This window comes from Streptomyces bluensis (assembly GCF_014650715.1).
Taxonomy (GTDB): Bacteria; Actinomycetota; Actinomycetes; order Streptomycetales; family Streptomycetaceae; genus Streptomyces; species Streptomyces bluensis.
Window position 1 is genome coordinate 1 of sequence record NZ_BMVM01000003.1, and the last position, 230686, is coordinate 230686.

A 230686-nucleotide genomic window follows, 5' to 3' on the forward strand; every position below is an offset into this window, starting at 1 on the left:
ACCGCGCTCAAAGGCCAACCACCCGCCAGCCGCGTCCCCAACCTCACAGGGCAATACACCTAGCCCTTGGTGGTGCACTTCGGCAGGTCGGCGGTGGCGCCGGAGCGGATGTCCTTGAGGGCGCCGAGCGCGTCGCCGATGGTGTCGACCTTGACGAGGGTGAGTCCCTCGGGGGTGTCCCTGGCGGCGGTGGCGCAGTTGTCCTTCGGCGTCAGGAAGTACGTGGCGCCCTTGTCGCGCGCGGCGACGGTCTTCATCTCGATGCCGCCGATGGGCCCGACCTTGCCCGTGTCGTCGATGGTGCCGGTGCCGGCCACGAACGTGCCGCCGGTGAGGGAGCCCGGGGTCAGCTTGTCGTAGATGCCGAGGGCGAACATCAGGCCGGCGCTGGGTCCGCCGACGTCGGCGAGCTTGATGTCGATGGTGAACGGGAAGGTGTGGTCCGTCCCGGCCGAGATCCCGACGATCGCGCGGTCCTCGCCGCCGTCCTCGGACTTCGTGGTGGTGATCGTGACGGTCTGCTCCTCGGTCGCCGTCCGGTTCTGCTTCTCGGCTGCGGCCTGGGCCTTGGCCGGGGTGATCGTGAAGCTGACCTTCTCGCCGGGCTTGTGCTTGGTGACCAGCTTCGCGACGTCCTCGGGTGCCTTGACGGCCGCACCGTCGACGGACTTGATCACATCGCCCGCGTGCAGCCTGCCCTCGGCCGGCGAGCCCTTGAGGACGGTGGAGACGATCACCCAGGACTTCACCGGGACGTCCAGCTCCTTCAGCGCCGCCACCTTGGCGCTCTCCTGGGACTGGCTGAACTCCTCCGCGTTCTCCTGGGTCGACTGCTCCTCGGTCTTGCCGTCGGGGTAAAGCGTGTCGTGCGGCACCACCTTGTTGTCGTGTGCCAGCCATCCGTACACGGCTTCGACGAGGTTCATTCTGTAGTCGGCGCTGGTGACCCGGACGGTGGTCATGTTGAGGTGCCCGGACGTCGGGTAGGTCTTGCGTCCCGCGATGTGCAGCACCGGCTCGCCGTCGTGCTCCCCGAGCGTGTTCACCGTCGGCCCCGGCGACATCTCCGCGTACGGCACGGGGATGAACACTCCCGCGCACAGGAGCGCGATCAGCATCAGGGTGGAGGCGAGCATCGTCGCGGTGCGGCGTGGCATGGAACGACAGTACGGGACGGGCCCGTCAGGGCACTGTCGGGGCCGCCCGTACGGGGGCCACCGCGGGGTCTCAGCCGCGCGAGTGGGACTTCTCCATGGCCTCGCGGAAGCGGGTGTAGCCCGCGAGCTCGGTGCCGTCCTCGACGCCCTTGCGGCTACGGCTCGCCCAACCGCCCCACAGCCCGGCACCGACAGCGGCGACAAGCGGAATCAGCAACCAGACGAGCGCCGTCATGCCGACCTCCCAACCCCATGAGCGACCGCAACTGACTGATCAGCAGATTAACCATCTGCTCCGTCAACGCTCACGCCAGGGGTGGGGTTACGCAACCGGAGACGGAGCGAGCTGCGGCGCTACGCGCCGACCCATTCCTCGGTACCGTCGGAGAACCTCTGGTGCTTCCAGATGGGAACCTCGTGCTTCAGGTCGTCGATCAGCTTGCGACAGGCCTCGAAGGCCTCACCGCGATGCGGGCAGGACACGGCCACGACGACAGCGAGGTCTCCGACCTTGAGATCCCCCACCCGGTGGACAGCGGCAAGGGCCCGGACCGGGAAATCGGCGACGACCTTCTCGACGATCCGCCGCATCTCCGCCTCGGCACTGGGGTGGCATGAATAGCCCAGCTCAGCGACGTCGGCACCCCCGTCGTGGTTGCGCACGGTGCCGACGAACAGCGCCGTCCCGCCTGCCGCCTCGTCCCCGACGGCCCGGAGCACCTCGTCCACGGAGAGCGGCTTGTCCCGTATGCCGATCAGCTTGATCGGTTCCTGTGCCGCCTGTTCACCGGGGTGACCGTTGTTGAGTGCCATGCCCTCCATCGTGCCCCACCCCACTGACAACACCCCTCACCACTACAACCGGGAACAGACACTTACAACCGGGAACAGACACTCCTGCAGCCGGGAACAGCGCTCCCGGCGATCAGGCCCTGCGCCGTGCCTTCCGGGCCCGTCGTACCAGCGCGGCCGTGCCCAGCAGCGCGACCGTCGCGCCCGCGGCGCCCGCCGCCGTCGCGTCCTTGCGGCCCAGCCGGCGCCCGGCCACGGTGTGCCGCCCGGAGACCTCCTCCAGAAGTTCGGCGAGGACCTCCTCGTTCGTCCACTGGGGCCGCCAGCCGGCGTCGTGGAGGCGGCTGCCGCTGACCACCCAGGGGTACATCGTGTACGCCAGGTCACCGGCCGGGGACGGGGTGAGCCCGATGCGGTGCAGCCGGGCCGCCGCGCCCAGCGCCACCGCGGACGGCAGCTCCATCCGGCGGATCCCGCTGAGCTCCTCGACCTCCTCCTGCTCCAGCCACCCGTCGCACCCGACGGCCAGCTCGCCCTCGGCCTTCTCCAGGACGGCGTACTCCAGAGCACCACACAGGTCCTCGACGTGACAGAACTGCCAGGCGGGTCGCGACCCGGCCACCACGAGCAGCCGGGGTGACTCGAAGTACCTGGTCAGCGCCGTGTCGGTGCCTCCGACGAGCACGGCGGGGCGCACGACGGTGACATTGAGGCCCGGATGGGCGCGCGGTGCCCGGCGCGCGAGCCGCTCGATCTCCAGCAGGTCCCCGACGCCGGTCGCCTCGGCGGTCGCGCGCAACTCGGCGTCCTCGGAGAGCGGCAGCTCGTTGTCCGGCAGCGCCCCGTACACCATCGCTGACGTGCACAGGACGACCCGGTGGACCCCGGCCGCGGCCGCCGCCGTCAGCACGGTCTGCGTTCCCCGGACGTTGTAGGCGGTCCGTGCCGCCGCGTCGGTGCCCAGGTCGAGGTCGACCGCGAGGTGTACTACGGCGTCGGCCCCGCGCAGCTTGTCCGCGATCGCCGGGTCCCGTACGTCCAGGATGTGCCACTGGGCCGCCGCGCACTCACCGCGCCGCTCGTCGATGGCGATGACCTGCTTGATCTCGTCGGACGCGGCGAGCCGCTCGGTGAGCAGCGCGCCGATACCGGACGCGGCTCCGGTGACCGCGACGACTGGCCCGCGCACGGCCGGGCTGGTTGAGTGGTTTCGCGTTGCGCGAACCTGCGGATCTGGGGAACTCACCGGGCGTCTCCAGCGGTTGTCTTCAGTACGCAAGCGTGTGACGCGTACGTACCAGGTGGCATCCATCCTGCCGCAGCCCAGCAGCCGGCGAAGCATCGAGGCCCGAACCGGCCTGTGGTGTCTACGCTGGGTGTTGTCGGGCAGCCGTGCCGTCGGAGAGAACCGGCGGCCTTACCAGCCGAGGAATCCCGTGAGTGACACCCCATTCGGATTCGGCCTTCCGCCGGAGGAGCCGGAGAACGGCGACGAGGGCAAGAAGAAGGACCAGCAGAGCGGTGGTGGTCAGGGACCGGCCAACCCGTTCGGTTTCGGGCTGCCCGGTGCCGGAGGACCTGGCGCCGACAATCCGCTCGCCGCGATGTTCGGTTCCATGAACCCCACCGACCTGGGCGCCGCCTTCCAGCAGCTGGGCCAGATGCTCTCGTACGAGGGCGGCCCGGTGAACTGGGACATGGCCAAGCAGATCGCCCGCCAGACGGTCTCCCAGGGCACCGCCGGCGGTGTGAAGGACTCCAGCGTGGGCCCGGCCGAGCGCTCCGCGGTCGAGGAGGCCGTGCGCCTGGCCGACCTGTGGCTGGACGACGCGACGTCCCTGCCGTCGGGTGCGGGCTCCGCCCTGGCGTGGAGCCGCGCGGAGTGGGTCGAGGCGACCCTGCCGGTGTGGCAGGAGCTCGTCGACCCGGTCGCCGAGCGTGTCGGCGCGGCCATGGGCGACGTCCTGCCCGAGGAGATGCAGGCCATGGCGGGCCCGCTCATCGGCATGATGCGTTCCATGGGCGGCGCCATGTTCGGTACGCAGATCGGGCAGGCCGTCGGCGTGCTCGCGGGCGAGGTCGTCGGCTCCACCGACATCGGCCTGCCGCTCGGGCCCTCCGGCCGGGCCGCGCTGCTGCCGGTGAATGTGGAGGCGTTCGGCAAGGACCTGGGCGTGCCGAGGGACGAGGTGCGGCTCTATCTGGCCCTGCGCGAGGCCGCCCACCAGCGCCTCTTCGCGCACGTGCCGTGGCTGCGCTCGCACCTGTTCGGCGCGGTCGAGGGCTACGCGCGCGGCATCAAGGTCGACACCGCCAAGCTGGAGGACGTGGTCGGCCAGTTCGACCCGCAGAACCCGGAAGAGCTCCAGCAGGCACTCCAGCAGGGCATGTTCCAGCCCGAGGACACCCCGGAGCAGAAGGCGGCCCTGGCCCGGCTGGAGACCGCTCTGGCCCTCGTCGAGGGCTGGGTGGACGCGGTCGTCCACGCCGCCGCGAAGCCTCGTCTGTCGTCCGCGGACGCGCTCCGTGAGACGCTGCGCCGCCGCCGTGCCACGGGCGGCCCGGCCGAGCAGACGTTCGCCACGCTGATCGGTCTGGAGCTGCGCCCGCGCCGGCTGCGTGACGCCTCCCGCCTGTGGGCCTCACTCACGGACGCGCGCGGTGTCGACGGCCGGGACGCCCTGTGGGCCCACCCGGACATGCTCCCCACCGCGTCCGACCTGGACGACCCGGACGGCTTCGTGCACCGCGAGCAGCTGGACTTCTCCGAACTGGACAAGATGCTCGGCGAGGCGGCGGACGGCGGTCGCTCCGAACAGCCGAACCTGAAGAAGGATCAGGACGGCCAGGAGGGCCACGAGAAGGACCAGGACGGCAAGGGCGACGGCACCGAGTGAGCCTCTACGACGACGCGGTCCTCGTCCTGAAGGGATACGAGGGCCAGGAAGAGCTGCGCCAGGCGTATCTCGACCACTTGGAGGCGCACCCGGACGGCATGTGGAAGTCGTGCCACGCCGGGCACATCACCGCGAGCGCCCTCGTGGTCGACCCCGAGGAGGGCCGGGTTCTCCTCACGCTCCACAAGAAGCTGCGGATGTGGCTCCAGGTGGGGGGCCACTGCGAGCCCGAGGACCGCACGCTGGCCGCGGCCGCCCTGCGCGAGGCGTCGGAGGAGTCGGGCGTCGCGGGCCTGACGCTCCTCCCGGGCGGGCCGGTGCGTCTCGACCGGCATCCGATTCCGCCGCCGTGCCACCGCCACTTCGACGTCCAGTACGCGGTCGTGGCACCCGCGGGCGCGGTGCACGAGATCAGCGACGAGTCGCTCGACCTGCGCTGGTTCGCCTACGACGAGGTGGCGGGCGTGGCCGACAAGTCGGTCGTCCGGCTGCTGGAGGCGACGCGGGCCCGGCTCTGAAGCAGCCCAGTAAGGGGTGATCACCTGGGCGGGCACCCCTTACCAACTGCTCGCGCGAGCTCAGCTCCAGACGTTGCCCTGGTTCTGTCCCCGCGCACCCTGCTGGCCCATGCCGTACTGGGCGGCCAGGCCCGAGCCGATCTGGGCGTTCTGCGGCGGGAGCAGCTCGCTGGGCTGGACGAGGATGAAGCCCTGGCCCATGAAGCTGAGCTCCCAGCCCTCACCCGTGTTGCCGCGGCGCCGCCACACTCCGGAGGAATGCGTCTGTGCCTGCATCTGGACGCGCAGCGATGTGGACCAGGCCACGATGGCGTCGGCGTCGCAGTTGACGTACCGGTCCGATGTGACCTGCATCATCAGGGGCATGCCCGAGGTCATCAGGGCGACCTGGCCGCGGCCGGTGATGTTGAGCTGGTATTTCCCGGAGCCGGAGATGCCGTAGAGGCTGTCCACGGCGATCACCTCATGGTGCAGCGAGGAGTCCATGGCCAGGACGTAGCTGCTGTCGACGGTCAGGCCGTCCTGCTCGACGTCCATCATGTGCACGTGCTGGGCGAGGTTGGCGAAGTAGACCGTGCCCTGTCCGTGGCAGCGCATGAGGTCGAGGCCCTCGCCGGTGTGTGCCCGCGAGCGCCGCTGGTTGTTGTTCTGGTACTCGGCGTCGAACTCGACCAGCCCCTGGTAGGCGACCATCGTGCCCTTGCGCGCGAGGACGTCGTCGTGGCCGTTCAGGGCGACGCGCAGCATCTGCTGGTTCTGCAGGCTCCAGCGCTCCTGGGTCTGCTGCTCGTTGTAGCCGAAAATCGGGCTCTGCATGCTGTGTCGCTCCCCCTCAGCCCCGGACTCGGAGGCGGTCGGTACTGTCCTCGCTGGGCTGGACGACGACAAGGCCCTGCCCCGAGAACGCCATCTGGTAGGCCTCACCGCTGCCGCGGCCGATCAGCGACTGCGCCTTGAAGCTGCGCTTGCCCTTCACCTTGAGGTTCGGGGACCAGGCGACGAGTGCGTCCGGGTCGACGTACGTCTCGTCCTCACCGCCGCCGCAGTCGACGACGATCGGCTTGCCCCGGGAGGTCAGCGCGACCCAGCCCTGTCCGGAGATCCTGGTGTTCCACAGGCCCTGCCCGGCGAACTTGGCGAGTCCCTTGACCCGTTCGACGCCCCAGGTGAGGTGCGCGTCGAAGGCGAGCAGGTTTGTGGCGTTGACGGAGATCCCGTCTCCGTCAAGGTTGATCACGACGACGTTCGCCCCGTAGTCGGCGAGGTACAGCAGACCGTCACCGGAGCACTTCATCAGGGGCGCGCCCTCGCCGGTGAGCCAGTCCTTCGCGATCTGGCGCACGGCGGGCGGGTTGGGCTCGTACTGGACGAACCCTTCGTAGGCGACCATCGAGCCCACGCGCGCGAGGAGGTCGTTTCCGGTCTGCAGGGCGACCTTGAGCATGTGGTCGCCGTGGTTCTCCATGCGGGCGGTCACCGGAGCGGGTGCGAAGCCCGCGAGCGGCTGGTTCATGACGGGCTCCCTCAGACCTCGTACGGCTGGACGACGATGAAATTGCCGGGCGCGCCGCGGAACTGGAGGTTCACGCTCTCGCCGGTGTCCCCGGCGTAGGCGTTGCGGCGCATCCGCACCTGGCTGGAGACGACCACCTGGGCGGCCGCGGACCAGGCGACCACGGCGTTGCAGTCGGCGAACGTGGTCGGCGTCACGGGCAGGACGACGGGGGCGCCGTGCGTCTTGACGATGATCGTGCCGGTGCCCTGGAACTGCATCGTGTACAGGGCGCCTCCGGGGATGCCGTGTCCCTCGATCCTGCGCACCTCGTAGTGGAGGGTCTCATCGAAGGCGAGGACGTTCTCCGCGGACACGCAGATCGCGTCGCCCTGGAGTTCGATGGGGTGCAGCATCGTGGCCTCCTCGGCGAGGAACACCTGTCCCTTGCCGGAACAACGCATCAGCTGCATCTCCTGGCCCGTCGCGTTGCCCACGATCCGGCCCGCGAAGCCCGCGCCCTTGTAGCTGAAGTCGACCTTGCCCTGGTAGAGGACCATGCTGCCCTGACGGGCGAGCACGGGCTGGTCGCCGCCGACACCGAGGTCGACCCTGACGAGCTTCTTGTTCTGCTGGGTCCAGCGCTGCCCGGTGGGCGCCTCTTTGAACTTCTGGAGAGCGGCGGTGACCCCGGCACCGCCCTGCGGTGCGCCCTGGGGAACGCCGTACTGCGACGGGGCCCCAGGGGCACCGGACGGCCCCGGGACCTGGCCGTAGGGCGGCTGCTGGCCGTAGCCGGGGGGCGCGGCCGGGGGCTGCTGGCCGTAGCCCGGAGGCGGTGCGGGTGCCTGAGGGGCCTGAGGGGCGTGGGGTTGGGCGTAGCCGGGCGGCAGTGGTGCACTCGGGGCGGCAGGTTGCTGGGCATGGCCGGGTGGGCCGGGCTGGGCGTACCCGGGTGGAGGCGGAGGCTGAGCGGGGCTGCCCGGAGGGGTGTTCACGGGCGCGATGATGGTGGGCTGCGCGTGCACCGCGGGCGCGGGCGCCGGGGCGGGGGCCGGCGGCGGCGTGAAGCCCTGTGCGGGCTGGGACGCGGGGGCAGGTGCCGGGGCGGGCACCGACGCGTCGGGCGCGGGGGGTGCGAACACGGGCGGCGCGGCGGCCTGGGCCGGCGGGGCGAAGCCCGGTGCGGCGCCGGACTGCGGCTGCTGCGGGGCGGCGGGCTCCTCCTCGGCGACCTCACCGCCGAAGTTCCTCAGCAGCGCGTCCAGGCCGCCGTCGAAGCCCTGCCCGACAGCGGCGAAGCGCCAGACGTCCTTCAGGTAGAAGTCGCCGAGCATCACGGCGCGTTCGGTGGAGAACTCGGCACCGTTGAACGAGTACCGGGCCACCTCCTCGCCGCCCGCGACGATGCGGATGTAGCCGGGGACGATCTGCGACATCTGCCCGGCGCCGTCGATGGTCGCCGTGAACGACAGCTTCTGGATCTGCTGCGGGATCTTGTCGAGCGTGACGCGGAAGGACTCCGTGTCCCCCGCCTGGGACCCGAGGAGCTGGATGGCCTCCTCCGGGGACTTCGGCTGGTTGAAGAAAACGAAGTACCGGTCGTCCGAAAGCCGTTCGTCGGCGTCCAGTCCGAAGCAGCTGATGTCGAAGGTCAGTCCGGGGGCCGAGATCTGTACCCCCACGTACAGATCCGTTCCCGCCGTGAGGTCACTGATCCTGGCCTTGTGGCCGCGTTGGAATTCCCTGGCCATGCGTAACGACCGTCCCCCATCCCGATGGTGAGTGCGTCGCGCCAGGCTAACGGCAAAATCCGGCGGTGGACGAAGCCGGTACAGACCCGGTACACAACGCCCGCTTCCGGGCCGCTTACGGCCCGTTTCCGGCGCGGGCACGCGTGCGCGTGGTGGCCCGTTCTCGTCAGTCGGTCACTCGTCGCGCCCGGCGGGCAGATGCGGCAGCCGGTCGGCGGCGACCACTCCTTCAAGGTAGCCGCGGGCGCGCTCCGTCCGCGGATAGGACTCCAGCAACCGCCAGAAGCGGGGGCCGTGGCCGGGCACGAGCAGATGCGCGAGTTCGTGGACGAGGACGTAGTCGATGACGTACTCGGGCATGCCCTGCAACCGGTGCGAAAGACGGATACTGCCCTCGGAGGGCGTGCACGAGCCCCAGCGCGTGTTCTGATTGGTGACCCAGCGGACCGATACGGGCCGGGCGCGGCCGTCGAAGTACTGGAGCGACAGGCGCTCGGCACGCTCGGCCAACTCGGTGTCCCCGATGAGCCGCCTGTTCTCCTGCGCGGCGAGCTTGTCGAGCATGACGGTCACCCAACGCTGCTCCTCCGCCTCGGACATGCGGGCGGGGATGAGCACGATGGTGCGATCGCCCTCGCGGTACGCGGACACTGTTCTGCGCCGACGCGCACTCCTGCGGACCTCGATCGCGCTCGCCCCCGAGCCGCTTGGCGGCTGGCTCGTCGTGCTGCGCTCTGGCTTTCCGGCACGGTGCAGTGGGTCGGCGGGCACGCCCCGACGTTACCCGCTGCACACGCGGGAAGTCCCGACTCCGGAACGCTTCGATACCGATCCGCGCTCCCAGCACCGGATTTATACGACTAACTGGATTTGTACGACTATTACGGCGGCCTGTGGACAACTCCCGGCGCCCGGCCGCGGCACCCCGGCATCCTGGCATTCGCCGGCGGACCGGACCCGACGCCACGACCGCGGCCGGGGCGTCCGCACTCCGTCGGCACACGGGGACGTACTACGGCTACGGGGGCCGATCATGCATCCGATGGTGAAGCCCGCGCTGCGGCGCGGCTGGCGGGACCTCAACACCGTGCAGTTCGGGATGGCACCCGCGCACGCGCTGGTGCTGGGACCGATGGACACGGCGACGGGCAGTTTCCTCGCCCTGCTGGACGGGACGCGCGGCCTGCCGCTCCTGCGCGACGAAGGACGCCGGATGGGTTTGCCCGACGGTCATGTCGACGGGCTGGTGGACCGGCTCGCGCAGTCAGGTCTGCTGGACGACGCGACGGGAGGCGGCCCGGCCGCGGACACCCTGCGGCAGAAGGCCGGGCTCGTGGACCGCCTGCGCCCCGACCTCGCGGCGCTGTCCCTCGTCTCCCCCGAGCCGGGCGGCGCGATGGGCCGCCTGGCCGCCCGCCGCTCGCTGCGGGTGCAGGTGCGCGGCGCCGGCCGGGTGGGCGTGACCCTGGCCACGCTCCTGGCGGGCGCGGGCGTGGGCGGCGTCGACGTACGCGACGTCGGGCGGGTCGAGCCGTGGGACGTGACACCGGGCGGACTGCCGGCCGATGCGATCGGCGAGCGCAGGGAGGAGGCGGCGCGCCGGGCGGTACGAAGGGCGGCGCCTGCTCGTCCCCCACGGGCAGCCCCCTCAGGAGAGGATCCCGGTTTCTCGCTGGTGATCCTCGCCCCGCGGAGTGGGGTCGATGTCCACGCACCCGACCCGGTCGCCGCCGAACCGCTCATCGCCTCGGGAACACCGCACCTCTATGCGGGAGTCGTCGAGGGAACGGGCGTGGTCGGCCCCCTGGTCCTGCCCGGCGAGGCGGGCTGCGCGGGCTGCCTGGAACAGGGGCGCGCCGACCGGGACGCGTGCTGGCCCCGTCTGGTCGCACAATGGCGCTCCGGCAGACAGCGCCAGGTGGAGGCCTGCGACCTGGCCCTGGCCTCGGCGGTGGCCGCACTGGCCGCAGGGCACACGCTCGCCTTCCTGGACGGTCAGGTACCGTCCAGCGCGGGGGCGCGCTGGGAGGTGTCCTCCCCGGGATTCGACTGGCACTCCAGGCCGGTGTGGGCACATCCCGCATGCCCGTGCGCGGCCACGGAGAAAGGTAATGGAGAACACACCTCGGAGAACGGGGAGCCACACGAGACAATGGCGGGGCAACAGCGGTCAACGAGCTTGTCCCGCACAGCACACACAGCACGGCGGTCTGGGACCTGGAGGGCGCATGTCTGATCTTCCCCGGAAGGCGGTCACTCGTACCGCCAAGCTCGCCGCGCTCCCGCTCGGCTTCGCCGGGCGGGCCACCTGGGGGCTCGGCAAAAGGATCGGCGGGAAGTCGGCGGAGATCGTGGGCCGTGAGCTGCAACAGCGCACGGCGGAGCAACTGTTCAAGGTGCTCGGCGAGCTCAAGGGCGGCGCGATGAAGTTCGGGCAGGCTCTGTCCGTCTTCGAGTCGGCGCTGCCGGAGGAGATCGCGGGGCCGTACCGCGCGGCCCTGACCAAGCTCCAGGAAGCGGCACCCCCGATGCCCACACACACGGTGCACGCGGTACTGGCGGAGCGGCTCGGCGAGGACTGGCAGGAGCTGTTCCTGGAGTTCGAGGACAAGCCGGCCGCCGCGGCCTCGATCGGCCAGGTGCACCACGCGACCTGGCACGACGGCCGTGAGGTCGCGGTCAAGGTGCAGTATCCCGGCGCGGGCGAGGCCCTCCTGTCCGATCTGAACCAGCTCAGCCGCTTTGCTCGCCTTTTGGGCCCTTTGGTGCCGGGGATGGACGTCAAGCCGCTGATCGCGGAGCTGCGCGACCGCGTGTCCGAGGAGCTCGACTACGGCTTGGAGGCTCAGGCTCAGGAGGCGCATGCGGCGGAGTTCGCGGACGACCCGGACGTCCTGGTTCCGGCCGTCGTCCACCAGTCCGAGCAGGTGCTGGTGACCGAGTGGATCGACGGCACGCCGCTGTCGGATGTGATAGCGGACGGCACCCAGGAGCAGCGCGACCGTGCCGGTCAGCTGCTCGCCCGGTTCCTCTTCTCAGGCCCTGCTCGCACCGGCCTCCTGCACGCGGACCCGCACCCGGGCAACTTCCGCCTCGTGCCCGACGAGAAGAGCGGCTGGCGCCTGGGGGTTCTCGACTTCGGCACGGTGGACCGCCTCCCGGACGGCCTGCCCGCACCGATCGGGAACTCCCTGCGGATGACGCTCGACGGCCAGGCCGAGGCGGTGTACGAGCTGCTGTGCGCGGAGGGCTTCGTCAAGGAGTCCGTGGAGCTGGATCCCGACGCCGTTCTCGACTATCTGCTGCCGATCATCGAACCGGCCCAGGCTGACGAGTTCACCTTCACCCGGGGCTGGATGCGCACGCAGGCGGCCCGTATAGCCGACCCGCGCTCCCCTGCCCACCAACTCGGCAAGCAGCTCAATCTGCCCCCGGCGTATCTGCTCATCCACCGGGTGACGCTGAGCACGATCGGGGTGCTGTGCCAACTGGGAGCCACCGTCCGCCTGCGGGACGAGCTGGAGGAGTGGCTGCCGGGGTTCGTGCCGGAGGAGCCGCGGGCCGCGGAGGCGTGATCACCGGGGCGTGATCACTGGGGCTGATCACTGGGCGCTGCGGCGCGAGACCGCAGTGCACCGCAGGGGTGAACCGTGGTGCGACGCCGGGCACTTCCCGGGCTCGACGACGCCGACGAGTTGGTGCCGACCGCCGCGCGTTCCTGCCGGCCACCGCGCGTTCCTGCCGGCCACCGCGCGTTCCTGGAGTGATCAACTGCCTCACCACCAGGCCGAGTCCAGGCGTCTCTCGATGGCTCTGAGGTTCGCGCGGCCACAGTTGCGACAGAAGTAGTGCCGGATGCCGTTCTCCACGGAGCATGTCCAGGCGGGCTGAGGGCCTTCGGCGGGGTGCCGCACTGGGCGCAGACGAGGTAGGGCGCTTCCGTGGCCTCGGGCCACGGAGCGGAGCGGCTGTTGTCGCTGTCCCCGGTATGAGTCGTCACTCGGCGACGATGTCGCCGCATCCGGCGGTTCGATGGGCGCAGCGCACAGCGGGGGCCGGTCCGTTAGGACCGGCCCCCGATCAGCTACTGCTTCTGGTCGGCGCCTGTGTGTCTGGCGTCGGCTACTGCATCACGGCCATGGCGAGCGCTCGACGAGCCCGCATCGAGGCGCGCTCGGCGCGGCGCTGCATCCGCCGGGCCATCGCCAGGCGCATGGCCCGGCGCTCCTGCTCTGCCTCCCGCAGTCGGTCGTGCATATGCGCACGGGCCAGGGCTTCTGGGATGAGTTGCATCTCTCGGGTCCTGTTCTGACGCGAGCCGGTCGCACCGGCGGTGGTGAAGTCTGGAATCGCGGAGCCCGCGGGCTCATGGGTGGACGGCTTCATCGGGGCCTGCTTCTTGGGGTCGTGCGTGAGGGGGCGGTCGATCGTTCCTAGCGTGTTCATGCTGTGACCGGGTTCTTGCGCGGGCGGCCACGCGGCCGCTTGCGGGCCACCACGACACCCTGGACGAACAGCTCGCCGCCCCAGACGCCCCAGGGCTCACGCCGCTCTTTCGCACCGGCGAGGCAGGCCTCGATCAGCGGGCAGGTGCGGCAGAGGGACTTGGCGTACTCGACGTCCGCCGGCGACTCGGCGAAGAAGACCTCCGGGTCGTAGGAGCGGCAGGGGACGGGTACGCCGAGGTTCTCGATGGCGTCGTCGAGCGCGGTGAGCGCGGTGAGCGGGGTCAAGGTGGAGTCCTCCGTGAGGCCGGGCGGGGGGATCGTGTCGGAAGGCGGTACGGACGGGGCGTGCGCTTCGAGTTGCACGGTTCGTCTTCCTCGTCTGGTCGTTCCGGCCGGTTGGCCGGGTGGCGGCTGGTACCGGGTTCTTTTCTTGTCCCGAGGCCCCTTCGCTCTGTCGTCCCCGGTGAGGGGCAAACAGAAGGGCCGCGGATCCCGGATGGGGTTCCGCGGCCCTGAAGGCGCCGGCCTGATCGGCGATCAGGCTGGATCACTCCAGGGATCTGGCCCACGGAAGGCCCACATCGTGTGGTGCTGCGTCGTCTGCTTCAGGGATCCGGCACCGGCGGCGGCCGCAAAGGCATAGGCCTGCGCCTGTGCCACTACTGCTGCTTCCAGTGCCTTCGTCGGTCGCTCATTGCGCTCGCGGACGGGAAGACCCGCGAGAGACACGGAGGACGCCGGACGGACGGCACGGATGCCGGACAGACCGGTGCCCCGGTTCGAGACGCCGAGCATGCACAGGGAGACGGCCGAGCGATCGGTCAGTTTGACGGTGCTGACGGTGTTGGTGTTGATGCTGATCACTGGACTCGCCTCCTCTCGGCGTCTAGGGGGATCGGGTGAGCCGATCCAACGGTTATTAAGTACAGCACGGAACCGGCGCCTGGGAGAAGGCCGCCGTTCCCGTGCCTAAGAACCTATGGGGATTGCTGGCGCATGCGCAAACTATTTTTTCGACGAGTTGGCATCAGTCGCCCTCATCGCCTACCACAACATCCTGACCTGCGCAGATGGTCAGGACCTCGGCCCCGTAGCGCTGCAGTTTACGCGCGATGACTCCCGGGATGCGCGCGAGTTCAGCCGGAGTGGTCGGTACCGCTTCGGTGATGGCCATCAGGGTCCTGTCGGTGAAGACACAGAAGTCCGGCTGGCCACTGCTCCGGGCCTGTGCCGCCCGCCACTCGCGCAACCGCTCGTAGAGGGCCTCGTCCATGTCGGACGGGCAGTCCTCACAGCGCATCAGTTTCATCTCGCCGGCATCCCTCAAGGTGCGGCCGCAGACGCGGCAACGGGCCGGGGTCCGGCTGGTGGGGCGCGGGGCCACAGCGGCCGTGATGCCCGGGAAACCGCGCTCGATGCCACCGGTGCTCCCCGCACCGCCCCTGCCCGCCGTGGCGGCGGATCCTGGACGCAGGCCGTCGAGGAAGCGGCTGGGGCGGCGGTTCGGGCGCCCGCCAGGCGAGCGGGACAGGGCCCAGGAGACATGCAGGCGTTCCCGCGCGCGTGTGACGCCGACGTAGAGCAGGCGCCTCTCCTCCTCGACCTGCTCGTCGGTCTTGGCGTAGGTGATCGGCATCATGCCCTCGGCGACTCCGACCAGGAAGACGACGTCCCACTCCAGGCCCTTGGCGGAGTGCAGTGAGGCGAGGGTGACGCCCTGCACAGTGGGTGCGTGCTGGGCGTTCGCACGCTCGTCGAGCTCCGTGACAAGGTCACCGAGGGTGGCGTCGGGCTTGGCCGCGGCGAAGTCCTGTGCGAGGTTCACCAGCGCGGCCAGCGATTCCCATCGCTCTCTGACGGCGCCGGAGCCCGCCGGGGGCTTGCTGGTCCACCCCTCCCCCGACAGTACGGCCCGCACCTGTGAGGGGAGGTCGACGGTGTCGGCGAGGAGGGAGTCGTTGGCGCCGAAGCGGGCCGCTCCGCGCAGGGCGACACCCGCCTTGCGCACCTCGGGGCGGTCGAAGAACCGCTCGGCGCCCCGGAGTTGGTAGGGCACCCCGACGTCGGCGAGGGCCTGTTCGTAGGTCTCCGACTGGGCGTTCGTACGGAACAGGACGGCGATCTCGCTCGCGGGGACGCCCGAGGCGATGAGGTCACGGATACGGCGGGCGGCGCCCTCGGCCTCGGCGGGCTCGTCCGCGTACTCGGTGTAGACGGGCTCGGGGCCCGGGTCACGCTGAGAGATCAGCTCCAGGCGGTGCTCGGCGGCGCGGCCCCGGGCCTGGGCGAGCAGGCCGTTGGCAAGGTGGACGACCTGGGGTGTGGAGCGGTAGTCGCGGACCAGCTTGACGACCGTGGCTCCGGGATGACGGATACGGAAGTCGAGCAGATGATCCGGGGTTGCACCCGTGAACGAGTAGATCGTCTGGCTGGCGTCGCCGACGACGCACAGGTCGTCCCGCTCGCCGAGCCACAGTTCCAGCAGGCGCTGCTGGAGCGGGCTGACGTCCTGGTACTCGTCGACCACGAAGTGCTGGTACTGGCGGCGGACCTGCTCCGCGATATCGTGCCGGTCCTGCAGGATGCCCACCGTGAGCAGCAGGACGTCCTCGAAGTCGATGACGGCACGGTCACGCTTGAGATCCTCGTAGGCCGCGTAGAGCTGGGCGATCTCGGCGGGGTCCCGGGGGGTCTCGCGGCCGTGCTTGTCCGCCACGGCGGCGTAGTCGGCGGGGACGGTCCGGGTGACCTTGGACCACTCGATCTCGCCGGTGACGTCCCGCAGTTCGTTGCGATCGAGACGGATACGGCAGGCGGCCGCCGCGTCGGCGACGATCTGGATCTTGCGGTCGATGATCCTCGGCATGGAGCCGCCGACCGCCTTCGGCCAGAAGTACTGGAGTTGGCGGAGTGCTGCCGAGTGGAACGTACGGGCCTGGACGCCGGAGGCACCGAGCTGGCGCAGGCGGCCGCGCATCTCACCGGCAGCACGGTTGGTGAACGTGACGGCCAGCACACTGGAGGAGTGCAGAATTCCGGCGCGCACCCCATAGGCGATGCGGTGGGTGATCGCCCGTGTCTTGCCCGTGCCGGCCCCCGCCAGCACGCACACCGGACCGTGCAGGGCGGTCGCCACCTCGCGCTGCTCGGGGTCGAGCCCTTCGAGCACCGCGTCGGGGGTGTCCGGGACCTGTGGGAACAGGGTGGAGTGCGTTGCTGCTGTCACCCCGCCATGCTGCCAGGTCCCCGGTGACGGGTGCGCAAGTTGTCCACAGGCCTGGCCTTGCAGTCGTACTAATGCGGCAGGTGCCTCGGGATGTGACCTGCGTCCCCGTCCTGTGAGCACCGCGGACCCGCCTGCGCACGGGAATGGCGGACCGCACCCGTGCGTTCACCTCACAGCCACTGCACCCCGAGCCGTGAAGGAGCGCTAGAGACATGCTGGGCACTGTGACGATGTACAGCACCACGTGGTGCGGCTACTGCCGCCGGCTGAAGAGCCAGCTGGACCGCGAGGGCATCGCGTACACCGAGATCAACATCGAGCAGGACCCGGAGTCCGCGGCGTTCGTGGAGAAGGCGAACGGCGGCAACCAGACGGTTCCCACCGTTCGGGTGGTTCCGACCGCAGGTGGCACCGAGGTCGTGATGACCAACCCGAGCCTTGCCCAGGTGAAGCAGGCTCTCAGCGCCTGACGCTTGCTCCGCACGACCCCCGGCGGCCTCAGTGGCCGATCGGGGGTTTGTGCGCTCTGCGTCCCGTCCCACCCCGTTCCCGTCCCGGAGGGCCTGGACGCTTCCCCTGTGCATGGTCCGACTGCGCCGACACCGCAGAGCGTCAGAGGGCGCTGCCCGGCCTGGGCAGGGGCTTGCCGTACCAGAGTTCGATCAGGCGGGCCGCGATCGAGATGCCGTAGGGCGGCAGCACCTCCCCGGACTCGAAAGCGGCCCGTAGCTCCTCGCGCGAGAACCAGCGTGCCTCGTGGATCTCGTCGCCGTCGACGGTGATGTCGGTCGAGGTGGCGCGAGCCAGGAAGCCCAGCATGAGGCTGGAGGGGAAGGGCCAGGGCTGGCTGGCGATGTACTCGACCGGGCCGACGGTGATGCCCGCCTCCTCGAAGACCTCGCGCCGCACGGACTGCTCGATGGACTCGCCGGGCTCGACGAAGCCGGCGAGGGTGGAGAACCGGCCCTCGGGCCAGTGCACCTGCCGGCCCAGCAGGATCCGGTCCTCGTCGTCCGTGACCGCCATGATCACCGCCGGGTCGGTGCGCGGGTAGTGCTCGGCGCCGCAGGCCGGGCAGCGGCGGATGTGGCCGGCCGCCGCGATGACGGTGCGCTCGCCGCAGCGCGAGCAGAAGCGGTGGGTGCGCTGCCAGTTCTCCAGGCCCACCGCGTGCACCATGAGGCCCGCGTCGCGCGCCGACAGCAGCAGGCCCGCCTCCCGCAGTCCCGCCGGACGCGCGGACTGGTCCATCCGGCCCGGGAGCGCGTCCTTCTGGAGTGCGAAATAGGCCACACCCTCGTCGTCGATGCCCAGGAAGTAGCGGTGGGCCTCGGTGAGCGGGGCCTCGAAGGACGGGGTCATGACGAGTTCGGTGGTGCCCTCCTCCGTCTCGTCGATGAGGACCTGGCCGCCCGACACCACGAAGCAGCGTGTCGTCGGGTGGCTCCACGCCGCCGCGAGCCAGGCCTCGTCGAGGCGGTGGTGGGCGGCCCGGTCGATGCCGCTCGGGGCGGTGAGGGAGATGGGGCGGTCGGCGGTGTGGTCGGTCCAGGTGGTCACAGGTGCTTCCAACTCCCCCAGGGGAACGGTTGTTTCAGCGGGCGGTTCGGCAGGGTCTGCGGCAGCGGGTGCGGCAGGCGGGTGCGCTGGGCGTCGGGGGCCTTCTTCAGTGTGTCTCTTGCCCGTTTCCAGCCAGCTCGCCCCACAGGTGGGCGCTGGTTTCGACGCCTTTGAGAAGAAGATCGAGCTCGACCTTCTCGTTCGGAGCGTGCCAGCCGTCCGAGGGGACCGAGACGCCCAGGAAGAGCACGGGGGCGCCGAGGACGTCCTGGAGGTCGGCCGCGGGCCCTGAACCGCCTGTGCGCGTGAAGCGGACGGGCTGCTCGAAGGCTCGGCCCATGGCGCGTACGACGGACTGCAGGGCGGGGTGGTCCAGGGGCGTCAGACAGGGCCGGGTGGCCGGGCCGAAGGTGATCTCGCAGCGGATCCCCGCGGGCACCTGGTCGGCCGCCCACGCGCGGACGGCCTTCTCGATGCGGTCCGGGTCCTGGCCCGCGACCAGCCGGAAGGACAGCTTCACCAGGGCCGAAGACGGGATGATCGTCTTGCTGCCGGGGCCCTGGTAGCCGCCGCCGATGCCGTTTACCTCGGCGGTGGGGCGGGCCCAGAGGCGCTCCAGAGTGGTGTATCCGGCCTCTCCGCAGGTGGCCGCGGACTTGGCCGTGCGCAGCCAGCTCTCCTCGTCGAAGGGGAGCTCCGCGAAGAGTTCGCGCTCGCGGTCGGTGAGCTCGATGACGCCGTCGTAGAAGCCCGGGACCGTCACGCGCGCGTGCTCGTCGTGGAGGGCGGCGACCAGCCGGGCGGCGGCGGTGGCCGGGTTGGGCACGGCGCCGCCGAAGGCGCCGGAGTGGATGTCCTGGGCGGGCCCGTGCAGCTCGATCTCGCACTCGGCGAGGCCGCGCATGCCGGTGCACACGGTGGGGGTGTCCTCGGCCCACATGCCGGTGTCGGAGACGATGACGGCGTCGGCGGCGAGCCGGTCGGCGTGCTCCTCGACGAGGGCGCGGAAGTGCGGGGACCCGGACTCCTCCTCGCCCTCGACCAGCATTTTCAGGTGGACGGCCGGCGTGGTGCGGCCGGTGGCGGCGAGATGGGCGCGGACACCGAGTGTGTGGAAGAACACCTGGCCCTTGTCGTCGGCGGCCCCGCGCGCGTGGAGGCGGTTCCCACGGATCACCGGCTCGAAGGGATCCGTGTCCCAGCCGTCCTCGCGGGCGGCGGGCTGCACGTCGTGGTGCCCGTAGACGAGGACCGTGGGTGCCTCGGGGTCGTCGGAGGGCCACTCGGCGAACACGGCGGGGGCTCCGGGCGTCTCCCAGACCTCGGCAGCGGGGAAGCCCGTCTCCCTGAGCTTGGCGGCGAGCCAGTCGGCGCTGCGCCGCACGTCCGCCGCGTGCTCGGGCTGGGCGGACACCGACGGTATGCGAAGCCATTCCGCGAGGTCGTCGAGGAAGGAGGCGCGGTGGTTCTCGATGTACGTACGGACGGCGCTGACGGCACTGTCAACGGGCTGGCTCATGCTCACGAGCCTATCGGCCCGCGCCGACATGCTCGTCCGGCGGTTCGTCCGCTGCCCGCGCGCGTGGGTCCGGACCGGGTTCCTCCAGGAGCAGGCGTTCCAGTGCGGCCCGGTCGGGCAGCTTGTCGGGGCGTACGACGTCGCCGGTGCGCACGTACAGGAACGCGGCCCCGACGGACTCCAGGGGCACACCCTGCTGCTCGGCCCAGGCGAGGCGGTAGAGCGCGAGCTGGAGGGGGTCGGCGGTACGGGCGCGGCTCGTCTTCCAGTCGACGATCTCGTAGGTGATGCCGTCGCCGTCCTCGCCGGCGCCGTCCCCTTCCTTGTAGACGGCGTCGATGCGGCCGCGGACGACACGTCCGGCGATCGTGAGCTGGAAGGGGGCCTCGATGCGGTACGGCGTCCGGTGCGCGTACGGGGTGCGCTCGAAGGCGTCCTTGAGGGCCTCCAGATCGCGTTCGTCGGCGATCTCGGCCTCGGTGCCGGGCAGGTCCTCGGGTTCCAGCATGGGCAGCCGCAGTTCTTCGAAACGAGCCTCGACCCAGGCGTGGAAGCGGGTGCCCCGGCGCGCGGCGGGCTGTGGGGGGCGCGGCATGGGCCGTGCGAGCTCCTGGGCGAAGCCGTCCGGGTCGGCTGCCAGGCGCAGCAGCTGGGACGCGGTGAGCGACGGGGGCAGCGGCACGTCGGTGACGCTGCGGCGGGCGCGCAGGAGCTCTCCGGTGAGGGCGTCGAGGTCGCGGTCCCAGGAGGCGATGGCGCGGGCCTCCTCCGGGGTGAGGGGCGCCGGGTCGGCAGGGTGGGGAAGGGCTTCGGGGGCCGACGCCTGGTGCGGAATCGCGGGGCGGGCCTTCGGCCACGCGTCCCAGTCGAGGTCGTTGTCGGGATGGTCCTCGGGGTCACCCTTGGGGAGGTCGTCCGGGAGGTCGCCGTCCCCGTAAGGGGGTTCGGCCGGGGAACCGTCGTCCCTGTAAGGGGGCTCGTCCGGGAATGCGCCGTCTTCGTAGAGGGCTTCTTCGTCCTCGGGCGGGGGCGGCCAGTCCGGGTCGTCGTAGGCGTTCGGGTCGTGGGTGGCCGGGGGGTGGGTGTCCTCGGGGGAGATGCCCCTCTGCAGGTGGGCCAGTACGGTCTCCGCGGCCGCGCGGCGGCGGGCGAGGGCCTCGTCGTCCAGCGGGAGCGGCCACGCGTGGTCGGCGGCCGCCGCGTGCAGCGCGGGGTTCTCCTCGTCCTCTTCGGGTGCGTCGGCCCAGGCCTCGATCTCGCCGTACCCGGCGGCGCAGTGCTCGTACAGGGCGAGCAGGAAGTCGGACGGTCCGCGCGGGCGTTTCTGGGACGGCCCCCACCAGTGGCCGGAGCCGAGGAGCAGGGAGCGGGGGCGGGTGAACGTGACGTAGCCGAGGCGGAGTTCCTCGGTGTGCTGGTGGTCCTTCATGGCCTCGTGGAAGGCCTTCATGCCGCGGGAGTCCCATGCCCCGATGTCGGGCAGCGTGTCCGCGTCGCCGCGCAACTCGTGCGGGAGGACCTTGCTCTGGGCGGTCCATTTCTCCCGGCCGCGGTCGCTGGGGAAGGTCCCGGTGACCAGGCCGGGCACCGCCACGACGTCCCACTCCAGTCCCTTGGACTTGTGCGCGGTGAGCACCTTGACGGTGTTCTCGCCACCTGGGAGGGCGTTGTCGAGGCCCTTCTCGTACTGGGCCGCGGTACGCAGGAAGCCCAGGAAGGCCAGCAGGGTGGCGTCGGCGTCGTTGGCGGCGAAGGACGCGGCGATGTCGAGGAAGTTGGACAGCGTCTCGCGGCGGCGGGCGGCCAGGGCGTGCGGGGACGCGGAGAGCTCGACCTCCAGGCCGGTGACGGCGAGCACCCGGTGCAGGACGTCCATCAGCGGGTCGGCGAGCGAGCGGCGCAGGTCGCGCAGTTCGGCGGCGAGGCGCGCGAACCGGACGCGCGCGTCCGGTGAGAAGGGCAGGCCGTCGTCCTCCCGCTCGGCCTCGAACGGCAGCTCAAGGAACGTGTCGAGCGCGTCCGCGAGAGAGATCACCTCGGCCGGATCGACTCCTTCGACGGCCGCGGCGAGCCGCCTGTCGGGGTCGTCATCGGCCTCCACGCGCGCGTGGGGCACGAGAAGCCGGGCCCGCCGTCCCAGGAGGGCCAGGTCGCGGGCGCCGATGCGCCAGCGCGGGCCGGTGAGCAGGCGGACCAGGGAGGCGTTGGCGCCGGGGTCCTGGAGGACCTCGCAGACGGCGACGAGGTCGGCCACCTCGGGGAGGTGCAGCAGCCCGGACAGGCCCACCACCTCCACGGGGATGTCGCGGGTGACGAGGGCGCCCTGGATCTCGGCGAAGTCGGTCGCCGTACGGCACAGGACCGCGATCTCGCCGGGCTCCTTTCCGGTGCGCACGAGGTGGGCGATCGAGTCGGCGATCCAGTCGATCTCCTCGGCGTGGGTGCGCAGGAGGGCACAGCGGACCGTGCCGTCGTGTTCGGCGCCGGGGGCGGGGCGGAGGGCCTCCACGCCCGCGTGCATGGCGCGCAGGGGCTCCGCCAGGCCGTTGGCGAGGTCGAGGAGGCGGCCGCCGCTGCGGCGGTTCTCGCTGAGTGCCTGACGGGTCGCGGAGCGGCCGTCGGCGTGGGCGAAGTGCTCGGGGAAGTCGTCGAGGTTGGCCACGGAGGCGCCGCGCCAGCCGTAGATGGCCTGGCAGGGGTCGCCGACGGCGGTCACGGGGTGGCCGGTGCCACCGCCGAACAGCCCGGCGAGCAGGACGCGTTGCGCGACCGAGGTGTCCTGGTACTCGTCGAGCAGCACCACCCGGGACTCGTCCCGGAGAATGCGGCCCACTTCCGGTAGCCCGGCGAGCTGCGCCGACAGCGCGATCTGGTCGCCGAAGTCGAGGAGGTCACGCTCACGCTTGGCGGCTCGGTAACGCCCCACCAGTTCCGCGAGTTCGCGGCGCGCGGCGGCCGTGTCGGGGACCTTGCGGAGGTCGGCGTTGGTGAGTTTGGCGTTCTCCAGGTTCCGCAACAGCTCGGCGTCGTAGGCGCGCAGGTCCTCGGGTCGTACGAGGTGTTCGGCGAGTTCGGAGTCGAGGGCCAGGAGGTCGCTGACGAGGTCCGGGAAGGAGCGGGTGAGGGCCGGGTAGGGGCCGGGGGCCTCTCGCAGGACACGTGCGGCGAGTTGGTAGCGGGTGGCGTCGGCGAGGAGGCGGGAGGTGGGTTCCAGGCCGATGCGCAGGCCGTGGTCGGTCAGCAGGCGGCCCGCGAAGGCGTGGTAGGTGGAGATGACCGGCTCGCCCGGCGGGTTGTCGGGGTCGATGACGTCCGGGTCGGTGACTCCGGCCTTGACGAGTGCTTTTCGTACGCGCTCGGCGAGTTCACCGGCCGCCTTGTTGGTGAAGGTCAGGCCGAGCACCTGCTCGGGGGCGACCTGTCCGGTGCCGACGAGCCACACCACGCGCGCGGCCATCACCGTGGTCTTGCCGGAGCCGGCTCCGGCCACGATCACCTGCGGGGTGGGGGGTGCGGTGATGCAAGCCGTCTGCTCCGGGGTGAACGGGATGCCGAGGAGCTCCTTGAGCTGCTCGGGGTCGGTGATACGGGCGGACATCCCAGAGAGGCTAGCGGTGGCCACTGACACCGAGTGCCGGATCGTCCCCTGGGCGCGCAGATGCGCTGGTCAGCGCGCATGGTGCTGTGCGTCACGTGCGTTACTCGACGATGTGTCGTCCCTCCGGCCGGGCCGTGCACGACGCCCGGAACGCGCAGTGTGCGCAGTGTTGTCCCGTGGTCGGTGAGAACCGTTCGTCGAGGACCTTGCCCGCCGCGTTGGCCAGCAGCTCGCCGACCCACTCGCCCTCCAGGGGCTGCTGGGCCTGCACCTTCGGCACGGCATCGCCACCGTCCTTCTTCGCTGCCCCCTGGCGCAGTTGGACGAGTTCGGCGCCGCCCGGCTCGGGGCGCAGTCCGTCGAAGGCCTCGTCGACGGCGCCCTCGCGGACGGCGAGCTGGTAGACGGCGAGCTGCGGGTGGCGCGCCACCTCGGCGGCACTCGGCGTCTGCTTGCCGGTCTTGAAGTCGACGACATAGGCACGGCCTTCGCCGTCGGTCTCGACGCGGTCCATGGAGCCGCGGATGCGCACCTCGTAGTCGCCGGCCCCCAGGGTTACGTCGAAGTCGTGCTCGCTGGCCACCGCGGTGCGTCCGGTGCGGTCCATGACGTGCCATTTCAGGAAGCGTTCGAGCGCTACGCGCGCGTGCTCTTTCTCCTGGGCGGACTTCCAGGGCGCGTCGAAGGCGAGCGCGTTCCACACGGAGTCGAGGCGCTCCATGAGGACGGCGAGGTCGGCGGGGGTACGGCCGGAGGCGACCTCGTCGGCGAGGACGTGGACGACGTTGCCGAAGCCCTGGGCCGCGGTCGAGGGCGCGTCGGCCTTCACCTCACGGCCCAGGAACCACTGCAGGGCGCAGGTGTTGGCGAGCTGGTCGAGGGCGCTGCCGGAGAGCACGACCGGCTGGTCCCGGTTCCTCAACGGGACCCTGCTCTGAGTGGGTTCGAACATGCCCCACCAGCGGTACGGATGCGCCGAGGGCACCAGGGGACGGCCGTCCTCGTCGGCGAGCGCGGCGAGCCGGGCCAGACGGCGGGCGGCGGCCTCCCTGAGGGCGTCCGACGCGCGCGGGTCCACGGTTGTGGCGCGCAGTTCGGCGACGAGTGCGGCGACGGACAGCGGGCGGCGGGGGCGGCCGGTGACGTCCTTGGGTTCGACGCCGAGTTCGGTGAGAAAGCGGGAGGGCTGGTCCCCGTCGTCGGCGGGGGCCTTCACGGCGGTGACCACGAGGCGTTCACGCGCGCGCGTGGCGGCCACGTAGAACAGACGCCGCTCCTCCGCCAGGAGCGCGCCCGCCGTGAGCGGTTCGGCCAGTCCGTCGCGTCCGATGCGGTCGGCCTCCAGCAGAGAGCCGCGGCGGCGCAGGTCGGGCCACAGTCCCTCCTGGACGCCCGCGACGACCACCAGGCGCCACTGAAGGCCCTTGGAACGGTGCGCGGTCATCAGGTGTACGGCGTCGGGGCGTACGGCCCTCCTGGCGAGCGTGTCGGCGGCGATGTCCTCGGCCTCTATCTCCTCCAGGAAGTTGAGGGTGCCGCGCCCGCCGGTGCGCTCCTCCGCGCGCGCCGCGGTCGCGAACAGCGCGCACACGGCGTCGAGGTCGCGGTCCGCGTTGCGGCCGGCCGCGCCGCCGCGCCGGGCGGCCCATTCCAGACGCTTGGGCCACGGTGTGCCGTCCCACAGCTCCCAGAGCGCCTCTTCGGCCGTGCCGCCGTCCGCGAGGCGCCTCCGGGCCCGGCGCAGCAGTTCGCCGAGCCGCTGGGCGCCCCGCGCGTATGCCGGGTCGTGCGCGACCAGGCGCTCCGGCTCGGCCAGCGCCCGCGCCAGCAACTCGTCCGAGGGCGGCGGCACGGCGTTGCCGGCGGCCCGTTCCTCCTCGCGCAGGGCTCGGCCGAGGCGTCGCAGGTCGGCGGTGTCCATGCCCGCGAGGGGGGAGGCGAGGAGGTCGAGGGCCGTCTCGGTGTCGAGCCAGGGCGTCTGCTGTCCGGGCTCGTCGGGGCCTCGGTGCTCGCCGCTCCGTTCGGGCTCGGCGGGCCCTCCCTGCTCCCCGGGGGCCGTCTCACCGGTCTCGCCCAGCTCGGCTCGCGCGACCGCCCGCAGCGCTGTCAGCAGGGGTGCCACCGCCGGTTCGTATCGCAGCGGGAGATCGTCTCCGTCGATCTCCAGGGGTACGCCCGCCGCGGTGAGCGCCCGCCGGACCGACGGGATCGCGCGGGAGCCCGCCCGCACCAGGACCGCCATGTCGCCCCACGGGACGCCGTCCTCCAGGTGGGCGCGGCGCAGGATGTCCGCGACGTTGTCCAGCTCGGTCCCCGGCGTCGGGTACGTGTACACCTCGACGCGCCCCCCGTCCCGTACCGGCTTCAGCTCGCGGTGGGCCCGTACCTTCTCCGCCGGGAGGCGGGTCAGCGGCATGCGCTGGGTGAGCAGTCGCGTGGCCGTGAGCAGGGCGGCTCCCGAGCGGCGTGACGTCCGGAGGACCTCCACCGGAGCCGGACGGCCGTCAGCTCGGGGGAAGGCGGCCGGGAAGTCCAGGATGCCGTTCACATCGGCACCCCGGAACGTGTAGATCGACTGGTCGGGGTCGCCGAAAGCGACGAGGGTGCGGCCGTCGCCCGCGAGGGCCCGAAGCAGCCGTACCTGTGCGGGGTCGGTGTCCTGGTACTCGTCCACGTACACGGCGTCGTACTGCGCTGCGAGGCGCTCCGCGACTTCGGGGCGGCGGGCCAGGAGCACCGCGCGGTGGACCAGTTCGGCGTAGTCGAGGACACCCTGCAGGTCGAGGACGTCGAGGTATTCGGCGAGGAAGGCGGAGGCCGCGAGCCAGTCCGGGCGGCCGATACGGGCGGCGAAGCGCCGCAGGTCGGCGGGGCCCAGTCCCAGTTCGCGGCTGCGGGCCAGCACCGCGCGGACCTCGTCGGCGAAGCCGCGTGTGGTCAGGCAGGCGCGCAGCTCGTCCGGCCAGCGGACGTGCGCGAGGCCGAGGCGCTCCAGGTCGGGCTGGCCGGCGAGGAGTCCGCGGACGGCCACGTCCTGTTCGGGACCGGAGAGCAGTCGCATGGGTTCGACGAACAGGTCGCTGTCCTGGTGGGCGCGGACCAGGGCGTAGCAGAAGGAGTGGAACGTGGTCGCCCGGGGCGCTCGTGCGGCCCCGACGCGCAGGGCCATGCGGTCGCGCAGTTCCACCGCCGCCTTGCGGCTGAACGTCAGGACGAGCACCCGCTCGGGGTCCGCACCGCGCGCGATGCGGGCCCCTACGGACTCGACGAGCGTGGTGGTCTTGCCGGTGCCCGGACCTGCGAGAACGAGCAGTGGGCCGGTCGCGTGGTCAACCACGGCACGCTGGCCTGCGTCAAGAAGAGGGGGGTCCATCCTGGCCGGCGGGGTACGCACCAGTCGGTAGGCGCCACGGCTCCCCTGGCGCACCGGAGGGTGCGACGGGCGTGTGGTGGAGGAAAAGGAGCTCACGTGGTTCGCCGGTCCTGGAGGGTGTACTCGGGTTGCGCGTGGAGGGCGGTGGCCGCGGGGTGAGGGGGACAAGCGATGCCGACGCTACGCCGACGCACGGTGCGAAAGCAGGGCTTCCTTGCGTTCCCTCCCGGCCCGCGCGGCACGCGGGTCCCTCGGTCCACGAACGTACGCCATGGCACGGACGTGCCCCGCTTCCCCCGTACGAGTCACAGGACACCGCTTCGCCCGCCCGGTGCCGGAAGCTGTCAGATGTGATCCTGCGTGCGTTCGCCGCCGTCCCATCGCGCCCGCTTCATATCGACCCGCGGCACATGCCCTTCGGAGGCACGGCTCGCCTCGCGCAGGGGGGTGCCCTCGGCGCGGTAGTGCCCAAGGGCGTCCAGCTCGTGGCCCGGCAGCAGCACGCCGTCCGCGCGTATGACCCGCCACCACGGAACCGCGCCCCCGTAGAGAGCCATCACACGTCCCACCTGGCGAGGGCCGCCCTCCTCCAGCCACTCGGCGACGTCGCCGTACGTCATGACGCGCCCGGCCGGAATCATTTCGGCGACCTCAAGGACCCGCTCCGCGTAGTCCGGCAGGGTGTCCGCCGGAAGGCTCTCCTCACTCATTCGGCCCATACTGCCCGACCCCACCGACAATGGGGCGCAGTGGCGTCCGGGCCCAGCCCTCGCTCTCGCGGTGCGCTTGGGGCAGACTGTTCGCCCCCGTATTGCACCCTGATGCCCGAGTGTGTCGACAGGGCATGCCACCATCGTGCGGGCGGTGACCGGTGATACGAGACCAAGAAGAGACCATGAGGCAGCAGAGCGTGCACCCAGAAGACGCTGCGGGCACCTCTGACGCGTCGTCGCGCCCGGACCCCGCCGACGAGGGCACGACGACCGGCACGTCGCCCGCTCAGGAGACAACCGGCAAAGCACCGTCCCAGAAGACGTACGAAAAGGAGAAACAGCAGGTCGAGCGGGACGCGGAGGTCGTGGACGAGGCCTACGTCGACGAGGTCGAGGGCGACGAACCGCTGCTCCCCGCGCGCGTGCACCGTCCGTCCGACCTGATGCGACTCCTGGTGGGGGTGCTCGCGGTCGTGGTGCTCCTGGCGATCGCCGCGTTCGCCCACGGCACCACGACCGGGCTGGAACAGGACATCAACAAGGGCACCGGTCAGGCGCCCGATCTGCTGATCAAGCTCGCGGGGCTGGCGTCGAGCATCGCGATCCTCCTGGTACCGGTCGCCTTCGCGATCGAGCGGCTGATCAAGCGTGACGGGCTGCGCATCGCCGACGGCGTACTCGCGGCCGTCCTCGCGCACGGGGTGACGCTCGCCACCGACCTGTGGGTCGCCAGAGCGGCCCCGGAGTCCATCCAGGAGGCGCTCACCCAGCCCTCGCCCGGCGACATCCACGCCCTCACGGACCCGGTGCACGGCTATCTCGCACCCGTCATCGCGTACATGACGGCAGTCGGCATGTCACGCAGACCTCGCTGGCGCGCGGTGCTGTGGATCGTGCTGCTGCTCGACGCGTTCTCCATGCTGGTCACCGGGTACACGACACCGTTCTCGATCATCCTGACGGTGCTGATCGGCTGGACCGTGGCCTACGGGACGCTGTACGCGGTCGGCTCACCCAACGTACGCCCCACCGGGCGGACCCTGATGGCCGGCCTGCGGCACGTCGGCTTCAAACCCGTGAGCGCGGCCCGCGTGGAGATCCCGGACACGGCCGAGAGCGGTGACCGGGGCCGCAGGTACTTCGTGACGCTGGAGGACGGCTCGCCCCTGGACGTCACGGTGGTCGACCGGGAGCAGCAGGCGCAGGGCTTCTTCTACCGCGCCTGGCGCAACCTGACACTGCGCGGACTCGCCACCCGCCGCAGCCTCCAGTCCCTGCGCCAGGCGCTGGAACAGGAGGCCCTGCTCGCCTACGCGGCCATCGCGGCCGGCGCCAACGCACCGAAGCTGATCGCGACCTCGGAGCTCGGCCCGGACGCCGTGATGCTCGTCTACGAGCACACCGGCGGGCGCACCCTGGACTCCCTGGCCGACGAGGAGATCACCGACGATCTGCTGCACAGCACCTGGGACCAGGTGAAGGCACTGCAGTCACGGCGCATCGCGCACCGCAGGCTCGTGGGCGACGCGATAGTGGTGGATGGTTCCGGCACGGTGATCCTCACCGATCTGCGCGTCGGCGAGATCGCCGCCGGTGACCTGCTGCTGCGCATGGACGTGTCACAGCTGCTGACGACGCTCGGCCTGCGGGTGGGCGCCGAGCGCGCCGTGAGTTCGGCTGTGAGCGTCCTCGGCCCCGACGCGGTGGCCGACTGCCTGCCCCTGCTGCAGCCCATCGCACTGTCGCGTTCCACGCGCGCGACGCTGCGCAGACTGGCCCGGGAGCGGGCCGAGCGCGAGCGTGAGTCGGTCCTGGAGGCGTCCCACCTCGCCAAGCAGGCCCGCGTGGAGGAATCCCAGGCACTCGCGGCCGGCAAGCCCGCCAAGAAGGCCGTACGCGCCGAGCAGCGGGCCGAGAAGCGCGCGATCGACGAGGCCATGGAGGAGGCGCGGGAGGAGGATCTGCTCGCCCAGATCCGCCACCAGGTGCTGCTGATCAGGCCGCAGGCTCCGGTCGAACCGGCCCGCCTGGAGCGGGTCAGGCCGCGCACGCTGATCAGTTTCATCGCCGGCGCGATCGGCGCGTACTTCCTGCTGACACAGCTCGCCCACATCGAGTTCGGGCCGCTCATCCAGAACGCCGAGTGGGGCTGGGTCGCCGCGGCCGTCGCGTTCTCGGCACTGAGCTATGTCGCGGCGGCGATGAGCCTGCTGGGCTTCGTGCCCGAGCGGGTGCCGTTCCTGCGGACCGTCGCCGCGCAGGTCGCCGGGTCGTTCGTGAAGATCGTGGCGCCCGCCGCGGTGGGCGGCGTCGCCCTCAACGCGCGGTTCCTGCAGCGCTCGGGGGTGCGACCGGGGCTCGCGGTGGCCAGTGTCGGCGCGTCGCAGCTGTTCGGACTGGGCTGCCACATCCTGATGCTGCTCTCCTTCGGCTATCTGACGGGCACCGAGAAGACGCCCTCCCTGTCGCCGTCCCGCACGGTCATCGCGGGCCTGCTCACGGTCGCGGTCCTCGTACTCGTGGTGACGTCGGTGCCGTGGCTGCGGAAGTTCGTCGTCACGCGCGTGAGGTCACTGTTCGCGGGTGTCGTGCCGCGCATGCTGGACGTGCTGCAGCGACCGCAGAAACTGGTCACGGGCATCGGCGGCATGCTGCTGCTCACGGGCTGCTTCGTGATGTGTCTGGACGCGTCGATCCGGGCGTTCGGCAGCGACAACATGCCCTCCTTGAGCATCGCCAGCGTGGCGGTCGTCTTCCTCGCCGGCAACGCCCTCGGGTCCGCTGCGCCGACCCCGGGCGGTGTGGGCGCGGTCGAGGCCACCCTCACCGTCGGCCTGATCGCGGTGGGGCTCCCCAAGGAGGTCGCGGCGCCCGCCGTGCTCCTGTACCGGCTGCTCACTCTGTGGCTGCCCGTGCTGCCGGGCTGGCTGGCCTTCAACCACCTGACACGCAAGGGCTCGCTGTAGGCACGCGCGCGTGGCCGTCGGCGAACGGGTCCCTCACCCGCCCGGCCCTCGCCCCGAGCGCACCGGACGGAGCGCGGCCAGGATGGGAGACATGCCCAACCCGCCCCGGCTACGCGCCACCGCCCTGACCGCCACGGCCGTCCTGCTGTGCCCGCTGCTGGCGGGCTGTGGTGGCGACGACCCCAAGGACCCGGACCTGACGGCCCAGAAGCTGAGCTGGAAGGACTGCCCGGCACCGTCCGCGCCCGAGGGCGGAGGGGCAGCACCCTCACCGCTGCCGAACGGTGGCCGGTGGCAGTGCGCCACCATGAAGGCGCCACGCGACTGGAGCGATCCCAAGGCCGGCACCATCGATGTCGCGCTCATCCGGGTCCGGGCGAGCGGTGGCAAGAGCCAGCGCATCGGCTCCCTCATCTTCAACTTCGGCGGCCCCGGCGGGTCCGGTGTCACCGGTCTGCCCGCCTTCGCCGACGACTTCGCGGAGCTGCGCACCCGGTACGACCTGGTGAGCTTCGACCCACGCGGAGTCGGCCGCAGCGCGGCCGTCGAGTGCAAGAACGCCAAGCAGCTCGACACCTATCTTCAGGTGGACATGACACCCGACGACGCCGCCGAGGAGAGAAAGCTCCTCGACGGCACCGAGTCGTTCAACGCGGCCTGTAAGAAGAACTCCGGGGCGATGCTCCCCCACGTCCGCACCACGGACGCGGCCCGCGACATGGATCTGATGCGCCAGGTCCTCGGCGATCGCAAGTTGTACTACTTCGGCATCTCGTACGGCACCGAGCTCGGCGGCGTGTACGCCCACCTGTTCCCCAAGAACGTGGGGCGGGCCGTCTTCGACGCGGTCGTCGACCCGACGCAGAACCCGGAGCAGGGCTCACTCGGGCAGGCCAAGGGCTTTCAACTCGCGCTCGACAACTACGCGCGGAACTGCGTCTCCATGGCGGAGGGCTGCCCCGTCGGGGACACCCCGCAGGATGTCAAGAACCGGATCGCCGTGCTGCTGAAAAGTCTCGATGCCAAGCCGATCCCCGGCATCCCCCCACGCAAGCTGACCCAGTCGCTCGCGACGGACGGAATCCTCCAGGCCCTTTATTCCCAGGAGCTCTGGAAGTACCTGACGCAGGGCCTGTACCAGGCGTACCAGGGTGACGGCAAGGTGCTGATGCTGCTGGCCGACTCTCTGAACGGACGCAACGAGAACGGCGAGTACAGCAATCTCATCCCGGCGAACGTCGCCATCAGCTGCGCGGACGACAAGCCCCGCTACACCGTCAAGGACGTGACGGCGAAGCTGCCCGAGTTCCGGGCCGCCTCCCCCCTCTTCGGCGACACCCTGGCCTGGGAGATGCTCAGCTGCAGCGACTGGGCGGTGCCCGGCGCCGCCTACCACCCCAACGTGAGCGCGCCCGGGGCGGCTCCGATCCTCGTGATCGGCAACACCGGCGACCCGGCCACGCCCTACGAGGGCGCGAGCAGGATGGTGAAGGCGCTGGGCAAAGGCGTCGGGATCGAGCTCACGTACAAAGGGCAGGGGCACGGCGCGTACATCAGTGCGAACAAGTGCGTGCGGAATGCCGTGGACGCCTACCTGCTGCAAGGAAAGACGCCCGCGCCGGGGACCGTCTGCTCATGAAGCAAGAGCCCGTGAACCCACAAAGGTACAGGTCAGAGAGTTATCCACAGGCTGCCGCAGCGCTCGCGCCGCTACGCCTACCATGGCATGAATGTCATCCGGGACATCAGGCGGACGACGAAGCGAGGGGGGACTGCTCATGGCGCGATTCGGACGGTGGACGGCGCTGGCCGCCGCCGCGGTGTTGATGGCCGGCTGTAGCGGCGGCTCAGCCGAGGACGGCTCGGACGACGGGAAGACCGACACGGCAGCGTCGTCGGCCACATCGCCATCGCGTACGTCATCGGAGCTTCCGGCCTCACTCACCTCCCAGAAGCTCGACTGGGGCCGCTGCAAGGCGACGCCGGACGGCCCTGCCCCCGGCGGCGACTGGCAGTGCGCCACAGTGAAGACGCCCCTCGACTGGAACAAACCGGACGGGGAGACGATCGGGCTCGCGCTGATCCGGTCGAAGTCGACCGGCGGCCAGGGCGAACGCATCGGCTCGCTCCTGTTCAACTTCGGCGGCCCCGGTGGCTCGGGCGTCTCCATGATGCCCTCGTACGCCGACATCACGAGCAGCCTCCACGAGCGGTACGACCTGGTGAGCTGGGACCCGCGCGGGGTCGGCGCGAGCGAGGGCGTGCGCTGCCGCGGCGACAAGGCCATCCAGGCCTCAGAGTCGGTGGACGCCACGCCGGACGACGCGGCCGAGGAGACGGCGTATCTCAAGGACGCGGCCGACTTCGGGGCGGGCTGTGAGAAGGCGGCGGGCAAGCTGCTGGCGCACGTCTCGACGACCGACACGGCCCGCGACATGGACCTGATGCGCCAGATCCTCGGCGACAAGAAGACCCACTACTTCGGCATCTCGTACGGCACCGAGCTCGGCGGCGTCTATGCCCATCTGTTCCCCGAGAACGTGGGCCGACTGGTGCTGGACGCGGTCGTCGACCCGAGCGCCGACGCGGTGGGCCACGCCAAGAACCAGGCCCGCGGCTTCCAGCGCGCCCTCGACAACTACCTCAAGTCGACGGGCCAGGACCCGAAGGAGGGCACGCAGAAGATCGTGGACCTCCTGAAGAGGATCGACGCGAAGCCACTGCCGACATCGTCCGGCCGCGAGCTCACCCAGACGCTGGCCATCACCGGCATCGTCCTGCCGCTCTACAGCGAGCAGAGCTGGCCGACCCTGACCAACGCACTCGACGCGGCCGACAACGGGGACGGCTCCGAACTGCTGGCGCTCGCCGACGGTTACAACGAGCGCGACCCCTCCGGCCGCTACGGCACGACGACGCACTCACAGCGGGTCATATCGTGCCTGGACCAGAAGCAGCGGCCGACCGCCGAGGAGACGAAGAAGCTGCTGCCCGAGTTCCGCAGGATCTCGCCGGTCTTCGGGGACTTCCTGGGCTGGGACACGGCGGGCTGGTGTCACAACTGGCCGGTGGAGGGCCAGTTCGACACACCCGAGGTGAGCGCTCCGGGAGCCGACCCCGTGCTGGTCGTGGGCAACACCGGGGACCCGGCCACGCCGTACGAGGGCGCGAAGAAGATGGCGAACGAACTGGGCGACGACGTCGGGGTGGAGCTCACCTGGAAGGGCGAGGGCCATGGGGCGTACGGGAGCGGGAGCGACTGTGTCGACTCGACGGTGAACGCGTATCTGCTGAAGGGCACGGTGCCCGACGACGGCAAGGTCTGCTCCTAGGGCCTGTCGTCGAACTCCCGTCTGCCGCCCTTCGGGCGAACGACGGGAGTGTGACGACAGGCCCTAGCCCGAACGGAGCTCGGGGAGCCCGTGCCCGCGCCGCCGCTGCCCCCCGGGCAGCGGCGAGGGGCCCGGCACACGCGGTGCGGAGCCCCTCCGTGGAAGGTGTGCGCCTAGTAGACCGGCTTGTTCGGCTCGATCTGGTTGACCCAGCCGATCACGCCGCCGCCGACGTGGACCGCGTCGGCGAAGCCGGCCGACTTGAGGACGGCGAGGACTTCCGCACTGCGGACACCCGTCTTGCAATGCAAGACGATCTTCTTGTCCTGCGGGAGGCTCTCCAGGGCGGAGCCCATGAGGAACTCGTTCTTGGGGATGAGCCGGGCGCCGGGGATCGAGACGATCTCGTACTCGTTGATCTCGCGGACATCGATGATGTCGATGTTCTCGCCGTCGTCGATCCACTCCTTGAGCTGCTTGGGAGTGATCGTCGAGCCGGCGGCCGCCTCCTGGGCCTCCTCGGAGACGACACCGCAGAAGGCCTCGTAGTCGATGAGCTCGGTGACGGTCGGGTTCTCTCCGCAGACCGCGCAGTTCGGGTCCTTGCGGACCTTGACCTGGCGGTACTGCATCTCCAGGGCGTCGTAGATCATCAGGCGGCCGACCAGCGGCTCACCCGTGCCGGTGAGGACCTTGATGGCCTCGGTGACCTGGATGGAGCCGATGGACGCGCACAGCACGCCCAGGACGCCGCCCTCGGCGCAGGAAGGGACCATGCCGGGCGGCGGGGGCTCCGGGTAGAGGCAGCGGTAGCAGGGGCCGTGTTCGGACCAGAAGACCGAGGCCTGGCCGTCGAAGCGGTAGATCGAGCCCCACACGTACGGCTTGTTCAGCAGCACGCACGCGTCGTTGACCAGGTAGCGGGTCGCGAAGTTGTCGGTTCCGTCGACAATCAGGTCGTACTGGCTGAAGATGTCCATCACGTTGTCGGCCTCAAGCCGCTCCTCGTGAAGGATCACGTTGACGTAGGGGTTGATGCCCTTGACCGAGTCACGCGCGGACTCGGCCTTGGAGCGGCCGATGTCGGACTGGCTGTGAATGATCTGGCGCTGCAGGTTCGACTCGTCGACCTCGTCGAACTCCACGATGCCGAGCGTGCCGACACCGGCCGCGGCCAGGTACATCAGCGCCGGCGAGCCCAGGCCGCCGGCGCCCACGCAGAGCACCTTGGCGTTCTTCAGCCGCTTCTGCCCGTCCATCCCGACGTCCGGGATGATCAGGTGGCGGGAGTACCTGCGGACCTCGTCTACGGTGAGCTCAGAAGCGGGCTCGACCAGGGGTGGCAGCGACACGGGGGCTCCGTTGGTCGGTCAATCACTACAGTTGTTCTCTCCGTAACACTGCCACGCCCTTTTTCATTCCGAGACACCTGGTCCAACAAGCGAGACGATGTCGTCCCAGTAGCCGGGCATGGTCTCCCAGGGGTCGGTGTGGCCGCCGCGGTCCGTGCGGTCGGTGAAGTAGATGGTGGCCGCGCCCTGCCATCGGGCGATGCGGAGGGCCTCGTCGAGGTGGCCGCGGGGGACGCTGTGCACGAAGTGACAGAAGCGTTCGGGCGGATGATCGGCGGTCCACTCGGCCACCTGCGACCAGCGGTAGTCGCTCCAGGGGCCGGAGAAGGTCACCAGCTGATCGGCGTGCTCCACATATCCGGGGTACGGGTGGGTGCCGTGGCCGAGGACGATGTGTCCTCCGTCGAGCAGTTCCCGGAGCGCGGTGACCGTGCGGCGGACCTCGGGGAGCGCCGTGCGCTCGGTGGGGCAGCGGTTCAGGACGAAGCCGTCGACCCGGTACCAGCAGAGATACCGGTGCGCGTCGGAGAGCAGCTCGCTCAGCGTGCGTGCGCCGTACGTCGTGTCCAGGTGCCCGAGGACGCGGATGCCCGTGTTGCGCAGCCGGTCGGTCGCGTCCAGGCACAGCGGGTCGGGTCGCGTGCCGGGCCCACGGCTCACGTTGAGGACGACCCAGTGCAGAGGGGTGCCGGGGCGGGTGAGTCCGTCCCACTCCGCCGGTGCGAGAAGGGGGTGCGCATAGCCGGGGATACCGAGGCCGAGGACCGCGCCGGTGCTCGCGGTGCCGACGGCCGTGCCGGTCAGATACGGCATGCCGCCTCCATCCAGATGTCGGCGAGCGACTCTTCGAGGTTGATGCGGGGTCGCCAGCCGAGCCGGTCGCGGGCCGTGCGCACGTCGGCCTGCTGCCAGCTGCCGCAGCCGTCTGGGTAGGGGTAGGCGACGGGGCCGGCGTGGTCCGGTTCGGGGCGGGGGTGCCCGATGGACGGCCTGACGTGCCCGGGTGGTCCGTCGAGTTCGTGCAGGGCTCCGCCGTAGCCGGCCACGCGGGCGAGGACGGCGGCGGCGTCGCGGAGGCGCACGGCGCGCCCGGAGCCGATGTTGATCACGCCCTGGGCTGCGGAGAGCGAGGCGGCGTGGACGGCACGGGCGATGTCGCGGACGTCGATGAAGTCGCGCTGGACGCCGAGGCCGCCGAGTTTGAGTTCGCCGTCGCCGGACTGCATGGCGCGGCGCATGGCCTCGGCGAGGCGGCCGAGCGGGGACCCGGCGGGTGTGCCGGGGCCCGCGGGCGAGAACACGCGCAGCACGACGGCGTCCAGGCCGGAGCCGAGGACCAGTTCGGTGGCGGCGAGCTTGCTCACGCCGTACGGGCCGCCGGGGCGGGGCACGGCGTCCTCGGCGGTGGAGGAGCCGGGCTGGCTGGGGCCGTACTCGGCGGCGCAGCCGATCTGGACGAGGCGCGCTCCGCAGCCGCTGCGGCGGAGGGCCTCGCAGACGGTGGCGACGGCGACGGTGTTGTGGCGGATGAGTTCGCGAGCACCGCCACGGGTGGCTCCGGCGCAGTTGACGACGACTCCGGGGTGGACGGCGTCCAGGAAGCGGGTGAGTGCGCCGGGGCTGCCGGTGGCGAGGTCGAACCGTACGTCGGCGTCGTCGCCGCGGCCGAGCGCGGTGAGCTGCACGGCCGGGTCGGCGAGCAGGCGGTCGGCGACGAAGCGGCCGAGGTATCCGTTGGCTCCGATCAGCAAGACCCTCATCGGGCGGCTCCCGGGGCGGATCGTCCAAGTCGGGAGGTGATCATCTGGCGTTCTCCTTGTGGGGTTGCCGTGGAACGGGCGAAGGCCCGCGGTGTGGAGCCCGCGGGAGGAATGTGCTGAGCACTCATCACTGGTCTCCGGGTGGGTCGGTCACGGCTCGGGGTTTGTTCCGGCGGTGTGCCGTGAGCAGGGCGCGGATCACGGAGCGCGGCGCGGCCGGACGGCGGGCAGGGGTTCACGGTGCTCCGGCGGGTGCGGCATGGGCCGAGGCCCGGGTCAGGGTGCGGGTGGAGTGGATCAGGAGGGACAGGGCGGCGAGGCCGCACGCGAGCCCCGGGACGGCGCCGGGTCCCGATGTGTCGACGACGGTGCCGACGGGGACGGCCAGGAAGGAGCAGCCGGGCAGACGGCTCGCGAAGACCGTGACGAGGGCGATCACTTCGATGGCTCCCGCCGCACCGAGGGCCAGGGCGGGAGCGCGGGTGAAGCCGTGCGCGGTGAGGAGGCGGGCGAGCAGGAGCAGCGTGCCGAGTGAACCGGCCGCGGCGTATGCGGCGGGCTCGTCCAGCGCCGCTCCGCACAGGGCGAGCAGCGCGGCCAGCGCGCACAGGAAGAGAGTGGGCACCATGAGGAGCACGGGGCGTACGGAGTCGGCGAAGTCGGCCAGGCCACGGCTCGCGGCCAGTTTGCGGCGGGCGCGTACGGCGAGGAGGTGGGCGCACCAGGCGGCCGGCGCGTAGGCGAGGGCGAGGGCCAGGGCGGATGCGGTGGCCAGGGGCCAGGGGCCGTGCGGGCCGCCGTCGAGGCCGGCGTTCAGCAGGCCGTCGCCGAGGACGGCGTACGCGAGCAGCCACCATGTCCAGGCGTGCGTGCCGCTCGTGGTGTCCGTCGCGGTGCGCAGTGGGCCCCGGCGCAGCGCCAGACGAAGGCCCAGGAACACGATGAGGGCGCCGACGGTGGCGATCACGAGGCGGGGACGGCCGTCGGTGAGCCGTACGCCGACCACGACCGCCGTGCACGCGGTGCCCGGCAGCAGGGCGAGCGCGGCCCACCGGGCGTACGCGGCCCACGCGGCGAGCGCGCCAGGGGCACCGGACGCGTGGGACTCCTGGGACCCGTGGGATGGGGACGCGTGGGACTCGTGGGACGCATGGGTCATCGCGTTTTCCGCGGACCGGGTCTCCTGCTCTCGGGGGACGCGCGCGTACATCTCCTCGGCGAGGGAGAACACGTCGCGGTGGCGGAAGCGGGCGGCGGTGCGGTCGGTGACGCCGTGTGCCTCCAGCCCGGCGGCGATCTCAAGCGGGTCGACGGCTCGCTCGCAGAGCGCGCGATGGCGGTGCATCAGCGCTTTGACCGGGTCGGCGCCACCTCGCCGGGCGAGCGGTTTGCGGCTCACCGCCGTGGCTGGGGGGGCGACCGGGTGGGAGGAGGACTCGCTCAAGGTGTCTCTCGGCTCGCCAATGGTGTCTCTGGGTCCGCCACATCTGTCTCTGGGCTCGCTCATCGCGCCGCCTCCCCCGCCGGGACGGGAGCCGTCGCCCGCCCCGAGACCCCGAGCGCTCGCCACGGGCGGCCCTCGAACTCTGGTCGGACGTCAGCCGCCAGTCGGCCCTCAGCCGTCAGTCGGCCCTCAGCCATCAGTCGGGCCTCAGTTGCCGGTCGGGCCTCGGTCCACCGGCCCGCGATGTGGGCCTCGGCCGGAACGCCGAAGGGCAGCGGGTCACCCAGGTCGTCCACGAGCAGCCTCCGCACCGGAGACTGGGAGACGATCTCAAGGTAGATGTCATGAAACGCCTGGACGTTCTGCTCGACGGTGAACAGTTCGAGTGCTCGCGCGCGGGCGACCGCGCCGAGGCGTGCACGGCGCTCGGGGTCGCGCAGCAGCGCCACGCACGCCTCCGCGAGCGCCCGCGGATTGCGCGGCGGCACCACGAGCCCCGTACCGCCGATGACCTCCACCACCGCCCCCACGTCGGTCGAGACGGTCGCGCGCCCGCAGAACATGGCTTCGACGAGGCTGATCGGGAACCCCTCCACGACGCTCGACAGGACGACGACCGCCCCGGCCGCGTACGCCTCCGCCAGATCAGGCACGTCCGGGCCGCCGATCTCCTCGAACCACACCGGGTTGTCGCCGACCGCGTGAGCGTCCTCCGCCTCGTCGGGGAAGAGCTGTGCGGCCAGCGCGCGGCACTGGCCGAGGTAGGCCGCGCCCTGCGGCCCGTCGGCGGGGGCACCGACGATCCTCAGTCGCGCCCTCGGCTCGCTCCGGCGGATCTCCGAGAAGGCGTGGAGCAGGGAGATCAGGTCCTTGGCGGGTTCGATGCGGCCGATCCAGACGAGCGTGTACGGGTCGGCGCTCTCCGCGGCCTCGCCCACGTCCGCGAAACGGGACGCGTCCATGCCGGGGTAGACCGTACGGAGCTTGGCCCGGTCGGCGCCGCAGCGCTCCTGCCAGCGGCGGGCGTGGGTGTTGCCGGGCGTGATGCAGGCGGCCTGCCGGTACACCTCGGCGGCGAGCCGCTGGTGGAAGGCCGAGAGCAGCGCGCGGACCGGCGCGTCGCCGGAGGCCGCGAGGTAGTGCGCCCGCAACTGCACGCCGTACTCGGTGACCAGCAGCGGCACGCCCGAGAAGTGCCTGGCCAACAGCCCGGGCAGTGCGGCCGATCCGCCGGCCGCCGCGTGGCACAGGTCGACCGAGCCGAGGCCGTCGCCCTCGTACCAGTCGAGCGAGAGGGGGCGCAGGGCGCGTTCGAGGTGTGCGGCGACGGTGAGCAGATCGGGTACGCGCGCCTCCCTCGCCACGCGCAGTGCGCCGGGTGCGCGACAGGCGCGTTCCAGTATGCGTACTGCGGCTTCCGAGCGCAGGGCGCCGACCAGTCCGCCCTCGTCGCGAGCGAGTTCGGCGAGCCCGTACAGCGCACTGCCGAAACGGTCCGCCTCGACGTCCGGGACACCCACGGAAGTCTCGGCGCCCCTTGTCCCTCTCCCGCCGCGCCCGCCGGGCCCGCGGCCCCCGACGCCCCCGATTCCCCCAGCTGCCTCGATTCCGGCTGTTCCGGCTGATCCGGCTGTTCCGGCTGATCCGGCTGATCCGGCTGATCCGGCTGGCCCGGCAGCGCCCGCCCCGCACACCGCCGCCACCAGTTCCCCGTACGCCTCCGCGAACCGTCTCCGAGTCCGGCGGCCGTACACGACGCCGTCGTCCTCAGCGCGCCACAGCGGAGCGGACCGTACGCGGCTGACCTGGGGCGGCAGTGGGATCCAGCCCTCGTCCTCCTGTTGCTCACTGCGGCTGAGCGCGTAGATGTCGAACTCGTGCTGCCCGAGTCCGCGCACGAGCCGGTCGCACCAGAGCCTGGCGTCACCGCTCACATACGGATAGCCACCCTCCGTAAGCAGTCCGATGCGCACGTGTGCACCCCCGATCTCCCGTTTGGGAGCCGCCATGGATCCGGCGGCTCGCAGCGGGAAGAACGTATGCGGACATGACGGTGGCGCGACGGACGGTTGTCCGCCGCGCCACCAAAAGGGGTGAACGGTCGTGACTTTCGCGCGTGCGTAGCGTTTTGTCGCGCTAAGGAATCAAGAATCAAGCAGCGGTGTGCCGCCAGGTCTTGCCCCTTGGCCACGCCTCGCCGGGGAGCGCGGCACCGGGCCGGCGGTCCGCCTGCTGGAGGCTCAGTTCCCCGGGAACGGCCAGGGGTTGGCCCGGCAGCGGATCCCGTCACGCTCCAGGAACTTCGTCTGCTGCTGCATGACGGGAGCGAGCTCGCCGTCCTTGTCGCAGGTCACATGGCCGTAGCCGAGGCGGTGACCGACCTCGTGGTTGATCAGCATCTGCCGGTACTCGTACATCTTGTCGCCGTACGTCTTGGAGCCCTGCGCCCAGCGGTAGGCGTTGATCATCACGCGTTCGGTGGCGGCGGAGTCGCAGGACACGTTGTCGACGGTCGTGTCGAGGCCCGACTTGGCGCACCAGTCGGCGGTGGTGCCCGGACTGGCCAGCGTGATCACGAAGTCCGGCTTGCCGGAGGAGATCCGCTCGAAAGTGCGGCCTCCGTTGCCGGCCCAGCTCCGGTCGTCGTTCAGGGTCTTCTGCGCGGCCTGCGCGAACAACTCCGGGTCGAGGCCGAGTCCCTCCTCGACGTCGACGCGGTACCGGTACTTCTGACCCGTGCCCGGTGCCCGGTCGAAGCCCATGACCGCCTGGAACTTCCCGTTCCCCTCAAGGTCGGCGGCGAGCGGGTACCGCTGGCCCATCTTCTCGTCGTACGTGAGCGGAGTCGCGCTCGGTGTCCCGGACTGTCGGGGCCGGGCGTCGCTCCCAGAGGCGGGGTCGCGGGCATCGCGGTCACCGCCCCGGTCGGCCTGCGACTGCACGGACGCACCGTCACGACCGGCGGTGACCTGTCCGGCCACGACGACGGCCAGCACGGTGGTGACCGCGGCGGCCGCGATCCCGGCGAACGTCCGCCCCTTGCCTCCCTTGCCCTTCCCGGCCTCCGGCGCCTCGCCCGTCCGCGCCGCGTCGGCCTCGTCGGCCTCCTCGAAGGCATCGAGATAGGCCTGCCGCGGTCCTGGTCCCGGCCCCGGACCAGAACCGGGAGTGTCGGGCCGCCCTTCCCCGGACTCCGACCCCCGGCCGGGGCCCGGCTGCTGTCGCTGTCGCGGTATGCGCGGATCCGCGTACCCGGCCGGCGCCCCCTGCGGCATGGCCTGCGGGGGGCCCGCGGCGGCGAACTTCCCCCAGCCTCCACCCTGTTCACGCTGCTCGGGGTGTCCGCCTCTCACCTGGGGCGTGCCATGCGCCGGCGTGCCGTCGGGGAAACGCGGCACCCCCTGCGCGGGCGTCCCGTCGTACACGCGCGGCGCCCCACGGGAGGGGGCGCCGTCGGCGAATCGGGGCACTCCCTGCGCGGGTGTGCCGTCCGGTGTGCCGTCCAGGCGGCTGGCTGTCCCGCGCACAGGCGTGTCGGTCGCCCCTGGCACCGACGGTACTGGGGCCACTGGCGCCTCGGTTGCCCCGCCCTTGGCGGGCCGTCCCTTGCGGCTGTGTCGTCCCACGCCGCGCCTCAACCCCCCGCGCCCGGGACGCCTGTGCCGGGTTCGCCCGTACCGAACCTGTTCCCACTGGCCCCGTCCGTACCGAACCTGCCCCTACCGGCCCCGTCCGTACCGGACCTGTCCGCACCGGACCCGTCCGTACCGAACCTGTCCACACCGGACCCGTCCGTACCGAAACCGTCCCTCCCGGAGGTCGAACCCTCCGCGCCGGAGGCCGCCCCGCTCTCGTCCAACGAACCGCTCAGCTCCCTCGTCTCCGCGAGCAGTTCCCGGAACGACGTGGCCACCGCCTCCGGATACTCCATCATCGCCACGTGCCCGGCGTCCGGCAAGGACAGCAGGCGGGAGTCGCGGAAGGTGCGGGCCGCGCGCTGGGCCATGCGGTAGGAGACGAGTTGGTCACGGCCGCCGTAGATGAGGAGCGTGGGCGCGAGGACCCGCTCGGCCTGGCGCCAGAGGTTGTGCTGGCCGCCCAGGGTGTACGCGTTCACGATCCCGCGTGCCGACCGCGCCATCGCATCCCAGAAGTACGGCATCTGCAGCCGCCGCTCCATCTCCTCCACCGCGTTGCGGAATCCCTCCGGCGTCACACGCCCGGGGTCGCCGTAGCACAGTGCCGTGGTCCCCCGTACGCGCTGCTCGGCGGTCCAGTCCCGGGTGAAGTGTGTGAACAGCCGGGCCACCCCGGGCAGGGCCAGCAGCGCCGTGGGCACCGCGGTCCGCTGCACACGGATCTCGGGCAGCGCGGGCGAAACCAGGGTAAGGGTGCGGACCAGATCGGGGCGTACGGCCGCGACCCGGGTCGCGATCGCGCCGCCCATCGAGTTCCCGAAGAGGTGCACGGGCCCGCGCTCGGCCGCGTCGAGATGACGGATCACCGTGCGCGCGTGCCCGGTGACCGAGTAGTCGCCGTCGTCCGGCGGTGGGGAGTCCCCGAAGCCGGGCAGATCGAGCGCCTCGCTGTCGACCAGACCGTCGAGCAGCGGCATCAGCGCCGACCAGTTCTGCGAGGAACCGCCCAGACCGTGCACGTACAGGGCGGGCGGCAGCCCGTCCCGCGCAGGCGGTCTCGACCGTACGGTCAGCGTGACCCCCGGCAGCCCGACCGACCGCAGCCGCTCCCCGGCCGCGACCCGCACCGGGCTCGCCTTCGGTGTGACGGTGGCGGCCAGCGCGGACGGCAACTCGGTCGAAGACATGCGGCAATGTTACGAGACGATCACGCAGTGGCTCATGTGTTCGCCATCACAGACACCCGTTGCCGGTAGGGACGTTAGTCCCCATGGCACGCCGGGGAGTCGTACGGCGGTCGTCCGGGACCGCACAAGGCCGCAGGCAGACCGCACAAAGCCGCAGGCGGATCGCATAGCGCCGCCATCGCGTGTCTCCTAGGCTCGTACGCAGGGTACCCGCGCATGACCCCTGTTTCTCCAGGAAGCTCAAGGGTGTTCCGGGAAGGGAGCCCAGCATGACCGTCGACCCCACCGACCCCGAGACCCTCGGCGAGCCGAACGACACCGAGTTCGACGTCGAGGCTCCCGAGGCCGACGCCGCCGAGCAGCACGCGGACCTCGCGCCGCACCGCGACGACCCGCTGACCGGCGTGGACCCGGACAGCGCCAACGAGGCCGACCGCGTCGAGCAGGCGCGGGTCGTCGAACTGGACGAGGACGATTACCGGTGACGGACGATTACCGGTGACGGGACAACCGCCGACAGGAAGACGCGCCCGCCCCCACCCCGACGGAAGATGCCACGGCCGAGTCCACCCGGCGACGGAGCCGGGAAGCGAACCGGCAGGGCGGACGGCAGGGCGCACCGCCGGCCCGGGAGGTACTGATGACGGGAATCCGGAACGCGCGGAGGGCGGGGCAGTGCGCCGGTCTACCCGCCTCACCCCTGTTTGATGCGCTCGGCGCCATTTCCTCCCGCGTACGGTCCATGAAATTCTGCGCTGGCACCGCGCACACCGGGGTTACCGAAAAGTACGATGGCGGCGCGGCGCACACCGCATGTGGACGATTTTGGGAGGCGGCGTGACAGCCATCGAGCAGACAGAGGCGGCACGCCCGCGGGGCACTCGCCTGCCGCGCCGAGCCCGACGCAACCAGCTCCTGGGCGCCGCCCAGGAGGTCTTCGTGGCCCAGGGCTACCACGCGGCCGCGATGGACGACATCGCCGAACGTGCCGGCGTCAGCAAGCCGGTGCTCTACCAGCACTTCCCGGGCAAGCTCGACCTGTACCTCGCCCTGCTGGACCAGCACTGCGAGGCCCTGATCCAGGCGGTCCGCAGAGCACTGGAGTCCACGACCGACAACAAACAGCGCGTACGGGCCACGATGGACGCGTACTTCGCGTACGTCGAGGACGAGGGCGGCGCCTTCCGGCTGGTCTTCGAGTCGGACCTGACGAACGAGCCCGCCGTGCGCGAGCGCGTCGACAAGGTCACGAACGAGTGCGCCGAGGCCATCTGCGACGTCATCGCCGAGGACACGGGCCTGTCGCGGGCGGAATCGATGCTCCTCGCCTCGGGCCTCGGTGGTCTCGCCCAGGTGGTGGCGCGCTCCTGGCTGCACAGCGACCGCAGCGTGCCGCGCGAGCAGGCGGTCCAGTTGCTGGCCTCGCTGGCCTGGCGGGGCATCGCCGGGTTCCCCCTGCACGGCAGCGAGCACCACTGACACCCACCGACGCCCACTGACACCCGCCACCGTGTGCCGTGCCGGGGCCGTACGGTTCTTTGTTCGCGTCCTTCTTTGTTCCCGTGCCCTGTTCGCTCCTGGCGTTCTTGGTCGGCCGATGTACGTCCCCTCACCGGGCTAATGTGTGCTGGGTACGGCGCGGACGGCCGCGCACTTCACTGACCGTCGGAGGGACATAGCCGTGGAGGTCAAGATCGGCGTGCAGCACGCGCCCCGCGAGATCGTTCTGGAGAGCGGTCAGAGTGCCGAGGAGGTCGAGCACGCGGTGTCCGAGGCGCTGTCCGGCAAGTCGCCGCTGCTGAGCCTCGTGGACGACCACGGCCGCAAGGTCCTGGTTCCGGCCGACCGCCTGGCGTACGTGGAGATCGGCGAGCCCACCGCACGCAAGGTGGGCTTCAGCGCGCTCTGACACGCGGGAGCGCCGGCGGTACGCACGCGTACGCGGCAAGCACGGGAAGCACAAGGAAGGGGCTCGGTGGCGATGACTCGCCACCGAGCCCCTTCCTTGTGCTTGCTTCACTCCTCTGTCCTTGCGCTACTCCGTCCGGGCCTGAACTGCACAGATGGAGCACATCTCCCCCACAAACGATGATTGTCCCGGGCAGGCCAGGGGTAGGACGGGCTACGACCGATGATCTGCTCATGGCCGTGCGGGAGGGAACCATCATGTTCTTGGAAGCGCTCGGCTCCGCGCTCCTCGGTCTGGCCCTTGCCTGGGCGGCGCTCCACCGACTGCCGCACCGCCTGCCGTCCCGCACCCTGGTCCTGCCGACCGGTGTCGCCGGGGCGCTCTTCGGCGCGTTCCTCATGAACAGTGCGCTGGGAGCCGGGCACCTCCTGGTCATCCTCACCGGCGCGCTGATCGTCTCCGTGGCCTCGCTGTCCCTGCTGCTCCGCCCCGCGGAGAGATTTCGGCGAAGGTCGGCGACGGCATAAGGCCGACCGCCGACCAGGACACCAGGACACCGGGGGCTCTGAGTACTAGGCCGCGAGGCCCAGTGCGGCCATCCGCTTCGTGTGCGCCTCAGTGATCCGCGAGAACATCTTGCCGACCTCGGCGAGGTCGAACCCGTCCGCGACCCCGCCGACGAGCATGGTCGACAGCGCGTCCCGGTCGGCGACCACCCGCTGGGACTGCGACAGCGCCTCACCCATCAGCCGCCTCGCCCACAGCGCGAGCCGCCCGCCCACACGCGGGTCGGCGTCGATCGCGGCGCGCACCTTCTCGACGGCGAAGCCGCCGTGCCCCGTGTCGTCGAGCACGGCGAGCACGAGCCCGCGCGTGTCCGAGTCGAGGCGAGCGGCGACCTCACGGTAGAAGTCGCTGGCGATCGAGTCGCCGACGTAGGCCTTGACCAGGCCCTCCAGCCAGTCCGAGGGCGCCGTCTGCTTGTGGAAGCCGTCGAGCGCGGCGACGAACGGTTCCATCGCCTGCGTCGGCTCCTCGCCGATCTCGGCGAGCCGGTCCCTCAGCTGCTCGAAGTGGTGGAACTCCGCCGACGCCATCTTGGCCAACTCGGCCTTGTCCGCCAGCGTCGGAGCCAGCTTGGCGTCCTCCGCGAGCCGCTCGAACGCCGCCAGCTCCCCGTACGCGAGCGCTCCGAGCAGGTCCACGACCGCGGCGCGGTACTGCGGGTCCGCGGAGGCCCGCTCCCAGTTCTGGGCGGCGACCCCGGTCTGCTCGGGGGTTCCGGCGGAGGTCTCGGAGGCAGTGTCGGCAGCGTGATCAGGCCTGTCAGACGTCGTCATGCAGCGCACAATAGCCCGCCCGGCGAGTGGCGTACGTGACTGATCAATCACTGCTCCATCACTGTGACGACCACCTCGTGACCAAATCGGCCATCGCATATGCGCGATTCCGGGGTATGGTGGTAAAGCGCCCGCCGAATATCCGACGGGCCGCACGAATGAGGATGCCCGGTCGGTGGCCCGATCGGCTCCGACCCGACAGCCCTCCCGGGTCGTACGGCACTGTGTGTACGGAATCCGGAGGGACCCTCAGCGGTTCGAGCGCTAGAGCGTCGGCAGTGGTCCCGTGCCCCACGGCCAGCCCGTGAGGCGGCCGACGTCCCCGGCACGGTCCGACACGACCCCCGCGCTCGCCTCGCGCCGCCCACACAGAAGAGGCAGCACCCTGACTACGACGTTCCGAGAACTCGGGATCCTCCCCGAGACCGCCGAGGCCCTGGAAGCCGTCGGCATCACCTCCCCCTTCCCCATCCAGGAGATGACGCTCCCGGTGGCCCTCTCCGGCACCGACGTCATCGGCCAGGCCAAGACCGGCACCGGCAAGACGCTGGGCTTCGGCCTCCCGCTCCTGGAGCGCGTCACCGTCCCCGCCGACGTCGAGGCCGGCCGCGCCCGGCCCGAGGACCTCACCGACGCCCCGCAGGCTCTCGTCGTCGTCCCCACCCGCGAGCTCTGCACCCAGGTCACGAACGACCTGCTGACCGCGGGCAAGGTCCGCAACGTACGCGTCACGGCGATCTACGGCGGCCGCGCGTACGAGCCCCAGGTCGAGGCGCTCAAGCAGGGCGTCGACGTGGTCGTCGGCACCCCGGGCCGGCTGCTGGACCTCGCCGGCCAGAAGAAGCTCAATCTCAAGCACGTACGGTGTCTGGTGCTCGACGAGGCCGACGAGATGCTCGACCTGGGCTTCCTGCCCGACGTCGAGAAGATCATCAACATGCTTCCGGCCAAGCGCCAGACCATGCTCTTCTCGGCCACCATGCCGGGCGCGGTCATCGGTCTGGCCCGTCGCTATATGTCACAGCCCACGCACATCCGGGCCACGGCTCCGGACGACCAGGGCGCGACGGTCGCGAACACGGCGCAGCACGTCTACCGCGCGCACTCCATGGACAAACCGGAGATGGTCGCCCGCATACTGCAGGCCGAGGGCCGTGGCCTGGCCATGGTCTTCTGCCGTACGAAGCGCACGGCCGCGGACATCGCCGAGCAGCTCCAGCGCCGCGGGTTCGCCTCCGGCGCGGTCCACGGCGACCTCGGCCAGGGCGCCCGCGAGCAGGCCCTGCGGGCCTTCCGCAACGGCAAGGTGGACGTCCTGGTCTGCACGGACGTGGCGGCCCGCGGCATCGACGTCGAGGGTGTCACGCACGTCATCAACTACCAGTCCCCCGAGGACGAGAAGACCTACCTCCACCGCATCGGCCGCACGGGCCGCGCCGGAGCGTCGGGCACCGCCATCACCCTGGTCGACTGGGACGACATCCCGCGCTGGCAGCTGATCAACAAAGCGCTGGAGCTCACCTTCAACGACCCGCCGGAGACCTACTCCACGTCCCCGCACCTGTTCGAGGAACTCCGCATCCCCGAAGGCACCAAGGGGGTCCTCCCCCGCGCCGAGCGCACCCGCGCGGGCCTGGAGGCGGAGGAGCTGGAGGACCTGGGCGAGACGGGCGCCCGCGGTCCGCGCGGCCGGAGCCCGCGGCCCGCCGAGGACCGCCCGGCCCGTACGCCCCGACGCCGCCGCCGTACGCGCGCCGGCGCCCCGCTGGAGTCCCCGGCCTCCGAGGCCCCCACGGACTCGACGGACGCCACGGACGCCACGGGCTCCGCAGTCTCCCCAGAGCCTACGGAGCCCCGCACCCCGCGCCGCCGTCGCCGCACCCGCGCCGGCGTCCCCGCGGACCAGTCGGCCGTCCAGGAACCGACCGCCCCGGTGACCACCGAGGCGGTTGCTCCGACGGAGCCGGGCGATGCCGCGGAAACCCCGAAGCGGCGCCGTCGCACCCGCAGGACGACGGCGGCCGCCGAGGCAGCGGTGGACACGGCGGAGGCAGCGGTGGACACGGCTGAGGCCACCGAGACGGCTCTGGCCCCCTCCGAACCCGCCGAGACCAAGCCCCGCCGCCGCACGCGCAAGGCGGCAGCCGCCGCCGAAGCCCCGGCCGAGGCCGCCGCCGAAACAGCCGTGAACACGGCCGAAGCCGCGGAGAGCAAGCCCCGCCGCCGCACCCGCAAGACCGCGGCCACCACCGCCGAGGCCCCAGCCGAAGCCCCGGCCGAAGCCCCGGCCGAAACCGCCGCTGAAGCCACCTTGAACACGGCCGAAGCCACGGAGAGCAAGCCCCGCCGCCGCACCCGCAAGACCGCGGCCACCACCGCCGAGACGGAGATCCCGGCGCGGACGGCCGAGGCCGGCGAGGCCACCGAGGCGGCCGAGGTCAAGCCCCGGCGACGGACCCGCAAGGCCACGGCCGCGGCTGCCGCCGAGCCGGTGGTGGACGCGGTGGAGGAGGCCACGGAGACGAAACCGCGGCGCCGTACGCGGAAGGCCGCCGCCGCTGAGCCTGCGGTCCCGGCCCAGGCAGGCGACGAGGCCGCCGAGGCGAAGCCCCGGCGACGTACGCGGAAGGCCACGGCCGCCGCGGAGGTCACGGACGCGTGACCACAGCGGCCTGACAGCTGCCGGCTGATGGCCCGGTCCCCTTCCGGGGGCGGGGCCATCAGCCAATTTGCGGGCCGAATTGCCGCCAAGTTCCCGACCGGGTTCCCGACTTCGCGCGCCCCTTCAGGGCCGCACCCCGATGCGAACGCCGTCCCCACGCCTATAACCTCCCCCCATGAGCCGTCCCGCCACCTTTGCCCCGCCCCCCGGCGCGCGAGCGCACCGTCTGCGTACCTCCCGGGGGGAATTCGCCGTGATCGAGGCGGGTACGGCCGAGAAGGGCACCGCCCTGCTCCTTCCGGGGTTCACCGGCAGCAAGGAGGACTTCATCGCCCTCCACCAGCCCCTCGCGGCCGCCGGCTACCGGACCATCGCCGTGGACGGCCGCGGCCAGTACGAGACCCCCGGGCCCAGGGACGACGCGTCCCCATACGCCCAGGCCGAGTTGGCGCAGGACGTCCTCGCCCAGGTCGCCGCGGTCAGCGACACCCCCGTACACCTCGTGGGTCACTCCCTCGGCGGTCAGATCGCCCGTGCCGCCGTACTGCTCGATCCGGCCCCCTTCGCCTCTCTCACCCTCGTGTCCTCGGGTCCGGCCCAGATCTCGGCCTCGCAGCAGCAACGCGTGAAGCTGCTGCGAGACGTTCTCGCCGTGATGGACATGGCGCAGGTGTGGGACACCATCCAGGCCATGGAGCCCCCCGAGGAGACCGACACACCGGCTCTCGACAACGGGCTGGAGGACCGTGCCGCCCTGCGCCACCGCTGGCTCGGCAACAGCCCGGCCCAGCTCATCGCCACGGGCCGCCAGCTCTGCACGGAACCCGACCGCGTCGCCGAACTGGCCGCGCTCCGGCTCCCGGTCCACGTCCTCTCCGGCGAACGGGACGACACCTGGCCGCTCCCCCTCCTCGACGACATGGCCGTACGGCTCCACGCCCACCGCACCGTCATCCAGGGAGCCGAACACTCCCCCAACGCGGACCAGCCGGAGGCAACGGCCCGGGCCTTCGTCGAGTTCTGGGACAGCATTACGGTCAGGGACTGAACAGCATCACGGTCAAGGGCTAGGGGCTAGGGGGACTCAGTACTGAGCCTGCAAGTGCTCCCAGAAGCCGTCCCGCAGCGCCCGCCGCAGATCGGCCTGTCCCCGCAGCGAGTACTGCAACAGCCCCTCGGCCTCGACCAGCAGGTCCTGGTCCACGGACCCCGGCAGATAGGGATGCCCGGGCAGCAGCTCCCCCACCGTCTCCCGGCCCCGTGCCGCCAGCCACTTCGCCGCGATCTGGGCGCCCACGAAGCGGACGTCCTCACGGGTCGGCCGGGCTGCGGCCGTGGCGTCGTACGTGGGGGCGGCCCGCCGTGACACGTACGGCTTGAAGAAGTCGAGGTCGAGCGTCCGCTGGCTGTCGACCTCCCAGAGCAGCGGCTCCGCCTGGTTGCGGCCCTCGGGCGCCTCAATGCCCCACAGGTGGACCCGCGCCCCGTAGCCCTGGGCCGCCTCGACCGCCGACACCAGGTCCTCGTCCCCGCCGAGGAGCGCCGCGTCGCTGATGGCCCGGTGGCGGGCCAGGGACTCAAGGTCGGTACGGATCAGGGAGTCGACACCCTTCTGCTGGTTGTTCGCGTTGAGGTTGCCGAGCCGGACCTTCACGTCCGGCAGTTCCGCGATCGACTGCTGCTCCGCCGTGTGGATGCGGCGTCTCGCTCCGTCGTACCAGTACACCCGCAGCAGCCGGCTGTCGGCGAAGATCGTGCGCGCCCGGTCGATGAGCGCGTCGATCAGGCCCTCGGCGTCCAGGTCGAAGGACCGCCGGTCCTCCGTTCCGGCGACGAGACGCCCCGCGGCCGCGTAGAGGTAGCCCGCGTCGACGAAGATCGCATGCGTCGAGGGCGTCTTCGCCACCTCGGCGAGCATGCGCTGGAGCAGCTCGTTCGTTCGGTCGATGCGGGCGCCGAGCGCCGTGAGGTCGTCGTCGTTCATATGCATCCATTGTCCCGGCGGTCACGCTGCGAACACAACCGGTCCCAATCAGTCTTCTCCACCTGACGGACATTCGCTCCGCGAGAGCCCGCTCACGGGTGAGTACTTAGGTACTCGAAAATTTTCCTTAGCGTAGGGAATGTTTGAAACCATGCATCGCGTTGACTCAGTAGAGAACGCTGGGCACGCACGCCCCGCGTTCACCATCAGTAGTTCTCCTCAGGAGGATGACCAGACGAAGGGAGAAGCCATGCGCTTCGAAATCATGCGACTCGACGATGTCGACGGTACGCCCGTGGACAGCACCGTCGTGGACGCCGCCTCCGTCAACCGGATCGTTCAGCAGGCCGCGGCCACCGGGCAGCGTCTCTGGATCCGCCCAGCCGAAACAACCGCTTCGTAACCTCGTATCTCGTACCTCGTACCTCGTACCTCGTACCTCGTACCTCGTAACCGTAGCCGCGTCACGCGGACAGCGGACCTTCCCAGGCTTCAGAGCCCCGTACGGCATCGATTCCGTACGGGGCTCTGTGCGTACCCGTGGCCGACTCGAAGGAGCAGGAGCGGAGTGGCCAGGAGGAGGACGCCCGCGATCCCGACCGCCGTCCGGGTGCCGACGAGGCCGGCCAGCAGGCCCCACAGGGCGGTCAGGGCCGCGATGGTGGCCTTGCCGGTGACCGACCACGCGGTGAGGACGCGGGTGACGCGTTCCGTCGCCGTCCGTTCGAGCCGGCAGGTGGTGAACACCGGGTTGAACACGCCGACGGAGGTGATCAGCCCCAGCTCGACGGCCATGACGAGGACGAGACCCGCGGTGCCGGGACCGACGAAGGCCAGCCCGAGCGTCCAGCACGCGCGCAGCGTTCCGGCGGTGAGCATGACCCTGTGCCGCCCGAACCGCGCGACGAGCGGAGGGGCCAGTCGTGAGCCGATCAGCCCGCCGACGCAGGGCGCGGAGAAGGCGAGTGCGTACTGCCAGGGCGCGAACCCCAGGTGGCCGAGCATGAGCACGGCGAGGAGCGGCGCGGTGGCCATGATCAGGCCGTTGACCAGGACGGTGTTGAGGAACAGCGGGCGCAGCGTGGGGTCGGCCAGGATGTGGCGCCAGCCGTCGAGGAGTTCACCGGCGCGTAGCCGCGACTCCTCCTTCTCAGCCTTCTTCTGCGCCTTCCCGGCCTTCCCTGCCTGCTCCGCCCTGTCGGCCTGCTCCCACTTATCGGCCGCCCTGCCGGTACGTACGGGTCGCGGCTCCCCGCCACCGATCGCACGGATGCCCATCGCGGAGAGCAGATAGCTCACCGCGTCGGCCACCACGGTCATCACCGGGCCGAACACCCCGATCGCGGCCCCGCCGAGCGGCGGTCCGAGCATGGTGGCGGTCCAGCTCGTGGCCTCGAACCTCCCGTTCGCCACGAGCAGGTCCTCCGGCCGTACCAGTGCCTTCAGGCAGGCGCCGGCGGCCGCGTTGAAGGTGATGTCGGCCGCGGCGACCACGACCGACACGACCACGAGCTGGACGAAGCTCAGCAGGCCGAGCGCGAACGCGGCGGGGACGCTCAGCAACGCCGTGAACCGGACCAGGTCCATCCCGATCATCACCGGTCGCTTGCGGCGCGCCTCCACCCACGGGCCGAGCGACACCGCCAGCACCGCCCCCACCGCCAGTCCCGCGGCGGCGAGCGCCGACACCTCCATGGGCCCGGCGTGCAGCACCAGAACCGCGATCAGGGGGAACGCGTCGAACGCGAGCCGGGTGCCGAACGTACTGACCGCGTACGCCGCCCACAGCCACCCGAACCGCCGCCCCAGCGACCGTCTGGCGCCCACGCCCAGCACACCCCCACCGCCGCCGCACCCGCACGACCTCGCATCGACCGGTCGACTGCTTGGCCGGTCGGCCGGTCGACGAGCGACAGCAAAGCGCTCGGCGCGGCACCTGATCAAACAACCGTCCGGCCGACCGCCACAACCAGACGTTGTGCACCCGCCCGGACCCGGCCCCGGACGCGGCCACCTCCGCACCCGGACGGTCAGCGGAAGGGCTTCAGAAAGAGTGGCCCCCGCCGGTCCCGGACACCGGGGAGGCCCCGGTCGCCCGTCGCGTGATCTCGCCGTACACCTCGGGATCCGTCGTGTACTCGCCGAGCACGCAGGTCTTGCGGCTGCCGTGGTAGTCCGAGGAGCCCGTGGTGAGCAGCTCCAGCTCGCCCGCCAGTTCGCGCAACCGCGCCCGGGTCTCCGGCTCGTGGTCCATGTGGTCGACCTCGATGCCGTCGAGCCCGGCGGCGGCCATCTTGGCGATCGCGGACTCCGGCACGGTACGGCCCCGCTTGGCGGCGCCCGGGTGCGCGAAGACGGCGACCCCGCCCGCGCCCTTGATCAGCCGGATCGCCTCGAAGGGGTCGGTCTCGTGCTTCTCGACGAAGGCCCGGCCGCCGTCGGCCAGCCAGTCGGCGGTGAAGGCGTCGCCCACGGTCGGTACGACGCCGAGTTCGACGAGGGCGGTGGCGACGTGGGGGCGCCCGACCGACCCGTCTCCAGCGATCCGGGCGACCTGCTCCCAGGTCACGGGTACGCCCAGCTCGTTCAGCTTGGCGATCATGCCGTGGGCCCGCGGCACCCGGTCGTCCCGGACGAGCTCGCGCTCGGCGAGCAGCTCGGGCTCCTCGGGGTCGAAGAGGTACGCCAGCATGTGCATGCTCACACCGTCGATGCGGCAGGAGAGCTCGGCACCGGTGACCAGCGTGAGCCCCTCGGGCACCGCCGCGATCGCCTCGGCGTACCCACGGGTGGTGTCGTGATCGGTCAGCGCGACGACGTCCAGCCCGGCGGCGGCCGCGTTCCGCACCAGCTCGGCCGGGGTGTCCGTACCGTCGGAAGCCGTGGAGTGGCAGTGCAGATCGATACGCACGACACGAACTCCAGGCGACGACGAAGCGGGATCGCTCAAGGATAACCTTCCGCCGCGCGGGCGCGACCAGCCCACAACGACCAGCCCGCAACACCCCGCACTCAAGAACCGAGCCCAACCACCCACGAAACCCGCGGCACCCACGAAACCCCGGCACCCACCAACCCCGACCGCCCAACCCGGCGGAGTCCTACGGCTCCAGGATGCGCGGCGACAAGGCCCCACACGGCAGCAGATCGACCTCCGCCCCCGCGTCCCGCAGATCGGTCAGCACCAGTTCGTCGTACATCAGCAGCCCCGTCGTCTCGGGCCACACGATCGCCCACAGCCACAGGCCGCGCGCCTCGCCGGCGAAGACGGCCCGGTCGTCGGGGGTGCCGGAGACATGCCAAAGCGGGGTCGGGCGGCCGACGGCCAGCACCTTGGCCTGGGGCGGCTTCTCGACGTTCAGGTACGGGCCGGGGTCGGGTCCGTCGATTCCCGCGTACCGTGCGCCGAGCCCGACGCCGAGTTCCTCGGCGACGAGCACCAGCTCCCCCACCCCGCCGAGCGGACCCGGCCCGGAGCAGGCCACGACGGTCCCGCGACCGCCGCTGCGCTCGTCCCCCGCGAAGGCCGCCCCGGTGAACAGCCAGCCGACCGGCAGCGGCCACGGCATCCACACCGGCACCTGGGCACGGCGCACCACGACGCTGAGGGCCTCGACGCTGGGCGGGATCACGGGCTGCAGCGGATGCACGGTTCCGTGCACGTCACACTGCCAGGAGTCGGAGAAGAGTCCGGGAGCCCTGACCCGGCCACCGCACTTCGGGCAACTGGGTTCGCCCCTCATAGGGCCCAACGGTCCTACCCGTCCTTGCTCGCGTCAAGGACGATCACCGTCCGGAGCGGCCCGACCGCCCGGGGAAATTAGATGTAGTTTGCATTAATTAGCCACTCTAACTTAATATGTGCATGCACCAACGATCCCGTGGCGCTGAAGGGGCAGAGAGGAGCAGACATGAGTACAGGAGATCCCGCCAGGCACGCCGGGCCGGACGCGCTCGACGCCGGAGCGGGCGGGGTGTTGCGGCAGCCGAAGGCCGTCTGGGCGACCGCCGGGGCGTCCGTCGTCGCCTTCATGGGCATCGGACTCGTCGACCCGATCCTGCCGTCCATCGCCAAGGGCCTCGACGCGACAGCGGGTCAGGTCTCGCTGCTCTTCACCTCGTACTTCCTGATCACCGCCATCGCGATGCTGGTGACCGGCTTCGTCTCCAGCCGCATCGGCGGCCGGAAGACCCTCCTGCTCGGTCTCGCGCTCGTGGTGGTCTTCGCGGGCCTGTCCGGCACCTCGGGATCGGTCGGCGAACTGGTGGGCTTCCGCGCCGGATGGGGGCTCGGCAACGCGCTGTTCGTGTCCACGGCGCTCGCGGTCATCGTCGGCGCGGCGGCCGGTGGCAGCGCCGCCGCGATCCTGCTGTACGAGTCGGCCCTGGGCCTCGGCATGGCGTGCGGGCCGCTGCTGGGCGCGCTGCTCGGGGACGCGAGCTGGCGGTACCCGTTCTTCGGCACCGCGTTCCTGATGGCGGTCGGGTTCCTGTGCATCACGGCGTTCCTGAAGGAGCAGCCGCGGCCCGCGCGGAAGACGGGACTGCTCGACCCGGTCAAGGCACTCGGCCACGGGGGTCTCGCCTCGGCGGCGGTCTCGGCGTTCTTCTACAACTACACCTTCTTCACCGTGCTGGCCTTCACACCGTTCGTGCTCGACATGAGCCCGTACCGGTCGGGGGCGGTGTTCTTCTGCTGGGGCGTGCTGCTCGCGGTGTTCTCGGTGATCGTGGCGCCGCGGCTCCAGGAGCGGTTCGGTTCACTGCGGGTGCTGGGAGGTTCGCTGCTGCTGCTCGCCGCGGACGTACTGGTCCTCGGGTACGGCGACCACGCCACCGCCGTCGTCTGCACCGTTGTGTCGGGCGCGGCCATCGGCGTGAACAACACCGTCTACACGGAGCTGGCGTTGGGCGTCTCGGACGCGCCGCGGCCCGTGGCCAGCGCCGGGTACAACTTCGTGCGGTGGTTCGCGGCGGCCGCCGCCCCGTACTTCGCGCCGAAGATCGAGGGGTGGACCGACGTCCACGTTCCCTTCGTGGTCGCCGCGGCGACGGCGGTGGCGGGCGCCCTCGTCGTCCTCGTACGGCGGAAGGCGCTCACGAAGGAAGCGGAGGAGCACCAGCCGCAGCACGCCAAGGAGGACGGCGTCACCGTCTTCGCCGACTGAGACGGCAGACACGCAGACGCACAGACAGGCAGACAGGCAGATACGGCAGACACACGAACCCGGGCACTCCAGCTCCGCCGACCAACCGTCAGCGGTCAACTGACCGGCACAGGGGCCGTTTTCGGCCACATGCCACGGTCAGCCCAGAGTCAGCCCAGGGACACCGGCCGCCGGGACGGGTCGCGCAGGTCCGTGCCGTCGGCGAGCCAGCGCTCCTGGAGGGCCTGGGCTCCGTGGACGCGCTTCCAGGCTGCCTCGTTCGGAGTCATCGGCAGCAGCGGCAGGAAGCGCACGGGCTCGGCCGGCGCGTCCAGCTCCAGGTCCTCCACCAGGCCGCCGGACTCGGCCACCAGGACGGACGTGAACGGGGCCCCGGGCCACAGCGGCCCACCCACGTCGAGCGAGGCCCCGGGGGCCACCACCACACCCTCCACCTGCGGGGACGCGGCGAGCACGGCGAGCGGGCGGAGCACCTTGTCGGTGTCGGCGCCGGCGCCGCGCCGGACCGTAAGGACCAGCTCGGCGCGCGGGCCCCTGACCAGGTCGGCGACAACGGCGGTCGGGTCGGCCATCGGCTGGGCGGACATGCCGAGCGTGGCGTAGCGGACGATGTCGTCCTCTGTGAAACGGAGCACCTCGATGCGATCCGCGCCCAGGAAGGTCACCGCGGCGCGCGCGTCCGGTTCGCCCAGCGCAGAACGCAAACGGGCTTCCACCAAAGGAAGAACATCGGCCATGAGCCGAGCATAGAACTCGTCAGCGAAGGGCAAAGCGGCGCCTTGACTCCGAGGGCTGCTGTTATTCTTGAGCCCCGGTCGGGGCAGCACGCCGAAGCGTCGCTGTCAAGCCTCGACCCGCTGAAACTTCCCCTACGGGGACCGGGGCCCCGAGGGGCCCGGGATTGGATCGTCCCCTACGGGGGACCGGCCGGAGGAGGTGGGGCTGCAATGGACCGAAGTCGACCGTGCAGTACCACCCGCTCTTCCGGCCATCGCGTTCCGTAACTCCGGCTCTGGCTGTCGCTCCGTCGGCCGCTGCCTCCCGCACCCGCGTCACATCCGCTGCCGTGTCGCCGGTGCACCACGGAAGAGCACGTCATTCCGCCTGATCTTCCTGATCGGGCCGATCGACCGGACGCCGCAGACCCAGCTCGAAACCGCACCCGAGCCAGATCTCGTCGTTTCCTTCGATCCGTCCGATCTGTCGATCTTTCTTGATCTGCCTCGATCTGCCTTGGCTGTCCTGACTGCCTCGACTGTCTTGACTGCCTTGATCTGAATCAAGCGAAGCTGCCACCGCGACGGTGCGGTGCTCCCCGCTTTGTGGACGTGCCAAACATCATTCCCTGCCTCAAGGGCGGGGAGACGCCTTGTCAGGACGTCCCCATTCCGGGCAGTTCCAACCGCCGCCGACGGCCTTTCGTCACGAAGGAGACTGCCATGTCGATGATCCGTGACCTGCGTGCCGCGGTCCGCCCCCGTCCGTCGCTGCGCAAGAACGGCACGGCGTACACCACCGCGCACACGGCCGAGAACAACTCGGCGGTCGTGGACTGCGCCGTCTACCGAGGCGGCGAACGCCTCACCGCCGACCGGAACCTGACGCCGCATGAGGCGATCCGTCAGGTGCGCCGGGACGGAGGGTTCGTGTGGATCGGCCTGCACGAGCCGACCGAGGCCGAGTTCGCCGACATCGCGGCCGAGTTCGGGCTGCACCCGCTGGCCGTGGAGGACGCGGTCCACGCCCACCAGCGGCCGAAGCTGGAGCGGTACGACGACACGCTGTTCACGGTCTTCAAGACCGTCCACTACGTGGAGCACGACGAGCTGACCGCGTCCAGCGAGATCGTCGAGACCGGCGAGGTCATGTGCTTCACCGGACGGGACTTCTTCATCACCGTGCGGCACGGCGGGAAGGGGTCCCTGCGGGCGCTGCGGCACCGGCTGCAGGAGGACCCGGAGCTGCTGGCCAAAGGACCCTCGGCGGTGCTGCACGCCATCGCGGACCACGTCGTGGACGGGTACATCGCGGTGGCGGAGGCCATGCAGGACGACATCGACGAGGTGGAGACGGAGGTCTTCTCCCCGGGCCGCAAGGGCACGCCACGCGGTACCGACGCGAGCCGGATCTACCAGCTCAAGCGCGAGGTGCTGGAGTTCAAGCGCGCGGTGTCGCCCCTGGTGCGGCCGATGCAGCTGCTGAGCGAGCGCCCGATGCGGCTGATCGACCCGGACATCCAGAAGTACTTCCGGGACGTGGCCGACCACCTCACCCAGGTCCAGGAGCAGGTCCTCGGCTTCGACGAGCTGCTCAACTCGATCCTCCAGGCGAACCTGGCGCAGGCCTCGGTGGCGCAGAACGAGGACATGCGCAAGATCACGTCGTGGGCCGCGATCATCGCCGTGCCGACGATGGTGTGCGGGGTGTACGGCATGAACTTCGACTACATGCCGGAGCTGCACTGGAAGTACGGCTACCCGCTGGTGCTGAGCGTCACCGTGGCCCTCTGCTTCGGCATCCACCGCACACTCAAGCGCAACGGCTGGCTGTGAGCGTGGGCCTCCGCACTGTCGGTGGCGCTGTCGGTGGCGCTCGTTAGGCTTTCCCCATGACCGTCACCGACACGCTGCTCGACCGGGCCCTGGTCGAGGAGGCCACCAAGAAGTCCGGGCTCATCTGGGTCCAGGGCACCGGCGCGCCGTCCCGCGCCCTGTGGCACGTCTGGCACGAGGGCGCGGCGTGCGTGGTCGGCGACGGGCCGGGCGAGCAGCCACTGCCGGGCCTGGTGGACGGCGCCGAGGCGGTCGTGACCGTCCGCAGCAAGGACAAGGGCGGCCGCCTGACCACATGGACGGCGAAGGTCACCGAGCTCGCGCCGGGGTCCCCCGCCTGGGAGGCCGCGGTCGCCGAGCTGAAGGGCAAGCGTCTGAACGCCCCCGACGGGGAGGCCATGCCCGAGCGCTGGTCGCGCGAGTGCCGGGTGCTCCGCCTGGAGCCGACAGGAGCGACGGTACCGCTGCCCGACTCTTCGCTGGCTGCGGCACCACTTCCGAGTCCGGCTGTCACTCGTCGACCCATACCCGCCGGGCTCCCCCGCCTGCTGCTCAAAAAACGCAAGCGCTAGGTGTATGTGCGGCCGCGCCCCTGGAGGAGCGCGGTGGGCATCCCTACGACGACGGCAGCTGTTTGCCGTAGTCCACGACTTCGTCCTCCGAGGGTTCCTCCAAGGGGAACCGCTTGTCCCAGTCGCTGAGGCGGATGGTGCCCGCGTCGCCCGCCCGGACGAGGCGGAGGGGGTACGGGGTGCCCTCCAGGGACACGTCGAGGGTGCCGCCGGAGCCGTCGTCGCCGGTGATGCGGATCGTGCGGAGGCCGCCCTGCTCGTGGCGCCCGGCCGTCGCGAGGGTGCCGTGCAGCGTCAACAGGCCGTCCAGCAGGACGTCCTTGTCCGTGAAACCGCTGAAGCGCCGGTACGACGGGTCGCCCGTCGGTACCTTCACATACATCCCTTCCAGCTTGTCCGCGGCCGCCGTGTCGGACTTGCTGTCGCTCCCCTTGTCGTCCTCGTGCTCCCAGAACTCCTTGTCGGCCTTCAGGAACAGGTGCTCTCCGACCCGCAGCAGCCGGAACGTCGAGCCCTCCGACGTCACCGAGCCCGTACCGCCGTCCTCGGCTAGCCGCATGTCCAGCCTGTACGTGCGGCCCTTGCTCACCACGGTCCCGGACAGCCGCACCGTGTCCGCCGACTTCGCCGCCGCCGCCGTCCGGCTCTGGATCTTGGCGGCCGACAGCTTCCCGAGCCCGTTCGTGCCCGCGTCGGGGTCCTCCTCGGCGCACCCTGTCAACCCGGACCCGGCCACCACCAGCGCACAGATCGCGCCGACCATCGCGCCCCTTCGGGTACGGGGGATCACAGTCACAGGCGGGACACCTCTCGTACGGGGGCACTCAACTGCGTACCGCAGCGTACCGGGGCCCCGCGCGCCCCTCGGAGGCAGTCCGTCCGCGGTGCTCACCAGGGCGTATCCGACCGGGACGGGCTAGCCTGAAGCCCATCCAGGTGGACATTCCCGCATGAAACGGAGGCGTGACACATGGCGGCCGGCGTGCCCCGGATCTTCGTCTCCCACCTCTCCGGTATCGCCGTCTTCGACCCCAACGGAGACCAGGTGGGCCGTGTCCGCGACCTCGTCGCCATGCTCCGTGTCGGCCGCAAACCCCCACGACTGCTGGGGCTGGTCGTGGAGCTGACGACCCGGCGCCGCATCTTCCTGCCCATGACCCGGGTCACCGGCATCGAGTCGGGGCAGGTCATCACCACAGGAGTGCTGAACGTCCGCCGGTTCGAGCAGCGGCCCACCGAGCGGCTGGTCCTCGGTGAGCTCCTCGACCGGCGGGTACGGCTCGTGGAGACCGGGGAGGAGGTGACGGTCCTCGACATCTCCGTGCAGCAGCTGCCCGCCCGCCGGGAGTGGGAGATCGACCGTGTCTTCGTACGGAAGGGGAGGAGCGGCGCCTTCCGGCGCAGCCGGGGAGAGACGCTCACCGTCGAGTGGTCCGCCGTCACGGGGTTCTCACTGGAGGAGCACGGGCAGGGTGCGGAGAGTCTGCTCGCCACCTTCGAGCAGCTGAAGCCCGCGGACCTCGCCAACGTGCTGCACCATCTGTCCGCCAAGCGCCGCGTCGAGGTCGCCTCCGCCCTCGACGACGACCGCCTCGCCGACGTACTGGAGGAGCTGCCGGAGGACGACCAGGTCGAGATCCTCGGCAAGCTCAAGGAGGAGCGGGCCGCGGACGTCCTGGAGGCCATGGATCCGGATGACGCCGCCGACCTGCTCTCCGAGCTCCCGGAGGAGGACAAGGAGCGGCTGCTGACGCTGATGGAGCCGGACGAGGCCGCCGACGTGCGCAGACTCATGGCGTACGAGGAGAAGACCGCCGGCGGGCTGATGACCACCGAGCCCATCGTGCTGCGGCCCGACGCGACGGTCGCCGACGCGCTCGCCCGCGTCCGCAACCCCGACCTGTCCCCCGCGCTCGCCGCCCAGGTGTACGTGTGCCGTCCGCCGGACGAGACCCCGACCGGGAAGTACCTGGGGACCGTCCACTTCCAGCGGCTGCTGCGCGACCCGCCGTACACCCTGGTCAGCGCGCTCCTCGACGACTCCCTCCAGACACTCGGCCCCGAGGCTCCGCTGCCCGTCGTGGCCGGGTTCTTCGCGACGTACGACATGGTCGCGGCGCCCGTCGTGGACGAGAGCGGCTCGCTGCTGGGTGCGGTGACGGTGGACGACGTGCTCGACCACATGCTGCCGGAGGACTGGCGGGAGACGGAGTTCCATCTGAACGAGGGGGCGAACACGCATGCCTCCTGAGCGCGAGGGACGCGAGCGCGCCCACGCCGCCCGTGAGCGCACGCCCGCCGGCGCCACGGCCAGCGCCCGCGCCCGCCTCGACCAACCACTCGCGCGTCGCCGGAGGCTGGTGCCGGAGTGGGACGCGGAGGCCTTCGGGAAGCTGTCCGAGCGGATCGCGCGGTTCATCGGCACCGGACGGTTCATCGTCTGGATGACGGTCGTCGTCGTCCTGTGGGTGGGGTGGAACGTGGCCATGCCCGCCCATCTGCGTTTCGACAGGTACCCGTTCATCCTCCTGACCCTGGCGCTGTCGCTCCAGGCCTCGTACGCCGCGCCCCTGATCCTCCTCGCGCAGAACCGCCAGGCCGACCGCGACCGGGTCAACCTCGAACAGGACCGCCAGCAGAACGAGCGGTCGATCGCGGGCACGGAGTATCTGACGCGGGAGGTCGCGGCCCTGCGGATGGGCCTCGGCGAGGTCGCCACCCGGGACTGGATCCGCTCCGAACTCCAGGACGTCGTCAGGGATCTGGACGGTCACCGGGCGAACGGACCCGGCGACGAACGCGGCCACGGCCCCGGTGACGGAGGCCGCCGCGTATTCCCGGCCGAGCCGGACGGCGGACGTGACGTGGACGACCGCTGACGGGCTCCCAGGGCCCCCGCGGGTCGCCGTACCATCGTCCTATGGCTACGGAAGACGCGGTGCGCGAGGCACTGGCGACGGTGAACGATCCCGAGATCAACCGCCCCATCACCGAGCTCGGGATGGTCAAATCGGTGGAGATCGGCTCGGACGGAGCGGTCGCGGTCACCGTGTACCTGACGGTCTCCGGCTGCCCGATGCGGGACACGATCACGCAGCGCGTGACGGACGCGGTCTCGCGGGTCGAGGGGGTCACAGGCGTCGACGTCACGCTGGACGTCATGAGCGACGAGCAGCGCAAGGAACTGGCGTCCGCGCTGCGCGGCGGCCAGGCCGAGCGCGAGGTCCCCTTCGCCAAGCCGGGCTCGCTGACCCGCGTGTACGCGGTGGCCTCCGGCAAGGGCGGCGTCGGCAAGTCCTCCGTGACCGTGAACCTGGCGGCGGCGATGGCGGCGGACGGCCTGAAGGTCGGCGTCGTGGACGCCGACATCTACGGCCACTCCGTGCCGCGCATGCTGGGCGCCGACGGACGCCCCACCCAGGTCGAGAACATGATCATGCCGCCGTCCGCGAACGGTGTGAAGGTCATCTCGATCGGCATGTTCACCCCGGGCAACGCGCCCGTCGTGTGGCGCGGCCCGATGCTCCACCGCGCGCTCCAGCAGTTCCTGGCGGACGTGTACTGGGGCGACCTGGACGTCCTGCTCCTGGACCTGCCCCCGGGCACGGGTGACATCGCCATCTCGGTCGCCCAGTTGGTCCCGAACGCCGAGATCCTGGTCGTGACGACGCCTCAGCAGGCGGCGGCGGAGGTCGCGGAACGGGCCGGCTCCATCGCGGTGCAGACCCACCAGAAGATCGTCGGTGTGGTCGAGAACATGTCGGGCCTGCCCTGCCCGCACTGCGGTGAGATGGTCGACGTCTTCGGCACGGGCGGCGGCCAGGCGGTGGCCGACGGTCTGTCACGTACCACGGGCACGACAGTCCCGGTGCTGGGAGACATCCCGATCGACGTCCGCCTCCGCGAGGGCGGCGACGAGGGCAAGCCGGTCGTTCTCACGGACCCCGAGTCCCCGGCGGGCTCGGCCCTGCGTGCGATCGCGGGGAAGCTGGGCGGCCGGCAGCGCGGGCTGTCGGGCATGTCGCTGGGGATCACACCGAAGAACAAGTTCTAGAGGGTCGTGCGACGGCGGGGGCGCCGTACTCCAACGGCGCCCCTCCCGGCCGAGCGCCGCAGGCTACCCGTACGCCCTGATGTCCTTGATCACGGCGAAGCCCAGCCCGTACGCACTCATCCCCCTGCCGTACGCGCCCACGTGGACGCCCTCCGGCGTGGAGCCCGCGAGGACCCAGCCGAACTCGGACTCCCGGTAGTGGAAGGGCGTGGGGACGCCGTCCACGGGGAGGGAGAGGGTGGTCCAGTCGGGGCCGTTCAGATCGTCCGCGAGGACCCAGGCGGTCTCGGTCTGCTGGTCCAGCCAGTCGTCCCGCAGGCTGTGGTCCATCTGGCCGGGCCAGGTGAACGACAGCAGCCCCACACCGGCCAGCCAGGCCGCCGAGGAGACCGAGGTGGCCTCCAGCACCCCCGTGCCGTCCGCGCTCCGCCGTACGGGGTTCGCGGCGACCGTGACCACGATGGCGAAGCGCTCCTTGCCGTCCTCGCCGGTGCCCTCGTTGCGGATCGAGGGTTCGTCGCCGTGCCCGATCGATCCGTACTCGACGGCGCCGTCGGCCGCGGTACCCACCTGCACCAGCCAGCGCGGCCCCGTGAAGGCCTCGTCGAGGCCGTACCACGGGAAGGGCGCCCGCAGGTAGCTGTCGACCGTGCGCCGGGCGGAGGGGTCCGGTTGTCCGTCCTCCGCGACCGGCGCCTGCGCGCCTACCCGACTCGTCGTGTCCATGTGCCCGGACGCCTCCTCGCTCTCGGCGGACCGGAGCGGCCCGCCCCCCTCGGGCGTCGTCGCTCACACTCATACGGTCCGCACATCAACTGGGCAGCATAGCCACAGCTCTGCGAGCAGGAGGGAAAGCGCCCGGCGCGCGAGGCGCGCACGGGGCTGGTTCACGCCGTACGAGGGATGGTGCGGGTATGACTCGCGTCACGTCGGAGGCGTGCGGCCCTTCGGGCGACCCGGGTGCTGCTCGGGTGGCGTACGGCTCAGGTGGCGTCCATGTCGAAGGGCGGGCGCTCGACCTGCCGGCTCGTCCGGGGCTTCTTGGTCAGGTCGACGGTGCCGCCGCTGCCGCCGACGGACCCGGCGGTGGCACCCGTGGACGCCTCCGCCTCCTGGCCGTTCACCGCGTCCGTGATCTCGGCCACTTCCTTCTTCAGGTCGAAGCCGTTACGGATCTCCTTGATGCCCAGCTCGTCGTTGTCCAGCTGCTTGCGGATGAACGTCTTGGGGTTGAGGTCCTCGAACTCGAAGTCCTTGAACTCCGGGCCGAGCTCCTGCCGGATGTCCTGTTTGGCACTCTCGGAGAAATCGCGGATCTTGCGGATGGTGCGCGTGACATCCTGGATCATCTTGGGGAGCTTCTCCGGGCCGAAGATGAGCACGGCGAGGACGACGAGCGTCACCAGCTCTAGCGGTCCTATGTCATTGAACACCTGAAGCTCCTTGCGATGTCCTCGGCCCTGTCCGTCGGCCCTCCGGGTCGTTCCGTGGTGACTTCCGTGGTCCGGGCCGGGTCCACGGTACCCGGCGTTCCTGTCCGTCCGGTACTGCCACGGCGCTCCCGGGTTCGTCTACAGGGCCCGTTTTCCGCGAAGTTCACCGTTCGGAGGTGGTTCGGGGTGTGTGCTGTGAACTGCTGTCCATCGTGCCCGCCCCGCTCACCCGCCGGAGGAGCCGAGAGTCAGGGTGACTTTCCTGGCCCGGCCGTCGCGCTGAAGGGTCAGTTCCAGCCGGTCGCCGGGGCGGTGGGCGCGGATCTTGACGATGAGCTCCTCACCTGAGTGGATGCGCTGTCCGCCGACCTCGGTGATGACGTCGCCCGCCTTGATGCCCGCCTTGTACCCGGGGCCGCCGACGTTGACCGGAGGCCGGCCGCCGCTGCCTTCGGTGCCGACCCGTGCGCCGTCCCCCGCGTAGTCCATGTCGAGCGTGACGCCGATGACGGGGTGGGTCGCCCTGCCTGTGTTGATCAGTTCCTCGGCGACGCGCTTGCCCTGGTTGATGGGAATGGCGAAGCCGAGCCCTATCGAACCGGCCTGCCCGCCCTCCAGGTCCGAGCCGGTACCGGCGGAGCGGATCGCGCTGTTGATGCCGATCACACGGGCGCCCGCGTCGACGAGCGGGCCGCCGGAGTTGCCCGGGTTGATCGGGGCGTCGGTCTGCAGCGCGTCCACGTAACTGACGTCGCTGCCGTCGCCCTTCTCTCCGCCCGCGGTGATGGGGCGCTCCTTGGCGCTGATGATGCCCGAGGTGACGGTGTTGGACAGCTCGAAGGGGGCCCCGATGGCGACGACGGGGTCGCCGACCTGGACGTTGTCGGAGTCACCGAGGGGCAGCGGCTTGAGCCCGCTCACGCCCGTGACCTTGACCACAGCGAGGTCGTAGCCGCTGTCCCGGCCGACGACGGTGGCCTTGGCGGTCTCGCCGCCGCTGAAGGTCACGGAGATCTCGCCGTCGTCACCGGCGGGCTCCACGACATGGTTGTTGGTGAGGATGTGCCCTCGCTTGTCGAGCACGAAGCCGGTGCCGGTGCCCTGCGCGTCCGCGCCGCTCACGTGCAGCGTGACCACGCTGGGCAGCGCGCTGGCGGCGATCCCGGCGACGCTGTCGGGCGCGCGGCCCTTGGCGCCGTTCCCGTCCTGGGGCAACTCGACGCCCCCGATCCCGCCGTTCCGCTCCAGATAGGAGCCGACGGCTCCGCCGATCCCGCCGGCTCCGAGCGCGAGCAGCACGGCGCCCAGGACGAGGGTCTTCCGCGCCCGCTTGCGCCGCTGGTCCTGGGTCGGGACCGCGGCACCGTTCTGCTGGAGCGGGCCGGGGGCGGCCGCCCAGGGATCGTAGTTCTGCCAGGGGTCGCGGGACGGGGGTCCGATGGGGGCCGCGGGCGGCTGGGGGGTGCCGCCGGAGTACGTGGCCTCCTGGGCGGGGGCCGGAGCGGGTGTGCCGTCCGGGACGCGGGTGGCTCCCTGCTCGGGCGGAGGCGTGGGCTCGGGGGAAGCGGCCGGCATGGTGGCGCCCTGGGGCGCGCCGACGGCCGGGCCTGGCATCGGGGGCGCCGTGGCCTGCGCTGCGGCGGGCACGCCGTGGGGCGGGGGCATCTGCGGAACGGCCGTACCGTGCGCGGGAGTTCCCGGGTGCTGCACCGGCGGCGCGGGTGCCCATGGCCCCGGCTCGCCGTAGGGCGGGGTGCTGTAGGGATCGGGGTCGTGCAGCGGCTTGGGCCGCTCGCCGAAGGCCCCTTCGGGAGCCTCCGCACGGGCGCCGGCCTCACTGCCCCGGGGTATGTCGGCCCCGGGTATGGGACGGGAGGCCGCGTCGCCGACGGGCACGGCACTCGCCGGTACGGCACCGGTGGGCACGGCGCTCGCGGGTACCGCATCGGTGGGCACGGCGCTCCCCGGTACGGCACCAATGGGCGCGGCACTCGCCGGTACCGCATCGGTGGGCACGGCACTCGCCGGTACGGCACCGGTGGGCGCGGGGTGGCCTGCGGCCTCGGCCACACTGCTCGCCTCGGTCACCGCACCGACCTCGGGCACGGGCTCGGGCTCGGGCACGGGCGCGGCGTCGGGCGCGGAGTTGGCGTCAGGCACGGGTGCAGGTGCGGGCACGGGCTCAGGCCGGGGCGTGGACTCAGGCGCGGACTCAGGCGCGGGCGCGGACTCAGGCGCGGGCGCGGACTCAGGCGCGGGCGCGGACGCAGGCCCAGGCGTCGCGGCAGCAACCGGCCGTTCGAGCTCGAAGTCGCCCTCACCGCCTCGCTCTTCACGCACGGGGGCACGGCTCTCGGCCCGCGTCGCCCCGCCCTCGGGCCGGGCCAGTTCGAAGTCGCCGTCGGTCGCCGCGCGACCGTCGGGAGCCGCCTCGTCCGGGCGCCGCAACTCGAAGTCGCCGCCACCGTCGCCCTCGCCGGCGTCAGTTGCTCCCGCCCTCACTGTCACCGCCGCACTCGCCTCCGCCGGACCGGCCACGCCGTCCTGAACCGCCGCCGCACTCGCCCCCACATCACCCTGGCCGACCGAGGAACCCTTAGACGGGTCCTCGGTGCCCCCGCCCCCCGGCTGCACGCCACGACCGTCCTCAGGCCCCGACGGGACTCTCATCGCCGTCATGTGCTCCGGCGTCAGGTCGGCCCCCGTGCCCTGGGCTCGTGGGCGGCTCCACCACTTCGCCTTCGTGGGCTTCCCCTCGTTCATGCTCTCCCCACACCTGGCCCGCGGCACGACTCGCCGGCGGTCATCGCAGATCGTCGACTCCGCGTCCGGGGTCACCCCGGCGGACGCGGCCCAGCATGGATTCAACCAGGTTCAGGGGCCGCGGCGCAGTGCACGGGGTCAGGGGACCGTGGGCGGGGTGGGTGCGGGGGACGTGGTCGCGGCGGGGGCGGTCAGCAGGCCGGGAGTGGTCAGCAGGCCCGGGGCGGTGAGCTCCAGTGGCGTCGGCCACTGAGCGGACAGCACCTGCGGGTGTGCCGGGAGCGGCCGTATGAGCGGGGACATCGCGGCCGCGTCGGCCACGACAGGTGCGGTCAGCGGATGCGCGGACTGCCGGCCCTGGCCGGCCGGAGCGGGGATTCCGGGCAGCAGAGGTGCGGACACCTCGGTGGGCGCCACGGGGGCGTCGCCCGTCGACCCGTAGCCCTGTCCGAGCAGCGGTGCCACGGATCCGCGGCGGCGCTGTGACTCGGGGACGGTGGTGGTGCCCGAACCGGGCGCCCGCATCGGCGTCACATTGCTTCCCGAACCGGAACCGCCCCGTGTCTCCGTGGTGTCCACGGGTCCGCCGGTGGACACCCCGCCGAGCGCGATGGCGGCCAGCGACACCGCTCCGGCCGCGACGAAGGCGAAACGCAGGCCCCGCGAGGCCTGCCGCTCGGCGTCGTGACGCCCGACGTGGTGGATGCGGAAGCCACGCTGGCCAGCGCCGTCCTCGTCGGCAACGGGCCCGGCGGTCTTCGCGCCCTCGGCGGACCCGCTCGCGTCGGTCCGGGCGGGCTCACGGCTCTCCGCGGCTCCCCCGACCCCGGGCAGGCCCGGGCCCCGGTCGCCGAAGAACCCGCGCTCGCCGCCGGGCAGCCCGCGCTCGCCGAAGAATCCCCGTCCGCCGGCGAGCCCGCGGCCACCGAACAGGCCGCGCTCCTCCGACGGCGACAGCACACCGGCGTGCGGCCCCGACGGGACGTATCCGAAGGGCTCGCCGCTCACTCCGAAGACTCCGGGGCCTCCGGCGACCCTGGGGTCACCGGGGAGCCCCGCGCGTCCACCCGGGCCCGGAAGTCTTCCGCCGAAGCCTCCCCCACCCAGCGGCAGGCCACGGCCGTCGAGGTCGCCTCCGCCGGGAAGCCCCTGGAGGCGGGCCAGGAAGCTCTCGGAGGGCGAGGGAGGGGCTGCCTCCGCGAACACGTTCTTCAGCCGACGCTGGGCGTCCGCCTCCGCCTTGCACTTCGCACAGGTGGCGAGGTGGGCCAGGACGCGCTCACGCGCGTCATGACCGAGCTCTCCGTCCACCAGGGCGGAGAGTCGGTCCCCAAGATGCTGGTCGGCGACGCGGCGCTCGCCGGGATGCGGTCGTGATCCACTCACGCGGTAGCGCCCCCTCCTCCCAGCGCGGGCACGCCCACCACGAATCCCCGGCGCTCGGCACGGGCCTCCGGCGAACGGTGCGCGAGGGCCTTGCGGAGCTGGGAGCGGCCGCGGTGGATCCGGGAACGCACCGTGCCGAGCTTCACGCCGAGGGTCGCGGCGATCTCCTCGTACGACAGTCCTTCGATGTCGCAGAGCACCACGGCGGCGCGGAACTCGGGCGCGAGGGTGTCGAGGGCCTGCTGGACGTCAGCGTCGAAGTGCGAGTCGTTGAAGACCTGCTGCGGGGACGGCTCACGGCTGGGCAGCCGCTCGGCCGCGTCCTCACCGAGCGCGTCGAAGCGGATGCGCTGCTTGCGGCGCACCATGTCCAGGAAGAGGTTCGTGGTGATGCGGTGCAGCCAGCCTTCGAAGGTGCCCGGCGTGTAGGTGGACAGGGAGCGGAAGACGCGGACGAAGACCTCCTGGGTGAGGTCCTCCGCGTCGTGCTGGTTTCCGGTGAGGCGGTATGCCAGTCGGTAGACGCGGCCGCTGTGGGTGCTGACGATCTCCTCCCAGGTGGGCGGAGTCCACGCCTGCCCGTCCGCGTCGGTGGAGAAGGTCGCGGTCTGGGTGAAGTCAGCGGCGTGGTTGCGGTCAGCGGTGTCGTTCACGGATTTCGGCCTGCCTGCCGACCCGAGGAAGCGCCTCAGCACTCCTCCCCGATCCCCAGGCGCAGCCGCACCTCCCCTGTCGGCTCTGGTGGTGTCCAGTGGAGCCCCTACCATAGCCACCTCGCCCGTTAGCTCCGGATAAGCGGTTTTACGAGATTTTGATACACGCTGACACGGCTGATGGCCCTGCGTCAGCACTTGCTCGGCGTCGTGATCCATCCAGTATCCCCCGGCCTCCTTGCCACCCCCTCTAAACGACCGGTCCCATCTGCGGGTTCCCGACGCCAACGGATACAGTCACGCCGAGGCAACCACGGGGACAGGAGAGGGTCATTACCGGCAACCGGCCGACTAGCTGGGCGTTCGCCGACGCCTTTGTCGCCGAGGACGAAGCACTGCACTGGGCCCGTGACCGGGCCCGCGAGGCAGGGCTGCGCTCGGTGTCGCCCAGCACGGGCGCCGCGCTGCGGTTGCTCGCCGCCACCGTGGACGCGAAGGCGGTGGCGGAGATCGGGACCGGGACCGGCGTCTCCGGGCTCCATCTGCTGCGCGGTATGCGGCCGGACGGGGTGCTGACCACCGTGGATCCGGAGCCGGAGCACCAGCAGTTCGCCCGGCAGGCCTTCCGCGCCTGCGGCTTCGCCAGCAACCGGGCCCGTTTCATCCCGGGCCGCGCCCTGGACGTCCTCCCCCGGCTCGCGGACGCCGGCTACGACCTCGTCTTCTGCGACGGTGACCGGCTGGAGTACCTGGAGTACCTCGCTGAATCGTTGCGCCTTCTCCGCCCCGGCGGCCTGGTGGTCTTCGAGGGTGTCTTCGCCCACGGCCGGACCATCGACTCGGGCCCGCAGCCCACGGAGGTCATACGCATCCGCGAGCTGCTGCGCACGGTCCGGGAGAGCCAGGACCTGCTGCCGTCGCTGCTGCCGGTGGGCGACGGGCTGCTGTGCGCGGTCAAGCGGTGACCACGCACGTCCCTGGAGCGTTCGCTCAACGGCTGACCGCGTAGCGGGCGCCCGTCGGGGGTGCGGCGTCACGTGCCGACCGGCGGAACCGGCCCCGGGGAACAGTCACTCCGGAGAACGCTCCGGAGAAACAACTACCCCGGCACCGCACGTTCGGTACCGGGGTAGTTGAAAGGGTATGGTCGCTTCCCAGCGTCAGCCGACGACCTTCTTGAGGGCGTCGCCGAGGGCGTCGGCCTCGTCAGGGGTCAGCTCGACGACGAGCCGACCGCCGCCTTCGAGCGGAACGCGCATGACGATGCCCCGCCCCTCCTTGGTCACCTCGAGCGGGCCGTCGCCCGTCCGCGGCTTCATGGCCGCCATGCTCGTTCCCCTTCCTGAAACCAGCTCACCGTCAGCCGACGGCCCCTTGAAGGGCACGCGCGCTCGTTACTCGGACACGCGACACCGGCATCGAACACATTGCTTCCAGGCCATTATCCCGCATCTCAGGACCCGATGACCAACATCAGTCGGCATCGCTTGAGCAACGCACGCGAGCAAAACCACTCAATTCGGCGATGTGGCTGCGATACTGCGCGACCGCGGGGAGATCCGCCGGAGTTCCACCGGCCGGAATTCTTTGACGCAGGTCACATGTCCTGCCCGCGCCACCGCCGGTGATCTCCGCCATGCTGTGCGATGACGCAGGGACGTACCGCCCGGTACGCCGGAGCCGCGACACGGAGGGGAACCGACATGGCCGACACCGTGCTCTACGAAGTGAGTGACGGGCTGGCGACGATCACGCTGAACCGCCCGGAGGCGATGAACGCGCTGAACGTCGAGACCAAGGTCGCCCTCCGGGAGGCCGCGCGGTCCGCCGCCGCCGACGACGCCGTACGGGCCGTGCTGCTGACGGCCGCCGGGGACCGCGCGTTCTGTGTGGGGCAGGACCTGAAGGAGCACATCGGGCTGCTGGCGGCGGACCGCGAGACCGGCTCCGGCCAGACCATGAGCACCGTACGCGAGCACTACAACCCGATCGTGCGGGCGCTGGCCGGGATGGCGAAGCCCGTGGTGGCCGGGGTGAACGGGGTCGCGGCCGGAGCGGGCCTCGGCTTCGCCCTCGCCGCGGACTACCGGGTCGTCGCGGACACGGCGTCCTTCAACACGTCGTTCGCCGGGGTCGCGCTGACCGCCGACTCCGGTGTCTCGTGGACCCTGCCGCGGGTCGTCGGCCCGGGGCGCGCCACCGACCTGCTGCTCTTCCCGCGCGGCATCAAGGCCCAGGAGGCGTACGAGCTGGGCATCGCGAGCCGGGTCGTCCCGGCGGCCGAGCTGCGGGCCGAGGCGGAGAAGGCGGCCCGGACGCTGGCCGAGGGCCCGACGCTGGCGTACGCGGCGCTGAAGGAAGCCGTCGCGTACGGGCTGTCCCACTCGCTGGAGGAGACGCTGGACAAGGAGGACGAGTTGCAGACGCGGGCGGGTTCCTCGGCGGACCACGGGATCGCGGTGCAGGCGTTCGTCAACAAGGAGAAGCCGAAGTACCTGGGACGGTGAGGGCCGGGGTCGGGGTCGAGATCAGGGCACGGGGGCGGACCGCGCGGCTGCTCAGCGGCGTCTTGCCGTGCAGTCCTCCAGGTGGTCGTCGACCAGGCCGCACGCCTGCATCAGCGCGTATGCCGTCGTGGGCCCCACGAAGCGCAGGCCCCGCTTCTTGAGGGCCTTCGACAGGGCCGTCGACTCCTCCGTGACGGCCGGTACGTCGGCGAGGGTCCTCGGGACGGGACGGGTCGCGCGGTCCGGGGCGTGGGACCAGATCAACTCGTCCAGCTCGCCCGGGGACCACTCGGCCAGCAGGCGGGCGTTGGCGAGGGTCGCGTCGACCTTGGCGCGGTTGCGGATGATGCCGGGGTCGGCGAGGAGACGGGCACGGTCGTCGTCGGTGAACGTCGCCACCGCGGCGATCTTGAAGTCGGCGAAGGCGGCCCGGAAGCCGGGGCGGCGGCGCAGGATGGTGATCCAGGAGAGCCCGGACTGGAAGGCCTCCAGGGAGAGCCGCTCGAACAGGGCGTCGTCACCGTGCACCGGGCGGCCCCACTCCTCGTCGTGGTACGCCACGTAGTCCTCGGTCGACAGCGCCCACGGGCAGCGCAGCCTGCCGTCCGGTCCCGCTGCCGCGCTGCCGCTCACTGGTCGCCCTCCTCCGGCTTGTGCAGCGAGCTGGAGGAGGCGCCCGTCGTCGCGTGGGCGGCGGCGAGGGCGGCCTCCAGTTCCGCGATCCGGCTGTCCCGCTCGGCGAGTTCGGCGCCGAGTCGGCCGAGGGCGTCGTCCACGTCCGTCATGCGGTAGCCGCGCAAGCCGACGGGGAAGCGGAGAGTCTCCACGTCCGCGCGGTTCACCGGGCGGTCCTGCGGCAGGGGGTCCTCGACCCGCTCGGGCCCGGCCTCGGGCAGGGTGGCGCTCTCGCCGCCGCCCACCACGGCGAGCGTCACCGCGGCGACCACGACGGCCAGCGCGACGACCAGGAACAGGAACATGAACATCGCTGAGGTACCCCTTCTATCGTGCCGCGCCTGTCGGGGCGCCTCGGCCGGTGCCGAGTGGGCGACGCGCTGTGCGCCGGCACGGAAGTCGAAGTCGAATGTGTCCGGCTCCGATCGTGCCATGCGAGTCTGACAGCTAGGGTCACAGGCGGCTAAGCAGCGGGACGTACGGGAAGAGGTCACAGGGGATGCTCAGGCTGGGCAGGCGTGAATTCGGCACGCACGAGCCGGTGATCATGGCGATCGTGAACCGGACGCCCGACTCCTTCTACGACCAGGGGGCCACCTTCCAGGACGAGCCCGCACTCGCGCGCGTCGAGGAGGCGGTGGCCGAGGGCGCCGCGATCATCGACATCGGCGGGGTCAAGGCCGGGCCCGGCGAGGAAGTGACGGCCGAGGAGGAGGCCCGGCGGACCGTGGGCTTCGTCGCGGAGGTCCGGCGTCGGTTCCCCGATGTCGTCATCAGTGTCGACACCTGGCGGCACGAGGTGGGTGAGGCGGTCTGCGAGGCGGGGGCGGATCTGCTCAACGACGCGTGGGGCGGGGTGGACCCCCGGCTGGCGGAGGTCGCGGCGCGGTACGGGGTGGGACTGGTGTGTACGCACGCGGGCGGTGCCCAGCCGCGTACCCGCCCTCATCGCGTCACGTACGACGACGTCATGGCCGACATCCTGCGGGTGACCGTGGGGCTGGCTGAACGTGCGGTGGCCCTCGGGGTGCCCCGGGAGGCGGTGCTCATCGATCCCGGGCACGACTTCGGCAAGAACACGCGGCACAGTCTGGAGGCGACGCGGCGGCTGGGCGAGATGGTCGCCACGGGGTGGCCGGTGCTCGTGTCCCTGTCCAACAAGGACTTCGTCGGGGAGACGCTGGACAAACCGGTGAAGGAGCGGGTGGTCGGGACGCTGGCGACGACGGCGGTGTCGGCCTGGCTGGGGGCGCAGGTGTATCGGGTGCACGAGGTGGCGGAGACCCGTCAGGTGCTGGAGATGGTGGCGTCGATCGCCGGGCACCGCGCGCCGGCCGTGGCGCGGCGGGGGCTGGCGTAGGTCCGGGGGCGGTTTTCGTCGCCTCCGCCGCCCCTACCCGTCCCATCCCTTCCTGGGGGCTGCCGCCCCCAGACCCCCGCTTGTCGGCCTGAACGGCCTCGTCCTCACACGCCGGGCGGGCTGGAAATCCAACCCCGGCCGGGGCGGCCCCCTACCGGCCCGCCTCCTTCGACACCAGCGCCACCGCCTCGTCCACGTCGTCGGTCAGGTGGAACAGGAGCAGGTCCGTCTCCGCGGCCTTGCCCTGGGCCACGAGGGTGTTCCGGAGCCAGTCGACGAGGCCGCCCCAGTACGCGGTGCCGAAGAGGACGATGGGGAAGCGGGTGACCTTCTGGGTCTGGACCAGGGTCAGGGCCTCGAAGAGTTCGTCGAGGGTGCCGAGCCCACCCGGCAGGACCACGAATCCCTGCGCGTACTTGACGAACATCATCTTCCGGACGAAGAAGTAGCGGAAGTTGAGGCCGATGTCGACGTAGGGGTTCAGGCCCTGTTCGAAGGGGAGCTCGATGCCGAGGCCGACCGAGATGCCCCTCGCCTCGACGGCACCCTTGTTGGCCGCCTCCATGGCGCCCGGACCGCCACCGGTGATGACGGCGAAGCCCGCGTCGACCAGGCCCCGCCCGAGGGCGACTCCCGCCTCGTACTCGCGAGAGTCCACCGGAGTCCGCGCCGAGCCGAACACGCTGATCGCGGGTGGGAGTTCCGCCAGCGTGCCGAAGCCCTCGATGAACTCCGACTGGATGCGCAGGACCCGCCAGGGGTCGGTGTGGACCCAGTCGGAGGGACCGCCCGCGTCCAGCAGCCGCTGGTCCGTCGTGCTCGCCTGCACCTGACCGCGCCTGCGCAGTACGGGACCCAACCGCTGCTCCTCCGGTGGCTGCTTCTTGCCCTCCGGGTTACCGGTAGCCATGTGCGCTCCCTCCGCCTTGCTGGTCGTTCCGCCTCAGCGTAGATCCACGCGGGTTACGGACGCGGGACCTGGACATGTCCGCCATGAACCGTCACGGCAATCGGTGTGCCGCGGTGTGGTCAGGACGTCAGCCACTCCCTCAGGCGCTCCTCGCCCGCGAGGATCTTCGCCGTCTCCACCCGCTCGTCGCGCTTGTGCGCCAGGTGCGGGTTGCCGGGGCCGTAGTTGACGGCGGGGACGCCCAGCGCGCTGAAGCGGGACACGTCCGTCCAGCCGTACTTGGGCTGCGGGGTGCCGCCGACCGACTCGATGAAGGCGGCGGCCGCCGGGTGGGACAGACCGGGCAGCGCCGCACCGCTGTGGTCGTCCACCACGAACTCCTCCACCCCGCAGTCCGCGAAGACCTCGCGGACATGGGCCAGCGCCTCCGCCTCGGTGCGGTCCGGCGCGTAGCGGAAGTTGACCGTGACCACGCACTCGTCGGGGATCACGTTGCCGGCCACGCCGCCCGAGATGCCGACCGCGTTCAGGCCCTCCCGGTACTCCAGGCCGTCGATCACCGGGTAGCGCGGCTCGTACGCCGCCAGCCGTGCCAGGATCGGGGCCGCCGCGTGGATGGCGTTGGACCCCATCCAGCCGCGCGCCGAGTGCGCTCGCTCGCCCTTCGTCTTCAGCAGCACCCTCAGGGTGCCCTGGCAGCCGCCCTCGACCTGGCCGTCCGAGGGTTCGAGGAGGACCGCGAAATCGCCCTCCAGCCACTCCGGGTGGGCCTCCGCCATATGCTTCAGGCCGTTCAGATGTGCGGCGACCTCCTCGTTGTCGTAGAAGACGAAGGTCACATCGCGGTTCGGCTCCGGGACCGTGGCGGCGATCCGCAGCTGGACCGCCACCCCCGACTTCATGTCGCACGTGCCGCAGCCCCACAGCACGCCGTCCTCGTCCAGCCGTGACGGCACGTTGTCCGCGATGGGGACCGTGTCGATGTGTCCGGCGAGGATCACGCGCTCGGCGCGGCCCAGGTGCGTACGGGCCACGACGTTGTCGCCGTACCGGTCGACCGTCAGGTGCGGCAGGGCGCGCAGCGCGCCCTCGATCGCGTCCGCGAGCGGCTTCTCGCTGCCGCTCTCGGAGGGGACGTCGACGAGCTGCGCGGTCAGCCGCGCGGCGTCCAGCGTGAGGTCAAGCGGGGTGTCGGCCATGCCGACGACCATAACGCCCTGCGCGGCCCGCGCCGACCGCCCACCGGAATGCGTCCTTCCGTGTCCGGATCTCGTCACCCTGGCCCTGTGATCACAGAGGCACCGGTGGCCGACAGGTGTCTCCGATAAATTCGGAGGCGTGTCGGAACCGTCCCCTCCCTCTCGTCGTCGCCGTGGCCGCCTCCTCCGTATCGGGTCGGCCCTCGTCGTTCTTCTCTCGCTCGCGGGGTACCTGGCGGTGCAGTACCTCACCGGCGGCAACGGTGCCCCGCGGTGCGAGGTCGTGTCGGGGAAGGGCGACGGCGCGTCGTACGAGTTCACGCCGGAGCAGGCCGCGAACGCCGCGACGATCTCGGCCGTGGGCACCTCGCGCGGCATGCCCGAGCGGGCGGTGGCCATCGCCCTCGCGACCGCGCTGCAGGAGTCGGGGCTGCGCAACATCACGCACGGCGACCGGGATTCGCTGGGCCTGTTCCAGCAGCGCCCGTCACAGGGCTGGGGCACCGAGGAACAGATCATGGACCCGGCGTACGCGGCGGGCGAGTTCTACAAGCACCTCGCCAAGGTGCCCGACTACACGCGGCTGCCGCTGACCGTCGCCGCTCAGCGCGTGCAGCGCAGCGGGTTCCCGGACGCGTACGCGAAGCACGAGCCGGACGCCACGCTGCTGGCCGCCGCTCTGACCGGCCGCGCCGCGGCCACCCTGACCTGCGAGGGGCGCCCCGGCGCGACCCCGAACGGCGGCCCCGACGCGGTGCGGGCCGCGCTCGTACGGGACTTCGGCCGCGGTGTGCTCCCGTCGGCCGCGACGCAGATGCGGGCCGGCGATTCCACGAGCACCGCCGGGTCCCCGGACGCCGCCTCCGCTACCGCCGCCGCCCCGTCGCCCACGACCCCCGCCGCCCACGACGTCACCGTCCCCGTGCGGCCCGGCACCGGCTCCGGCGCCGACTCCGAGGCCTCGGTCCGGCGCCGCGGCTGGGAACTCGCGCACTGGGCCGTGGCCAACTCCTCGGAGCTGCACATCGAGCGCGTCACGTACGCGGGCCGGGAGTGGGTCGCCGGCGGTCGGGCGGGGGCGTGGCGCACACCGGCGGACGGCGGCGCGGGCGGCGGGCGGACCGGCCTCTCGCACGTTCGAATCGTCACTGGACAGTAGTGGCCGACGGTCATCCTCAGGGGGTATGTCGGGCACGCACGGTGGACGATGTGCGCAAATTTCCGCCCCCTCACCCGGGCCACCGCGTGAAGCCCTGCGAATCCGCGAGAACCCTTGGGAACAAAGGGCTCTGAGGATTCCGTCGGCTTGCCCGCGGGATTCACTTTGCCCGTTTTCCTCCGCATCTGATAATGCGATACATTGCCAATTCTTTACGTGGCGCCACCGCAACTTTCGGGGCCTTCGAGCGGTAGTCACTGCGTCCGAGCCCGGACGATCAAGGGTCGATCGGCGACCAGCCGCTTCAGCCCCCGGGAACGGGCGGACACTTCAACGTTCCCTCCCGTCAAAGGAGCATCATGACCCTCCCCCTGACCCACCGGATCGCCCGTGCCGCGCTGCTCACCGCAGCGGGAGCGGCCTCCGTGGTCGGTGCGGCCGGCTCCGCGAGCGCGGCGCCCGAACTCCCGGCCACCCCGAACCTCGGCGGACTGTCCACCCTGGACGGGGCAAGCGTCGGCAACACCGCCGACGACGCGGCGCAGAAGGTCACCGGGCTCGCGGGCAAGACCGGAGGCAAGGCCGTGAGCAAGGCCGTGCCGGCCGCCGGCAGGACCGGTGGCAAGGTGGCCAAGACCATGGCGCCGGCCGCCCAGAAGACGGCCGGGGTCGCGGCGGGCGAGGCCGGTGGCCTGCTCGGTGAGACCGCGAAGGCGGCGGGCGGCAGCCTGCCCACCGGCTCCGTCGGCAAGGGCAACACCCTGCCGGCCAAGGCCACGCCGCTGAAGGGCGGCCTGCCGCTCGGCTGACGGACGGCAGCACGACCGGTACGCAGGCCAGGAGGGGCCGGGGAACGTTTCGTTCCCCGGCCCCTCCTTCGCTGTCCGGTCCCTGCGGTGCGCAGGGGCGTTCGGGTGGGCGTTCAGTGGGCGGTCAGTGGAGCCGCTCCACCGCCGCGGCCACCCGCTCGTCCGTCGCCGTCAGCGCCACGCGGACGAACCGGTCGCCCGCCGGACCGTAGAAGTCGCCGGGCGCGACCAGGATCCCGCGCTCCGCGAGGTGGGCCACCGTGTCCCAGCAGGACTCGTCGCGGGTCGCCCACAGGTAGAGGCTGGCCTCGCTGTGCTCGATACGGAAGCCGTGCTTCAGCAGCGCGTCACGCAGGAGGGTGCGGCGGGCCGCGTACCGCTCCCGCTGCTCGCGGACGTGTGCGTCGTCGCCCAGGGCCGCGACCACGGCCGCCTGGGTGGGCGCGGCGGTCATCATGCCGCCGTGCTTGCGGATCTCCAGGAGCGGGCCGAGGACGGCGGGGTCACCGGCCAGGAAGGCCGCGCGGTAGCCCGCCAGGTTCGACCGCTTGGACAGGGAGTGGACCGAGACGATCCCGTCGTACGAGCCGCCGCAGACGTCCGGGTGCAGAACGCTGACGGGGTCGGCCTCCCAGCCCAGCTCGATGTAGCACTCGTCGGAGAAGACGAGGATGCCGTGCTCGCGGGCCCAGGCGACGATCCGGGTCAGCTCGTCCTTGCCGAGGACCCGGCCCGTGGGGTTCGAGGGAGAGTTCAGCCACAGCAGCTTCAGACCGGCCGGGTCCAGCTCCGTAGGGTCGTCGTACGCCACGTGGTCGGCGCGGGCGAGGCGGGCGCCCACCTCGTACGTCGGGTAGGCCAGCCGCGGGTAGGCCACCCGGTCGCCGGGGCCGAGGCCCAGTTGCGTCGGCAGCCAGGCGACCAGTTCCTTCGAGCCGACGATCGGGAGGATGTGGCGGTGGGTGACCTCGCGGGCGCCGAGGCGGCGCTCCACCCAGCCCGTGATCGCGTTCCGCAGCTCGGGGGTGCCCCAGACGGTCGGGTAGCCAGGGGAGTCGGCCGCGGCGACCAACGCCTTCTGGATCAGGTCGGGAACCGGGTCCACGGGGGTGCCGACGGAGAGGTCGACGATGCCGCCCGGGTGAGCTGTGGCCGTCGCCTTGTAGGGCTCCAGCTTGTCCCAGGGGAAGGCGGGGAGGCGGTCGGAGACTGCGGACACGGGATCTGGCTCACTTTCTCGTACGTACGCCTCGGTCCCGTACGGCGATCAGGGCGATCGGACCGTACGGGACCGGGGTTGCGCGGGTGAGGGCCGCTCAGTGCTCTTCCTGGTTCATCGGGGGCAGGCCCGCGATGAAGGGGTGGTCACGCTCGATCAGCCCCAGCTTGCTCGCGCCACCGGGGGAGCCCAGCTCGTCGAAGAACTCGACGTTCGCCTTGTAGTAGTCCTTCCACTCCTCCGGGGTGTCATCTTCGTAGAAGATCGCCTCGACCGGGCAGACCGGTTCACAGGCACCACAGTCGACGCATTCGTCCGGGTGGATGTAGAGGGACCGCTGCCCCTCGTAGATGCAGTCGACCGGGCACTCCTCGATGCACGCCTTGTCCTTGACGTCGACACAAGGCTCTGCGATGACGTAGGTCACGCTGTCGTTCCTCCTCGATAGGGCGCTGGCGGGCCTCCTCAGGCTCCGCCGCCTGGCGCGCGGGAGCGCGGCGTCGTCGATGCCCGCACCTAGTATCTCCGTTCTTGGGCATGATCCGAACAGGAGGGGTGGACCGACCCGTGGAATTCTCTGCCGGCGGACGGCTCGAAGTCCGTGTCACCGCTGCTGACGTGGGTAAACGCGTCTCGGTACGGCAGCTGGACGAAGATGCACCCAAGGGTGAGAAGTTCACCGACACGGTGGGCGTTCTCACATCATGGGACAACGGCGTGCTGGTGATCACACGGCGGACGGGTGAGCGGGTCCGGATCGCGGAGTCGTCGCTGGTGGCGGGCAAGGTCGTCCCCGCGGCTCCGGCGCGCCGGCGGGGGCCCGCGGCCTCGTACGCGGAACTGGCGCGAGTGGCCGCGCGCGGCTGGCAGGCGGTGGAACGGGAGCGGCTCGGCGCGTGGGAACTGCGGGCCGCAGCCGGATTCACGCGGCGCGCCAACTCCGTGCTGCCGGTGGGCGATCCGGGGCTGCCGCTGGACGAGGCACTGGCGTCCATACGCTCCTGGTACGCGGCCCGTGGGCTCCCCGCCTATCTGCAGCTCGCCACCGGCGCCGAGGGCACGCAGGAGCCGCTGTGCGTGGAGCTGGAGCGGCGGGGCTGGACGCGGGAGGTGACGGCCGAGCTGTGGATGGGGTCGCTGGCTCCCGTCGCCGACCACGATCTGCCCGGCGGAGTCGTGCTGTCGCGGGTGGTGGACGAGGCATGGCTGAGCCGCTACCAGCGCAAAGGGATGAGCGAGGTCGCGTTGACGGTACTCAGAAGTGGGCCTTCGGTGTGGTTCGCGACGGTGCCGGGGCCTGCGGGGGCGCCTCCGGCGGCCATCGGGCGATGTGTGGTGGACGGCCGCTGGGCGGGGTTCGCGGCGGTGGAGGTCGATCCGTCCCGTCGCCGTCAGGGCCTCGCCACCGCCGTCATGACCGCCCTCGCCCGCCAGGCCCTGGACGAGGGCGCCTCGGCCGGCTGGCTCCAGGTGGAGAAGGACAACGCGGGGGCGCGGGCGCTGTACGCGGCGCTGGGCTTCGGAGCACACCACGAGTACCACCACTATCGGGAGCCGGATGTGCCCGGTGCCGGCCCCGGCGGTCGCGCCGACGAGTCGTACCGATCGCCGTGACCGGGCACGAGCAGGACATGGGTGCTCCACGGCCTCCGGAGCCGGAGCGGGCCGCTGAGGTGCGGCGCCGGTTCGGGGAGGAGGCGCGGGCCGAGCGGCCGGATCTGGCGGCGCTGTGTCTGCTGGTGGGGGCGGCCGGGGACGGGGCGCTGGACGAGGCCGGGGAGGACGCGGCGCAGATCGAGCTGGACCGGCTGGCCGGTCAGGTGCCGTTCCGGCCCGGCGGCCCCCGCTCCTGGGCGCACGCGCTGGCCGAACTGCTCGGCGGGCGCCACGGGTTCCACGGGACGCCCGGGGACTACCGGCGGCTGGAGTCGTCGTTCCTGCACGAGGTGCTGCGGCGGCGGCGCGGTCTGCCCATCCTGCTCTCGGTGGTGTGGATGGAGGTCGCACGGCGAGCGGGCGCGCCGGTGTACGGAGTCGCCCTGCCGGGACACTTCGTCGTGGGTTTCGGGCCCCCCGAGGACAAGGTCCTCGCCGATCCGTTCAACTCAGGGCGTGTCCTGACCGGTGGGGACGCGGAGCTGCTGGTCCAGGGGGCCACGGGCGCGGCGCTCGAACCGTCGATGCTGGAGCCCGCCGCCCCGCTCGACGTGGTGCGGCGCGTCCTCAACAACATCCGCGCCTGGGCCGCCGCCCGCCCCTACCGGTCGGACGTCTCGCTGTGGGCCGTGGAGCTCTCTCTGCTCCTGCCCTCCCACCCCGCCCACCTGCGCCACGAGCACGCCCAGCTTCTCGTCCGGCGCGGCGACTTCCTGCGGGGCGCCGCCGAACTCGACGCGTACGCCGAGGTCGTCTCGGCCGTCGACGAACCGGCCGCCGACCGGGTGCGCAGCCAGGCACGGGCGGCGCGGGCGATGCTCAACTGAGCCGGCGCACCGAGGGAACGTCGCCGAAGGGCACTCGGTCGGGACCGGGTGCCCTTCGGTGAAGTGATGGTCAGGCGGTCAGGCGGTCAGCTCGGGTTCGTCTCGATCACGGCCGTGCGCTCTGCGGGCGTCTTGCCGAGAAGGGCCGGGCGCAGGGCGCCGATCACGTCCTCGGGGGTCACCGGGGTCTTCTTGCCGTTGCCCCGCGTGATCAGTACGCCGTCGAAGGTTCCGCCGTACAGTTCCTTGAGCGCGGCCCTGTCGTAGTACTCGACGAGCTTGCCGTCCTGAGCCTTGACTCCGAGGAACTTCCACAGCGAGTTCTCCGGGCTGAACCTGACCTCCGCCGCACCCGCCTTGACCGTGACTATGCCGGACATCGCGGGCTTCGCGAACTCCGTCATCATCCGGTCGACCTCGGCCTTGGGGACCGAGGGTTCCCTGGTGGCGGTGGGGAGTGACACGGGGTCGGTCGTGCCCACCTCGACCTGGGTGCGGTAGGCCTTCTCGACGGCCCGCGTGGCCTGGTCGACGGCGATGCCCTTGCCCGCCTTGCCGTACACGGCGACGGCCCTGCCGGACTCGAACTTGATCGTGCCGTCGCTGGCCGAGCCGGAGCCGCCCGCGGCCCGCTCCAGGGCGGCCCGCAGCTTCTCCCCGTCGACGGGCATGACGGGCTCGATGACCCGCTGCTGGCCGAACAGCGAGCCGATCACCGACACCGGGTTGTAGTCGCTCTTCGCGGCGGCGCCGACCGTGGCGTCGGCGTCGAGCTGGAGGCCCGCCTGGTCCGGCCGGAGCGACACGGTGTCGCCGTCGACGGACAGCCTGAGCGCCTTGTCCGTGCGGTCCCCGAGGACCTTGTCGAGCTTCTTGACGGCGTCGTCGCGGGTACCGCCACCGATGTCGACGCCGAGCACGGTGGTGCCCTTGGGTACATCGGAGTGGTTCATGAGCAGCCCGGCGCCGTACACGCCGGCCGCCACGAACACGAGCCCACCGCCCAGCAGCACCAGCTTGTTGCGGCCCTTCTTCTTGGGCGGCTTCGAGGAGGCGGCCGGCTGCGCGGGCTCCGGCAGCTTCGGCGGGGTGTGCGGCCCCGACTGCCCACCGGAGGCGCCCGGTCCGAAGCGCGCGTCCTGGGAACCGGGCGGGACCACCGGAATGCCGCTGGTCAGGGTGTCCCCGGAGACGTTCTCCCGGGGGCCGCCGGGGACCTGGGCGCCCGGGTCGGGCGCCGGGCGCTGCGGCGTGAGGATCGCGGTGTCGTCGCTGAGGCCGCCGCCGGGGGCGGAGAAGTCCTGGCCGGGAGCGCCGAAGGGTGCCCCGCCGTTTGGGCCGCCGCCCGGACGTCCGGCGCCCGTGCCGGGCCCGCCGGGGGCGATGCCCAGGGCTCCGCCGGGGCCCAGGCCGGAGCCGGGAGGGGATGTCAGCGCTCCGTCGCCGGTGACCGGGCCGCCGGTGGGACCGCTCGGCCCGCCCGTTCCGGCGGGCCCGCGCCCGCCGTCCCGGCCGTTCGTGCCGCCGTCCGAGAAGTACGGCAGGTCGTCGCGCCCTCCCGTGCCGCCGTCGGGCGTGGCTCCGGGGCGCGAGCCGGCCGTCAGCGCGGCCGACACGTCGAAGGAGCCGGTGCCGCCGCCGTGGCCGGGTGCCACGGGTCCGGCGCCGGTGGCACCGGGGAGCCCGGCACCGTTCGCACGCGGGCCGCCGCGGCGTGGAAGACCTCCCGCGGCGCCCGCGCCGGATCCGTTCGCCGAGCCGTCCTGAGGACCTGTCGGCCCCCCGCTCCAACCCGCCGGAAGTCCGGCCCCGTTGGTGGCGCCGCCGCCCGAACCGGCCTTGGCCGCGCCGGGCCTGCGTGGCGCAAACCAGTCGCTGGTCTTGTCGTCGGCCGGCGCGGCGGGCTCCGGTGAGGGCGACGGGGTGTCCGTGAGCACGGGCATGCTCGTGGTGCCCGTGGTCTCCGACTCGCCGACGGTGTCCTCCGGCGCCGTCTCGGCCTCCCCCACCGGCGTGCGTACGACGACCGGCGGGATGGGGCGCGACCCGGGGATGTTGATCCGGACACGCGTGGTCAGCGTGGTCTGCGTGGTCTCGGACTTGCGATCCTCCGGCCGCGTGCCCGCCGCCGAACGGCCCGGGGCACCGCCGCCGTCGGAAGCCATGGGGGTCCCGTACGGCGGGGTCCCCGACGGGTACGAGGCTCCTCCGTGCCCGTTGGGCCCGGAGGACGAAGTGTCAGTTTCACGACTCAAGGCAGGTTCTCCCGATCGGCTTCGCCGCTCGCGACGACCTCACACGTCGGGCGGCTCGGCGGCGCGCACCACCATACTGGCCACTTCTCGCCCGTATCCCACGACCGCCGGGGAAACCCACACGGGCCCTCCACCGGCGCTCAGTGGCGAAGTGGTACGTCACTTGGCAAGTCGGGCACCGGGACTGTTCGGTTGCCGCCCCGGGCCAAGCGTGGCACACATCACAGCGACCGCCATGCCGCCGAGCAGGAAGAGGTACGAGACGACTCCCGCGGCGAAGAGGAAGTCCCCCTCGGGACGCGTGGCGGTGAGGAGGATGACGGAGATCATCCAGCCGACGGCGGGCGCGACGGCTCCGGCCCGGGTGCCCATCGCGTACGCGCCGCCCCGGAAGAGCCCCGCCGCACCCAGCAACGCGAGCAGCAGTCCGACCGGCACCCAGGCGGACTGCACCAGTGACCCGGCCGCTCCGACCACGGCACCGAGGAGCAGGAGCCCCAGGTAGGCGGCGACCCGCCCGGCCGGGGGCATCGTCAACGGCTGTGCGAGCGCGCTGCCTTGCGCGCCGCGCCCCTGCGGTCCCACCGCCTTCACCGGGCACCCGTCTTTCCGGCACCGGCCCTACGCCCCGTACGCCACGTGCGCCACATGCATCGGTCATACCCAGTCGTACGCATCAGAGGGCCGCTCCGTTCTGTTCCGGCGCCGAAACGTTCACCTCGACGCCCTGGAACAAGTCTCTCTCCCGCCCGCCCCCTTCGCGTCGGCCGCGTACCAACTCGTAGTACTCGGTGGTGAAGAGCGGCTGTGCGAGCTCGTTGGAGAGCGCGAAGAAGGGCTCGGCGACCGTGATCTGGGTGGCGTGTGCCCGCATGGCCGCGGCCTTCGCGGCGGCGAAGGCGGCGCCGTCGATCTCGGTGGTGACGATCCGGTCGTCGACGACTCCGGGGACGTCGATGACGGAAGCGGCCCTGGTGAAGGGCAGCCGTGCGGGCTCGGCGAGAGGGCGGGCCGGGTCTCGTCCGGCAGGCGCCGCTTCCGACTCAGGGCCCAGGGCCTCGCGGAGCCGGGCGAAGCCCTCGGCGGCCACGGAGCGTGGCACCCGGTTCCAGTAGATCTTGGCGATCTCCCAGGGTTCGCCCAGGTCCGTACGGAAGCCGGGGTCGGCGGCGAGGTCGGCGGCGCGCATGGCGACGCGGTGGGCCTGGATGTGGTCGGGGTGGCCGTAGCCACCGTTCGGGTCGTAGGTGACGAGGACCTGGGGGCGGACCTCGCGGATCACCTCGACGAGCAGGGCCGCGGCCTCGTCGACGTCGGCGGCCCAGAAGGCGCTCTCGCGGTCGTTCTGCTCGACACCCATCATCCCGGAGTCGTGGAAGCGTCCGGGACCGCCGAGGAAGCGGTGGTCGGTGACGCCGAGCTGCTTCATGGCCTCGGCCAGCTCGCCCTCGCGGTACGGGCCCAGCGCGTTGTCGCGGTCGGGCGCGAGATGGGCCAGGTGGGGCGGGATGACCTCGCCCTCCTCGCCGCGCGTGCAGGTCACCAGCGTCACCTGGGCGCCCTCGGCCGCGTACTTGGCCATGGTGGCGCCGTTGTTGATCGACTCGTCGTCCGGGTGTGCGTGCACAAGGAGCAGACGACGGGCGCAGCGAGATGGGGGTCCCCCCGGCCGAGGGCTGGGGGAGGGCAGATCGCTCATGGGCCCACCCTACGAGGCGACGCCCCGCGCCACGGTGGGCCCGGACCCTTCACAGGGTCGGGCCGGTGGGGGCGCGGGGCGGGCCCGCAGTCAGAACTTGATGCCGCCGATCATGCCGGCGATGTTCGTCGTGAGCTCGCTGATCGTCGGAGCGATGGTCGACGAGGCGAGGTAGAAGCCGAGGAGGATGCAGACGGCCGCATGGCCGCCCTTCAACCCCGATTTCTTGATCAGCAGGAAGACGATGATCGCCAGCAGCACCACCGCCGAAATCGAGAGTGCCACGGCGGCTCACCTCCTATAGAACAGAGCACCGGAATATGTAAATCGACACAACAGCCAGCAGGTTCATACCCACTTGGCGGTAGTGATCATAACTATCGGTACGCGCGCATCGATCGGCGCACAGCCGCACAAGGGGGCGCATGGCCAATATGGTCGGGTCATGACGACCGAGCCCGAATCCTTCCCCCGGCGGCAGGCCCGCACCCAACGCTTCACCCTCGGCGCGCCGCGCGCCTTCGCCATCGCACCCGACGGTTCCCGTGTCGTGTTCCTGCGGTCGGCCTCCGGCACCGACCGCGCGAACAAGCTGTGGGTGTACGACATGACGGACGGCGACGAGCGCAGCGAGATGGGGGTCCCCCCGGCCGCAGGCTGGGGGAGGATCGCCGCCGATCCGGGCGCCCTGCTGGGCGGCGCCTCCGAGGAGTTGTCCGCCGAGGAGCGGGCACGCCGCGAACGCAGCCGTGAGGGGGGCGCCGGCATTGTCGGCTACGCCACCGACAGGGCCGTCGAGCTGGCCTCTTTCGCCTTGTCAGGGCGGCTTTTCGTGGCCGAGCTGCGCGCCGGTACGGCCCGTGAGCTGGATGTCCCCGGCCCGGTGATCGACCCACGCCCCTCCCCCGACGGCCGGTACGTCGCGTACGTGGCCCGGGGCGCCCTGCGCGTCGTGGAGGCGGAGGGCGGTAAGGACCTGGCGCTCACCGAGCAGGGAGGGGAGCACGTCACCCATGGGCTGGCCGAGTTCATCGCGGCCGAGGAGATGGGGCGTTCGCGCGGTTTCTGGTGGTCTCCGGACTCGGACCGGCTGCTCGTGTCGCGCGTGGACGACACGCCGGTGAAGCGCTGGTGGATCTCCGATCCGGCGCATCCGGACCGGGCGCCGCAGGAGGTCGCGTACCCGGCGGCGGGCACGGACAACGCGGACGTACGCTTGTTCGTCGTGGACCTCGCCGGGGTGCGCACGGAGGTGCTCTGGGACCGGGAGCGCTACCCGTATCTGGCGCGTGTGCACTGGTCAGCGGCGGGTGCGCCGCTGATCCTGGTGCAGGCCCGTAACCAGCGCAGCCAACTGTTCCTGGCGGTGGACCCGGACTCGGGGACGACGCGGATGGTGCACGCGGACGAAGATTCACATTGGCTTGATCTTTTCCCCGGGGTGCCGGCCTGGACGCCCTCCGGGCAACTCGTCCGCATCGCCGACGAGGGCGGCGCCCGGGTGCTCGCCGTGGGCGAACGTCCGCTCACCGGTGCGGCGCTCCATGTCCGTGCGGTGCTCGATGTGGCGGACGAGGACGTGCTGGTCTCGGCCTCGGCGGGCGAGGCGGCCGACGACCCCGAGACCGGCCAGGTGCATGTGTACCGGGTGAACGAGCTGGGTGTGGAGCGCCTGTCGCAGGAGCCCGGTGTGCACTCGGCGGTGCGGGCGGGCGCGGTGACCGTCCTGACCTCGGCGGTGCCGGACCAGCCGGGTACGAGGGTGCAGCTGATGCGGGACGGCAAGCACGTGGCGACTGTCCCCTCTTACGCGGAACATCCCGGTCTGTCCCCGCGCGTGACGCTGACACAGGGGGGCGCACGCCGCGTACCGTGCGCCGTGCTTATGCCTACGGACTACCACGGTGACACTCCCCTGCCCGTCCTCATGGATCCGTACGGCGGTCCGCACGGTCAGCGGGTCCTCGCCGCGCACAATCCGCATCTGACGTCACAGTGGTTCGCCGACCAGGGTTTCGCGGTGATCGTCGCGGACGGGCGGGGAACGCCGGGACGTTCTCCCGCGTGGGAGAAGGCGATCAAGGACGACCTCGCGTCGGTCGTGCTCCAGGACCAGGTGGACGCCCTCCAGGCCCTGGCCGCCGACTTCCCGCTCGACCTCACGCGGGTCGCCATCCGCGGCTGGTCCTTCGGCGGCTATCTGGCGGGGCTCGCGGTACTGCGCCGCCCCGATGTCTTCCACGCGGGGATCATCGGGGCTCCGGTCACCGATCTGCGCCTGTACGACACCCACTACCAGGAGCGCTACCTCGGCCACCCCGGCGAGCAGCCGGAGGTGTACGCGCGGAACTCACTGATCGACGACTCCGGTCTGGTGGGCGCCGCGGAACCGAACCGGCCCATGATGATCGTCCACGGACTGGCCGACGACAACGTGGTGGTCGCCCACTCCCTGCGCCTGTCCTCGGCCCTCCTGGCCGCCGGCCGCCCCCATGAGGTCCTGCCACTCTCCGGAGTCACCCACATGACACCGCAGGAGGCGGTCGCGGAGAACCTGCTGCGGCTCCAGTCGGACTTCCTCAAGCGCGCCCTGAACCTGGGCTGAGCAGCGAAAACTCCACAGAGCACCGCAACCATCAATTGAGGAACCACGACGAGACACCGGCCAGGTCCGCGAAAGCGGCGCCGGTTTAGGCGCAAAAAGGGGCAACGGGCCGGGATGACATGGCGCATCCCGGCCCGTTCACGGCACCCGCACGGCCGTACGCTGTACAGACTGGACCGTCCGTATATCGGTGCCGCTTCCGTGAAGTTGCCTGTGTGTTAACGAACTTGGTGCGTATTTGTGCGGCTATTTCGGGCCGTACGCGTGCTCCTCGTGCCTCTCCTGAGCGAAAAGGCAGGCCGAGTCGTGCCGGGCGGGCCCGGCGGCGTACCGGAGCCCGGCGGGTACGGCCAGCGCCGGCACCTCCGTCTCGCACCGCTCCCGGGCCTTCCAGCAGCGGGGCCGGAAGCGGCAGCCGGACGGGACGGCGGTCGGGGAGGGCACGTCCCCGGAGAGGATGATCCTCTCCCGGTGCTCCCGCGCCCCGGGGTCCGGCACGGGCACGGCGGAGAGCAGGGCCTGGGTGTAGGGGTGCGTGGCGTGGTCGTAGATCTCGGTGTCGCGGCCGGTCTCCACGATCCGGCCGAGGTACATCACCGCGACCCGGTCGGAGATGTGCCGCACGATCGACAGGTCGTGGGCGATGACGACGTAGCTCAGCCCGAACTCGCCCTGCAGGCGCTCCATCAGGTTGACGACCTGCGCCTGCACCGACACGTCGAGCGCCGAGACCGGCTCGTCGGCCACGATGATCTCGGGCCGCAGCGCCAGCCCGCGTGCGATGCCGATGCGCTGGCGCTGGCCGCCGGAGAACTGGTGCGGATACCGGTTCACGTGCTCGGGATTGAGCCCGACCACGTCCAGCAGTTCCCGCACTCTCCTGCGCCGGTCGCCCTTGGGCGCCGCATCGGGGTGGATCTCGTACGGCTCCCCGACGATGTCGCCCACGGTCATCCGGGGGTTGAGGGAGGTGTACGGGTCCTGGAAGACCATCTGGATGTTGCGCCGGACGGCCTTGAGGGCCCTGGCGGACAGTTTGGTGATGTCCTCGCCCCGGTAGGTGATGGACCCGGCCGTCGGCTTCTCCAGGTTGACCACCAGCCGGGCGAGTGTGGACTTGCCGCAGCCGGACTCGCCGACGATGCCGAGGGTTTCGCCCTTGGCGAGCGTGAAGTCGACCCCGTCGACGGCCCGGACGGCGCCGACCTGTTTCCGCAGGAGGACGCCCCGGGTGAGCGGGTAGTGCTTGACGAGGCCGCTGACCTCCAGGATCGGTTCGCCCATGGTGTCAGCCATGCAGGCACTCCTTCCAGAAGTGGCAGGCGCTCCCGCGCTCGCCGGGGACCTCGTGCAGGGGCGGTACGTCGGTGCGGCACAGGTCCCGGGCAGCCGTGCAGCGCGGGTGGAAGGCGCAGCCGGGCGGGATGTCCATGAGGCTGGGCGGCAGGCCCTTGATGGCGTAGAGCTCCCGGCCCTTGTGGTCGAGCCGGGGGATCGAGTCCAGCAGGCCCCTGGTGTACGGATGGGCGGGCGCCTTGTAGAGGTCGTGCACGGGGGCCGACTCGACGATGCGGCCCGCGTACATCACGGCGATGCGGTCGGCGACGTCCGCGACCACGCCGAGGTCGTGGGTGATGAGGACGAGCCCCATGGTGAGCTCGCGCTGGAGCTCCGCGAGGAGGTCCATGACCTGGGCCTGGACGGTGACGTCGAGCGCGGTGGTGGGCTCGTCGGCGATGATCAGCGCGGGTTCGAGGGCCAGCGCCATGGCGATCATGATGCGCTGGCGCATACCGCCGGAGAACTGGTGCGGATAGTCCCGTACGCGTGCGGCGGCGCCCGGGATACGGACGCGGTCCATCAGCTCGACGGCCTTCGTGCGGGCGTCCTTCCTCGACATCCCTCGGTGCACGACGAACATCTCGCCGAGCTGGTCGCCGACCGGCAGCACCGGGTTCAGCGCGGACAGCGCGTCCTGGAAGATCATCGCCATCTCGGCGCCCCGGACCCTCCTTCGCTGCTCCTCCTTGAGTTTCAGCAGGTCCCGGCCCTGGAAGAGGATCTCGCCGCCGGTGATCCGGCCCGGCGGGCTGTCGAGGATGCCCATGATCGCCTGCGCGGTCACCGACTTGCCGGAGCCGGACTCACCGAGCACGGCGAGCGTCTCGCCCGCGTCCACGCCGTAACTGACCCCGTTGACGGCCCTGGCCACCCCGTCCCGGGTCCTGAACTCCACGTGCAGGTCACGCACTTCGAGCAGCATGACGACGGCTCACCTCAGCTTCGGGTCGAGGGCGTCGCGTACCGCGTCGCCGAGCATGATGAAGGCGAGGACGGTGACCGCGAGGGCGCCGGAGGGCCAGAGCAGCGCGTGGGGGGCGTTGCGGATGTACGGGGACGCGGCGGAGATGTCGATGCCCCAGGAGACGCTCGGCGGTTTCAGGCCCACTCCGAGGTACGACAGGGTCGCCTCCAGGGCGATGTACGTGCCGAGCGCGATGGTGGCCACGACGATGACGGGCGCGATCGCGTTGGGCGCGATGTGCCGCAGCAGGATGCGCATGGGGGAGGCGCCGAGGGCGCGGGCGGCCTGGACGTAGTCGTTCTGCCGGGCGGTGATGACCGAGCCGCGGGCGATGCGGGAGATCTGCGGCCAGCCGAGCAGCACCATGAACCCGATGACGGGCCAGACGGTGGAGCTGGTCACCACGGAGAGCAGGACGAGACCGCCGAGCACGACAGGGATCGCGAAGAAGACGTCGGTGACACGGGACAGGATCGCGTCCCACACCCCGCCGAAGAACCCGGCGAGCCCGCCGAGCACCGAGCCCAGGACCGCGACCCCGAGCGTGGCGCAGACGCCGACGGTGACCGAGGTCCGTGCCCCGTGGACGGTGCGCGTGTAGACATCGCAGCCCTGGCCGTTGAACCCGAAGGGGTGGCCGGGTCCGGAGCCCTGCTGGGCCTTGGCGAGGTCGCAGTCGAGGGGGTTGCCGGGGGCGATCAGCTGGGGCCAGAGCGCGATGAGGACGAGGAAGAGGATGACGAGCGCGGAGACCAGGAAGACCGGGTTGCGGCGCAGGTCGTGCCAGGCGTCGGACCACAGGCTCCGCACCCGCTCCTCAGGGGCGGCCGAAGGGACGGCCGAGGGGCCGCCCGTGGGGTCCGGGCCCCCTGCTCCCGTGCCACCCGGACCCGTGCCACCCGGCCCCCGGCCGCCCGGTCCCGTCCGGAGGACCTCCGCGTCGGCCGGGCCGAGCTCCGGGGTCCCGCCCGGGACGTACGGCGGCGGCTCAAGGTGCTGGGGCTCAGGCATAGCGGATCCTCGGGTCGAGTACGGCGTACAGGAGGTCGACGAGCAGGTTGGCGACGAGGAAGACCAGCACGAGGACGGTCACGAAGCCGACGACGGTCTGGGTGCTCTGGCGGAGGATGCCCTGGTAGAGCTGGAAGCCGACGCCGTGGATGTTGAAGATCCGCTCGGTGACGATCGCGCCGCCCATGAGGAAGCCGATGTCGGCGCCGATGAAGGTGACCACGGGGATGAGGGAGTTGCGCAGCAGGTGCCGGACGATCACCCGGTGCCGGGGCAGCCCCTTGGCGACGGCCGTACGGACGTAGTCGGCGCGGGCGTTCTCCGCGATCGACGTCCTGGTCAGCCGGGTCACGTACGCGAGCGACACCGACGCCAGCACCAGGCCGGGCACGATCAGTTCGCCGAAGCCGGCCTCCCACGACACCGACGGCTTGATCCAGCCCCACTCGACACCGAGCATCAGCTGGAGCAGCAGGCCGGTGACGAAGGTCGGGACGGAGATGACGACGAGGGTGACGAGCAGGACGCCGGTGTCGACGGGCCGGCCGCGGCTGAGGCCCATGGCCACGCCCAGGGTGACTCCGATGGCGATCTCGAAGAGGATCGCGACGATCGTCAGCCGGGCGGTGACCGGGAAGGACGTCGCCATCAGCTCGGTGACCTTCTGCCCGTTGAACGCGGTGCCGAAGTCGCCCGTGAAGACGTTGCCCATGTAGGTCAGGTACTGCTGCCAGACGGGCTGGTCGAGGCCGAACTCCTGCTTCAGCCGGGCGGCGGTCGCCGGGTCGCAGGTCCGCTCGCCGCACAGGCCCGCGACGGGGTCGCCCATCACGTTGACCATCAGGAAGATCAGCAGGGTGGCCCCGGCGAAGACGGGGATCATCTGCAGCAGTCGCCGGGCGACGTACGGTCCCACGGCCGGTCAGCCGACCTTGATCTGGTCGTAGACCGGGACGCTGAACGGGTTCAGCGCCACGTTCGACAGCCGCTGCGAGTAGCCCGCGTTTCCGTTCTGGTACCAGAGCGGGATGGCGGCCATGTCGGTCCGCAGGACCTCCTCGGCCTGGCGGAACTTCTCGACCGCCCTGGCGGTGTCGGTCTCGGCGTTGGCCTTGTCGACGAGTCGGTCGAAGTCGGGGTTGGACCACTTGCCGTCGTTGGAGGAGGCGCCGGTGTAGTAGAGCGGCTGGAGGAAGTTCTGGATCAGCGGGTAGTCCATCTGCCAGCCGGCGCGGAAGGGCCCGGTCATCTTCCGGTCGGTGATCCGGTTGCGGTAGTCGGCGAAGGTGCCGATCGGGTTGCCGACGCAGGCCTTGTCGTCGCCGAGGGCGTTGTTGATGGAGTTGCAGACGGCGTCGACCCATTCTCGGTGGGAGCCGGTGTCCGCGTTGTAGGTGATCCTGACCTGTCCGCCGGGGAGTCCGCCGCCCTCCTTGATCAGCCTCTTGGCGGCCGCCGGATCGTACACGCAGGCGGTGCCGCACGGGCCCGCCCGGTAGCCGCCCTCCTTGCCGAGGACGGGTGAGGTCCAGTCGACGGCCGGGGTGCGGGTGTCCCGGAAGATGGTCCGGGTGATCTGGACGCGGTTGATGGCCCGCGACAGGCCCTCGCGGACCTTCTCCATCCCGGCCCTGCTCCACCGCTTGTCGTAGTACGGGAAGGCGAGCGTCTGGATGATGCCGGCGGGGGCGTTGATGTAGCGGTCGCCGAGGTCGGTACGGACGTTGCGCAGCTGGGAGGCGGGGACGTCGTCGACGAGGTCGAGGTTGCCCGCCATCAGGTCCGTGTAGGCGGTGTTGTTGTCGGTGTAGACCTTCAGGTCGACGCCGCCGTTGCGGGCCTTGTCCTCGCCGGGGTAGGCGTCCCATCTGCGCAGGGAGAGCTGGGAGCCCCTGGTGTACGACTCGACGCGGTACGGGCCGTTGCCGACCGGCTTCTTCAGCCAGGCGGCGTGGTCGTCGAAGAACGCCCGGGGCAGTGGGGCGTACGCGTTGTAGCCGAGGGTGTCGGGGAAACTGGAGAACTTCTGTCTGAGCCTGACGGTGAACGTCCTGTCGCCGACGACCTTCAGTCCGGAGAGGGTGTCGGCGCTCTGCTTGCCGCCGTCGGCCGGGTGGGTCCTGTCGTAGCCGTCGATGTACTCGAAGAAGTACGCGTTGCGCTGGTTGTTCTTCAGGGAGGCGCCGTAGTTCCAGGCGTCCACGAACGAGCGGGCGGTGACCTTCTCGCCGTTGCTGAAGGTCCAGCCCTTCTTGATGGTGATCGTGTAGTTCTTCCCGTCCGTGGTGTCGACGGTCTCGGCGAGCATGTTCCTGGCCTCGCCGGTCTTCGGGTCGTACTGCTTCAGACCGCGGAAGATCATGGACAGGACCTTGCCGCCCTGCACCTCGTTGGTGTTGGCCGGCTCCAGCGGGTTCGGCGGGTCGCCCCAGGAGGAGCTGAGCACCGCGCCGGTGTCACTGCCGCCGCCCCCGCAGGCCGTCGCCACGAGGGCGAGGGCCACCGCGCACACGACCGGCCGGGCGTACGTGGCTCCGCGCATGGGGGCCTCCTCGTGACTGGTGCAGGCGCCGGGGCGTTGTTCCGTTACCGGTCAATATCCGCCCATCACGCACATGACGCACATGCACTCCGTCCGTCCGGGTGTGGCTGACCGCCATCCGGACGTACGCGCTCCGCGAGGGCCGCACCAGTCGCCTGGCTCACGGCTCGGGTGCCCGACCGGTCAGCCCGACTCCCCCCGCTCGACGCAGAACTCGTTGCCCTCGGGGTCCGCCAGGGTGACCCAGCCGCCCCCGTCGGGCCGTGTGTGGTCCGCGACCAGCGTGGCCCCGAGTCCGATCGCCCGCTCGACCTCCTCGGCCCGGGTCCGGCCCTGGGGACGCAGGTCGAGGTGCAGCCGGTTCTTCACCGACTTGCCCTCCCCCACCCGCATGAACAGCAGCGTCGGGCCGCCCGCGGGGTCCTTGATCAGGGCCTCGGGGTCACCGGGCTTGTCGTCGTCGGCCAGCGGCCGCCCGAGCAACTCGCTCCAGAACAGGCCGAGATCGTACGGGTCTCCGGTGCAGTCGATCGTGATGTGGTGGATCACTGGGTTCAACGGGTCCTCCAGAAGGCGATGACGCCGGGCCGGTTGTGGTCGCAGGGAGCCTTCCCTCCATCCGTACGCCTGTCGAGCGATTAACGCGACCACGGCTGGTCCGGCCGCTTCGAACGTGGGGTACACGCGCCGTTGACGTGCGCAGACGGCGCTGATAGACACACTCATCAACCCGGCCGACGTCACCCGTCGACGTCGCCCAGCCGACATCACCCGGCACGTCCGATCACGCCCCGTCAGTCAGTTCAACAAGCCGCCGCTGTACGAGCGATGACGCGAGGTCACGGATTCATGAACACACAGGATCAGCACGGCAGAGGGCGCCCGAACCCCGGGAGGGGCTTATCGCTCCGTAGACCCCGGCTCATCGCCGCCTCCGGCGCCGCGGCCCTCGCCCTCTCGGCCGGACTCGCGACTCCGCTCAACCCCGCACCCCGGCAGGCCGAGGCGGCAGACGGCAAGAAAGTCCTCACCGTAGCGGTCGCGCAGAGCGTCGACTCGCTGAGCCCGTTCCTGGCGACCCGCCTGGTCAGTACGAGCCTCCACCGGCTGTTGTACGAGTACCTGACCAACTACGACCCCAAGGACGCCCGCGCGATCCCCGGCCTCGCCACCAAGTGGACGCCGTCCGCCGACAAGCTCACCTGGACCTACACCATCCGCTCCGACTCCACGTGGTCGGACGGCAAGCAGGCCACGGCCGAGGACGCTGCCTGGACCTTCAACAAGATGATGACCGACGACGGAGCGGCCACAGCGAACGGCAGCTTCGTCGCCAACTTCAGGAAGGTCACGGCGCCGAGCCCCACCGAACTCGTCATCGAACTGAAGAAGCCGCAGGCCACGATGACCGCGCTCGACGTGCCGATCGTGCCCCGGCACGTCTGGGAGAAGGTCACGGACTTCTCGGAGTTCAACAACGACAAGGACTTCCCCGTCGTCGGGAACGGCCCGTTCGTCCTCACCGGCTACAAGCCCGACAGCTATGTGCGGCTGGAGCCCAACAAGGACTTCTGGCGTGGGGCTCCGAAGTTCGACGAGCTGGTCTTCAAGTACTACAAGGACGGTGACGCGGCCGTCGCCGCCTTGCAGAAGGGCGAGGTGTCGTTCGTCAGCGGCCTGACACCCGCTCAGTCGGCAGCGCTCGAAAACCAGGAGAACGTCAAGGTCAACGACGCCCCCGGCCGCCGCTTCTACGCCCTCGCCACCAACCCGGGCGCCCGTTCCAAGAACGGCGAGCGCTTCGGCGACGGGCACCCCTCCCTGCTCGACCAGCGGGTGCGGCACGCGCTGTTCATGGCGGTCGACCGCAAGACCATCGTCGACAGGGTCTTCCAGGGCCACGCGGTCGAGGGCGAGGGATACATCCCTCCGCGCTTCTCGCAGTACTTCTGGAAACCGTCGGCGAGCCAGGAACTCGCCTACGACCCGGCGAAGGCAGCCCAGCTCCTCGACGAGGCGGGCTACAAGAAGAACGGCGACGGCAAACGGGTCGGCAAGGACGGCAAGCCGATCACCTACCGCGTCCTGTGCCACGCCACCGACCCGAACGACAAGGCGGTCGGCCAGTACCTTGACGAATGGTGGGGCAAGCTCGGCATCGGCGTGACGCTCAACTGCCTCGACAACGTGACCGATCCCTGGCTCGCGGGCCAGTACGACCTCGCCTTCGACGGCTGGTCCGTCAACCCCGACCCGGACTTCGTCCTGTCGATCCACACATGCGCCGCCCTTCCCGCCACCCCGGAGGAGACCGGAGCCACCGACAACTTCATCTGCGACAAGAAGTACGACGACCTGTACAGCCGGCAGCTCGCGGAGTACGACCCCGCCAAGCGGGCGGACATCGTCAAGCAGATGGAGTCGCGGCTGTACGACACCGGGTACATGAACGTCATGGCGTACCCGAACGCCGTCGAGGCGTATCGCACCGACCAGATCAAGTCGATCCGGACGATGCCCGAGGACGCGGGCAACATCTACGGCCAGGACGGCTACTGGAGCTGGTGGTCCGCGGTCCCGGCCGACTCCGGTGAGTCCTCCGGTGGTTCCGGCTCGACCGGCGTCGTCATCGGCGTCGCCGCGGGGGTCGTCGTCCTCGCGGGCGCGGGAGTGTTCCTCGCGATGCGCCGTCGTTCCACCGCCGAGGACCGCGAGTAGCCGATGATCCGACCAGCCGTACGTACGGGCCCGAGGGCCGGCGGCGGGAGGGCCGTTCATGACCGCTGACCTGCCATCGGCACCCGTCGACAAGGCCGGAGGCACGGCCCTCGCCGGGCCTCCGGCCCCCGGACCACAGGCACGCACCAGTACCGCGTACCTGCGTTACATTGCCGGGAAAGTGGGCGGCGCCGCCGTCTCACTGCTCGCCGTCCTGGTCACCAGTTTCTTCCTCTTCCGGCTGATTCCCGGTGACCCGGTCAAGTACATGACGGGCGGCCGGCAGGTGTCGGCGGAGCAACTGGCCGCGTACCGAAGGGAGTTCGGGCTCGACCTGCCGCTGTGGCAGCAGTTCACGGACTACTGCGGCAAGGCGCTCACCGGAGATCTCGGCACGTCGTACCAGTTCCGGGCGCCCGTCATCGACAAGATCGCCGAGGCGCTGCCGAACACGCTGGTCCTCACCGGAACAGCCTTCGTCCTGTACACCGCGCTCGGCGTCTTCCTGGGCACCCGCTCGGCATGGCGCCACGGCCGGCTCGGCGACCGGCTGAACACCGGCCTGGCGCTGACCCTCTATTCGATTCCGTCCTTCTGGCTGGGCCTGCTGCTCATCATCGTGTTCTCGGTGGGCATGGGCCCGGTCCCCGGGCTTTTCCCGACCGGCGGCATGGAATCGGGCGGCGAGGAGGGCTTCGCGTACGTCATCGACGTCGCCCACCACCTCATGCTGCCGGTGATCACCCTGGTCGCGGTCGAGTACGGGCAGACGTTGCTGGTCAGCCGCTCGGCGCTGCTGGACGAGATGGGCAGCGACTATCTGACGACCGCACGTGCCAAGGGGCTCAGGGACGATCTGGTCCGGCGCCGGCACGCCGTACCGAACGCGATGCTGCCGACCGTCACGCTGGTCTTCGTCAATCTCGGGCGGACCGTCGCCGGGGTGATCCTCGTCGAGACCGTCTTCTCGTGGCCGGGCCTCGGCGGACTCTTCTACCAGGCGCTGAGCGTGCCCGACCTCCCCCTCGTCCAGGGGCTGTTCTTCGTCTTCGCCTCGGCGGTGATCGTGATGAACACGCTGGCCGATCTGATCTATCCGCTACTCGATCCCCGGGTGGGCCGATGACGACCGAAGCGACTCCCCCGGCGGCGAAGGCCGGTCCGCGGGCGCTCGCCCGGCAGCGGCGCCGCGATTCCGCCGTCCGGTTCTGGAAGCGCTACCGCACCCACCGCGCCGGGCTCCTGGGCCTGGCCGCACTCGCCCTCTTCGCCTTGGTGGCACTGACCGCGCCCTTGACGGTCGGCTCCGACGTCTCCAGTGTGACCGGCGCGCCCGGCAGCCCCATGGAGCCCCCGAGCGGGGAATTCCCCCTCGGCACCGACCGGTTCGGGCGCGATCTGCTGGGCCTGCTCGTATGGGGCTCACGGGTGTCGCTGCTGGTCGGCCTGCTCGCGGCCGTACTGTCGGTGGCGATCGGCGCGCTGGTGGGGATCACGGCCGGACACTTCCACGGTGCGTACGCGACCGTGATGATGCGGATCACGGACTGGTTCCTGGTGATGCCCACCCTGGTGCTCGCCATCGCGCTCGCCACCGTCATGTCGCGTTCGCTCGGCACGATCGTCCTGGCGATCGGCGTGACGTCCTGGCCGACCACGGCGCGCCTGGTGCGGGCGCAGACGCTGGCGGTGGAGGCACGGCCGTACATCGAACGCGCGAAGGCCCTCGGCGGCGGCCACTGGCACATCATGTCCCGGCACGTGCTGCCCAACGTGATGCCCCTGGTACTGGCACAGACGACGCTGATGATCTCCTCCTCCGTCCTCGCGGAGGCGACCCTGGCCTTCCTCGGCCTGGGCGATCCGACGCTCGTGTCGTGGGGCGGTCTGCTCCAGGACGCGCGCGAGGCCGGTGCGGTCAGCTCCGGCGACTGGTGGTACCTGGTGCCGCCGGGCATCGCGATCGCCCTGGTCGCGCTGGCGTTCACGCTGTGCGGGCGCGCGGTGGAGTCCGTGCTCAATCCCAGGCTGGGGGTGGCCCGTTGACGCTGCTGGAGGTCCGGAACCTCGAAGTGACCTACGCGGGCGGGGCCGCCGCCGTCCGGGGTGTGGACCTGTCTCTGACGGCGGGCCGGAAGCTCGGCATCGCGGGCGAGTCGGGCTGCGGCAAGTCCACGCTCGCGCTGGCGCTGCTGAGGCTGCTGCCGTCCGGTACCCGGGTCCGTGGGGAGGTCCTGCTGGACGGCGAGGACGTGCTCGCGATGCGGTGGGGCCGGGTGCGGGCGGTCCGCTGGGCGGGCGCCTCGATCGTCTTCCAGGGGGCGATGCACTCCCTCAACCCCGTGCACCGCGTCGGCGACCAGATCAGCGAACCGATCCTGCTGCACCGGAAGGCGACGCCTGCGGCGGCGCGGAAGAGAACCGGCGAACTCCTGGACCACGTGGGCCTGCCCGCGGCGCGGGCGTCGGCGTATCCGCACGAGCTGTCCGGGGGCCAGCGCCAGCGCGTCATGATCGCCATGGCCCTGGCCTGCGACCCGCGGCTGATCATCGCCGACGAGCCGACCACGGCCCTCGACGTGATGGTCCAGGCGCAGATCCTGCGCCTGATCCAGCGCCTCGTCGCCGAAAAGGATCTAGCCCTGATCATGATCAGCCACGACCTCTCGGTCCTCGCCGACACCTGCGACCGGCTCGCGGTGATGTACGCGGGCCGGGTCGTCGAGGAGGGTCCCGCCCGGGAGGTCCACGAGCACGCCCGGCACCCGTACGGCGAGGCCCTGTCGGCGGCGTTCCCGCGCATCGGCGACCCGGCCTCCCGGTTCGCCCCGCGCGGCCTGGCCGGCGACCCTCCCGACCCGTCCGCCCTGCCCTCCGGCTGCGCCTTCCACCCACGTTGCCCCGTGGCCCTGGACACCTGCGCGACACAGGACCCGTCGCTGCGGGACGCCGGTCCGGGGCGGCGGGCGGCCTGCGTGCATGTGGAGTCCCCGATCCCGGGCCCGGCCACCGCGACAAAGGGGAACACCCCATGAGGCACCCCATGGAACACCCCATGACGACGGCACCACCGCCCCTGCTGAGCGCCCAGGGCCTGCACGTGACGTTCCCCGGGCGGCACGGCACCGCACCGGCCCGTGCCGTGGACGGCGTCGAACTCGACATCCGCGCCGGGGAGATCGTGGCCCTGGTCGGCGAGTCGGGCTGCGGCAAGACGACGCTGGCCCGCACGTTGCTCGGCCTCGTGCCGCCGACCTCGGGACGGGTCAGCTTCGCCGGAAAACCGCTGGAGTACTCCTCGCGGGCCCTCAAGGCGTACCGCAGGCGCGTCCAACTCGTGCTCCAGGACCCGAGCGGCTCACTGAACCCACGCCACACGGTGTACGACGCGGTGGCCGAAGGGCTGCGCATCCACGGGTACGGCGGGGACGAGCGGTCGGCGGTCGCGCAGGCCCTCTCCCGGGCCGGTCTCCGCCCGCCCGAGCGCTTCTTCCTGCGCTACCCGCACGAGCTGTCCGGAGGCCAGCGCCAGCGGGTGGTGATCGCGGGCGCTCTCGTCCTGGAGCCCGAACTCATCGTGGCCGACGAGCCGGTGGCCTCGCTCGACGCCTCGGTGCGCGGCGAGATCCTGGCCCTGCTGCTGCGCCTGCGCGCCGAACTGGGCCTGTCCGCCCTGGTGGTGACCCATGACCTGGGCCTGGCGTGGAACATCGCCGACCGGGTGGCGGTGATGTACCTGGGCCGCATCGTGGAAACGGGCGCCGTCGAGCAGGTGCTGACGGCACCCCGGCATCCGTACACCCAGGCGTTGCTGTCCGTCCTGCCGGACGCCCCGGGCACCCCGGTGCTCCTGACCGGCGACCCCCCGGACCCGTCCCGCATCCCCTCCGGCTGCCGCTTCCACTCCCGCTGCCAGATCCTGACGAACGGCGAGGCGGAACGCGCGGGCGTGGCGGAGGCGTGCCGCGGCCGGGAGCTGGAGGTGCTGGGCGGGGGTGGCGAGAGGCAGGTGGCTTGTCATTGGGCGCGGGCGCGGACCGCTGGCTGACGGCTTCTGGCGGGTCAGCCTCTGGACACCTCGCTTTTTATGCTGTCGATCAGTGCGGCGAGGGCGGTCGGTGCCAGTGTGGTGACGGTTGCGGGGGTGACGCTCTCGCGGAGGTGGAGGGTGCCGGTTCGGTCGAGGGCCAGTTCGACGCAGGCCGCCGAGCCGCCTTCGCTGTAGGTTGACTTCTGCCATCGCAACCCGGTCACCTGCTCGCCTTCCTCAAAGGAGGGGGTAAAGGAGTCTCTGGATCAGCCCCAGGGAGTCCTTGGCCAGGTGCCCCTCGGGCGGTACGGACACGTCCATTGCGGGGAGTGCCGTGTCCCGCAGCGTAGCGAACAGGTCCGTGTACCTGGCAAGGTCTTTGGCCTCCCCCAGCCACAGGTCCTGCTCCACATGCGCGACAAGGACCGTGCCCAGTCGCTGCTCAGGCGGCAGCAACATGGTGAAGGACGTACCGAACGGCACCGGCCCGTCAAAGGGCAGCACCTGAAGTGTGACGTGCGACAGGCGCGACAGCTCGATCAGACGGACCAGTTGCTCACGCATGATGCTGCTGTCCCCGTACGACGGGTGCAACGCCGCCTCGTGGATGATCGCGTGGAACCGGGGAGGCCGTTCCTTCCGGAGGAGTTGTTGGCGTCGGAGGCGGAACTCCACCGCCAGATCCTGCTCGGCTTCGAGCGACTTCGCGTATCCCTGACGGTGGATCACCGAGGCGTAGGACTCGGTCTGGAGCAGGCCCGGCACGAAGAACGGTTCGTAGCAGACGACGTCGACGGCGACCTCCTCCAACTCAGCGAAGTCCAGGAAGAGTTGAGGCAGATGATCTCGATACTCGGTCCACCAACCCTTGCCGGTCCTGTTGCCCAGCTCGATCAAGGCGTCCACATAGGTGGATTCTTCGCTACCTGAGGCGGCAGCCAGTCGGCGCACCCGCTCTGCGGACAGGCTCGTACGCCCCGCCTCGACGGTACTGATGTGCGAGGCATTCATCCCCATTACCTCCGCCGCGCGGGCGGCGGTAAATCCGGCACGTTCGCGTATGGCCCGAACTTCAGCGCCGAAGCGCCGCTGCCGGTAGGTCGGGTTCGCCCTCAGCCCCATAGACCCTCCTCATCGTCAACCACGGAAGTATCCACCAACCAGCGCCTCCAGCAAGAAGGTTGAGGATTGGCAACCAATCTCGCTACGGTACGTACGGCATCAGTCGCAGTCCGCACACAACTGGAGGCTGCCATATGCGCACGCCCGAAACCCCCCAGCCCCAACCCCTCTGGGCCTACGGACTCACCATCCCCCACGACCCCCGCGCAGTTCGCGTGGTCCGGGCGACCATCCGCAGCATCCTCGCCGCCGCCAAACTCAACTGCATCGTCGACACCGTGGAGTTGCTCGTCTCCGAGGTCGTCACCAACGCCTACCGCTGCTCCGCTCAGGAGACCTACGTCAGCATGGAACGCACCCCGGAGGACTTCCGCGTCACGGTGTGGGACCACGGTTCGGGAGCACCGGCACCCCGCGCCCCCTCGGACGAGGACGAGCACGGACGCGGGCTCGGCATCGTCGAGGCGTGCGCCGATCGCTGGGGCGTGCGGGACTACCCGCGCGGCAAGGCCGTGTGGTTCAGCGTCGTACCGAAGAGCAACGGGGACGAGGCATGAGCTGTCCACAGGCACAGCCCGCACCGCAGCCTCACAGGTACGCTGGCGAGCAGTGGGCAGCCCACGGTAACGCCCCGAGGAGACCCAGCATGAGTACCGCCGCACAGTCCGGCCGTGGAGACGCTGTCGTCCCCCAGCCGGCCAGCACCCCGGAAGACCTGCGGGCTGCCCTCGCGCAACTGGCGCCCGACGCCTTGCCCACGTTCGACACCGAGCGGTCTGTGGCGCTTCAGCAAGCACGCGAGCGGGTCAGCGCCGCTCCTATGCGCCGCTTCGTCGGTCAGTGGGCGGTGTACGTCGCGCTGGAACGGCATTCCGAGCGAGCCGCCAGGCTGCGTTCCCTGGAAGCGCGCGCCGCTACCACCGAGAGCCTTGAGGAGGCCCGCACCATCGCGGCCGAGATCGGCCGGATCCTGGACCAGGCGTGCGCAGAAGCCGGGGTCGAGCGGGCCGAGGACGCGTGACGGCGTGGGAGACGAAGAAGCCCGGCGCTGGGAGTACGACCCAGATGCCGAGCACGTCGCGGCCGGGTTCCCCCAGCACATCGTGGAGGAGGTCGAGCGTCTGGCGTCGGAGCTGGTTGCTCTCGCTGAGGTCGGCGTCGATGTGACGGACATCGGCGAGGGGCCGCGAAGAGGCGTTCCCGGCGGCGTACGCCGCATCCCGCTCCTGTCCGACGGCTGGTTCTACGCGCTGCCGGTACCGCGGCTGCGTCTCATCGCGATCACCCGGATCATTCCGCCCTTCGACTTCCTCTGAGCACAGGGACCGGTAGGCCGGTCCCTGCCCGGACTGGATGCCGGAGGCATGCAGTCCGGGAACGCACGACAGAACTACGAGGGCGCGTTATTGCAATCCGCCGTGAGTAATTGGCAGATATCGGCCACCAGTGGCCCGAAGTGACTTGGGCTACGACCGCCAGGGTCGTCCTGAATCCGCCAATCGTCGGCCGACACGGCGGCCCCGTGGCTGTGACGTCGTTCGTCGGCCCAGCCGTGCTCCGGCACAGCCATGGAGACCCACAGGAGGTGACGGCCGTCGCAGGAAGTCGTACGACGGCCTACGACGATGCGGTGCAGGCGCCTACAGAGCAATCTCCAAGGTCACTGACTTGGACACGAAGCCGTTGCGCTCATAGAAACGGACGGCCTCGGAGTTGCTGGAGTACGCCGTCACCTCCGCCAACTCCGCTCCCTGTTCCTTCGCCCAGGCCATGAACTCGCTGATCAGCCGCCCACCGATCTGTCCCCGGCGATGAGCAGGCCGCACATACATGCTCACCAGCGACGCGGCCCTCACGGGCTTCATCGCGGACGCCTCGGCCACGACCCCAGTGAGATGGCCCACGACCTCGCCGTCTCGGTCGGCGACGAGTAACAGCCGATCCGGATCGTCGATGGCGGCGGCGAAACGTTGCCGTCCGTGCTCACGCGGCCAGTCCACGTCGATGCTCGGATCACGGGTCCCCGCGTCCTCGGCGAACAGAGCGATGCTGCACGCCACCAGCCCGTCGACATCCGCGTGCTCTGCCTTGCGGACCACCACCACATGCCGTTGATCACTCATGGGCCGCGACGCTACAGGCTGCCACTGACACCGCCACCGGGACGGCAGCGCAGCGGCTCAGAACTGGGAGCGAGCGTTCTCGCCCCGGTTCCGAGCCCCCGAGATCATCACCGTCGCACAGCGCGCCGCGCCCGTCTCCTGCCCTGTGCGGGCAGGGACGCCCCTCGTCAGTCCCCGGCGGTCTTCGCCGCGGGCTCCTCCGTCTCGCCGTCCTCCAGCGCCTTCAGCGCCGGGTCCATCACCACGTCCTCGGCGCGGGGCTCCGTGGTCGGGTCCTCCGGGAAGTGGCAGGCCGTCAGGTGGCCCTCGCGGTTGCCGGAGAGCTGGATCAGCGGCGGCTCCTCGGAGGCGCACTTGTCCTGTGCCTTCCAGCAGCGGGTGCGGAAGCGGCAGCCGGACGGCGGGTGGATCGGCGAGGGCACGTCACCGGCGAGACGGATGCGCTCCTTGTCGTCCGCCTCGTCGTCCACCGCGACCTCGGGGACCGCAGAGAGCAGGGCGTGGGTGTACGGGTGGCGGGGCCGGTTGTAGATGGAGTCCCGGTCGCCGACCTCGACGACCTTGCCGAGGTACATCACGGCCACACGCTGGGAGAAGTGCCGGACCACCGCCAGGTCGTGCGCGATGAACAGGAAGGCGATGCCCATCTCCTCCTGGACCTTCTGGAGGAGGTTCACCACCTGCGCCTGGATCGACACGTCCAGCGCGGAGACCGGCTCGTCCGCGACGATCAGCTTGGGGTTCAGTGCCAGGGCGCGGGCGACGCCGATGCGCTGGCGCTGGCCGCCGGAGAACTCGTGCGGGAAGCGGTTGTAGTGCTCCGGGTTGAGGCCGACGAGCTCCAGGAGTTCGCGGACCTTCTTCTCCCGGCCGCCCTCGGGGTTGATCCCGTTGACCTCCATCGGCGACTTGATGATCGTGCCGACGGTTTGCCGCGGGTTCAGCGAGGAGTACGGGTCCTGGAAGATCATCTGGATCTCGGACCGGACGGGGGCCAGCTGCCTGCGGGAGGCGTGCGTGATGTCCTGGCCCGCGTAGCTGATCTTTCCGCCGGTCGGCTCCAGGAGCCGGGTGATCAGCCGGCCGGTGGTCGACTTGCCGCAGCCCGACTCGCCGACCAGACCGACGCTCTCCCCGACGCCCACGGTCAGGTCCACGCCGTCGACGGCCTGCACGGCGCCGACCTTGCGTTTGATCGGGAAGCCGCCGTAGATCGGGAAGTGCTTCGTGAGGCCCTCGACCTCAAGGAGGGTCTCGACCGACGTACCGGTGGCGCCCTGCTGTTCGGGGAGGGTGAGGTTGTCGCTCATGTCTCGGATCTCCCTAGCGCAGCCGGGGCTGGATCTTGTCGATGAAGATGGTCTGCTTCTGCTCCGCCGTCAGGTGGCACGCGGAGGCGCGTCCCACGCCGAGCGTCGGCCGTTCCTCGGCGCACCGGTTGCCGGTCACCTCGCCGGTGAAGGTGCAGCGCGGGTGGAAGGGGCAGCCCGACGGGGGGTTGAGCAGGCTGGGCGGGGACCCGGGGATCGGGGTGAGCGCCTGCGCGGTGTCGCCACCGAGCCGGGGCATCGAGCTCAGCAGGCCCCAGGTGTAGGGGTGCTGGGGGTTGCGCAGCACCTCACGGACGGTGCCGCGCTCCACGGCCCGACCGGAGTACATCACCAGCAGGTCGTCGGCCATGTCGGAGATGACGCCGAGGTCGTGGGTGATGAAGATGATCGCCGAGCCGAACTCCTGCTGGAGGTCCTTGAGCAGGTCGAGGATCTGCGCCTGGACGGTCACGTCCAGGGCGGTGGTCGGCTCGTCCGCGATCAGCAGGTCGGGGTCGCAGACCAGCGCCATGGCGATCATGGCGCGCTGGCGCATACCGCCGGAGAACTGGTGCGGGTAGTCGTCCACACGCGTCTGGGGCTGCGGGATGCCGACCTTGGCCAGCATCTCGATCGCCCGCTGCCGCGCCTCCTTCTTGGAGGCACCGGTGTGCTTCATGTACGGCTCGGCGATCTGCCGGCCGACCGTGTAGTACGGCGAGAGCGCCGTCAGCGGGTCCTGGAAGATCATCGCGGCCTTGTTGCCGCGGATCTTCTCCATCTCCTTCTCGCCGGCGGTGATCAGTTCCTTGCCGTCAAGGACGATCTCGCCGTCGATGCTGGTCGTCTGGGTGCTGTGCAGCCCGAGGATCGTCAGGTTGGTGACGGACTTTCCGGAGCCCGACTCACCGACGATTCCCAGGGTCTTGCCGCGTTCGACGTCGAAGGAGAGGCCGTCGACCGCCTTGACGATGCCGTCCTCGGTGGAGAACTGCACCCGCAGATCGCGGACCGAGAGGAAGGCGTCCGACCCTGTCGGGTTCGGCGCGTCTTCGGTCTTGGTCAGTGTGGTCACGGTCGTTCTCCTAGCTGAGGCGCACGCGCGGGTCGATGAACGCGTAGGCGATGTCCACGAGGATGTTCAGGATCAGGATGAAGAAGGCCCCGAACAGCATGGCGCCCATCGTCAGCGGCAGATCCTTGGTCACCGACGACTCCACGGCGAGCCGTCCGAGGCCTGCCAGGTCGAAGGTGAACTCGGTGACCACACCGCCCGCGAGGAGCGAGCTGAGGTCCATGCCGATGATGGTGACGATCGGGATGAGTGAACCGCGCCAGGCGTAGCGGAAGAACACGTACTTGCGCGACATGCCCTTCGCCCTCGCGGTGCGGACGTGCTCTTCCTGGAGCTGCTCGATCATGGTCGAGCGCGCCATACGCGTGTACTGCGCCGTGAAGATCGTGGCCATCACGACCCAGGGTATGAGCAGCCCGATGAACCAGGCGGCCGGATCCTCGGTGAACGGCACGTACTTGGGGTTCTCCATCCAGCCCGTCTGGTAGACGAGGATGCCGAGCACGATCGGGCCGAGCAGGTAGATCTGGAACGAGCTGAGCACGATGGACGCACCGCTGGCGATCTTGTCGACCACGGTGCCGCGCTTCCAGGCGGCCAGCATGCCGGTGCCGAGACCGAACAGCAGGAAGATGATGAGACCGCCGATGGTCAGCGACAGCGTCAGCGGGAAGCGGTCCATGATGGATTCCCAGACGAAGTCACCGGTCTTGAAGGAGACACCCAGGCACGGGGCCGGGCAGTGCCCGACGGCGAAGTCCCGGCCGGCCACGATACCGACCATGAAGTTCCAGAACTGTGTGGTGATGGGCTGGTCGAGTCCGAGGTTCTCCCGGATGACAGCGATGTTCTCCGGCGAGCAGTTCTTGCCGCAGGAGAGGGCGGCGAAGTCCTGGGGAACTGCGTAGAACAGGAAGAACGTGAACGCGCCGATCAAGAACATGATCACGACGGCGCCGATCAACCTGCGGATGAGGAACTGAAGCATGGCGGGCGGCTGCTCTCTTCGGAAGCGGCGGTGCGGTGAGGGGATGGGGTGCCCGTGGGGGTGCGCTCCGCCTGGCGCGCACCCCCACGGATCAGCCGTGGCTGTTGCTTACGGCTGCTTCAGGAACACATCGTCGATGTCGATGTAGCTCGACTCGGTGCTGTACTTGGCACCGCCGATGTTCGAACCGAAGAGCTGGATCTGCTTCGAGTAGTACACCGGGGCGGCGGGGTTGATCTCCTCGACGATGCGGTGGTGCGCCTCTTCCCACTTCGCCGCGGCCTCGGCCGGCTCCAGCTTCAGGGCTTCCTTGATCAGCTTGTTGACCTGCGGGTCGTTGATGTGCGAGTAGTTCGGCGAACCGTCGGCGATCTGCTCACCGTCGTAGACCGGGGTCACGACCGTGGACTGGGAGGGCCAGTCCTGGCCCCAGCCGGTCATGTAGAGGTCGTACGGGTTGTCGAGCTTGCCGATCTGCTCGTAGAACGTGGCGCGGTCGATCTCCTTGGCCTGGACGTCGAAGCCGATCTTCGCCAGCGCGTCCTTGATGATGACCTGCTGCGCCTGGCCGCGCGGGCTGTTGGAGTACGCGTAGGTGAGCTTGGTGCCGTCCTTGACGCCCGCCTCCTGCAGCAGCTCCTTGGCCTTGGCGATGTCACCGTTGGGCTTCTTGAGCTTGCCGTACGGGTCGTACTTCGGGTCGAAGCCGGGCAGGGTCGGGGCGAACAGACCACCGGCCAGCTCACCGCCGTACTTGCCGCCGTCGGCCTGGATCATGGCCTGGCTCGGGATCGCGTACGTGATGGCGTCGCGGATCTTCTTGTCCTTGATCTTGTCAAGGTTGAAGCTCATCTGCCAGACGTAGGGCTGGTAGCCCTTGATGGTGCGCTTGTTGACCGCCGGGTCGGTGACGACGTCCTGGATCTGCGCCGGGTCGACCGAGTCGGTCCACTGGATCGCGTTCTTGGCCTCGCCCTGGTCGGCGATCAGACGCTTGGTCTGGCTGGTCTGGTCGATCGTCGTGGTGAAGTCGTAGCCGTCGACGTACTGGTGGCGCACCACGTCCGTCTTCGGGTCCCACTGGTCGTTCTTGACCAGCTTCAGCGACTTGCCCGCCTTGTAGTCGGCGACCTTGTACGGGCCGAGCGCGGCCGGAGCCTTGTCGTACTTCTCCTTCGTGTCCTGCTTCTCGGGCACGATGGAGTAACCGGCCATGGCGAGCGCCTGCGGCAGGTCGGGACGCGGCTGGTCGAAGTGGAAGACGACCGTCTTGTCGTCCGGGGTCTCCAGGACGGAGTCCGGCAGGTGCTTGCCCTTGTACGGACCGTCCGGCAGGGCCTTGCGGTAGTCGGCACCGGAGAGCCAGGTCTGGACGTAGGTCGGACCGTCGAAGATGAACTTCGCGTACTGGCGCTCGATGGTGTGGCGGACGTCCTTGGACGTGATGACGTTGCCGTCCTCGTCCTTGATGCCGTCCTTGAGCTTGAACGTCCAGGTCTTGCCGCCGTCGGAGGACTGGCCGGAGTCGGTGGCGACGTCACCGACGACGGTCAGGTTGCCGTTCTCGTCCTCCTGGAAGTTCGTCAGGCCGCGGTGCACCAGGTTGGAGAACTGTCCGGCGTCGCTGACGTAGATCTGTCCCGGGTCCATGTGGGACATGTCCGACTGCATGTAGACGTTGATGGTGCCGCCGGGCTTGGCTCCGGCGACGGGCGCGGCGGGGCCGGTGGAGGCCTTGGCGTCGCCGTACTCCACGGGCTTGGACTGCTGTGCCGCGTCGTCCTTGGACTTGGACTGGTCCTTGCCCTCCTTGCCGCTGTTGCTGGAGCAGCCGGTGAGCGCGAGCGAGCCGGCCACCGCGGCGATGGCTATGGCTCTCACAGAGCGCGATCGGATGGGCTTCATGATGCGGTTGCACCTACCTGTCGGTTGTTATCCAGAAGTGCTGCCTGGCCATCCGGTTGCCCGGCGTCAGGGGAGGCAGCCACCCCCCTGCTCATGGACGTCACCGTCCGGTCTTCGGATCGAACGCGTCTCGGACGGAGTCACCGAGAAGGTTGAAGGCGAGGATGAAGATCACCAGAGCCGCACCCGGGAACAGCAGGAACGCGGGGTCCTGCTCGTAGGTGTCGGCGCCGATGGCGAACATCCGGCCCCAGTCGGGTGTCGGCTCGACGAGGCCCACTCCGACGAACGAGAGGAACGCGATGTTCAGGATGGAGCTGGGCAGCGTGTACGTGGCCTGCACCAGGATCGGGGTGACGACGTTCGGGAGGATCTCCTTGCGGACGATCCGCCACCGCGAGGCGCCCGAGACCTTGGCCGCCTCGACGAACTCCCGCTCCCGCAGGGAGAGCACGGAGCCTCGTACGAGCCGGGCCAGGCTCATCCAGCCCAGGAACCACATCACCAGGATGATCGCGACCACGCGCAGGTAGGTGGGGGTCTCGTCCGTCGGGGACACGAACATCGCGGTGACGATGGGCATGAAGGCGATGAAGAACAGCTGGTTCGGGAACGACAGGAAGAAGTCCGTGACCCGGCCCAGCCAGTAGTCGACCTTGCCACCGAAGTAGCCGCTGACCAGGCCGATGAGGACACCGGTGACGACGCACAGGGTGGTCAGCACCAGGGCCATGTAGAGCGAGTTGCGGATGCCGTAGAGCAGCATCGTGAACACGTCGCGGCCCAGCTTGGGTTCGACGCCGAACCAGAACTCGCCCGACACACCACCGAACGTCCCGGTGGGCATGGCGAAGTCGTCGAGCAGGAAGGGGTAGTCGGGTTCCTGCGCGTACAGCGTGTACGGGTTCTTGCCGTACAGCGACGAGATCACCGGCGCCAGCGCGGAGACCACGAAGAAGAAAATCACTACCCCGGCGGAGATCATGCCGGTACGGTCACGCCTGAAGCGCTGCCACATCAGCTGGCCGGGGGAGCGACCCTCAAGCTTCTTGGGCTTGTCGGCCTCGGTGGTCGAGGCCAGTTCGGGGTCCAAGGCGACCGACGGGCCCGAGCCCTCGGCCTTGGTTGGACTGGTCATGTGTGTTCTTCCCCCGGGGGATGGAGAGTTGAGCGCAGCACAGATACCGGCGGGTTCTGTGGTTTGGGGGAACTTTCGCCAAGCGAGTCAACGCGCGTCAAGGGCGGAAGGCATAGGGATCTCCCTACCGTCCATATTTTGAGCAAAAATTGCAAAGATTGACACCTAAGCGCGCTTGACAGCTCCCACCAGAACTTCGCGAAACGGACATTCGCGGAGGGTTTTTTGTTTACATGTCCGAAACCTGATCGCAGGATCACCGATATCCGAACAGCGCCCCACGGCCCAGTTACGACAAAAATACGCACACAGCGAGGGCCCGGTCCCCGGAGTGCGGGAACCGGGTCGTCGCAGACGTCCGGTCGGGAGTGTCAGCCGTGCTTGGCGCGGCTCGCGGCGCGGGCGCGCTCGCGGGCGTCCAGGTTCACCTTGCGGATGCGCACCGCCTCAGGAGTGACCTCGACGCACTCGTCGTCGCGGCAGAACTCCAGGGACTGCTCCAGGGAGAGCTTGCGCGGCGGGACGATCGACTCGGCCACGTCGGCCGTCGAGGACCGCATGTTGGTGAGCTTCTTCTCCTTGGTGATGTTCACGTCCATGTCGTCGGAGCGCGAGTTCTCGCCGACGATCATGCCCTCGTACACCTCGGTGCCCGGCTCGACGAAGAGGACGCCGCGCTCCTGGAGGTTCGTCATCGCGAAGGCGGTCACGGCACCGGCGCGGTCGGCCACCAGGGAGCCGTTGTTACGGGTCTGGAGGGCGCCGAACCAGGGCTCGAAGCCCTCGTGGATCGAGTGACCGATACCCGTACCGCGGGTCTGGGTCAGGAACTCGGTCCGGAACCCGATGAGGCCGCGCGAGGGCACCACGAACTCCATGCGCACCCAGCCCGAGCCGTGGTTGGACATGTTGTCCATACGGCCCTTGCGGACGCCCATGAGCTGGGTGACGGCGCCCATGTGCTCCTCGGGCACGTCGATCGTCATGCGCTCGACCGGCTCGTACACCTTGCCGTCGACGTCCTTGGTGACGACCTGCGGCTTGCCGATGGTCAGCTCGAAGCCCTCCCGGCGCATGGTCTCGACCAGGATGGCGAGGGCCAGCTCGCCACGGCCCTGGACCTCCCAGGCGTCCGGCCGGTCGGTGTCCAGCACGCGGAGGCTGACGTTACCGATCAACTCGCGGTCGAGGCGGTCCTTGACCTGGCGGGCGGTGACCTTGCGGTCCTTCACGGCCGCCTTCGCGTCGGCGCCCTTGCCGGTGCCGCCGCGGCCGACCAGCGGCGAGGTGTTGGTGCCGATGGTCATCGAGATCGCGGGCTCGTCGACCGTGATCAGCGGGAGCGCGACCGGGTTCTCGGTGTCCGCGAGGGTCTCGCCGATCATGATGTCCGGGATGCCGGCGACGGCACAGATGTCGCCGGGGCCGGCCTTCTCGGCGGGCTTGCGGGTGAGCGCCTCGGTCATCATCAGCTCGCTGATGCGGACGTTGCTGACGGAGCCGTCCCGCTTGATCCAGGCGACGGTCTGACCCTTGCGCAGCTCGCCCTGCTCGACACGGAGCAGCGCGATACGGCCAAGGAAGTTGTCGGCGTCGAGGTTGGTGACGTGGGCCTGGAGCGGGGCGTCCTCGTCGTACGTCGGGGCCGGGATGTGCTCCAGGATGGTGGAGAAGAACGGCTGCAGGCTGGTGGAGTCGGCCGGGACCGTGCCGTCCTCCGGCTTCGTCAGCGAGGCGATGCCGTCACGGCCGCACGCGTAGACGATCGGGAACTCGATCTGGTCCTCGTCGGCGTCCAGGTCGAGGAAGAGGTCGTAGGTCTCGTTCACGACCTCGTCGATACGGGAGTCCGGGCGGTCCGTCTTGTTGATGCACAGGATGACGGGCAGGCGCTGCTGGAGGGCCTTGCGCAGCACGAAGCGGGTCTGCGGCAGCGGGCCCTCGGAGGCGTCGACGAGGAGGACGACCCCGTCGACCATCGACAGACCGCGCTCGACCTCGCCGCCGAAGTCGGCGTGGCCGGGGGTGTCGATGATGTTGATGGTGATCGGGTCCCCGCCGTCCTTCGGGTGGTACTTCACCGCGGTGTTCTTGGCGAGGATCGTGATGCCTTTCTCACGCTCCAGGTCGTTCGAGTCCATGACGCGGTCGTCGACGGAGTCGAGCTGGTGCGCGGCGAAGGCGCCCGCCTGCTTGAGCATGGCGTCGACGATCGTCGTCTTTCCGTGGTCGACGTGGGCGACGATGGCGACATTGCGGATGTCATGACGCTGGATGGACGCAGGCATGGTGCGGCGTATCTCCCGGGGTGTGTGGACGGCCTCGCGGAGTCGTTGTCCCGCGGGGCCTGCCGGGCTGGACACGCCACGGCCTCACCCCATGGTACGGGGGCGCTGCCGCTGGGCTTGGCCGGGAGGTGTGGGGGGCCTTGTTTTGTGAGGAACTCGACGGTGGGGTGGGGCTGTGCGGTCTCGTCTGCCGGGTCTGGGTATGTGGGCGGCTGCGGGTGTGTTGTGGCTGGTCGCGCAGTTCCCCGCGCCCCTTAAAGGCCGCGCGGTTGCCCGCGCGGCTCGAAGGCATCGCGACGTTCCCCGCGCCCCTTGAGAGACCTGGGCGCGCCCGGCATCTCCAGGTGCCGCCACTTCAGCGCACCCGCCGCCCCGTACTCCTACGAGTGCTTCGGGCCCGGCTTGCCCGGGTTCTTCAAGAAGCCCATGTCCTCGTATACCGGGGTTTCGAAGCCGAAGGCTCCCACGTTGGCCAGATTCGTACGTGCGGCCACCAGCTGGGGGCGCTGGTAGAGGGGGATCGAGCCGGCGGCCGCCCAGATGCGGGCGTCGGCCTTGCGGATCAGGGAGCGGGACTCCTTCTCGTCGAGCGTGGCGATGGCCTGGTCGAAGAGCTGGTCGACCTGGTCGGTGCCGACGCGCGTGTAGTTCTGCTCGATGGTCAGGGAGCCGTCCGCTCCCGGGACGGGCTTGGCGTAGATGGGGCGGGCGTCGGTGGCGGGGTAGGCGGAGGCGGGCCAGGAGTACAGCGCGAGGTCGTACTCGCCGTTCGCGATGTGGTCCTTGAAGTAGCTGGTCTCCGGGACCTTGGTGATCTCGGTGCGGATGCCGACGCGCTCCAGCATCCCCGCGATCCGTCTGCCCACGGCCCGCAGGGACTCCGAGCCGGCCCCGGACGGGAGCACGAAGCGCAGGCTGAGCGCCTTGCCGTCCTTGGCGAGCGGGCCCTTCACTCCCTCGGCGGGCGCGGCGGTGCCCTCCGGGGCATACATGCCCGCGGCGCTGTCCGGTTCCAGCTCCGGCTTGTACCGCTTGCTGTCCCCGGCGAGCTGTCCGGGCGTCTTCTTCCCGTCGGCCTCGTCGGCGTCCGACTTGTTGTCCTCGCCGACGACGTACGTCTCGCCGTCCGGGGAGCCCGACTCCTCGGAGCTCTCGGAGTCGTGTTTCCCGGCCTCGGCTCCGGCCGCCTTCTTCTCCTTCTTGACCGGTCCGCCCAGCACCCACCCGGCGTCGGCGAGCAGGGCCTTCGCCTCCTTGGTGTCCTCGCCGCCGAGGGCGCCGCTGTTGTCGGCGTAGGCCGCCTGGCCGGCGAGGGCGACGTGGCTGCCGACGGGGACGGGGGGCAGTCCGAGCGGCTTCAGGACGACGTCGGCGAGCTGCTTGCGGTTCAGGGCGCGGGCCACGGCACGGCGGACACGCTCGTCGGTGAGGGGGCCCTCGGAACCGTTGAGGGCGAGCTGGGTGTACGCGGGCTCCAGTGACTTGCGGACCTCGAAGCCGCGCAGGGCGGACTGCTGCGCGGTGTACTCGGAGATCATCCTGCCCCGCTTGCGGCGGACGCCGGCCTCCTCCTCGGCGGCCTTCTCGTCGGAGCCGTGCGCCACCGCCCAGGAACGCAGGGCCCTGGCGGAGGTGACCCCGGTGGCGGGACCGTGGGCGACGGACGCGCCCTTGCGGCCCTCGGGCTCCTTGCTGCCCCCGGCGCCCTTGCCGCCCTCCCGTCCGGCGCGGTCGATCCGCCGGGCGTCCTCCGCGTCGACCTCCGCGACGTCGACCTTGCCGTCGGCCAGCGCCTCCGCCCGCTCGTCGCGCGGCACGGCGCGCAGCACCAGTTCCTTCAGCTTCGCGGGGCGGCCCCACCAGAGCGGGTTGCGGGTGAGGGTGACCTGGCCGTCCTTGCGGTCGACGGACTTGAGGGCGAAGGGGCCCGCGGTGAGCTTCAGCTTGCGCCGGGTACCGTCGTTGAAGGCGTCCGGGCTGGACGTGACCTCCTTCGGGTACAGCGGCGAGAACAGCGACTTCCAGTCGGCGTACGGCTTTTTGAAGGTGACGCGCACCTCCAGGTCGTTGGCCCCGCGCTCGATCTTCTCGATCCGGTCGTACCCGGCGTTGCGGGCCGTCCAGTACGTGGAGTCCTTGCCGGACAGGGCGCGCCACTGGGCGGCGAAGTCGGCGGCGCCGATCTCGCGGCCGTCGCTCCAGACGGCCTGCTGGTGGAGCTTGTAGAGCACGACCTGCTTCGGCTCGCGCTCGACGATCTCGGCGGACTCCAGGTAGTCGGCGTTCCGCTCCGGGCGGCCGTTCGCGTCCAGCCGGTACATCGACGGCAGGACGGCGCCGGCGACCCGCGTGGTGGCGGCGTCGGCGTCCGCCTGGAAGACGTTGAGCGTCTCCGGCACGGCGTCCACGGCCCAGCGCAGGGTGCCCCCGTCGGCGACCTGTTTGCGTTCGGCGGGCGCGATGTCCTGCCCGGCGAGGGGCTTGCCGGCCGGGTCCTCCTCGCTGCACGCGGTGAGCACCGGCGCCACGAGCACGCCCGCGGCAAGGAACGCGACCGAGCGCAGCACCGCGCGCGGTCCGACTCGGTCGTCGGCCTTCACTGCCACCTCCGGGTGTCGGCGTAACGCTCCGTCGCTGTCGCCACGGAGGACAAGGTCATTTTGATCACATTCGGGGTATATTGGGCGATATAGCGCTGATCGGATCGATCAGACGGATGGGCCCCACTGAAGGCGAGAGAGAGCGAGTGGACGCGGCGACACGACGAGAGGCGGCGGCAAGCCCACCCAGGCGGCGCAACGGCCCCGTGCCCCCCGGGGCGCGCCCGGGGCGCGCGAAGGCGCGTTCACCGGGTTGCGATCCGCGAATCCGTGCACATGCCTTCCCAGGGGCTTGTGTGACGCGCAACACTCGCAGGCGCATGAACGTTGCCACCCAGGGCCCGAGAGCCCCCGGAAGCGAGGTCACGTCATGTCCGTGCACGATGAACTGACATCGGTCCAGCGCTGTCTCGACGACCTGTTCCGATCCCTTGGCCGCCTGGAGCAGCACTTCGGCGGCGACGGGCTGGAGATGCGCCGGGTCCGCGCCGACGCCGACCACCTGCGCGAAAGCGTCGCCCTGCTGCGTGACGCGGCCCCCGGGTTCGAACAGCCCCGGCGTCCCGAACTCGTCACCATCCCCGACACCCCGTACGACAGGACCCTGTGGACGGACTCGGACGACGAGGGACTCGGCGCCCGCGACCGCCACGCGCCCTGACCCGACCGCGAATGAGCCGAAGGGGCTCGCCCCGGAGGCGAACCGAGCCCTCACAAGGGTGTGAGCCCCGACAAGAAGGTGCGTCCCAAGTTGGCCACTGGAACGGAACCCCATCTGAACAGCGGCGGTGTACGCACCGGCACACGCGCCGCGATCGCCGCCCCGCACCTGCGGACCGACCGCTGGTGGCTGGCACCCGCCGCCACCGCGGCCGGGCTGCTCGCGTTCATCGTCTACTCGACGTGGCGGGCCTTCGCCGACGCGCACTACTACGCCTCGCCCTACGTCTCGCCCTTCTACTCGCCCTGTCTGGCGGAGCGGTGCGAACCCATGCCCGGCGGGCCCAACTGGGCGATCTTCGGCAGTTGGTGGGGCATCTCCCCCGCCATCATCATCCTGATCTTCCCGCTGGGCTTCCGCCTGACCTGCTACTACTACCGCAAGGCCTACTACCGCGGGTTCTGGGCGTCACCGCCGGCCTGCGCGGTCGCGGAGCCGCACAAGAAGTACACCGGCGAGACCCGTTTCCCGCTGATCCTGCAGAACATCCACCGGTACTTCTTCTACGCCGCGATCCTCGTCGCCGGGATCCTGACGTACGACACCGTGCTCGCCTTCCGCAACGAACACCACGAGTGGGGCCACATGGGCCTCGGCACCGTCGTGTTCCTCGTCAACATCGTGCTGATCTGGGCGTACACCGTCTCCTGCCACTCGTGCCGGCACATCGTCGGCGGCAGGCTCAAGCACTTCTCCAAGCATCCCGTGCGCTACCGGATGTGGACCTGGGTGGGGAAGCTCAACGCCCGGCACATGCAGCTCGCCTGGGCGTCGCTGGTGAGCGTGGCGCTCGCCGACTTCTACGTCTACCTGGTCGCGTCCGGCGCCTTCGACGATCCGCGATTCTTCTAGTGAGTGGGGCCTTGTGATGTCCGTGGTCGACCGGCAGGAGTGGGACGTCGTCGTGGTGGGCGCGGGCGGCGCCGGGCTGCGCGCCGCCATCGAGGCACGCGAGCGGGGCGCCCGTACGGCCGTGATCTGCAAGTCCCTGTTCGGCAAGGCGCACACGGTGATGGCCGAGGGCGGCATCGCGGCGGCGATGGGCAACGTCAACGAGCACGACAACTGGCAGGTCCACTTCCGCGACACCATGCGCGGCGGCAAGTTCCTCAACCAGTGGCGCATGGCCGAGCTGCACGCGCAGGAGGCCCCCGCCCGGGTGTGGGAGCTGGAGACGTGGGGCGCACTCTTCGACCGTACGAAGGACGGCCGGATCTCCCAGCGCAACTTCGGCGGGCACGAGTACCCGCGCCTGGCCCACGTCGGCGACCGCACCGGCCTGGAGCTGATCCGCACCCTCCAGCAGAAGATCGTGGCGCTCCAGCAGGAGGACCACCGGGAGACCGGCGACTACGAGTCCCGGCTGAAGGTGTACCAGGAGTGCACGGTCACCCGGATCCTCAAGGACGGCCGCCGCGTCTCGGGCGTCTTCGCGTACGACCGCGAGTCGGGACGGTTCTTCGTCCTCAGGGCCCCGTCGGTCGTGATCGCGACGGGCGGTATCGGCAAGTCCTTCAAGGTGACGTCGAACTCGTGGGAGTACACGGGTGACGGGCACGCGCTGGCGCTGCTCGCGGGCGCGCCCCTGCTGAACATGGAGTTCGTGCAGTTCCACCCGACGGGCATGGTCTGGCCGCCGTCCGTGAAGGGCATCCTCGTCACGGAGTCGGTGCGCGGCGACGGCGGTGTGCTGCGCAACTCCGAGGGCAAGCGGTTCATGTTCGACTACATCCCCGACGTCTTCAAGGACAAGTACGCCGAGTCGGAGGAGGAGGCCGACCGCTGGTACGACGACCCGGACCGCAACCGGCGGCCCCCGGAGCTGCTGCCCCGTGACGAGGTGGCGCGGGCGATCAACGCCGAGGTGAAGGCGGACCGCGGCTCCCCGCACGGCGGAGTCTTCCTGGACGTCTCGACCCGTATGCCCGCGGAGGTCATCCGCCGCCGGCTGCCCTCCATGTACCACCAGTTCAAGGAGCTCGCCGACGTCGACATCACCGCCGAGCCGATGGAGGTCGGCCCGACCTGCCACTACGTGATGGGCGGCATCGCGGTCGACTCGGACACGGCGGCGGCGCGGGGCGTGCCCGGCCTGTACGCGGCCGGCGAGGTCGCGGGCGGTATGCACGGCTCCAACCGGCTCGGCGGCAACTCACTCTCCGACCTGCTGGTGTTCGGGCGCCGGGCGGGCTGGCACGCGGCCGAGTACGCGGCCGGCCTTGCGGGCGCACGGCCACCGCTGGACGACGTCCAGGTCGACGAGGCGGCCGCGGAGGCGCTGCGCCCGTTCTCGGCCGAAGGACCGGTACCCGGCGAGGAGGAGGGACGGCCGCCGGAGAACCCGTACACCCTCCACCAGGAGCTCCAGCAGGCGATGAACGACCTGGTCGGCATCATCCGCCGCGAGTCCGAGATGGAGGAGGCCCTGAAGAAGCTCGCCGACCTGCGGGTACGGGCGCGGCGGGCCGGCGTCGAGGGGCACCGCCAGTACAACCCGGGCTGGCACCTCGCCCTGGACCTGCGGAACATGCTGCTGGTCAGCGAGTGCGTGGCACGGGCGGCCCTGGAGCGCACGGAGTCGCGCGGCGGCCACACCCGGGAGGACCACCCGGCGATGGACCGGGAGTGGCGCCACATCAACCTCCTGTGCGCGCTCACCGACCCGACGGGCGGGCTGGCGGCGACCGACCCGGTCCGCGGCCAGATCACCCTCACCCGTGAGACCACCGATCCCATCCGTCCCGACCTGCTCGCCCTCTTCGACAAGGAGGAGCTGGTCAAGTACCTCGCTGAAGAGGAGCTTTCGAGTGACCAGCTATGAGGCCCGCTTCAAGGTGTGGCGCGGGGACGCGGAAGGCGGCGGCCTGGAGGACTTCAAGGTCGAGGTGAACGACGGCGAGGTGGTCCTCGACATCATCCACCGCCTCCAGGCGACCCAGGCCCCCGACCTGGCCGTCCGCTGGAACTGCAAGGCGGGCAAGTGCGGTTCCTGTTCGGCGGAGATCAACGGGCGGCCGCGGCTGATGTGCATGACGCGGATGTCGGTGTTCGACCGGGAGGAGACGATCACGGTCACACCGCTGCGCGCCTTCCCGGTGGTCCGCGACCTGGTGACGGACGTCGGCTTCAACTACACCAAGGCGCGCGAGGTGCCGTCCTTCGTCCCTCCGGAGGGTGTCGGTCCGGGCGAGTACCGGATGATGCAGGAGGACGTGGACCGCTCGCAGGAGTTCCGCAAGTGCATCGAGTGCTTCCTGTGCCAGGACACGTGCCATGTGGTGCGCGACCACGAGGAGAACAAGCCGGCGTTCGCGGGCCCGCGCTTCCTCATGCGCGTCGCCGAACTGGACATGCACCCGCTCGACGCGGCCGCCGAGACGGGCCTGGACCGCAAGCGCGCGGCCCAGGACGAACACGGCCTCGGCTACTGCAACATCACCAAGTGCTGCACCGAGGTCTGCCCCGAGAACATCAAGATCACGGACAACGCACTGATCCCCCTGAAGGAACGCGCGGTGGACCGCAAGTACGACCCGCTGGTGTGGCTGGGGTCGAAGATCCGGAGGCGGGCGACGTAGGGCGGGCGTGAGTGGGGGTGCCTGCTGGCCGACAGTGCTGGTGACGGTGCGTTGCGGTGCCGGGCACGCCCGTGCTTTTAAGGGGCGCGGGGAACTGCGCGACCAGCCACAACGAACCCGCACCCGCCCACACACAGAACCCGGCAGACGGGACCCAATGGCCGTACCCCGGTGGGGCGGACCCCGGTAGCGAGTCCCCGTAAGGGGCCATACGCTCCCAAATGTGACGTCCACCGGGGACCTGGTCCCGCCGTTGGTCGCGCTGGGGACCGCGGCGGTGCTCGCCGCGTACTCGTTCGTACGGCGGACGCGGCGGGCCAGGACGCGTACGACTCCGGGCGGGGGCGAGCCCGTCGTGGCGTCGGCGGAACTCGACCGGCAGGCGCGGCGGTTCCTCGTCGAGGTCGACGACTGTGTGCGGACGAGCACCGAGGAGCTCGGGTTCGTCGTGGGGTGGCTGGGCGAGGAGGTCGCGCGGCCCTTCACTCAGGCGCTACAGGACGCGCGGGGCGAACTGACGGAGGCGTTCCGGCTGCGGCAGGGGCTCGACGACGCCGACCGGATCTCCGCCGGCGAGAGGCGGGAGGTCCTGGAGCAGGTCGTGGCGCGGTGCGGGGAAGCGGGGCGGCGGCTGGACGCTCAGGCGCCCGCGTTCGATCAGCTGCGGGCGCTGGAACGGGACCCGACCGGGGCGCTGGAGTTCGCGGAGGCACGCCTCCGGCAGCTGACCGGCCGGGCGCCGGGAGCGGAGGCGACCCTGGGCGAGCTGCGCGAGCGGTACGGCCCCGCCGCCTGCCTGCCCGTCGCGGGCCACGTCGAACAGGCCACCGACCGGCTGGGGTTCGCCACGGAGCAGCTGGACCGGGCCCGGCGGGCAGCGGGCCGGGGCGACCACGGGACGGCTGCGGTCCACCTGCGGGCGGCTGAGGGCGCCGTCCACCAGGCGGACATCTTCGTGACCGGTGTGGACCGGCTGGCCGCCGCGCTGGAAGCGGCCGAGGAGCGGCTGCCGGCGGTGCTCGCGGAACTGGAGTCGGCCCTCGTCGAGAGCGGTCACCCCCAGGACCGGGTCACCGCGGCGACCGTGGCGCACGTACGCAGGGAAGTCGCCGCCGGGCCGTACGACCCCCTCGACGCCCTGCGCCACCTCGCGGGGGCCGCTGCCGCGCCGGGGGGTTCGCTGCCCGGCCCGTACGCCGCCGACCTGCTCGACGGGGCTCTGCTGACGGCCCGGAGTGCGGTGACCGCGGCGATCGGCTTCGTCACGACGCATCGGGCGGCCGTGGGCAGCGAGGCACGCGTCCGGCTGGCGGAAGCGGAACGGCACTTCGCGCTGGCCCAGGAGAACTCCTCCTTCACCGAGGCCCGGCGCGCCGACCTCGTGGCTCATGAGGCCCAGCGACTGGCCCGGCGGGATGTGCGGGCGTACGGGAATCCGTACGGCGGCCCCTTCGGCGGCGGGCTCGCCGGGGCGCTGCTGGGCGGTGTCCTCCTCGGGGAGGCGCCCGGCGACCGGGGCGCGCCGCGGGGGCCCGCATGTTTCGGCGGGCCGGCGACCCGGGGGCGAAGGAGTACGCGCGGGCCGCTCTGAGCAGCCACCCCCGCCCAGGGAGGGCGGGCGTGGGCGGAACAGGCCTAGAACAGGCTGAGCAACGCCTCCGCCGGGTCCGTCAGGCCGGACTCGCCGTCCGGGAGCGGGAGTTCGAACCAGACCGTCTTGCCGCGCGGCGTCCGGCGCGAGCCCCAGGCCGCGGAGAGCAGGCCGACCAGCTGAAGACCCCTGCCGCCCTCGTCGGTGTCCCGCGCCCGGCGCCGGCGCGGCTGCACCAGGCCCGCGTCCCACACCTCGCACACCAGCGTCCGGTCCAGCAGCAGCCGCAACCGGATCTCGCCCTCGCCGTACCGCAGGGCGTTGGTGACGAGCTCGCTGACCAGCAGTTCGGTCGTGTCGACCAGCGGTTCGAGGTCCCACGCCTGGAGCTGTCCGCGCGCGTACTCGCGGGCGCGGCCCACGCTGCGGGGTTCGCGGGCCAGGGTCCAGTCGCCCACGGACTCGGCGGGGAGTCCCTGCACACGGGCCATCAGCAGGGCGATGTCGTCCTCGCCGTGGTGGGTGTCGAGGGTGTTGAGGACGTGGTCGCAGACGTCCTCCAGGGGCTGGGAGGGGTCGGTGAGGGCGCCGACGAACGCCTGGAGGCCCTCGTCCAGCGGATGGTCGCGGCTCTCGACCAGTCCGTCCGTGTAGAGCGCCAGCAGGGCGCCTTCGGGCAGTTCGACCTCCACCTCTTCGAACGGCTCACCGCCCACGCCGAGCGGCATGCCCGGCGGCACGTCCAGCATGAGCGCGCTCTCGCCGGGCTCGACCAGCACGGGTGGGAGGTGGCCGGCGTTGGCGAAGGTGCACCTTCTCGTCACCGAGTCGTACACCACGTACACGCAGGTCGCGAGGTACACCTCGGAGAGGTCCTTGTCGCGGGGCTGGCGGGCGGCCGTGCGCGAGGCCTGCTGGATGCCGCCCTGGGTGCCGAGGCCGCGGGCGATCTCGTCCAACGCCGAGAGGACCTCGGCGGGTTCGAGGTCGAGCAGGGCCAGGGTGCGGACGGCGGTGCGGAGTTCGCCCATCGCGACGGCCGCGCGCAGGCCCCGGCCCATGACGTCGCCGACGACCAGCGCGGTGCGGTGACCGGGGAGTTCTATGACGTCGAACCAGTCGCCGCCGACCTCGGTGGCCGCGTTGCCGGGCAGATAGCGGCAGGCGATGTCCAGTCCGGAGGCCACCGGGTCGCCCGGCGGGAGCAGGGACCGCTGCAGTATCAGCGCCCGTTCGTGCTCGCGGCGGTACAGGCGGGCGTTGTCGATGCAGACCGCGGCGCGCGAGGCCAGTTCCATGGCGAGGGCGCGGTCGCGTTCGCCGAACGGCTCGCTGCCCTTGGTGCGCGAGAACTGGACGAGCCCGACGACCGTGTCGTGCGCGACCATCGGGACGGCGAGAGTGGACTGTATGAGGCCGCCGTCCTCGGCGGGGATGTGCTGCGGTCGGGCCATGCGCAGGGCTTCCGCGCAGGGCGAGTTGAAGCGGTAGTGGTGGACCGCGCCGACGGCGACGGGGGCCGGGCCGCCCACGAAGGGCGTGTCGGAGACCGCGCTGGCGAAGGCCACCCGGCGCAGTTCGGCGCTGCCGTCGGCGCGTCCGGGCGTGGCCTCGTCGCCGACGAGGAGCCCCTGGTAGAGGTCGACGGTGGCGAGGTCGCAGAAGCCGGGGACGACGACGTCGAGGAGTTCGCGGGCGGTGGTCTCCAGGTCGAGGGAGTTGCCGATGCGGGCGCCGGCGTCGTTCAGGAGGGCGAGATTGCGCCGCGCGGCGGCGGCCTCGCGGGCGGCGGCGCGCCGGGCCGTGACGTCGGTTCCGAGCCAGGCGATGCCGATGGGCCGGCCGGTGCCGCTGTGTACGCGGTAGAGGTTGATGGACCAGTGGCAGCGCTCGTCGGAGCCCGGCACGAAGCCCGTGACGTTCATGTCCGTGATGGACTCGCCGGTCTCAAGGACCCGGCGCAGGGTCGCGGCGACGCGCTCGGCCTCCGGTGGCGCCAGGTAGTCGTGGACGTCGCGCCCGCGGTGGTCGTCGGGGGTGCCGCCGAAGATGGAGGCGATCCGCTCGTTGGCGCGCCGCACCCGCAGATCCGTGTCGAGCAGCAGGAAACCGAACGGAGTTTGGCCGAAAATCGACTGCGAAGCGGCGAGTTCGGTCTCGATCGCGCGCAGGGTGCGGACGTCCACCACGATGCACACGGCGGCCCGTTCGCCGTCCTCCGTGGTCGTGGGCATCACATAGACCTCGGCGAGCCCCTCGGTGCCCTCGGCGTCGGGCATCCGTATCGGGATGACTCCGGTCCACTCACGGCCGTCGAGGATCTCGGCCATCTTGCGCTGACCGCGTTCGCGCAGCTCGGGAGCCATGAAAGCGGCGATGGGGTCCATGCCGAGGGCCCGTTCGGCGGGGATGCCGAAGATCCGCTCGGCACGCAGGCTCCACTGGTCGACGAGACCGTCGGGGCCGATCGAGAACGAGGCGACCTTGACGTAGTCGTAGAGGGAGCCGGGCGGGTTGCTCTGCCACATGGAGTCGCCGGGCCCGTCGCTGAGCCCGTGGTCGGACATGCCCGCACCGAGGGCTTCGCCGGACCGGTCGGCCGACCGGTCCGCACCGCGGCCGTCACCGGCTCCCGCAGCGGACGCACCCTCACCCAGTCGGCCACCGACTCCCGCAAACGGGGCGCCCGCGCCGACACCTTCACCGGACCGCCCCACGGACTTGCCCACGCCGCGACCTTCGCCGGACCGCTCCACGGACTTGCCCACGCCGCGACCTTCCCCGGGCCGCCCCACGGACTTGCCCACGCCGCGACCTTCGCCCGGCCGGTCGCCGGCTGCCGCGCCCGCGCCCGCACTCGCGCCCGCGCCCTCGCCTGAGCGGTCGCCGGACCGCTGGTCCGGGAGGCCCGCGGCCGACGCCTCATGCCTGTCTCCGGCCGGCGCGCCGGTCATGCCGTTGCTCGGGGCGGCGGACACGCGTCGGGGTCCGCGGGCGGGCAGGCGGCCGCCCGCGCCACCGGCCGCGTCCCCAGTGGCCCCACCGGTCACGCTGCTCGTGCCCGCGCTTCTGCTGGGGGTTGTGCTGTGAGTGGTGCCGTGTGTGGTGCCGTGTGTGGTGCCGTCGGCAGTACGGGCCGTCGCGCGGCCCGTTGTGCGGCGTACGGCCGCGCGTGGCGTGCCGCCCGCAGCGGAACGGCTCGCGGCCTCAGCCCTCGCGCCGTCCGACGGGTCCTCCGACTCCGTCGCCTTCGCTGGTATCTCGCTCACGCGAACCGTCCCCTCCAGCTCACCGCGTCCGGCTTCGGTCACCGGGGGCGGCTGCCCGCAGTATCCAGCACTACGGCGCCGCACGACACGGTGTTCACGATCACAGCACGGTCCCGATGGCTTTCGGACCGGCCCGGCCATACTCCCAGTCTTCTAACCATGCGGCGCCGCCTCGAACCAAGGAGTCCGGGCGGCACCGCTGGTTTGAACCGCTCTACGACCGTGCGCCCCGGGGAGCCTCCCCTTGCGGAACGTGCGTCAGCAGGGCACGGCCAGCTCGAACCATACGGTTTTCCCGGCCGCTCCGGGCCGGGTGCCCCAGGCCCGGGAGGACGAGGCCACGAGCTGGAGACCCCGGCCGCCCTCGTCGTCGGGGTGTGGTGCGAGCGCGCGGGGCGGGTCCGGAAGGGAGTCGGAGACTTCGACGAGCAGGGCACCCAAGGGGGCGGTGGGGCGGACGAGGCGTACACCGATGGGTCCGGTGGCGTGTCGCAGCGCGTTGGTCACCAGCTCGCTCACCAGCAGGGCGGTCACATCGGCGAGGGAATCGAGGCCCCAGCCACGCAGCCGGTCCCTGACGGCGGCGCGGGCGGCCCGCACGGCACCGGGCTCGGCGGGGAAGGTCCACTCGGCGCAGTCGCCTTCGGTGTCGATCACGCCGATCACTTCCCGGGCCAGAAGCGGAGGGTGTCCGGTTTCTTGGGGTTAATGGGCCCATACCCGATATCGGTTACCCCTACCGCGCACAGGGGCGCACTGTGGCACGAACAGCGTAGGAGGCGCACACGCCATGAGCCTCATGCATCCCGCAACTCCCTGGAGCACATGCCCCGCCGGGGACAGAGGGACATACAGAGGGACAGGAGAGGGACATTCGGAGGGGGGTCTCGGGGCACAGCCCTCCGGGTTGGGGCGGTCTCTCGTGCGCGGAGCGTGTTGCCGGCGCACTCCGGAGGGTGCCGACGCACTCCGGATGTCGCTAGCGCACTCCGGAGCCGTCCCTCCCCCAGGCCAGCCGTGCCGTCTCCATGACCGCCGGGACGTCCTGGTCCAGCCAGTCGACGTCCCAGACCTCGTCGGGGGTCAGCCAGCGCAGCTCGTCATGGTCTTCAAGGGGTTGGGGGTCGCCGGAGAGGAGATGCGCGGTCCACACGTGCAGCACGTAGTCGGCCCTCAGGGGCCATTCACCGGGGACGCGCTCGGCCGGTTCCGCCTCCACGCCGAGTTCTTCGCGCAGTTCACGTACGAGGGCGTCCTGCGGGGTCTCGCCGGGCTCGACCTTGCCGCCGGGCAGCTCCCAGCGTCCGGCCAGTTCGGGCGGAGCGCTGCGGCGCGCGGCGAGCAGGCGTCCGCCGCTCAGCAGGGCGGCTCCCACCACCACGATCGGTTGGGTCATGCGCGGGAGCCTACGGGAGTGGGCCGGGACGCCGGACGGAGCCGGTCAGTTGCCCCCACTGTGGCCGTTCTGCCCGATGCGCTCGACCCAGTAGAGCTGTTTGTGTCCGCGGCTGTCGAGGCTGTCCGCGATCTTCTGCGCCTCGGCCCGGGTCGCGTACCTGCCCACGCGGTAGCGATTGCCGTTGTCGTCCTGTCGTATGACGAGCCACGGGAGAGTGATCGTGCCGTCGTTCATCGCGCCCCTCCACTTCCCGTTCTCGGCTCTCGCCGCGCCCCGCCCAAGGAAACCGCAATCCGCATATGCCCGAGCGTACGCCTTACCTTTACTCAGCGAATACGTAATTGCACAAAGAGGTACGCAACCAGCCATGGCGGAGGGGGAGCTTTCCGTCGAACGCGCCGTCGACCGCCCCACGCACGCCCCATTGCGCTCCTGCGAGCAGCGATCGAGCAGGCGGGAAGCGGCCACGGGGTGCGCCGGGCGCGCTGGACGGCGCCCACACGAGAACGGCCAGATTCGAACGGCTGGGGTTTTCCGGGTAGGGGCGGCAGGGCGGGAACATGCCTGGGCCGGCCACGGCCTACGACCCGCCCCCGTACGGGCGCCTACCTCACCGGCAAGTGATAAGCCACCCGGTAGCGATCCGCCGGCACCACCACATCCGCCGTTTCGACCGGTCGCCCGGACGCGAAGTACGTGCGCTGGATGACGAGGACGACATGCCCGGGCACACCACCGAGGGTGAGGAGTTCCTCGGCGAGGCCGGGCCGCGCACCGACCTCCTCCGTGACGTTGTCGACGATCACATCGATGGCCGCCATGCGCTCGACCACGCCCATCCCGCCGAGCGGCCCTTCCTCGGGCAGCATCACGGGCGTACGGCCGGTCACGGCCAGCGGCTCCCACGACGTGGAGAGCATCATCGGCTCCCCGGCGTCCCGGAACACGTACTTCGTGCACATCACACGGTCCCCGGGCTGAATGGCCAGCCGCTCGGCCACGGCACCACTCGCCTCGGCCTGCTCGCTCTTCGACTCCCACGTCCCCCGCGCGGCGGCATCGGCCTGCTCCTGCCGGAAGGGCGTGGCCCCGCTGGAGGGCCGGAACCCGGAACGCGCGACCCGCCGGGGCACGGGCAGCTCCCGCACATACGTCCCCGACCCGGAGCGGCCCTCGACGAGCCCCTCGGCCATCAGGACCTTGCGGGCCTCCAGCGCCACCGTGTCCGAAACGCCGTACTCCTCGCGGATGCGGGCCTGCGAGGGGAGTCGGGTGTGGGGCGGAAGCGAACCGTCGGCGATCTTCTTGCGGAGATCACCTGCGACGCGCAAGTACGCCGGCTGCTCACCGAAAGTCACTGGCCGCTCCCATCAGGTTGTACAGACAGCTACAGCGTAGCAACCCTGGGTTCAGCCATGCAAGCAAAGGCCTGAGAATCACTCGATGTGATGACAAGGCTCATGGGAAGGCTTTACGCAGGCATTTTCTCCCCAGCACGCCCGCCTTCACACCTCCTTGGCGCTCTCGCTCCCTCCGCCTGTGCCCCCGCCGCCCTCCTCACCGTACGAAGGCGGGGTCACCGCCAGACCCAGAGCCTTGCGGGCTGTAACCGCCGTGGTGCCGTCCACGAGTTCGTAGGCCTTGTCATAGTGCTCGTAGAAGACATCGGCGTCGGCCGCCCTCGCCGCCTTCTCCCACTGCTCCCGCGCCCGTTCCAGGGCGTCCGCGTGGGCGGCGACCGGCTGCTCGGCGTCGTCGGACCATCCGTGAGCGCGCAGCTTCGTCGCCTGCTCGTCCAGCGCCCCGGCGACCCGGGTGGCCCACTCCTTGTGGCCCGGCAGATCGTCCTCGACGTACTCGCCGGCGGGCGCGGTGTCGAGGGCGTCGTTGTACAGCACCTCGGCCAGGAGGTAGGCGAGTTGGTCGCCCGTCAGCACCGAGTCGTCCTTGCGCAGCGATCCCGTCAGCCCGGTGTTCTCGTCCGTGCTCCCGAACATGCACGTCACCTCGCGGTCGCCCGCGCTCCAACTCTGCCGGGTCGGGGTGAAGTAGTACACGTCGACGTACTCCGGGAGGGCCCAGGAGTCCATCGCGTACGCGTCGGCGAGGTCGTAGCACTTCTCGTCGGCGGTCTCGGTCAGCTCGTCGTCCCCCGGGTAATCGGCCCCCGGTATCTCGAAGTTGGCGAACACCTCCGCGTCGTGCTCACCGGCGCACGGCACCGTGTCGACGTCGTACGCGTAGCCCTCCAGGGAGCCGTTCGGCGCGTCGAAGCACTCGCCCTTCTCCACCGAGAAGGTGGTGCCGTTCTCGCGGGCGGCCTCCTCGAAGCCCTCCCAGAAGGCGCGCGCGCCGCCCGTGGCGAGAAAGACGGTCATCAGCAGGGCACCGATCGACGAGAGGACGATCCCCGAGACGGCCATCCCCTTGCCGCGTTCCCCCTTCTTCTTGATCTGCACCAGCCCGACGATCCCGAGTACCAGCCCGACGAGCGGCAGGAAACAGAGGATGCCGAGCACGAGCGCGGCGATCGCGAAGCCGTTGACGGGCGCGGGCCGGCTGTACGGGGAGTACCCCTGCCCCCAGGGCTGGTGGGGGTAGCCGTACGGCTGCCCGGGACCGACCCCGTACGGCTGCCCCGGACCCGGAGGCGGCGGGTACTGCCCCGGAGGCGGCGGGGTCCGACCCTGGGGCGGCGGGTACGGGCCCTGGGGCTCCTGGGGCTGCTGCGGCCCAGGGGGCGGGGGTATCGCCACGGCTACCGTGCCTCTCGTCCGGGTTTCAGGGAACTGACGTACGACTTGGCGCATGGTAAGCGGGGGCGGACGCGGCACGGGAGTTGCCTGTCACCTGGGCGGCCTGAGGCGGTTATACCTGAGGGACGTCAGAACCGCAGTGCCCAGGAGTCGATCCGCCCGGCATCCCGCACCCGGTTGTCGCTCACCCGGAGCTTCCACACGCCGTTGGCCGTCTCGGAGGACGCGTTCACCGTGTAGGTGGCGTCGATGGTGTCGGCACTGCCGCCGATGCCGTACCTCTTCAGGGTGTACGCCGTGCCGTCGGGGGCCACCAGTTGCACCCGGAGGTCGCCGACCTGCGTATGAACGATGCGGACCGGCACGCGCAGCGACGACGGGGCCTTCCCGGAAACACCCCTCACGGTGATCGATGACTCGACCGTCGCGTTGTCGGAGATCGTGACGTCACGGGTGTTCTCAAAGCGCGGGCCGGTCGGTGCTGACGTCCCGCCGCGGCCCACGTGGAGGAGGCGGTTGGGCGAACCCGCGCCGGGACTGGTGACGACGCCGGTGGTCGCGGAGTTGACGAGGGCCGTCTGGACGGCGGCGGGCGTGGCGGAGCGGTGGTCCGCCAGATGGAGCGCGGCGGCTCCGGCGACGTGCGGGGTCGCCATCGACGTCCCCGAGAGGGTGTTGGTCGCCGTGTCGCTGGTGCGCCAGAGCGAGGTGATGAAGGAGCCCGGGGCGAACAGGTCGAGGGCCGTGCCGTAGTTGGAGTAGCCGGCCCGGGCGTCGGAGTCGGTGGTGGCGCCGACGGTGATCGCTTCGGCGACGCGGGCGGGGGAAGTGGAGGAGGCGTTGGTCGCGTCGTTGCCGGCGGCGACCGCGTAGGTGACGCCGGAGGCGATGGAGTTGCGGACGGCCGCGTCCATCGCCGTGTCGGCGGGGCCGCCGAGGCTCATGGTGGCGACGGCCGGCTTGACGGCCTTGCCGGTCACCCAGTCGATACCCGCGACGACCTGCGCGGTCGTCCCCTCCCCTGAGTTGTTCAGGACCCGGACACCGACGATCTTCGCCTTCTTGGCGACACCGTAGGCCGTACCGGCGACGGTTCCGGCGACGTGCGTGCCGTGACCGTGGCCGTCCTGGGCCGTGTTGTCGTTGTCGACGGCGTCGTAGCCGTTGAAGGCACGGCCGCCGAAGTCGCGGTGCGTGATGCGGACACCGGTGTCGATGACGTAGGCGGTGACACCCGCTCCGGCGGTGTCGTCGTAGGTGTAGCTCCGGTCGAGCGGGAGCGCCGCCTGGTCGATGCGGTCCAGGCCCCAGGAAGGCGGGTCGGACTGGGTCGCGTCGATCGTGAACGTGCGGTTCTGGACGACGGAGTGAACGGCCGGGTCGGCGGCGAACCGTTTCGCCCTGGCCTCCGTGGCCCTGATCGCGTAGCCGTTGAGGGCCCGCGTGTAGGTGCGCTCGATGGTCGCGCCGTACGTCTTGGCGAGAGCCCTGCCCTGGTCGGAGCCGGCCTTGGCGAGGTCCTCCTTGAGGATCACGATGTAGCTGTCCTTGATGGCGCCCGACGCGCCCGCGTACTGGATCCGGCCTTCTGGTTCGGGGTCGGCGGCGCTCGCGGCAAGGGTCGGGACGAGAGCGAGAACGAGTGCCGCCGTGGTCGCACCGGCCAGTCTTCGCCGGGCCTGACGCATCGTTGCCATCTGGGGGGCCTTCCTCGGGTGGGACGGGAATGAACGGCCACTTTTGCATAAATGTGGTCATATCGTGCGCACCCGATGCGCCTGCCATCCCCCACTTATGACGCCTCGTCACTCAACGGCACAACTACGCTGCGGACATGACACCTCTGCCGGACTGTTACTGCCCTTCCGACGGCACGCGCGTCCGCGCGGGCTCGCTCGACTGGTGCTGCCCGTCCTGCCGCGGCCCGCTGGACCTGGACTTCGCTCCCACGCCCGCGCCGCTCACGTCGCTGGTCGGGCGAGTGAACTCGCTATGGCGGTACGCGGAGTGCCTGCCCCTGTCGGCGCCCTCGGTGTCCCTGGGTGAGGGCCGCACCCCGCTCGTGGAGTTGGGGGAGGGCGTCTCGGCCAAGCTGGACTTCCTGATGCCGACACTCTCCTTCAAGGACCGGGGCGCGGTACTGCTGGCCGAGCTGGCGCTGCGGCTGCGGCCCCGCCAGGTGCTCGCCGACAGCAGCGGCAACGCGGGTACGGCGATCGCGGCGTACTGCGCACGGGCCGCGCTGCCCTGCACGGTGTACGTCCCCGCCGGTACGTCGGCCAAGAAGCTGGAGCAGATCAGGGCGCACGGCGCGCGACTGCACGTGGTGGACGGGGACCGCGAGGCGACGGCGCGGGCGGCCCGGGAAGCGGCGGACGAGGAGGGCGTCTTCTACGCGTCGCACGTCTTCAACCCCTATTTCCTGCACGGCACGAAGACGTACGTCCACGAACTGTGGGAGGACCTAGGCGGCCGCCTCCCCGACGTGATCGTGGTCCCCGTCGGCAACGGCACGCTGCTGCTCGGCGCCTGGCTCGCGGTGGCGGAGTTGCACACAGCGGGGCTGATCAGGCAGCGGCCCGCCCTGTACGCCGTTCAGTCGGCCGCGGTCGCCCCGCTGGCGCACGCCTGGACCGAGGGCGCCGACGACCTGGTCGGCCGGACCCCGATGGCCCCCACCCTCGCCGAGGGCATCGCCATCCCGCACCCGCCGCGGGCCCGGCAGATCCTGCGGGCGGTCAAGGAGTCAGGGGGTGGATTCCTGACGGTGACGGAGGACCAGATCCGGTACGCGCAACGGGACCTGGCGTCGCGGGGACTCTACGTCGAGTCCACGGGGGTGGCCTGCTGGGCCGCCGTACGGGAGGGCGCACTCGGGGACCGTACGGCCGTGGTGCCGTTGTGCGGTGCGGGGGTGAAGTCGGGGTTGGCGGACGGCTGATCTCCCGCGCCTCGGCGACGCCATGACCGTGGGGGTGACCGGCTCCGACTCCGGCGGTCGGTCCCGATCCCGGCGATCGGCCCGGATCCCGGCCGCCCCCAGGGCTCAGTCGTCGAGGGCCGTCGCCCTGGCGCGCTGTTCCCAGGGGGCGATGTCCTCGCGTACCTGGTCGAGGTGGCCGAGGACCGCGCTCACACCGTCGCCCCCGAGCGGCAGCCTGAGCGGGGTCCGCTCGTCCTCCAGCGCGGCCAGGATGAGGGCCGCCGCCTTCGCCGGGTCCCCCGGCTGGGTGCCGTCGCCTCCGGCGACGAACCCCCGCGTCTCCCCCACCTTGTCGTACACACCGCTGTCCGCGCTCACCCCCGCCCGAGCGGTGTCGAACAGGGCGGTGCGGAAGGCACCCGGCTCGACGATCAGCACCTTGATGCCGAAGTCGCGCACCTCGTCCGCCAGCGCCTCCGACATGCCCTCCAGGGCGAACTTCGTTCCGCTGTACGCGGAGAAGCCCGCGAAGGACATCTGCCCGCCCATGCTGCTCATCTGCACGATCGCGCCCGAGCGCCGTTGCCGCATATACGGCAGCACGGCCCGCACCAGGGCGGCGGGGCCGAGGACGTGCAGGTCGAAGAGCGCGCGGAGCTCGGCATCGGTGGTCTCCTCGAAGGCACCCACGTGCGTGCGTCCCGCGTTGTTGACCAGGACGTCGATCCGCCCGTGCCGGGCCACGACGTCCCGTACGGCCGCCTCGGCCGCCGCCGTGTCGGTGACGTCCAGGGGCAGCGCCTCCATCCGGTCCGGGTGGGCGGCCACCAGGCCCGCCAGCGCGTCGGTGCGCCGCGCCGCGCCCACGACCACGTCACCGGCGGCGAGCGCCGCCTCACTGATCGCCCACCCGAACCCACTGCTCGCCCCCGTCACCAGCCACACCCTGTTCACGACCGCTCCTCGTCCGTCGGCTCCGGCCAGCGCCGAAAAAATTTACCCAAAGGGTATTGACTCCGGACATATACCGTGGAGAGTGGTTACTAGACCACAACACCGGAAGAGTCACAAAGCCGATAAGGACGTCTAGTCGGTGGAGTGACTTGGACAGGATGTGGTTTAGGCCCCCGGCAAGCCGGCGCGATACCGAGGCAACAGTGACGACTGGAGCCTCAGGACACGTGCAGCACTACCGGGGACTGTTTTTTGCCCTCGGAGCCTTCAGGCACCTCCCGCCGGGACAGGGTCTTCGAGCAGGTTCACAGCTTGGCGGGCCAGCAGGCGCTCCGCGTCCTCATAGCTCCAGCCGCAGTCGACGACCAGCGATCGCCATGCCGACAGCCCGAAGCAGAGCCACAGACGGTCCGCTGTGCCGTCCACGTCGAGATGCGGAGCCACCACACCGGTGGCGACCAGGTGCTGCGCGACTTCGCGAAGCGCTTGGCGGTACTGCGTGACGACGTAGTCCCATACCTCCCGCGCTTTGTCATCGCTCGCCATACAGGCGTAGAGCAGGTCGATGGACGAAGCGAAGCGTTCGGTGTTGCCGCGGGTTCCGTGTGCCAGGCATGCGACCGCGGAGGCGAGGTCCTCACATCGGACCACCTCGTCATAGAGCCCGGTGGTCCGCGAGTCCGCCACATCCGCGGCCAGGAGAGCATGCAGGAGCTCCGTCTTGGTGCCCACGCTCGCATAGAGCGTCTTGGTCGCGACGCCGGCCGAGCGAGCGACGTGCCCCATCGTCACCTGCGCATAGCCATGCGTGACGAAAAGATCGCGGGCGGCCTCCAAGATGTCCTGCCGAGTCCGGGCCGCGCCCTGCTCGCGCCGCGCTGACCGATACCTCCGAGTCCGTTCTGGCATACCTCCAGCCTACCCGTGACACCAGAGTGGCTGTATTCATTGCAGAGACTGTAACCTCAAAAACGGGTCGGGCACGCCGACAGGCCCGCCCGGAAGGCCACGCACTCCTCTACCCGAAGGGTTCCGCACCCCATGGCCATGAAAGCCGAGCGTGACGTGCAAGCCGTCGTGGAAACGCGACTCGCCCATGAGACACACAGACTGGCCACCGGGCTGCTCGTCGACGCCGGCGGCCGATCGTCCGTACCCTGCCAGGCGCTCGCGCAGTTGCGGGACTTCCTCGTGGTGAACCTGCGTCACCACCACGAGACCGAGGACGCATGGCTGTGGCCGCTCATCGTGGCAGCGGCACCGGACACGAAGCGCGCACTCGACGAACTGAGCGAAGAACACGAACGTCTGGACAGTGCGCTCGACCGCCTCACCGATATCGACCTCACCGGCGCGACAGACCATGACGGCGACAGCGAGAGCATGAGCGGTCACGACCGGCACGCGCTGCGCGAGGCGGCCGTCGCGGTGCGGGACTGCGTGCGTGACCACCTGACCCACGAGGAACCGATTCTGTTTCCCGCCCTGCGCCGGCACATCACGCCCGCGCAATGGGAGGAGTTCGCCCAACGAGTCATCGCCACCACCCCTCCGGTGGCCGGGCATTTGATGGTCGGGTTCCTCGATGAGGTGGGCACGCCTGCCGAGGTGGAGTCGATGCTCGTCACCATGCCGCCCCCGGTGAAGGCGATGCTGCCCGCCCTGCGCAGCCAAGCCGCCGCCGACCTGCGAGTCCTGCGAGGCAGCCGCTCATGACACGCACGCACCTTTCGTGGCCGGGCACGGCGTACGAGGCGATCAAGGGCGACCTGACCGTTGCGGCCGCCTACCTCACTCCGGCCGGAGGCGCGGTGGTCACCAGCGTCTCACCGGTAGGACTCGCTGACCGGGCGGCCAATGAGGTCAGCTTCACCACCTCGCTGGGCTTCCCGAAGAAACTGGAACGCATCCTGCACAACCCTCGCGTCTCTCTCGCCTATCACACGCGCGCACACGGATTCGCCGCCCACAGCCACTACGTCCTCGCCCAAGGCAGAGCATCGGTGGACCTTCAGCCTTCGGCACAGCGGCTGGCAGCGTTGATGCACGCCTCCGAGCCGTTCCTCGGGAGGACAAGGCACGGAAGAGTATGGGACTGGCTGCTCCGCGAGTACCACCAGGACCGCGTCTTCATCGATGTCGGCCTGGAACGCATCGTCACGTGGCCCGATCTCTCGGCGCACGGACCGGCAACCGTGACGGGCCCCTCCTGGCCGCAGCACCCCGCCGAACAGCGACCGCCGAAGAACGGCACAACCCCACGGGTACCCGTCTCCCAACTGGCCCGGCAGATCGCCGCCCTTCCCCATCGTCTGCTGGCCTACCAGGGCGCTGACGGCCACCCCGTCATCCTCCCCGTGACGGTCGCCGGACACGACGAGACCGGACTGCGCCTCACCGCACCGCCCGAACTCCTGGCCCCCGGCGGACGCCGAGCGGGTTTCCTCGCCCACGCGTTCCGACCGCAGTGCGTCGGTGTGAGCATGCGCACCGTCACCGGCTGGCTGACCGTCAAAGACGGAGAGACGGTGTACGCCCCCCACACATCGGCAGGCATGGCAGCACCGCCCAGCAAAACGGTCATGACCGTGGCCAACGGACTGCTGGCCAAACAGGGCCTGCGCCGCGCGCAGCGCAACGGCACCACCGCGCGCCTGCGTGACCTCGCAGCCCAGGGCCCGGCGCAAGGCTCCGAGCGGCACCCCGACGGCACGTGAGCCAGGGAGAACGCGCGGGCGACCGCGCGTACAGGCTGAATTCACAGCCTGGTTCCGCGGAATACCCCGGTCAGTTCTCCGTTCCCGCGGCCCAGAGCACGGAGTCGCCGGACTTGATCAGAACGTTTCCGTCGGCCTGGAACACGAGGACCGCTCCTGGGTTGCCATGGGTCCGCGAAGCCCACAGGGCCTGCCCGTCGCTGTTGTAGACGACCAGATTGCCGTCCGGCTGGAAGCGAGCGGAGTTGCCCTCACCTTTGGTTATCGAAGCCCAGCGCGGCTTGCCATCCTGGTCGTAGATCACCAGGTTGCCGTCCGCCTGCATGGCCAGAGTCCTGTCCCCGGCCGCCACGGACTCTCCGGCGGCCAGCTCGAACGTGGCCTGTACGACCTTGAGTGTCGCACTCTTCTCCTGCGGTTCCTGCGGTTCCTGCGGTTCCTGCGGCTTTTGTGGCTCCTGGGCCGAGGCAGACGGCGTCCCGCTCGCGGTCGCCGAGGCGGCCGAGTCCGACGGCCGTCCCTGCGCGGACGGGGAGGACTCGGCCGAGGAACGCTGCGTACCGAAGTGGACGGCGACCGCCACGGCCACCACGACCGCGACCGCGGCGATGCCCGTGGTCAGCAGCCACGCCGGCCGACGACGTCGGCCGGGGTCAGCCGGGGCGGCGAGTACGGGGTCGGGACTGATCAGGGTCGGTGACGCGTCCTGACCAGCGGGGGTCGTGACGGCGTGGTGGTCGAGGTCGACCACGGTGCGCGCCGCATGCTCGGCCTCGGTCAGTGTGTCGGTGAGAGCCACGGGGTATTCCTCGGGCCAGCGCCCGAGCCGGCCGCCGATCTCCGCCAGCCGTCCGCTCAGCTGGGCCGTGGTCGGGCGCACGGCGGGGTCCTTGGCCAGACACTCGGTGAGCAGCGGCACCAGTGACGGGGCGACGCCTGCGAGGTCGGGCTCCTCGTGGACCACTCGGTACAGCAGCGTGGCCGCGGGGATCTGTTCCCCCGCGCGCAAGAAGGGGCCGCGCCCGGTCGCGGCGTAGACCAGCAGGGCGGCCAGGGAGAAGACGTCCGCGGGCGCCGCGGCGACACCGCCGACGGCCTGGTCCGGTGCGAGAAATCCGGGGGAGCCCACGGGGACACCGACTCGGGTGTGCCTGCTGTCGTCGGCGGCCCGTGCGACACCGAAGTCGATCAGCCGTGGACGGTCGCGTGCCAGCAGGACGTTCCCGGGCTTGATGTCCCGGTGTGCGAGACCGGCGTCGTGCACGGCCTGCATGGCGCCGCACAGTTCGGCGGCGAGTGAGAGCAGTGCGGTATGCGGCAGCGGACCATGGGCCGTGACCCATTCCGCGAGCGACGGCGCGGGCACATACTCGGTGGCCAGCCACTGCGGGCGGCTGCCCGGGGCACTGTAGTCCACGACGGTCACTGTCCACGGCGAACGGACGCGGTCGCTGTTGCGTATCTCCCGGGCGAACCGCTCCTCGAAACCCGGCTCGGAGCTGAGATCGTCACGGATCGTCTTCAGCGCGAGCAGCCGACCCGAACCCGTACGGGACAGGAACACCTGCCCCATGCCGCCCTCACCGATCCGGCCGAGTAACGGATAGCCGCCTATGGACGTCGGGTCCGAAGGCTGAAGGTTATTCATGACGACTTTTCCCCGGAAGTGTGCAGGAGCGCTCGAATTACGGCGCTGAGCCTTTACTTGGTACTGGCGAGCAGAATGGTCCGCGCCCGCAAGTATGCCGGATGGATTCGTCCTTCGCTTTTCTTTCCGACTGATTGACACCGACAAGATGCCGACAAGATGCCGAGCCTGGCCGGGAATTCACGGAAAGCTTTCCTGTTCCTACCGCCAGTGCAAGCCCGGTCCCGGCGGACCGTGACGCGGCCACGAGAAAAGCTCTGGCGAATGCCAGAGCTTTCTCGACTTATGGCGTATAACTGCCCCGGGCCGCCGCGCCTAGACGTTGAAGCGGAACTCGACCACGTCCCCGTCCTGCATGACGTAGTCCTTGCCCTCCATACGGGCCTTTCCCTTGGCGCGGGCCTCGGCGACCGAGCCGGTAGCCACGAGGTCCTCGAAGGAGATGACCTCGGCCTTGATGAAGCCCTTCTGGAAGTCGGTGTGGATGACACCGGCGGCCTCGGGAGCGGTGGCGCCCTTCTTGATGGTCCAGGCGCGGGACTCCTTGGGGCCGGCCGTCAGGTAGGTCTGCAGGCCGAGGGTCCTGAAACCGACGTGGGCGAGGGTGGCGAGGCCCGGCTCCTCGGCGCCGACCGACTGGAGCAGCTCCAGCGCGTCCTCCTCGTCGAGCTCGGCGAGGTCCGCCTCCAGCTTGGCGTTGAGGAAGATCGCCTCGGCGGGGGCGACCAGGGCGCGCTGCTCGTTCTTGAAGTCCTCGTCGACCAGTTCGTCCTCGTCGACGTTGAAGACGTACAGGAACGGCTTGGTGGTCAGCAGGTGCAGGTCGTGGAGGAGCTCCGCGCGCTCGCTGCCCTGGACGATGCCGTGGGCGAACAGCGTGTCGCCGTTGTCCAGGATCTGCTTGGCCTCCTCGACGGCCTTCACCTTCGGGGCGATGTCCTTCTTGATCCGCGACTCCTTCGTCAGGCGCGGAAGGACCTTCTCGATGGTCTGGAGGTCGGCGAGGATCAGCTCGGTGTTGATCGTCTCGATGTCGTCCTTGGGCGAGACCTTGCCGTCGACGTGCACGACGTTCTCGTCCTTGAAGGCACGGATGACCTGGCAGATCGCGTCCGACTCACGGATGTTCGCCAGGAACTTGTTGCCGAGGCCCTCGCCCTCGCTGGCGCCGCGCACGATGCCCGCGATGTCGACGAAGTCGACGGTCGCCGGGAGGACCCGCTGGGAGCCGAAGATCTCGGCCAGCCTGGTCAGACGGGGGTCGGGGACGCCCACGACGCCGACGTTCGGCTCGATCGTGGCGAACGGGTAGTTGGCCGCCAGCACGTCGTTCTTGGTCAGGGCGTTGAACAGGGTCGACTTGCCGACGTTGGGCAGACCGACGATTCCGATCGTGAGCGACACGTTGCGACTTCCCGTACGTGAGGACTGAGCAGCTGACTTGTCGGGCCCGGGTCCTTGTGCGTTCAGGGTGGTGCGTCCTGGGTGCGCGGGCCGATCCACCAGTCTACGGCGTAGCCGCACCCCTCCCGGCGACCGTATCGAACGCTTGGCCAAGCTCTGCTCAACCGCGTGTCAGAGCGGCCGTTCAGCACATAAACCGACCTAAGTTGGTCCGGTGGAGCAACATCCGGTGGAGCAACACAGGACGCGTCCCCCCAGGCCCTGTCCGACGACAGGGCCTGGGCCCCGACCGCGCCGTGACACGCCCCTTCCCCCGCAGGCGGGCAGAGCGGGGTCCGCTCCGGGCCGGCCGGGCCGGCCGGGCAGGGCGGCGGAGTCGGGGTCGTCGGGCGCCCGGCGGCCGGCAGCAGCCGACGCCGCCCGCGTGCCGGGACGTGCTCGGGGCCTGCGGAGGCCGGTGCGCGGACCCGTGGTCCGAGCCGTACGGCGTTTGCCGAACCCCCGGCTCACCAGGCTCGGGGGCGGTCTGTTCTGTGGCGCGGCGATGGTGACCCTGGGCTGCCTCGACCGGCTGCTGCTCGGGGCCTCGATGACCGTGTACGGCGGGCTGTTTCTGCTGGTCAGCACGTTGACCGCGGTGTGGGTACGGCGGGGTGACCCGGTCACCCCGCCCGTCGTCGTGCCGATCGCCTTCGCGGCCGGGCTGCTTCCCCTCGCCGAGAGCGGCGACGGCCTCGCCGGGCGTCTGGCGGGCCTGGTCACCGCCCTCGCCACGCAGGCGGGCTGGCTGTACGGCGGCACGCTCGTCGCCGGTGCCATCGCGACCGGACGCAAGATCCGCCTGATGAAGCGCCGTGGATCCCTCCGCGGGTCTCTCCGCGGGTCTCTCCGCGGGTCTTTCCGCGGGTCTTTCCGCGGGACTCTCGGCAGGTCTCTCGGCGGCGGCCCGGTGCGCCTACGCCCCAGCCTCCAGCCGGGCACGGGACCGGACAGGCCGCACGGGCCGGACAGTCCGGACAGTCCGGCCTCTGACCCGCAACGCCGTCTGGCCCGGGACGCCGTCTGACAGGGGAAGCACCCTGGCAGGGGAAGCCCTCTGGCAGGGGAAGCCCCCGGCAGGGATGCCCCCTGAAAGGCGGCTACGCCTTCGCCGCCCGCATCGCCGCTCCCACGATCCCCGCGTTGTTCTGCAACTGCGCCGGAACGATCTCCGCCCTTATGCCCTCGATCAGCGGCAGGAACTTCTGGGCCTTGCGGCTCACTCCGCCACCGATGATGAAGAGCTCGGGCGAGAAGAGCATCTCGACATGGGCGAGGTACTTCGTGACGCGCCGGGCCCAGTGCTCCCAGCTCAGCTCGTGGTCGTCCTTGGCCTTGGTCGACGCGCGCTTCTCCGCCTCATGACCGCCCAGTTCCAGGTGGCCCAGCTCCGTGTTCGGCACGAGGACCCCGTCCACGAACACGGCGCTGCCGATGCCGGTGCCGAAGGTGAGCAGGATGACCGTGCCCCGGCGGTCCCGGCCCGCGCCGAACTCCACCTCGGCGACGCCCGCCGCGTCCGCGTCGTTGACCATCGTCACCGGCAGTCCGCCGAGGCGCTCGCCGAGCAGGACGCCGGCGTCGACATCGATCCAGGCCTTGTCGACGTTGGCCGCCGTACGGATCGTGGCGCCGCCGGTGACCACTCCGGGGAACGTGATGCCCACCGGGCCCCGCCACCCGAACTGGTCGACGACCTCCTTCACGCCGTCGGCCACCGCGTCGGGCGTGGCCGGGTGCGGGGTCAGCACCTTGAACCGCTCGTGCGCCAGGTCGCCCCGGTCCAGGTCCACGGGAGCACCCTTGATCCCGGATCCACCGATGTCCACGCCGAAGATCTGCATGGCCCTACGTTACGTCGTACGACGGACAGTGACGTACCCGCTCCGGGTCCACGGAGCGCAACCGCGCAGAACCCTCACTTCTCGGAGATGTCGTGGCCCGTGCGCTCCGCCACCAGGCTCGCCGCCTGGGCGCGCAGGTCCTTGCGCAGTTCCTTCGGCAGGGAGAAGGTGATCGACTCCTCGGCGGCCCTGACGAGTTCGACGTCCGCGAACCCGCGCTGCGCGAGCCACTCCAGGACCTGCTCGACGAGGATCTCGGGCACCGACGCGCCCGAGGTGACACCGACCGTGGAGACGCCCTCCAGCCAGGCCTCGTCGATCTCGTCGGCGAAGTCCACGAGGTACGCCTCGCGCGAGCCCGCGAGCTTGGCGACCTCGACGAGCCGCTTGGAGTTGGACGAGTTGCGCGAGCCGACGACGATCACCAGCTCCGCCTCCGCGCCCATCTGCTTCACGGCGAGCTGACGGTTCTGCGTGGCGTAGCAGATGTCGTCGCTCGGTGGCGAGACGAGCAGCGGGAACTTCTCCTTGAGCGCGCCGACCGTCTCCATGGTCTCGTCCACGGAGAGCGTGGTCTGGGAGAGCCACACGACCTTGGACGGGTCGCGGACCTCTACCTTGGCGACGTCCCCGGGGCCGTCGACGAGCGTGATGTGGTCCGGCGCCTCACCGGAGGTGCCGATGACCTCCTCGTGGCCCTCGTGCCCGATGAGGAGGATGTCGAAGTCGTCGTTGGCGTACCGGATGGCTTCCTTGTGGACCTTGGTGACCAGGGGGCAGGTCGCGTCGATGGTGGCGAGGCGGCCGCGCTCGGCCTCCTCGTGCACGGTCGGCGCGACGCCGTGGGCGGAGAACATGACGATGTTGCCCGGGGGGACCTCCTCCGTCTGCTCGACGAAGATCGCGCCCTTCTTCTCCAGGGTCTGCACGACGTACTTGTTGTGGACGATCTCGTGGCGCACATAGATCGGGGCCCCGTACTGCTCCAGGGCCTTCTCGACGGCGATCACCGCGCGGTCGACTCCCGCGCAGTAACCGCGGGGGGCGGCGAGGAGGACACGGCGGCCAGGCGAAGCAGTCATGCGCACCATCGTAAGGCCGCGCCGGGCGGGTCGAAGATCGCGGGCGGGGGCTCGGGCCGCCTGCGGCTGACCGGCTCGGCGCTCGGGGGCAACTGGAATGTCAGTCGCCCCCACTACTCTCGGGCGCATGGCACTGACTACGTCCGCGGACGCCCCGCTGCCCGTCGGCGAGGTGTCGCGGCTCATCGGAGGGTGGATCGACCGGCTCGGCGCGGTGTGGGTCGAGGGGCAGATCACCCAGTTGTCGCGGCGCCCGGGTGCGGGCGTCGTCTTCATGACGCTGCGCGACCCGTCGTACGACATCTCCGTGAGCGTCACCTGCTACCGGCAGGTGTTCGACGCGGTCGCCGGCGTCGTGAGCGAGGGCGCGCGCGTCGTGGTGCACGCGAAGCCGGAGTGGTACGCACCGCGCGGGCAGCTGTCCCTGCGCGCCGCGGAGATACGGCCGGTCGGTGTGGGTGAACTCCTCGCCCGGCTGGAGCAGTTGAAGAAGTCCCTTGCCGCGGAAGGGCTGTTCGCGCCCGAGCGCAAGAAGCCGCTGCCCTTCCTGCCGCAGCTCATCGGGCTCGTCTGCGGGCGGGCGTCGGCGGCCGAGCGGGACGTCCTGGAGAACGCCCGGCACCGCTGGCCGGCCGTCCGCTTCGAGGTGCGCAACGTCGCGGTGCAGGGCGTGCACGCGGTGCCGCAGGTCGTCCAGGCCGTCAAGGAGCTGGACGCGCTCGACCACGTGGACGTGATCATCGTGGCGCGGGGCGGCGGCAGCGTGGAGGACCTGCTGCCGTTCTCCGACGAGCAGCTCATCAGGGCCGTGGCGTCCTGCCGTACGCCGGTCGTGTCGGCCATCGGGCACGAGCCGGACAACCCGCTGCTGGACCACGTGGCCGACCTGCGCGCGTCCACGCCGACCGACGCCGCCAAGAAGGTCGTGCCGGACGTCGGCGAGGAGTACGAGCGGGTGCGCTGGCTGCGGGACCGCGGGCGTCGCTGCGTCGAGGCGCTCATCGAGCGTGAGGAGCGAGGGCTGGCGCACGCGCTGGCCCGCCCCTCGATGGAGGACCCGCACCGCATGGTCGACGAGCGCGCGGACCAGGTCGGCGCGCTCCTCGACCGGAGCCGCCGCTGCCTCGGCCACCACCTGGACCGCGCCGACTCGGAGCTGGCGCACACCCGCGCGCGTGTGGTCGCCCTCTCCCCGGCCGCGACCCTGAAGCGTGGGTACGCGGTGCTGCAAAAGGCCGACGGCCATGTCGTACGCGCCCCACGGGAGGTCACGGACGGCGAGCCGCTGCGGGCCCGGGTGGCCGAGGGCGAGTTCACGGTACGAGTCGACACATAGGGTGAGGGACATGACCAGCAGCAACACCAGCGAGACCAGCGAGACGCTCGGGTACGAGCAGGCGCGGGACGAGCTGATCGAGGTCGTCCGCCGTCTGGAGGCGGGCGGTACGTCCCTGGAGGAGTCGCTCGCCCTGTGGGAGCGCGGCGAGGAGCTGGCCAGGGTCTGCCGGCACTGGCTGGACGGGGCGCGGCGGCGGCTGGACGCCGCGTTGGCCGAGGAGGCGGCGGAGGACGACGGAGCGGAGGCGGGCGCGGAGGACGCGGGCGCCAAGTGACCGGCGGTGCGGTCCCCTCCCCGGGGACCCTGGCCCTGGCCTGATCGGCGCACGGGGTCGTCTCGGGTGCGGGCGCCCGGACGTGCGCCCGCGCATGCCTCACTCCGTCCTCAGCGCCTCCGCCATCTCCGTCAGCTGGGCGAACGGTGCCGACCCCGTCACCACCGTCGTGACCCCCTCACCCTTCAGGACGAGCGCGTTGTAGCGCTCGCCCTCGTAGCGCCGCCACTCCTGGTCGCCGATCTTCTGGGTGGACGTCTCCTCGGCGCCCTGGGTGGCGTCCTCGATGAAGGTGGACGGTTTCTGAGCGGACTGCTCGACCGCCACGTACTGACCCCGGGGGTCGTGGAAACCGAGGTGCCAGGCATCGAAGTCGTCGCCCCGGAAGCGGACCGAGGTCGCCTTCCAGCTCTGCGGCAGGCCCTCGGGAGCGGCCACCGGATAGGACGCCGCACGGCGCGCCGTCAGAAGCTCGACGCGGTAGTCGACGCGCTTGAGCTCGGGAGGCGTGTCGTCGTGCGGAACGAAAAGATAGATGACGCCGGCCGCCAGCACACTGACCCCGAGGGAGAGGATCATGTTGCGGACCGTCTGCTTGCCATTCTTGCCTGCCACGCCCTCATCGTCGCAGGTACACCGGTCTGCTCATCCGTGGGGTCCCCTGCTCGTTTTGTCGGTCTGGCGATAGAGTCGATCCGAACCCTCATCCGGCCGTCGTCGTATCAGAAAGGTGCGCTCCGATGACCGAGAACCATCATCTGCCGTCCGAACTTGAGGTGCCGTCCGAGGCCCCCGACCGCAACCTCGCCCTGGAACTGGTACGCGTCACCGAGGCCGCCGCCATGGCCGCCGGCCGCTGGGTCGGCCGCGGGGACAAGAACGGCGCCGACGGAGCCGCCGTACGTGCCATGCGGACCCTCGTCTCCACCGTGTCGATGAACGGTGTCGTCGTCATCGGTGAGGGCGAGAAGGACGAGGCCCCGATGCTCTTCAACGGGGAGCACGTCGGCGACGGGACCGGCCCCGAGTGCGACATCGCCGTGGACCCGATCGACGGGACGACCCTCACGGCGAAGGGCATGACGAACGCCATCGCCGTGCTGGCGGCGGCCGACCGGGGCACCATGTTCGACCCGTCGGCCGTCTTCTACATGGACAAGCTGGTCACCGGGCCGGAGGCCGCCGACTTCGTCGACATCGACGCGCCCGTGTCCGTCAACATCCGGCGGGTCGCCAAGGCCAAGCGGTCCACGCCCGAGGACGTCACGGTCGTCATCCTCGACCGGCCCCGCCACGAGGGGATCATCAAGGAGATCCGGGAGACCGGAGCACGCATCAAGCTGATCTCCGACGGCGACGTCGCGGGCTCGATCCTGGCGCTGCGCGAGAACACCGGCATCGATCTGCTGCTCGGCATCGGCGGTACGCCCGAAGGCATCATCTCGGCCTGCGCGGTCAAGTGCCTCGGCGGCACCATCCAGGGCAAGCTGTGGCCGAAGGACGACGGTGAGCGGCAGCGCGCCATCGACGCGGGCCACGACCTGGACCGTGTGCTGACGACGGACGACCTGGTCTCCGGTGAGAACGTCTTCTTCGTGGCCACCGGCATCACCGACGGCGAGCTGCTGCGCGGCGTGCGCTACCGCGCCGAGACCGCGACGACCGACTCCATCGTCATGCGGTCGAAGTCCGGCACGGTCCGCCGCATCGACTCCGTGCACCGGCTGAGCAAGCTGCGCGCGTACAGCTCGATCGACTTCGAGCGAGCCAAGTAGCTCCGCCGGTCGAGCCACACAAGCTCAAAGCCCCGCGTCCGGCGACGGTGGGCGCCCTCGGTGCGGAGAGGGCGCCCTTTCCCTTCGTACGCGCGGGAGTTCGCCAGAAATCACCGGAGTTCGCGGGAGTTCGCGGGAGTTCAGGAGGCCGCCGCCACCCGGCTCGCCGAGGCCGCCTTCTTCAGCTCCAGCTCGCGGCGGCGGCGCCGGGCCAGGACCACACGGCGCTCGGCGGCGGTGAGGCCGCCCCAGACGCCGTACGGCTCGGGCTGCAGCAGCGCGTGCTCGCGGCATTCGACCATGACGGGACAGCGGGCACAGACCCGCTTCGCCGCCTCCTCGCGGGAGAGCCGGGCCGCGGTGGGCTCCTTCGACGGGGCGAAGAACAGCCCGGCCTCGTCGCGCCGGCACACCGCCTCCGTGTGCCAGGGGACGTCCTGATCCCTGTCTCGCACTGGCACCCGCTGGGAGGGAACAGCAGCGACCTGCAGGGACGAAGGGGACGGTTGCAGCACGGTCTACTCCTGACGACGGCTTCGCGAGCGAGAGACGATGCAGCAAGCCCTACCCGTTGTACGCGGGCCTATGCGTGGAGCCCCCAACCGCCGGGTTCTGAAGGCGACTTGCGGTGAAGGGAGTGAGAGGCAGGGGGCGCGGGACCTTTGGCGCGAAGGGAATGCGCAACCGTCAACGATCCAGATGCCTGCGCAGACCGCTGTCGACCTTGCGCGTGACGCGGTCGAGCAGGTCGGCGATCACCTTGCCCCGCCTGGGCCTCGCCTCCACGCTGCCCAGCACGGCCAGCCCGTCCACATAGACCACGGGCGCGTCGGGTTCCCCCGAATCCAGCGTGTCCACTTCGAAGTTACCGAGGACGCCGGCGCCGCTGCCCCGCAGCGAGACGTTCTCCGGGACGCGGACCTCGACGCTGCCGCATATCGAGATCGCCTTGATCATCACCTGGCGGTGCTCGAAGAGCGCCTCGCTGAGGTCGATCTCGACGCTGCCGAATATCGCGTACGCGTGGATGCGACGGCCGGCCCGCCAGCGGCCCCTGCGCAGCGAGGCACTGAAGACCGCCACCAGGCGCTCGTCCGGGTCGACCGGAATCGCGCCCGGCGAGGGCCGGCTGGGCGCCGCCGCGTACGCCCCGGCCGCCCTGCCGGTGTGGGCGGCGGGCAGGTCCCGTATGAAGACCTCCAGCTCACCCACCGTCTTGGCGGCGAGCACGCCCTCGACCCGCTCGGCGTGCTCGTCCGCGGTGAGGCGGCCCTCGGCGAGGGCGTCGCGCAGGATGTCGGCGATGCGGTCACGGTCGGCGTCCGAAGCACGCAGTTCGGAAGCACGCGGTTCGGAGACACGCGCTGCGGCGATCTGCTGCGGGGCACTCTTCTGAAGGTCCACGGCAGCAGCGTACCGAAACGCGATAGATCGCGACTACCCCTCGTCCGGGCCTGTGGAAAACCCGGCCTGTGGAAAACTCCCGGTGCTGGAACTGAGCCTTACCTCACAAGCTCGCTGCCGGCGACAGGTTCTACGCTGGTGGGGCCTGCCGGTGTCGGCGGGCGGCCGTCTGCCGAGTGAGGAATGGGCTGAGATGCCGCGTAGTTCCCCCCCATCCAACCCTGAGTTCGCGTACACCGATCTGCTCCCCATGGGAGAGGACACCACCCCGTACCGGCTGGTGACCTCCGAGGGTGTCTCCACTTTCGAGGCCGACGGCCGGACGTTCCTCAAGGTGGAGCCGGAGGCGCTGCGCAAGCTCGCCGAGGCGGCCATCCACGACATCCAGCACTACCTGCGCCCGGCCCACCTCGCGCAGCTGCGCCGCATCATCGACGACCCCGAGGCGTCCGGCAACGACAAGTTCGTGGCGCTGGACCTGCTGAAGAACGCGAACATCGCGGCGGCGGGCGTCCTGCCGATGTGCCAGGACACGGGCACGGCCATCGTGATGGGCAAGCGCGGTCAGAACGTGCTGACCCGGGGCGGCGACGAGGAAGCGCTGAGCCGCGGCATCTTCGACGCGTACACCAAACTCAACCTGCGCTACTCCCAGATGGCTCCGCTCACCATGTGGGAGGAGAAGAACACCGGCTCCAACCTCCCGGCCCAGATCGAGCTGTACGCGACGGACGGCGGCGCCTACAAGTTCCTCTTCATGGCCAAGGGCGGCGGCTCCGCCAACAAGTCGTTCCTCTACCAGGAGACGAAGGCCGTCCTGAACGAGGCCTCCATGATGAAGTTCCTGGAGGAGAAGATCCGTTCGCTGGGCACGGCCGCCTGCCCGCCGTACCACCTGGCGATCGTCGTCGGCGGCACGAGCGCGGAGTACGCGCTCAAGACCGCGAAGTACGCCTCCGCGCACTACCTGGACGAGATCCCGGCCGAGGGCTCGCCGCTCGGTCACGGCTTCCGGGACAAGGAGCTGGAGGAGAAGGTCTTCGAGCTCACGCAGAAGATCGGCATCGGCGCACAGTTCGGCGGCAAGTACTTCTGCCACGACGTGCGGGTCGTCCGCCTCCCCCGGCACGGCGCGTCGTGCCCCGTCGCCATCGCCGTGTCCTGCTCCGCCGACCGCCAGGCCGTCGCGAAGATCACCGCCGAGGGTGTCTTCCTGGAACAGCTGGAGACGGACCCGGCGCGGTTCCTGCCGGAGACGACGGACGAGCACCTCGACGAGTCGTCCGACGTGGTGCGCATCGACCTGAACCAGCCGATGGACGCGATCCTCGCCGAGCTGACGAAGTACCCGGTGAAGACCCGTCTCTCCCTGACCGGCCCGCTGGTCGTGGCCCGCGACATCGCGCACGCCAAGATCAAGGAGCGGCTGGACGCGGGCGAGGAGATGCCGCAGTACCTGAAGGACCACCCGGTGTACTACGCGGGCCCGGCCAAGACCCCCGAGGGCTATGCCTCCGGCTCCTTCGGCCCGACGACGGCCGGCCGCATGGACTCCTACGTCGAGCAGTTCCAGGCGGCGGGCGGTTCCAAGGTGATGCTGGCCAAGGGCAACCGCAGCAAGCAGGTCACGGACGCGTGCGGCACGCACGGCGGCTTCTACCTCGGTTCCATCGGCGGCCCGGCCGCCCGTCTCGCCCAGGACTGCATCAAGAAGGTCGAGGTCGTCGAGTACGAGGAACTCGGCATGGAGGCCGTCTGGAAGATCGAGGTCGAGGACTTCCCGGCGTTCATCGTCGTCGACGACAAGGGCAACGACTTCTTCCAGGACCCGGCGCCGCAGCCGACGTTCACGTCGATTCCGGTGCGGGGGCCCGGGCTGGCGTAGTACGTAACTCACGCGCGCCCCTGCCGGCCCGGGGCTGGCCGGGGGAGGCCGGGGGAGGCGCGTGGTGATGGCGTGGCCCTCGCCGACAAGTAACCGTGGGGGGGACCGCTCGCTTCTTTGCCAGTGTCGTGCTTCCGCGAGCCGAGTAAAGGGCGCTCCGCGTCGGCTGCGCCGATCGGCCTGCGGCCGACCCTTGACTCGGCTCGCTCCAGCACGGGGAAGAAGCGAGCGAGCGGCCCGGAAAGGCGGGGGCCCCAGGTGGGTAGGGGCAGGGGTTGGCTGATTGCTGGGCCGAGGTTGCGGGGCGCACTCGCGCCTCGCATGCACGCCGGGTCGGCTCAGCGGCTTGCGGTGCGTGGGGGGTCGGGCGCGTCAGCAGGGCAGGGGCACGCCGGGCGGGCTTGGCGGCTGTCGGCTGGTGCGTTGTCCGGCTGGGCGCGGTCGTCACCCCCGGCGGGAGGGCAGGCGGGGCGGGACATCTCATGAGTCACACTCACCCCACAGGCCACGCCTCAGGGGGTAATTGGCAACTTTGGGACGGGAGGTCGGGGGCGAGGAGGGGGAGGCGTGGCCGAAACCTGCCAATTACCCATGCCAAGGCGTAGATGGGGGTACGCCCCTCCACGGCTCTCGGGCAGGCCCGCCCGCGTGACCGCCCGCCACCGCTCACCGGCCGGACGCCGCCAAGCCCACCCGGCGTGCATGCGAGGTGCGACCGCGACCAACCCACCGGCCGATGGCCGCTGAGCCGACCCGGCGTGCCCCCGTGGCGCGATCGCGCCGTCAACTCCGGCCCAGCATGTCAGCGCACAGCACCCGCCATCCACCTGGGCTACCGCCTTTTCGGGCCGCTCGCTCGCTTCTTCCCCGTGCTGGAGCGAGCCGAGTCAAGGGTCGGCCGCAGGCCGATCGCCGAAGGCGACGCGGAGCGACAGCGGAGCGCCCTTTACTCGGCTCGCGGAAGCACGACACTGGCAAAGAAGCGAGCGGCCCCCACGGTCACTTGTCGGCGAGGGCGGTGAAGGCGGTAAGGGCGGTGACGAATGCCGACCAGGCCGGCCTGCCGAAGATCAGCGCGGGGCCGTGAGGGGTCTTCGAGTCCCGTACGGGGACGGCGTGCGGGTGGCGATCGAGGACTTCGAGGCAGTCGCCTTCGTTCCCGCCGCTGTAGGAGGACTTGCGCCAACCCTTCAGCACGGACGCGTCGGGGAGGGTGTGCTCCTCAGTCATGGTGGTCGTATTCCTTCGCAGTCAACCGCATCAGAGCCAGTGACTCCTTCTGCGACAGGGCATCTCCCAGCACGAGATCGTAGGCGGCCTGGATGCGCTCGACCAGAGTCGGCTCGTCGTGGACCGTGCCAGCCAGGAATGCCTCGACGTAGACAGCCGGGGGCTGGTCCTCGAACCACATCAGCTTGGCCTGGCTCACGAGCAGCGGATGACAGCCGACGCCGAACGGCGCCACGTGCACCCGGATCCGCTCGCCCTCCACCAGCCGTACAAGGTGCATGAGCTGCTTCGCCATCACCTGCGGACCGCCGATCGGCCGCCGCAGCACTGCCTCGTCGAGCAACACCCAGACCACCGGCGTGCTGGGGTCATCGAGAATCCGGGCCCGGTCGAGCCGCGTGGCGACGGCCTTGGCCCGCACCTCCTTGCACAGGGGCGGATAGGAAGCATCCCGGAGCACGGCATCCGCGTAACCCCCGGTCTGCAGGAAACCAGGCACGAACGACAACGCGAACTCCCGGATCACCGAAGCCTGTTGCTCCAGCGCCAACGCCGCCTCGAAGTGCGCCGCCACCGGCCTTCGATCGTTCCCCGGTCGAAAACTGCTCAACGCCCCCCGCGTGTCGAGCACCTGGTCCAGCCTCCGCGCATCATCCTTCGACGGCACCCGCCTCCCGGCCTCGATGTGGGCGATGTGCGTGCGCGACATGATCGCCTCGTCGGCCAGTTGCTGCTGCGTCTTCCCCGCCGACTCCCGCTGCTGCCGAAGCCAGTCGCCGTATGCCGTCCCCATGTGACACCCCTCTGCGATCGTTTGCTCACTTAGCGTAAAAACCCCTTCGCGCCCAAGTAGCCCAAACACCGGAACATCCCCACCGCCGCGATCGCTATACGGGCATGAGCGAATACCGCATCGAGCACGACTCCATGGGCGAGGTACACGTCCCGGCGGACGCCAAGTGGCGGGCCCAGACCCAGCGTGCCGCCGAGAACTTCCCGATCTCCGGCCAGCGCATCGAGCGCGCTCACATCGAGGCCCTCGCCCGTATCAAGGGCGCCGCCGCGAAGGTGAACGCCGAGCTGGGAGTGCTTGACGAGGACGTCGCCCAGGCCATCCAGGAGGCCGCCGCCGAAGTGGCGGAGGGGCGATGGGACGAGCACTTCCCGGTGGACGTGTTCCAGACGGGGTCCGGCACCTCGTCCAACATGAACACCAACGAGGTCATCGCCACGCTGGCGAGCGAGCGGCTCGGCAGGGACGTGCATCCGAACGACCACGTCAACGCCTCCCAGTCGTCCAATGACGTCTTCCCCTCCTCCGTGCACATCGCCGCCACCGCCTCCGTCACCCAGGACCTGATCCCGGCCCTGGAGCACCTCGCCGGCTCCCTGGAGCGCAAGGCGGAGGAGTTCGCGGACGTCGTGAAGTCCGGGCGGACCCACCTCATGGACGCCACACCCGTGACGCTCGGCCAGGAGTTCGGGGGGTACGCCGCCCAGGTGCGGTACGGCGTCGAGCGGCTTCGGTCCGGTCTGCCGCGGCTGGCCGAACTGCCGCTGGGCGGAACCGCCGTGGGGACCGGCATCAACACCCCGCCCGGGTTCTCCGCCGCCGTGATCGAGGAGGTGGCCCGGGCCACGGGGCTGCCGCTGACCGAGGCGCGCAACCACTTCGAGGCGCAGGGGGCCCGGGACGGGATCGTCGAGACCAGCGGACACCTGCGGACCATCGCCGTCGGATTGACGAAGATCGCCAATGACCTGCGGTGGATGGCGTCGGGCCCGCGGACCGGGCTCGCCGAGATCCGGCTCCCCGACCTCCAGCCCGGGTCCTCGATCATGCCCGGCAAGGTCAACCCGGTGATCCCTGAAGCCGTCCTCATGGTCTGTGCGCAGGTCATCGGCAACGACGTGACCATCACGACCGCGGGTGCCTCCGGGAACTTCGAGCTCAACGTGATGCTGCCCGTGATCGCCAAGAACGTGCTGGAGTCCGTCCGCCTGCTCACGAGCGCCTCGCGGCTGCTCGCCGACCGCACCGTCGACGGGATCACCGCCGACCGCGAACGGGCCCGCGAGTACGCCGAGTCGTCGCCGTCCGTCGTCACCCCGCTGAACAGGTACCTCGGGTACGAGGAGGCCGCGAAGGTGGCCAAGAGGTCGCTGGCCGAGCGGAAGACGATCCGGGAGGTCGTGCTGGAGAGCGGCTACGTGGAGCGCGGTGACCTCACCGTCGAGCAGTTGGACGAGGCGCTGGATGTCCTGCGGATGACACGGCCGTAACCGATTCCCGCCATGGCGTGAACCTTCACGCCCCCAGCGGCGTCGTATGCCAGGGACACCTAATATCTCTGCATGGCGGATGACGGAGCGGTGAGACGAGTGGACAAGGGCGAGTCCGCGGCGGGGCACTGGGCGCCCGGGAGTCAGATCCTGTGGCGGTACCGGGAGAACGCCGGCGAGCGCTTCCACATCGTGCGCCCCGTCACCGTCGTACGGGATGACGGCGAGTTGCTCGCCGTATGGCTGGCGCCGGGCACCGAGTGCGTCAGGCCCGTGCTCGCCGACGGCACCCCCGTGCACGTCGAGCCGCTGGAGTCCCGCTACACCAAGCCGCGGACCGTGCAGCGGGACCGCTGGTTCGGTACGGGTGTGCTGAAGCTGGCCCGGCCCGGCGAGGCGTGGTCCGTGTGGCTGTTCTGGGAGCCGGGCTGGCAGTTCAAGAACTGGTACGTGAACCTGGAGGAGCCGGGGACGCGTTGGGACGGCGGCGTGGACTCCCGGGACCACTTCCTCGACATCTCGGTGCGTCCGGACCGCAGTTGGCGCTGGCACGACGAGGACGAGTTCGCGCAGGCCCAGCGGGACGGCCTGATGGACGCTCACCTGGCCGAGCAGGTACGGGAGGCGGGGCGTTCGGCGGTGCGGCTCATCCAGGACTGGGGGCCGCCGTTCTCGGAAGGGTGGCAGGACTGGCGCCCACGGCGCGAATGGGGCGTACCCTCCCTTCCGGACGACTGGGACCGCACTCCGGCGCACGCGTCGCCATGAGACCCTTGAAACGCCCCCGGTCCACAACCGTAGGATCGTCCTCCGCAAAGGAATTCATGGGGGCAACTCCCGTAGGACGCACAGTGCTTGACCGAACGTCACCGAGGGGCGGCAGGACGTGACCAAGGGGTACGAGGGCTACACCGGTACGGGCCGGAGAGGGCCGGTCGGGCCGTCCGTGCGGCCGGCGCCGAAGGCGACCGGGTCGGCCGGTACCGTCTGTGGCACAGGAACTCCCTCTGGCCACGCGGGGATTCCGTTCCCGGGGCACCTGTTCCGGGTATCGGGCTTCCTGCGGGAGGGAACAACGGGTTTGCTGTGTGCCGGACCCCACGCACGGCGCACAGCCCCGGACGGATGGATGCGACACGCGTGACGGAGCACCCCACCTCCCACGAGCGCCCCCAGTCGGGTGCGAGCCCCGCGGATCCCCGCGGGGCGCTCCTGCGTACCCCGGAGGCACTGACGATGCCGGCCACCGAACCGCTCCAGATGCCGCCCACCGCCGCCTTACCCGCTCAGGCGCGCACGGGCGACGCACCCGCCGAACCGGGTACGGCAGGCTGCGCGAAGAGCTCCCAGGACGCCTCGGCCGGCGAGGGCGCCCCCGCGACCGGCGACACCTCCGGGACCAGCGGTCCGGAGCACTCGCAGCCCGCGGCGAGCGAGCCCGACCCGCACCGCCCGCGTCCCGCTCCGGAGGGCATCCCGGCCCAGCCGGGCGCCGAGCAGTTCTCGGGCTCGGCGGACGGTCAGGAGCGGCGCCGGGGCGACGGTCTGCCGCCGGGCAGCCCCATGCCGATGCGGCGGGACGGGGACCGGCTGCGGTTCGTGGGCGCGGCGACGCGGCGGATCGCCCGGGGCATCGACCTGGACGAGATCGTGATGGGTCTGTGCCGGGCCACCGTGCCGACGTTCTCCGACGCGATCCTGGTCTACCTGCGCGAGCCGCTGCCGGTCGGCGACGAGCGGCCCGTCGGTCCGCTCGTGCTGCGGCTGCGCCGCACCGACCGGATCCCGGCGGAGCGCGACACCGAGGGCGGCTTCATGCCCGCGGTCCAGCCGGAGCCCGCCGATCTGGCCGAGGTCACGGCGGAACTGTGCGAGGTACGGCCCGGTGGCGCGCTCGCCGAGGTGCTGCGCGGTGTACGGCCGGTGTTCGCGGACTCCCCCGCGGCCCGTGACGCCCTGCCCGAACTCATAGGTGAGGACAGCCCGTTCGCGTTGCCCACCGGTCAGCGCGCCATCCTGGCGCCGCTGCGCGGCCGCCGGCGGGTGATCGGCGCGGCGCTGTTCCTGCGCCGCCCGGAGCGCATGGCGTTCGAGCAGGACGACCTGCTGGTCGCCGCCCAGCTCGCCACGCACAGCGCGCTCGGTATCGACAAGGCGGTGCTGTACGGCCGCGAGGCCTACATCGCGGACGAGTTGCAGCGCACGATGCTGCCCGAGACGCTGCCTCGCCCCACCGGTGTGCGGCTGGCGCACCGCTATCTGCCGGCCGCGGAGACCGCACGTGTCGGCGGCGACTGGTACGACGCGATTCCGCTGCCCGGCAGCCGGGTCGCCCTGGTCGTGGGCGATGTCATGGGGCACTCCATGACCTCGGCCGCGATCATGGGCCAGCTGCGGACCACGGCGCAGACCCTGGCCGGGCTCGACCTGCCGCCGCAGGAGGTGCTGCACCACCTCGACGAGCAGGCCCAGCGCCTGGGCACCGACCGCATGGCGACCTGTCTGTACGCGGTGTACGACCCGGTCTCGCACCGGATCACCATCGCCAACGCCGGGCATCCGCCGCCGGTCCTGCTGCACCTGGGCGGCCGCGCCGAGGTGCTGCGGGTACCGCCGGGCGCGCCGATCGGTGTGGGCGGGGTGGACTTCGAGGCGGTGGAGCTGGACGCGCCCGCCGGGGCCACACTGCTCCTCTACACCGACGGCCTGGTCGAGTCGCGGCTGCGGGACGTGTGGACCGGGATAGAGCAGCTGCGCGAGAAGCTCGCCGCGACCGCGCAGCTCACCGGACCGGACCATCCGCCGCCGCTGGAGGCGCTGTGCGACGAGGTGCTCGACATGCTCGGCCCGGGCGACCGGGACGACGACATCGCGCTGCTCGCCGCCCGCTTCGACGGGATCGCGCCCAGTGATGTCGCGTACTGGTTCCTGGAACCGGAGGAGATGGCTCCGGGCCGTGCCCGGCGGCTGGCGCGGCACGCGCTGTCCCGCTGGGGTCTTGAGGAGCTGTCCGATTCGGTGGAGCTGCTGATCAGCGAGGTGGTGACCAACGCGGTGCGGTACGCCTCCCGCCCGGTCACCCTTCGTCTGCTGCGCACCGATGTGCTCCGCTGTGAGGTCACCGACGACGTGCCCCAGCTGCCACGGCTGCGGCAGGCTCGCGCCACGGACGAAGGGGGCCGGGGGCTCTACCTGGTGAACAAGCTGGCCCGGCGCTGGGGCGCGACCCGTCTGAGCACGGGCAAGGTGGTGTGGTTCGAACTGAACCAGGCGTGAGCGCTCCGCCGGGTTGACCGGTGAACGCCGTCGAGGTCGCTGTCGACCGTGGGCTGCGGGTTGTCCGTGGCTGTCGCGCAGGTTCCCCGCGCCCCTTCACAGGGGCACGGGGAGCTTCGCGTTTACTGGCCGCTTCTGCCCTGCGGGTCGTCCGGATTCCCCGGAATCGAGAACTCCGGTGACGAGGGGGTGTTGCCCGGCGCCGAGGTCGTCGGTCCTCCCGTCGGTGTCTCCTCGGGAGTCGTCTCCGGAGTGCTCTCCGGCGCAGACGTCGTCGGCTCCTCCGTGGTCGGCTCGTTCGTCGGAGTGTTCGACGGTGTGTCACTGGGCTCCGGCGGCGGGGTCGTCTGGACGGCCGCGCCCTGGTTCGTCTCCAGGTCGAACTTGGTGGTCTCGCCCATCGCGCCGAAGGTGTACGCGGCCCAGATCTGCGCCGGGTAGCCGCCGCCGTTGACGCGGCCCTTGCCCGGGAGGAGGCCCGTGGCGCCCTGGAGGGGGACCTGGGCGTGGGACTTGGGGTCCTCACCGAACATGCCGACCGAGGTGACCAGGTTCGGGGTGTAGCCGGTGAACCAGGCGGACCTGTTGAAGTCGGAGGTACCGGTCTTGCCGGCGACCTGCTGACCGTTGCGGTCCGGGTTGTCCCGCACCGACGTACGGGCCGTACCGTCGTCGACCACGCCGGTGAGCACCGAGGTGACCGTGTCGGCGGCCTCGCGGCTGATGACCTGGTCGCCGATCGGGTCCGGGAACTCGACCGTGCGGTCCTTGTGTGTGGCCGAGGCGACGATGGCGGGGGTGACCTTCTTGCCGTGGTTGTCGAGGGTGGCGTAGACGCCGGCCATCTCCAGTGGGCTCGCGCCCATGGTGCCGAGGGTCTGGGCGGGCACCGCCTGCTCGTTCTCGACGTCCATGCCGAGATCGCCGGCGACCTTCATGACCTCGTCCATGCCGACGTCGACGCCCATCTGCGCGAAGACGGAGTTGATGGACTTGTTCATGGCGGTCTGCACGGTGACGTCGCCGTAGTCGACGTTGTCCTCGTTGGGCGGGGCGAATCCGACCTTGTTGCCGTTACGGTCCACGACCGGACGCTTGCTGGTGCCGTCGTAGATCGTCCGGGCGGTGATCGGGTCGCCGTTGCCGGTTTCGGCGCCCTCCGCGACGGCGGCGGCGAGGATCAGCGGCTTGAAGGTGGAGGCGGGCTGGTAGTCGGTGCGTGTGGCGTTGTTCGTGAAGTGCTTGGTGTAGTCCACGCCGCCGTACATCGCGAGGACCTTGCCCGTCTTCGGGTCGACGGACGCGGCACCGGCCTGGACGTCGCCGTCCACGTCCCGCTTCTTCGGGTCCAGTTTGCTGGTGAGGGTGTCCTTGACGGACTTCTCCAGCAGGGCCTGCTTCTTCTTGTCGATGTTCAGCGTGATGGTCCAGCCGCCCGCGTCGACCAGCGCCCTGGCGTCGTCCATGTCACTGGCCGAGTCGTCGGCGACGAGCTGCTTCGCCAGCGCGGTGTTCGCCTCCTGGACCAGGTAGCCGGTCTGGCCGCTCAGTCCGGGGGCGCCCTGGGGCTCCTTCGGCACGGGGAACGTCATGGCGTCGCGCTCGCCGGCGCTCAGCCAGCCCTCCCCGACCATGTTGTTCAGGACGTAGGCCCAGCGTTGCTTGACCAGCGTCTTGCTGGTGTCGCTGGCGGCGGCCCAGTCGTACTGGCTGGGGGCCTGGAGCAGTGCGGCGAGGTAGGCGCCCTCGGCGACGGTGAGGTCGCCGGCGTCCTTGCGGTAGTACGCCTGGGCGGCGGCCTGGATGCCGTAGGCGCCGCGGCCGTAGTAGCTGGTGTTGATGTAGCCCGCGAGGATGTAGTCCTTGGACTTCTCCCGGTCCACCTTGAGCGAGATCACGAGCTCTTTGAGCTTGCGGGTGATCGTCTGGTCCTGGCTGAGGTAGTAGTTCTTGACGTACTGCTGGGTGATCGTCGAACCACCCTGCTTGCCCTTGCCGGACAGCGTGTTGAGCAGGCCGCGGGCCGTGCCCTTGAGGTCGACGCCGGCGTCCTTGAAGAAGGACTTGTTCTCGGCGGCGACGAACGTGTACTGGACGCCCTTGGGGACCTGGTCGAGGTCGACGATCTCGCGGTTGACGTCGCCGTCGCGGGCGAGGGTGGTCCTGCCGTCGGCGTACTTGTAGACGTTGCTCTGCTTCTGCGCGAGGGCATTGCCCTTCGGGACGTCGATGAGCAGGTACAGCACGATGAAGGCGCCCATGGCGAGCAGACAGAGGCCGAAGAAGGCGCCGAGGAGCTTCTTGAAGGTGAAGAAGCGGCGTATGCCGCCCTTTCCGGAGGCCCTGGAGGCGGCCGCCCTCCGGGCCGCTCTCGGTCCCGGCGTGCCGGTGCCGACCGCAGCGGAGCCGGTCGCTCCGGACGAGGGCCTGGGCGCCGCGCGGTGGCCACCGCGCTGTCGCGCTCGTCTCTCTTCCGCTCGTCCCATGGGCCCGATCCGCTCCGCTTCCGTCTCGTGTTCCTTCTCGTACGCCACACGCACTTGTACGCCACACGCGTGTGTGGCACCGGCCGGACTGGCAAGCTAACACCGCGCGCTATGACAAAGGACCGCCGATCCCGGCTTTTCGGGACGTGACAATCAGCACGCGTCCCTGAGAGTCGACGCGCCAGCAGGCCGGAAGGTTGCCTCAGCAGGCGCGCGGGCACCGACAGGCGTCGGTAGCAGAACCGTGACATTCGCCCGTGACCTGCGGGGCCGATGCCCTCGCCCACCGGCTATACACGGCAGGTATACGTCGCGTGTATACGCCGCATGTACAGTGCTCCGCATGTCCATCGGTCACACACTCCTGGGACTCCTGGAGTCCGGGCCCCGACACGGTTACGACCTGAAGCGGGCCTTCGACGAGAAGTTCGGTCACGACCGGCCGCTGCACTACGGCCAGGTCTACTCGACGATGTCGCGGCTGCTGAAGAACGGTCTCGTCGAGGTCGAGGGCGTCGAGCCGGGCGACGGCCCCGAGCGGAAGCGGTACGCGATCACCGAGGCCGGCATCACCGATGTCCGGCAGTGGCTGGCCACGCCCGAGAAGCCCGAGCCGTACCTCCAGTCGGTCCTCTACACCAAGGTCGTCCTGGCCCTGCTCACCCATCGGAACGCCGCCGACATCCTCGACTCGCAGCGCTCCGAGCACCTGCGCATGATGCGCATCCTCACCGACCGCAAACGTAAGGGCGATCTGGCGGATCAGCTGATCTGTGACCACGCCCTGTTCCATCTGGAGGCCGACTTGCGCTGGCTCGAACTCACCGCCGCCCGTCTCGACAAGCTCGCCCAGGCGGTGGTCCGATGACACCCGCCGGCTCCCTGCTCGTCGCGACCGACCTGCGCAAGGCCTACGGTCCGACCACGGCCCTCGACGGCGCCGGGTTCTCCATTCACCCCGGCGAGGTCGTCGCCGTGATGGGCCCCTCCGGCTCCGGCAAGTCGACGCTGCTGCACTGCCTCGCCGGGATCGTGACGCCCGACTCCGGGTCGATCACGTACCACGGCCGCGAGATGGCCACCATGAACGACACCGAGCGCAGCGCGCTGCGGCGCAGCGAGTTCGGGTTCGTCTTCCAGTTCGGCCAGTTGGTGCCCGAGCTGACCTGCGTCGAGAACGTCGCCCTGCCGCTGCGGCTGAACGGGACCTCCCGCAAGGACGCCGAGCGCACCGCCCTGTCCTGGATGGAGCGCCTGGAGGTCGACGACCTGAGGGGCAAGCGGCCCGGTGAGGTCTCCGGCGGTCAGGGGCAGCGGGTCGCGGTGGCCCGCGCGCTGGTGACGAGCCCGCGTGTGCTGTTCGCCGACGAGCCGACCGGCGCGCTCGACTCGCTCAACGGCGAGCGCGTCATGGAACTGCTCACGGACGCCGCCCGGTCCACCAACGCGGCCGTCGTCCTGGTCACGCACGAGGCGCGGGTCGCCGCGTACTCGGACCGGGAGATCGTCGTGCGGGACGGGAAGTCCCGGGACATGGAGCGGGCCGTATGAGTGCGGGCCAGTGGCCTCGCGACCTGGCGATGGGGGTCAGGTTCGCCTTCACCGGGGGCCGTGAGGGGTGGGTGCGCGCCGTGCTCACCGCGGTCGGGGTCGGGCTGGGCGTGGCGCTGCTGCTGCTCACCTCGGCGATACCCAGCGCCCTGGCAACGCGGGACGACCGCGAGGACGCCCGGGACGACATCGGCCTCGTCTACCGCGACGAGACCGCCAAGACCAAGCGGTCCGACAGGACCCTGGTCGTCGCCAACGCCGACACCGAGTACGACGGCAAGGGCGTCCGCGGACGGCTGCTGGAGCCCGAGGGACCGCGGGCGCCGCTGCCGCCAGGAGTGCGGAAGCTCCCCGCGCCGGGCGAGATGGTCGTCTCCCCCGCGCTCGCCGAGCTGCTGGAGTCGGGCGGCGGGAAGCTGCTGAAGGAGCGGCTGCCGTACCGCGTCGTCGGCACCATCGGCGAGCCCGGCCTGGTCGGTTCGCGCGAACTCGCCTACTTCGCGGGCGTCGACGGGCTCGCGGAGCGGATCAACGGCTCGACCGTGGGCCGTATCGATGCCTTCGGAAAGGTGACGGACCAGTCGGGCGGGGAGGAGATGGACCCGGTCCTGCTGCTGCTCATCATGGTCGTCCTCGTGGTGCTGCTGATGCCGGTCGCCGTCTTCATCGCCACCGCCGTACGGTTCGGCGGCGAGCGCCGCGACCGCAGGCTCGCCGCGCTCCGGCTGGTCGGCGCCGACGGCCGCATGACACGCCGGATCGCGGCGGGCGAGGCGCTCGCGGGGGCCGTCCTGGGGCTGGCGTTCGGGACCGTGTTCTTCCTGATCGGCCGCGAGATCGCCGGTTCGGTCGAGGTGTTCCACGTCAGCGTGTTCCCGAGCTACCTCAACCCGTCCCCAGCGCTCGCCGCGCTGATCGTCGTCGCGGTCCCGGCCTCCGCCGTCCTCGTCACCCTGTTCGCCCTGCGTGGCGTCGTCATCGAGCCCCTCGGCGTGGTCCGCACGGCCAAGCCCGCGCGGCGCAGGCTCTGGTGGCGGCTCCTGGTGCCCCTCGCCGGACTCGCGATGCTCTACCCGATGCTCGGCCAGGGCTCGGACAACGGGAACTTCAACGAGTACATGGTCACCAGCGGCGTGGTGCTTCTGCTCGTCGGTGTCACCGCCCTGCTGCCGTGGGCCGTCGAGGCGTTCGTCGCACGCATGGGCTCCGGCTCCCTGTCCTGGCAACTCGCCGTGCGCAGGCTCCAGTTGAGCAGCGGAACAGCGGCCCGCATGGTCAACGGCATCGCGGTGGCGGTGGCCGGGGCGATCGCTCTGCAGATGCTCTTCGCCGGGGTCGAGGGCCAGTACACGACCCCGACGGGCAAGGACACCAGCCGCGCCCATCTGGAGGTCGAGCTGGGGCACGACGTCCCCATGACCACCCTCAGGGAGAAACTCGACCGGACCAAGGGCGTGCGCGACCGCGTGATCGTCTCCAGGGGCTGGCTCGGCGACAAGCGCTTCGAGCCGGAGATGTCCTCGGACGTCACCATCGGCGACTGCGCGGCCCTGCGGGAGATGGCGACGCTCCCCTCCTGCCGTGACGGCGACGTCTTCGCGCTGCAGAACGCGGAGGACACGGACTCGGCGAAACTCGCCAAGCCCGGCCGCACGCTGTACTTCGACCCGTCCTACGAGGGCGGCGGCAGCGCCGGCAAGGAGATCGCCTGGACCGTACGGAGCGAGGTGAAGAAGGCCCAGCCGCGCGAGGATTCCCTGCGGGGGGAGATATGGGGGCTGCTGATCACGTCGTCCGCACTGCCCGACGAGGTCACCCCCGCGCTGTCGAGCTCCGCCTACGTACGCCTCGACCCGTCGGTGCCGGACGCGACCGACCGGGTACGGAACACGGCGGCCGCCCTCGATCCGCTGGCGAAGATCTGGACCTGGACGTCGACCGAGCGCAGCGGCGAGTACGCCTCCATCCGCACCGGCCTGTTCGTCGGCGCGGCCTGTGTGCTCGTCCTCATCGGCGCGAGCCTGCTGGTCTCGCAGCTGGAGCAGCTGCGCGAGCGCAAGAAGCTGCTGTCGGCCCTGGTCGCCTTCGGTACCCGGCGTCGCACGCTGAGCCTGTCGGTGCTGTGGCAGACCGCGATCCCCATCGCGCTGGGCCTCATCCTCTCGTGCGTCGTGGGCCTGGTCCTGGGTGCGGTGCTGCTGAAGATGTCGGCCACCCCGGTGACCGTGGCCTGGACGAGCGTGCTGTCGATGGTGGGCGTCGGCGCGGGTGTCGTCGTGGTGGTCACGCTGCTCAGCCTGCCGCCGCTGCTGCGGCTGATGCGGCCGGACGGGCTGCGCACGGAGTAGCGGTACGCGGCTCCAGCCGTACGCCGTCGGGCCCTTTCCGTGAGGAGAGGGCCCGACGGCGTACGGCGTGGAGGCTTGGGTGCGCCCCTGTGTCACGATCATGATCGTCCAACCTCTGGGGCTGCCCCCAACACCAGACCTGCTGCCGACCGGGAAAGTGATCCGCCATGTCGCTCGACTCGCTCAAGTCCGCGGTACCGGACTACGCCAAGGACCTGCGCCTGAACCTGGGTTCGGTCATCGGCGACTCCCCGTTGACCGCGCAGCGGCTGTGGGGCACGGTGCTGGCCACGGCCATCGCCTCGCGCTCGCCGATCGTCCTGCGTGAGCTGGCGTTGGAAGCCCAGGCGCACCTGTCCGCGGAGGCGTACACGGCCGCCAAGTCGGCTGCCGCGACGATGGCGATGAGCAACGTCTTCCACCGCACGCGTCATCTGCTGTCGGACCAGGAGTACGGCAAGCTGCGCACGGGACTCCGTATGAACGTCATCGGCAACCCCGGTGTCGACCGGGTCGACTTCGAGCTGTGGTCGTTCGCGGTCTCCGCCGTCAACGCCTGCGGCGTGTGCCTCGACTCCCACGAGCAGGCCCTCCGCAGGGCCGGTGTCGACCGCGAGACCGTCCAGGAGGCGTTCAAGATCGCGTCGGTCGTCCAGGCCGTGGGCGTGATCCTGGATGCCGAGGCGGTCCTGGCGGATTGACTCGCTCATCCTCCTGGCGGAGGGGTCCGGCGAACGTCACGTCACTTGTGTCCGCCGGCCGTGTCGTCCGACGGCGGCGACTCCTGTGCCGCGCCCACCGCCGCGACTCCCCGCGGCTGCGGCGCGTACCGGAGGGACGTCTCGCGGGAGTGGGCCCGCAGATAGCCGACGACCGTGTTCGTCACCGCCGCCAGCGGAACGGCGACCACCGCGCCCCCGATGCCCGCGACCATGCCGCCGGCCGCGACGGACAGGACGACCGCCAGCGGGTGGACGCGGACCGCCCGGCCGAGGATGAACGGCTGGAGGATGTGGCCCTCGATCTGCTGGACGGCCAGCACGACCACCAGCGTCATGACCGCGGTGAAGACGCCCTGCGTCACCAGCGCCACGACCACCGCCAGCGCGCCGGAGACCACGGCGCCCACCAGCGGGACGAAGGCGAAGAGGAAGATGAACACGGCCAGCGGGACCGCCATCGGAACGTCGAGGAAGTAGATGCCGAGGCCGATGAAGATCGCGTCGATCAGGGCCACTATCACCGTGCCACGCACATAGGCCGTCAGCGTCCGCCAGGCGCGCGGGCCCGCTCCGGCCACCCCTGGACGCGCCGCCTCCGGCACCAGCTTCAGGGTCCACTGCCAGATCCGCTCGCCGTCGTACAGCAGGAAGAGCGTGGAGAACATCGCCAGGAGGATGCCGGTCAGGGCCTCCACGATGACCGTCACGCCTTCCAGGCCCGCCGAGGTGATCGCGTCCGTGTTGGAGCTGACCGCCTCGCGCAGGTTCTGGGCGATGTCGTTGATCTGGTCTTCGGTGACGTGGAAGGGGCTGTTGAGCAGCCAGCGGCGCAACTCGTCGATGCCGTCCTGGATCTGGCTGGAGAGGTTGTCGATGTTCTCCATGACCTGCCAGGTCACGAACCATCCGATCAGGCCCATGACGACGAACCCGAGGATCGCGGTGAGCGCCGTGGCCAGGCCGCGCGGCACGCCGTGGCGGCACAGCCGGGCGACCGTCGGCTGCAGCAGGGCCGTGATGAGGAGCGCCGCGACGAACGCCAGCACCACCAGCTGGACGGCGCTGATGACCCGCATCAGGACCCAGAGGGTGCCCGCGAGGACGAGCAGCCGCCACCCGGCCTCGGCCGCGACCCGCATCCCCCAGGGAACGGCCTCGGCGGGATGGGGGCGGGCGGTGACGGCGGGTGCGTAGGAGGGCGGCGCCGGGACGTACCCGGCGGGCTGGGTCCCCTCCCCGTCGGGGCTCCCGGGGGACCCGGAGTTCCCGAAGTCCCGGGTGTCCAGCGGGTCGTCGTCGGCGTCCCGGGCCTCGGCCTCCGCGCGCCGGCGCTCCAGTTCCCGTCCCCATCCGGTCAGTCCGGCGCCGAGCCGGTCGATCCACTCTGGCACTCGCGACATGATCCGCTCTCTTCCCCCGCTGCTCTTCCGCCCCACCGCTTCCCCGAAGTGGCCGACCTCGACCGTACATGGGATGAGCCCCTCACCAAAGGACGGTGAGGGGCTCATGGAGGTTGAGCGGCCGACGGGGTGTACCCGAGGGCTCAGCAGGCGCTCAGTACCAGTTGTTGGCCTGCCAGAACGACCACGCCTCGCACGGACTGCCGTAGCGGGACTCCATGTAGTTGAGGCCCCACTTGATCTGGGTGGCCGGGTTGGTCTGCCAGTCGGAACCGACGGACGACATCTTGGAGCCGGGCAGCGCCTGGAAGAGACCGTAGGCACCCGAGGAGGGGTTGACGGCCTTGTAGTTCCAGGTGGACTCGTGGGTCACGATGTTGCTGAAGCAGGTCCACTGGTCGGCGGCCACGACCTGCTTGGCCATCGCCTGGACCTCGGCGACGGTGTAGCTCTTGCTCGCGCTGGCCGTGAGGGAGGAGACATCTCGGGCCGCGGAACGGCTGGCGGCCTCCTTGGCCTTGCGCTCGGCTTCCGCCTTCTTGGCGGCCTCCTCCGCGGCCTTCTGCTTGGCGATCGCGTCTGCGGCGGCCTTCTTACGGGCCGTCTCCTCAGCGTCCTTCTTGGCGCTGGCGTCCGCGGCGATGGCCTGTGCGTCGGCCTGCTGCGTCAGGGACGCGGTCTGCACCTGGGCCTGCTGGCCCATGGGAATGTCCGAGAGGAGAGTCGCGTCGCTTGCTGTCGCCTCGGCGTCGTTGGTCTGGGCGACGCTGCCCGAGGCAACGCCGACGACACTTCCGACAGCGGTGACCGCGGTGGCCGAGGCCACTGCGAATCCCCGGACCGAAATCCGGCTCACACGGTTTCCTTCCAGCATCGCCCGCTTCGGTGACCCTGGCGGACGCAATCGTGCCCCTGGCACTGGCCTCCCAACTGCGGGGTCACGGGAGGCACGGGCCCGGTGGGCAACTCCCTTGCGGGGAGCGCCGCGTGGTGAACTCGGGCGGCATACGACGACGCTATGGAGTTAGTCCTGGTGTTTCTGTTGTGCCGTACCGCTGGGGGTACCGGTGTGCCGTATGCGGGGCCTGACAGGAGTGAGACTCTGCCGCACCCCGGCACCGCAAGGCAATTCCGAGGTACGTGTGAAAGCTCACACCACCGTTTGCCCCAGGTGATTCAAGGAAAGCCGCACATGCCGAGCGCCGCCCAGCTAGGCTCATGGCCTTTGCTGAACGGCGCCAACCAGCGGGTATCTACCTCAAGTTGAGCACTCCGGTCAGATCTGCCCGTCCTCCAGCATTTCGGTCACAAGGGCCGCGATCTGGGACCGTTCGGACCGGGTCAGCGTGACATGGGCGAAGAGCGGATGCCCCTTCAGCTTCTCGACGACGGCGACCACTCCGTCGTACCGGCCGACCCTCAGATTGTCCCGCTGCGCCACGTCATGGGTGAGAACGACCCGTGAATTCGCGCCGATCCGGGACAGAACGGTCAGCAGGACGTTCCGCTCCAGGGACTGGGCCTCGTCCACGATCACGAACGCGTCATGGAGGGAGCGGCCGCGAATGTGCGTGAGCGGCAGCACCTCCAGCATCCCGCGCGCGGTGACCTCCTCGATCACCTCGCGGGACGTGACCGCCGAGAGTGTGTCGAAGACGGCCTGCGCCCAGGGGCTCATCTTCTCGGCCTCGGTGCCCGGCAGATAGCCCAGTTCCTGCCCGCCCACCGCGTACAGCGGCCGGAAGACCATCACCTTCTGGTGCTGACGGCGCTCCAGCACCGCCTCTAGACCCGCGCACAGCGCCAGCGCCGACTTGCCGGTACCGGCACGGCCGCCCATCGACACGATGCCCACGTCCGGGTCGAGCAGCAGGTCGAGCGCGATCCGCTGCTCGGCACTGCGGCCCTTGATGCCGAAGGCCTCCCGATCGCCGCGTACGAGGCGGATGCCGCCGTCGGGGGTCACCCGGCCGAGCGCCTTGCCGCGCTCGGACTGGATGGTCAGGCCCGTGTGCACGGGGAGTTCGGCGACCTCGGGGACGCTGGCGTGCCCCTCTTCGAAGAGGATGTCCACCTGCTCGCCGGCCAGGGTCAGTTCGGACATTCCGGTCCAGCCGGAGGAGTCCGTGATGGCCAGTTCCGCGCGGTACTCCTCGGCGAGGAGGCCGACGGAGGACGCCTTGATTCTGAGCGGGAGGTCCTTCGACACGACGGTGACGTCGTACCCCTCGGCCTGCAGATTGCGGGCGACCGCGAGGATGCGGGAGTCATTGTCCCCCAGGCGGTAGCCGGTCGGCAGGACGCTGGGGTCCGAGTGGTTGAGCTCGACACGGATCGTACCGCCGAGGTCCCCGATCGGGATGGGGGCGTCAAGACGGCCGTGCCTCACCCGGAACTCGTCCAGCAGGCGGAGGGCCTGCCGGGCGAAGTAGCCGAGCTCGGGATGATGCCGCTTGGCCTCCAGCTCCGTGACCACGACGATGGGGAGCACGACCTCGTGCTCGTCGAAGCGGTTCAGGGCGTTCGGGTCGGCCAGGAGGACGCTGGTGTCGAGAACGTAGGTGCGCCGGTCTGGCTTGTGGCGCTTTGTGCTGGTCACCACGGAAGGACGTACCCCCTCGGATGAGGTCGGGGAGCGACGGAGAGGAACTGGACCGGTCGACGGCCGCGATGCACGGGCCGGTGACCGGCCCTCAAGCCTCTTCGTCCGTGCGGTGACCACACGGTCGGGCTGGTGCAAAGGGCCTCCCGGGCGGACGGCCCCGTGCCGCCCGCTGAGATCCGACACCCGTGGTTCGGGTGTCGACCTGACTGGTTTATGCCCTCGAACACTCGCTGCCATGCCAGGGGACACGACGGCGCCCCGGTGAACTCCTCGTTACTTCCGTCCCGCTGGGGGCGTTGTGCACCTCACCCTATGCGGAGACTCAGCCTCCGTAACGCCGGTGTCGCGCGGCGTAGTCACGCAGGGCGCGCAGGAAGTCGACCTTGCGGAAGGCCGGCCAGAAGACGTCGCAGAAGTAGTACTCCGAATGGGCGGTCTGCCACAGCATGAATCCCGACAGGCGCTGCTCGCCGCTGGTGCGGATCACGAGGTCCGGGTCGGGCTGGTCTCCGGTGTAGAGGTGCCGGCTGATCATGTCGATGTCGACGGACTCGGCGAGTTCGTCCATCGAGGTGCCCTTGTCCTGGGCGTCGAGGAGCATCGAGCGGACCGCGTCGGCGATCTCCTGGCGTCCGCCGTATCCGATGGCGCAGTTGACCAGTATCCCGTCGACGTGCGCGGTGGCCTCCTCGGCCTCCTTCAGGGTGGTCTGCATCTGTCCGGGCAGCAAGTCCGGGGTGCCCACGTGGTGCACCCGCCAGCGGCCGTCGGCGGCGAGGGAGCGTACGACGTCCTCGATGATGCCGAGGAGCGGGCCCAGCTCCTCCTGCGGGCGGTCGAAGTTGTCCGTGGAGAGCAGCCAGAGGGTGACGACCTTGACGTCCGTCTCGGTGCACCAGCCGAGGAACTCCCCGATCTTGTCCGCCCCGGCCCGGTGCCCGTGTGCCGTGGTGGAGCCCGCCGCCTTCGCCCAGCGGCGGTTGCCGTCCATGATCACGCCGATGTGCTTGGGCACCTGGTCGTGGTCGAGGTGGCCTTCAACCCTGCGTGCGTAGGCCCTGACCAGCAGGCTACGTAGTTTGTCGCGCAGGTACACGTGATACAGCCCCTCCGTAGCGGATGCGGTCCCCCACGGCGAAGCGTACCGCTGTCGCGAGAGGGTACGGCCAAGGGGTGTCTGGGATCGGTGGGGGTGTGCGCGGCCTCGCGCCGCACAAAAAACGGGCCGGTCCGTGGGGGGGAGACGGACCGGCCCGAGGGGGGGCTTCCACCATAACCCTTCGTAAGGAATGCTGCATGCATCGGCGGGAAACAATTACTCTCCGAAGTCGGCCGACGACGCGCGGATGGGCGTGGAAGCGTTCATTCAGGGGGTACTCATGGCCGGATCACAGCGGATTCCAAGGCAATCAGGTGGTATCCCAGGGGATACAAGGGGCTTGAGTTCGCTTGTGCGTCACTCGACGACACGTTCCGGCACACCCCCGGACGAGTGAAGGGTGCGAGGTGCGCCCATTTGACGTCATCGTTTGATTTCAGGGCCAAGGTGGTGCGGGTCCCGGGCTGCGGGCCGCCTGCTGCGAGGCTGCCCGGTGGTCACGACACCGCGCAGCCCCCTCCTCTGCGCGGTGCCACCCGCGCGGCTTTGCTCACGCGAATTACCTTGGTCTGAACTTATCGCCCGATGGGTGACTTGAGCGAGCCGACCCCGATAACGATGTGGACACCGCGCGACTCCGACCCGGACGAATCCTGGACGAATCCTGGACGAATGCGAGGAACTCGGGCGGCCGTACGGGCGATGCCTGGCCGGGCCGCGCGGCCGCCCCTGGGGCGGTGGTCACCGGCCGGGCTTGCGCGCCTCGATGAGATGGCGGGTGCTGTGGGCCACGAACGGGCCCTCCGCCTCGATCCTCTCGTGCAGCGCGAGGAGTCGGGGCCGGTACGCGTCCACGGTGAAACCGGGCACCATCCAGACGACCTTGCGCAGGAAGTGCACGACGGCGCCGATGTCGAAGAACTCGATCCGCAGCCGCTCCGCGCGCAGGTCGACCACCTCAAGACCGGCGGCCTCCGCGTCCGCGCGCTCACGGTCCGGGTGGCGGTCGCCGCTCTGACCCTCCGGCTGCGGGCCGAGGAAGTACTCGACGACCTCGAAGACGCTGCGGGGGCCCACGTGCTGGGCGAAGTACGTGCCGCCCGGGCTGAGGACACGGGCGATCTCGGCCCACTGCGGGCTGACCGGGTGCCGGCTCGTCACCAGGTCGAACGACTCGTCCGCGAACGGCAGCGGGGCGTCCTCGGGGCTGGCGACGACGGCGACGCCGCGCGGGTGGAGGAGGGCGGTGGCCTTGGCGACGTTCGGGGGCCAGCCCTCGGTGGCGACGGTGAGCGGCGCGAACGCCGGGGCGGAGGCCAGGACCTCCCCTCCCCCGGTCTGTACGTCGAGCGCGGCGGAGGCGCGGGCGATCCGCTCGGCCATCGACCGTGCGTACCCCCATGAGGGCCGCTCCTCCGTGGCCCTGCCCTCGAACCAGGAGAAGTCCCAGCCTTCGGTGGGCGCGGTCTCGGCCTCGGCGACAAGGTCCTCGAAGGTGGGGGTGTGGGGGGTGCGGTGAGAGTGGTTGGCGTCGGGGGCGGTCATGGAGGGATCCTCGCAAGGGCGGGATGAGGGACGCGACTGAATTCGGCCCTCACTCCTCCAGGACCAGCAGGACGTGGCCGTCCTCGTCGTGCCCCACCGTGGTGGCGCGGCGGAAGCCGTGGTGCTCCAGGAGGCGGACCGAGGCGGTGTTGCCGTGGAACGGGTCGGCGTACAGCGGACGGTTCTGCTCCTCCTGGAGGAAGAGGGTCAGGGCTCTGGTGCCGATGCCCCGGCCCCAGTACCGGCGGCCCAGCCAGTAGCCGACGAAGCGGCGGCCGTCCTCCGCCCACCAGGCCACCACGTTCCCGGCCGTGGCGCCGTCGACCGTGACCGTCCGCACGAGGCCGGTGGGGTTGCCGATGACCCTCTTCTCCCAGTGGTCCATGAAGGCCTCGCGCTCGCGGGCGGGAAACCTCGACCGCCGCACCGCCTCCGCGTCCTGTTCGTAGGCGTGGAAGAGCTCCAGGTCGCTGGCCTGGACGCCCCTCAGCCGAACGATCTCGCTGCTTTCGCTGATCTCGCTGATCTCGCCGTTGTCGCTCATGCCGGGAGTGTGCCAGCCGGCACTGACAACGACCGCTGACCCGTACAACCGCATCACGCGTCCGCGGAGTCGACGGCCTCGGCGGTCTCGGCGGCCTCGGCGCGCTCGTAGCGCAGCAGCACGACCCCGTTGCCGAAGGTCCGGTTCTCCAGCAGCCGCAGCTTCCGCCGGCTGTCGGACTCCGCGAACAGGGGCTTGCCCCGGCCGAGGACGACCGGGTGGACGTAGATCCGGTACTCGTCGACGAGGTCGTGCCGCAGGAACTCGGCGGCGAGTTCGGCGCCCCCGAGGGCCAGGTCGCCGCCGTCCTGCGCCTTGAGCGCCCGGATGTCCTCGACCACCACGTCCCGCACGATCGTCGTATGCCACCGGGCGTGCTGCAGGGTCCGTGAGAACACGATCTTCGGCATGTTCCGCCAGATCGCCGCGAAGTCGGCCACGGGGCCGGTGCTGTCCTTCTCGCGGTCGGCGGTCGGCCAGAAGTCGGCCATCAGCTCGTACGTCACCCGCCCGTTGAGGAAGGCGCCCATGGTCGCGAGCTGCTCGTTGAAGTGCGTGTGCAGTTCGTCGTCGACCATGTGCCAGTCGATCTCACGGTTCGGCCCCTCGATATAGCCGTCGAGGGACACGGACATCATCAGGATGATCTTCCTCATGGCGGCTCCCGGTCCCGCACGCTGGTGGCGCTCCGTGCTCACTCAGTGGTCTCTCGTGGCACCAGCATCGCGCGGTCCGGTCCGCCGGGCGGGGACGCCGGGCCGTTTTCCTCCCGGTCCTCCCCGCGATCGTCCGTCAGCCCAGTTCGCCCCCGGCCCCGCTCGCGGTACCGCTGCCGTCCTCGCTCGGCGTCGCGCCCCTCGGGAACGACACCTCCACGCGGCGGTTCTTGCGGCGGCCCTCCTCCGAGGAGTTGTCCGCGATGGGGTAGTCCTCGCTGTAACCGCGCACCTCGAAGGTGATGTCCGAGCCGAGGAAACCGGCCAGCTGGTCATGGACGGCGTCCGCGCGCTTCTTGGACAGGGTCTTGCCGTGGGCGTAGGAGCCGAGGTTGTCGGTGAAGCCGAAGACACGGACCGTGGTGGGCTTCTGTGCCTTGATCTCGTCCGCGATCGCCTGGATACGGGAGCGTGCCTCCGGGTTCAGGGTCGAGCTGTCCTTGGGGAACAGCACCTCCGCCTGGAGCGCGAACGTCACGTTCTGGTTCGTGTCCTCCCTGCGCTCCTCACCTCCGAGGTCCTCCACGACCGACTTGATGTCCAGCACCTTCGCGGAGGCGAGCGTGGCGCCGTCCGCGAGCTTGAGTCCCGGGCTGTTCGCGTCCACCTCCGGGGGCGGTGCGCTGGTGACGGTGCCCGGGGGTTCGCTGGGGTCGTCGGCGGCGTACGCCGGGGTGAGGGTGAGAGTGGCGAGTACGGCCAGCGCCGTGCAGGTGGTGGCGGTACGGGGGGTGAGGGCGGCCATGGGTCACTCGCCCTCGGAGAGTTCGATGGAGGCGGGGGGCATGGAGCCGACCTGGAAGTCGACCTTCGTGGTGCCGTCGGGTGGGGCGGGGAACTGGGCGAACCAGTCCGTGGTTTCGCCCGCTTTCAAGCCACCGTCGAACCGCGTGCAGAGGCAACGCCCCTCTGTGTCACGGAGGATGAGGTACTTCTTCTTGCCTTGCTGGTCCACCAGGCTCGCTCCAGCAACGGAAGACGCGTTTCCCCTGAGCTCGTTCTCGTCACCACGCCAGTCGGCCGCTGTCCATAGCCGCGAACCGCTGTTGGTCACCGTTCCCGAAACGGTGACATAGCCCCCGTCGTCCCGTACGGCTGACGTGACAGCGAGGGCGATGTCGCCTTGCTTGGACTCGGCAAGCACCTTGTTTCCCGCGGGTGCTTGCGGCTCCTGGTCGCCTGAGGAGTTGTCAGGTTCCTTGGCCGTCGCCGACGTGTCCTTGTCGGCCGCGCCGTCATCACCTCCTCCTCCGCAACCGGCCACCGTGAGGAGCAACCCGGTCGCGATCGCCACCGCGGCCGCTGCCCTGCGGCTCTTCATGGTGCGCCGAAAATTCATCGGTACGACTTCCTCTCACTCGGCCAGACGCACAGAGAACATCACGGACGCGTCAGGAAGGTCGTCCGGATCGAAATCTTCGGGGTCAACGCTCACGGGTTCGCCGTCGCAGACGAGGTCCACCGGCTTCGTCGGATCCGCGTCGACGTCGAACTCGCAGCGCGGCTTGATGACGGCTGTGGCTTCAGCCTCTGCCTGCATGTTCTCCGTGCCGGGGATGATCGAGTTGCCGACGGTGTAGTTCGTCCGGACGGCAACGCGGAACCCGAGATAGCCGTCCACAACCTCACGTTGGGCTCCGCCCAGGGCCGTCGCGTCATTGTCGGCAGCCAACGCCTGAGCCGCAGCTGAAGGCCCGTCGTTCGGTATGTCCACATCGACCGGCAGGTTCAGCCAGTCCAGCCAGTCGTCATCCGTGCCGATGGCATCCCCCAGGCCGAGCAACAACTCGTCGCGGGCTTCCTGTGCCGCAGCCAAGGCAGCAGCGTCCGCTGCGGATTGAGCACCATTGCGCGCGAACGCTGCCTGGCCGAACGCGAAGAAGGCCAACGCCGCGAAGAGCAGAATCGTCGTCAGCCAGATATAGATCGGGAGCGTCGATCCCTCGTCGCTCCGCAGGCGTGCTGTGGTCAGCCGCCAATGACGTCCTGGACTGCCTGGCCGATCGCCTCCGAGATGCTTCCGTCCAGCCCCAGCCCATCGATCATCACGAAGATCCCCGCCACGATGATCATGATCCCCGCGTACTCCACGAACCCGGCCCCCGCATCCCGTCCCTTCCCCCGCATCCGGGAGACAACGGTCCGCTTCCAGTCGCCGAACTTGCCGAACCTGCTCACGACGCCTGCCCTCTCGCCCGATGCCGATGACACTGCCGACCCCAGCACCGTACGTGAAAACCCGCCTACTCCGGGTGGGTCCTGGGACCCAACTTCTGCCCCTGACCGGATTCATCCACTCCACCCCTCCCGAGCAGTCCCGAGCCAGTGAGCGATCGCTTCGCTCCGCGAGGAACTGTGCAGCTTCGCGAAGATGCGGTTGATGTGGTTCTTCACGGTCTTCTCGCTGATGAAGCAGGCGGCGGCGATCTGGCGGTTGTTCATGCCGGACGCGATGAGGTCCATCACCTCCACCTCCCTTGAACTCAGGCCGAAGGCCGGACGGTCGGGGACGCGGCGACGGAGTCGTGCCGCGACTGCGGATCGAGCCTTCGACGACTGTGCCACAATCAATTGCAGCTGCGAAGTGAGTTCATGACTTTCGTGTGAAGGTTCGTATGAAACACCGAGCGGAGATGAGACAGCGGCGGAGGCGAGGACTCGCACCGAGGGTGAGAGCGTGGGTAAGCCGTCCCTCAAGTCCCGTACGGATGTGATCAGTTCGGCTGCGGTGAACTCGCCGTGGACCAGGTAGCCGGTCGCGCCCCGGCGCAGTGCCTCGGCCACGACCTCGGGTTCCCGGCTGTACGTCAGCATCATCACGGGGGCCAGCGCGGCGAGTTCGGGCAGCGCGGTCAGGCCGTCCGTGCCGGGCATGCGGACGTCCAGCAGGATCACGTCCGGGCGGCAGTCGGCGGCCCTGCGCACCGCTTCCTCGCCGTTCGTCGCGTCGGCGACGACCTCGATGCCGGGGTGCGCGCCGAGCAGCGCGGCGAGGCCCGCGCGGACGACCGGGTTGTCGTCGGCCACCAGGACGCGCAGGGGCGGGCCGGGAAGTGCCTGGTCAGGCATGGACGGCCTCCTGTCGGGGGGTTTGGGGGGTGGGCAGCGGGAGGACGATCGTGATCGCCGTACCTCCCGTCGCGGGGCGGGTCAGGTGAAGGCTCGCGCCGATCCTCGCCGCTCGCTCCGTCATGCCCAGCAGCCCGAAGTGGCCGGATCCGGCCGCCTGGTCGACCGTGACGGCGGGCGGCAGGCCCACTCCGTCGTCCGTGACGCGGAGACGGAGGGTTCCGGCGGACTGCTCCAGCTCGACCACCACCTCCGTCGCCTGCGCGTGGCGGTGCGCGTTTTCCAGGGCCTCGGAGACGATCGCCAGGAGGTCGTGGGTCGTCTCGTGGGAGAGGGGTGGGGGTGTGGTGCGAGTGGGGCGTAGCCGTGCGGGGAGCGTCGTACGAGAGGTGAAGTCCTCGGTTCTCGACGTCAGTTCGGTGAGGAGGTCCAGGGGCGGTGATGTCGTGAGGTCCGTGTGGCGGCGCAGGTCCGTCAGGAGGTCGCGGGACTCCGAGGCCGCGCGGCGGGCGGCGGCAGCCACCAGCGTGGCCTGCTGCCCGAGTACCTCGGGGTCGGCCGCCCGGTCCGCCGAGGTCGCCAGCGCCTCCGCCGCCAGCGCCAGACCGTGCAGCGTCTTGGCGACCGAGTCGTGCAGTTCGCGGGCCAGGCGGGCGCGTTCGGACTCCACCGCCTCCGCCACGGCCAGCCGGGATGTGGCCTCTGCGAGCGCCTGGGTGGCCGTTCCGAAGCGGAACATCAGGTTACGCAGGGTCACGCCGACGACGCCCGCCGCGATGCAGAAGCCCGCGATCAGGAGGGTGCTCGTGCCCGCGCCGGGGCGGTGTTCCCAGGCGCGGTACACGGTGAGCAGGACGGCCAGTTGCAGGCCGGTGAAGACCCCGGCGCCGCGCCAGCCGTAGAGGAGGCCGGAGAGGAGTGGGGTGCAGACCGTGGCGTACGCGAGAGGGGACGCCGGGGATGCCGTCAGGAGCAGGACCGCGCCGAAGAGGAGGTCCAGCGCCATGAGGGTGGGGTGCGCGAGGACGCGGGGGCCGAAGCGGTCCCAGTCCCTGAGCATGGCGTACGAGCCCATGGTGCCGAGGACCCCGGCGGTGAGGACGGCGTAGCGCGAAGGGCCGTCCGTGGTGTTGGCCATCGCGAAGGGCGTGCCGATGACGAGCAGGGCGAGGCGGACGGCGAAGGTCTGGCGGCACAGCGCCTGCAGGGCACTCAGCCGCAGGCGGAGGCTTGCGGGAGCGGGAACGTCGTCGGCCAGGTAGCCGCCGGCGGTTCTTCCGGCTCTCCCCGTTCTTCCGGCTCTTCCGGCTCTTCCGGCTCTTCCGGTGCCTCCGGTGCCTCCGGTGCCTCCGGTTCCTCCCGGCCGGTGCCCGGAACGCGGCGGGAACAGACGCCTTCTCATCAGCGGCCCAGGATGTCGCCGAAGTTCGTGCCCGAGCCGAGGAACATCCCGGTCGCGATGAGGATCATCGTCGCGGGGAGCATGAAGACCAGCGTCACGAGGGTCGCCTTGGGGATCGTCTTGGCGGCGCGGCGGCGGGCGTTCTGGGCGTCGGTGCGGCGCATGTCCGTGGCGAGCTGGATGAGGGTCTCGGCGATCGGGGAGCCGAGTTCCTCGCCCTGCTGGAGCGCCGAGACGAACTGGGCGACCTGCTCGGAGGAGTTGCGTTTGCGGAGTTCGTCGAAGGCCTGGCGGCGGCTGACGCCCATGTCCATCTGGCGCAGGGTGATGCGCAGTTCGTCGGCCCAGGGGCCTTCGTACTTCTCCGCCACCCGGTCCAGTGCCTGCCGGAAGCCGAGGCCCGCCGAGACGACGACGGCCAGGACGTCGAGGAAGTCGGGCAGGGTGCGGTCGATGACGTCCTTGCGTTCGCGGATGGCCTGCCAGATCAGCGCGTCCGCGGCCAGCAGGCCGAAGGCGAAGGTCCCGAGAGCCAGGAAGAGCTGGCCGTTGGTGAGGAAGACCAGGCCCATGAAGAGGCCGAAGATGCCGTAGACGGCGCGGCGGGCCGCGTACCTGTTCAGGGTGAGGCCGCCCGGATTGCCCGCCATGTCGATGCGGCGGCGTTTCGCGTCGACGCGGCGCGGGCCCATCAGGCCCAGGACGAGGGGCGCGAAGCGCATGCCGATGCGGTCGACGGCCGAGCCGGCCTTGGAGACGCGGGTCGCGCCCACCTCCAGGGCGAGGGCCAGGTCGCCGGGGAGCTTCGCCTCCGCGCGGATCATGCGGATACCGAGGAGCATGCCCGCGACCGAGACGGCCGTCAGGAGGGCGAGCAGCAGGGGCAGCACCGTAACCTCTCCTCCCCTCTCATACGTGTCTCATACGTGTCTCATACGTGGATTCTCATACTTCGATCTTGCCGAGGCGGCGGATGACGAAGAAGCCGACCGTGTAGAGGCCCAGCGAGATCAGGACCAGCGCCTGGCCCAGCGGCGATCCGGTCACCCGGGACAGCGCGCCCTCGTTCGAGGAGTTGATCAGCACCAGGGAGCCCAGGCCCAGGAACGGGACCGTGAAGGCCGTGGCGTTGACCTCGGAGAGCATCGTGCGGACCTCGCGGCGGGTCTCCTTGCGGTCCTCCAGCGTCTGGGTGAGGTTGCGCAGGGAGCTGACCACCGAGCCGCCCGCCCGGTTGGACAGGACGAGGGTGGTGACGAGGACGATCAGCTCGCGGGACGGCAGGCGTTCGGCCAGCTCGCCGAGCGCGTCGTCGATCGAGCGGCCGAGGCTCAACTGGTCGGCGACCCGGGCGAGTTCCTCGCCCGCCGGGGCCTCCAGCTCCTCCGCCGCCAGGGCCAGCGCCGTACGGAGGGCCAGGCCGGCGGCCGTGGCGTTGGCGATGAGCCGTGCCACGTCGGGCAGTTGGTTGATGAAGGCCTCGATGCGTTTCTGGCGCTGCCAGTTCAGGAAGATGACCGCGCTCCAGACGCCGAGGAGGGCGGCGATCGGGCCGAAGAAGGGCGCCAGGGTGGCGGCGGCGATCAGCCAGAGGGCGACGACGACCGCGGCGACGTACGTGGCGAACTCGCCCGCCGTCAGGTCGAGTCCGGTGGTGGAGAGGCGCAGGGTGATGGTCCGGCCGAGGCGGGTGCGGCGCAGCCGTCGGTCGATGCTCGTGAAACGGCGGACGCGGCCGCCCAGGGTACGGGCGGGGGCGGTGCCGGAGAGCCGGTCGACGAGGGCCTGGCGCTGGGCGCGGCCGGAGGCGAACGTGTGCACGCCCGCGACGGCGAGGGTGCCGCACAGGACGGTGGCGCCGAGGGCCAGCAGGGAGGGGTTGTTCATGCCGGGGACCCCTTCGAGGGCTCGCATGTCTTCAGCCCATACGCGTTCATCGGCTCGTACGTGTTCATCGGCTCGTACGACGGCTGGGGCATCTTCAACGGCTCGTACGTCCTCGTCATCCGATGGCCTGCCTCGTGGGGAGTGCGTCGAGGGCCTCGGCCACGCCGAACGCGGGCGGCAGCGGTTCGTTGGCCACGTACAGCTTCTCCGCGACCTGGCGGGGCAGCGGAAGGTGCTCGAAGTGGCCCTTGACCACGCGGTCCGGCCCGAGAGGCTGCGGGACGAAGCGCGACACCGTGGCGATACGGAACTGTTCGCGGCCGTGTGAGACGAGCAGCGCGATCTCCGTCACCCTGCGGGAGCCGTCCGCGAAACGGGTGAGCTGGACGACCACGTCGACGGCCGAGTTGATCTGGTCCTTGAGTGCCTCGAAGGGGATGAGCACCTCGGACATCGAGCCGAGGGTCTGGAGCCTCATCAGGGCGTCCTCGGCGGAGTTCGCGTGGACGGTGGCGAGGGAGCCGTCGTGGCCCGTGGACATCGCCTGGAGCATGTCGAGGGTCTCGCCGCCTCGGACCTCACCGACGATGATGCGGTCGGGGCGCATACGGAGGGAGTTGCGGACCAGGTCGCGGATGGTGATCTGGCCCTTGCCCTCGATGTTCGGCGGGCGGGACTCCAGGGGGATCACGTGCTCCTGCTGGAGCTGGAGTTCAGCGGAGTCCTCGATGGTGATGATGCGCTCGTGGGACGGGATCAGGCCGGAGAGCGCGTTGAGGAGCGTGGTCTTTCCGGTGCCCGTGCCGCCGCTGACGATCACGTTGAAGCGGGCGCGGACGAACGCGGCGAGGAGCATCAGCATCTGCTCGTCGAGCGACCCGAGCCCGATCAGCTCGGGGAGCGTGTACGCGCGCGGGAAGCGGCGGATGGTGAGCGTCGGGCCGGCGAGGGCGAGCGGCGGGATGATCACGTTGACGCGCTCGCCGGTGGGGAGGCGGGCGTCGACCATGGGGTTCGACTCGTCGACGCGGCGGTTCACGGTCGAGACGATGCGCTCGATGGTCTGCATGAGCTGTTCGGTGGAGGCGAAGCGGAGGGGGAGCTGTTCGACCCGTCCGGCGCGCTCCACGAAGATCGAGTCGGGGCCGTTGACCATGATCTCGGTGATCGAGGCGTCGGCGAGGAGGGGTTCGAGGACGCCGAGGCCGAGCGCTTCGTCCACGACGCGCCGGATCAGTTGTGACCGTTCGGCGGACGAGAGAACGGGGCCCTCCCGGCTGATGATGTGGCCGAGGACGCGTTCCAGGCGGGCCCGGCGTTCGGCTGCGGCCAGGCTCGACATCTCGGCGAGGTCGATCTCTTCGAGGAGCTTGGCGCGGTAGACGGCCACGAGGTGTCCGTCCTCGCGTCCGGCTCCCCCCTCGTCGGGGGCGGCGATACGGGATCGGAGGCTCATCTTCTTGGTCAGCTCCTCTCGGGGGACGGGGTGTTCAGTTGCCGTCGGCGGCGGAGTCGGAGTTGGAGTCGGAGTCGGAGTCGGTGGGCATGGTGACCGCGCGGGTCACGTCCACGGGGTCGAAGAGGGGGATGACGGAGGGGACGGTGACGGTGACGGAGAAGGTGGTGGTGTCGCCTCCGCCCTCCGGCAACGGCTGTGGATTCAGCCACGAGCTCGCCGCCGCCTGACCCGCCGCGACCCCGTCTTCGCCCAGGGACGCGGCCCGTGCGGCAGCGCGTGCCGCCGTCCCCGCCTGATTGGCCCCGTACCCGATGAGCCCGAGCTGGATGGCCGCCATCCCGACGAGGAGGAGGATGGGCAGGAATCCGGCGAACTCCAGGATGGAGGCGCCTCGGTCGTTCCGGGGGCGGTGCTTCGGCTTCGCCGGGGGTGGATGGTCGTCGCCCCCGCCGCCCCTACCCGTTCCCGTCCCCAGGGGCTCCGCCCCTTCGACCCCGGGTTCGGGGTGGGGAGCAGGCAGGGTGTGGATCATTGGCCGTCCCCTTCCAGCGCCGCCCCCGCCTCGCCCGTGACTTCCCAGCCCGTGTCGAAGCCCGGGAAGAAGACCGGGACCTGGGCGATGACCGTGGCCTTCATGACCGGCCCTTCCGGGTCGCATCCGATGAACGCGCTCTTCCAGGCCCCCGGCAGGTTCTTGCTCCCGGCGTCCTGGCAGGCGCCCGGCACGTCGCCCTGGACGGCAGCCGCCGCCGTGGCCGCCCGTGCCGCCTCGTCCGCCGCGTTCCCCGCGAGCGAGTACGTGTACCCGTACAGCACGCACTGCCACAGGATCGCCATCACCACGAGCAGCAGCGGGAACATCCCGGCGAACTCCAGCGTCACCGACCCCCGGTCGCCGCCGCCCTTGCGCCGCAGCGCCAGCGCACTCCGGTCCGAGGCCGGCTTACGGCGGCGCCCGCCGCCTCCGCCTTCGTGGGCCACGACCAGCCCCAGCTCCGCCGCCAGCGACCACAGGGCCTGCTTGATCGTCGACTTGGCGTCGAGGTCCTGCAACCGCCCCGCGTCGACGACCGACTGGAGTTCCTTGAAGGCGGCCGGGACCGCGACGCGGGAGACCTTCGTGCCGGTGACCTTCTCCACGAGGGAGGGCACGATCTCCGTACCCCTGGAGTGGCGGTTGACGACCGTGAGGGTCTCCTCCGCCTTGCGGATCTGGAGGCGGTCCCAGAGGCGGACCATGCGTTTGGCCGCGCGGACCGCGACGACGTCGGGGGTCACGACCAGCAGCGCCTGGTCGGCCGTCTCCACGGCCGCCGCGGTCGCCGCGTTCATCTGGGAGCCGCAGTCGACGATCACCACGTCGTGCCGGGCGCGCAGGGCGCCGAGCACCTGGCGGGCCACCCGGTCGGTGACCTCCTCGCCGCGCTCGCCCTCGGCGGGGGCCAGCAGCAGGGCGAGGCCCGTGTCGTGGGCGTACACCGCCTCCTGGAGGACGCGCGGGTTGATGTCCGTGATGCCGGCCAAGTCGGCGACCGAGCGCCGGAACTGGACGTCCAGGTACGAGGCCACGTCCCCGGACTGGAGGTCCAGGTCGAGCAGCGCCACCGTGCGGCCCGACGCGCGTGCCGCCAGGGCCAGGTGGACGGAGGTCAGCGTCGTGCCGACGCCGCCTTTCGCCCCCGTCACCGTGAGGAGCGTGCCGCCGGGTCCCGCGTACAGTTCCGGCGCACCGCTGCCGAGGTGGCGCCGCATGCCGGACGACCAGGAGGCCGCGGCCTGGACCCGTTCGGCGAGGGCCTCGTAGCCGAGGGGGAGGGTGACGATGCCGCGGGCACCCGAGTCCATGGCGGCCGTGAGGACACCCGTGCTCGTGTCGGCGGTGATGAGGACCACCCCGACCGCCGGGAAGCGCAGCACCAGGTCGCGGATGAGGTCGAGCGCCGGGACCGGGCCGATCCGTTCGTGGACCAGGACGACCTCGGGCAGCTCGTCCAGGGAGTCCGCGGCCAGCCGCGCGAGGGAGTCGAGCAGGGCGGTCGAGTCCGGTACCGGGGCGGCCGGTTCGGCGTCCGCGAGCTGGCTCAGCAGAGTGCTCAGGGCGCGGGCCGAGTCGATGTCCCCTACGGCGGGGAGGATACGGATGGTCATCGGCCGAACTTCCTCACCGTGCCTCTAGTGCCCGTTGGGGTACTAGGACGTGTTGCGGGGCCGGGAACCCACGTACGTACGTTCCTCATGCGCGGCCTCCTACTTGTCCTCGTCGAGGGTGTACGTACGGTCCGAGGGCGACACGCTGGTGGTGTCGCCGCCCGCGACCAGGGCGAGCCGGACGTGTTCGGCGAACGACTCGGCGTACGCGACGCGCTGGGCGTCCGCCGTGTCGAGCGCGAAGGTGATGGGGACCGCCTCGGTGGCCGTACGGCGGCGGTCGTTGCTCGACTGGTTGGCGTCGAGCGGGGTGAGCTTGCCGACGTCGAGGACGCGTGCGTCGGCGACGATCAGCTTGGACTGGTCGACGCCCTTGTTGTTGTCGGCCTCGAAGGTGGCGAAGATGTTCACGCGGGAGCCGGGGTTGATCTTCCCGGCCACACCGGTCGACGCGTCGATCATGATCGCGATCTCCTGCTGCCCCGGATCGAGTTCGGGCCGGTCGACGATCATGTCGGTCTGGAGGAGGGACCCCTTCTCCAGCTTGGTGACGGCGATCTTCCCGCGGATCTCACCGAGGCTCGTGACGGCCGTGTCCGACAGCCAGCGCTCGGGCATCGACACCTTCTCGAACTGACCCGCCGACAGCTCCTTGTACGGCGCGATGTCGTTCTTCAGGCGGTACGCCGTCACCTCCGGCCCGACCTTCGAGTCCACGTCGCGGATCACCGAGAGCACCCCGGCGAACGCGCCGACGGCGCACAGGGCCGAGAGGACCAGCAGGATGACGCCGCGGCGCTGGCGTGAGTTCATGACGCGGACAACCTCGATCGGGGGCGGGGGGTGGACGGGGTCGAGCTGGGTCGAGCGGCCTTGCGCGCTATGGAAGTTGTCTTGCTATGGAGTTGTACGGAGGTGACTCATGTGGCGCCCGGGGGAAGCGCCCGCATGGCCGACCGCTGAACGGCCGGTAAAGACGTCGTCAATGGTGCCGAGCAGAATCCGCAGCGGTCGCCGATGAGTTCGAGCCCGCACCAGTGGCAGGTCTCCCGGCGTACGGACGAGACGAGCTGGTAGAGCACGGACACGTCGTACAGTCCGGCGGCGAACTCGACGAGCTTCCCCGTCCCCCACCAGCGGGCGGACTCCGCGGGCAGCGGCACGGTGGCCACGCCCTGCACCTGCCAGGCGGGCGCGAGCGTCGAGGTGACCCAGTCGGAGGGCGGCTGCGGCCCGTTGGCCACCAGCAGCCGTGTCCCGAACTCGGGCCCGGCGAGCTCCTCCTGGCCGAGGCGGACGAGTTGGGGCCGCGGATTGGCCAGTACGGCGAACTGGGCGCCCGGCACCCACGACTTGGCGTGGGACTTCAGGGACACCGGCACCCGGTCGAGCTTGGTGACGGAGCCGAGGAGGGCGCCGGCGTAGATGTAGTGGGCGAGGAGGCGTGCGGAGGAGGCCAGCACGCCCGGACTGAAGTCGCACACGGACAACTGCCGTAACTGCTGGGACAGCAGGGCGATCCCGAGCGGCGGCAGATCGATCCCGAGCAGGGCGATCCGGTCGCTTTCGAGTACGGAGCGCACGGCGTGCAGCCGCTGGGCGACGGACTTCCCTGCGGCCCCGGCAGCCCCGGCGGTCCCCGTGGCCCCGGTGTTCCCGGCGGAGGCCGAGTAGAGAGCGATCACATACCCGTGCTGCTCGATGAGAGCGTGCATCCCGAGGAGGGAACTCTCCAGCGTGTCCTGCGGCTGGACGGAGGCGGGCGGGGTCTGCCGGTCGTGCGGCGGGAGCACCAGATCGGGACTGGTGACGGCTATCGCGGTCGGCACGCTGGACACCACCCCGTTCTGACTGCGGCGGGGTGATCGACCACCGCCTCAGACCGCCCCTGTGACGTCCTCCGACGCCGCCGTTCTGCATCCTCTTGCACAGCACCATATCCACGGCATGGCCCGCTCAACACCGAATCTCCTTGATCGACTCACGGATGGTACGGCGAGTCCCACACACGGTGAGACGCATATGCCCCAACTACGCACGGACGTACGGGGATTGAGGCCGAACGAGGAACCTTGACAATCCAATTGGTCTGGACCAAATTGTAGGTTCAGCGGTGGCCACCCTCACGGATTCCCCCACATCCACTCCCCACGGGAGGCATCAGTGCACCGCGTACCAGGCATGCCCCGACGCGCACAGCGGACCTGGGCGGGAGCCCTCGCCGCCGTCCTCGCCACGGCCGGCCTCGCCCTCACCGGCCCCAGCCAGGCGTCGGCCGCCAACGTCGACAACACCACGAATGCCACGAACGCCACGAACACCACGAGCCCGGGTGGCGGCAGCGCACTCCCCAAGCACGCCGTGACCGGCTACTGGCAGAACTTCAACAACGGCGCGACGGTCCAGCGCATCGCGGACGTCCCGTCCCAGTACGACATCATCGCGGTGGCCTTCGCCGACGCGACCACGACACCGGGCGCCGTGACCTTCAACCTGGACTCGGCGGGCCTGGGCGGCTACACGGTCGACCAGTTCAAGGCCGACATCAGGGCCAAGCAGGCGGCGGGCAAGAAGGTCATCATCTCGGTCGGCGGCGAACGCGGAACCGTGTCCGTCAACGACTCGGCCTCGGCCACGAACTTCGCGGACTCGCTCTCTTCCCTGATGCAGACGTACGGCTTCGACGGCGTCGACATCGACCTGGAGAACGGCCTCAACGCGACCTACATGACGCAGGCGTTGCGGTCGCTGTCGGCGAAGGCGGGCCCGTCGCTCGTGCTCACGATGGCGCCGCAGACCATCGACATGCAGTCGACGTCGAACTCCTACTTCCAGACCGCGCTGAACGTGAAGGACATCCTGACGGTCGTCAACATGCAGTACTACAACAGCGGTTCCATGCTGGGCTGCGACGGCAAGGTCTACAGCCAGGGGTCGGTCGACTTCCTGACCGCCCTGGCCTGCATCCAGTTGGAGGGCGGCCTGGCCCCGTCCCAGGTGGGCCTGGGCCTTCCGGCGTCGACCCGGGGAGCGGGCAGCGGTTACGTGGACCCCTCCGTGGTGAACAACGCGCTGGACTGTCTGACCCGGGGAACGAACTGCGGCTCCTTCAAGCCTTCGCGCACGTACCCGGACCTGCGCGGCGCCATGACGTGGTCGACGAACTGGGACGCCACGGCGGGCAACGCCTGGTCGAACGCGGTGGGGCCGAAGGTGCACGGGTTGCCGTAACGCCGTAACGCCGTAGTGCTGTAGCGGCGCCAAGTGACACCCCGCACCCCCGCGCCCCGGTCCGGAAACCGGGGCGCGGGGGTGCGGGGTGTCACTTGGCGCCAGCCCCCGGACGCTGGCGGTACTCGTCGACGACGGCTCGCTGCAGGATGGCGGACTCCTCCAGGACCGTTCCCTTCCTGCCCATCTGACTGTCCTTCGTCAGGTAGGTGCGTTCACCGAGGTAGGCGAGGGTGTCACGGTCGAAGATCCACTCGGTGGCCCAGGAGGACCGCTTGTCGACGCGCCGGATAGCGACACCGTGCCGGCCCGCCGGATCCACCGCGTCCTCGACCCGCTTCACCCCGGGGAGCTTCGCCGCGGCCCCGTACAGCGCGGCGGCGGTCCGCGGTGGCATGACCTTGCCCAGCAGTTCCCCGATCTTGTCGAAGACGACCTGCGCTTTCTCCTTGTCCTTCTCCTGGCCCTGCGCCTTCCTGGTCAGGCGGTAGAGCTCGTCGAGCAGTTCGTCCGGATCGGTGGGCAGGGAGGCCAGCCACTGGTACGTGGGGCGGTCGATGCCCGCCGGGGTGCCGGGCGAGCCGGGCGGCAGCAGTTCCCTGAGCGGGGAGTAGCCGCCGCCCTCGTAGAACAGGGCCAGCTGTTTCACCGGCCCCGGCTCCTGCGACCACCACGCCTCCCGCTCGGTCAGCCGCCCCGGCTCGTAGGAGCCGTCCTCCTGGTACTCCGCCCCGGCGTCCATGCTCTTGATGTAGACGAGCTGGTCGTCGCGCACCGGGGTGACCTCCGTCCTCGCGGCGACATCGGCGATGCGGTCGAGCAGGACCACGGCCGTCTCGCCGTCGGACGGTTCGACCCCGTAGCCGGAGTCCATGGTCGTGACAAGGCCGACGGTCAGCGCCCCGGCCAGCGCGAGGGCCGCGGTGGGCATCCACACGGCCGGGCGCAGCAGCCACGGGCGAGTGGGGCGGCTCTGTGAGGCGGAAGCGGTGGCGGGTGTCCGGTCGTCGTCGATGAGCTGCATCAAACGGTCCTTGTGGTGGGAGTGGCGACCAGCAGGGAGGTCCCGTTCGGGCAGGGCCGGGAGCAGCCGGGCCAATTCCTCGCGCTCCGTCATCGAGGTCCCTCCTGAATCTCCTGCAGTGGAAGGGCCGCGAACGCGGCCTCACTGGGTATCTCTCCGCGACGACGCGCCAGTTCCATATCTTTTGGGAGGTTTCCTTCCTTCGTTTTCCTGAGCTGCTCGTCCGTCAGCCGAAGCAGCCGGGCCCGCGCCCGGGACAGCCGCGAGCGCACGGTTCCCACCGGGACACCCAGGGCCTGGGCCGCCTGCGCGTAATCCAGCCCGGACCACACGCACAACGCCAGCACCTCCCGCTCGCCGCGCCGCAGGCGGTCGTACACCTGCCGTACGGCGGCCAGCCGGCGGGCGTCGTCCAGGCGCCCGGCCGCCTCCTCGGCGAAGTCCCCCACCGCGTCCGGCGCCGGGCGGCGGGCCAGGAAGGCCAGGCGGCGGCCGAGGCCCCGGTTGGCGTTGCGGGACTTGTTGGTCGCCATGCCCAGCAGCCACGGCTTCAGCGAGCCGCCGTCCGGCTCCAGTTGCTCCCGGGTGCGCCAGGCGTCGAGGAACGTGTCCGCCATCACCTCCTCGGCGGTCGACCAGTCGCCGGTCAGCCGGAAGGCGTGGTTGTAGACGGTGCGCGCGTACTCCTCGTAGATCTCCGCGAACGCCTCCCGGTCACCCGCCCGTATCCGCGCGCGCAAGCGATCACTCATGTCCTGTCCACCATCCACCTCGTACACCTCACACCCTGGGCTCTCCGCCAGGTGGGGGTGGTTCCGGTGACGTGCGCCACAGGGGGGAGCGGCGTGCGGCGGGCCTACCGGAAGGGGATGTTGAGCCAGGGGCTGCCGGGCTCGGACATCAGGATCCGGTGGACAGTGACCATGTCCCCGTACCAGTCCCCGAACTCCTCGTCGTCGAAGTGCAGGCAGCGGCCGAGGATGTAGCCGACGGAGAAGTCCTGCCAGGACTTGTACGAGCGTGCCGCACTGCGCCCGGCTTCGACGACGGCCGCCTCGGCCTCCGCCAGGTCGCAGTAGCGGGCCCCCAGACCCCAGCGCGCCATGTTCGAGGCCCGCCCGAGATCCCAGGCATCGACGGAGGAGATGTAGCGGTTCTCCTCCAGTACGCCGTCCGCCCGCATCCGCGCCTCGTAGCGCGTGATGCGGCCGATGAGGTGCTGGACACCCTTGATGCGCGCTTCGGTCTCGGCCTGGGGGACGGGCGAGGTCCTGGTGACGCCGTCCGGGGTGATGACGGTCTCGCCTTCCGCCCGATTGCGCAGGACTCGGGCGGCGGCGTCGCGCCAGTAGGCGGTGTCGACATAGCCTCCGAAGTCACGGGCGATGGTGCGGCGCAGGCCGAGCGCGAACTCCCAGACGGAGTTGGCCATGTCGGTCGCCAGCAGGGCACGCTGCTGCGCCTGCCACTCCTGGTGGCTGGTGACCCCCCACCACTCCCGCAGCATTTGGCGCTCGGCGGGATAGCCCTGGCCGTGGTAGGCCATGGCGTTCCAGGGAAGTCCCTGGTGAACGAAGAGAAGGGCACCGCAGGCCAGCCCGTGGGCCACGGGTCCGTGCAGCGGAGCCCCCACGCGCAGCGTCCGCAGCTCTGTCCGGTACGACGGGAAGCCCGCCCGCTCGGAATGCTGCGCCCAGACCGCGGAATGCGGCGGCGCGGAAGGGAGGAACGCCTCGCACGGACTACCGGGATTGACCACGATCATCGGCGGATCGGTGGGCGCCCAGACCCGCGCGAACCACGCGAGGTCGTTCCAGTCGAACACGCGATGCGGTTCGGGCGCGGGAAGCATCCCCTCGGTGTAGACCGCCCAGACGGCACCTCCGGCTACCCGAGGATCGTGCCCGAACACGACATGGGTGTTACTGGGCGTGGCATCCGCCTTGTCCCGCCGTATCTCGAAGTACACCCGGTTCCGCGCGAGCGTGTCGAAGTACGCCGCCCAGTCCTCGCGCGACTTCGCCTCGAACAACTGCCGCTCGACTTCCGTCGGCGGCGTCCAGGCAGGTGGCGCGGGCGGCCCGAAACCTGCGGGCGGTGGCCCGAACGACATGTTTTCCATTTCTCATCGAGGACGGAGGGGGCCCTGTCATTCGGCTCACTCGGCTCACTCGGCGACGATCTCGGCCCAGACCATCAGACCGCTGCCGGTTCTCCGGGTCCCCCAACGGTCGGCCAGCGCGTCCGTGATCAGAAGCCCACGCCCGTGCTCCCCCTCCAGGTCGGACGACGTTCTCGGCGTGGCCACCTGCACATGACCGCGCCCCTCGTCGATCACGCCGATCGTAACCGCTCCCGCGCTGTGGGCGAAGGTCACTGTAATGGTGCCGCTGTCACTGTGTTCCAGGGCGTTCGCGACCAGCTCTCCGGCAATCGTCTCCAGGTCGTCCACCGTTCGGCGGGACAGCCCCCACGAGTGGGCGGTGTCCCGCACGTAGCGCCCGGCGGCGGGCGCGGAGGCGAGGTCGCGGCCGGGGAAGGTGAGCAGGGCGTACGCGTGGTGCTGGCTGCCGCGAGACAGGAGATCTTCCGATGACCGATGCATCAACCGCCGTCCGTCCCTCGCCCGCAACCTGGCTCAAGAGCAGCTATAGCGCGGCCAACAATGAGTGCGTCGAGATCGTTTTCCACGACGAACTCGCGTCCATACGCGACTCGAAAGCCCCTCAGCGAGGCATGCTGACCGTGGCCAGGAATGCCTTTGCCGCCTTCACCGAGAGAGTGAAGGCACGAGAGGACATACACGAAGTGCTATGACTCCTGGGACCTCCAAGCGGTGGTTCACACGGCGCTACGGACGCACAGCCGATAAGCAGGTTCTTCGGAGTTATGCGGTGGGATCAGTCGCCGGATTGGCAGATTTAAGTCACTCTCGACCTCTTCACAGCCGTCGAAGCGCTGTCCCAAATCTGCCAATCACCGCCCTCGGAGAGTCGCAACCTCGATTGCGACGATCCGCGCACCACTCAAGCTTCCAGACTCACCATTTTCACGTACTGGACAGGGGCTCCGAGAACTTCAACGGTGAATTCACAGAGGACAGGGGGAGCAGACTTCATCTCAGAGCGATTCCGGAGACGTTCGGACTCTGCTTCCAGGCTTTCGGTGCTGTGCATCATTTAGCTAATGGTCAACCTTCCTGGAAGGCATGCTTCGGGTCGTCTGGCGTGGCGGACATGCCCCGCCACTGCAGACCGAGCCAGCGCGCTTCAACTATGACTGCGATCTTGCCCCTCACGGTGCTCACTTGAAACGACTCAGCCTTTCGGGATCGGGAATCCCTGAAGGCATTGCATGATCAACTCAAGATCCTCCGCGTATCACTACATGATCAGCACCTACCGCAATTGTGCGACCGGAAGTAGTGGCCACCTTGCGGCTATTCATCACCGCGGCGAAGCCGTCGGGCGTTCTCGATGTCACGGCTGAGTGCGCTCAACCGTGGCGGGGTCCGTGAAGCATCAAGCACCACCACACGGAGGTGGTCGCCGACCTTCGGAGGCTCCACCTCCTCCGACCACCAAGAAGGGTGCTTGACTTGGTCGACGAATCCCTCCTCGCCGTTGATGTCTACTCGCGCGCCCACCGTGGCTACACCTGTGACTACGGCATCGAATACTTGATGGTCCTGAGCCATCCCGTCACCCACCATTTCTGAACTCTTCTAGTGAAATCCATGTCCGTTTGAGTGTGAGCTCATTGATTCGGTCGAGTTCATCGACCGGGATAACCCACTCGATCCTAGGAGCCCCGCCCTGACCGTTCCAATCATGCATCTTCATATATTTATTGTCGCTGAATTCGCTCAGGAAATCCGGATGCATGTCGTAGCGGACACGCCATCGGCAAAATTCCTCCCTTTCGGGCTGATGTACTCTGCCGCTACAGAACGTTCGCCAAAATAGATCTACAACCATTTCCGCCACTACGACCCCGAAAAGGCCCGCTACACCACCCCCGACCCCCTCGGACTCACACCCGCCCAACCCTCACATCTGGACCGACCCCCTTGGACTGAGGCCGTGCCCTGAAGATACTTTCCCCATATACCGCACCCCTAAGGGCAAGGATGTCGAATACGAACGGAATTATGGACCGAACCCGGTCAACCATCAGGCAGGGGTGGATCTCGGCCGGGGAAGCGAAAGGGTGTGTACGTGGTGCTGTTGGCGGCCCAAGCGGTGGTGCCCCACAGCGTGCTGCGCGTGCGCCAGGCGATTTCGCCGTGATCATCGACGAGTTCGGTGGGTGTGCCGATGAGGTCGGTGACGATGGCGAAAAAGCGGGAGTCGATCCGCACAGCCCTCCTCGGACCCGCCCGCCCTCGCGAACTCACCGACACAGCCGAACTGCTGACCTCGGAGCTGGTTTCCAACGCCGTGAAACACTCCGACGGCCCGGTCTCCGTCAGACTCCGCTCCCACCCCGACGCCGTACGCATCGGAGTCATGGACAACCGCCCCGAACTGCCTGACCCTCTCCCCTGCACCACCGACCAGGACTTCGGCCGCGGCCTGTGCCTGGTGGACACCCTGGCCGACGCCTGGGGCCGCTACCCGCTCACCGCCCCCTCCCGAACGCCCAGCTGGAAGGTGGTGTGGTTCGAACTGTTCGCCCTACGGGAGTGACTCGACATAGGGCGAATCTCCCTCATCACGCTTCGCACGCCGAGACGGCTCCGGCGTGCCCCGCATGTCATCACCCTGGACGCTGAGTCCCGCGAGCCCGCCTTGCCACCTGGTGCTTTGCTGACCCGGTGAGGCTCGGCGGACGGCGAACCGGCCGCGGTGGCGGAGCCTCACACGTGATGAGTGGGGATACCTGATCCATTATCGGAAAATGGCGCTCCCACGTCCCAGGAAAATATGTAGCGAGACGTTCTTGTGTCGTATTCGACACTGATCGTACTCGGCGTCAGGTTGAACTCCTCTCGCACCCAACCTTCCATAGCGAAGGCGGCAACCTCGGGAACGTAGTCGCTCGCCGGAAATGAAAAATCTTGCACCCTGACCGTAAGCCCCTGGGGGTGCAACATGTTCAGGCTGTCGGAGTGCAGAGACAGGCCATACATCATCCATGCAAGATCACGCCAGTGCAAAGGGTCATTTTCCGGCAGCTCCAACCAAAGCTTACCGTTGATTTGCGCAGCGCACCTGGGGACACTCCCGGATGTGTCGGCCTCAGCGCTGATATCGGCAGCCAGTCCACCGATCGGACTGCGCTTTCTGAATCGGAATGTGCTGGCCAATATGCATCCTTCAGTTCAAGAATTTCAACAGGTGGAAAACTTGCCTGCTGAAATAGTGCTCGTTACCCATTCCAGTGTGTCCCCGTATGTAATCATAGCCATGGGGCTCACCAGCGCCATAGAGTCTGCTGTGGCGATCGACGAATGCTTCAGCGTCGCCCGGAGACATACTGACGATGTCGGCCTTGCGTAGTCCGTCGAAGTCGCTGCCGGTAATCTTAAACCTGACGATTTCTACGTCGGCGCCCCGGCCTCGGAGACGTTCTGCGTACCTCAACGCCTCCTCCTCGGAACCCCACGAGTAGACGCCTTCCCCGTACTGACCTCTGATGTCCTCCGCGGGCCAGGGTTCACCGCCATTACGCAGGCGCTCCGCGTCCGCACGACTTTGCACGGTATGGAACTCGTGACACGGAGAAAGCCCGAGGGGGTCGGTCCAGGTGTGGGGGTTGTGGACATAGGTGTTGGGGTTGTCTGCGGGGGAGATGCCGAGAGGGTCGGGGGTGGTGTAGCGGGCGGTTTCGGGGTCGTAGTGGCGGAAGTAGTTGTAGTGGAGGCCTGTTTCGGGGTCGTAGTACTGGCCGGGAAAGCGGAGCGGTGTGTACGTGGTCCTGTTGGTCGCCCAGGCTGTTGTGCCCCACACGGTGCTGCGCGTGCGCCAGGCGATCTCGCCCTGTTCGTCTATGAGTTCGGTGGGTGTGCCGACGAGATCCGTGACGATGGCGAAGAAGCGGGAGTCGATCTCCTCCTGCGGAGCCTCGGTTGCGGTGATGCGTTCCCTCTGCGCGACCGGATGCAGGCCTTGGTGGTCCCAGGTCAGAGTGACCGGGTTCGGCAGGTCCGGGGACGTGGTGGTCTGTTCGCAGAGGGTCGTGCCGTCCCACGTGAAGTCGATGCGTTCGACGACTGTTTCGCCGTCGGGTGCGAGACGGAGCTTTGCTGTTCGGCGGCCCAGGGGGTCGTACGTGTAGCGCCAGAGGGTGCCGTCCGGGGTCGTCACCGAGGTGAGGCGGTCCTCCGCGTCCCATGCGTAGCGCCAGGTGTCCGGTTTGCGAGACAGGCGGGTCTTCTGGCGAAGGGTGGTGCGGCCCAGGGCGTCGTGTTCGTAGCGGACGTTGCCCGCGCGAGTGATGCGGGTGCCCACATGGGCGCGCTCTCCCACCGCCTCCTGGCCAGGGTGGCTGGACGGCCACGTCGCGGAGGTCTGGTTGCCTGCCTCGTCGTAGGCGTACGTCTCGGTCCAGTTCGCCGCGTGCACCGCCGTTACGCGGCCTGCCGCGTCCAGATTGAAGCGGCGGAAGCCGGAGAGTTGGTCGTCGATGCCGGTCAGGTTGCCGTCAGCGCGGTAGGTATACGTGCGCTGCTGGACCGTGCGGTCGCCCATGCCTGTTACCGATTGCGTGGTCAGGCGGCCCAGCGCGTCGAAAGTGTGGTCAAAGGTGATCAACTCGTCGACCTGGCGGGCCAGTTCGCGGCCCGCCTCGTCATATGTGAAGTCGACGGCGCGACCTGAAGCCACCATTCCCGTGCGGCGCCCAGCGGCGTCGTACGTCCACGTTGTGGTCGCGCCCTTGGGGGTGGCGCGGCTCGTTCTGCGGCCCAGTTCGTCGTAGGTGTAGGTCAGTTTCCTGCCGGCGACTGCCTCCGACGTCAACCGTCCGAGGTGGTCCCGCTGCAGCGTCAGCGTCGTGCCGTCTGGTCCTGTCGCCTGGGCGAGTTGGTCTGTGCCGTCGTACGTGTACGTCGTGACGCGGCCTGCAGCGTCCTTGCGGACGATCTGGCCCAGGGCGTTGCGCGCGAAGGAGACTGTCTGGCCGAGCGCGTTCGTACGGGACCGCAAGCCGCCCGCTGCGTCGTGCGTGTACGTGAGCGTGCGATCGTCGAAGTCCGTCTCGGATATGAGGCGGCCCACCGGATCGTAGGCATAACTCCAGGTCAGTCCCTGCGGGTTGCTGATCTTCGTCAGCCTGAGCTCGGTGTCGTGGTCGAAGGTGTAGCGCACTCCGTCCGGGCCGGTGCGAGCGGCAAGGAGGTCGAAGTGGGTGTACTCGTAGCGGGAGACCGCACCCATGGGGTCGGTGTGGCTGGTGCAGTTGCCCTCGCCGTCGTACGTCCAGGATTCCGTCGTTCCGTCGGGGGCGGTGCGCCGGGCGGGTTTGCCCTCCACCGTCCACTCCAGGCGGGTGAGCGCTCCCAACGGGTCCGTGATAGTGGCAGGACGGCCGAAAGTGTCACGTTCGTAGCGGGTCACGGCTCCCAGCGGGTCGGTGATCTCCAGCGGCAGGCCTGCCGCGTCGCACCGCACCTGCGTCGTCGCGCCCACCGCGTTGGTGACCGATGCCAGGTGCCCCACGGCGTCGTAGGTGAAGCGTGTGGTCGCTCCGGCGGCATCGGTCACCGCGGTGCGGTTGCCGCCCGCGTCGTACTCCTGCAGGGTGCGGCTGCCGTCCGGGTGGGAGACCACCACCGGCAGGCCCTGGTCGTTGTAGCCGATGCTGCTGTAGCGGCCGTCGGGGCGGACGACCATGATCGGGCGGCCTGACTTGTCGTAGGCGTAGCTGGTGGTGCGGCCGAGTGGGTCGGTGATGGTGATCGGGCGGTCGTTGCGGTCGTATGTGGTGCGGGTTGTCGCGCCGTCCGGGCCGGTCTCGGCGACCACGTGCAGCTGGTTGTTGATCAGGTAGCGGGTCGTGTGGCCGAGGGAATCGGTGCGCGTGGTGACCTGGTGGCCGGTCTCCGGGTCGGTGTCGTCGTAGGTGTACGTGTTGCGCAGGTGGCCCGCGTCGCCCGTCTGGAAGGTGCAGCGGTCCTGCTCGTCGTAGACGTAGCGGTACGTCGAGCCGTTCGTGTCCGTCCAGGAGGTGATCCGGGCCAGGTCGTCGCTGGTGAACCGGGTCGGGATGCCTGAGGAGTTGGTCACCGACGCCAGGTGGCCGTGCTCGTCGTAGCCGAAGCGGACTAGTTCGATGTCGCAGTCAGCGTCGGTGTCGGCCAGGTGCAGGGCGGTGATGCGCCCGCCCTCAGTGGTGATCTTCAGGTGGTAGCCGGCCGAGTGGGCGATGCCCGTGGGGGCGCCTTCGGAGTCGTAAGTGAAGGTGAGCCACTGGGTGCCCGAGCGGTCGGAGATCTGTTCCAGCAGCGCGATGCCGTTGCCGTCGCCGCCCGGGGCCGCGAAGTACCACGTGCGGCCGGATTCGGGGTCGGTGACGGTGTAGTCGCCCCATGCGTCGATGGTCAGCGGGTGGCGCTCACCGTCCTCGGGCAGCACCGGTACGGCGGGGGCGGGGTGAGGGTAGGCCAGCAGGGAGCCGTCCTCGCGGACGAAGATGACTCCCTCCGCGTCGACCTCCAGGCGCTGGTCCGCCGTGGAGGTCCAAGTGGCGCCGAACCAGCGGCCTGCCCGGTAGGACGACTCGAACTGCCGGGTGAAGACCAGGGGTAACTTGGCGGGGAGTGTCACATCGGTCTGCGGGAGGGCCATGCGGCCGGTGGCCATGTCGATGGGGTCGCCGCCGAAGGTCTTGCACCACAGCTTCCGGGCGAAGTCCCGCAGCCCGGCACCGACACTCCTGCGGGCAGCTCCCGTCGCCGCTCCCTTGGCCGCCCCCCGTAACGCACCCCGCCCCGCCGCCCCCGCTCCCTTGCCGCCGATCAGGTTCGAGGCGAGGTAGCCCATCGCGTCGCCGGGGTCGCTGCGCCAGCCGGTGCCGAGGATCGACATGGGGAGGCGTTCGGGGTGGGCGGCGGTGCCGACCAGGCCGGCGAGCAGCATGTTGGAGTTCTGCAACCACTCGCCGGGGTGGGTGAGGTTGTAGGAGTCCATCGGATTGACCGTGCGGGCCAGCTTCACCGCGTCCGCGCCGCCCTTGAGCAGACCGCCCAGCACATGGACCGAGTTGAGCTGGGCGCCCACGAAGGCGTCCGCGACGTTGGCGCCCACGCGGTCGGTGAACTCCGGCTTCGGCGGGGCCAGCTCCAGGGCGCCTGCCAGCCTGCGCTGCGCGTCCCGGGCGGCGCCGGTGCGCTGGCGGCGTGCCTCCTCCAGGATCTCCACAGCCTCCCGGCGGGCCGCCACCGACGGGTCGGTGAAGGTGCCCGGCTCGGTCGGGCGCGGGCCCGGGTTGCGGCCCGCCAGCGCGGCCGCGTTGTACCGCTCGGCCGCCTGGTTGAAAGCCTCCACCTTGGCGTTGTGCGCGTCCGCCGCCTGCCGGTACGCCTCCCGTGCAGTGCGGAAGGCCTCGATCGCCGTCTGCGCCTGCTGCTGCGCCCAGCGCACCGTGTCCGCGTACGCCTCCACAGCGCCGGCCGCCTCCGCGCACGCGTCCGCCGCCGCAAGCCACTGCTTGGGCTGCATGTCGAACTTCGCCCGGAAGGCATCCGCGGCCTCGCCCTCCCAGCCGCCGGAGTCCAGCTTCCGCAGTCCCTGGCCGACGCTGTCGAACGCCCGGGAGAAGTCGCGAAGGTGCCTGGCCCTCGCGTTCAGCGCCTCCGGGCTGCCATGGATGAGTTCCTTCGGGTCCTCGCTCTCCCCCAGCTCGCGTTCGGCGACATCGCCGCCCAGCCGGTTGTTCAGGCCCTCGCCGAAGTCGCGTACCCCCTCGGCCAGGCCGCCCGCGCCGACCGCCGACAGGCCGTCCGCCGCCCGGTCCGCACCCCAGTTGGCCGCCTCGCCGACGCCCCTCTTCGCGCTGTCAACGGCGCCCTCTATGCCGTCACCGAGACGGTCGGCCCAGTCCCCCACGCCCATCAGCCCTCATCCTCCTGAGCTGCTGAGGCCTGCGGTGGGCCGCCCCACTGCCAGTCCGTTCGCGGATCGAGCAGTGCGTCCGGAGTCACCGTCGACGTCGATATGTCCTCCCCCGCCTGCGCCCAGGCCTCCTGGGCCCCCTCCTGGCCCGCCAGAAAGGACCCGGCGCTGTAGTCCGCGTCCCCGGCGTGGGAGACGGCGTTGTCCTTGAACGTGTCCGACCAGGAACGTTGCTCGACCTCCTCCGGGGACAGGTAGGGGTTGCCCGCTGCCGCCGTCCACACCGTCTTCAGCGTGTTCGAGACGTACTCCTCCTGCTCGTGGTACAGCCCCGCCGACAGATTCAGCCGACCCGCGAACTCACTCGCGTCCCGCATCAGCGAGCGCACACCCCAGCCCCACCGCTCGCAGAAGTCGGCGAAAACCTGATGCAGGCTCGCGTCCCCCACCTCCAAGCCCGCCAGTTCCAGGTCGTCGAAGCCGCGCCCCAGGTTCGCCTCGATGTCGAAGCCCAACTCCTTGAGCTCGTCCATCGCCAGGTTGATGCCCCGGGTGATCTGCTCCAGCGCCTCCGCATCGACTCGGTAGCCGCCACCGCTGCCGCCCCCGCTCACACGCCCACGCCTTCGGCGTCCAGAGCCACCGCGTCCGGAACGATCCCCGCCACCGGAGGCAGCACCATCCCCGCGGCGCTCCCCGCGTCCACCGCGATCCCGACCTGCCCGCCCGCCTCCGGGATCACCTGGTCCAGCAGCCGCGCCCCGTACACCGGCACCCGCTCAGGCACCGCCTCACCCCGCGCCTCAGCGAACCGCGCCAACGCCGCGTCATCCGTGAACACCAGCAACCAGCGGATACCGCCCGCCTCGACCGACAGCAGCCCTTCGTCCACCACCGGCACCAGCACCTCACAGCGGCGGAACTCCCCCACCACCGCCCGTAGATCGCCCTGCCCGGCCGCCGCCAGATCCGCCAGCCGCCCCCGCAACGCCCCCGCGCCCACTACGGCCACCCCCGTCGACCCTCACGCGCTCATCGCACAAACGGTCGACCACCTTATCCAGTCGGGCCCTGGGGAGCACGACAGATCTCGGCCCCGCTGCAGGTGTTTCTCAGGACCTGCCCTCACCCCATGGGGCGGTAGTACTGCAACACCGGGAGCAGTTGGGCGAACCACTCCTGGAGCCGGTCGCGGCCCTTCGCGTCGACCACGCACTCGTAGAAGCGGCCGTCGACGTGGGCGACGCCCATGACGAGTGCCTTGTTGTTGGGGCTCGGTTTGTAGTGGACGCTGCGGACCTCGTGCCAGGGGAAGTCGACGCTCGCGCCGTGGTCCTCGAAGGAGACTCCGGAGGCGTCGACGACGATGGAGTTGTGGGCGTCCACGGCCAGGAACTCCGGGCCCTCGGGCGCGGTCGGCTGGGCCGGCGGACCAGCGGGCGCGGCGGCCGGGTACGGGGCGTACGGGTGAGGTGGTGGCGGACCGTAGGCCTGGTGCGGCTGGGCGGGCGGTTGCGTGTACGGCTGGGCCGGTGGTGGGGGCGGGGGCGCCGGCGCGTACGGCTGCCCCGGTGGTGGGGGCGGGGGCGCGTACGGCTGGGCGGGTGGTGCGTACGGCGGGGGCGGAGGGCCGAAGCCGGGGGGCGGCGGGGGTGACGGCTGTGGCGACGCCGGTGGGGGCGGTGGCTGTGGCGACGGTTGTGGGTCCTGCTCCGGCTGCTGCATCGTCGTGCGTCCCCCTGCGCATCTGTCCTGGTGCCTGGTGTCGTCGGCGTGATCCACGACGCACCGTATCCCTGCCTGCCGGTGAAACATTCCCCGGGGTCCACCGCATTAAAGAAGTCGAGCGGTGCCACGAGCCCACACGAACCAGGGGGAACGCATGAGACACGTCCGCGCGGAGGGCTATCCGGAGTTCGCGGCGGCGCGCGCTGGGCACCTCTACCGGTCCGCCTGTCTGCTGACCGGCGGTGACACCCATCTCGCCGAGGACCTCGTGCAGGAGACGCTCGGGCGGCTGTACGCGCGGTGGGGGCGGGTGTCACGGGTCGGGAATCCGGCCGGGTACGCGCAGACCGTGCTCACCCGTACGTTCCTCGCTCACCAGCGGCGGCGCAGCAGTACCGAGCGGGCCATCGACGTGTTCCCCGACCTGCCCGACCCACGCGGTGCCGACACTCCCCTGCGGCTCACCCTCGTCGAGGCGCTGGGCCGGCTGCCCGCCAAGGACCGGGCCGTGGTCGTTCTGCGGTACTGGGAGGACCGTTCCGTCGAGGAGACCGCCGACGCCATGAACGCCAGCTCGGCCGCCGTACGCACCCGCTGCGTCCGCGCCCTCGCCCGGCTCCGGGAGCTGCTCGGCGAGGACCTCGCCGAGTACGCGACGCCCTGACCGGCCTCGGCACATCCCATTCCACTCCACCCACGCCTCCAACCCGCCCACGTACGCCTCCCAGAAACGGTGGTTCGCGATGCCCGTCGAACTTCACGAGGACCCCTTCGAGCACCGGCTCGGCGACGCCCTGCGTCAGGCCGGTGGAGCCTTCGAGGCCAACGGCGCCGCCCTGGTCGCCGGCGGCGAGGTGCGGGGACGCAGGTTGCTGCGGCGGCGCCGGGCCACCGTCGCGGGAGGTGTCGCCGGCGTCGCGCTCGCGGGGGTCGGCGGGGCGCTGCTCGTGCCCGGGGGCGGGAGCGGCGACGGCGGGTCCGTGGCGGCCGCCCCGACGGCGAAGCCGTCCGCATCCGCATCCGCCTCCGCCTCCCCCGGGCCGTCCAGGCCGTCCCGGCCGATGTCGGGCGAGGAACTGCTCCGCACGCTCAAGCGCCTGCTTCCCGAAGGAGAGTTCAGCGACGAGGACTCCCGCGGAACCGGCGCGGCGTTCGGTCCCTACGCGCGTCTCGTCTACGACGACGGCAAGGGCGCGGCCGCGATCGGTATCAGCCTCGGCCGGGTCGAGCCGGGCAGCCAGCAGGCCCGTCAGGTGACCACGTGCCCGGCCAAGGAGCTCGTTCCGCACGACGCCTGCTCCACGAGCCGGCTCCCCGACGGCTCGCTGCTCATGCTCTTCCAGGGCTACGAGTATCCGGACCGCCGCGTGGACACCAAGCGGTGGAACGCCGAGCTCGTCACCCCGGAAGGGCACCACGTCTCGCTGAACGAGTGGAACGCCGAGGCCGAGAAGGACGCCCCGGTCACCCGGCCGGACCCGCCGCTCTCCACGGCGCAACTCAAGGAGGTCGTCACCGCCGAGGACTGGCGTACGGCTGTCGATGCCGTTCCAGAGGAAACAGAGGCCCCGAAGGAGCCGACGGCCTCCGCGACCTCGCCCGCCGAGCCTCCGGCCGCCGACGGTCAGGCGATCCAGAAGACGCTCATCGGCCTGCTGCCCAAGGACGTCAAGGTCGTGTCGAAGGGGGGTCAGGAGGGCGAGTACGGCTTTGTCGTCGTCGACGACGGCAAGGGCGCGACCTTCGTGCAGATCAATGTGCAGCCCGGCATGTCCGACGTCGAGAGCGAGCTCTTCGGGCCCGACGCCGAGGTCCTGCCGGACGGCACCAAGGTGACCACACGGCAGGGCCAGGGCGACGACAAGGGCACGGGTCTCGTCATGTGGACCGTCGACACCATCCGCACCGACGGCCTGCGGGTCGTGGTGAGCGCCTTCAACTCCGGCTCACAGAAGACCGCCCCGACCCGCGACACCCCCGCCCTCACCATGGGGGACCTCAGGAAGATCGCCACGAGTGAGCAGTGGGAGCGGCTCGTCCGCACCGGCTGATCAGAAGAACTCGGCCCAGGGCTGGTCCCAGATCTGCTTCACGCACAGCACCACGAACAGCACGCCCGCGACCGCGAGCATCGCGTTGCTCAGCGGCCCGTTGCGCCACTCGCGCGGGGTGCGGTCGGAGTTGAGGAGCCAGATCAGGGTGAGGGCGAGGAAGGGGAGGAAGGCCGCGCCCAGGACGCCGTAGATGATGACCAGACGGAAGGGCTGGCCCTGGAAGAGCAGCACCATGGGCGGGAAGGTCAGCCACAGCAGGTACGCGCGGAACGGCCACGACCGCTCCCGCTGGCCCGACGCGACCTCCTCGCCCTTCAGTTCGCCGCCGCGGGTGCTGTAGCGCGCCACGAAGTCGGCGAACATCAGGCTCACCCCGTGCCAGACGCCGATCAGCGAGGTGTAGGAGGTGGCGAAGAAGCCGATCAGGAAGAACTTCGCGGTGGCCGGGCCGTACTCGTCCTCCAGGATGTCGCCGAGCTGGATGAGGCCCTTGTCGCCGCTCGCGATGGCGATGTTCGCGGAGTGCAGCAGTTCCGCGCCGACGAAGAGCATCGCGATCACGAAGATGCCGGTCGTGGCGTACGCGACCCGGTTGTCGAGGCGCATGATCTTCATCCAGCCCGTGTCCGTCCAGCCCTTGGCGTTGACCCAGTAGCCGTACGCGGCGAGCGTGATGGTGCCGCCGACGCCGCCGATCAGGCCGAGGGTGTTGAGGATGGAGTCCTTCTCGTCGGGCAGGACGGGGAGGAGGCCCGCGAGGGCGTCGGGGAGGTTCGGGGTGACGCGGATGGCCAGGTAGACCGTCACCACGAACATGACGCCCACCAGGACCGTCATGACCTTCTCGAAGACGGCGTACTTGTTGAACCAGACGAAGACCAGACCGGTCAGACCGCAGGCGATGGCCCACCACTTGAGGTCCATGACGTCGGGGAACAGCGCCTGCAACGGCAGCGCGCTCGACGACATCGCGGCCGCGCCGTACACGAAGCCCCAGATCACGACGTAGACGGCGAAGAACCACGTGGTCCAGCGGCCGATGCTCGCCCAGCCGTCGAAGAGGGTGCGGCCGGTGGACAGGTGCCAGCGGCCCGCCGCCTCGGCGAGGGAGATCTTGACGAGACAGCCGATCACCGCGGCCCACAGCAGGGTGTAGCCGAAGTTGCTGCCCGCGATGAGGGTCGCCACCAGGTCGCCGGCGCCGACGCCGGTCGCGGCGACGACGATGCCGGGGCCGATGTACTTCCAACTGGTCTTTCGGGGGGCTGAAGTGGGCTTTTCTGTCGCTGTGTTGTCCGTGGTGTCCGCCATGCCGATCAAGAAAGCGTAAAGCGGACGACGGCACAAGAGGGCGTACGGTGAAGGAAATCGGCCGCGGGGCCGGTCGCGGGGCACGACCGTGGGGCCGGCCGCCCGACCGTGGGGCCGGCCGCCGGACCGACCGTGGGGCCGGTCGCCGGACCACGTCACACACGTTGGTCCGGCGACGGGGCCGATGGAGGCTCGCCCCCGAAGCGGGCCGGAGTTCCCGGGCTACGGCCGTCGCCCGCCGCAGCCGCCCAGCCCGCACGTGGCGAGTTCGAACCAGACGGTCTTGCCCGGCCCGTCCTGGTGGCAGCCCCAGCGCCCCGCGAGCGCGTCCACCAGGAACATTCCCCGGCCTCCCTCCGACGTCTCCTTGACCCGGCGCACCCGGGGACTGCGCCGGTCGGCGTCGGACACCTCGCAGCGCAGCACGCCGTGCGCGGCCGACAGTGTCAGCCGCAACCGGCTCCGGGCGTGCACCAGGGCGTTGGTCACGAGTTCGCTGACGAGGAGTTCCGCGGTCTCGCTCTGTTCGGTGAGTCCCCAGAACTCCAGTTGTCTGCGGACCTCCGCGCGGGCCCGGCCGGCCGCGGAGGGACAGGAGTCGTACTCGACGCTTCGATGGCCGGCGCCCGGCGGCAACGGGGAGAGTGTGCCGAACCGAGGGCCGTGGTCGGAGAGTTGCCGTTCGTGTGCCTCGTATCCCACGGAAAGTCGCAGCATGCGTTCAGGGTGCGCTTGTCCGGTGTCCGGCGTCCGGCGCACGGGAGGAATACATGCTTCCGTGTGTACGCGTACCGCCGACGCCTGGACTGTGGTGGCAAGCCCGGCCATTTTCCGAGCAGTTCAGGCCAACAGAGGCGCACCAAAAACACCCCCGCTCTTGACCTGCCCATGCCACCCCCGCACGATGAGCGCCACACCCGCACCAGAAGTCGTACGTCGTGCCGAACCACCCCCCGCTCCACACCCCCGGAGAACCTAGGAGACTTCATGCGACTCCGCATACGCGACCGCGGCAGACCAGGTCGCCGCTCCGCCGCCCTCATCGGCCTGCTGGCCCTCGCCCTCGCGGCCCCCGTCGCCGCGACGGCCTCCACCGACGCCGCGGCGACCAGCGCGCAGCGCCCCTCGGCCTCGGCGGACGACATCCGCCAGTACGAGGTCCGCATGCAGTCGAACGTCGAGTCCCGCACCGCGCTCCAGCGGGCCGGCGTGAGCGTGGACGACGCCGACGACCACAGCGTCTTCATCTCGGGCCGTGCCGACCAGATCAAGAAGCTGAAGCAACAGGGCTACGACGTCACGCCGCTGGGTGCGGTGCCCGACCGTTCCGGCGGCGAGGACGACGTACGGCTCTTCGACTTCCCCTCGGCCGACTCGCGCTACAACAACTACGCCGAGATGAACGCGCAGATCAACCAGCGGATCGCGGCGTACCCGAACATCATGAGCAAGCGCGTGATCGGCAAGTCGTACGAGGGCCGGGACATCATCGCGGTCAAGATCAGTGACAATGTCGCGAGCGACGAGTCCGAGCCCGAGGTGCTGTTCACGGCCCAGCAGCACGCCCGTGAGCACCTCACCGTCGAGATGGCGCTGTATCTGATCCGTGAGCTCGGCGCCGGTTATGGGTCCGACTCCCGGGTCACCAACATGGTGAACAACCGCGAGATCTGGATCGTCCCGACACTCAACCCGGACGGCAGCGAGTACGACATCGCCACCGGGTCGTACCGCTCGTGGCGCAAGAACCGCCAGCCCAACAGCGGTTCGTCGGCCGTCGGTACGGACCTGAACCGGAACTGGAACTACCGGTGGGGCTGCTGCGGCGGGTCCTCCGGGTCCACGTCCTCGGAGACCTACCGCGGTCCGTCCGCCGAGTCCGCGCCCGAGGTGAAGGTCGTCGCCGACTTCGTGCGCAGCCGGGTCGTCGGCGGTGTGCAGCAGATCAAGGCGGGCATCGACTTCCACACCTATAGCGAGCTGGTGCTCTGGCCGTTCGGGTACACCACCGCCGACACCACCACCGGGATGACGGCGGACGACCGCAACGCGTTCGCGACCGTCGGCCAGAAGATGGCCGCCAGCAACGGGTACACGCCCGAGCAGTCCAGCGACCTCTACATCACGGACGGCTCGATCGACGACTGGCTGTGGGGCAACCAGAAGATCTTCGGCTACACCTTCGAGATGTATCCGTCGTCGGCCGGCGGGGGCGGTTTCTACCCGCCCGACGAGGTCATCGAGCGGGAGACGTCCCGGAACCGGGACGCGGTGCTGCAACTGCTGGAGAACGCGGACTGTATGTACCGGTCCATCGGCAAGGAGGCCCAGTACTGCGGGTGACGCTCCGCTGAAGGCCGGTCGTTGAGGTGGCGGGGAACTGCGGGTCCGTTGTGGCTGGTCGCGCAGTTCCCCGCGCCCCTTACGGGGCGCTCTCCTGCGTGTCGGCCGCGTCGTCCTCCCTCTCGGCCGCGCCCTCCTCGAAGTACGCGTCCAGCACCCCGTCCAGCTGCGACTCCCACTCCTCGAAGCGGCTCCTGGACGTCGCCTCGATCTCGATCGGGTACCAGCGACGGTCGGGGGTGTGCACCGTCACCGTGAACCGCTTCCCGAAGCGCGGGGTCTCGGTCTCCAGGGCGCCGATCTCGTCCCAGCGGAACTCGCAGTACTGGTCGTCCAGGGAGAGCCGTACGCCCTTGTGGTCCGCCACGATCTTCGCGCGGCGGTCGGATGCCTCGAAGACGGGACCGCCGGGGGCTTCCGCCTCGGCTTCCTCCGCCTCGGCTTCCCCCTCTTCGGTCTCCTCGGTCTCCTCGGCCTCCGCGGGCTTGTCGGCGTCCTCGGGCTTCTCGGCTTCGGCCGAGGTCTTCTCGGCTTCGGCCGAGGGCTCCTCGGGTGCCTTGTCCTCGACCGGGGGGTCCTTCGGTTCGCCGGACACGGGTGAGGTGAGCCCGGGGATGAAGGCCGGGTCGAATCCGGCGCCTTCCAGGGGCTGGCTGCTCGAACCTATGCGCTGCTCCACAGCGGGCAGTATGGTCGACGATCCTGTGCCTGGCACAGCCAGCCCCTGGTTCGTTACACGCATTACACGCGTCACCGGGCGTCAGCAGGAGTCACACGAAGAAGCTCAAGACCCCTGCCACCGCGAAACCGGCCACCGACAGCACCGTCTCCAGCACCGTCCAGGACTTCAGCGTGTCGCGTTCGCTGATGCCGAAGTACTTGGCGACCATCCAGAAGCCGCCGTCGTTGACGTGCGAGGCGAAGATGGAGCCCGCCGAGATCGCCATGATGACGAGGGCGATGAAGGCCTGGGAGTGGTCGCCCTCCGAGAGCAGCGGCGCGACGATGCCCGCCGTCGTGACGATCGCGACCGTCGCCGAGCCCTGGGCCACGCGCAGGACCACGGAGATCAGATACGACAGGACGATCACCGGGAGGCCCACGTCGTTGAACGTGTCCGAGAGTGCCTGGGCGACACCGCTGCCCTTGAGGACCGCGCCGAAGACACCGCCGGCGCCGACGACGAGCAGGATGTTGCCGACCGGCTTGAGGGAGGCGGTGGACACCGTCTCCAGGGACTTGCGGGACCAGCCGCGCCGGATGCCGAGCAGGTAGTACGCCAGGAACAGGGCGATCGTGAGCGCCACGAAGGGGTTGCCGAAGAACTCGATCACGGAACGTCCCGTGGACGGGTCCAGCGCGATCGAGGAGAACGTGGCGGCGAGGATCAGGACCAGCGGCGTACCGATGATGGCGAGCACCGTGGCGAGCGGCACCGGCTTCTCCTGGGGCTCGGCACCGGACGCGCGCTGCTCGTCGAGCACGGCCTGCCTGGCCTCGGCCGCCGCCTCCACCATGTCCTGCGGTACGGCGACGAAGATGCGCCGGCCGATCCAGGCCGAGTACGCCCAGGCGGCGATCACGGCCGGGATGCCGCAGACGATGCCCATGAGGATGACCCAGCCGAGGTCCACCTTGAGGAGTCCGGCGGCGGCCACCGGGCCGGGATGCGGGGGCAGGAAGGCGTGGGTCACGGACAGGCCCGCGAGCAGCGGCATGCAGTACAGCAGGATCGACTTGCCGGAGCGCTTGGCGGCGGCGTAGACGATCGGCGCGAGGACGAAGATGCCGACGTCGAAGAAGACCGGGATACCGAAGATCAGGCCCGTGAGGCCCATGGCGAGAGGGGCGCGCTTCTCGCCGAAGAGGTTCAGGAGGCGGGACGCCAGGACCTCCGCGCCGCCGCTCACTTCGAGGATCGCACCGAGCATGGTGCCCAGGCCGATGATGATCGCGACGTGGCCGAGGATGCCGCCCATGCCGGACTCGATGGTGGACACCGCGTCCGACTTCTGGACCGTGCCGAAGAGTTCGGTGACGGACAGACCCGCCGCCAGGCCGACGGCTATGGAGACCGCGAGGAGGGCCACGAACGGCTGGAGTCTGACCTTGATGATCAGCACGAGGAGCAGCACGATCCCGAGGGCCGCGACCGTGAGGAGTCCGGCGGTGCCGTCGATGAACGTGAGGATGCCGCCGGTGTGGGGTGGTGTCTCGGGGGCGGTCGCGGCGAGGAGCAAGGCTGTTGGGGACATCGCGGGGGACCTCTTCGTAAGTGCATGGTGCTCTTGGGTAGGGGGTATCGCGGTGCGGCGGCCCGTGCGGGGAGTGGGCGCCGCACCGTGACGGCGTACGGAGTGCGGAAGTCGAGAGGGTGTCAGCCGAGGACGGCCAGGGCGTCGATCTCGATGAGGAGGCCCGCGGGCAGACCGACGTAGACGGTGGTCCGGGCGGCAGGCGGCTGGGTGAGACCCTGCTCCTCGAAATACTGGTTGTAGATCGCGTTCATCTCGGCGAAGTGGTCCACGTCCGTGAGGTAGACGCGGATCATCATCACGTCGTCCCAGCCGGCGCCGCCCTCTTCGAGGATCGCCTTGACGTTGGCGAGGGTCTGGAGGGTCTGCTCGCGCAGGGTGGGCCCGGCGGGCGTCGGGGGCTTGCCCTCCTCGGCCGGCAGGAAGCCGACCTGGCCGGCGACCTGGAGGATGTTGCCCTTCTTCACGCCGTGCGAGAACTTCGCGGGCGGGGTGGTGTGGGTCTTCGGGGTGAGTGCGATCTTCTCGGTCATACGGGGTCCTCTGTCTTTTCGGTGCCGGTCATACAGGGGTGGTCTTGGTCATACGGGGTCGATCTCGTCCATGCCGGTTCGGTCCCGGTCATACCGGGTCCTTCACCGGGCTCCTGCCCGAGTACTCGCGGCTGATGGCCTCGGCGGTGCGGCGCACCAGGGGGAGCAGGGTGAGGAGTTCGTCGCCGGTGACGACGACGTTCGGGGCCGAGACGGACATCGCGGCGACGACCCGGCCGTCGGTGCCGCGGACGGGGGCGCCGACACAGTTGATGGACTCCTCGTGGCCGCCGAGGTCGGTGGCCCAGCCCTGTTCGCGCACCCGCTCCAGCTCCTTGAGGAACGCGGCCGCGTTGGGCGTCGAACGGGGCGTGTAGAGGGGGTAGTCGAGCTTGTCGGCGAGGGCGCGGCGCTCGGCCTCGGGGAGGTCGGCGAGGAGCAGTTTGGCGACGGCCGCGACAGTGATCGCGACGGGTTTGCCGATCCGGGAGTACATGCGCACCGGGTAGCGGCTCTCCACCTTGTCGATGTAGAGGACCTCGTTCTCCTCGTGGACCGCGAGGTGGACGGTGTGGCCGCACTCCTCGTTGAGGCGTACGAGGTGGGGGTGGGCGATCTCGCGGATGTCGAGGTTCTCGACGGCTTCCTGGGCGAGGGCGAAGAGGCGGGCGCCGAGGCGGTAGCGCTGGTCGGACTGGCGGTAGACGAGGCCGTGTTCGTGGAGCGTGCGGAGAAGGCGCAGGGCGGTCGACTTGTGGACGCCGAGGCGGTCGGCGACCTGGCCCAGGTCGGCGGGGCCCTCCGCCAGCAGCGGCAGGATGCTGAGAGCGCGGTCGACGGTCTGGCTCATGGGTGGTGTACCTCCTCCTGGGCCCGCGTGACGGGTGTGGTCGTCCAGCCGGGGCCGAGACGAAGTGTCCCCCACGTCGCGTCGTCCAGGGCGGCCAGGCGGTCGGCGTGGTCGCGGGCGGGGGGTGTGCCGAGGTCGCCGTGCACCGTGAGCGCGGCGGCGGCCATGAGGTGCCCGTGGCGAAGGCGTGCCCGTGCGGGGAGGTCCCGCAGCGTGGCCGACAGGAATCCGGCGGCGAAGGCGTCTCCGGCGCCCACGGGGGCGACGACGTCCACGTGGAGGGAGGGGGCGAACGTGATCGTGTCGTCGGTGGCGGGGCGCGGGTGCTGTGCGTGCTCGTTGCGCTCGGTGCCTTCGTTGCGCTCGTTGCGCTCGTTGCGCTCGAACAGGGTGGCGCCTTGCGTGCCCTGCTTCACCACGAGCACCCGGGGTTCGGGGAGGGCGTCCCGGATGGCCCGGGGGCCGGCGTCGAGGCCCCAGGCGGCCGCCGCCTCGTCGGAGCCGACGAACACGATGTCGGCGCGGCGGGCGAGGTCGAGGAGGAGGCGTGGGCCGTCGGGGTCGCGCCACAGGCTGGTGCGGAAGTTGACGTCGAAGGAGACGAGCGGGCGGCCGGGGCTGGGCGCGGTCAGTTCCCGGAGCAGGGCGAGGCAGCTGTCGGACAGGGCCGCCGTGATCCCGGAGAGGTGCAGGACGCGGCCCGCCCGCACCGCCGCGAGGTCGACGTTCCCCACGGCCATCGCGGACGCCGCCGAGCCCGCGCGGTAGTACGCCACCTCGTGCGCGTCTCCGTCCCGGTCCTCCGCCGTACGGAAGTACACGCCCGTGGGGCGCTCCGGATCCCGTCGTACGGCCGAGACGTCCACGCCGTACCCGCCGATGGCCTCGACGAGGTGGTCACCGAACCCGTCGGCCCCCACGCGGCTCACCCACCGCACAGCGTGCCCGGCGGCGGCGAGCACACAGGCGACGTTGGACTCCGCTCCCCCGATCCCCCGCTCGAAGGAGGGGACATCGGCGAGGCGGCCCGGCCGGGTGGGAAGGAAGGTGACCATGGACTCACCGAGCGCCACTACGTCGACGACGGGTCGGTTGGTGGTCACACGGGCTCCTTGTCGGTCCTGGGCCAACAGCTCCCGTTGACCCGGTGTTGGCTGGGATGTTAGACAGCAGTGAGCGACATACGCAATGGCCGTTGCAGATATCGCAATACGCCTGATCAGGGAGGCTCCATGGGTGCGGAAGCCAGCACCGACGCCAGTACCGACGTACGGACCGAAGCCCTCGCCCGCCTCGCCGCCGAGCGCGTCGGCCACCGTTTCAAGGGCCTCCCCCCGGATACCGCCGGTCTGACCGTCGCCGAGCTCGCGGCCGAGCGCCGCAACCTCTTCACCGGTGGCTTCACCACCCCGGTGCTCGCCCTCTCCGCCGAGCGCCTGGAGCACAACCTCGCGCTCATGGAGACGTACGCGGCCCGTCACGGACTCGCGTTCGCACCGCACGGCAAGACGTCCATGGCCCCGCAGCTCTTCTGGCAGCAGATCGACCGCGGCGCGTGGGGCATCACGCTCGCGGTTCCCCATCAGGTGCGCGTGGCACGGGAGTTCGGGATCGGGCGGATCTTCCTCGCGAACGAGGTGGTCGACGAGGCCGCGCTGAAGTGGATCGCCGGGGAGCTGACCGCCGACCCCGCCTTCCGGCTCGTCTGTTACGTCGACTCCGTGCGCGGGGTCGAGTTGATGGACGCGGCGCTGTGCGGTGTCGCCTCCCGCCCGCTGGACGTGGTCGTCGAGCTGGCCGCCGGTGAGGGGGCGCGTACCGGGGTGCGGACCGAGGCGGAGTGCGCGGCGGTGGCGGACGCGGTGGCGGCCGTGCCCACGCTGCGGCTGGTGGGCGTGGCCGGTTACGAGGGCGAGGTGCCCCGGGCGGACCCGGAGCGGGTGCGGGCCTGGCTGCGGCGGCTCACCGCGCTGGCGGCGGACTTCGACAAGGCCGGGCGGTTCGCGGGGCTGGACGAGATCGTGGTGAGCGCGGGCGGCAGCGCCTGGTTCGACGCGGTGGCGGACGTGTTCGCCGAGCTCCCCGAACTGTCGCTGCCGGTGCTGAAGTTGCTGCGGTCCGGGGCGTATGTCTCGCACGACGCGGGCCACTACCGGCGCGTGACCCCGTTCAACCGGGTCCCCGAAGAGGGTTCCCTTCACCCCGCGTTCCGCCTCTGGGCGCAGGTGGTGTCCCGCCCCTCCCCCGAGCAGGCCTTCGTCAACGCGGGCAAGCGGGACGCGGCGTACGACCTGGATCTGCCCGTGGCGGAGACGGTCCGCCGTGCCGGGGCCGAGCATCCCGCCACCGGCGTCACGGTCACGTCCCTCTCCGACCAGCACGCCTGGATCGCCACGGCTCCCGAGGCGGACCTCCGGGTGGGAGACTGGCTGGCGCTGGGGCTGTCCCATCCCTGCACGTCCTTCGACAAGTGGCAGCTGATCCCCGTGGCCGAGGCGGACGGCACGGTCGTCGACTACGTCCGCACGTTCTTCTAGAGCTGTAGAGCTGTAGAGAGAGCTATAGGGCCTTTAGGGCCTTGGGAGGCGTTCGTGGAAGACCTCGTCATCCGTGACGTGGACGTGGTGGACGGCACCGGCGGCCCCTCGTACCGCGCCGATGTGGTCGTCGACGGCGGCCGGATCGTCTCGATCGTGCAGGAGGCCGCCGCGGCCGGGTGCCAACGCCCGCGTGCGACCCGGGAGCTGGACGCCGAGGGCCTGGTGCTCTCCCCCGGGTTCGTCGACATGCACGCCCACAGCGACCTGGCCCTGCTGCGGGACCCCGACCACAGTGCGAAGGTCGCGCAGGGGGTCACGCTCGAAGTGATCGGTCAGGACGGGCTGTCGTACGCACCGGTCGACGACCGCACCCTCGCCGAGGTCCGCAGGGCCATCACCGGCTGGAACGGGCACGGCGACGACATCGACTTCACCTGGCGCTCCGTCGGCGCGTACCTGGACCGCCTCGACCACGGCTTCGACGGCGAGGGCATCGCGGTCAACGCCGCGTACCTGATCCCGCAGGGCACCGTGCGGATGCTGGCCATGGGCTGGGAGGACCGCGAGCCGACACCCGCAGAACTCGACCGGATGCGGCGGCTGGTGGCCGACGGGATGCGGGAGGGCGCCGTCGGGATGTCGTCCGGGCTGACGTACACGCCCGGCATGTACGCGAAGGACGCCGAACTCACCGAGCTGTGCCGGGTGGTCGGCGAGCACGGCGGCTACTACTGCCCGCACCACCGGTCGTACGGCGCCGGGGCGCTTCAGGCGTACGAGGAGATGGTCGCCCTCACGCGGGAGGCGGGCTGTCCGCTCCATCTCGCCCACGCCACCATGAACTTCGGGGTGAACAAGGGCCGGGCCGCCGAGCTGCTGTCCCTGCTGGACGACGCGCTGGCCGACGGCGCCGACATCACCCTCGACACCTACCCCTACACCCCTGGCTGCACGACTCTCGTGGCCATGCTGCCCAGTTGGGCGAGTGAGGGCGGCCCGGAGGCGATCCTCGCGCGGCTGGAGGACGAGGACACCGCCGAGCGCATCCGGCACCACATGGAGGTCGTGGGCGCCGACGGCTGCCACGGCGTCCCCATCGAGTGGGACACGATCGAGATCTCGGGGGTGACGGACCCGGCTCTCGCGTCGTACGTCGGCAGGACCGTCCAGCAGTCCGCCGACGAGCACGGCGAGGCGCCCTGGACCACCGCCCGCCGGCTTCTCCTCGCCGACCGGCTCGGCTCGACGATCCTCCAGCACGTGGGCCACGAGGAGAACGTCCGGACGATCATGCGGCACCGTGTCCACACCGGCGGCTCCGACGGCATCCTGCAAGGCGCCAAGCCCCATCCGCGTGCGTACGGGACGTTTCCGCAGTATCTCGGCCGGTATGTACGGGAGTTGGGGGTGCTGTCGCTGGAGGAGTGCGTCGCGCACCTCACCTCGCGGCCCGCGGCCCGGCTCGGGCTCGCCGACCGGGGGCTGGTGCGCGAGGGGTACCGCGCCGACCTGGTGCTGTTCGACCCGGACACGGTGGCCGCCGGGTCCACGTTCGCCTCGCCGCGGACGCTTCCCGTCGGTATCCCGTACGTCCTCGTCGACGGCCGGTTCGCGATCGAGGACGGCCGCCGCACGGACGTGCTCGCGGGGCGGGCGGTGCGCCGGGCCCGGGATCGGTGAGACCGGTGACCGCCCGCCCGTACGGCTGGGTGGCGCCTACGGCTTGGGCAGGACGCAGCCGCTGCGGCTCAGGTCGAGCTTGTTGCCGACGCCGAAGCAGGCGGGTATCTGGTAGGTCTCCTGGGCGTAGTTGATGCCCTGGCGGACGGTCACGTTGCCGCTCGCGTCGACCTCACAGGGGTTGTTGACGGTGCAGCGCTCGCCGTCCTCGTTGCCCGTGTTGTTGACGGCGACCACCTTGCCGGTGGCGTCGTCGACGACGGGCGAGCCGGAGGTGCCGCCGATGGTGTTGCACGCGGAGGTGTAACGGACCGAGTCCTTCCAGGTCCAGTCACCCTCCTTCAGGCGGTACGCGAACCCGTCGACGTTGCAGCTGTAGATCCGCTTCCAGTAGCCGGAGACGACGCTGATGGCGGTGCCGGCGGTGGGGTGCGTGTCGTTGAGGGTGAGCGCGTCGATGCCGTACGAGCTCTTGATCTGCGCATAGGTGCTCGTGAGCTGGTACAGCGCGACGTCCGTGTCCGTCATCGTGCCGTACGAGAGCTTGCTCGCGCGGAGCGTGGCGACGCGGGTGCCCGCGGAGTTGAGCAGGCCGAAGGTGCGGCTGGACGCCTGGTCGACGATGACCTGGCCGGCCGCCGGGAACCCGGACTCCAGACAGTGGCCGTTGGTCATCACGAGCGCCGGGTCGTTGTCCGCGGAAGCGGGCATCCGGACGACGGAGCCGGAGCAGTTGCTGAGCGAGACGGTGCCGGCGAAGTTGACGGCCTGGGCCGACGGCTGGGTGATCCGGCCCACCGTCGCCGTGGCGGACGTGACCAGGTCGTTGACGGTGGACGTGATCGTGTCCTTGTCCGCGACCGCGACCTTGCCCACGGAGGCCGGGGCGGCCTGGGAGGGCTGGGTGGCCCGGTCGGCCGGGTCAGCCGCGGGCGCGCCGGCGGCGACCGCGGGTGCCGCGCCCGCCCCGGCCAGCGCCAGGGCGAAGACTGCGGCGACGAGAGGTTTTCTCATGCGGGGGGTCCCCTCTTACGACGTGTGACGACATGGTGACGGAGACGGAAGGGCTCCGATCACGGGTCTGTTTGTCATGCGCATTGTGAGGGGCGCCGGATGGGCGAGCAAGGAGGTGTTTCCGGACGCGCGACACCGCGAGAGGCCGCACAGCCGACCGCCCCTGGATCATGATCGGGGCAACTGGCCCCTGCGTTCCCCCACTTGGGCCCTTCTTGGGCCCCTTGCCGCAAGGACTCCACCTGATCTCCTCATGAGGGCGGATTGCGCAACGGATCGAGCGGGACTACTTCGGCCCCTTGGTCCAGCCCTGCCCACGGCCCGGGTTGTTGCCGGAGTTGCCTCTGCTGGGCCCGGCCGTGGTGGCGGAGGCGGCCGGGGCCGAGGGCGTCCGGGTGGCGGGCGTGGGGGCGTCCGAGCCGGAGCCGTCGGGGGAAGCGCTCGCCGACGTACCGTCCGAGGACCTGGTCGACGCGTCGTCCGCCGCACCCGAGGACGCGCCGGACGACGGGGCCGCCGTCTCACCGGGCGGACCGCCCGTGCCGGGGCTCTCGGCGGCCGGGACGGACTCCGGCACCGTCGAGGGCTTCCGGTCGCCGTGCTCCGAGGAACCGGAGCCGAACATCCCGGCCACCGTGGCGGTGACGACCACAAGGACGGCACCGACGCCACCGGCGACCAGAACCCCACGCCGCCCGATCCACCCCGCGGCCGTACCGGTATGCCTCGCGCTCCGAGGCCGACGACGCCCCTCCCCCTCCTTCCGCCTCCCCTGCCGTCTCCCCTTCCGTCTTCGGCGCCCACCCCCGCCGACACCGTCCCCGCCGTACCCGGCCTCCCCGGCCGCGCGCTCGGCCGCACCCTCCCCGTCCCCGGCGGGTTCCACGACAGGATCCATCCGCATCGTGTCGTCGTACGCGTTCTGCCAGCCGTGCGCGGCGGCCGGATCCGCGTACGCCTCGTAGGCGGGCGCCGCGCCGGCGTCGCCGTGCGGGTGATACACGTTCGGGGGATCGTTCAGGCCGTCCGGCGCATCCACGCCGGGTGCCGGGTCATCGCGCTGAGGGTGGCTGAACATGGGCGGGGATTGTAGAGACTTCCGGGATGCGTGAGACAGCTGAGGCGCATATGGGTTCATAGCGGTCGTCTCACGTGGTGGAAAACACGCCGCAGGAGGCGTTACCGGGCCGTAAGCTCACCGACATGCAGGTGATCCAGTCGACCAAGCTCGCCAACGTCTGTTACGAGATCCGGGGCCCGGTGCTCCAGGAGGCGATGCGGCTTGAGGCGGCGGGACACCGCATCCTCAAGCTCAACACCGGGAATCCGGCCGCCTTCGGCTTCGAGTGTCCGCCCGAGATCCTGGAGGACATCCTCCGCAACGTGTCGTCGGCCCACGGGTACGGCGACGCGAAGGGCCTGCTCGCCGCGCGCCGGGCGGTGGTCATGCACAACCAGACGCTCGGCATAGAGACGGACGTCGAGCACGTCTTCATCGGCAACGGCGTGTCCGAGCTGATCGTCATGGCGATGCAGGGCCTGCTGGACGACGGCGACGAGGTCCTCGTACCGGCCCCGGACTACCCGCTGTGGACGGCCGCGGTCTCACTGTCGGGCGGCACCGCGGTGCACTACCGCTGCGACGAGCAGTCCGACTGGATGCCCGACCTCGCCGACGTGGAGCGGAAGGTCACCGACCGCACCAAGGCGATCGTCATCATCAACCCGAACAACCCGACGGGCGCGGTGTACGACGAGACGGTGATCCGCGGCCTCACGGACATCGCGCGCCGCCACAACCTGCTGGTCTGCTCGGACGAGATCTACGACAAGATCCTCTACGACGGCGCCACGCACCGCCCGACGGCTTCGATCGCGCCCGACCTGCTGACACTCACCTTCAACGGCATGTCGAAGGCGTACCGGGTCGCGGGCTACCGCGTGGGCTGGCTGGCGATCTCCGGCCCGCGGGCGCACGCCGACTCGTACATCGAGGGCCTGACCATCCTGGCGAACATGCGGCTGTGCGCGAACATGCCGGGCCAGCACGGGGTGGTCGCCGCGCTGAGCGGCCGCCAGACGATCAACGACCTCGTGCTGCCGGGCGGGCGGCTGAAGGAGCAGCGGGACGTGGCGTACGACCTGCTGACGCAGATCCCGGGCGTGACGTGCGTGAAACCGAAGGGCGCGCTGTATCTCTTCCCGCGGCTCGACCCGAAGGTGTTCAAGATCAAGGACGACCGCCGGATGGTCCTGGACCTGTTGCGCCGCGAGAAGATCATGGTCGTCCAGGGCACGGGCTTCAACTGGACGGAGCCCGATCACTTCCGGGTGGTGACGCTGCCGACGGTGGCGGACCTGACGTCGGCGATCACACGGATCGGGCACTTCCTGGACGGTTACAGCCAGCCTTGACATGCTCCTCGGGCTGACGCCTGAGGATTCTGGCCTTCTCGATCGTTGCTGTGCCGCTACCCGGCACGGGGTCCGGTCGGGAGTCCGTGGCTTCCTGTTTCTTCGCGCTGTGCCGGGATTGCTCCTGGTCGTACCGGCGCTCCGCAGGCCGATACCGCCAGTCCGGCGGCCGTCTTCACGTTGATCGCGGCGGTGGTGTCCCGGTCGTGGACGGTGCCGCAGGCGGTACAGGTCCATTCCCGGACGTCCAGGGGTTTGGGTCCGTCCTTGACGCCGCAGGTGGAGCAGGTCTGGGAGGTCGGCTCGAACCGGCCGATCTTGACCAGGGTGCGGCCGTACCGTTCTGCTTTGTACGCCAGCATGCTGATGAACGATGCCCATCCGGCGTCGAGCACGGACTTGGCCGGCTTCGTGCGGGCCAGTCCCGCCACCGACAGGTCCTCCACGGCGATCCCTTGGTTCCCGGAGATCAGCTTCGTGGAGAGCTGGTGGTGGAACTCACGGCGTGCGTCAGCAACTTTGGCGTGGGCGCGGGCGACCTTGAGGCGAGCCTTCGCGCGGTTCTTCGATCCCTTCCGCTTGCGGGACAGCTCCTGCTGGGCCTTCTTCAGCTTCTTCTCCGCGCGCCGCAGGAAGCGCGGGGAGTCGATCTTCGTGCCGTCGGAGAGGACGGCGAAGTGGGTGAGGCCGAGATCGATGCCGAGGGTGCGGTCGGTTTCGGGCATCCGGGTCGCGTCGGCGGCGGGGTCGCTGTCGATGACGAAGGAGGCGAAGAAGTTGCGGTACGCGGTCTCGGCGTCCCGCAGGGACTGCTGGAGCACCACCGCGGAGACCTCACCCAGCCAGGACCGTTCCGGCGTCCGTTTCGCTTCCGTGATCAGGCTGGTGGACAGCTGCCCGGCCGTCGGGAACGGCTGCCCGGCCTCACGGGCGACCTCGCGAGCACGCACGGCGTCGTTGAACACGACACGTGCGCACCCGAACGCCCGGGCCAGCGCGGCCTGCTGAGCGGCGTCGGGGTACAACCTGAAGGCGTACCGGAGCTGCATGACGATCACACTAGGCAAGTCGAACCCACGTCGTCACCGGGAACATGTGGACGATCCGTCACCGTCACGAAGCGGGGTCCGGCTCCGCCGGAACGAGACCGCGACGCTCCGCGTCGCAGCCACAAGATTCGCTTCACCCCCGGCCTGAAGGCCGGAGCACTGCGAATGATGTCCGGTAGCACCGCGCTCGTCCTCGAAGCAGGCGAAGACCTTCAAGCTTTCGGACTGCACTCAACTTTAGACGAAATCTAAGCTAGGCTGGGTGAACGAGAGCTTGGAGGCCATCCCATGTACGAACCGATCCGCACCAAGTCGGTCCACACGATGGCCGGCACCACCCCCGACTTCCCGCACCGTTCCCGTGAGGAGGAGCTGGACATCCAGCTCGCGGGCCATCTCGCGGCGCTGCTCACCGTGACGGACGAGCTCCGCGCCCTGGCTCCCTCCGACGACCTGGACGTGGCCGCGGAGCGGCTGGCCGGGCAGGTGGCCCGGCTGCGGGGAGGACGGCCGCCCGTGCGGTCGTCGGCGCCCGCCGCCCACGACGCGCACACCGCGGCGCTCCACCGGCGGGCACACGCCCTCGCGGGCCGCGCGCTGGTCGTCGCCGCCTCCCGCGCCGACACGGCGGCGGCGATCCTCGCGGCCGAACGCATGGACGCGCACACCGCGGCACTGACCGACCAACGCGAACTGAGCACCACCGGCTGACGCCCTGGCCGTCCCCCTTCCGGGGGGGCTGCCGCCCCGGACTCCCGTCGGCATGACAGGGTGTCAGCGGCGGCGCTTGGCTGCTACCGCCCCGGTGCAGGTCTCCCGCGTCAGGTCTCCCGCGTCAGGTCTCCCGCGTCAGGTCTTCCGGACCGATGCCGAGTCCGGCGAGCGCCGCGCGGACGCCGCTCAGGTCACGACTTCGAGGCTGCCCGGATCAGCCGCAGCTGCCCGATCTCAGCGACGTTCTTCATCAGCTCGGCGTTCAGCCAGGCGACCATGTGTCCGATGGTGTTGTCCGGCGGGGTCTGCCACGGCAGTGCGGAGGCGGCGTCCAGGTCGGCGTCGGTGAGTTTGTCCAGGACCGCCAGCCACTGAGTACAAAGGTCCTGGAGCCATGCGACGGCTGCCGGTCCGCTGCCGGGCCAGGTGATGTCGGTACGCTCCTGAGGCGTACGCCCCTGTGCGTGATCGATGGTGGTGGTCCACCACCAGCCGATGTGCCAGCTCACCCAGCCGATGGTGGGGACGGGAACGGGGTCGGGCTCGGTGTCGGCCCAGTCCGGCAGCCAGTTTCCGGCAGCGTCCGGGCGCACGGTCCACGAGAGATCAGCGGGCTGCCACAGGAAGTCTTCGGGCGTGAGCCGCTCCACGTGGTACTCGAACAGTGACCAGGTCATGTCAAACTGCCAACGCAGCAGCTCGCAACGGGGGTTGCTCATCGTTCGATCCTCGCATGCCGCCCTGAAGGGCAGGCCTCACGACAACGCGGCGGAGCCGGCCCTCGGTGAAGCGCCGGGGCCCGTCACAACCCCGGCGCTCCATGGCGCAGTGCGTCGCCGCCGCCCCGACGCCCGCCCGCGAACCTCGCGTACCCCGCCCAGCCCGAAAACAATCGGCCACCGGCCGGAACGGGGTGCTCCGGTTGCATACCGGGATCGGCTCGTCACCCCGTGTTCATCAAGCCACACAGGGAACGTTGCCTTCCGCGAGCACGCTCCCGGGTGTGAGACGTATCGCAGGAATCGTCCTGGCGGTCCTGTTGCTCGGCGGTGTGGTGGTGGCCGTCGTGGCAGGACGCGAGGAGCAGGACACGGGCACGGCAACGAAGACCGTGCGGATGGTGATCGGATCGGAGAAGGCCGAGTTCTTCGCCGATCCGGACGTGGTGAAGGCCCTCGCCGCCAAGGGCTACACCGTGAAGGCCGAGACCTCCGGGTCCTGGGCCATGGAGGGGCTCGACCTCAAGGGGTACGACGTCGCCTTCCCGTCCAGCCAGGCGCCCGCCGCCGAGCTCGCGAAGAAGTACGGCGTGAAGCAGACCCTGACGCGCCCCTTCTACTCGCCCCTCGTCGTCGTGGCCCACCGCAACGCCGCCGAGGTGCTGGCCGCGAACGGGCTCGCCACCCTCGACGAGCATCGCGGCACGCTGAAGATGGACGCCTACCTCGACGCCGCCCGCGACGACCGGACCTGGCAGCAGCTCAGGGGCGCCGAGAAGTACGGGGAGCTGACCGGCACCCTCTACATCGCCAGCACCGACCCGGAGACCTCCAACTCCGGCGCCCTCTACCTCGCCGCCGCCTCCTACGTCGCGGCTGGCGGCCGGGTGGTGGCGAGTGACGCCGACGTCGCCCGCACGGCGCCCCTGATGCGGAAGCTCATCGGCGTCCAGGGTGCCCAGCAGTCCAGTACGGACGCGGCCTTCCGGGACTTCGTCAGCGGTGCCGGCAACCCGCTGGTCCTGGTCTACGAGTCGCAGGTCGCCGCACTCCTCGGCGACGGGCAGAGCCCCGGCGACCTCGTCGTCCTCTACCCGGACACCACCGTCAACAGCGACCACACGGTCGTACCCCTCACCGAGAACGGCCGCGCGCTCGGTGAACTCCTCGGCAGCGACCCGCGGTTGCGCGAGCTGGCCGTCCGGCACGGCTTCCGGCCGCAGGGCGCCGGCACCGAGTTCGCGTCGGCCGGAGCCGACCGCGGCACGTATCTCAACCAGCGACTGAGCGGTGTCCGGCAGGCGCCCGTGCCCACCTCCGCGGTGCTGCACGAACTGGCGCGCCGGGCCCGCGGATAACGGGGGAATCAGAAAATGACCACAGACAACAGCAGCGGCGGCAGCGACACCTTCACGCTCACACCGCCGGAGGCCGTCGCGCCCGTGCCCCGGGAGAAGGCCGGCGGGCTCGTGCCCGTCGACGACGGGGTCCGTACGGACATGGAGCGCAAGGCCGCCGAGTACGTGCGGGGGCTCGCCGCTCTCGACGCCCGTTCGCCCGAGTTCGCGGGCAAGGTCGGCGAGATCACCGCCCTGGGTGCCGGTGAGATACGGACCGCGGCGGCGCAGTCCAACCGCATGCTGGAGCGCACCGTCCGCTCCCTGCCGTCCAAGGGCGAGGACGCCCAGTCCCAGGTCGCGGGCTCGCTCGTGGAACTGCGCCGGGTGGTGGAGGACCTGGACCCGCGTGACCTGCCGGCCGCGAAGGGACGCCGGTTCCTCTCCCGGCTGCCCGGCGGCAACAAGCTGCGCGATCACGTCGCCAAGTACGCCTCGGCGCAGGGCACGTTGAACAGGATCGTGGGCTCATTGCGTGGCGGGCAGGACGAACTCCGGCGCGACAACGCCGCGTTGCAGACGGAGCGGGTCCGCCTCTGGGAGAACATGGGCAAGCTCCAGGAGTACGTCGTGCTCACCGAGGCCCTGGACACGGCCGTCGAGCAGCACATCGCGGGCGTGGAGGCGACGGACCCCGCGCTGGCCGACGCCCTGCGCGCCGACGTGCTCTTCCCTGTCCGGCAGAAGCACCAGGACCTGCTCACCCAGCTCGCCGTCTGCGCCCAGGGCTATCTGGCCATGGACGTCGTGCGGCGCAACAACGACGAGCTGATCAAGGGGGTCGACCGGGCCGCCACAACCACGGTCTCGGCGCTGCGGATCTCCGTGATGCTCGCCTCCGCGCTCGACAACCAGCGCAAGGTCGTCGACCAGGTGAACGCCCTGCGCGGCACGACCGAGGACCTGATCCGCGGGAACGCCGAGATGCTCGCCACCCAGAGCGGCGAGATCCAGCGCATCGCCGCCGACCCGGCCGTGGGCGCGGAGACCCTGCGCTCCGCCTTCCAGCAGATCTACCGCACCCTCGACGCCATCGACACCTACAAGGTGCAGGCCACCGAGACGATGGCCGCCACCGTCGAGTCCCTCACCTCCGAACTCCAGCACGCCACGGCGTACCTGGAGCGCAGCCGCTCGCAGGGCGTGCTGGAGGGAGGGCTCGGATGACGCGCGGGACACGTCCGAGACGGCGTACGGCAGCGCTCGCTCTCGCTTTCGCTTCGGTGGCGGTCCTGCTCACCGCCTGCACGGCCGAGGAGCAGACACCCGGCGACCCGGGCAAGCCGGTCCAGACCCCCGGCGACCCGGGCGAGCCCGTCCCCGGCACCCTCCGCGTCCTCGCCTCCAGCGAACTCGCCGACATGACAACCGTGTGGGCGCAGGTGGAGCGGGAGACCGGCATCAAGGTCCGCCCCACCTACACGGGCACCCTCGACGCGGTCGACCTGCTCGCCGAAGGCAGGGCCAAGGGGAAGTTCGACGCCCTCTGGCTCTCCTCCAACGACTATCTGCGTCTGCGTCCCGAGGCGGCGCGGCAGATCGTGTCCGAGACTCCGGTGATGTCCAGCCCGGTCGCGATCGGCGTGAAGCCGGGGACGGTACGGGAGTTGGGGTGGAAGCCGGACGACGTCACCTGGTCCGACATCGACGAGGCGGTCACCGGGGGGAAGCTGACGTACGGCATGACGGACCCCTCCCGCTCCAACTCCGGCTTCTCCACGCTCATTTCGGTGGCGTCGGGCCTGTCCGGAGCCCAGTCCGCGCTCACCGACGCGGACGTGGAGAAGGCCACGCCGAAGTTGAAGGAGTTCTTCAAGGGGCAGCAGCTGACGTCGGGGTCGTCGGGCTGGCTGGCTCAGGCGTACGACCGGCGCGGTGACGTCGACGCGCTGCTCAACTACGAGTCCGTGCTGAAGGCCCGCAAGGACCTGACGGTGATCCGCCCGCGTGACGGGGTGGTCACCGCCGACTACCCGCTCTCCTCGCTCGCGTCCACGGGCCAGGAGGTACGCGACGATGTCCGCCGTCTCACCGAGGCCCTGCGCACTCCGACGATCCAGCGGCTGATCACCGACAGCACCATGCGCCGCCCGGTCGTCGCCTCCGTCGCGCCCGCGGCCGGACTCGACAGCGGCAGACGGCGCGAACTGCCCTTCCCGGGCAGCCGTTCCGTCGCCGACGGGCTCCTCGACGCGTACGACAACGAGCTGCGCCGCCCCTCCCGGACCGTGTACGTCCTGGACACCTCGGGCTCCATGAAGGGCGACCGCCTCGACCGGCTGAAGACCGCGCTCACCGAGCTGACCAGCGAGTTCCGGGACCGTGAGGAGGTGACGCTGATGCCGTTCGGGTCGGAGGTGAAGTCCGTGCGCACCCATGTCGTACGGCCCGAGGACCCGCGGGCCGGGCTCGACGGCATCCGTGCGGACACCCGGCGGCTCAGTGCCTCCGGCGACACCGCGATCTACACGTCGCTTCAGGAGGCGTACGAGCGCCTCGGCGCCGTCGACCGGGACACGTTCACGTCGGTCGTGCTGATGACGGACGGCGAGAACACGGCGGGCGCGGGCCCGGAGGACTTCGACGGCTTCTACGCCCGGCTCACCGGCCACCAGCGGGACATCCCCGTCTTCCCCATCCTCTTCGGCGACTCCGACCGGGCGGAACTGGAGCACATCGCCGACCTGACCGGCGGCCGTCTCTTCGACGCCCGGCGGGGCTCGCTGGACGGCGCCTTCGAGGAGATCCGTGGCTACCAGTAAGTTCCTCGGATATCTCAGGTATGTCGAGTCCCGCAAGAACCTCACCGGCAGCGCCCTCGGGCTCGTCGGGCTCGGACTGACCTTCACCGGGGTCGCGGGCGCGTACTGGCCGGTCGTGGTCGCCGGTCTGTACGGCGCGGGCGCCCTGATCGCCCCGCCCGAACGCCCGGCCGTGCCGGACTTCCCGGACCCGTCCGCCCAGCTCGACGAGGTGCGGGCCGACTTCGGCCGGCTCCGCGACTATCTGGCGGGCGTCGAACTGCCGCCCGCCGCGTCCGGCCGTCTCACCGAGCTGACCGACCTGCTCACGGCCCTTCTCGACCCCGGCTGGGCCGCCGAGGTCCTCGCGCAGGACCCGGAGGGCATGCACGCCCTGTCCAGGGCCGTGCGGCAGGACGTGCCCGAGGCGGTCGACACCTTCGTACGGACCCGGTGGTGGACCCGGCTGTCCCCGGGGACGGATCCGCCCGAGCATCACCTGGAGCGCCAGCTCGCCGCGCTGCACGAGGAGTGCGCGAGGCTGGCGGCCGCGCTGCGGGACACCGAGGCGCGGCGGCAGGAGTCGCACACGCGCTATCTGGAGGGCCGGTCGGGGTAGCCATCCCTTCCCTGGGGGCTGGCCGCCGAAAACGGGGCCCGGGGCGGAGCCCCGGTGGGGTCGAAGGGGCGGAGCCCCTGGGGATGGGACGGGTAGGGGCGGCGGGGGCGAGAAAACGCCGGCGCCGCCCCGCACCGGGCGTCAGCCCAGGCGCTGCACCAGCGCGTGGTACTCGTCCCACAGCTCCTTGGGCGTGTGATCGCCGAAGGTGTTGAGGTGATCGGGAACCAGCCCGGCCTCCTCGCGCCACACCTCCTTGTCGACGGTGAGGAGGAAGTCCAGGTCCGCGTCGGACAGGTCGAGTCCGTTCGTGTCGAGGGCCTCCTTCGTCGGCAGGATGCCGATCGGGGTCTCGACGCCCTCGGCCCGGCCGTCCAGCCGGTCCACGATCCACTTCAGGACGCGGCTGTTCTCACCGAAGCCCGGCCAGACGAACGTGCCCTCGTCGTTCTTCCGGAACCAGTTGACGTAGTAGATCTTCGGCAGCGCGGCCGGGTCCTTGCCCTTGGCGACGTCGACCCAGTGGCCCATGTAGTCGCCCATGTTGTAGCCGCAGAACGGGAGCATCGCGAAGGGGTCGCGCCGCAGCTCGCCGACCTTGCCCTCGGCCGCCGCGGTCTTCTCCGACGCCACGTTCGCGCCGAGGAACACACCGTGGTTCCAGTCGAAGGACTCCGTGACCAGGGGCACCGCCGTGGCGCGACGGCCACCGAAGAGGATCGCCGAGATCGGCACGCCCTTCGGGTCCTCCCACTCGGGCGCGATGATCGGGCACTGCGAGGCCGGGACGGTGAACCGGGCGTTGGGGTGGGCCGCCGGGGCGTCCGAGGACGGCGTCCAGTCGTTGCCCTTCCAGTCCGTGAGGTGCGCCGGGGTCTCCTCCGTCATGCCCTCCCACCAGATGTCGTTGTCATCGGTGAGCGCGACGTTCGTGAAGACCGAGTTGCCCCACAGCGTCTTCATCGCGTTGGCGTTGGTGTGTTCGCCGGTGCCGGGCGCGACCCCGAAGAAGCCCGCCTCGGGGTTGATGGCGTACAGACGCCCGTCCTCGCCGAACCGCATCCAGGCGATGTCGTCGCCGATCGTCTCGACCGTCCAGCCGGAGATCGTCGGCTCCAGCATGGCGAGGTTCGTCTTGCCGCACGCCGAGGGGAAGGCCGCGGCCACGTACTTCGGCTCGCCGCTGGGCGGGGTGAGCTTGAGGATCAGCATGTGCTCGGCCAGCCAGCCCTCGTCCCGCGCCATCACGGAGGCGATGCGCAGGGCGTAGCACTTCTTGCCGAGGAGCGCGTTGCCGCCGTAGCCGGAGCCGTACGACCAGATCTCGCGGGTCTCGGGGAAGTGCGAGATGTACTTGGTGGTGTTGCACGGCCAGGGCACGTCCGCCTGGCCCGGCTCCAGCGGGGCCCCGAGCGTGTGCACGGCACGCACGAAGAAGCCCTCGGAGCCCAGCTCGTCCAGCACCGGCTGTCCCATACGGGTCATGGTGCGCATGGACACCGCCACGTACGCGGAGTCGGTGATCTCGACGCCGATCGCGGAGAGGGGCGAGCCCAGCGGGCCCATGCAGAACGGCACGACGTACATCGTCCGCCCCCGCATCGAGCCCCGGAAGATGCCGCCGTTCCCGTCCCTGCCCTGGAAGATCTCCCGCATCTCGGCGGGGGCCTTCCAGTGGTTGGTCGGGCCGGCGTCCTGCTCGCGCTCGGAGCAGATGAACGTACGGTCCTCGACCCGGGCGACATCGGTCGGGTCGGAGGCCGCGTAGTAGGAGTTGGGGCGCTTGATCGGGTCGAGCCTCTTGAAGGTGCCCTTTTCGACAAGCTCCGCACAGAGCCGGTCGTATTCGGCTTCGGATCCGTCACACCAGACCACGTTGTCCGGTTGCGTCAGTTCGGCTATCTCGTTCACCCACGAGACCAGTTCCTGATGGCTGGTGGGGACGGTATTCGGGGGAGCCGCGATGTCGCGCGCCACGATTGCTCCTAAAACGAGGGATTTTTTGGGTGCCCCTTGGGGGCCGCGGCCCGGATGCTTCACGGTGGGGACCCGCTTGGCGCTCATCCGGTGCCGACCGCACTCATTTGATCATCCGACGCATCCGCGCATATGTCCAGTGGACCTCACAACTGAGCGACGTGAGCATCACCACTTGGTAGAATTCGCCCACCTGGTTTCGACGCGTCACGGGTACTTCACCGCGGGTATCCCGAATGCGGGACGCCATGAGAGCATCGCCACTCTTTGACGCCCAACCGGTCAGACTGATACGCCACTTACGACTGCGTAGGTACGATGCCGGACATGACTGCGTCCGCCTCCGACGCGCCCACGGACACACCGGTCGCCGACCGCGGTCCTGCCGCGCTCTCCCCGTCGCATCCCATCAAGCCGAGACTCCGCGGCTGGCTGCACGCGGGAATGTTCCCGGCCGTGATCGTCGCCGGTCTGGTGCTCACCGCGCTCGCGAGCTCGACGCGCGGACGCATCGCCTGCGGCATCTACGTCCTGACGGCCTGCCTGCTCTTCGGGGTCAGCGCGCTGTACCACAGGGGCGACTGGAGCCCCCGCATGGACGCCGTCCTGCGCCGCCTGGACCACGCGAACATCTTCCTGATCATCGCGGGCACCTACACACCGCTGACCATGCTGCTCCTGCCCGGCGCCAAGGGGCAGTGGCTGCTGTGGGGCATCTGGGGTGCCGCGCTGGCGGGCATCGTCTTCCGCGTGTTCTGGATCGGGGCCCCACGCTGGCTCTACACCCCCTGCTACATCGCGATGGGCTGGGCCGCCGTCTTCTTCCTCCCCGACTTCCTGCACACCGGGGGCATCGCCGTCCTCGTCCTGGTGGTCGTCGGCGGCCTCCTCTACAGCGCGGGAGGCGTGATCTACGGCATCAAGCGCCCGAACCCGTCACCGCGCTGGTTCGGCTTCCACGAGGTCTTCCACTCCTTCACCCTCGCGGCGTTCGTCGTGCACTACGTCGGCATCTCACTGGTGGCCTATCAGCACGCCTGACCCTCAGACCCCTCCCGGAACAGCCCCTCTCCAGTGGCCGCGGCTTCGAAGCCGCGGCCATTTCGCATGCCTGGCGCCAGCCACAGGCACGCATTGACACTCGCCACCTTTTGAGAGTTACTCTCATTTCATGCCTACTGTCACTCACGCAGCGGACCAGCGCCGTGATCCCCGTCGCTGGTGGGCCCTCGGCGCCCTGGTCGCGAGCATGCTCGTGCTCGGCTTCGACATGACGATCCTGAACGTGGCGCTCCCGACGATGGCCGGACAGCTGGGGGCGAGTACCGGCGAACTCCAGTGGATCGTGGACGCGTACATCGTGGTGTTCGCGGCGCTGATGCTGCCCGCCGGACTGCTCGGCGACCGCTTCGGGCGGCGCAGGATGCTGATCGCGGGGCTCGGCGTGTTCCTCGCCGGCGCCCTGTGCGGCACCCTCGTCGACACGCCAGGACCGGTCATCGCCGCCCGCGCCGTGATGGGGGTGGGCGCCGCGCTGGTGATCCCGCTCGGACTGTCCGTGCTGCCGTCGATGTTCGCCCCCGAGGAACGCGGCAAGGCGGTCGCCGCCGTCACAGCCTCGATGGCCGCGGGCATGCCGCTCGGGCCCCTCGTCGGCGGAGTGCTGCTCGACCACTACTGGTGGGGCTCGATCTTCCTGATCAACGTGCCGATGGTCGCGATCGGCATCACCGCCTGCGTCTTCCTGCTCCCCGAGTCACGCGACCCCTCCTCGCCCAAGGTCGACGTACTGTCCACCGCGTCCAGCGCCCTCGGCCTCGGCGCACTGGTCTTCGGCATCATCGAGGCACCCGGGCGCGGCTGGGGCAGCCCTGAGGTCATCGGTTCCTTCGCGCTGTCCGCGGTGCTGCTCGCCGCCCTCGTCGTACGGGAGCGGCGCGCCGTACGGCCCATGCTCGACATCCGGCTCCTCGGGCACCGGGGCTTCCTGTTCAACACCCTGGCCGCGACGCTCGGCACGTTCGTCTTCTCCGGTCTGCTGTTCATGCTGCCCACCTACCTTCAGGAGGTCGGCGGCACCGACGCGTTCGGCACCGGGCTGCGGCTGCTGCCGATGATGGGCGGCCTGATGGTGTCCGCGCGGCTGAGCACACTCCTGGTGGGGCGCGCGGGCCCCCGCCCGGTCGTCACCGCGGGGCTGGCCGTGCTGTGCTTCGCCGCGCTGCTCGGCTCGCGCACCGAGACCGGCAGCGGCTACGGGTTCACCGCGCTGTGGCTGACGATCGCGGGCGTGGGCTTCGGTCTCGCGATGGTGCCCGCGATGGACGCCGCGCTCGGCGGTATCCCCGCCGAGGAGGCGGGCAGCGGTTCCGGTCTGCTGATGACGCTGCGCCAGGTGGGCGGCGCGATCGGCATCGCGCTGCTCGGCAGCCTGGTCGCCGGGACCTACGGCGACCGCGTCGACACCGCCCGCCTCCCCGCCGAGGCGGCCGACGCGGCACGCGCCTCACTGACCGGGGCCCACGCGGTCGCCGAACAGCTCGGACTGCCGGCCCTCGCCCGCTCCGCCGACACCGCGTACGTGGACGGCATGTCCGCGGTCCTCGTCGTCTGCGGCATCGCGGCCCTGGTGGCCGCCCTGCTGACGGCGGTACTGCTGCCCAACCAGCGACCGGGCGAAGCCCTCGAACCGGCCCCGGCGCCGGACGTCGAGACTCCGGATCTGGCTCCCCGGCAGGCCCATGGCCGACAATGAACAACATGACCACGGCACGAACCCCTGTTCCGGACACGGCCCGGCGGCTCCCGGAGGCGGAGCGCCGGCTGAGCCTGCGGGAGCGGAAGAAGCTCAAGACACGCACCGCGATCAGGGACGCCACCTACCGGCTCATCAAGGAACAGGGGTACGAGGCGACGACCGTCGAGCAGATCGCCGAGGAGGCCGAGGTCTCTCCCAGCACCGTCTTCCGGTACTTCCCCACCAAGGAGGACATCATCATCACGGACGAGTACGACGTCCTGGTGGAGGACCTGCTGCGGTCGCGCCCCGCGGACGAACCGGTGCTGGAGTCGGTGCGGTGGGCGATCCGGCAGTCGATGGCCATGCAGGTCGCCGACACTCCGGAGTACGCACAGGAGGAGATGAAGCTCCGCACCGGGCTGATGGTGTCGGTGCCCGCGGTGCGTTCCCGCGCCATGGAGAGCATGTCCGTCACGGGCCGCCTGCTGTGCCGGGTGCTCGCGGACCGCACCGGACGCGACCCGGACGACCTGGAGGTACGGGTCTACGCGATGGGGCTGATGTCCGCCCTCCTCGAAGCGGTGCTCTACTGGGCCGAACGCGACTACCAGGACGATGTGCTCGACCTGGTCGACCGCACCCTCAGCACCTTCAGCAACCTTGCCCGCCGGTCACCGGACGACGGCCATGACATCCTGACCGGGTGAACGGACCGGAGATCCACGTCGAGTTCGCCCCCGAGCTGGGACTCTTCCTCCCCCAGGGGCGACGCGAGGGCGCCTCGAAAGTCGTCACCGACGGCGTCTCGACGCTCGGCCACGTCATCGAGTCACTGGGCGTCCCCCTGACCGAGGTCGGCGCACTGATGGTCGACGGCCGTGAGGTACCGGTCTCCCACGTCCCCGGGCCGGGCGAGACGGTGGACGTACGGCCCGTCACCCGCCCCCAGCGTGTCCCCGGCGCCCCGCTCCGCTTCCTCCTCGACGTCCACCTCGGCACCCTCGCCCGCCGCCTGCGCCTCCTCGGCATCGACGCGGCCTACGAGTCCACCGACATCGGCGACCCCGCCCTCGCGGCGTGCTCCGCCGCCGAGCGACGGGTCATGCTCAGCCGGGACCGGGGGCTGCTGCGGCGCCGCGAACTGTGGGCCGGGGCGTTCGTGTACAGCACACGCCCGGATGAACAACTCCGGGACGTACTGGACCGGTTCGCACCCGAGCTGCGGCCCTGGACGCGGTGCACCGCCTGCAACGGACTCCTCAAGGAGGCGGCGAAGGACGACGTCGTGGACCAGTTGGAGGGCGGGACGCGGCGGTCGTACGACGTGTTCGCGCAGTGCGAGGAGTGCGGGCGGGCGTACTGGAAGGGCGCCCACCACGATCAGCTGGAGACGATCGTGGTGCGCGCCCTGGAGGAGTTCGGGAGCTGAGGCACCCCGCACCCCGGGGACCTCACCCGCCCAGCACCGCCCGGAGGCGGTCCGCGTCGGTCGTCGGGGCGTCGCAGGTGAAGTTGCGGCAGACGTACGCGGTCGGTTCGCCGCCGACGAGCGGACGGTCGGCCAGCAACGGCAGTTCGTCACTGTCCACAGTCCCCACGGCGACGACCGCGCCCGGCGCCGTACCGAGAAGTGCCGTGCGGTGCAGGGCTTTTGTGCCCGGATGGCCGGCGGCCGGACCCACGACGGCGACCTCCCGCGGCCCGTCGAGCAGCGCCTCGGCAGTGGCGAGACCCCACCCGATGAAGCGGGGCGCACGCGGTCCGAGGGCCTTCACCACGCCCAACGCCCGCTCGGCGGCGGTGCGATGGCGTTCGGAGCCGGTGTGGGCGGCATACCCGAGCAGGGCTCCGGCGGCCGCGCTCCACCCGGACGGGGTGGCGTTGTCGGTGGGGTCCTGGGGCCGCCGGATGAGCCGTTCGGCGTCGGCTGCCGTGTCGTACAGGGCGCCCGACTCCTCGTCGGTGAACGAGGTCAGCACATGGTCGAGCAGGAACCCGGCGAATGCGAGCCAGACGCCCTCTCCGGTGACCGAAGCGAGCGCGAGGAACCCCTCGGCGACATCCGCATAGTCCTCCAGCACGCCTGCGTTGCCCCCGACCTGCCCGTCCTTGCTGGTCCGGGAGAGCCGCGCGTGGTCGTCCAGATGCACCCGTACGAGGAGATCGGCGGCGGCGACGGCGGCCTCGACCAGATCCGGGCGCTCGAAGTACGCGCCGGTCTCGGCGAGCGCGGCGACGGCGAGCCCGTTCCAGGCGGCGACCACCTTGTCGTCGCGGCCGGGAGCGGGGCGCGTGGAGCGCGCGTCGAACAGCCGCCGCCTGATGGACTCGACGCGCTCGGCGTCGAACACCCCCTCGTGCTGCGGAAGCTGGAGCACGGACTGCCCGTGCTCGAAGGTGCCCTCCTCGGTGACGCCGAAGTAGTGCGCGGCGAGCTGCGCGTCGTCGTCCCCGAGGACCTCGGCGAGCCGGTCCGGGGTCCACACGTAGTAGGCGCCCTCGACATGCCTGCCGCTGCCGTCCTCACTGTCGGCGTCGAGCGCGGAGGCGAACCCGCCCTCGTTCGTCCGCAGCTCGCGCACCATGAAGTCGGCGGTCTCCAGGGCGACCCGGCGGGCGAGCTCGGAGCCGGTGGCGCGCCAGAGATGGGCGTACACGCGGCAGAGCAGCGCATTGTCGTAGAGCATCTTCTCGAAGTGGGGCACCACCCAGTCCCGGTCGACCGAGTACCGCGCGAACCCGCCCCCGAGCTGGTCGTAGATGCCACCGCGCGCCATGCGCTCGCAGGTGTCCTGCGCCATCTGCAGGGCACCCTCGGAGCCGGTCCGGGCGTGGTGCCGCAGCAGGAACTCGATGACCATGGAAGGCGGGAACTTGGGCGCCCCGCCGAAGCCTCCGCGGGAGGCGTCGTACTCCCGGGTGAGCCCCAGCAGCGCCTGCGCGATCTCCTCCTCGCCCGGCACGTCCATGGCGCCGTACTTCAGCTCCCGCGCGGCCAGGTCCCGCACGATCCTCCCGGCGACCTCGGCGACCTCGTCCCTCCGGTCCGCCCAGGCGGCCCGTACGCCTTCCAGGACCTGCCGGAAGGACGGCATGCCGTGGCGGGGGGCGGGCGGGAAGTAGGTCCCGAAGTAGAAGGGCTCGGCGTCGGGCGTGAGGAACACGGTCATGGGCCAGCCGCCCTGCCCGGTGGCGGCCTGCACGGCCTCCATGTAGACGGCGTCGACGTCGGGGCGCTCTTCCCGGTCGACCTTGATGTTCACGAAGTGCGTGTTGAGGTACTCGGCGGTCCCGGTGTCCTCGAACGACTCGTGCGCCATGACATGGCACCAGTGACACGAGCTGTACCCGACGCTGAGCAGCACGGGCACGCCCCGCCGCCGCGCCTCCTCGAACGCCTCGGCCGACCAGGGCCACCAGTCGACGGGGTTCTCGGCGTGCTGGAGGAGATAGGGGGACGTCTCGTGGGCCAGTCGGTTCGCCATGGGTTCCATCATTCCCCAGTACCCCGCCCGCGTTTTCGCGCCCTCTCGCCTCCGCGCTCCTTCCACAGCACACTTGACCGCGAAAGCCGTTGCTGTGAGCGAGGGGGACGTGTCATGCGGGACGGCCATCGGGTGGAGGCCGAGCGACTGCTGGCGAGGGCCGTGGAGGAGGAGGTCCGGCGGTCGGGCGGCCGTACGGACGGCGGCGTACTGCTCACGCGGGCGCGCGCCGCGCTCGACGCCATGGCTCAGGCGGCCGCGGAGGAGTACGAGGCCTACACCCGTGCCCTCGACGAGGCGGAGGCCGGTCAGGTCACCTTCGCGCAGCGGTACGCGAAGGAGGGCGCCGGGACCCCCCTGATGGTCGCGGGCGTGGCCGCGGTCGCGGCGGTCGTCGCCGACCTGGCGCTCGGCACGGGCGCCGGCACCGCCGTCGGCGCCGGCGTCACGGTGGGCGTCGTCGGCGCGGCAGCCACCGTCCTGAAGGTGACCGCCGCCCACGTCCCGGCCGCGCACCACCGTGCCGGGGCGCTGGGCCAGCCCGGCGGCCCCGAACAGCTGCGGCTCCAGTGGCTGACCGCCCTGGAGGTGCGCGGTATCCGCCCGTTCCTGGATCAGCAGCGCGTCCTGAGCGCGAGCACGGGCACCGGCGCGATGAGGGGCGGGCCCCAGCTGCGCGGTGCCGACAAGAGCGCGGCGGCGCGCAGGAGAAGAGTGCTGGAGCAGTCGTTCGGCCAACTTCCCGACGCGGACGGCCCGTTCGCGGGACGGCGTACGGAGCTGGCCCGGGTCCGGCAGTGGGTGCAGGCCGCGCGGGCCAGTACCGAGACCCGTTCGACCGTGGTGGTGCTGCACGGCGCCCCCGGTTCGGGCCGTACGACGCTCGCCGTGCGCGCGGCCCACGACCTGAAGGACCAGTTCCGCGGCGCCTGCGTGGTGGACCTGCGCGGTGACGGCGCGGGAGAGCCGCCGCTGTCCACCCGGGAGGCGCTGCTGCATCTGCTGAACCGTCTCGGCGCGCCCCGTGAACAACTCCTCTTCCGGGAGCGTTCCTCCCCCGACCAGCAGGTGAAGCGGCTGAGCGAGCTGTACCACCAGCATGTGACGGGCCTGCCGGTCACGATCATCCTGGACGACGCCTCGGACCCCGAGCAGGTCCGCACCCTCGTCCCCGACCGCTCCGACAGCCTCGTCCTGGTCACCGCCCGCGCCCCTCTGGATCTGCCCGCCGACCTTCCCGCCCGGGTGCACCAGCTCCCGGTCGAGGCCCTCGACGAGGCGGGCGCGGAGGAACTGCTGGGCGCGGCGGCCGAGGACAGGTCGGCGCCGTACGACGCGCAGTCCTGCGAGCGCATACGGGAGCTGTGCGGCGGCCTCCCGCTGGCGCTGCGCGTCGCGGGCTCGTCCCTCGGCACGCGCACGCCCCCGCAGCTGGCCTCGGACCTGGGCGCGTACGGCCCGGTGGAGCCCGTCGAGCGTGCCCTCTGGCTGCGGTACACCGATCTGCCGGACCCGGCGCGGCGGCTGCTGCGGCGCCTGGCCCTGGCGGGACGGGCGTCGCTGGGCGCCGCCGCGGCGGCGTCGCTGCTGGCCACGGGCGAGGCGGAGGCCACCCGGCATCTGACCGTACTCGCCCGCGCGGGCCTGATAGACCATGTACGGGGAGACCGGTACCGCCTCCACGACCTGGTCCGTGTCTTCGCGCAGGCCCGCCTGCTGGACGAGGAGGAGCCGGCGGAGCGGACGGCGGCCCATGAGCGCCTGATCGTCACGTACGCGGAGCTCGCCGACTCGGTGCTCCGTCTGGTCGACGGCAAGATGTCGACCCGCTCGGACCGTTTCGGTCCGCACGGCTTCACCTCGCTCGACGAGGCGCTGCGCTGGCTGGACGACGAGTCCAGCTTCATCACGGCCGCGCTCAGGCACACGGAGGGCGTGAACCAGGCCGCCGTCCTGAACCTGCTGGGCGCCCTGTGCGACTACTGCCTGCTGCGCGGCGACCTGTACCGCCTGGGGGAGATCAGCGAGCTGGCCCGCGCGGTCGACCAGGGTCTGCTGGTCCGCTCGGTCCAGTGGCGTACGGGCATCGCGGCCCGCCAGCTCGGCGAGCTGGACCAGGCCCGCACCACCCTGTCCTCCGTCGTCGACCTCTACATGGAGGCGCACCACGACGCGGGCGCGGCCCGCGCCCTGTGCTCCCTCGGCATCACGCTGCACCACCAGGGCAACCTGACCGAGGCGGCGGCGAAGCTCCGGGAGGCCCTGGACCTCCAGGCGGCGCCGGAGCTGTCGGTGGACCGGGCCTGGACGATGCACGCGCTGGGGGCGGTGGAGCGGGACCGGGCGAGGCCGGCGGAGGCCCTGGATCTCCTCACCCGGTCCCTGGTGCTGCACGGCGAGGGCGAGTCCGTGCACGGCCAGGCGTGGGCACACTTCCAGCTCGGCCAGCTGAAGCTGCGGATGGGTGACGTGCCGGGCGCGGAGGCGGATCTGCGCACGGCCCTGGATCTGTACGGCCGCACCCGCGACGCCCGCGGTGAGGCGTGGGCCATGACCCAGCTCGCCCGTGCCCGCCTGGTGGCCGGCGACGCGTCCGCCGCGGT

At 70.5% G+C, this 230686-nt stretch carries 202 protein-coding genes and 1 pseudogene (1 of these 203 cut by a window edge); 78 read left to right on the top strand and 125 right to left on the bottom strand.

Features of this window, described 5'->3' with window-relative positions:
* Positions 1 to 59 precede the first annotated feature (59 nt).
* From IE262_RS09980 to IE262_RS09995, 4 genes are all read right to left on the bottom strand, one after another.
* Positions 60 to 1157, bottom strand: a complete 1098-nt coding sequence (locus IE262_RS09980) for a YlbL family protein (RefSeq protein ID WP_189872948.1) — start codon at positions 1155 to 1157, stop codon at positions 60 to 62.
* A gap of 70 nt (positions 1158 to 1227) precedes the next feature.
* Entirely contained in the window at positions 1228 to 1392 is a 165-nt protein-coding gene (locus IE262_RS09985) for a hypothetical protein (RefSeq protein ID WP_166681538.1), read from the bottom strand.
* Between the two features lie 119 nt (positions 1393 to 1511).
* Complete coding sequence (locus tag IE262_RS09990; RefSeq protein ID WP_189872950.1) at positions 1512 to 1970, bottom strand: molybdenum cofactor biosynthesis protein MoaE; 459 nt, start codon at positions 1968 to 1970, stop codon at positions 1512 to 1514.
* Positions 1971 to 2082: 112 nt separating this feature from the next.
* The gene (locus IE262_RS09995; protein WP_134029522.1) at positions 2083 to 3195 is read right to left on the bottom strand and encodes an SDR family oxidoreductase; all 1113 of its coding nucleotides are present in this window, start codon (positions 3193 to 3195) and stop codon (positions 2083 to 2085) included.
* Between the two features lie 190 nt (positions 3196 to 3385).
* Here IE262_RS09995 and IE262_RS10000 point away from each other — a divergent pair, with 190 nt between their 5' ends.
* Together IE262_RS10000 and IE262_RS10005 are read left to right on the top strand one after the other, a co-directional pair.
* Positions 3386 to 4846: a zinc-dependent metalloprotease gene (locus tag IE262_RS10000; RefSeq protein WP_189872952.1), complete on the top strand. Its 1461-nt coding sequence runs from the start codon at positions 3386 to 3388 to the stop codon at positions 4844 to 4846.
* Positions 4843 to 5364 carry an NUDIX hydrolase gene (locus tag IE262_RS10005; RefSeq protein ID WP_189872954.1) on the top strand — a complete coding sequence of 174 codons (522 nt, stop codon included), beginning with the start codon at positions 4843 to 4845 and terminating at the stop codon, positions 5362 to 5364. Before IE262_RS10000 ends, IE262_RS10005 begins: the two co-directional genes overlap by 4 nt.
* A gap of 60 nt (positions 5365 to 5424) precedes the next feature.
* Here the strand turns inward: IE262_RS10005 and IE262_RS10010 are convergent, their stop codons facing one another.
* The 4 genes from IE262_RS10010 to IE262_RS10025 form a co-directional block, all read right to left on the bottom strand.
* Positions 5425 to 6180 (bottom strand): AIM24 family protein, encoded by a 756-nt coding sequence (locus IE262_RS10010; RefSeq protein WP_134029517.1) that lies wholly within the window; start codon positions 6178 to 6180, stop codon positions 5425 to 5427.
* 16 nt (positions 6181 to 6196) lie between these two features.
* A complete protein-coding gene (locus tag IE262_RS10015; RefSeq protein ID WP_134029515.1) occupies positions 6197 to 6877 on the bottom strand; it encodes an AIM24 family protein in 681 nt (226 codons plus the stop codon).
* A gap of 11 nt (positions 6878 to 6888) precedes the next feature.
* Positions 6889 to 8610 (bottom strand): TerD family protein, encoded by a 1722-nt coding sequence (locus IE262_RS10020; RefSeq protein ID WP_134029513.1) that lies wholly within the window; start codon positions 8608 to 8610, stop codon positions 6889 to 6891.
* Positions 8611 to 8784: 174 nt separating this feature from the next.
* The gene (locus tag IE262_RS10025; RefSeq protein WP_134029511.1) at positions 8785 to 9381 is read right to left on the bottom strand and encodes a M48 metallopeptidase family protein; all 597 of its coding nucleotides are present in this window, start codon (positions 9379 to 9381) and stop codon (positions 8785 to 8787) included.
* Positions 9382 to 9643: 262 nt separating this feature from the next.
* Between IE262_RS10025 and IE262_RS10030 the strand changes: the two genes are divergently transcribed.
* Positions 9644 to 10846: a ThiF family adenylyltransferase gene (locus IE262_RS10030; RefSeq protein ID WP_189872956.1), complete on the top strand. Its 1203-nt coding sequence runs from the start codon at positions 9644 to 9646 to the stop codon at positions 10844 to 10846.
* Positions 10839 to 12185 (top strand): ABC1 kinase family protein, encoded by a 1347-nt coding sequence (locus IE262_RS10035; RefSeq protein ID WP_189872958.1) that lies wholly within the window; start codon positions 10839 to 10841, stop codon positions 12183 to 12185. Before IE262_RS10030 ends, IE262_RS10035 begins: the two co-directional genes overlap by 8 nt.
* A gap of 547 nt (positions 12186 to 12732) precedes the next feature.
* On the opposite strand, the gene IE262_RS10040 is transcribed toward IE262_RS10035, so the two are convergent.
* The 4 genes from IE262_RS10040 to IE262_RS10055 form a co-directional block, all read right to left on the bottom strand.
* On the bottom strand, positions 12733 to 13056 hold the full coding sequence (locus tag IE262_RS10040; protein ID WP_131569935.1) for a putative WhiB-interacting protein: 324 nt from the start codon (positions 13054 to 13056) through the stop codon (positions 12733 to 12735).
* Positions 13053 to 13421 (bottom strand): WhiB family transcriptional regulator, encoded by a 369-nt coding sequence (locus IE262_RS10045; RefSeq protein ID WP_134029505.1) that lies wholly within the window; start codon positions 13419 to 13421, stop codon positions 13053 to 13055. Before IE262_RS10045 ends, IE262_RS10040 begins: the two co-directional genes overlap by 4 nt.
* 174 nt (positions 13422 to 13595) lie before the next feature.
* Positions 13596 to 13922 (bottom strand): hypothetical protein, encoded by a 327-nt coding sequence (locus IE262_RS10050; protein ID WP_134029503.1) that lies wholly within the window; start codon positions 13920 to 13922, stop codon positions 13596 to 13598.
* A 163-nt stretch (positions 13923 to 14085) separates the two neighbouring features.
* The gene (locus IE262_RS10055) at positions 14086 to 16284 is read right to left on the bottom strand and encodes an ATP-dependent DNA helicase UvrD2 (RefSeq protein WP_229877196.1); all 2199 of its coding nucleotides are present in this window, start codon (positions 16282 to 16284) and stop codon (positions 14086 to 14088) included.
* 212 nt (positions 16285 to 16496) lie between these two features.
* On the opposite strand from IE262_RS10055, the gene IE262_RS10060 reads away from it, so the two are divergent.
* Positions 16497 to 16754, top strand: a complete 258-nt coding sequence (locus IE262_RS10060; protein WP_134029498.1) for a mycoredoxin — start codon at positions 16497 to 16499, stop codon at positions 16752 to 16754.
* A gap of 142 nt (positions 16755 to 16896) precedes the next feature.
* Here IE262_RS10060 and nudC read toward each other — a convergent pair whose 3' ends face one another.
* From nudC to IE262_RS10085, 5 genes are all read right to left on the bottom strand, one after another.
* A complete protein-coding gene (gene nudC, locus IE262_RS10065; RefSeq protein WP_166681537.1) occupies positions 16897 to 17844 on the bottom strand; it encodes an NAD(+) diphosphatase in 948 nt (315 codons plus the stop codon).
* 106 nt (positions 17845 to 17950) lie between these two features.
* On the bottom strand, positions 17951 to 19363 hold the full coding sequence (locus IE262_RS10070) for a dipeptidase (RefSeq protein ID WP_189872960.1): 1413 nt from the start codon (positions 19361 to 19363) through the stop codon (positions 17951 to 17953).
* A 10-nt stretch (positions 19364 to 19373) separates the two neighbouring features.
* Positions 19374 to 22961, bottom strand: a complete 3588-nt coding sequence (locus tag IE262_RS10075; protein WP_189872962.1) for an ATP-dependent DNA helicase — start codon at positions 22959 to 22961, stop codon at positions 19374 to 19376.
* Positions 22962 to 23061: 100 nt separating this feature from the next.
* Positions 23062 to 26430 (bottom strand): ATP-dependent helicase, encoded by a 3369-nt coding sequence (locus tag IE262_RS10080; protein ID WP_134029492.1) that lies wholly within the window; start codon positions 26428 to 26430, stop codon positions 23062 to 23064.
* Positions 26431 to 26678: 248 nt separating this feature from the next.
* On the bottom strand, positions 26679 to 27044 hold the full coding sequence (locus IE262_RS10085) for an MGMT family protein (protein ID WP_308432730.1): 366 nt from the start codon (positions 27042 to 27044) through the stop codon (positions 26679 to 26681).
* 185 nt (positions 27045 to 27229) lie between these two features.
* On the opposite strand from IE262_RS10085, the gene IE262_RS10090 reads away from it, so the two are divergent.
* The 3 genes from IE262_RS10090 (at position 27230) to IE262_RS10100 (ending at position 33345) form a co-directional block, all read left to right on the top strand.
* Positions 27230 to 30013: a lysylphosphatidylglycerol synthase transmembrane domain-containing protein gene (locus tag IE262_RS10090; protein WP_189872966.1), complete on the top strand. Its 2784-nt coding sequence runs from the start codon at positions 27230 to 27232 to the stop codon at positions 30011 to 30013.
* A gap of 91 nt (positions 30014 to 30104) precedes the next feature.
* The gene (locus IE262_RS10095) at positions 30105 to 31652 is read left to right on the top strand and encodes an alpha/beta hydrolase (protein WP_189872968.1); all 1548 of its coding nucleotides are present in this window, start codon (positions 30105 to 30107) and stop codon (positions 31650 to 31652) included.
* A gap of 139 nt (positions 31653 to 31791) precedes the next feature.
* Positions 31792 to 33345 carry an alpha/beta hydrolase gene (locus IE262_RS10100; protein ID WP_189872970.1) on the top strand — a complete coding sequence of 518 codons (1554 nt, stop codon included), beginning with the start codon at positions 31792 to 31794 and terminating at the stop codon, positions 33343 to 33345.
* Positions 33346 to 33518: 173 nt separating this feature from the next.
* On the opposite strand, the gene moeZ is transcribed toward IE262_RS10100, so the two are convergent.
* From moeZ to IE262_RS10135, 7 genes are all read right to left on the bottom strand, one after another.
* Positions 33519 to 34697 carry an adenylyltransferase/sulfurtransferase MoeZ gene (gene moeZ, locus IE262_RS10105; protein WP_134029482.1) on the bottom strand — a complete coding sequence of 393 codons (1179 nt, stop codon included), beginning with the start codon at positions 34695 to 34697 and terminating at the stop codon, positions 33519 to 33521.
* Between the two features lie 63 nt (positions 34698 to 34760).
* Positions 34761 to 35510, bottom strand: a complete 750-nt coding sequence (locus IE262_RS10110) for a spherulation-specific family 4 protein (RefSeq protein WP_189872972.1) — start codon at positions 35508 to 35510, stop codon at positions 34761 to 34763.
* Positions 35498 to 36457 (bottom strand): NAD-dependent epimerase/dehydratase family protein, encoded by a 960-nt coding sequence (locus IE262_RS10115; protein ID WP_134029478.1) that lies wholly within the window; start codon positions 36455 to 36457, stop codon positions 35498 to 35500. The genes IE262_RS10110 and IE262_RS10115 overlap by 13 nt, the downstream gene beginning before the upstream one ends.
* Before the next feature lie 235 nt (positions 36458 to 36692).
* Complete coding sequence (locus IE262_RS10120; RefSeq protein ID WP_189873548.1) at positions 36693 to 37802, bottom strand: hypothetical protein; 1110 nt, start codon at positions 37800 to 37802, stop codon at positions 36693 to 36695.
* A 158-nt stretch (positions 37803 to 37960) separates the two neighbouring features.
* Positions 37961 to 39874, bottom strand: coding sequence for a DUF3492 domain-containing protein (locus IE262_RS10125; protein WP_229877198.1), 1914 nt, complete (start codon positions 39872 to 39874; stop codon positions 37961 to 37963).
* A 267-nt stretch (positions 39875 to 40141) separates the two neighbouring features.
* Positions 40142 to 41470: a DUF3152 domain-containing protein gene (locus IE262_RS10130; protein WP_444545230.1), complete on the bottom strand. Its 1329-nt coding sequence runs from the start codon at positions 41468 to 41470 to the stop codon at positions 40142 to 40144.
* Positions 41471 to 41535: 65 nt separating this feature from the next.
* Positions 41536 to 42726: an alpha/beta fold hydrolase gene (locus tag IE262_RS10135; protein ID WP_189872976.1), complete on the bottom strand. Its 1191-nt coding sequence runs from the start codon at positions 42724 to 42726 to the stop codon at positions 41536 to 41538.
* 269 nt (positions 42727 to 42995) lie between these two features.
* Between IE262_RS10135 and IE262_RS10140 the strand changes: the two genes are divergently transcribed.
* The 4 genes from IE262_RS10140 (at position 42996) to IE262_RS10155 (ending at position 45162) form a co-directional block, all read left to right on the top strand.
* A complete protein-coding gene (locus IE262_RS10140; protein ID WP_134029470.1) occupies positions 42996 to 43211 on the top strand; it encodes an Rv3202a family protein in 216 nt (71 codons plus the stop codon).
* A 352-nt stretch (positions 43212 to 43563) separates the two neighbouring features.
* The gene (locus IE262_RS10145; protein ID WP_134029468.1) at positions 43564 to 44205 is read left to right on the top strand and encodes a TetR/AcrR family transcriptional regulator; all 642 of its coding nucleotides are present in this window, start codon (positions 43564 to 43566) and stop codon (positions 44203 to 44205) included.
* A gap of 202 nt (positions 44206 to 44407) precedes the next feature.
* Positions 44408 to 44635, top strand: a complete 228-nt coding sequence (locus IE262_RS10150; protein WP_181587019.1) for a DUF3107 domain-containing protein — start codon at positions 44408 to 44410, stop codon at positions 44633 to 44635.
* A gap of 257 nt (positions 44636 to 44892) precedes the next feature.
* Positions 44893 to 45162, top strand: coding sequence for a hypothetical protein (locus IE262_RS10155; RefSeq protein WP_134029466.1), 270 nt, complete (start codon positions 44893 to 44895; stop codon positions 45160 to 45162).
* 45 nt (positions 45163 to 45207) lie between these two features.
* Here IE262_RS10155 and IE262_RS10160 read toward each other — a convergent pair whose 3' ends face one another.
* On the bottom strand, positions 45208 to 45975 hold the full coding sequence (locus IE262_RS10160; protein WP_189872978.1) for a ferritin-like fold-containing protein: 768 nt from the start codon (positions 45973 to 45975) through the stop codon (positions 45208 to 45210).
* Between the two features lie 304 nt (positions 45976 to 46279).
* Between IE262_RS10160 and IE262_RS10165 the strand changes: the two genes are divergently transcribed.
* Together IE262_RS10165 and IE262_RS10170 are read left to right on the top strand one after the other, a co-directional pair.
* On the top strand, positions 46280 to 48637 hold the full coding sequence (locus tag IE262_RS10165; RefSeq protein ID WP_189872980.1) for a DEAD/DEAH box helicase: 2358 nt from the start codon (positions 46280 to 46282) through the stop codon (positions 48635 to 48637).
* Positions 48638 to 48812: 175 nt separating this feature from the next.
* Complete coding sequence (locus IE262_RS10170; RefSeq protein ID WP_189872982.1) at positions 48813 to 49685, top strand: alpha/beta fold hydrolase; 873 nt, start codon at positions 48813 to 48815, stop codon at positions 49683 to 49685.
* A 36-nt stretch (positions 49686 to 49721) separates the two neighbouring features.
* On the opposite strand, the gene IE262_RS10175 is transcribed toward IE262_RS10170, so the two are convergent.
* On the bottom strand, positions 49722 to 50627 hold the full coding sequence (locus tag IE262_RS10175; RefSeq protein WP_134029461.1) for an NYN domain-containing protein: 906 nt from the start codon (positions 50625 to 50627) through the stop codon (positions 49722 to 49724).
* A 244-nt stretch (positions 50628 to 50871) separates the two neighbouring features.
* Between IE262_RS10175 and IE262_RS10180 the strand changes: the two genes are divergently transcribed.
* On the top strand, positions 50872 to 51024 hold the full coding sequence (locus IE262_RS10180) for a DUF8834 family protein (RefSeq protein ID WP_131571793.1): 153 nt from the start codon (positions 50872 to 50874) through the stop codon (positions 51022 to 51024).
* 89 nt (positions 51025 to 51113) lie between these two features.
* Here IE262_RS10180 and IE262_RS10185 read toward each other — a convergent pair whose 3' ends face one another.
* The 3 genes from IE262_RS10185 to IE262_RS10195 all read right to left on the bottom strand — a co-directional run bounded on the left by IE262_RS10185 (position 51114) and on the right by IE262_RS10195 (position 54364).
* Positions 51114 to 52448: an MFS transporter gene (locus IE262_RS10185; RefSeq protein WP_189872984.1), complete on the bottom strand. Its 1335-nt coding sequence runs from the start codon at positions 52446 to 52448 to the stop codon at positions 51114 to 51116.
* A gap of 217 nt (positions 52449 to 52665) precedes the next feature.
* Positions 52666 to 53532: a PHP domain-containing protein gene (locus IE262_RS10190; protein WP_134029457.1), complete on the bottom strand. Its 867-nt coding sequence runs from the start codon at positions 53530 to 53532 to the stop codon at positions 52666 to 52668.
* 190 nt (positions 53533 to 53722) lie between these two features.
* Positions 53723 to 54364 (bottom strand): DUF6758 family protein, encoded by a 642-nt coding sequence (locus IE262_RS10195; RefSeq protein ID WP_134029455.1) that lies wholly within the window; start codon positions 54362 to 54364, stop codon positions 53723 to 53725.
* 168 nt (positions 54365 to 54532) lie between these two features.
* Between IE262_RS10195 and IE262_RS10200 the strand changes: the two genes are divergently transcribed.
* Positions 54533 to 55789 (top strand): MFS transporter, encoded by a 1257-nt coding sequence (locus tag IE262_RS10200; protein ID WP_189872986.1) that lies wholly within the window; start codon positions 54533 to 54535, stop codon positions 55787 to 55789.
* Between the two features lie 149 nt (positions 55790 to 55938).
* Here the strand turns inward: IE262_RS10200 and IE262_RS10205 are convergent, their stop codons facing one another.
* Positions 55939 to 56526 carry a suppressor of fused domain protein gene (locus tag IE262_RS10205; protein WP_189872988.1) on the bottom strand — a complete coding sequence of 196 codons (588 nt, stop codon included), beginning with the start codon at positions 56524 to 56526 and terminating at the stop codon, positions 55939 to 55941.
* A 199-nt stretch (positions 56527 to 56725) separates the two neighbouring features.
* Between IE262_RS10205 and IE262_RS10210 the strand changes: the two genes are divergently transcribed.
* The 3 genes from IE262_RS10210 (at position 56726) to IE262_RS10220 (ending at position 58913) form a co-directional block, all read left to right on the top strand.
* Entirely contained in the window at positions 56726 to 57067 is a 342-nt protein-coding gene (locus IE262_RS10210; RefSeq protein WP_189872991.1) for a hypothetical protein, read from the top strand.
* Positions 57068 to 57228: 161 nt separating this feature from the next.
* Positions 57229 to 58341, top strand: coding sequence for a magnesium and cobalt transport protein CorA (locus IE262_RS10215; protein ID WP_134029447.1), 1113 nt, complete (start codon positions 57229 to 57231; stop codon positions 58339 to 58341).
* A 56-nt stretch (positions 58342 to 58397) separates the two neighbouring features.
* Complete coding sequence (locus tag IE262_RS10220; RefSeq protein ID WP_189872992.1) at positions 58398 to 58913, top strand: hypothetical protein; 516 nt, start codon at positions 58398 to 58400, stop codon at positions 58911 to 58913.
* 43 nt (positions 58914 to 58956) lie between these two features.
* Here IE262_RS10220 and IE262_RS10225 read toward each other — a convergent pair whose 3' ends face one another.
* Positions 58957 to 59709 carry a hypothetical protein gene (locus tag IE262_RS10225; RefSeq protein ID WP_189872994.1) on the bottom strand — a complete coding sequence of 251 codons (753 nt, stop codon included), beginning with the start codon at positions 59707 to 59709 and terminating at the stop codon, positions 58957 to 58959.
* Between the two features lie 174 nt (positions 59710 to 59883).
* On the opposite strand from IE262_RS10225, the gene IE262_RS10230 reads away from it, so the two are divergent.
* From IE262_RS10230 to IE262_RS10240, 3 genes are read left to right on the top strand one after another with little or no spacing between them, the layout of a single operon-like run.
* Positions 59884 to 61164 carry a magnesium transporter MgtE N-terminal domain-containing protein gene (locus tag IE262_RS10230; RefSeq protein ID WP_189872996.1) on the top strand — a complete coding sequence of 427 codons (1281 nt, stop codon included), beginning with the start codon at positions 59884 to 59886 and terminating at the stop codon, positions 61162 to 61164.
* Complete coding sequence (locus tag IE262_RS10235; protein ID WP_189872998.1) at positions 61154 to 61792, top strand: DUF1003 domain-containing protein; 639 nt, start codon at positions 61154 to 61156, stop codon at positions 61790 to 61792. Before IE262_RS10230 ends, IE262_RS10235 begins: the two co-directional genes overlap by 11 nt.
* Before the next feature lie 41 nt (positions 61793 to 61833).
* Positions 61834 to 62967: an Mrp/NBP35 family ATP-binding protein gene (locus IE262_RS10240; protein ID WP_134029441.1), complete on the top strand. Its 1134-nt coding sequence runs from the start codon at positions 61834 to 61836 to the stop codon at positions 62965 to 62967.
* Between the two features lie 63 nt (positions 62968 to 63030).
* On the opposite strand, the gene IE262_RS10245 is transcribed toward IE262_RS10240, so the two are convergent.
* From IE262_RS10245 to sigE, 5 genes are all read right to left on the bottom strand, one after another.
* Positions 63031 to 63693, bottom strand: a complete 663-nt coding sequence (locus IE262_RS10245; protein ID WP_134029439.1) for a hypothetical protein — start codon at positions 63691 to 63693, stop codon at positions 63031 to 63033.
* A 257-nt stretch (positions 63694 to 63950) separates the two neighbouring features.
* On the bottom strand, positions 63951 to 64400 hold the full coding sequence (locus tag IE262_RS10250) for a sec-independent translocase (protein WP_189873000.1): 450 nt from the start codon (positions 64398 to 64400) through the stop codon (positions 63951 to 63953).
* A gap of 225 nt (positions 64401 to 64625) precedes the next feature.
* Positions 64626 to 66578 carry a S1C family serine protease gene (locus IE262_RS10255; RefSeq protein WP_373305036.1) on the bottom strand — a complete coding sequence of 651 codons (1953 nt, stop codon included), beginning with the start codon at positions 66576 to 66578 and terminating at the stop codon, positions 64626 to 64628.
* A 723-nt stretch (positions 66579 to 67301) separates the two neighbouring features.
* Positions 67302 to 68549: a zf-HC2 domain-containing protein gene (locus IE262_RS10260; protein ID WP_189873003.1), complete on the bottom strand. Its 1248-nt coding sequence runs from the start codon at positions 68547 to 68549 to the stop codon at positions 67302 to 67304.
* Positions 68546 to 69244, bottom strand: a complete 699-nt coding sequence (sigE, locus tag IE262_RS10265) for an RNA polymerase sigma factor SigE (RefSeq protein ID WP_131571918.1) — start codon at positions 69242 to 69244, stop codon at positions 68546 to 68548. The genes IE262_RS10260 and sigE overlap by 4 nt, the downstream gene beginning before the upstream one ends.
* Positions 69245 to 69468: 224 nt before the next feature.
* Between sigE and IE262_RS10270 the strand changes: the two genes are divergently transcribed.
* On the top strand, positions 69469 to 70167 hold the full coding sequence (locus IE262_RS10270; protein WP_134029433.1) for an O-methyltransferase: 699 nt from the start codon (positions 69469 to 69471) through the stop codon (positions 70165 to 70167).
* A gap of 195 nt (positions 70168 to 70362) precedes the next feature.
* On the opposite strand, the gene IE262_RS10275 is transcribed toward IE262_RS10270, so the two are convergent.
* On the bottom strand, positions 70363 to 70530 hold the full coding sequence (locus tag IE262_RS10275) for a DUF3117 domain-containing protein (RefSeq protein ID WP_003966491.1): 168 nt from the start codon (positions 70528 to 70530) through the stop codon (positions 70363 to 70365).
* A gap of 375 nt (positions 70531 to 70905) precedes the next feature.
* Between IE262_RS10275 and chcB the strand changes: the two genes are divergently transcribed.
* Positions 70906 to 71709 carry a 2-cyclohexenylcarbonyl CoA isomerase gene (gene chcB, locus IE262_RS10280; protein WP_189873005.1) on the top strand — a complete coding sequence of 268 codons (804 nt, stop codon included), beginning with the start codon at positions 70906 to 70908 and terminating at the stop codon, positions 71707 to 71709.
* A 51-nt stretch (positions 71710 to 71760) separates the two neighbouring features.
* Here chcB and IE262_RS10285 read toward each other — a convergent pair whose 3' ends face one another.
* Positions 71761 to 72342: a DNA-3-methyladenine glycosylase I gene (locus IE262_RS10285; RefSeq protein ID WP_134029429.1), complete on the bottom strand. Its 582-nt coding sequence runs from the start codon at positions 72340 to 72342 to the stop codon at positions 71761 to 71763.
* Positions 72339 to 72695: a DivIVA domain-containing protein gene (locus IE262_RS10290; protein WP_189873007.1), complete on the bottom strand. Its 357-nt coding sequence runs from the start codon at positions 72693 to 72695 to the stop codon at positions 72339 to 72341. The genes IE262_RS10285 and IE262_RS10290 overlap by 4 nt, the downstream gene beginning before the upstream one ends.
* A 188-nt stretch (positions 72696 to 72883) precedes the next feature.
* Between IE262_RS10290 and folP the strand changes: the two genes are divergently transcribed.
* Positions 72884 to 73744 (top strand): dihydropteroate synthase, encoded by an 861-nt coding sequence (folP, locus tag IE262_RS10295; RefSeq protein WP_134029426.1) that lies wholly within the window; start codon positions 72884 to 72886, stop codon positions 73742 to 73744.
* A gap of 151 nt (positions 73745 to 73895) precedes the next feature.
* On the opposite strand, the gene IE262_RS10300 is transcribed toward folP, so the two are convergent.
* Positions 73896 to 74654 (bottom strand): LOG family protein, encoded by a 759-nt coding sequence (locus IE262_RS10300; protein WP_189873009.1) that lies wholly within the window; start codon positions 74652 to 74654, stop codon positions 73896 to 73898.
* A gap of 119 nt (positions 74655 to 74773) precedes the next feature.
* Positions 74774 to 75853 carry a succinyl-diaminopimelate desuccinylase gene (gene dapE, locus IE262_RS10305; RefSeq protein ID WP_189873011.1) on the bottom strand — a complete coding sequence of 360 codons (1080 nt, stop codon included), beginning with the start codon at positions 75851 to 75853 and terminating at the stop codon, positions 74774 to 74776.
* A 139-nt stretch (positions 75854 to 75992) separates the two neighbouring features.
* Here dapE and IE262_RS10310 point away from each other — a divergent pair, with 139 nt between their 5' ends.
* Together IE262_RS10310 and IE262_RS10315 are read left to right on the top strand one after the other, a co-directional pair.
* Positions 75993 to 77012: a heavy metal transporter gene (locus IE262_RS10310; protein WP_189873013.1), complete on the top strand. Its 1020-nt coding sequence runs from the start codon at positions 75993 to 75995 to the stop codon at positions 77010 to 77012.
* A gap of 359 nt (positions 77013 to 77371) precedes the next feature.
* Positions 77372 to 77821 (top strand): ATP-binding protein, encoded by a 450-nt coding sequence (locus tag IE262_RS10315; protein WP_134029418.1) that lies wholly within the window; start codon positions 77372 to 77374, stop codon positions 77819 to 77821.
* Between the two features lie 124 nt (positions 77822 to 77945).
* On the opposite strand, the gene IE262_RS10320 is transcribed toward IE262_RS10315, so the two are convergent.
* Positions 77946 to 79040 (bottom strand): bifunctional succinyldiaminopimelate transaminase/glutamate-prephenate aminotransferase, encoded by a 1095-nt coding sequence (locus IE262_RS10320; RefSeq protein ID WP_189873015.1) that lies wholly within the window; start codon positions 79038 to 79040, stop codon positions 77946 to 77948.
* Positions 79041 to 79137: 97 nt separating this feature from the next.
* Entirely contained in the window at positions 79138 to 79467 is a 330-nt protein-coding gene (gene fdxA, locus IE262_RS10325) for a ferredoxin (RefSeq protein ID WP_134029414.1), read from the bottom strand.
* 140 nt (positions 79468 to 79607) lie between these two features.
* On the opposite strand from fdxA, the gene IE262_RS10330 reads away from it, so the two are divergent.
* Entirely contained in the window at positions 79608 to 80654 is a 1047-nt protein-coding gene (locus IE262_RS10330; protein ID WP_189873017.1) for a GNAT family N-acetyltransferase, read from the top strand.
* 17 nt (positions 80655 to 80671) lie between these two features.
* Positions 80672 to 81523, top strand: a complete 852-nt coding sequence (locus IE262_RS10335; protein WP_189873019.1) for a transglutaminase family protein — start codon at positions 80672 to 80674, stop codon at positions 81521 to 81523.
* 86 nt (positions 81524 to 81609) lie between these two features.
* Here IE262_RS10335 and IE262_RS10340 read toward each other — a convergent pair whose 3' ends face one another.
* From IE262_RS10340 to IE262_RS10355, 4 genes are all read right to left on the bottom strand, one after another.
* The gene (locus tag IE262_RS10340) at positions 81610 to 83778 is read right to left on the bottom strand and encodes a hypothetical protein (RefSeq protein ID WP_189873021.1); all 2169 of its coding nucleotides are present in this window, start codon (positions 83776 to 83778) and stop codon (positions 81610 to 81612) included.
* Between the two features lie 159 nt (positions 83779 to 83937).
* Positions 83938 to 84309, bottom strand: coding sequence for a DUF6113 family protein (locus IE262_RS10345; RefSeq protein ID WP_189873554.1), 372 nt, complete (start codon positions 84307 to 84309; stop codon positions 83938 to 83940).
* A 145-nt stretch (positions 84310 to 84454) separates the two neighbouring features.
* The gene (gene mshB / locus IE262_RS10350; protein WP_189873023.1) at positions 84455 to 85477 is read right to left on the bottom strand and encodes an N-acetyl-1-D-myo-inositol-2-amino-2-deoxy-alpha-D-glucopyranoside deacetylase; all 1023 of its coding nucleotides are present in this window, start codon (positions 85475 to 85477) and stop codon (positions 84455 to 84457) included.
* A 90-nt stretch (positions 85478 to 85567) separates the two neighbouring features.
* Positions 85568 to 85762 carry a hypothetical protein gene (locus IE262_RS10355; RefSeq protein ID WP_134029404.1) on the bottom strand — a complete coding sequence of 65 codons (195 nt, stop codon included), beginning with the start codon at positions 85760 to 85762 and terminating at the stop codon, positions 85568 to 85570.
* Positions 85763 to 85922: 160 nt separating this feature from the next.
* Here IE262_RS10355 and IE262_RS10360 point away from each other — a divergent pair, with 160 nt between their 5' ends.
* Positions 85923 to 88082 carry a S9 family peptidase gene (locus IE262_RS10360; RefSeq protein WP_189873025.1) on the top strand — a complete coding sequence of 720 codons (2160 nt, stop codon included), beginning with the start codon at positions 85923 to 85925 and terminating at the stop codon, positions 88080 to 88082.
* 246 nt (positions 88083 to 88328) lie between these two features.
* Here IE262_RS10360 and IE262_RS10365 read toward each other — a convergent pair whose 3' ends face one another.
* From IE262_RS10365 to IE262_RS10390, 6 genes are all read right to left on the bottom strand, one after another.
* Positions 88329 to 89366 carry an ABC transporter ATP-binding protein gene (locus IE262_RS10365; RefSeq protein ID WP_134030150.1) on the bottom strand — a complete coding sequence of 346 codons (1038 nt, stop codon included), beginning with the start codon at positions 89364 to 89366 and terminating at the stop codon, positions 88329 to 88331.
* 4 nt (positions 89367 to 89370) lie between these two features.
* Positions 89371 to 90345, bottom strand: a complete 975-nt coding sequence (locus IE262_RS10370) for an ABC transporter ATP-binding protein (RefSeq protein ID WP_189873027.1) — start codon at positions 90343 to 90345, stop codon at positions 89371 to 89373.
* A gap of 9 nt (positions 90346 to 90354) precedes the next feature.
* Positions 90355 to 91398, bottom strand: coding sequence for an ABC transporter permease (locus IE262_RS10375; protein ID WP_229877200.1), 1044 nt, complete (start codon positions 91396 to 91398; stop codon positions 90355 to 90357).
* Positions 91391 to 92314 carry an ABC transporter permease gene (locus tag IE262_RS10380; protein WP_189873029.1) on the bottom strand — a complete coding sequence of 308 codons (924 nt, stop codon included), beginning with the start codon at positions 92312 to 92314 and terminating at the stop codon, positions 91391 to 91393. The genes IE262_RS10375 and IE262_RS10380 overlap by 8 nt, the downstream gene beginning before the upstream one ends.
* Before the next feature lie 6 nt (positions 92315 to 92320).
* A complete protein-coding gene (locus IE262_RS10385; RefSeq protein ID WP_189873031.1) occupies positions 92321 to 93940 on the bottom strand; it encodes a peptide ABC transporter substrate-binding protein in 1620 nt (539 codons plus the stop codon).
* Between the two features lie 183 nt (positions 93941 to 94123).
* The gene (locus IE262_RS10390) at positions 94124 to 94498 is read right to left on the bottom strand and encodes a VOC family protein (protein WP_229877201.1); all 375 of its coding nucleotides are present in this window, start codon (positions 94496 to 94498) and stop codon (positions 94124 to 94126) included.
* A gap of 291 nt (positions 94499 to 94789) precedes the next feature.
* On the opposite strand from IE262_RS10390, the gene IE262_RS10395 reads away from it, so the two are divergent.
* From IE262_RS10395 to IE262_RS10415, 5 genes are read left to right on the top strand one after another with little or no spacing between them, the layout of a single operon-like run.
* The gene (locus IE262_RS10395) at positions 94790 to 96658 is read left to right on the top strand and encodes an ABC transporter substrate-binding protein (RefSeq protein ID WP_189873035.1); all 1869 of its coding nucleotides are present in this window, start codon (positions 94790 to 94792) and stop codon (positions 96656 to 96658) included.
* Between the two features lie 58 nt (positions 96659 to 96716).
* Entirely contained in the window at positions 96717 to 97784 is a 1068-nt protein-coding gene (locus IE262_RS10400) for an ABC transporter permease (protein WP_189873037.1), read from the top strand.
* A complete protein-coding gene (locus tag IE262_RS10405; protein ID WP_189873039.1) occupies positions 97781 to 98704 on the top strand; it encodes an ABC transporter permease in 924 nt (307 codons plus the stop codon). The genes IE262_RS10400 and IE262_RS10405 overlap by 4 nt, the downstream gene beginning before the upstream one ends.
* Positions 98701 to 99693, top strand: coding sequence for an ABC transporter ATP-binding protein (locus IE262_RS10410; protein WP_189873041.1), 993 nt, complete (start codon positions 98701 to 98703; stop codon positions 99691 to 99693). Before IE262_RS10405 ends, IE262_RS10410 begins: the two co-directional genes overlap by 4 nt.
* Before the next feature lie 20 nt (positions 99694 to 99713).
* Positions 99714 to 100706 carry an oligopeptide/dipeptide ABC transporter ATP-binding protein gene (locus IE262_RS10415; protein ID WP_189873043.1) on the top strand — a complete coding sequence of 331 codons (993 nt, stop codon included), beginning with the start codon at positions 99714 to 99716 and terminating at the stop codon, positions 100704 to 100706.
* Positions 100707 to 100720: 14 nt separating this feature from the next.
* On the opposite strand, the gene IE262_RS10420 is transcribed toward IE262_RS10415, so the two are convergent.
* On the bottom strand, positions 100721 to 100912 hold the full coding sequence (locus tag IE262_RS10420; protein WP_189873046.1) for a DUF397 domain-containing protein: 192 nt from the start codon (positions 100910 to 100912) through the stop codon (positions 100721 to 100723).
* A 13-nt stretch (positions 100913 to 100925) separates the two neighbouring features.
* Positions 100926 to 101810, bottom strand: a complete 885-nt coding sequence (locus IE262_RS10425; RefSeq protein ID WP_134029383.1) for a helix-turn-helix domain-containing protein — start codon at positions 101808 to 101810, stop codon at positions 100926 to 100928.
* A 134-nt stretch (positions 101811 to 101944) separates the two neighbouring features.
* Here IE262_RS10425 and IE262_RS10430 point away from each other — a divergent pair, with 134 nt between their 5' ends.
* The 3 genes from IE262_RS10430 to IE262_RS10440 all read left to right on the top strand — a co-directional run bounded on the left by IE262_RS10430 (position 101945) and on the right by IE262_RS10440 (position 103126).
* Positions 101945 to 102367: an ATP-binding protein gene (locus tag IE262_RS10430; protein ID WP_134029381.1), complete on the top strand. Its 423-nt coding sequence runs from the start codon at positions 101945 to 101947 to the stop codon at positions 102365 to 102367.
* Between the two features lie 89 nt (positions 102368 to 102456).
* The gene (locus IE262_RS10435; RefSeq protein ID WP_189873048.1) at positions 102457 to 102831 is read left to right on the top strand and encodes a DUF6247 family protein; all 375 of its coding nucleotides are present in this window, start codon (positions 102457 to 102459) and stop codon (positions 102829 to 102831) included.
* Between the two features lie 4 nt (positions 102832 to 102835).
* Complete coding sequence (locus tag IE262_RS10440) at positions 102836 to 103126, top strand: hypothetical protein (RefSeq protein ID WP_134029379.1); 291 nt, start codon at positions 102836 to 102838, stop codon at positions 103124 to 103126.
* 324 nt (positions 103127 to 103450) lie between these two features.
* On the opposite strand, the gene IE262_RS10445 is transcribed toward IE262_RS10440, so the two are convergent.
* From IE262_RS10445 to IE262_RS10480, 8 genes are all read right to left on the bottom strand, one after another.
* Complete coding sequence (locus IE262_RS10445; protein WP_189873050.1) at positions 103451 to 103933, bottom strand: GNAT family N-acetyltransferase; 483 nt, start codon at positions 103931 to 103933, stop codon at positions 103451 to 103453.
* A gap of 167 nt (positions 103934 to 104100) precedes the next feature.
* Entirely contained in the window at positions 104101 to 105243 is a 1143-nt protein-coding gene (locus tag IE262_RS10450; RefSeq protein ID WP_189873052.1) for an ABC transporter ATP-binding protein, read from the bottom strand.
* Between the two features lie 13 nt (positions 105244 to 105256).
* Complete coding sequence (locus tag IE262_RS10455) at positions 105257 to 106318, bottom strand: ABC transporter ATP-binding protein (protein WP_134029373.1); 1062 nt, start codon at positions 106316 to 106318, stop codon at positions 105257 to 105259.
* Between the two features lie 10 nt (positions 106319 to 106328).
* Positions 106329 to 107306: an ABC transporter permease gene (locus IE262_RS10460; RefSeq protein WP_134029371.1), complete on the bottom strand. Its 978-nt coding sequence runs from the start codon at positions 107304 to 107306 to the stop codon at positions 106329 to 106331.
* A 108-nt stretch (positions 107307 to 107414) separates the two neighbouring features.
* A complete protein-coding gene (locus tag IE262_RS10465; protein ID WP_134029369.1) occupies positions 107415 to 109211 on the bottom strand; it encodes an ABC transporter substrate-binding protein in 1797 nt (598 codons plus the stop codon).
* 100 nt (positions 109212 to 109311) lie between these two features.
* Complete coding sequence (locus IE262_RS10470; RefSeq protein WP_134029367.1) at positions 109312 to 110349, bottom strand: ABC transporter permease; 1038 nt, start codon at positions 110347 to 110349, stop codon at positions 109312 to 109314.
* Between the two features lie 371 nt (positions 110350 to 110720).
* On the bottom strand, positions 110721 to 112637 hold the full coding sequence (gene typA / locus IE262_RS10475) for a translational GTPase TypA (RefSeq protein ID WP_134029365.1): 1917 nt from the start codon (positions 112635 to 112637) through the stop codon (positions 110721 to 110723).
* Positions 112638 to 113017: 380 nt separating this feature from the next.
* Positions 113018 to 115237 (bottom strand): ABC transporter family substrate-binding protein, encoded by a 2220-nt coding sequence (locus IE262_RS10480; RefSeq protein WP_189873054.1) that lies wholly within the window; start codon positions 115235 to 115237, stop codon positions 113018 to 113020.
* Positions 115238 to 115607: 370 nt separating this feature from the next.
* Between IE262_RS10480 and IE262_RS10485 the strand changes: the two genes are divergently transcribed.
* From IE262_RS10485 to IE262_RS10505, 5 genes are all read left to right on the top strand, one after another.
* The gene (locus IE262_RS10485) at positions 115608 to 115898 is read left to right on the top strand and encodes an Rv0250c family protein (protein WP_134029361.1); all 291 of its coding nucleotides are present in this window, start codon (positions 115608 to 115610) and stop codon (positions 115896 to 115898) included.
* A gap of 90 nt (positions 115899 to 115988) precedes the next feature.
* A complete protein-coding gene (gene sdhC, locus IE262_RS10490) occupies positions 115989 to 116810 on the top strand; it encodes a succinate dehydrogenase subunit SdhC (RefSeq protein ID WP_189873056.1) in 822 nt (273 codons plus the stop codon).
* Between the two features lie 16 nt (positions 116811 to 116826).
* Positions 116827 to 118779 (top strand): fumarate reductase/succinate dehydrogenase flavoprotein subunit, encoded by a 1953-nt coding sequence (locus IE262_RS10495; RefSeq protein ID WP_189873058.1) that lies wholly within the window; start codon positions 116827 to 116829, stop codon positions 118777 to 118779.
* Positions 118766 to 119536: a succinate dehydrogenase/fumarate reductase iron-sulfur subunit gene (locus IE262_RS10500; protein ID WP_189873060.1), complete on the top strand. Its 771-nt coding sequence runs from the start codon at positions 118766 to 118768 to the stop codon at positions 119534 to 119536. Before IE262_RS10495 ends, IE262_RS10500 begins: the two co-directional genes overlap by 14 nt.
* 223 nt (positions 119537 to 119759) lie before the next feature.
* Positions 119760 to 121127 (top strand): hypothetical protein, encoded by a 1368-nt coding sequence (locus IE262_RS10505; RefSeq protein WP_189873062.1) that lies wholly within the window; start codon positions 119760 to 119762, stop codon positions 121125 to 121127.
* 44 nt (positions 121128 to 121171) lie between these two features.
* Here the strand turns inward: IE262_RS10505 and IE262_RS10510 are convergent, their stop codons facing one another.
* A complete protein-coding gene (locus IE262_RS10510) occupies positions 121172 to 123694 on the bottom strand; it encodes a SpoIIE family protein phosphatase (RefSeq protein ID WP_189873064.1) in 2523 nt (840 codons plus the stop codon).
* Between IE262_RS10510 and IE262_RS10515 the strand changes: the two genes are divergently transcribed.
* On the top strand, positions 123683 to 124006 hold the full coding sequence (locus IE262_RS10515; RefSeq protein ID WP_189873066.1) for a hypothetical protein: 324 nt from the start codon (positions 123683 to 123685) through the stop codon (positions 124004 to 124006). The genes IE262_RS10510 and IE262_RS10515 overlap by 12 nt on opposite strands.
* A gap of 648 nt (positions 124007 to 124654) precedes the next feature.
* Here IE262_RS10515 and IE262_RS10520 read toward each other — a convergent pair.
* The 6 genes from IE262_RS10520 to IE262_RS10545 form a co-directional block, all read right to left on the bottom strand.
* Complete coding sequence (locus IE262_RS10520) at positions 124655 to 125062, bottom strand: ATP-binding protein (protein WP_134029347.1); 408 nt, start codon at positions 125060 to 125062, stop codon at positions 124655 to 124657.
* Between the two features lie 313 nt (positions 125063 to 125375).
* Positions 125376 to 125792 (bottom strand): (deoxy)nucleoside triphosphate pyrophosphohydrolase, encoded by a 417-nt coding sequence (locus IE262_RS10525; protein WP_134029345.1) that lies wholly within the window; start codon positions 125790 to 125792, stop codon positions 125376 to 125378.
* Positions 125793 to 125837: 45 nt separating this feature from the next.
* Entirely contained in the window at positions 125838 to 126029 is a 192-nt protein-coding gene (locus tag IE262_RS10530; protein ID WP_134029343.1) for an SPOR domain-containing protein, read from the bottom strand.
* 371 nt (positions 126030 to 126400) lie between these two features.
* Positions 126401 to 127153, bottom strand: a complete 753-nt coding sequence (locus IE262_RS10535) for a GntR family transcriptional regulator (protein ID WP_134029341.1) — start codon at positions 127151 to 127153, stop codon at positions 126401 to 126403.
* A gap of 147 nt (positions 127154 to 127300) precedes the next feature.
* Positions 127301 to 128551: a DUF4190 domain-containing protein gene (locus IE262_RS10540; RefSeq protein ID WP_189873068.1), complete on the bottom strand. Its 1251-nt coding sequence runs from the start codon at positions 128549 to 128551 to the stop codon at positions 127301 to 127303.
* Between the two features lie 128 nt (positions 128552 to 128679).
* Positions 128680 to 130248, bottom strand: coding sequence for a S8 family peptidase (locus tag IE262_RS10545; protein WP_189873070.1), 1569 nt, complete (start codon positions 130246 to 130248; stop codon positions 128680 to 128682).
* A gap of 137 nt (positions 130249 to 130385) precedes the next feature.
* Between IE262_RS10545 and IE262_RS10550 the strand changes: the two genes are divergently transcribed.
* Positions 130386 to 131492 (top strand): threonine synthase, encoded by a 1107-nt coding sequence (locus IE262_RS10550; protein ID WP_189873072.1) that lies wholly within the window; start codon positions 130386 to 130388, stop codon positions 131490 to 131492.
* 105 nt (positions 131493 to 131597) lie between these two features.
* Here the strand turns inward: IE262_RS10550 and IE262_RS10555 are convergent, their stop codons facing one another.
* Together IE262_RS10555 and IE262_RS10560 are read right to left on the bottom strand one after the other, a co-directional pair.
* A complete protein-coding gene (locus IE262_RS10555; RefSeq protein ID WP_189873074.1) occupies positions 131598 to 132428 on the bottom strand; it encodes an SDR family NAD(P)-dependent oxidoreductase in 831 nt (276 codons plus the stop codon).
* A 267-nt stretch (positions 132429 to 132695) separates the two neighbouring features.
* The gene (locus IE262_RS10560) at positions 132696 to 133265 is read right to left on the bottom strand and encodes a TetR/AcrR family transcriptional regulator (protein WP_166681533.1); all 570 of its coding nucleotides are present in this window, start codon (positions 133263 to 133265) and stop codon (positions 132696 to 132698) included.
* Positions 133266 to 133469: 204 nt separating this feature from the next.
* Here IE262_RS10560 and IE262_RS10565 point away from each other — a divergent pair, with 204 nt between their 5' ends.
* Positions 133470 to 134144, top strand: a complete 675-nt coding sequence (locus tag IE262_RS10565; RefSeq protein ID WP_189873076.1) for a hemerythrin domain-containing protein — start codon at positions 133470 to 133472, stop codon at positions 134142 to 134144.
* Positions 134141 to 135145 (top strand): hypothetical protein, encoded by a 1005-nt coding sequence (locus IE262_RS10570; protein ID WP_189873078.1) that lies wholly within the window; start codon positions 134141 to 134143, stop codon positions 135143 to 135145. Before IE262_RS10565 ends, IE262_RS10570 begins: the two co-directional genes overlap by 4 nt.
* 70 nt (positions 135146 to 135215) lie before the next feature.
* Here the strand turns inward: IE262_RS10570 and IE262_RS10575 are convergent, their stop codons facing one another.
* Both IE262_RS10575 and ychF read right to left on the bottom strand, forming a co-directional pair.
* On the bottom strand, positions 135216 to 136793 hold the full coding sequence (locus IE262_RS10575) for a protein kinase domain-containing protein (RefSeq protein ID WP_189873080.1): 1578 nt from the start codon (positions 136791 to 136793) through the stop codon (positions 135216 to 135218).
* Positions 136794 to 137108: 315 nt separating this feature from the next.
* Positions 137109 to 138197, bottom strand: a complete 1089-nt coding sequence (ychF, locus tag IE262_RS10580; protein WP_134029325.1) for a redox-regulated ATPase YchF — start codon at positions 138195 to 138197, stop codon at positions 137109 to 137111.
* Between the two features lie 457 nt (positions 138198 to 138654).
* Between ychF and IE262_RS10585 the strand changes: the two genes are divergently transcribed.
* Positions 138655 to 139263, top strand: coding sequence for a DUF6542 domain-containing protein (locus IE262_RS10585; RefSeq protein WP_308432732.1), 609 nt, complete (start codon positions 138655 to 138657; stop codon positions 139261 to 139263).
* Positions 139264 to 139336: 73 nt separating this feature from the next.
* Here the strand turns inward: IE262_RS10585 and ppgK are convergent, their stop codons facing one another.
* Positions 139337 to 140080: a polyphosphate--glucose phosphotransferase gene (gene ppgK / locus IE262_RS10590; protein WP_134029323.1), complete on the bottom strand. Its 744-nt coding sequence runs from the start codon at positions 140078 to 140080 to the stop codon at positions 139337 to 139339.
* Positions 140081 to 140154: 74 nt separating this feature from the next.
* The gene (locus IE262_RS10595; RefSeq protein ID WP_189873082.1) at positions 140155 to 141171 is read right to left on the bottom strand and encodes a 4-hydroxy-3-methylbut-2-enyl diphosphate reductase; all 1017 of its coding nucleotides are present in this window, start codon (positions 141169 to 141171) and stop codon (positions 140155 to 140157) included.
* 118 nt (positions 141172 to 141289) lie between these two features.
* Here IE262_RS10595 and xseA point away from each other — a divergent pair, with 118 nt between their 5' ends.
* On the top strand, positions 141290 to 142498 hold the full coding sequence (gene xseA, locus IE262_RS10600; protein WP_189873084.1) for an exodeoxyribonuclease VII large subunit: 1209 nt from the start codon (positions 141290 to 141292) through the stop codon (positions 142496 to 142498).
* A gap of 10 nt (positions 142499 to 142508) precedes the next feature.
* On the top strand, positions 142509 to 142775 hold the full coding sequence (locus tag IE262_RS10605; RefSeq protein WP_134029317.1) for an exodeoxyribonuclease VII small subunit: 267 nt from the start codon (positions 142509 to 142511) through the stop codon (positions 142773 to 142775).
* Between the two features lie 99 nt (positions 142776 to 142874).
* Here the strand turns inward: IE262_RS10605 and IE262_RS10610 are convergent, their stop codons facing one another.
* A complete protein-coding gene (locus tag IE262_RS10610) occupies positions 142875 to 143390 on the bottom strand; it encodes a DUF4245 domain-containing protein (protein WP_189873086.1) in 516 nt (171 codons plus the stop codon).
* Between the two features lie 125 nt (positions 143391 to 143515).
* Here IE262_RS10610 and glpX point away from each other — a divergent pair, with 125 nt between their 5' ends.
* A complete protein-coding gene (gene glpX, locus IE262_RS10615; RefSeq protein ID WP_134029313.1) occupies positions 143516 to 144550 on the top strand; it encodes a class II fructose-bisphosphatase in 1035 nt (344 codons plus the stop codon).
* 140 nt (positions 144551 to 144690) lie between these two features.
* On the opposite strand, the gene IE262_RS10620 is transcribed toward glpX, so the two are convergent.
* Positions 144691 to 145065, bottom strand: a complete 375-nt coding sequence (locus IE262_RS10620) for a WhiB family transcriptional regulator (RefSeq protein WP_134029311.1) — start codon at positions 145063 to 145065, stop codon at positions 144691 to 144693.
* Positions 145066 to 145237: 172 nt separating this feature from the next.
* Positions 145238 to 145954 (bottom strand): DUF1707 SHOCT-like domain-containing protein, encoded by a 717-nt coding sequence (locus tag IE262_RS10625; protein ID WP_373305020.1) that lies wholly within the window; start codon positions 145952 to 145954, stop codon positions 145238 to 145240.
* A 193-nt stretch (positions 145955 to 146147) separates the two neighbouring features.
* On the opposite strand from IE262_RS10625, the gene IE262_RS10630 reads away from it, so the two are divergent.
* The gene (locus tag IE262_RS10630) at positions 146148 to 147839 is read left to right on the top strand and encodes a fumarate hydratase (RefSeq protein WP_134029307.1); all 1692 of its coding nucleotides are present in this window, start codon (positions 146148 to 146150) and stop codon (positions 147837 to 147839) included.
* A gap of 999 nt (positions 147840 to 148838) precedes the next feature.
* Here IE262_RS10630 and IE262_RS10635 read toward each other — a convergent pair.
* Both IE262_RS10635 and IE262_RS10640 read right to left on the bottom strand, forming a co-directional pair.
* Positions 148839 to 149069: a DUF397 domain-containing protein gene (locus IE262_RS10635; protein ID WP_134029305.1), complete on the bottom strand. Its 231-nt coding sequence runs from the start codon at positions 149067 to 149069 to the stop codon at positions 148839 to 148841.
* Positions 149062 to 149862 (bottom strand): helix-turn-helix domain-containing protein, encoded by an 801-nt coding sequence (locus IE262_RS10640; RefSeq protein WP_189873087.1) that lies wholly within the window; start codon positions 149860 to 149862, stop codon positions 149062 to 149064. The genes IE262_RS10635 and IE262_RS10640 overlap by 8 nt, the downstream gene beginning before the upstream one ends.
* A 104-nt stretch (positions 149863 to 149966) precedes the next feature.
* On the opposite strand from IE262_RS10640, the gene IE262_RS10645 reads away from it, so the two are divergent.
* The 3 genes from IE262_RS10645 to IE262_RS10655 all read left to right on the top strand — a co-directional run bounded on the left by IE262_RS10645 (position 149967) and on the right by IE262_RS10655 (position 154628).
* Positions 149967 to 151352 carry a class II fumarate hydratase gene (locus tag IE262_RS10645; RefSeq protein ID WP_189873089.1) on the top strand — a complete coding sequence of 462 codons (1386 nt, stop codon included), beginning with the start codon at positions 149967 to 149969 and terminating at the stop codon, positions 151350 to 151352.
* Between the two features lie 72 nt (positions 151353 to 151424).
* On the top strand, positions 151425 to 152120 hold the full coding sequence (gene fomD, locus IE262_RS10650) for a cytidylyl-2-hydroxypropylphosphonate hydrolase (RefSeq protein ID WP_134029299.1): 696 nt from the start codon (positions 151425 to 151427) through the stop codon (positions 152118 to 152120).
* Positions 152121 to 152477: 357 nt separating this feature from the next.
* The gene (locus tag IE262_RS10655; RefSeq protein ID WP_189873091.1) at positions 152478 to 154628 is read left to right on the top strand and encodes an ATP-binding SpoIIE family protein phosphatase; all 2151 of its coding nucleotides are present in this window, start codon (positions 152478 to 152480) and stop codon (positions 154626 to 154628) included.
* A 122-nt stretch (positions 154629 to 154750) separates the two neighbouring features.
* Here the strand turns inward: IE262_RS10655 and IE262_RS10660 are convergent, their stop codons facing one another.
* Complete coding sequence (locus IE262_RS10660) at positions 154751 to 157114, bottom strand: transglycosylase domain-containing protein (protein WP_189873093.1); 2364 nt, start codon at positions 157112 to 157114, stop codon at positions 154751 to 154753.
* A gap of 343 nt (positions 157115 to 157457) precedes the next feature.
* Between IE262_RS10660 and IE262_RS10665 the strand changes: the two genes are divergently transcribed.
* From IE262_RS10665 to IE262_RS10680, 4 genes are all read left to right on the top strand, one after another.
* Positions 157458 to 157982 carry a PadR family transcriptional regulator gene (locus tag IE262_RS10665; RefSeq protein ID WP_134029293.1) on the top strand — a complete coding sequence of 175 codons (525 nt, stop codon included), beginning with the start codon at positions 157458 to 157460 and terminating at the stop codon, positions 157980 to 157982.
* Positions 157979 to 158665, top strand: a complete 687-nt coding sequence (locus IE262_RS10670; protein ID WP_189873095.1) for an ABC transporter ATP-binding protein — start codon at positions 157979 to 157981, stop codon at positions 158663 to 158665. Before IE262_RS10665 ends, IE262_RS10670 begins: the two co-directional genes overlap by 4 nt.
* A complete protein-coding gene (locus tag IE262_RS10675; RefSeq protein ID WP_189873097.1) occupies positions 158662 to 161013 on the top strand; it encodes an ABC transporter permease in 2352 nt (783 codons plus the stop codon). The genes IE262_RS10670 and IE262_RS10675 overlap by 4 nt, the downstream gene beginning before the upstream one ends.
* A 167-nt stretch (positions 161014 to 161180) precedes the next feature.
* The gene (locus IE262_RS10680; protein WP_189873099.1) at positions 161181 to 161714 is read left to right on the top strand and encodes an alkyl hydroperoxide reductase; all 534 of its coding nucleotides are present in this window, start codon (positions 161181 to 161183) and stop codon (positions 161712 to 161714) included.
* 41 nt (positions 161715 to 161755) lie between these two features.
* Here the strand turns inward: IE262_RS10680 and IE262_RS10685 are convergent, their stop codons facing one another.
* The 20 genes from IE262_RS10685 to IE262_RS10780 all read right to left on the bottom strand — a co-directional run bounded on the left by IE262_RS10685 (position 161756) and on the right by IE262_RS10780 (position 181438).
* The gene (locus IE262_RS10685; RefSeq protein ID WP_189873101.1) at positions 161756 to 163135 is read right to left on the bottom strand and encodes an AI-2E family transporter; all 1380 of its coding nucleotides are present in this window, start codon (positions 163133 to 163135) and stop codon (positions 161756 to 161758) included.
* A gap of 154 nt (positions 163136 to 163289) precedes the next feature.
* A complete protein-coding gene (locus IE262_RS10690) occupies positions 163290 to 163991 on the bottom strand; it encodes an aggregation-promoting factor C-terminal-like domain-containing protein (RefSeq protein ID WP_452746375.1) in 702 nt (233 codons plus the stop codon).
* A gap of 420 nt (positions 163992 to 164411) precedes the next feature.
* Positions 164412 to 165737 carry an RNA 5'-3' helicase PhoH2 gene (gene phoH2, locus IE262_RS10695; protein ID WP_134029280.1) on the bottom strand — a complete coding sequence of 442 codons (1326 nt, stop codon included), beginning with the start codon at positions 165735 to 165737 and terminating at the stop codon, positions 164412 to 164414.
* A 325-nt stretch (positions 165738 to 166062) separates the two neighbouring features.
* The gene (locus IE262_RS10700) at positions 166063 to 166836 is read right to left on the bottom strand and encodes an isoprenyl transferase (protein ID WP_134029278.1); all 774 of its coding nucleotides are present in this window, start codon (positions 166834 to 166836) and stop codon (positions 166063 to 166065) included.
* A 744-nt stretch (positions 166837 to 167580) separates the two neighbouring features.
* Positions 167581 to 168384, bottom strand: a complete 804-nt coding sequence (locus IE262_RS10705; protein ID WP_189873103.1) for a class I SAM-dependent methyltransferase — start codon at positions 168382 to 168384, stop codon at positions 167581 to 167583.
* 49 nt (positions 168385 to 168433) lie between these two features.
* Positions 168434 to 168928 (bottom strand): GNAT family N-acetyltransferase, encoded by a 495-nt coding sequence (locus tag IE262_RS10710; RefSeq protein WP_189873105.1) that lies wholly within the window; start codon positions 168926 to 168928, stop codon positions 168434 to 168436.
* A 53-nt stretch (positions 168929 to 168981) separates the two neighbouring features.
* On the bottom strand, positions 168982 to 169584 hold the full coding sequence (locus tag IE262_RS10715) for a dihydrofolate reductase family protein (RefSeq protein WP_189873108.1): 603 nt from the start codon (positions 169582 to 169584) through the stop codon (positions 168982 to 168984).
* A 136-nt stretch (positions 169585 to 169720) separates the two neighbouring features.
* A complete protein-coding gene (locus tag IE262_RS10720; RefSeq protein WP_189873110.1) occupies positions 169721 to 170389 on the bottom strand; it encodes an OmpA family protein in 669 nt (222 codons plus the stop codon).
* A 3-nt stretch (positions 170390 to 170392) separates the two neighbouring features.
* Complete coding sequence (locus tag IE262_RS10725) at positions 170393 to 170983, bottom strand: hypothetical protein (RefSeq protein ID WP_189873112.1); 591 nt, start codon at positions 170981 to 170983, stop codon at positions 170393 to 170395.
* Positions 170984 to 170998: 15 nt separating this feature from the next.
* Positions 170999 to 171616 carry a pilus assembly protein TadG-related protein gene (locus IE262_RS10730; RefSeq protein WP_268249569.1) on the bottom strand — a complete coding sequence of 206 codons (618 nt, stop codon included), beginning with the start codon at positions 171614 to 171616 and terminating at the stop codon, positions 170999 to 171001.
* A complete protein-coding gene (locus IE262_RS10735) occupies positions 171613 to 171822 on the bottom strand; it encodes a hypothetical protein (protein ID WP_189873606.1) in 210 nt (69 codons plus the stop codon). The genes IE262_RS10730 and IE262_RS10735 overlap by 4 nt, the downstream gene beginning before the upstream one ends.
* Positions 171823 to 171933: 111 nt before the next feature.
* Positions 171934 to 172713, bottom strand: a complete 780-nt coding sequence (locus tag IE262_RS10740) for a response regulator transcription factor (RefSeq protein WP_189873114.1) — start codon at positions 172711 to 172713, stop codon at positions 171934 to 171936.
* Complete coding sequence (locus tag IE262_RS10745) at positions 172706 to 174115, bottom strand: sensor histidine kinase (protein ID WP_189873116.1); 1410 nt, start codon at positions 174113 to 174115, stop codon at positions 172706 to 172708. Before IE262_RS10745 ends, IE262_RS10740 begins: the two co-directional genes overlap by 8 nt.
* Complete coding sequence (locus IE262_RS10750; protein WP_189873118.1) at positions 174115 to 175005, bottom strand: DUF5936 domain-containing protein; 891 nt, start codon at positions 175003 to 175005, stop codon at positions 174115 to 174117. The genes IE262_RS10745 and IE262_RS10750 overlap by 1 nt, the downstream gene beginning before the upstream one ends.
* A gap of 55 nt (positions 175006 to 175060) precedes the next feature.
* A complete protein-coding gene (locus IE262_RS10755; RefSeq protein WP_134029263.1) occupies positions 175061 to 176002 on the bottom strand; it encodes a type II secretion system F family protein in 942 nt (313 codons plus the stop codon).
* Positions 176003 to 176117: 115 nt separating this feature from the next.
* On the bottom strand, positions 176118 to 177458 hold the full coding sequence (locus tag IE262_RS10760; RefSeq protein ID WP_134029261.1) for a TadA family conjugal transfer-associated ATPase: 1341 nt from the start codon (positions 177456 to 177458) through the stop codon (positions 176118 to 176120).
* A 34-nt stretch (positions 177459 to 177492) separates the two neighbouring features.
* Positions 177493 to 177993, bottom strand: a complete 501-nt coding sequence (locus IE262_RS10765; protein ID WP_189873120.1) for a TadE family protein — start codon at positions 177991 to 177993, stop codon at positions 177493 to 177495.
* Positions 177990 to 179609: a CpaE/TadZ family protein gene (locus IE262_RS10770; protein WP_189873122.1), complete on the bottom strand. Its 1620-nt coding sequence runs from the start codon at positions 179607 to 179609 to the stop codon at positions 177990 to 177992. The genes IE262_RS10765 and IE262_RS10770 overlap by 4 nt, the downstream gene beginning before the upstream one ends.
* Positions 179610 to 179708: 99 nt before the next feature.
* On the bottom strand, positions 179709 to 180422 hold the full coding sequence (cpaB, locus tag IE262_RS10775; RefSeq protein ID WP_134029255.1) for a Flp pilus assembly protein CpaB: 714 nt from the start codon (positions 180420 to 180422) through the stop codon (positions 179709 to 179711).
* Positions 180423 to 180529: 107 nt separating this feature from the next.
* Positions 180530 to 181438 carry a hypothetical protein gene (locus IE262_RS10780; protein WP_229877205.1) on the bottom strand — a complete coding sequence of 303 codons (909 nt, stop codon included), beginning with the start codon at positions 181436 to 181438 and terminating at the stop codon, positions 180530 to 180532.
* Between the two features lie 352 nt (positions 181439 to 181790).
* Here IE262_RS10780 and IE262_RS10785 point away from each other — a divergent pair, with 352 nt between their 5' ends.
* A complete protein-coding gene (locus IE262_RS10785) occupies positions 181791 to 182840 on the top strand; it encodes a chitinase (protein ID WP_189873126.1) in 1050 nt (349 codons plus the stop codon).
* A gap of 91 nt (positions 182841 to 182931) precedes the next feature.
* Here the strand turns inward: IE262_RS10785 and IE262_RS10790 are convergent, their stop codons facing one another.
* The 4 genes from IE262_RS10790 to IE262_RS10805 all read right to left on the bottom strand — a co-directional run bounded on the left by IE262_RS10790 (position 182932) and on the right by IE262_RS10805 (position 186469).
* Positions 182932 to 183957 (bottom strand): CU044_5270 family protein, encoded by a 1026-nt coding sequence (locus IE262_RS10790; protein ID WP_189873128.1) that lies wholly within the window; start codon positions 183955 to 183957, stop codon positions 182932 to 182934.
* Positions 183954 to 184616, bottom strand: a complete 663-nt coding sequence (locus IE262_RS10795; protein WP_189873130.1) for an RNA polymerase sigma factor — start codon at positions 184614 to 184616, stop codon at positions 183954 to 183956. Before IE262_RS10795 ends, IE262_RS10790 begins: the two co-directional genes overlap by 4 nt.
* 104 nt (positions 184617 to 184720) lie before the next feature.
* Entirely contained in the window at positions 184721 to 185977 is a 1257-nt protein-coding gene (locus tag IE262_RS10800; protein WP_134030131.1) for a DUF1266 domain-containing protein, read from the bottom strand.
* Between the two features lie 54 nt (positions 185978 to 186031).
* The gene (locus IE262_RS10805; protein ID WP_189873132.1) at positions 186032 to 186469 is read right to left on the bottom strand and encodes an ATP-binding protein; all 438 of its coding nucleotides are present in this window, start codon (positions 186467 to 186469) and stop codon (positions 186032 to 186034) included.
* Here IE262_RS10805 and IE262_RS10810 point away from each other — a divergent pair.
* Positions 186457 to 186681, top strand: coding sequence for a DUF397 domain-containing protein (locus IE262_RS10810; protein ID WP_134029244.1), 225 nt, complete (start codon positions 186457 to 186459; stop codon positions 186679 to 186681). The two genes, IE262_RS10805 and IE262_RS10810, sit on opposite strands and share 13 nt — an antisense overlap.
* 1372 nt (positions 186682 to 188053) lie before the next feature.
* Here IE262_RS10810 and IE262_RS10820 read toward each other — a convergent pair.
* Positions 188054 to 188218: pseudogene (locus IE262_RS10820) on the bottom strand (RHS domain-containing protein); the annotation flags it as partial.
* Between IE262_RS10820 and IE262_RS10825 the strand changes: the two are divergent.
* Entirely contained in the window at positions 188196 to 188552 is a 357-nt protein-coding gene (locus tag IE262_RS10825; protein WP_189873137.1) for an ATP-binding protein, read from the top strand. The pseudogene IE262_RS10820 and the gene IE262_RS10825 sit on opposite strands and share 23 nt — an antisense overlap.
* 170 nt (positions 188553 to 188722) lie before the next feature.
* Here IE262_RS10825 and IE262_RS10830 read toward each other — a convergent pair whose 3' ends face one another.
* From IE262_RS10830 to IE262_RS10850, 5 genes are all read right to left on the bottom strand, one after another.
* Positions 188723 to 189172: a hypothetical protein gene (locus tag IE262_RS10830; RefSeq protein ID WP_134029239.1), complete on the bottom strand. Its 450-nt coding sequence runs from the start codon at positions 189170 to 189172 to the stop codon at positions 188723 to 188725.
* Between the two features lie 10 nt (positions 189173 to 189182).
* On the bottom strand, positions 189183 to 193919 hold the full coding sequence (locus IE262_RS10835) for a putative T7SS-secreted protein (protein WP_189873139.1): 4737 nt from the start codon (positions 193917 to 193919) through the stop codon (positions 189183 to 189185).
* Positions 193919 to 194533, bottom strand: coding sequence for a hypothetical protein (locus tag IE262_RS10840; protein WP_134029235.1), 615 nt, complete (start codon positions 194531 to 194533; stop codon positions 193919 to 193921). The genes IE262_RS10835 and IE262_RS10840 overlap by 1 nt, the downstream gene beginning before the upstream one ends.
* A complete protein-coding gene (locus IE262_RS10845) occupies positions 194530 to 194931 on the bottom strand; it encodes an SseB family protein (protein ID WP_308432733.1) in 402 nt (133 codons plus the stop codon). Before IE262_RS10845 ends, IE262_RS10840 begins: the two co-directional genes overlap by 4 nt.
* A 113-nt stretch (positions 194932 to 195044) precedes the next feature.
* Positions 195045 to 195644 (bottom strand): hypothetical protein, encoded by a 600-nt coding sequence (locus IE262_RS10850; protein WP_189873141.1) that lies wholly within the window; start codon positions 195642 to 195644, stop codon positions 195045 to 195047.
* A gap of 157 nt (positions 195645 to 195801) precedes the next feature.
* Here IE262_RS10850 and IE262_RS10855 point away from each other — a divergent pair, with 157 nt between their 5' ends.
* Both IE262_RS10855 and IE262_RS10860 read left to right on the top strand, forming a co-directional pair.
* The gene (locus IE262_RS10855; protein WP_134029233.1) at positions 195802 to 196311 is read left to right on the top strand and encodes a SigE family RNA polymerase sigma factor; all 510 of its coding nucleotides are present in this window, start codon (positions 195802 to 195804) and stop codon (positions 196309 to 196311) included.
* A gap of 79 nt (positions 196312 to 196390) precedes the next feature.
* Positions 196391 to 197698: a hypothetical protein gene (locus tag IE262_RS10860; RefSeq protein WP_189873143.1), complete on the top strand. Its 1308-nt coding sequence runs from the start codon at positions 196391 to 196393 to the stop codon at positions 197696 to 197698.
* Here the strand turns inward: IE262_RS10860 and IE262_RS10865 are convergent, their stop codons facing one another.
* Together IE262_RS10865 and IE262_RS10870 are read right to left on the bottom strand one after the other, a co-directional pair.
* Positions 197699 to 199012: an Nramp family divalent metal transporter gene (locus tag IE262_RS10865; protein ID WP_189873145.1), complete on the bottom strand. Its 1314-nt coding sequence runs from the start codon at positions 199010 to 199012 to the stop codon at positions 197699 to 197701.
* Between the two features lie 222 nt (positions 199013 to 199234).
* The gene (locus tag IE262_RS10870; RefSeq protein WP_229877206.1) at positions 199235 to 199729 is read right to left on the bottom strand and encodes an ATP-binding protein; all 495 of its coding nucleotides are present in this window, start codon (positions 199727 to 199729) and stop codon (positions 199235 to 199237) included.
* 270 nt (positions 199730 to 199999) lie between these two features.
* Between IE262_RS10870 and IE262_RS10875 the strand changes: the two genes are divergently transcribed.
* On the top strand, positions 200000 to 201355 hold the full coding sequence (locus IE262_RS10875; RefSeq protein ID WP_189873147.1) for a M14 family metallopeptidase: 1356 nt from the start codon (positions 200000 to 200002) through the stop codon (positions 201353 to 201355).
* A 79-nt stretch (positions 201356 to 201434) separates the two neighbouring features.
* Here the strand turns inward: IE262_RS10875 and IE262_RS10880 are convergent, their stop codons facing one another.
* From IE262_RS10880 to IE262_RS10900, 5 genes are all read right to left on the bottom strand, one after another.
* Complete coding sequence (locus IE262_RS10880) at positions 201435 to 202034, bottom strand: hypothetical protein (protein WP_189873149.1); 600 nt, start codon at positions 202032 to 202034, stop codon at positions 201435 to 201437.
* Between the two features lie 91 nt (positions 202035 to 202125).
* Complete coding sequence (locus tag IE262_RS10885) at positions 202126 to 203610, bottom strand: GntP family permease (RefSeq protein ID WP_134029221.1); 1485 nt, start codon at positions 203608 to 203610, stop codon at positions 202126 to 202128.
* 122 nt (positions 203611 to 203732) lie between these two features.
* A complete protein-coding gene (locus tag IE262_RS10890; protein WP_134029219.1) occupies positions 203733 to 204143 on the bottom strand; it encodes a RidA family protein in 411 nt (136 codons plus the stop codon).
* 88 nt (positions 204144 to 204231) lie between these two features.
* Positions 204232 to 204993, bottom strand: a complete 762-nt coding sequence (locus IE262_RS10895; RefSeq protein WP_189873151.1) for an IclR family transcriptional regulator — start codon at positions 204991 to 204993, stop codon at positions 204232 to 204234.
* Positions 204990 to 206048 (bottom strand): sugar kinase, encoded by a 1059-nt coding sequence (locus tag IE262_RS10900; protein ID WP_189873568.1) that lies wholly within the window; start codon positions 206046 to 206048, stop codon positions 204990 to 204992. Before IE262_RS10900 ends, IE262_RS10895 begins: the two co-directional genes overlap by 4 nt.
* A 177-nt stretch (positions 206049 to 206225) precedes the next feature.
* On the opposite strand from IE262_RS10900, the gene IE262_RS10905 reads away from it, so the two are divergent.
* Both IE262_RS10905 and IE262_RS10910 read left to right on the top strand, forming a co-directional pair.
* The gene (locus tag IE262_RS10905; protein WP_189873153.1) at positions 206226 to 207530 is read left to right on the top strand and encodes an alanine racemase; all 1305 of its coding nucleotides are present in this window, start codon (positions 206226 to 206228) and stop codon (positions 207528 to 207530) included.
* 54 nt (positions 207531 to 207584) lie between these two features.
* Entirely contained in the window at positions 207585 to 209213 is a 1629-nt protein-coding gene (locus IE262_RS10910; protein ID WP_134029213.1) for an N-acyl-D-amino-acid deacylase family protein, read from the top strand.
* Positions 209214 to 209249: 36 nt separating this feature from the next.
* On the opposite strand, the gene IE262_RS10915 is transcribed toward IE262_RS10910, so the two are convergent.
* Together IE262_RS10915 and IE262_RS10920 are read right to left on the bottom strand one after the other, a co-directional pair.
* Positions 209250 to 210227 (bottom strand): trypsin-like serine peptidase, encoded by a 978-nt coding sequence (locus IE262_RS10915; protein ID WP_134029211.1) that lies wholly within the window; start codon positions 210225 to 210227, stop codon positions 209250 to 209252.
* A gap of 286 nt (positions 210228 to 210513) precedes the next feature.
* On the bottom strand, positions 210514 to 211305 hold the full coding sequence (locus IE262_RS10920) for a hypothetical protein (RefSeq protein ID WP_189873155.1): 792 nt from the start codon (positions 211303 to 211305) through the stop codon (positions 210514 to 210516).
* A 125-nt stretch (positions 211306 to 211430) separates the two neighbouring features.
* Here IE262_RS10920 and IE262_RS10925 point away from each other — a divergent pair, with 125 nt between their 5' ends.
* Positions 211431 to 212642, top strand: a complete 1212-nt coding sequence (locus IE262_RS10925; RefSeq protein WP_189873157.1) for a pyridoxal phosphate-dependent aminotransferase — start codon at positions 211431 to 211433, stop codon at positions 212640 to 212642.
* Between the two features lie 56 nt (positions 212643 to 212698).
* Here IE262_RS10925 and IE262_RS10930 read toward each other — a convergent pair whose 3' ends face one another.
* A complete protein-coding gene (locus IE262_RS10930; protein ID WP_189873160.1) occupies positions 212699 to 213691 on the bottom strand; it encodes an RNA-guided endonuclease InsQ/TnpB family protein in 993 nt (330 codons plus the stop codon).
* Positions 213692 to 213979: 288 nt separating this feature from the next.
* On the opposite strand from IE262_RS10930, the gene IE262_RS10935 reads away from it, so the two are divergent.
* Positions 213980 to 214402 (top strand): SCO4983 family protein, encoded by a 423-nt coding sequence (locus IE262_RS10935; protein ID WP_134029203.1) that lies wholly within the window; start codon positions 213980 to 213982, stop codon positions 214400 to 214402.
* 194 nt (positions 214403 to 214596) lie between these two features.
* Here IE262_RS10935 and IE262_RS10940 read toward each other — a convergent pair whose 3' ends face one another.
* Positions 214597 to 215124, bottom strand: coding sequence for a DinB family protein (locus IE262_RS10940; RefSeq protein WP_189873162.1), 528 nt, complete (start codon positions 215122 to 215124; stop codon positions 214597 to 214599).
* A gap of 284 nt (positions 215125 to 215408) precedes the next feature.
* On the opposite strand from IE262_RS10940, the gene IE262_RS10945 reads away from it, so the two are divergent.
* From IE262_RS10945 to IE262_RS10960, 4 genes are read left to right on the top strand one after another with little or no spacing between them, the layout of a single operon-like run.
* Positions 215409 to 216482 carry a substrate-binding domain-containing protein gene (locus IE262_RS10945; protein ID WP_189873164.1) on the top strand — a complete coding sequence of 358 codons (1074 nt, stop codon included), beginning with the start codon at positions 215409 to 215411 and terminating at the stop codon, positions 216480 to 216482.
* 15 nt (positions 216483 to 216497) lie between these two features.
* The gene (locus IE262_RS10950; RefSeq protein ID WP_134029197.1) at positions 216498 to 217688 is read left to right on the top strand and encodes a toxic anion resistance protein; all 1191 of its coding nucleotides are present in this window, start codon (positions 216498 to 216500) and stop codon (positions 217686 to 217688) included.
* The gene (locus IE262_RS10955; protein WP_189873166.1) at positions 217685 to 219283 is read left to right on the top strand and encodes a substrate-binding and vWA domain-containing protein; all 1599 of its coding nucleotides are present in this window, start codon (positions 217685 to 217687) and stop codon (positions 219281 to 219283) included. The genes IE262_RS10950 and IE262_RS10955 overlap by 4 nt, the downstream gene beginning before the upstream one ends.
* A complete protein-coding gene (locus IE262_RS10960; protein ID WP_189873168.1) occupies positions 219270 to 219881 on the top strand; it encodes a hypothetical protein in 612 nt (203 codons plus the stop codon). Before IE262_RS10955 ends, IE262_RS10960 begins: the two co-directional genes overlap by 14 nt.
* A gap of 141 nt (positions 219882 to 220022) precedes the next feature.
* Here the strand turns inward: IE262_RS10960 and IE262_RS10965 are convergent, their stop codons facing one another.
* Positions 220023 to 221858: a phosphoenolpyruvate carboxykinase (GTP) gene (locus IE262_RS10965; protein WP_189873170.1), complete on the bottom strand. Its 1836-nt coding sequence runs from the start codon at positions 221856 to 221858 to the stop codon at positions 220023 to 220025.
* 327 nt (positions 221859 to 222185) lie between these two features.
* On the opposite strand from IE262_RS10965, the gene trhA reads away from it, so the two are divergent.
* From trhA to IE262_RS10985, 4 genes are all read left to right on the top strand, one after another.
* The gene (trhA, locus tag IE262_RS10970) at positions 222186 to 222899 is read left to right on the top strand and encodes a PAQR family membrane homeostasis protein TrhA (protein ID WP_134029189.1); all 714 of its coding nucleotides are present in this window, start codon (positions 222186 to 222188) and stop codon (positions 222897 to 222899) included.
* A gap of 130 nt (positions 222900 to 223029) precedes the next feature.
* Positions 223030 to 224613, top strand: coding sequence for an MFS transporter (locus IE262_RS10975; RefSeq protein ID WP_189873173.1), 1584 nt, complete (start codon positions 223030 to 223032; stop codon positions 224611 to 224613).
* A gap of 5 nt (positions 224614 to 224618) precedes the next feature.
* The gene (locus IE262_RS10980) at positions 224619 to 225305 is read left to right on the top strand and encodes a TetR/AcrR family transcriptional regulator (protein WP_189873175.1); all 687 of its coding nucleotides are present in this window, start codon (positions 224619 to 224621) and stop codon (positions 225303 to 225305) included.
* Positions 225302 to 226027, top strand: coding sequence for a Mut7-C RNAse domain-containing protein (locus IE262_RS10985; protein ID WP_189873177.1), 726 nt, complete (start codon positions 225302 to 225304; stop codon positions 226025 to 226027). The genes IE262_RS10980 and IE262_RS10985 overlap by 4 nt, the downstream gene beginning before the upstream one ends.
* 22 nt (positions 226028 to 226049) lie before the next feature.
* Here the strand turns inward: IE262_RS10985 and IE262_RS10990 are convergent, their stop codons facing one another.
* Complete coding sequence (locus tag IE262_RS10990) at positions 226050 to 228083, bottom strand: thioredoxin domain-containing protein (RefSeq protein ID WP_189873179.1); 2034 nt, start codon at positions 228081 to 228083, stop codon at positions 226050 to 226052.
* Between the two features lie 114 nt (positions 228084 to 228197).
* Between IE262_RS10990 and IE262_RS10995 the strand changes: the two genes are divergently transcribed.
* On the top strand, positions 228198 to 230686 hold the 5' portion of the coding sequence (locus IE262_RS10995; protein ID WP_189873181.1) for a tetratricopeptide repeat protein. The gene runs 718 nt beyond the window's last position; 2489 of the gene's 3207 nt are visible here — the first part of the coding sequence; the start codon lies at positions 228198 to 228200; the stop codon falls past the right edge of the window.

Bases quoted from the DNA above. Each gene is read 5' to 3' on its own strand.
- IE262_RS09980 (WP_189872948.1), bottom strand. From the start codon at position 1,157: ATGCCACGCCGCACCGCGACGATGCTCGCCTCCACCCTGATGCTGATC.
- IE262_RS09985 (WP_166681538.1), bottom strand. From the start codon at position 1,392: ATGACGGCGCTCGTCTGGTTGCTGATTCCGCTTGTCGCCGCTGTCGGT.
- IE262_RS09990 (WP_189872950.1), bottom strand. From the start codon at position 1,970: ATGGCACTCAACAACGGTCACCCCGGTGAACAGGCGGCACAGGAACCG.
- IE262_RS10010 (WP_134029517.1), bottom strand. From the start codon at position 6,180: ATGCAGAGCCCGATTTTCGGCTACAACGAGCAGCAGACCCAGGAGCGC.
- IE262_RS10015 (WP_134029515.1), bottom strand. From the start codon at position 6,877: ATGAACCAGCCGCTCGCGGGCTTCGCACCCGCTCCGGTGACCGCCCGC.
- IE262_RS10020 (WP_134029513.1), bottom strand. From the start codon at position 8,610: ATGGCCAGGGAATTCCAACGCGGCCACAAGGCCAGGATCAGTGACCTC.
- IE262_RS10030 (WP_189872956.1), top strand. From the start codon at position 9,644: ATGCATCCGATGGTGAAGCCCGCGCTGCGGCGCGGCTGGCGGGACCTC.
- IE262_RS10035 (WP_189872958.1), top strand. From the start codon at position 10,839: ATGTCTGATCTTCCCCGGAAGGCGGTCACTCGTACCGCCAAGCTCGCC.
- IE262_RS10040 (WP_131569935.1), bottom strand. From the start codon at position 13,056: ATGAACACGCTAGGAACGATCGACCGCCCCCTCACGCACGACCCCAAG.
- IE262_RS10060 (WP_134029498.1), top strand. From the start codon at position 16,497: ATGCTGGGCACTGTGACGATGTACAGCACCACGTGGTGCGGCTACTGC.
- IE262_RS10070 (WP_189872960.1), bottom strand. From the start codon at position 19,363: ATGAGCCAGCCCGTTGACAGTGCCGTCAGCGCCGTCCGTACGTACATC.
- IE262_RS10075 (WP_189872962.1), bottom strand. From the start codon at position 22,961: ATGTCCGCCCGTATCACCGACCCCGAGCAGCTCAAGGAGCTCCTCGGC.
- IE262_RS10085 (WP_308432730.1), bottom strand. From the start codon at position 27,044: ATGAGTGAGGAGAGCCTTCCGGCGGACACCCTGCCGGACTACGCGGAG.
- IE262_RS10090 (WP_189872966.1), top strand. From the start codon at position 27,230: ATGAGGCAGCAGAGCGTGCACCCAGAAGACGCTGCGGGCACCTCTGAC.
- IE262_RS10095 (WP_189872968.1), top strand. From the start codon at position 30,105: ATGCCCAACCCGCCCCGGCTACGCGCCACCGCCCTGACCGCCACGGCC.
- IE262_RS10100 (WP_189872970.1), top strand. From the start codon at position 31,792: ATGGCGCGATTCGGACGGTGGACGGCGCTGGCCGCCGCCGCGGTGTTG.
- IE262_RS10110 (WP_189872972.1), bottom strand. From the start codon at position 35,510: ATGCCGTATCTGACCGGCACGGCCGTCGGCACCGCGAGCACCGGCGCG.
- IE262_RS10115 (WP_134029478.1), bottom strand. From the start codon at position 36,457: ATGAGGGTCTTGCTGATCGGAGCCAACGGATACCTCGGCCGCTTCGTC.
- IE262_RS10120 (WP_189873548.1), bottom strand. From the start codon at position 37,802: ATGCACCGCCATCGCGCGCTCTGCGAGCGAGCCGTCGACCCGCTTGAG.
- IE262_RS10135 (WP_189872976.1), bottom strand. From the start codon at position 42,726: ATGTCTTCGACCGAGTTGCCGTCCGCGCTGGCCGCCACCGTCACACCG.
- IE262_RS10140 (WP_134029470.1), top strand. From the start codon at position 42,996: ATGACCGTCGACCCCACCGACCCCGAGACCCTCGGCGAGCCGAACGAC.
- IE262_RS10155 (WP_134029466.1), top strand. From the start codon at position 44,893: ATGTTCTTGGAAGCGCTCGGCTCCGCGCTCCTCGGTCTGGCCCTTGCC.
- IE262_RS10160 (WP_189872978.1), bottom strand. From the start codon at position 45,975: ATGACGACGTCTGACAGGCCTGATCACGCTGCCGACACTGCCTCCGAG.
- IE262_RS10170 (WP_189872982.1), top strand. From the start codon at position 48,813: ATGAGCCGTCCCGCCACCTTTGCCCCGCCCCCCGGCGCGCGAGCGCAC.
- IE262_RS10175 (WP_134029461.1), bottom strand. From the start codon at position 50,627: ATGCATATGAACGACGACGACCTCACGGCGCTCGGCGCCCGCATCGAC.
- IE262_RS10180 (WP_131571793.1), top strand. From the start codon at position 50,872: ATGCGCTTCGAAATCATGCGACTCGACGATGTCGACGGTACGCCCGTG.
- IE262_RS10195 (WP_134029455.1), bottom strand. From the start codon at position 54,364: ATGAGGGGCGAACCCAGTTGCCCGAAGTGCGGTGGCCGGGTCAGGGCT.
- IE262_RS10200 (WP_189872986.1), top strand. From the start codon at position 54,533: ATGAGTACAGGAGATCCCGCCAGGCACGCCGGGCCGGACGCGCTCGAC.
- IE262_RS10205 (WP_189872988.1), bottom strand. From the start codon at position 56,526: ATGGCCGATGTTCTTCCTTTGGTGGAAGCCCGTTTGCGTTCTGCGCTG.
- IE262_RS10215 (WP_134029447.1), top strand. From the start codon at position 57,229: ATGTCGATGATCCGTGACCTGCGTGCCGCGGTCCGCCCCCGTCCGTCG.
- IE262_RS10220 (WP_189872992.1), top strand. From the start codon at position 58,398: ATGACCGTCACCGACACGCTGCTCGACCGGGCCCTGGTCGAGGAGGCC.
- IE262_RS10230 (WP_189872996.1), top strand. From the start codon at position 59,884: ATGGCGGCCGGCGTGCCCCGGATCTTCGTCTCCCACCTCTCCGGTATC.
- IE262_RS10235 (WP_189872998.1), top strand. From the start codon at position 61,154: ATGCCTCCTGAGCGCGAGGGACGCGAGCGCGCCCACGCCGCCCGTGAG.
- IE262_RS10240 (WP_134029441.1), top strand. From the start codon at position 61,834: ATGGCTACGGAAGACGCGGTGCGCGAGGCACTGGCGACGGTGAACGAT.
- IE262_RS10245 (WP_134029439.1), bottom strand. From the start codon at position 63,693: ATGGACACGACGAGTCGGGTAGGCGCGCAGGCGCCGGTCGCGGAGGAC.
- IE262_RS10275 (WP_003966491.1), bottom strand. From the start codon at position 70,530: ATGGCGGCCATGAAGCCGCGGACGGGCGACGGCCCGCTCGAGGTGACC.
- chcB (WP_189873005.1), top strand. From the start codon at position 70,906: ATGGCCGACACCGTGCTCTACGAAGTGAGTGACGGGCTGGCGACGATC.
- IE262_RS10290 (WP_189873007.1), bottom strand. From the start codon at position 72,695: ATGTTCATGTTCCTGTTCCTGGTCGTCGCGCTGGCCGTCGTGGTCGCC.
- folP (WP_134029426.1), top strand. From the start codon at position 72,884: ATGCTCAGGCTGGGCAGGCGTGAATTCGGCACGCACGAGCCGGTGATC.
- IE262_RS10300 (WP_189873009.1), bottom strand. From the start codon at position 74,654: ATGGCTACCGGTAACCCGGAGGGCAAGAAGCAGCCACCGGAGGAGCAG.
- dapE (WP_189873011.1), bottom strand. From the start codon at position 75,853: ATGGCCGACACCCCGCTTGACCTCACGCTGGACGCCGCGCGGCTGACC.
- IE262_RS10315 (WP_134029418.1), top strand. From the start codon at position 77,372: ATGACCCTCCCCCTGACCCACCGGATCGCCCGTGCCGCGCTGCTCACC.
- IE262_RS10335 (WP_189873019.1), top strand. From the start codon at position 80,672: ATGGGTGCTCCACGGCCTCCGGAGCCGGAGCGGGCCGCTGAGGTGCGG.
- IE262_RS10345 (WP_189873554.1), bottom strand. From the start codon at position 84,309: ATGCCCCCGGCCGGGCGGGTCGCCGCCTACCTGGGGCTCCTGCTCCTC.
- mshB (WP_189873023.1), bottom strand. From the start codon at position 85,477: ATGAGCGATCTGCCCTCCCCCAGCCCTCGGCCGGGGGGACCCCCATCT.
- IE262_RS10360 (WP_189873025.1), top strand. From the start codon at position 85,923: ATGACGACCGAGCCCGAATCCTTCCCCCGGCGGCAGGCCCGCACCCAA.
- IE262_RS10365 (WP_134030150.1), bottom strand. From the start codon at position 89,366: ATGGGCGAACCGATCCTGGAGGTCAGCGGCCTCGTCAAGCACTACCCG.
- IE262_RS10370 (WP_189873027.1), bottom strand. From the start codon at position 90,345: ATGCTGCTCGAAGTGCGTGACCTGCACGTGGAGTTCAGGACCCGGGAC.
- IE262_RS10375 (WP_229877200.1), bottom strand. From the start codon at position 91,398: ATGCCTGAGCCCCAGCACCTTGAGCCGCCGCCGTACGTCCCGGGCGGG.
- IE262_RS10385 (WP_189873031.1), bottom strand. From the start codon at position 93,940: ATGCGCGGAGCCACGTACGCCCGGCCGGTCGTGTGCGCGGTGGCCCTC.
- IE262_RS10395 (WP_189873035.1), top strand. From the start codon at position 94,790: ATGAACACACAGGATCAGCACGGCAGAGGGCGCCCGAACCCCGGGAGG.
- IE262_RS10400 (WP_189873037.1), top strand. From the start codon at position 96,717: ATGACCGCTGACCTGCCATCGGCACCCGTCGACAAGGCCGGAGGCACG.
- IE262_RS10405 (WP_189873039.1), top strand. From the start codon at position 97,781: ATGACGACCGAAGCGACTCCCCCGGCGGCGAAGGCCGGTCCGCGGGCG.
- IE262_RS10415 (WP_189873043.1), top strand. From the start codon at position 99,714: ATGACGACGGCACCACCGCCCCTGCTGAGCGCCCAGGGCCTGCACGTG.
- IE262_RS10425 (WP_134029383.1), bottom strand. From the start codon at position 101,810: ATGGGGCTGAGGGCGAACCCGACCTACCGGCAGCGGCGCTTCGGCGCT.
- IE262_RS10430 (WP_134029381.1), top strand. From the start codon at position 101,945: ATGCGCACGCCCGAAACCCCCCAGCCCCAACCCCTCTGGGCCTACGGA.
- IE262_RS10435 (WP_189873048.1), top strand. From the start codon at position 102,457: ATGAGTACCGCCGCACAGTCCGGCCGTGGAGACGCTGTCGTCCCCCAG.
- IE262_RS10445 (WP_189873050.1), bottom strand. From the start codon at position 103,933: ATGAGTGATCAACGGCATGTGGTGGTGGTCCGCAAGGCAGAGCACGCG.
- IE262_RS10450 (WP_189873052.1), bottom strand. From the start codon at position 105,243: ATGAGCGACAACCTCACCCTCCCCGAACAGCAGGGCGCCACCGGTACG.
- IE262_RS10460 (WP_134029371.1), bottom strand. From the start codon at position 107,306: ATGCTTCAGTTCCTCATCCGCAGGTTGATCGGCGCCGTCGTGATCATG.
- IE262_RS10465 (WP_134029369.1), bottom strand. From the start codon at position 109,211: ATGAAGCCCATCCGATCGCGCTCTGTGAGAGCCATAGCCATCGCCGCG.
- IE262_RS10470 (WP_134029367.1), bottom strand. From the start codon at position 110,349: ATGACCAGTCCAACCAAGGCCGAGGGCTCGGGCCCGTCGGTCGCCTTG.
- typA (WP_134029365.1), bottom strand. From the start codon at position 112,637: ATGCCTGCGTCCATCCAGCGTCATGACATCCGCAATGTCGCCATCGTC.
- IE262_RS10485 (WP_134029361.1), top strand. From the start codon at position 115,608: ATGTCCGTGCACGATGAACTGACATCGGTCCAGCGCTGTCTCGACGAC.
- IE262_RS10495 (WP_189873058.1), top strand. From the start codon at position 116,827: ATGTCCGTGGTCGACCGGCAGGAGTGGGACGTCGTCGTGGTGGGCGCG.
- IE262_RS10510 (WP_189873064.1), bottom strand. From the start codon at position 123,694: ATGTCCGACCACGGGCTCAGCGACGGGCCCGGCGACTCCATGTGGCAG.
- IE262_RS10525 (WP_134029345.1), bottom strand. From the start codon at position 125,792: ATGACCCAACCGATCGTGGTGGTGGGAGCCGCCCTGCTGAGCGGCGGA.
- IE262_RS10530 (WP_134029343.1), bottom strand. From the start codon at position 126,029: ATGAACGACGGCACGATCACTCTCCCGTGGCTCGTCATACGACAGGAC.
- IE262_RS10545 (WP_189873070.1), bottom strand. From the start codon at position 130,248: ATGGCAACGATGCGTCAGGCCCGGCGAAGACTGGCCGGTGCGACCACG.
- IE262_RS10550 (WP_189873072.1), top strand. From the start codon at position 130,386: ATGACACCTCTGCCGGACTGTTACTGCCCTTCCGACGGCACGCGCGTC.
- IE262_RS10565 (WP_189873076.1), top strand. From the start codon at position 133,470: ATGGCCATGAAAGCCGAGCGTGACGTGCAAGCCGTCGTGGAAACGCGA.
- IE262_RS10570 (WP_189873078.1), top strand. From the start codon at position 134,141: ATGACACGCACGCACCTTTCGTGGCCGGGCACGGCGTACGAGGCGATC.
- IE262_RS10575 (WP_189873080.1), bottom strand. From the start codon at position 136,793: ATGAATAACCTTCAGCCTTCGGACCCGACGTCCATAGGCGGCTATCCG.
- ppgK (WP_134029323.1), bottom strand. From the start codon at position 140,080: ATGCAGATCTTCGGCGTGGACATCGGTGGATCCGGGATCAAGGGTGCT.
- IE262_RS10595 (WP_189873082.1), bottom strand. From the start codon at position 141,171: ATGGTGCGCATGACTGCTTCGCCTGGCCGCCGTGTCCTCCTCGCCGCC.
- xseA (WP_189873084.1), top strand. From the start codon at position 141,290: ATGGCACTGACTACGTCCGCGGACGCCCCGCTGCCCGTCGGCGAGGTG.
- IE262_RS10605 (WP_134029317.1), top strand. From the start codon at position 142,509: ATGACCAGCAGCAACACCAGCGAGACCAGCGAGACGCTCGGGTACGAG.
- glpX (WP_134029313.1), top strand. From the start codon at position 143,516: ATGACCGAGAACCATCATCTGCCGTCCGAACTTGAGGTGCCGTCCGAG.
- IE262_RS10630 (WP_134029307.1), top strand. From the start codon at position 146,148: ATGCCGCGTAGTTCCCCCCCATCCAACCCTGAGTTCGCGTACACCGAT.
- IE262_RS10635 (WP_134029305.1), bottom strand. From the start codon at position 149,069: ATGACTGAGGAGCACACCCTCCCCGACGCGTCCGTGCTGAAGGGTTGG.
- IE262_RS10640 (WP_189873087.1), bottom strand. From the start codon at position 149,862: ATGGGGACGGCATACGGCGACTGGCTTCGGCAGCAGCGGGAGTCGGCG.
- IE262_RS10645 (WP_189873089.1), top strand. From the start codon at position 149,967: ATGAGCGAATACCGCATCGAGCACGACTCCATGGGCGAGGTACACGTC.
- fomD (WP_134029299.1), top strand. From the start codon at position 151,425: ATGGCGGATGACGGAGCGGTGAGACGAGTGGACAAGGGCGAGTCCGCG.
- IE262_RS10655 (WP_189873091.1), top strand. From the start codon at position 152,478: ATGGATGCGACACGCGTGACGGAGCACCCCACCTCCCACGAGCGCCCC.
- IE262_RS10660 (WP_189873093.1), bottom strand. From the start codon at position 157,114: ATGGGACGAGCGGAAGAGAGACGAGCGCGACAGCGCGGTGGCCACCGC.
- IE262_RS10665 (WP_134029293.1), top strand. From the start codon at position 157,458: ATGTCCATCGGTCACACACTCCTGGGACTCCTGGAGTCCGGGCCCCGA.
- IE262_RS10670 (WP_189873095.1), top strand. From the start codon at position 157,979: ATGACACCCGCCGGCTCCCTGCTCGTCGCGACCGACCTGCGCAAGGCC.
- IE262_RS10675 (WP_189873097.1), top strand. From the start codon at position 158,662: ATGAGTGCGGGCCAGTGGCCTCGCGACCTGGCGATGGGGGTCAGGTTC.
- IE262_RS10680 (WP_189873099.1), top strand. From the start codon at position 161,181: ATGTCGCTCGACTCGCTCAAGTCCGCGGTACCGGACTACGCCAAGGAC.
- IE262_RS10685 (WP_189873101.1), bottom strand. From the start codon at position 163,135: ATGTCGCGAGTGCCAGAGTGGATCGACCGGCTCGGCGCCGGACTGACC.
- IE262_RS10705 (WP_189873103.1), bottom strand. From the start codon at position 168,384: ATGACCGCCCCCGACGCCAACCACTCTCACCGCACCCCCCACACCCCC.
- IE262_RS10710 (WP_189873105.1), bottom strand. From the start codon at position 168,928: ATGAGCGACAACGGCGAGATCAGCGAGATCAGCGAAAGCAGCGAGATC.
- IE262_RS10715 (WP_189873108.1), bottom strand. From the start codon at position 169,584: ATGAGGAAGATCATCCTGATGATGTCCGTGTCCCTCGACGGCTATATC.
- IE262_RS10720 (WP_189873110.1), bottom strand. From the start codon at position 170,389: ATGGCCGCCCTCACCCCCCGTACCGCCACCACCTGCACGGCGCTGGCC.
- IE262_RS10725 (WP_189873112.1), bottom strand. From the start codon at position 170,983: ATGAATTTTCGGCGCACCATGAAGAGCCGCAGGGCAGCGGCCGCGGTG.
- IE262_RS10740 (WP_189873114.1), bottom strand. From the start codon at position 172,713: ATGCCTGACCAGGCACTTCCCGGCCCGCCCCTGCGCGTCCTGGTGGCC.
- IE262_RS10745 (WP_189873116.1), bottom strand. From the start codon at position 174,115: ATGAGAAGGCGTCTGTTCCCGCCGCGTTCCGGGCACCGGCCGGGAGGA.
- IE262_RS10755 (WP_134029263.1), bottom strand. From the start codon at position 176,002: ATGAACAACCCCTCCCTGCTGGCCCTCGGCGCCACCGTCCTGTGCGGC.
- IE262_RS10760 (WP_134029261.1), bottom strand. From the start codon at position 177,458: ATGAGCCTCCGATCCCGTATCGCCGCCCCCGACGAGGGGGGAGCCGGA.
- IE262_RS10765 (WP_189873120.1), bottom strand. From the start codon at position 177,993: ATGATCCACACCCTGCCTGCTCCCCACCCCGAACCCGGGGTCGAAGGG.
- IE262_RS10770 (WP_189873122.1), bottom strand. From the start codon at position 179,609: ATGACCATCCGTATCCTCCCCGCCGTAGGGGACATCGACTCGGCCCGC.
- cpaB (WP_134029255.1), bottom strand. From the start codon at position 180,422: ATGAACTCACGCCAGCGCCGCGGCGTCATCCTGCTGGTCCTCTCGGCC.
- IE262_RS10785 (WP_189873126.1), top strand. From the start codon at position 181,791: ATGCCCCGACGCGCACAGCGGACCTGGGCGGGAGCCCTCGCCGCCGTC.
- IE262_RS10790 (WP_189873128.1), bottom strand. From the start codon at position 183,957: ATGACGGAGCGCGAGGAATTGGCCCGGCTGCTCCCGGCCCTGCCCGAA.
- IE262_RS10795 (WP_189873130.1), bottom strand. From the start codon at position 184,616: ATGAGTGATCGCTTGCGCGCGCGGATACGGGCGGGTGACCGGGAGGCG.
- IE262_RS10800 (WP_134030131.1), bottom strand. From the start codon at position 185,977: ATGTCGTTCGGGCCACCGCCCGCAGGTTTCGGGCCGCCCGCGCCACCT.
- IE262_RS10810 (WP_134029244.1), top strand. From the start codon at position 186,457: ATGACCGATGCATCAACCGCCGTCCGTCCCTCGCCCGCAACCTGGCTC.
- IE262_RS10805 (WP_189873132.1), bottom strand. From the start codon at position 186,469: ATGCATCGGTCATCGGAAGATCTCCTGTCTCGCGGCAGCCAGCACCAC.
- IE262_RS10825 (WP_189873137.1), top strand. From the start codon at position 188,196: ATGGCGAAAAAGCGGGAGTCGATCCGCACAGCCCTCCTCGGACCCGCC.
- IE262_RS10835 (WP_189873139.1), bottom strand. From the start codon at position 193,919: ATGGGCGTGGGGGACTGGGCCGACCGTCTCGGTGACGGCATAGAGGGC.
- IE262_RS10850 (WP_189873141.1), bottom strand. From the start codon at position 195,644: ATGCAGCAGCCGGAGCAGGACCCACAACCGTCGCCACAGCCACCGCCC.
- IE262_RS10855 (WP_134029233.1), top strand. From the start codon at position 195,802: ATGAGACACGTCCGCGCGGAGGGCTATCCGGAGTTCGCGGCGGCGCGC.
- IE262_RS10860 (WP_189873143.1), top strand. From the start codon at position 196,391: ATGCCCGTCGAACTTCACGAGGACCCCTTCGAGCACCGGCTCGGCGAC.
- IE262_RS10865 (WP_189873145.1), bottom strand. From the start codon at position 199,012: ATGGCGGACACCACGGACAACACAGCGACAGAAAAGCCCACTTCAGCC.
- IE262_RS10870 (WP_229877206.1), bottom strand. From the start codon at position 199,729: ATGCTGCGACTTTCCGTGGGATACGAGGCACACGAACGGCAACTCTCC.
- IE262_RS10875 (WP_189873147.1), top strand. From the start codon at position 200,000: ATGCGACTCCGCATACGCGACCGCGGCAGACCAGGTCGCCGCTCCGCC.
- IE262_RS10885 (WP_134029221.1), bottom strand. From the start codon at position 203,610: ATGTCCCCAACAGCCTTGCTCCTCGCCGCGACCGCCCCCGAGACACCA.
- IE262_RS10890 (WP_134029219.1), bottom strand. From the start codon at position 204,143: ATGACCGAGAAGATCGCACTCACCCCGAAGACCCACACCACCCCGCCC.
- IE262_RS10895 (WP_189873151.1), bottom strand. From the start codon at position 204,993: ATGAGCCAGACCGTCGACCGCGCTCTCAGCATCCTGCCGCTGCTGGCG.
- IE262_RS10900 (WP_189873568.1), bottom strand. From the start codon at position 206,048: ATGGTCACCTTCCTTCCCACCCGGCCGGGCCGCCTCGCCGATGTCCCC.
- IE262_RS10905 (WP_189873153.1), top strand. From the start codon at position 206,226: ATGGGTGCGGAAGCCAGCACCGACGCCAGTACCGACGTACGGACCGAA.
- IE262_RS10915 (WP_134029211.1), bottom strand. From the start codon at position 210,227: ATGAGAAAACCTCTCGTCGCCGCAGTCTTCGCCCTGGCGCTGGCCGGG.
- IE262_RS10920 (WP_189873155.1), bottom strand. From the start codon at position 211,305: ATGTTCAGCCACCCTCAGCGCGATGACCCGGCACCCGGCGTGGATGCG.
- IE262_RS10925 (WP_189873157.1), top strand. From the start codon at position 211,431: ATGCAGGTGATCCAGTCGACCAAGCTCGCCAACGTCTGTTACGAGATC.
- IE262_RS10930 (WP_189873160.1), bottom strand. From the start codon at position 213,691: ATGCAGCTCCGGTACGCCTTCAGGTTGTACCCCGACGCCGCTCAGCAG.
- IE262_RS10935 (WP_134029203.1), top strand. From the start codon at position 213,980: ATGTACGAACCGATCCGCACCAAGTCGGTCCACACGATGGCCGGCACC.
- IE262_RS10940 (WP_189873162.1), bottom strand. From the start codon at position 215,124: ATGAGCAACCCCCGTTGCGAGCTGCTGCGTTGGCAGTTTGACATGACC.
- IE262_RS10950 (WP_134029197.1), top strand. From the start codon at position 216,498: ATGACCACAGACAACAGCAGCGGCGGCAGCGACACCTTCACGCTCACA.
- IE262_RS10955 (WP_189873166.1), top strand. From the start codon at position 217,685: ATGACGCGCGGGACACGTCCGAGACGGCGTACGGCAGCGCTCGCTCTC.
- trhA (WP_134029189.1), top strand. From the start codon at position 222,186: ATGACTGCGTCCGCCTCCGACGCGCCCACGGACACACCGGTCGCCGAC.
- IE262_RS10975 (WP_189873173.1), top strand. From the start codon at position 223,030: ATGCCTACTGTCACTCACGCAGCGGACCAGCGCCGTGATCCCCGTCGC.
- IE262_RS10980 (WP_189873175.1), top strand. From the start codon at position 224,619: ATGACCACGGCACGAACCCCTGTTCCGGACACGGCCCGGCGGCTCCCG.
- IE262_RS10990 (WP_189873179.1), bottom strand. From the start codon at position 228,083: ATGGCGAACCGACTGGCCCACGAGACGTCCCCCTATCTCCTCCAGCAC.